Below are 230,686 nucleotides of genomic sequence, written 5' to 3'. Positions count from 1 at the left end.
ATTATGATGAGTTTATTACAATTTTTTTTAATGGCAGAGGCCAGTCTGCCCAAGGTCCCATACCGCCAGGCATATTTGGCTACAAAGAGGGCAAGGCGGGAATAAATCCAATTGTGTATCGCTGGGATGCTGCTGATAATAAAATGCTGCGCCGAGATATTAATGAAGCACGGAAACTTATGGCAGAAGCCGGTTATCCCAAGGGGCGCGACCCTTCAACCGGCAAAGCCTTGATATTGCATTACGACAGCGCTGTAACGGGCGGCCCTGATGACAAGGCTCAATTGGATTGGATGAGAAAACAATTTGCCCGAATTGGTATTGATTTGAATATCCGGGCCACTCAATACAATCGGTTTCAGGAGAAAATGCGGGCAGGCAATACGCAAATTTTTTATTGGGGATGGAATGCGGATTATCCAGACCCGGAAAACTTTCTGTTTCAGCTTTATGGCATTAACGGAAAAGTTCGCTACGGCGGCGAGAATGCCGCCAATTACAATAATCCTGCGTATGACCGGTTGTTTGATCAAATGAAAAATCGTACAAATGATCCAAAGCGTCAGGAACTAATTGACAAAATGCTGGCCATAGTACGTGAAGATGCTCCCTGGGTGTGGGGTGTGAACACGGAAAGCCTTATTCTGGCGCAGCAGTGGGCTAATCTGGCAAAGCCGAATACTATTAGCCTCGGGCATTTAAAGTATGCCAGTATTGATGTCGCGCTGCGTGAAAAGTTGAGAAGTCTTTGGAATCAGCCGGTTTTATGGCCTATCGCTCTGATAGTACTTATCCTGAGTCTTTTGATCTTACCCTTGCTGTTTGCCTATCACCGTAAGGAAAAAAGTCCTGCCAAGAGATTGCACTCATGTTAATTTATCTCGTTAAAAGAATAGCTTATGCCTTGCCCATACTTTTTGGAATCAATTTAATCACCTTCGCACTTTTTTTCATGATTAATTCACCGGACGACATGGCGCGTATGCAGTTAGGACAGAAGCATGTCAAGCCGGAGGCGATTGCGCATTGGAAAGCAAAGCATGGTTATGATCTACCCTTGTTTTTCAATGAACAGGTCCCAGGGATGCAGAAACTCAGCCAAACCCTGTTTTTTCAGAAATCACTTAAGCTGTTCGCTTTTGATTTTGGTATGTCGGATGCTGGCCGCGATATCAGTTTTGATATCTCGCATCGGATGTGGCCAAGTCTTGCGATTGCGGTACCTATTCTTTTATTCAGTATGTTGGTGAATATTATTTTTGCAATGACGATGGCCTTTTTCCGTTCGACTTATCTGGATATCAGCGGCGCGGTTTTCTGTATTATTTTAATGTCAATTTCCAGTCTGTTTTATATTATTGGCGGGCAATATTTATTTGGTAAAGTACTAAAGCTGGTTCCCATCTCAGGCTATGACGGCGGATTTGAAAGTATCAAATTCATTATATTGCCTGTGGTGGTGGCTGTAATTAGCGGGATTGGTTCGGGAGCCCGCTGGTATAGAACGCTGTTTCTCGAAGAAATGAACCGCGACTATGTCAAAACGGCACGGGCCAAAGGGGTCTCTGAAACCGGCATTTTATTCAGGCATGTGCTGTGGAACGCTATGCTGCCTATTTTGACCGGAGTGGTGGTACTAATTCCTTCCCTGTTTATGGGAAGTCTGGTTCTTGAGTCTTTTTTTGGTGTGCCAGGGCTTGGAAGCTATATTATAGATGCGATTCAACAGCAGGATTTTGCAATTGTGAGGGCAATGGTTTTTCTCGGCTCCGTTTTATATATTCTTGGCTTAATTTTAACGGATATTTCCTACACCTGGGCAGATCCGCGAGTAAGGTTGGGTTAAACAATGCTTTGGACGGATATTTTTTTTCTTGGCATGCTGGTTTTTGTTTTTGCCGGTCTCTTGTTCAGTTTAAGGAAGGAGCCAGCACGAGTGGTGCTGTTAAAGATTTTTCAGCGGCCCATCGCAATCGCTTCGGGGATTATCCTCTTATTTTTTTTAAGCATAGCCATTCTTGATTCCTTCCATATTGAGGTATCGGAGGGTAAAGACACTGCTGCTCTCGAATCGAAAACCTTGCTGGACGCCATTCTTGCCCCTTTGGATGAGGTGTATGAAAATACGTATTCTGCGCCAATGGCTTTAAAGCTTTATACTACCGAAACAGCCATCCTCGACGGTAAAATTCAGCAAATTTATCCTCGTCTTTCCTATCCCCCAGTGATGGTTCAAACCAGTCAGGATAAAAACAGCTTAATCATCAATACGATTTTTAAAGCGGGGGTCTCTGGGATAGTATGGACAGCAGGATTGGCATTACTGTTTGTCTTAATCGCTTATTTATCAGGCCATAGGCATTTCAAATACTCTCCGCAACTTGCTGTTGCTCTGGGTACTGTTTTCATCTGTATTTTTCTTAGCATTCTTGCTTTTAAGTTATCCCGTTACTTTCACATATTTGGCACTGGAAAGATTGGGCAGGATATTTTCTTTTACACCGTAAAAAGTATTCGCACAGGTCTTGTTATTGGAACCTTAACCACATTATTCATGCTTCCTTTAGGAATCATTCTAGGCATTGCTGCAGGTTACTTTGGCGGGGTTGTTGATGATATTATCCAGTATATTTATACTGTTTTAAGCTCCATTCCAGGAGTGCTTCTTATCACGGCTTCTGTATTATCGATGCAAACTTATATTGCCAATCATCCTCAGCAATTTCCAACGCTTGAAAAAAGTGCTGATGCGAGATTATTTGCTTTATGCCTTATTCTGGGGATTACCAGCTGGACCAGTTTATGCCGTTTACTGCGCGCAGAAGCTTTGAAGTTTCGGGAAATCGACTTTGTATTAGCCGCTAAAGTAATGGGAACCCGGACTTCAAGAATTATCTGGAAACATTTATTGCCTAATATGATGCCGATTGTGCTCATTTCACTGGTTCTCGACTTCAGTTTTCTGGTGTTGGCTGAAGCGGTGCTTTCCTATGTGGGGGTGGGGGTATCTCCTATGACCATCAGTTGGGGGAATATGATTAACGGAGCCAGGCTTGAGCTGGCCAGAGATCCGCTGGTTTGGTGGCCTATCATGGCGGCATTCCTGTTTATGTTTGTGCTGGTACTCGCGAGTAATTTATTTGCCGATGCGGTACGGGATGCCTTGGATCCTCACCAGGCTTGATGGTGTTATTCAACTTAAGAATCCTCTCTCCCCCTCAGGGAGAGAGTTAGAGAGAGGGGATTTTCTCTAAAGTTGATATCTATAACTAAAACAAATTCTCACTTTCTTCCGATGATGAAGAGGAAGAGCTGCCGGCGGTTACAGGCGCTCCTTCTTCTGTTGGAACATCCTGTTCTCTGAAATATTCCACTATCGCATTGCTTTGATTTTCGTTGGCCAAAAGACCTGTTTTGGGATCAATGCGAACTGCGACCACATTTTCAGGTTTGGTCAGGCTTTGTTCTGCCACATTTTTGAGGGCTGTCTTCATGAACTCAATCCACATAGGCAGTGCAACGGTTGCACCATATTCGTGAAGCGATTGAGGTGTATCATAGCCAACCCAGGCTGTCGCAACCAGATTGGGAGTAAATCCGGCAAACCAGGCGTCGACCTGATCATTAGTGGTTCCTGTTTTACCCGCCAGGTCTTGTCGATTCAAAACGCGAGCGGCACGAGCCGTTCCCTGCTGAACTACGTCTTTTAATGCAGTATTCATTAAAAAGGCGATATCGGCCGGGATTACCCGTGGTGCGAATGAATCTGAGTCCGACTTGGCTTGTGCGCAATTGTCACAAACTACGGCAGGTTTTGCGCGAAGTAAAATATTCCCGTCTTCATCGCTAATATGATCAATCAGATAGGGTTCTACGCGATAGCCGCCATTGGCAAATACTGCGTAGGCTGCGGTGAGCTCAAGAGGACTGACCGACAAACTTCCCAGAGCCAAAGACAATGCGCGGGGAAGTTGTTGCTTGCGAAAGCCGAAACGGGATACAAAATCAATTGTATAATCAAAGCCCAAATCATCCAGTACACGAATGGAAACCAGATTGCGGGAACGAATCAGGGCTTCTTTTAAGCGCATGGGGCCGTTAAACGTCTGGTTGTCATTATGTGGACGCCACAAGGTGGGCTGACTGGGATCATCAACAACAATCGGCGAGTCATTAACAAGAGTTGCCAGCGTATAATCTTTATTGAGCGCTGCGGCATAGACAAAAGGTTTGAAGCTTGAGCCAGGTTGTCTGCTGGATTGCGTTACCCGGTTAAACTTGCTTTTCTCAAAATTAAAGCCGCCAACCAGGGCTTCAATAGCACCATTTTGCGGATTCAAGGCAATAAGCGCTGCTTCGGCCTGCGGTACCTGGTTTAACTGCCAGCTATTCTCTTTCTGATTGACATAGACAATATCGCCGATTTTGAAAATCTGATGCGCATTCTGAGGTGCTTTACCCATCCATCCTTTTCTTAGCGCGGGCCTCGCCCAGGCCATACCATCCCATTTGATAGTAATGCTATTCCCGTCACGCATCAGCGCGGTCGCTTCTTTATCTTTAAGGCTTAAAATAACCACGGGCTGAAGATCGTTCACCGTGGGATAAGAAGCCAGCAATTTACGGGCAGCAGCAGGGGACTGATCATTAATCTGGCCCACGTTGGCTACGGCTCCCCGATAGCCATGCCGATGATCATAGGCCATCAGTTGACTAAATACGGCCTGATTAGCTGCGAGCTGCAGGTTACTATCGATTGTAGTGTAAACCTTATACCCTTTGGTATAGGCGTTTTCACCATAATGATCATAAAGTGATTGGCGAATCATTTCAGCAACATAAGGGGCGCTTACTTCAATATTGGGTCCATGATATTTGGCAGTTATCGGTTGCTGAATGGCCTCGTTATATTGCTCCTGGGTTATGTACTTTTCTTCAAGCAATCGTTCCAGCACATGGTCGCGTCGTTTCTTGGCAGCAGCCGGATTGATGATAGGATTCTGTGTGGAGGGGGCCTGTGGTAAACCGGCGATGGTTGCCAATTCAGCCAGGTTTAAGTCTTTCAGCTGCTTTCCATAATACACTTTAGCCGCGGCTCCCACGCCGTAAGCGCGATTCCCCAGATAGATTTTATTCAGATACAGCTCAAGAATTTTTTCCTTGCTTAATTCACGATCAATTTTGATAGCCAGCAGGATCTCATTGAATTTTCTTAAAAAAGTCTTTTTACGGCTCAGGAAAAAATTACGGGCTACCTGCATGGTAATCGTACTTCCTCCCTGTGATTTGCTGCCTGTCTGGATCATATTCACCATGGCGCGGCCAAGCCCCATGACATCGACTCCGGGATGTTCAAAAAAGCGTTGGTCCTCAGTGGCCAATAGCGCAAAGACCAAGGTTTTAGGAATCTCGTCATAAGTCAGTGGAATGCGCCGCTTCTCCCCGTATTCCTGGATTAGTTTTCCATCCTGCGTATAAACGCGTAGTGGTACCTGAAGGTGGACAGTTTTTAATGAATCCACATTCGGCAGCTGACTTTCCAGATAAAGATAGAGGAAACTGACTCCAACGACACCAACAAAGAAAAGGCTTAAAAGCGCCCAGAGCCCTTTACGCCAGAAGTAAATCATTTTTTTCATGTTGTGTGGAGCTTTAGAAATTGAAATGCGATGATTATAACGCGATTTTGCGCTTTATTGCGAATAATAAAGCGCAAAGAGAAGGGGTTTGCTGTTTAATCGACCAGTGAGCCTTTAAAAACACCTAGTCCAGGAAACTCATCGCTGTCTTTTGCAGTCAGGGTTTGCTTTTCCTCTTCCGGTTTCGGGTTTAAATTTCGCATGAGGATATGACGATTTGTTCCGTATAATTGGGCTGTCAATGAAAAAGGAGCGCCGAAGGCCCTTACTGCAGAGAGTTCCGTCTGAATTTTTTCACAGGCCTCATCTTTACTTCTGTTGCTTTGCTCCAGGGCGGCAATTCTTTTCTGCATAAGGGCCAGTTGTTGCTCCTTTTCTGCCACTAGCTGATCTTTCGCTTCAAGTTGTTTGTCCTTCGCTGCCAGTTCAAGATCTTTGGCGGCAATTGTTTTAGTTTTATCAGCATTCTCTTGCTTTAACTCTACATTTTCAGCAAGCAGATTATCCTGAGCTTTTTGAGATTGCTCGAGGCGATGCCTGGCTAATTCTTCGCTCTTTTTCAACTCCTCAATCGCGATATCTTTTTCACGAACAAGTCTCTCAACTTGTGAACGCAGTTTTTCCTCTTCCTCACTGGCTCGCAAAGTTGCGGCAAGTTTTTTCTCCAGATCCTGTATTTGAAGCTCAAGAACATGAATAAGTAGTGGAGCGAAGCAATTGTCCGCCTCTTCCTTACATCGCTCTTTTGAAGATTTATCGTCAAGTATTAACAGGGCAAAGAGCTTTTTGGGGTTGCAAAATAACTCACCGGTATAACAATAAGAGCTATAGATATTTCCTCGGCGAAGCAATCCTGGCATCTTGATTTTTTGATGGTTATAGCTGATTTCAATCAGTGCGGTTTGAGAAGTTTTAAGAAGGGTAATTATATTCCATAAAAAGTCCTCAAAATCATTCTGGGCTTTCAAGACCTCTTCTTTAGTCAGGCTGGGCTTCAGAACGAACTTTTTAGTAGATTCATTAATCTCATGCAGTGAATGCAAACTCGAAATGATATATAACACATAGTTATAAAGGGTTTCTCTTTCGCTATAACTCGCCTTCATAGCGGCTGTAACCAAGGCTCCCAAGCGTTTTGATTTGCCCTCAATGGAGTCGCGATTATAAGCTTCCATGTTAAAAGAAACATTTTGCCCAGCGCAGTATTCCACGACAATAGTTTCTAAGGCACCTATGACGTCTATTATCTTCATTACAACTCCTTGTACTGTATCTGAAAACTGTTAGCAGATTATTCACTATATTTTAAGCGAACTAAGAGTGCAAGGGTTGAACAAGTGGTTAGCAAAAAATAAATACGGACAGTTTTAAGACGATTAGGCAAGTTTTATCATTCTCTGGCGAGCAAAAGGGAAAATAAGATGAGCGATTATCAGTCGAATAGTGTCAGGATTGGCAGTTTTAAAGAAAAAGTTCCTTTTTTTAAATGCTTACGTTAGGATATAGAGGGAACAACCTCAAGATCCGCATAGTTTACACGTTCGCTTTCATTGCATGGTGCACCTGAAGGGAGATTATACGCGTGCTTAAATTGTTTAAACCAAGACGTCAGTCCTTGCTTGGAATTGATATCAGCTCGACTTCGATCAAGATTATAGAGATTTCAGGATCAGGTCAGCAGCACTGCGTAAATGGCTATGCTTCTAAATTATTACCCCTTAATGCGGTTGAAGGAAATACAGTTAAAGATATAGATGCTATTGCTTATTCTATCAAGCAGATGATTTCCTCGGAAAATCTGACTAGTAAAAATGCTGTACTCGCCGTTCCTGACTCAGCGGTTATCAGCAAGACCATTCAAATTAATGAGGGTTTAAATGATTCGGAAATGGAAGAGTTTATCACCATGGAAGCTGAGAAATATATTCCATACCCTGTTAATGAAGTGAATCTTGATTTTGAAGTGATAGGGCCTGCTGCAAAAAATGCGTCTCTTCTCGATGTACTAATCGTTGCATCGAGAAGCGAAAATGTGAATAGTCGGGTAGAGGCTGTAAAAAGAGCAGGACTAGAGGTTCTGGTGGTCGATGTGGAGTCTTTTGCTGTAGAGCGAACCGCCCAACTTGTTACCCGCGCCTTGCCAGCCCAGGGGAAGGATAAAGTGATCGCTATCATCGACATAGGAGCACTGTATTCTCATTTTTTCGTACTTCACGGAATGAAGATGATTTTTACCCGCGAAGAGGAGTTTGGTGGAAAACAGCTTATTGACGCAACTTCCATGCATTATGGGGTCTCTTTTCATGAGGCGATGAAAATGAACTCAAACGGCAGTATGCCGGCCGATTATGCGGAACATATTTTAAATCCATTTAGAGAAATGCTGCAGGTACAGATTAAACGGGCATTGCAATTTTTCTTCTCAACCAGCCATTACGGATTTATTGATCATATTCTTCTTGCTGGAGGCGTTGCAAAGCTGACTGGCCTTGCGGAAAAGCTGGAGGAAAGTACTGGAATTCCAGTTTCAATTGCCAATCCCTTTGAACAGATTGAAATCGCTAAAACGGTAAATCGAGAACGGCTAATTGCTGAAGCTCCTTCCTTAATAGTGGCCTGTGGATTAGCGTTAAGAGAGGTTTATTAGGCAATGACGACTATTAATCTTTTACCATGGCGTGAAATCAAGCGGGAGCATGAAAAAAAAGAATTCACTATGCTATTGCTCATGGCTCTTATTTTAGGAAGTGCCATTGCTTTCGCCATGTATTATTATGCCTCTGACCTGGTAAGCGGCCAAAAACATCGAAATCAGCTGTTGCAGGACGAAATAAATACGTTTAACGGACAGATTGCGGAAATTAAACAGCTAAAGGATTTAAGAGCGCGTCTGATTTCAAGAATGACTGTAGTGCAGAATCTGCAGGCCACTCGCAGCTTAACGGTTCATTTATTAGACGAGCTTATTAAAATACTTCCTGATGGCGTATACCTTACTCAAATGAAGCGCGAGGGTAACCGCATTACCTTGCTCGGTTATTCTGAATCCAATAGCAATGTATCCATTCTGATGCGCAATATAGAGCAAAACCCCTGGATTCAAAATCCTGAATTAACCGAGATCAAAAAAAGCAAAGATCCCCTGGATCCGAATGATACCAATGCAGCTGCCCCTGAAACCGGTGAAAATGAATTCAAATTAAGCTTCATACTTAAACCCAAGAACAGTGCGTTATTGACATTATGAATACTATAAACTTAAGTGATCTGACGCTCGAAAATGCTGGACAGTGGCCCTTGGCGGTCAAGTATATGGCCGCCCTCGTATTGGCAGTTTTAGTCATAGGTCTTGGCTATTGGCTGATTATCAAATCCTATTTTGAGGAATATGACAACTTAAAATCCGCAGAGGCTAATTTAAAAACTGAATTTGAGCAAAAACAAAAACAAGCCGCAAACTTACAGGCTTATCGGCAGCAAATGCAGGTAATGACCGAACGATTCGGAAACATGCTCAAACAATTGCCGGCAAAGAACGAAATGCCCGGTCTTCTGGAGGATATTTCAAAAACAGGTACAAGCAGCGGCTTAACTTTTGAACTGTTTGCACCGGCTCCCGAGGTGATTCATGATTTTTATATTGAAGTTCCGATCAATATTATAGTAATCGGAAATTACCACCAGTTAGCTGTTTTTCTAAGCCGTGTGGCGCAGATGGGGCGCATTGTGACTTTACATGATTTTGAAATCAACACAGTTAAAGAGGATAAGCAAAAAGCAGCCTCCGGTGATTTACTGGAAATGAAATTAACCGCAAAAATTTATCGATACAAATCATGAGAGCACGCAATTTCAGATATTTGATAGTGATTCTGACCGGCTATGTGCTGTCGGGCTGCGATACCTCAGCAGATCTTGAACTTTCTCGCTATATCAATGAAGTCAAGTCGCGCAAAGCACAACCCATCGAACCGATTCCAACGATTAAACCTCTGGCCAAGTTTGTCTATCCTGAAAACGAAAGCCGTCGCAGCCCGTTTAAGCCTAAAACCGTTAAGCAATTTCAGGATAAACTCGCTCCTAACACCAAAAGGCCCAAGCAACCACTTGAAGAATATCCCCTTGATTCCTTAAAGTTTGTTGGAATCCTTAAACAGGATAATATGATATGGGGATTAATCAGCAAACCCAGTGGTGAAATAGTCAGAGTCAGACCGGGTGATTATATGGGGCAAAATTACGGTAAAATAATTCAAATTACGAATAACATCCTAAAACTGGAAGAAACAATCCAAATTGATGGAAAATGGGAAAAAAAAGTGACTAGCTTTAGTTTAAGTGCAAAAGAACAATAGGAGTTGATGTTGCGTAAATTAATTTTAATCGCCCTGTTTATGCTGGTCGCGCTCAGTAAGGCAATGGCCGATACGAACACCATGACGGGTATTAAGGTGATTCCTTTACCAGATGAGCGGGTGCGGGTGGATTTTTGCTTTACAAGCCCATTGAAAAACCTGCCCGCCAGCTTCATTACTCAAAAGCCCCCGCGCCTTGTTCTTGATTTCATTCAGACCAAAATGGTGATTAATGAGAAGGATAAATCCAGAAAAATAGAAATAGGCTCACTAACGAACTATAATATAGTGGCAGTGGGCGATCGAGTCAGAGCTATTCTGGATCTTACAGACTCTATTTCCTATTCAGGTCAAATAGCAGGAAATACCTATTCCCTGACATTAAGTGGAAAAAGTCATCAGATATTTCAGCAGCGCAGAGAAATTTTTGTAAGCAATCGACCTGTTAATGCTCGTCACGGCATCACCAATCTTGATTTTCGTGGTACAGGCGCAGAAGGCGGCCGCGTGATTATTGATGTAACAGATGCCAGTATACCCATTGATGTAACCCAGACTGGAAAGGAGGTTGTGGTTAACTTCATGAGTACCCAAATTCCCCCGCGTTTAATAAAACGCTTTGATGTGGCTGATTTCCAGAGCCCTGCACAACTATTGAGCCTCCAGCAGGACGGAAAGAATGCGCGCCTTACTATTATCAGTAAAGGGGATTATGGTCATTATGCCTACCAGGTTAACAAACAATTTATTGTCGAGATTTATCCTTTGAGTGCCGAAGAGGCAAAACAGGCCAAACTTAAGAAAATGGTCTTTACCGGTAAACGGATTTCGCTGAATTTTCAGAATATTCAGATTCGAGCGGTTTTGCAGTTATTGGCAGAGTTCACCGGTATTAATATCGTGGTGAGTGACCAGGTGCAAGGAAGTATTACTTTACGATTAAACGATATTCCCTGGGATCAGGCGCTGGATATAATTCTAAAAACCAATGCTCTGGATAAACGAAAAACCGGCAATGTGTTACTAATCGACAAAGCGTCAAACCTGCTGGAGCAGGAAAAAAATGCGCTCAAGGCTCAGCAGGCTGTTACCAATCTTGCCCCTTTGCGCTCTGAATTGATACAAATCAATTACGCCAAGGCGGCGGATATCGCGGTGCTGCTTAAAGACAAAAATAATTCACTTTTGTCTAAACGAGGGACACTAAGCGTTGATGCTCGCACAAATACAATATGGATTCAGGATACTGGCGTCCAGATTGAAGAAATAAGGGAATTGGTCAAGCAACTGGATATTCCGGTTAAGCAGGTCCTCATCGAGGCAAGGATTGTGAATGTTACCAAGGATTTTGCTCGCGATCTGGGTATTCGCTTCGGTATCTCCCGTCCTACGCATCTTAGCGGAACATTGAGTGGTGCGAATCAGCTGGCGCAAAACGTCGCTCCAGCGGATGTAGTTCCGCTTTCCGATCGTCTTAACGTGGATTTGGCGGCAACGCCTGTTTCTGCATCGCCTGCCTCTGTTGGTTTGGCTCTGGCAAAACTGGGAGATGGTATCCTGCTGGATTTGGAATTGTCGGCATTGGAAAGCGAAGGACGGGGTGAGGTGATCTCGAGCCCGCGTTTGATAACCACCAATCAGCAATCAGCGGTAATTGAGTCGGGTGAGGAAATTCCTTATCAGGAGGCGACCTCAAGCGGTGCGACTGCGGTGGCGTTTAAAAAAGCGGTCTTAAGTTTAAAGGTGACTCCGCAGATTACCCCTGATAACAAAATTATGATGGACTTGCAGATTAATCAGGATACTCCTTCGCCGCAAACTTTCAACGGCGTTCCTGCTATCCTGACTAAAGAAATACAAACCAACGTCTTGGTTAACAATGGACAGACGATTGTTTTAGGGGGGATTTATAAACAAGATAAAAACAATTCGATTAATCGAGTACCATTTCTTGGAAACCTGCCAGTAGTTGGCGTATTATTCAGAAATCAGTCCACAGAAATTAAAAATGAGGAGTTGCTCATTTTCATTACTCCTAGGATAATAACCAATACGCTTTCAATTACCACTGTTGAAGGTAAAGGGGTTGAACTGAATAAATTCGGAAGGCCTGCTCCCTGGAAATAGGGGAAACAGGCATCTCGTTAAACAACAGGACTAAGTTCCTGTTCAGATGAAGAGGTATGTAATAAAAAATGAGCATAGTTAAAGTACGCAACATTTTTCTAATTGGGCCAATGGGAGCAGGAAAAAGCACGATAGGCCGTACTTTGGCAAAGGAGCTCAAACTTGAGTTCTATGATTCAGATGAAGTAATAGAAGAACGTGCCGGTGCTGATATTTCCTGGATATTCGATATCGAAGGTGAAGAGGGTTTTCGTAAACGGGAACAAAAAGTCATTGATGAATTAACCCAGAAAACCAATATTGTGCTTGCAACTGGCGGTGGTGTAGTGATGACCCCCGAGAATCGAAATGCCCTGGCTGGACGAGGAACCGTTATTTATCTGAAGACTTCCTTGCAACAGCAATTTGAGCGCACCAAAAGAGATACGAAAAGACCGCTTTTGCAAACGGAAGATTTGGAAAGCCGTCTGGAAATGCTGCGTGATGAGAGAGAGCCTTTTTATGATGAGCTTGCAGACATCAGCTTTGAAACCGACAAATTAACCGTGAAAGCAGTCGCTAATAATATTATCAAATACATTTATGGCGAAGTCTGAGTTATATAAACAGATTTTAGTGAGCTTGCCTGGCCAGGATTATCCAATCCATATTGGAGAAAATCTCTTGGCAGATCCTCAATTTTTGCGGAGTGTTGTTAAATCCAGGCAAGTTTTAATTGTAAGCAATGAAACGGTGGCTCCACTCTATATGGAGCCGTTGAAGTCAGTGTTTGCTGACAGACAATGCGATGTGGTTCTTTTGAGAGATGGCGAGCAATATAAGAATCAGGAAAGCCTGACGCAGATTTATGACAGGCTTATCAGCGCATCGCACCACCGGGATACCTGCCTCATTGGTCTTGGTGGCGGAGTGGTTGGCGATATCACTGGTTTTGCTGCTTCCACTTATCAGCGAGGTGTGGGTTTTGTGCTGATTCCTACAACGCTCCTGGCACAGGTTGATGCTTCCGTAGGCGGGAAAACAGCTATTAATCATCCGCTTGGGAAAAATATGATAGGCAGCTTCTATCAGCCCGATGCGGTGATAATCGATGTCAAAACCCTCGCCAGTTTGCCGAAGCGAGAACGCCAGGCTGGATTTGCAGAAGTGATTAAGTATGCCATCCTTAAAGCCGGTGATTTATCGAATCAAATCAGGCTTTTACTAAAAGATCCTTTTTCTGAAGCTGATTTGTTGCCTGTCATTGCTCAATGCTGTGCAATCAAGGTGAGTTATGTCCAGGATGATGAAAAAGAGCAGGGCCGCCGGGCTTTGCTTAATTTGGGACATACCATCGGGCATGCACTGGAAGCTTATACCTGTTATGAGCGCTGGCTGCATGGCGAGGCGGTAGCCATTGGTTTATACTGTATCGCTTTATTATCGCGAGAGATGGGCTATCTCGATCAGTCCGGAGTCGAGCAGGTGGATGAGCTTTTAAAATTGGCAGAATTGCCGCGCCGCATTCCGATAGATATCAATCTGGACAGGTTGACGCTGTTAATGGCGAAAGATAAAAAAATTAAGAATAATAAATTACGCTTTATACTGATTAAAAAAATAGGCGAATGCTTCATCGAGGACAAGGTTCCTGCCGATTTGTTACAGAAGGTATTAAAGCTCGCAGTCGAAGGAGAGTAATTCGTGCTAAATGATTCCATGGATAAAGACCGCCGTGAACCAACGATGGAAACACCTCCCTTTAAACCCGCAGCCTGGCTTAACAAGATTGATTTTATTAATCATCTGGTTTTATTGAATAATGTCTTAATTACTGTGCTGGCAGAAAAAGGGGGAGGGAAAAGTACTTTTGCCCAAATTTTAAAATCATCTCTCGACTCCGGAGTCAAGGCTGGATTGATTAATGCCGAAGCACCACTTAATGTGCAGCAGGTATTATCCAAACTTTACGAAGCGTTTCATTTGCGAATCGATGCGGAACAAAGTCTGTCTAACTTTGTCCAGCAAGTGAATGAAAGAAAGGTTCATGTGCTGGTTATTATCGATAATGCACAACTTTTACCTGATCTTTTTATCAAAGAGGCATTACTTGAAATCAAAAAACAGGGTAACACCGGCTTTTTCCACTTATGCCTGGTTTCAGACTACAGTCTGGCGGCCAGTATTAATAGTTTGGATAAAGATTTATTTGATAATTTAATTCATAGCATTGAGCTTGGTGGATTATCAGAAAGCGAGACAAAGACCTATCTGTTAAAGTTTCTCCCTTCTCCAAGACGCCTTGATAAAACCATGACTGATAAACGCCTGGCGCAGTTTTACCAATTGACTGGCGGCTATATTGGGCGCATTAACACTCAGATGCAGGATTTCTTCAATCCGGACACCTTAAAGGCCAGCCGCCCCCGTCGTACCGGCGTCAAAGCCTATGGTCTTTTGGGGGCTGCCCTGGTTGGTTTGGGATTTGCTTATACATCCACTCAGAATCAAACCCTGACAGTGGCTGAGCCTGCCCCCGCTCCAATACCCGCCCCTCAGTTTCAAGAGGTAGCTTCACTAATCGAATTGCCGGCGCCTTCGGTCTTTTTGACTGTTCCCGAAGAAAGGCTTGTATCAAGCCTTCCTAATCTGGCAAGCCACTCCATTCAACTTTTACGCTCTCATATTGAGCCGGCACTGGTTACCGAAATCCCTTCCTGGACTGTGGCATCGTCGTCTCAGGAGCTGCAACCGCCGCCAATGAGACGAGTAATCGAATTTAATACGGATGAAGACGAGGAGCTGAATAACCTGGTGGTGATGGACAAGGTGGTTGTGATTCCAAAAACGGTTAATAAAGCAAACCCTCATGCCGTTCCTGCAAAATCACTCGCTAGTAATAAGTCCACGAAGACTTTGCCTGTGCGTCCAACTGAAACGAGCAGGCCCGCGGTTATTCAGACAGCGAAAACCAGCAAGCCGGCAGTTACGCAGTTTACTATTCAAATCCTCGCCAGCCGTAATGCCGATGATTTAAAACGCTTTGTTGCGCATCATATTGAAGCTAAAAATGGAAAGATTTATCGCACACTTCGCGAAGGCAGTGAGTGGTTTGTATTAACGCTTGGTAATTTTCCTGATTTAAATAAAGCGCAACTGGCAATTAAATCCTTACCCGGCGAATTGGCTCAACGCAAACCCTGGGTACGCTCAACGAGCAGCTTAAAGGCGATTGGATAAGTGAGATAGAGGGGTCTCTCCAGTTATATGTAGGTTGGACTCTTGGCCTAATGGCGCTGCCTTAAGACTTTACCTACGTCTCTCGTAAGCCTACGTACCCCGCTTTATGCGGGGTATCCAGGCAATGCGTCTGATTGGCAAAAGCATTTTAAAATTCACTACCATTGTTATGGATACCCCGCATAAAGCCTGAGGGCTCCCCTCATAAATAAGGATATTAAAAAGTGGCAGTGCATGAAGATATATGATCAAATAGTTTTGCGAACAATTTTGATTAGGATATCTCATGCACATAAAGCGATTTTTACACAATTTGCTATCAAGTACTATCCATGGAAAACGATTTAATACGCTTAATTTATTTATCAATGCCTTACTCAGGGAAAAAAAGCTGTCGTTAACTCAGTTGGGGCGAGCATTAAAAAATAAGGCTCAAGAAAAGAATAATATTAAACGCTGTGATCGTTTTTTAGGGAATAAAAACCTGCATGGAGAGCGATTCTCGATATACCAAAAAACAGCCCATAGGTTAATTGGAACAAATAGTCGTCCTATTATCCTGGTAGATTGGAGCCATGTTCCTAATACAACGCATTATTTGCTTAGAGCCTCATTAGTCGCTAAAGGCCGTGCGTTATCAGTCTATGAAGAGGTATTTCCTCGCCAATATGAAAATAGTGACAAAGCGCATCACTTATTTTTACAGAATTTAAAGCAAGTTCTGCCTGAGACAAGTCTCCCGATATTAGTTACGGATGCTGGTTTTTATAATTCATGGTTTCGGTTGGTGTTAAAACAAGGTTGGGACTATGTTGGCCGTATCCGGGGTAATATATGTTATCGATTGGATACCCATACTTACTGGGAATATTATTGTGATTCAAAGGAAAAGGCGACCGAACAAGGACAATCTCTGGGGTGGGGCATTGTCTCTAAAACAGACCCAATAGAAACATTTCTTTATTTAATAAAGCTATCCGGAAAAAAACGTACACGTTTTAATAAGTACAAAAAGAAAGCGCAAAGCAAGAAAGACAAGGTGTATTCAAAATCAGCCAATGAACCTTGGCTTTTAGCAAGTTCATTAAACAATACAGAAACATCGTTTAACCCTTTTTCAATCTATTTCAAACGCATGCAAATAGAGCAGAATTTTCGAGATTTAAAGTCATCTCAATATGGCTTTAGCTTTGAACATGCTTACTCAAAATCAATAGAGCGAATTCAAGTGTTACTAATGATTGCTATGTTGGCTACTTTAATTGCTTATTTAACCGGCTTCGTTGCTGAAAACAAGCGATGGCATCTCTCTTTTCAAGCCAACACATCCCAAAAAAAACGAGTGCTTTCTTTGTTCTATCTCGGCTGTCGAATCATACAAAGGAAATTTAAATATAGAATTGATTATGATAAAGCCGTCGAGGCCCTGCAAATAGAGATACTCGTTGCAGGGAGAGAATTATGAGGGGATCCCTCAGGCATAAAGCGGGGTACGTAGGCTCTAACGGGGGTACGTAGGCTCTAATAAGATGGTTAATTTTGTGACCATCTCTCAGGGACAAGCCGAGGGACGTAGGGAATAGAGGGCCAATCCTTAAAGCAGCGTCATTAGGTCAATGGCCCTCAGGAGAGAGGATTTTATCTAATGTGAGAGTTGTGACTGGTATTCTTGTGAGAGGCCATAGGTGTTTTCAATCACTTCTTCCAGCTGTTCCCGCATCATGATCACCAAATCATAACGTTTGCTAGTTTTGGCATTTTTTCCATCAAGCCAGGTATTGATAGCCTCTAAAAGTGTTCTGTCATTTGCTTCATTAGGCTCTTTCATGGCATGCTCTTGAATGGCCCTTTCAAGTATTCTCGTGGCATCCGTTCTGAAATAAGAAGCCGGGCTGATTGACTTCTTCCACTCATTCACAAAATAGTTTGTATTCCGTAAATTTTCGCGGTTAATTTGTGCAAGCTCTGTTTTATCGACGTTCATATTTAGAAGTTTAACCTGAAGATGATGACGAAGAGACTCTACCTGAGCATATCGGGAAGAGGCAGAATTTGCTTTTAAAATAAGCCATTTATCGGTCAATTCAAAAAGACGTTTAACACTATCTGTATCATGATAATCTGTAACATGAATTAACGTGGCCAAACCTTTAGTTAATTCAGTGGAAAAGCGTGACGCTTTTTTATCCTGCCTATTCCACCAATCAATAATCGATTCATCTTTCAAAAGACCGTAGCCGGAACGAATACCTGCCTGGGGGTGTAATTTGTCCACATAACGGTAGGCATCCCTGGCTCGCAGGCCAAAGAAACTTTGCAATTGCTGAGCCGGTGGAAATTGTGCTGGCGGTAGTGTTTCATTAACGGCATAAGTTTTTTGGGCTTCCTGTCTTTTTCGTGCCACTTCCTCTTTGCTGACGTAACCACGCTTTTCCAGTGATTTGGCTATTGCCATATTTAAGTGTCCTTCACCATCAGCTGCATTTAGTCTGACCTGATGATGACTTTCACGAGGAATAATAATTAATTCACGTTTTGCTGTATGAGGAAGGCTGGGGACTATCTGTGAGAAAAAAGCGCGATGGATATTGGAGTTATTCTCATAAAACGCTTCTGTGTGCAGATGTTCAGGCTTGATTAAACTAGCTAATTCGTCTGAGCGGAGTGTCTGTGTGCGCGCTAGTGCGACGTGTAACTGGTAGCCCTCAGGCATCGCATTGGTAATCTCTGCATTCTCATCCACATAATAAATAACACGACCTATCACTACATATTGATTTTTGTAAGCTTGGTAATTTTCGGGTACTTTGCTCAGTACATTCAGGTCAACCCATTGTCGAACTCCCGTATAAGCTCCAAGAATAATGGTCGCATTTTTAATATTTGAGCAATCACTGCAATCGGCTATATTGGCCGCGTTACTTCCAGGGATTTGATAAGAATTACCCGGTACAGGCTGATCGGCAACTACATCGACTTCAACATTCGGTGCGAATGTTTTAAATTGTTGCGCCTCAAGAAAAGCGGTTACACCGCCGCGGCTAAAGCCCGCGAAAGTGACTGAGGTTATTTCTTTTTGCTCATCTCCAGCAGCAACAGTGGAGTGGGGATTACTGATTCCTACCTTTTTGGATGCTAAATCAGAGGTCGATAAATATAATTTACCCTCCCTCATTTCAAACACTTCTTTGGTGAATCGCTCAGTAAATCCTTTCAAATCCGGGAAAGTTCCCCCATTACACACTTCGCGGTCATGACAGCCTTTAACGAAGATGGTCTTCACATTGGGATCATTGACATAATCATAGCCTTTTAAAAAATCGGTTCCCGGATTTCCTGTGCCACAAAAATAGATAACCAAATGCATTGCTTGTTCCTAAATTATATTGATGTGCTAATTATAGTCATGAAAGCTTAATGGAATGTTAAGAAATGCAGGTTATTCGAGAACGCCATGCGCCGCTCTGACAGCCTCTTCCAGTTGCTCACGGATGATAATGACTAAGTCAAAGCGTTTATTAGACTGAGCATTTTCCTGATGTAACCATTGATCAAGGATACCCAGTAATTTTTCCGCATTTTCTCTGGTAGGTAATTCACCTGCATAATCATGAATAGCTTCTTCCAAATCCCTTGTTTGCTTGGTGCGAAAATAATTGGCGTTTTTTACAGTTTTATTCCATTCGGAAAGAAAATAATTGGTTTCGTGCATATTTTCCCAGACGATGGTTGCCAGTTCCTTCGGCTCAACTCCCAAGGCGATTAACTTCATCCCTATATGGTGACGAAGTGCTTCAACCATCGCGTATCGTGACGAGGCAAAGTTCGTTTTCAGAATAAGCCAGGTGTCGGTTTCTTTATATAATTCCTTGAGGGCATCTGGATTGGACAAATCCATTGATTTAAGATTTTTAACCAGTAATTGAGTTAAAAGCGTAGAGTAATGCGACACTTTTTTATCCTGTCGTTCCCACCAGTCAATTAAACTTTCTTCGTGATGCAGCTCATAACCTTTTCTAAGGCCGGTATTTCCATGTGCTTTATATTGAACTGGTTCCTTTTTAATGCCGAAATAATTTGATAAGTCGGAATTGGTCAATGGTGGAATACTGGGGTTTAATTGCTGATAGAGAAATGAAGCGGCTCTGCGGCAAGTCAGCGTTTTTCTGACCACAATTTCCTGAGTAAGGAACCCTCTCTTTCTTAAGGATTTTGCCAACTCCATATTTAAATGCTCTTCACCATCGGCAGAATTTTCACGTACCTGATGACTCTCTCTGGGAATCACTATCAGATTTTTGATAGCTTTATCTGGAAGCAGGGGAGTAATCTGTGTAAAGAAAACGCGGTGATATGGTTCATCTGCGTCCGGAATGGCAAGTGATTCCGCATAGGCTTCAATAATGACGCTCACGTGACGTATATTGTTACAATGACTACAGTCCGCAATATTCACCGCCTGACTTCCCGGAAGTTGATAAGCATTTCCTGACACCGGTTGATTGGCGATGATGTCTATTTCCAGTTTGGGAGCAAGATTTTCAAGCAGCGGAGCCACCTCAAAGGCAGTCAAGGCACCGCGATTAAAACCGGCAAGACTAATAGAGGTGATATCCTCTCTGGCATCCTCTGCGGTCACTGTCGTTTTCTTACGTGTGACAGGTTCCCCGTTATGAGTATAGGAATATTCCTCATGCGTATTGATACCCAGTTTAAGACGGGCCAAATCGACATGTTTCAATCCAAGATACTCGCCTCTGTTTTCAAAAAGAGTATGAACAAATCGTTCGGCAAAGGATTTTAAATCGGGAAACAGGATTGAATTACATACTTCAGAATGATGACAGCCTTCAACGAAAATAGTTTTAATGCTGGGGTCGTTTATATCATAACCATTTAAGAAATCATTTCCGGAGTTTCGGGCTCCACAAAAATAAATCACCAAATGCATACCTGCCCCACAACTTTACTATTTGTTAGTATAGTGAGTATAGTGGTCAAATATTGGTCTTACAAAGAAAAAAGAACTTTTTATTGAAGGATCAGTGACACCAGCGAATAATCGCTCGTCCAGTAAACAGCAAAACCCTCTGGGCCTAGATTTCTTCGAGGGCTTCTTCAGGCATGGTTACATTGAGTTCCAATACAGCACTATCTCCCATTCGCTCTAGGTTAACACTGACTTTATCGCGGGTAATCGGGATGTATTTCGCAATTACGGCCAAAATTTCTTCCTGAAGCTTTGGCAGATAATCAGGGGTGTTTCGCTGAGTACGTTCATGCGAAATGATGATTTGCAATCGTTCTTTGGCAACTGAGGCAGTACTGTTTCGTCTTCTCAAATAATTGAATATACTCATGCTGTGACATCCTCTCTGTTCTTACCAAATAATCTGCGCAGAATTCCTTTCCGTTCACTTTGGATAAAACGCATGGGTCTGCTTTCGCCAAGAAAGCGGGCAATCGCATCCTGATAAGCCAATCCTGCATCACTGTGCTCATCCAGAATAACTGGTGTCCCCGTATTGGATGCCTTTAAAACAGCTTTGGATTCAGGAATTACTCCAATCAATGGAATAGCCAGAATTTCTTTTACATCTTCAACGGAGAGCATTTCTCCTTTTTCCACTCGCTCAGGATCATAGCGAGTCAATAATAAATGTTCCTGTACAGGACTGTTATTATCAATTGCACGCTTGGTTTTGCTGGCTAAAATTCCAAGAATTCGGTCAGAATCTCTTACTGATGACACTTCAGGATTAGTCACTACGATGGCATGGTCAGCGAAATGCATGGCCATTAAGGCGCCAGTTTCAATTCCAGCCGGAGAATCGCAGACAATATAGTCAAATTCAGCTGATAAATCTTTTAATACCCGCTCAACTCCTTCAAGAGTTAATGCGTCTTTATCTCGTGTTTGTGATGCAGGCAGGATGTAAAGCTCTGGAATACGTTTGTCTTTAATCAATGCCTGATTCAGGCTGGCTTCACCGTTGATGACATTCACAAAATCATACACCACACGACGTTCACAACCCATAATAATATCAAGATTACGAAGTCCGATATCGAAATCAACAACCACTGTTTTGTGACCCTTTAATGCGAGACCAGAAGAAATTGCAGCGGATGTAGTAGTTTTACCTACTCCCCCTTTGCCTGAAGTGACGACAATTATTTTAGCCAAAACGATACCCTTCCTGTAACACAAAAATTTTGGTCCAGTTTACACGGGTTTGATTGTATTATTCAAGCTCAAGTTTTTATGAAAATGAAATAATTTATTGACAATCATTGAATAAATCAATGTGTTTCCGATTCAGCGCAGGAACTTGTTGTCTCTGCTTGCAAACAGCCCTAAAATGAAGCGCTATTATTAATCAAAAGACAGTTGTATTTAAAGAGGAAAAAATGAACCAGCGCAGAATGTTAAAATCGAAAATTCACAGAGCTACTGTAACCCATGCGGATCTGGATTATGAGGGAAGCATCACCATCTCTCCCGAGCTGCTTAAAGCTGCCGATATTTTGCCTTTTGAAGCAGTGCATGTGTGGAATGTGACTGCCGGCACGCGCTTTGAAACCTATGCGATTACAGGTGAAGCGAATTCACGGGCGATTTGCGTCAATGGAGCGGCAGCTCATTTAGTCACACCGGGTGATATTATCATCATTGCTTCCTTTGTGCAGATGGATGAGCAATCTTGTCGAAATTATCAACCAACAGTTGTATTTGTTGATGAACAGAATCAGTATAAGGAAGTAAGGGCAGAAATTGCCGCTCTATTGGATTAATTATGAAGAAAAAACGATTGTTGGGTTTGGCATTATTGCTTTGCAGTTTTTCGCTGATGGCTGGCGAGTGCAAAACCAGCCGGGAAAATTATTTTGAAAATGAAGATGCAAAAGCCTGGATAACGACGCTTTGCCCTAAAGACATTCTGGCTTACCATAGCCATCAGTTTCCAAGGGTTATTGTTCCCCAGGAAGACGGCAGCCTTCAGGTGGTTTATCGTTCGGGAGAAAGGCGAATTATTCAGCTGACAAAATCGATGCCTATGTTTCTCGACACCGCCCAGGGACAGGAATTACATCAGGATATCAATATAGGCAAAACAGCGCTGCATATTCTGGTAATTGAGATCAGAAAAAAATCATAACTTCGAGACTACAGCTCCCGCACTCAGCGGAAGCTGTAGTTGTCGAGATTACCAGCTGGCTGAAGTACAACAGCTTGTGGTATATCCACAGCAGCCTGAGGTTGTCGTATATTGAACTGCTGAATAATTGGCGCATCCGCCGCCACAATTATTGAATCCACAACCTGAAACGAGTACAGCAGCAGTAGCGATGATTACAGCAGATACTATTTTTTTCATGATAGCGTCCTTGCAGGATGGTTTAGTATAACTATATACCATAAAATCATGGTGTACAAATATTGGCTAAATATTTAATAATTTTTCTTGTATAATCATAGTCTGTCTATTAGGCTAACGCTTTAAAATAACTAAAAAGGGATATTTATGAAACTGTATTACAGTAAAGGGGCCTGTTCATTAGGGGTTCGTATTCTAATCAATGAGCTGGGTCTGGATGTTGAATATGAGTCGGTCAATCTGAAAAGCAAAACCACTGAACGCGGGGATGATTTTCTTGCCATTAATCCCAAGGGGGCAGTGCCGGTACTTGAGATTACCCCGGAGAAGAGATTGACGGAAAATGTAGTAATCCTTCAGTATCTTGCTGATGCTCATAATGCCGCAAGCTTATTACCGGCTGTTGGCGATTTGAAAAGGTATCGAATTCTTGAAATATGCAACTATCTTTCATCAGAAGCGCATAAAACAATCGGTATACTCTTCAATCCGGCAGTGACAGAGGAAATGAAAGAAAAAATTATCATACCGGCGATTCATCAAAAATTAAATTATCTTAACTCCATCGTAAAAGATAACTCCTTTGCTGCCGGCTCTCATTTTACCATAGCAGACGGCTATTTTTATGTCATATTAAGCTGGTTGCCTCATTTTAAAATTGATTTAAATCACTGGCCTGCATTGTATGCTTATTTTCACAGAATGAGCGAATATCCGGCTGTTATGAGATCTCTGAAAGAAGAGCAATAAGTTTATTCCAGACAGCGAATTGCAGCCTGGGTTCTTTGAAAACAGGCTGCAATCGTTTATTATCGCCAATTATTAATTTCTGCTCTTTGTCCGGAGATTATCGATGCTGATAAAAAAATTGGTTTCAATTGCAGTAGTTTCTGCAGCACTTGCCTTAACTGCATGTACAAAAGAACTTGAGCCGGGAGATTATGACTCCGCTGAAGTGGGTAAAATCAAAAAAGTGGTTCCAGGCACCATTATTTCCATGCGTCCTGTTCGTTTGCATAATAAAAATGCGGAAGCAGGTATTGTAAGCCCCGCCAATGAGAATTCAGATAATGCCGATACAGGCACTAACCGTTCTCACGGCTATGAATACGTCATCAGACTAAACAGCGGCAGTATTATTTCTGTGGTTCAGGCTGAAAATATCAAGTTAAAAACCAAGCAGCATATTCTGGTTATTTATGGCCGAAACACCAGAGTAGTGCCTGATAATGGAAGTGATGATTATTAGAAGATGGCCAGATATACGCTTCATAGGTATTTACCCATCACCCCTACGCCCTGCGGCTTGTCTGCAGGGTCCAGTGTTTCTCTATGAGTCTTCTGGATCCCTCGGACAAGCCGAGGGACGTAGCTGTATATAAGCTGAGGGAGGCAGACGCTAAGAGCAAACTGTGTTGTCAGAGATGTGTAGATACCTGGAACTAGTCGCGGTAAGTAGCGGGTTTGGCAGGCATAGATTGCTCGCAAAGACTACTCCACAAACTCCCTAATCGCCTTCAAAAAGTGTAACCCATAGTGGTTTAATTTATGCTGTCCAACCCCCGTGACGTTCAAGAGCTCTTCCGCAGTTTGGGGGTTTTTCCTGACCATGTCATGTAAAGTACTGTCGCTAAAAATCATAAAGGGCGGTTTGTTTTCCTGCTCTGCAAGCTTCCTTCGCAATGCACGCAAAGTGACGAATAAGGGATCATTATCCTTAGAGAAATATTGCTCTTTTATTCTTGCAATAATCCCTTTCGGCTTTTCGCTGGGAAGCACCAGCATGACTTTTTCTTCTCCCTTTAAGACTGCTTTGGCTTTTTCTGATAAGCGCAGCACATTGAAATGGTGGGTATCCTGATAGCAATAATCTCTATGAATCAACTGCCAGGTCAAAAGTTTCCAGAATTTACCGGATTTGTCTTTCCCAATTCCGTAAGTTGACAGTTTTTCATGGCCATTCTGTAATATCTTCTCAGCATTACTGCCGCGAAGCACATCAATTACATAGGATATGCCGTAACTTTGCTTTAAGCGATAAATACAGGAGAGAATCTTTTGCGCTTCGAGGGTTGCGTCCTGGGTTACGGGAGGGGAGTCGCAAATATCGCAATACTGACATTGGGGCGCACTGCTTTCATCAAAATAATTTAACAGGATATGACGGCGGCAGTGGCTGGCTTCGGCAAAGGCCATCATATGATTTAACTTGTTAAGTTCAACCCGGTGTTTATGTTCATCTTCAATTTCGGCAATCCAGCCTCTAAGACGAGCGCTGTCGGCTGGATCATAGAGTAGAAATGCCTGGGAGGGTAACCCGTCTCGCCCGGCTCGGCCAGTTTCCTGATAATAACTTTCAATGGTCTTAGGCAAATCATAATGGACCACATAGCGCACATTCGGTTTATCAATACCCATCCCGAAAGCCAGTGTCGCTACCACGATATCGATGTGATCATGACGAAAGAGTGATTGAACTTCCCGCCGTTCGGCATGCGATAGTCCTGCATGGTAAGCACGCGCTTTATGGCCCTGAGCTTGAAGTCTTTCAGCCAGTTGGGTAACGGCATTGCGTGTGCCGCAATAAATAATCCCCGCTTGAGACTCCTGTTCTTTCAAAAAATGGGCCAGCTGTTTTCCTGGATTATCTTTGTACTCAACCCGGTAGTGGATATTAGGGCGATTAAATGAATCGACATAGGATAGAGGCTGATAATTTAATTTGTCGATGATGTCCTGACGTGTCTGCTGATCTGCGGTTGCAGTGAGTGCAATAACGGGTACATCAGGGAAATAGGTTTTCAATTTACCCAGTTCAGCATACTCCGGGCGAAAATCATGCCCCCATTGTGAAATACAATGCGCCTCATCAATGGCAAATAATGCCAGTTCGCAATCCTCAAGACGCTGCAGAAAAGAAAGACTTACCAGACGTTCCGGAGCAATATACAGTAAATCCAGTTCTTGCTGATGCAATTGGGCCAGCACTTGCCGCGATTCTTCGCTATTAAGTGAAGAATTATAATAAGCGGCCCGGATCCCTTGCAGCTTCAGGGCAGCCACCTGATCTTCCATTAAAGCGATTAAAGGCGAAACGACAATAGCCACACCCGGTCGAATGAGTGCCGGAACCTGATAGCAAAGCGATTTTCCACCACCGGTAGGCATCAGCACGAGCAAGTCCTTGCCAGCTAACAAGTCGCTAATAACCTGTTGCTGCAAACCGCGAAAAGAGTCATAGCCAAAATAATCTTTCAAAATTTTGGTTGCTTGATGGGATGTGCGTTCCTGGACTTGTTCCATGATTTTTCTTTTTTTTATTTCATAGACAGCAAAAATTGGCAATAATATCATTTTATTGATTCAATAAAAATGACAGATTAGCGTGTCTAATAAATAAGTCACTACAACTTAAGGACAAACAATGGATTTCACTTATAGTGAAGAGCATCAGGCTTTTCGGGAAATGGCTGCTGATTTCGCACGCGAAAAGCTAATGCCTTATGCTGAAAAATGGGATCAGGAACATTATTTTCCTATGGACGTGCTGCAGGAAGCGGCTGCGCTTGGAATGGCTGGCTTGGTAGTGTCTGAAGAAATTGGCGGCACCGGAATGACCCGTCTGGAAGCTTCCCTGATTTTCGAGCAATTGGCATCCGGTTGTGTAAGCACCAGTGCTTTTCTGTCCATTCATAATATGGTGGTTTCTTTAATTGACCGGTATGGCTCAGAAGCTTTGCGCCAGCAGTGGGGGCCTCGCCTTACTGAAATGCAGGTGGTAGGCAGTTACTGTCTGACTGAACCCGATTCTGGCTCCGATGCTGCCTCCTTAAAAACCCGGGCGGTCAGGGAGGGCGATTATTATACCCTGAATGGCGCTAAATCATTTATTTCCGGCGGCAGTGTAAGCGACGTGTATCTGTGTATGGTTCGTACCGGTGACGAGTCACATCACGGTATTTCCTGTCTTTTAATTGAGAAAGATACGCCGGGACTAAGTTTTGGAAAACTCGAAAGAAAAATGGGATGGCATAGCCAGCCTACATCCATGTTATTTTTTGAAAATTGTAAAGTACCAGTCAGCAATCGAGTCGGTGATGAAGGGATGGGTTTCAAGATTGCTTTAAATGCCTTAAATGGAGGGCGCGTCAATATCGCTTCCTGTTCATTGGGCGGTGCGCTTGCCTGTTTAAGGCTGGCCCAGTCTTATTTGCATGAGCGCAAACAATTTGGCAAATCTTTATCTCAAATGCAGGCCTTGCGTTTTTATTTTGCGGACATGTTAACTGATTTTGAAGCCGCTCGACTGATGGTTTACCGGGCTGCAGATGCTTTGGATAAAAATAATCCTAAAGCGCCGATGTATTGTGCTATGGCCAAACGCCTGGCAACAGATGTTGCATTTCGCATCAGTGATCGTGCCATGCAAATGCACGGAGGCTATGGGTATTTGCAGGATTATCAGGTTGAAAGAATATTCCGTGATCTGCGTGTACACCAAATCCTTGAAGGAACGAATGAAATCATGCGCGAGATTGTAGCCAAATCCGTTCTTGATGAAGACTATTTTATTGATTAAACGTTTTATTTAACGGCGCACGCGCTATTAACAGGAGTTAGTAATGGATGTTATTGAACAGGAATTAAATCAGGACGGCATTTTCACTATCACTTTAAATCGGCCTGATAAGCTCAATTCCTTAAGTACAGAGGTTCTGCAGGCACTGTCGGAATTATTTCACGAAGCTGGAACCAATGACAGAATCAAGGCTGTATTGATTACCGGTGCAGGCAAGGCGTTTTGTGCCGGAGCCGATATTTCTCGATTGGCTGAATGCAATGCCCAGACGGGTTATCAGTTTGCATGCGAAGGGCAGGACATTTTTCGCCAGTTAGAGACACTGGGCAAACCTTCTCTGGCTGCTATTAATGGTTTCGCTTTTGGCGGGGGCTGTGAACTGGCAATGGCCGCTACCTTGCGCATAGCCTCGACCAAGGCACAATTTGGGCAACCAGAAGTGAAACTGGGTGTAATTCCAGGTTATGGTGGAACGCAGCGTCTGGCTCGACTGGTTGGAAAAGGCAGAGCATTAGATCTATGTCTGACCGGTCGTTTTATCAATGCCGAAACAGCATACAGCTGGGGATTGGTTACTGACGTGGTTGAGCCGGAGCAGCTGCTTGAACAGGCTAATAAGACCTTAAAAACTATTTTGTCGATGGCTCCTTTAGCCATTCAGGGCGTTATGGAAGTCATTGATCATGGTTTTGACCTCTCATTAACCGATGCCCTGCATCTTGAAGCGGTTCATTTCGCAAAAGTTTGCGCATCGCAGGATAAACAGGAAGGGGTGCAGGCATTTCTTGCCAAACGGCAGGCTGTATTTCAAGGGGAATAATAAAATGAACAGTAATATTCTTTTTGAAAAGCAGAATCAATTGGGAATCATTACACTCAATCGACCCAATGCCCTGAATGCTTTGACTTTAGAGATGATTAACTCCTTACAAGAGCAACTAATCGAGTGGGAACATGACCGCCATATTCATGCGGTGCTCATTCAGGCAACTCCCGGAAAAGCATTTTGTGCCGGGGGTGATGTGCGCTGGCTCTATGAAAGCGGTCTGCATAAAAAAGAAGAGCAGATGGAATTTTTCTGGCATGAATATCGATTAAATCATTATATTCATCACTATTCCAAGCCCTATATTGCATTAATGAACGGCATTACTATGGGCGGGGGCGTCGGTATTTCTCTCCATGGCTCACATCCTGTTGCTACAGAGAATTTCGTATTTGCCATGCCTGAAACAGGAATTGGCTTTTTTCCTGACATCGGTGCGAGCTATCTTCTGGCAAGACTACCCCATTATCTTGGGGTTTATCTTGGTTTGACTGGTAATCGCTTAACGAGCCAGGACGCTTTGGCAGCAGGTTTGATTAGAAAAATTATTCCAGCCGAGCATTCGGCGGGGCTTATTGAGTTATTAAACGAGACTGATCTTGCTGTGAACGCCGCTCAGAAAGTGGATGATTGCCTTACACAGCTGCCATTAGCCGATACTCAACACTCCATTGCGAATGCAGGCCAGATTGAAAAGCACTTCAAGTTCAATACAATTGAGGAAATTCTGGTTTCATTAAAGGCCGCTCAGGATGAATGGTCGAAGGCCTGCCTGGATAATTTACAGCAGAAAGCGCCCTTAAGTTTAAAAATAACCCTGACACAGATCCACAAAGCCCGATTTTTATCAATGGCTGACTGCATCAAAATGGATTATTGTCTGGTGCGGCATTTCATGAACGATTCCGATTTTTACGAGGGCGTACGCGCCTTGCTAGTGGATAAGGATAAATCTCCTCATTGGGATCCAAAACAGCTGGAGGGTGTTTCAGAAGCTAAAGTGGCTGATTATTTTGAATGCGATCAAGAACTTAAGCTCCTTGATTAGGCCTTGATGCGCTTGCATCAAGGTTTATCAGGGAGGCAATTATTCAACCAAAAATCGGCAATATCGATTCGTCTGGTTATCCATACATCCTTAAACTGCTTGATATAGGCAATAAATTCTTGAATAGCCAGACATCTTCCCGGACGTCCGCTAATCCGGGGGTGCAAGCCAATAGTCATTAAGGCCATCCGTTGTTCCTGATAAAGATAATCGAAGCTGGCTTTCAGGTGTGTATAAAAGTCCTGCCAAATACCAAAGCCTGGATTGGTCGTATAACGAAAATCATTGCAGTCGAGCGTGTAGGGAATAATCAGATGCCCATTTAAAAAATGGGGCAAATCATCGGCATAACTCTCGGAATCATATTTAAATCCGCCAATCTCTGAGAGCAATTCGCGTGTATGGCTGCTTCGTCGACCGGTATACCAGCCCTGAGGCCGACGTCCAGTTGCCTCTTTAATCGCATTAATACATTGAATAATATGCTTTTTTTCCTCTTCTTTGGACATTTGTGCATAATCAATCCATCGCCAGCCATGACCTGCCGCTTCATGGCTTGTGTTGCGTAAATAAGATCCCAATTCGCGGTTTAAACGGATGGCCAGACCAGTGATAAAGAAAGTCAGTGGAATTTGCTCCTGCTCAAACAGGCGGATAAGACGCCAGATACCGCAGCGGCTGCCGTATTCAAATAAAGACTCCATGCTTAAATTACGCATGCCTGAAGGCTTGGCTGCTAATGGAAACTCTCCACCATAAGTCTCAGCTGTTAAGTCACCATTGACAGGCGATAGTTCAGCACCTTCTTCATAATTGATGACAAAATTAATGGCAAGTTTAGTATTTCCCGGCCAGCCATTGAGCGGAAGATTGGGGCCATAGCCCACCATATCACGAAGCATTTTTACCCCAACTCGAAGGAAGTGATGCCATAAATTGATTGAATCTTCACTTCAGGCTCCCCTTTTAAATACATACGGGCTGTAGTAAATACTTTTTCCATTTCATACTGCTTTACCAGATTTAGCGCGTGAGGATTATTTTCAGGAATATCTAAAAACACAACATGGCTTTTAGCCTGTTTACACAATTGGAGAAATAAATCATTGGCGATAGCAGGGTTATCAGCAAATAATGGCCCGATTCGATAGCCCTCATGAGCGGGGCGAATGACGCCATACCCGCATAATTCGCCTTTGTGAAGACAGGCAAGGCTTATGCTGTCTGGTTGATTAATCCAGCAGTTCAGAAATGATTCGCGCCGTGCCGGAAAATGTTGACGGTCATAATCACTCAGGCGCTTTAAATCGACTTGTTTTAAATCAATAAATGAGGGATCTGAGGCAATAGCGATTGAATGGGTCTCCCAGCGATAACGGGCATTGGCATGGGCTTGTCGATAACCGAGACGGCTGTACTTCTCGAGCATTTGTGGAACACCGTCAATGCCCGCATTGCGGCTGCCGACATACTCCAGGCGTTTTCGCGTTAACGCCAGGCCATAACCTCCGCCACGATAGGCCTTATCGACAATATAAAAACCGCAGAACGCATAATGATCGTCATAACGAACAGCGGAACCGATCGCAATCGTCTTGCCGTCAAGCCTTCCAGCAAAAAAACCATCAGGGTCTGTCTGATAATAACAATTGATATCATGCAACCCAGGATTCCAGCCCTCCCTGGCTGCCCATTCAAGGGCTATATCCGCTTCCTGCCGACTCATTCGCTCAATAACATAATTCATCGCAGTCCTTGCTAAATTGAAATCTCATCTGATTATTATAGCATTCTGATAATTTAAGGCATTGAAGTATTGCGTTTTTCAGTGTCCACCGTACCCGGTTCCACTTTTTCGCGACTTAAAACGTTTTTGGCTTTTTCTGCAAACAGTTGCCCTGCTGTTTTGGGAATATAATGTGAAATAAGTTCTTTTAATTTTCGAAATAAACTATTAAAAATACCCTGATGCCGATGCTCCTTAAGCAGGGTTGTACTTTTATTCAGCTCACGTCCCAAATTGCCTAAGGTTGCTGGTTCAGGCTTGTGAAGAGTGATTTCGCGAAGCCTGTTTACTGCATCCAGCTTATTCTTTAATAAAGGTGGATTTTTCTCTGAATGCTCATTTTCATTGACACAGTCTTTTAATAAGTGGCTTTTGTACTGATGAGTTAAGTGACTAAACTTAAGCAGGGTTTCAGCTGTTTTTAAAAGCACTGCTGGCTTTTCGGTTTGTTTTAATTCCAAAGCGGCATTGTCGACTATAGAAAGAATATCAAGACGCTCTTCTTCACTGCAGGCCTTTCTTAAATATTGTATTTGCAAGGATTCAAGCGCCTGTTGATGTGTATGAACAATTGCAACCTTATCCAGTCCTGCACGGCCTTCTGGAAATGTGGAATTATACTCAAACCATGTTGGATTATTTTTGAATAGGCCTTGCTTCAGCTTATCAGCGTTGGGAGAGGACTTTAGTTTGTTCCATAATTCCAGCTTCTCATGATGCAATTGCAGCTGGGTCTGCATCATCCCTTGCGGGCTTAGATAATATTCATGCAGTTTTAAAAGGTAGCGGCGGTTTTCGGATGTATCGGTAAAATCATCATCTAATATATGCGCAGTGATTTCAGGAGCCGCGTAAATAAGCGAACAAGCCAGATAATCTCTTACTTTAAGAAAGGGCGATTGTTTTTGTACCGCCACGGGATGGCTGCCAATGACCGAGTGATCGCGGCCTGAATTCTTTTCCGGGGCAATCTTCACGGCAGCCTTTAACACTAGCTGGATACCCTGGGAAGTGCTGCGCTGGTGTATTTGCTGTTTAGCCAGCCCGGCATCGTTTACACTGACAATATCAAGCATTCCCCCTTTAGCAAAACCGGGACGTTTTTTATCAGCAGTTAATGGCATATCCTTTAAGTTATTTTTATAGGTGGAAGTCCTGGATTGCTGCTGATTTCCAAGAGGCGCCATGACAAGTTCCTGCATCCCGGGTTCGGCGTTATATTGCCAGGGATTGGTGGAACCCAATACTCCATCGCTCTCCAATAAGTAATTGCGCGTATTGGCATCATAGCCATTCGCCACCATATCGGGGGTTTTTCTGCTTAACTCATCCCAGGTATCAGCATGAAACTTGCGAGTTTTATGAAGATTTATCCAGTCCTTGGCTCTGGCCGCTTCGTTAAATGCATCAAGATGCGCATTGCTGAGGCTTAAATAAAACTCCTGGTCATCTTTGCGAAGCTTAAGTGCCGTGTGGGTTCCTCCTTTATTATACCCTTTATCCATCCTGCCTTCTCCGCGGCGTGCCAGCTGCGTTTCACTATGGACTATCTCTACCTGGGGCTTGCGAACAATAATGGTCGCCATACCCGTTTGACTATGAAACTGAGTGTCCAGCTTGGTATGAGTAACCATCTTTTCAGCGAATTCAATCTCAAGAGGAGCGGGAAAGGCCTGACGAAGCTGCTGGTAGGTTTTGTCAAAATTAACCTCCTGACAGTGCAGGACAATCAGGTCAACATCGGACATTTCTTTAGCCAATTGTTCAACCGCAAGTCTGCCTGGCGTATCGTTTCCGCAATTGAGCGTAAAGGTTTTCAAAGTTAAGGACATGGCGATTCATTGATTGGAAGATCATTGTAATTATAGTGTACGCAGTCCCTCGCGTATTCTATTACTTACTTTCTGATAATGATGCGATTTTCTACGGTTTTAACGCCATTGACTCTTGAAGCAATTTGCTCAGCTACATCGGCCTGGCGTATTTTTTTAACATATCCACTTAAGGTTACCACGCCGTGATCACTGCTTATCTGAATAGGTGCATCAGCCAGAATTTCATTTTCGCTAAAGGAGGTTCTTACCGCATTGCTGATTTGTTCATCACTGTTGCCAGCAAACGACTGGCCGTAACTGTTAAAACCAGACATGGACTGGCAGCCTGCCAGCAAACTGAGAGACAATAAGGGGATACAGAGCTTTTTCATGGAATTCTCCTGTTACAGACTAAATCTGAGCGTTTTCAGCTCAGATTATTAATAAATGCGCTACTATAGTAACAGAATAGGGGCGTTGACAAGCTTTTATTGAAACAGATTAAATTGTCTGTTTGCTTAATTTCTTTTAAAATACCGCTTTATATTTTTGAGCAACTCATGTCCGATTTTTACGAAGACTTCAATAAGCGACGAACTTTTGCAATCATTTCGCATCCTGACGCTGGAAAAACAACGGTTACTGAAAAACTGTTACTATTCGGAGGTGCTATTCAGCTTGCGGGAACAGTCAAGGGACGTAAGGCTGATCGCCATGCGACATCTGACTGGATGGAAATGGAAAAGGAGAGAGGGATTTCGATTACCACTTCGGTCATGCAATTTGTTCATAACGAACATGTAATCAACTTGCTTGATACCCCAGGACACGAGGATTTCTCTGAGGATACCTATCGAACCCTGACTGCTGTTGACTCGGCCTTAATGGTAATCGATGTGGCCAAGGGTGTTGAGGAGCGAACGGTAAAATTAATGGAAGTTTGCCGTCTGCGTGATACGCCGATAATGACCTTTATCAATAAACTGGACCGTGAAGGTCGAGAACCCATTTCTCTACTGGATGAGGTGGAGTCTGTTCTTGGGATTCAGTGTGCACCTGTCACCTGGCCTGTCGGTATGGGTAAGCGATTTAAAGGCATTTACCATTTATATGAAGATGCCGTTTATCTCTATCAGTCAGGAAAAAATGCCCAGAAACAAGAGGCGACACGCATTCAGGGACTCGATAATCCTGAACTGGATGAGCTATTAGGGAGTGTTGCTCAGGAGCTGCGAGATGAAATTGAATTGGTTAAAGGCGCTTCTCATGAGTTTGATTTGCAAAAATACCTTGCTGGCCGCCTGACACCTGTTTATTTTGGTTCAGCCATTAACAATTTTGGTATCAAAGAATTACTGGACGATTTCGCCGCCAATGCGCCAGGTCCTCGTCCAAGAGAAGCTGTGGAACGGGAAGTGTCGCCTGATGAGGAAGCCTTCAGCGGATTTGTATTTAAAATTCAGGCGAATATGGATCCTAAACATCGGGATCGTATTGCCTTTGTACGCATTTGCTCAGGCCAATTCAATAAAGGGATGAAATTAAGTCATTTGCGTATTGGTAAGGAAATTCAGATTTCCAATGCTTTAACATTTATGGCGGGTGACCGTTCTCATGCTGAGCTTGCAATGGCTGGCGATATTATCGGCTTGCATAATCATGGCACAATACGGATTGGCGATACCTTTACCCAGGGGGAGCAATTAAAATTTACCGGTATTCCCAATTTCGCTCCCGAGCTGTTTCGTCTGGTACGTTTAAAAGATCCTTTAAAAAGCAAGGCTTTGCTGAAAGGATTGATTGAATTGTCCGAAGAGGGCGCGACCCAGGTATTCCGTCCGTTAAACAGCAATCAATTGATTCTTGGAGCAGTCGGTATACTTCAGTTTGATGTGGTCGCTCATCGACTGAAAAATGAATATAAAGTCGACTGTGTGTATGAATCAGTCAATGTGAGCTGTGCCCGCTGGGTTTATTCAGATGACGATAAAGCAATGGCTGAATTTAAAACAAAAGCCTATGATTATCTGGCGCTGGATGGAAGCGATTCATTAATGTATCTGGCTCCTACACGAGTTAATCTGACAATGGCGCAGGAACGTTACCCCAAAATCCAATTCACAGCAACCCGAGAACATTAAAGCCCTGATGCGCTGCTAAGCGCAGCGCATCAGGTTTTAACTCATACTTAAATGCCTTCCGATTTGCCATACAAGCAAAATAACTGTATCTTAGTTTCCAATTTTATCACTGTGGAGATTTTTAATGTTTCAAAAAATTGGTATGTTCTGCGTTGGTGCCTTATTTGGTGCTCAGGTTTTCGCTGCGAATTATCCTCTGGCTCCCTTCACCACTATCGAATACGATTTAGTACCGAACAAACCTGAAGTGCTTACTAATTTTACTTTATTCACTATCAAAGCCGAATGTGAATTACAAACCGCTGAACCAGCCGCAGTCCTTCGGGTCTTTATGAAAAAGCGCTCTGGCACTATTAATGACATGCCAATTAGTGAAGGCGATGAAACAGCTCTGCTCGTTGAAAATGGAAAAACCCTGCGCTTGACCGCTGTCTCAGCTGCTGTAGTGGAATTGGAAAATAAAGGGAATGAAATAGTTCATGCTAAATGTAGAACGGTGAAGTAAAACACCGTAATCGACGTACTGCTCTTCTCGCCTACGTGCCACTGAGAGCCTACGTACCCCGCTTTATGCGGGGTATCCATAAAAATGGTAGTGAGTTTTAAAAGCTTTTGCCAATCAGACGCATTGCCTGGATACCGCGAACAAGTCGCGGTACGTAGGTATTTGTAAAGTGGGTAAGTAAGCATTGTAAAGCGTTAAGCAGACGATTAAACCTCCGCCAATGATTTGGCAATCGATTCCGTCATCACTTTAGCATCTCCGAAAAGCATATAGGTGTTGTCACGGAAGAAGAGATCGTTTTCCACGCCCGCATAGCCTGCATTCAGGCTTCTCTTCACAAACAATACCGTTTTGGCTTTCTCAACTTCCAATACCGGCATGCCATAAATCGGTGAACTGGGATCAGTCTTAGCCGCCGGGTTGGTTATATCATTGGCGCCAATCACAAATGCGACATCTGCGGTTCCAAAATCACGATTAATTTCGCTTTGCTCAAAAACGCGATCATAGGGAATATTTGCTTCTGCTAATAACACATTCATATGACCAGGCATACGACCTGCGACAGGGTGAATCGCAAACCGAACGCGAATGTCTTTCTTTTCTAGCGCATCAACCAGCTCCTTCACCGCATGTTGCGCATGCGCTACCGCCATACCATATCCGGGAACGATAATAACGTCCTTGGCATTACTAAGCAGAAAGGCGGCATCTTCACCATTGGCCTGATGAACTTGCTGATTGCCGTTTAATCCACTCGCATGAGCTGCGGCACTGCTTCCCTGAATCCCGCCAAAGATGACATTGATAATCGAACGATTCATGCCTACGCACATGATATAACTGAGAATGGCCCCGCTGGCACCTACCAGAGCACCGGTAATCACCAGCAAATGATTACTCAGGGTAAATCCAATCCCTGCAGCAGCCCATCCGGAATAAGAATTTAACATGGAGATAACGACAGGCATGTCGGCGCCGCCAATTGGCATTATCAACAAAAATCCGAGTGCAAAGGACAGCAAGGCGAGCAGGCTAAATACCCAGAATGCCTGAGTCATAACAAAATGAATTAATAAAGCAAGAATGGCAATTCCCAATAAGAGATTCACTATTTTTTGGCCGGTATATTTCAAAGGCTGACCGGACATTAAGCCCTGAAGCTTGAGAAATGCGATAATCGAACCGGAAAAAGTAATCGCTCCAATGATTAGTCCAAGGCTCATCTCAATGAGGCTTGAGGTATGAATTTCTCCCGGCTCTCCAATATTAAAAGCAGCTGGCGACAAAAAGGCACAGAATGCGACCAGAACTGCCGCCAAACCCACAAGTGAGTGGAAACCGGCGACTAACTGAGGTATGGCTGTCATGTTAATCTTTAGCGCAATAAACGTTCCGACTATTCCGCCCGCGATAATCAGGCCGATAAGCAACAGGTGATGATTGATGACTGGCATCATCAGAGTAGCGCCAATTGCCAGTGCCATCCCGAATATACCCAGTAAGTTACCTCGGCGGGAAGTTGACGGGCTAGCCAGACCCTTTAAGGCCAGAATAAAACAGACAGCGGCAATCAAATAGAAAAATGAAATCATTGTCGTCATGACGGTACCATCCATTAAATTATTTTTTATACATACGCAGCATGCGTTGCGTAACTACGAAACCGCCAAAAATATTGATTGCGGTGATGAAAATACCCAAACCTCCCAACCAGCCGACACTTCCGCCAAGATGTGTTCCGGTGGCTATAAGCGCTCCGAGAATAATAATACTTGAAATGGCATTCGTTACCGACATAAGCGGCGTGTGCAGCGCAGGAGTGACTTTCCATACGACGTAATAGCCGACAAAGCAGGCGAGAACGAAAATAGTCAGTGTAGCGACGTAGGGGTTGTTAATAAAAACGGCACTAGGCATTTTGAGCCTCCTTCGTGGATTGAAATGGCATATAAGCACCCTGATGGCATAACAATGCCTGTTTCATAATTTCATCCTGATCATTAAATGATAAGGAGCCTGGCTTATCCGCCATCAGGCGAATCAGATTCAGTACATTGTTGGCATAGAGTTCACTGGCTGTTGCCGGAACCAGGCCCGCCATATTACTGATTCCGACGATGCTTACGTCATTCACTTTAACGACCTGATCTTTTTGGCTGCCTTCACAATTGCCGCCTCGGGAAGTAGCTAAATCCACTATGACGGAGCCTTTTTTCATATGAGCGACAGTAGCGCTTCTAATAAGAACAGGCGCTTGTTTCCCGGGGATTAATGCGGTGCAAATGATAATGTCAGCCATTTTGGCGTACTTATCAATCAATTCTGCCTGGCGTATTTTGTATTCTTCACTCATCTCACGAGCATAGCCGCCGCTGGTCTCCGCATCAGAATCATCGCTGACTTCAATAAATTCAGCCCCAAGGCTTTCTACCTGTTCTTTAGCCGCGCGACGAACGTCAAAGGCATAAACAACGGCACCAAGCCTCTTGGCTGTTGCAATCGCCTGCAGGCCGGCAACACCTGCACCAAGAATCAATACTTTTGCAGGATGAATCATTCCGGCAGCAGTCATCATCATCGGAATGGCTCGATGATAATATTGAACTGCCTCGAGAATGGCGCGGTAGCCTGCAAGATTAGCCTGTGATGAGAGACTATCCATGCTTTGGGCACGGCTGATTCGCGGAATCAGATTCATAGAGAACAGGCTCATTTGCTGCCGGGTAGCCCAGCTGATCAATTCGCTATTTGCCTGATTATCAAAAGGACCGACAATGAGAGAGTTGGCCGGTAGACCCAGCAACTCCCCAGGAGGTAGTTCACTGACACAAACCAGAATCCTGGTCTGTTGCAGCAGCTCCTGCCGGTTGGCGATAACTTTGGCGCCAGCCTGAATATAATCATCATCGGTAAATCCGGCAGCAGCTCCGGCATTACTTTCGCAACAGACTTCCAGCTCAAGCTTGTTATAATGTTTAACGACACTGGGAGTAATGGCTACTCGCGTATCATGGCTGTTTTCATTTAAAGCGGTAATTATCATAGTAAAGATCCTTTTTACCAGCAGTATTGAAGTCTCTCAATTCAGGAGAGTGTCCTAGGTAATTGAGCAGTCAGAAACTATTCTTCTTTAATATACTCGATTTTGCTATGGGTTGACAGAATCATGGCAAAATTTGAGTTTGCAGTTTGTTATGGGTTTCGATAAAGTAGGCGACAATGGAAGTCCAAGCTCATCATTATGGAAATTCTTTGTTTTTATGCAGGAATTGCGTTTTTCTATACGCATTCTCCCTATGCGGTATTATTTATGCTCATTGGCTTATTATTCAAGGCAAGCCGATGGGTTCTGCTTTGGTTTATTGCGGCTATTTTATGGTCCTTAATACACCAATGCTGGGTTGCCGAGCAGGGTGTCCCGAACACTGGCCTGATTGCTAAAGCGACAGTACGTGGAAAAGTCGTGTCAATTCCGTCCGTTTCTGAAGAAAAAGCTCAGTTTCAGTTTCTAATAAGCGAGCTGGATGGAAAAAAAGCCAGCGCTTATGCCATGTTATCCTGTTATCAGCATTGTCCTGAAATTACCACCGGGCAGCATTGGCAATTCGAAGTCAAATTAAAAAAGCCACAGCCGCCGGGTAATCCTGGAGGAATCAATTATCGCCAGTCTTTACAGGCACGTCATATTCACTGGACAGGGTATTTAAAAAATAAAAATCATAAACTGCTTCGGGATGAGTCCAAATCCTCAAGCGTTTTAAATCTGCGCTTCTACCTGTCCGAATTAATCCAGAAATATCTGAATGATCCTGTTAGTGCCGGCATCATACAAGCCTTGACACTGGGGGTAACCAATCATATTGCCAAATCAGAATGGGAGCTGTTTCGCCGTACCGGAACCACTCATTTAATGGTCATATCGGGGGCGCATATAGGCTTGGTTGCCGGGCTTATCTATAGCTTGTGCCGATGGGTTTGGACAAGATTTCCTGGTTTATGTCTCTATCGGCCGGCTCAACAGGCTGGAAGTATTGGCGGTATTCTGGCGGCTTTGGTTTATTCTTTATTGGCAGGCTTTGCAGTACCGGCCCAACGATCGCTCATTGCCTGTACTCTGATGCTAAGCAAAAATTTTGGCAGGCAGCGATTTACCGGCTGGCAAACCTGGCGTTATGCACTGCTTATTGTTTTGCTTATCGAACCACATGCCGTGTTATTACCCGGGTTTTATTTGTCCTTCATCGCGGTTGCGACTCTGATTTCTACCAGTCAGCGAATCAGCCATTTGAGAGGCTTGAAAAAAATGATGGCCTTACAAATTGCCTGTCTGCTAGGCTTAATGCCATTGACTTTATTCTGGTTTTCTTATGGCGCAATTAATGGATTGTTAGCTAATCTGATTGCTATTCCCCTGGTTGGTTATGCCATCGTACCTTTGGGATTGCTCGGGGTGTTGCTGCTGCTTTGCTTTAAAACGGCCGTGGTTTTATGGCCGGTTATCAGTGTGATCCATCTGCTGATGTGGTATTTGCACGCTATTAATTCCCTGGCGTGGATGAATTTTGAGTTTGGTCTGAATAATATACTGCAACTGTTTGCTTTAAGTCTCGGTGTCAGCCTTGCGGTGTTTCTACCAGATAAAAAGCTGATTCTGGCTTTAAGCCTCTTTATAGTCTGCACACTATTTCCTTCCTATCCCAAGGTAAAAGAGGGTGATTTTATTTTGGATGTACTGGATGTGGGACAGGGCTTGTCGGTTGTGCTCAGAACGGCCAATCATATTCTTGTATATGATACCGGCATGAAATTTTATCATGGAAGCGATATGGCTGAGATCGCTATAAACCCTTATCTTCGTACAATTGGCATTAATAAAATTGATAAAGTCGTTATTTCTCATCCAGACCTGGATCATCGCGGGGGACTTCCCAGTCTGGAAAAACGCTTCCCCGTTGCTGAGTTGATTGTCGATAATGTGGAATTTTACAAACGGGGCAAGAACTGCCATCTTTACCCGGATTGGGAATGGGATGGTATTCATTTCCATTTTTTTCCTATACAACAAACTTTCAGAGATAAGAATAATTCATCCTGCGTTTTGCAGATAAGCAGTCGTAACCGAACCATACTATTGACTGGTGATATTGAAAAGAGAGCGGAAAATTATTTAACAGAAACCTATGGTAAGCATTTGGCGGCGGATCTATTGGTAGTTGCTCATCACGGCAGCAAGACGTCCTCCACAAAAGAGTTTATTGAGCAGGTACAGCCCCGGTTCGCAGTAATTTCTGCCGGTTTTGATAACCGCTATCATTTTCCACATCCACAAACCTTGCTCACTCTGAAAAAGGCCGATGTTATTATTTATAATACCATTAATTGCGGAATGCTTGAGTGGACTGAGACAGCAATGCCAGTCTGTTATCGTAAAGAGGAACTTTAAGTAGAAAAAATTCCTCCTCATAAAACTTAAACGGTTAAAGCATGGCTTCTAACGAATTCAGTTTCCCAGGAAGTTATATCATTTCGAAGTGATGTCGTTGTGGGAAATTGTTCGTGCCAGACCAGAGGAAGTCTAGGTTTAGACATTTTATCTATATAACGATCCAAATCATTTAAATAGCTTTTGACATCAGCAATCGGAATGTCGCTCAGTTTGTTAAACTCATAAGTTTTAAAGATAACTGAGGCAAGCGCTGAATTGGCTATTTTTTCCTCATTCCCCTTATACTCGGCATCAATTTTGATCAACGCATAAATACAGGCACCAGTGATGACACGAGCCAGAAAAGCCTCTTTTTTATCATGGCGGTCAAGCTTATCCTCTTGTGACATGTCCGGAGTAATTTTGAACTCTTCATCCAAATTACCATAACCACCTTTATTGGCCTCAATGCCATTTGCCAGCGCCTCAATAAAGTAGGTATCTTGTTTGCGTTTTTTATTATCTGTTTTGCCGAAAGCCCATCTGGTGATGAAGCTACGATTGTCATCTCTTTGAGAGCGCTCTTCTGCATATACCTCAGAAATGCTTTTTGTTCGAGAGATAAGAGTGGCTAACCTTGGAATATTAAATGGCATAATAACCTCACTGTTAAAAAATACCAGACGGACTGTGTATAGTTTTCCTTCACAGTTATCACATTATGGAAATAGTGTTTTATAGTCAAGTTTTATCGATAGATGGATCGAAAATCGATAGGCAGTGAGTTAATAATTGACAATTTAATGGACATATTGTATCATGCGCCAACTTTATGCTGACTGGTAAAATAGAATGCGAGTCGTTTTTTTTCTGCTGGGTTGTTGTCTTTTTTTCAATTCCACTTATGCAGCACAGGAAAACTGCGAGCAACAACAGTGTATAGCCATTGTGGATGCAGGAAGCACTGGATCGCGCCTGCATCTCTACTCCTATGATTTGGAAGGCCAAACTCCGGTGAATATCACCGAGCGATATTCCAAAAAAATCAAACCTGGCTTAGCAACCATCGAAGCCAACGAACCGACCGTAGACGCCTACCTGACTACTCTTTTTTCCGGCGCCCCTGCTTATCAGATTCCTGTTTATTTTTACTCCACAGCGGGCATGCGCTTGCTGCCTCAGCCAAAACAACAGCAGATGAACAATTTAGTGCAGCAATGGTTTACCAATCAAAGCCAATGGCAGCTTGTTGAAGCCAAAACCATCACTGGTATGGATGAAGGAATGTATGGCTGGCTGGCAATCAATTATCAGCTCAATACTTTAAAGAACGACAGCGAAACTGTGGGCACAATGGACATGGGAGGCGCCTCGGTACAAATCGTTTTTCCGGTGAGTGCCTCTTCAGAGGTAAACAGTCAGGATATCCGTGAGCTTGATATATACGGACGTCACTTCAAATTATTCATTCACAGCTTTCTGGGGTTAGGACAAACTGAAGTCACCCATCAGTTTCTCGATGATTCGGTATGCTTTGCCAACGACTATCAAATGCCCGCAGGCGAAAAAGGGCAGGGCGACGCCTATGTGTGCGAAGGAGAAATATCCAGCCTGATGAATGCAGTGCATCACGTAAACCGGGTAGTTCAACCTGCTCTTCAAGCCAATCCAGTAAAAAACTGGTATGTAATGGGCGGCCTGGTTGATTTGGCAAAAAGCCAGCCATTCAACTACACCGAACAAGAATTCAACAATCAATCCCTGCTCGATGAAGCCAATTCTCAAATATGCCAGCAACAATGGGGCGCATTAAACAGCCAGTTTCCAGGCAATGAATACCTATACGGCTACTGCCTATTCCCAGCTTACTACTATGCCCTGATGGTAGACGGATACGGCCTGAATTCCCAACAGCCCCTTCACTATCTAGGCGCCGACAAATCCAGCGACTGGACCATCGGAGTAGTCCTGCAACAACCCCAAAAGGACTCGCAAACCGCTTTAAATTAAGTAATAATCATCTGAATGCCGTTGTAGCTCAGTCGGTAGAGCAATTGATTCGTAATCAAGAGGTCAGAGGTTCGACTCCTCTCAGCGGCATAGTAAAATCAAGTGGTTACGAAACTTTTTCGAGAAGGTCTTTTTTTGTGTCGCAGCTGTGTCGCAATAAAATCTTTGTTTTTTCTTAGTCTATACTCTAGGTATTAGTGCTTCAGTCAAAAAGGACATGATATGCATACTAGAGTCCTTATTTCTTTTCTATTGTTAGTTCTACTACCGCTTACATCATTTTCCGAAGAAAAATTCGACAAAATAAGATGTAATGGAAAGCTCATAGAATCAGGTGACTCCCTACAATTTGTAATTGAAAATTGTGGTGATCCAGTTGACAGGAGAAATTGGGGAAACCAATATGAGACTCAAAAACATCTCTATTTCAAAGCTCCAGGGGAATCAGGTTGTTATTACACTTTTTTTATTGATGACAAGATAGTAGCTAGTGTCTATAGAGGGTATCAAGGATGTCCTTAAGAGCCCTCATACATAAACTAGGAATAGGAGTTTTCACCTCCGTATTGCTAGCAGTTCCTTTATTTACTTATGCTAAATCAGGTTGTTGTTCACATCATGGAGGAGTTGCAGGATGTAATTCATCAACTGGATTTTATCGTTGTTCTGATGGAACAGATTCTCCTTCCTGTATTTGTGGATATTCTACCCAAAATAATTCTATCAAATATAATCCTTTTAATACCAATACCAATACCAATACCAATACCAATACCAATACCAATACCAATACCAATACCAATACCAATACCAATATTAGTGCACCATCATCAACAATAACCATTGGAGACATAATTGTTTATAAATGGACAGATAAGAAGGGAGTTGTGCATTATAGCGATCTGTAATGCCCCCCAAATAAACCGGTCCACCTAGTTTTAAATTAACGACTAGGAATAGGACTAGTAATATGACTATAACAACAATAGAATGTAGCGAAATAATTCACTCCAGTCGTAAGCGAAAACGTTGGACAGCTTACGAAAAACAACAAATAGTTCATGAAACCTACCAAACAGGCGTAACAGTATCCTTTATTGCACGCAAACACGGTATTCCCCCCAGTCAACTATTTTACTGGCGAAAAATAATGGAGAATGGTGCATTGACCAGCGTTAAAACAGAAGAAGAAGTCATCCCTGAAAGTGAAGCCAAGGCGTTGAAAAAACGTATTAAGCAACTTGAGCAAGTTCTGGGACAAAAGACATTGGAAAATGAGATTCTGCGTGAAGCAGTTAAGCTGGGTCGAGAAAAAAAACTGATCTCGCGACAACCCTTGTACGGGATAAGCGATTTCGAATAAGAGCAGTTGCCAGGGCGCTGCTGGTTTCTCGCTCCCACTTAACGCAGAGGTTGAAAAATATGGAACACTCCAGAAAACAAACGGTTAAAATACGTGATCAGGAACTACTGCCTTACATTCGTGAAATAACGGATAAACGCAGTAGTTATGGCTATCGCAGGGTTACAACGCTTCTTAATCCACGAGTTAAAAAAGAGAGGTCTTGCCTGCGTCAATCATAAACGTGTATATCGTATTATGAAGCAAAATCAATTATTACTGCCGGCGTATGGCAAAAAACAAACACGAGTACATGATGGGAAAGTCATTACATTGCATAGGAATACTCGTTGGTGTTCAGATTGTTTTACCATACAGTGCGCTAACGGCGATAGAGTTCATGTCGCCTTTGCAATGGATACTTGTGACAGAGAAGTATTAGGCTATATCGCCTCGACAGTGGGCATTGACGGACAGGCAATCAGGGACTTATAGCTAGAAAGTGTTGAGTACCGGTTTGGTGCAGCAGAATACATGCCCAAACAGATACAGTGGTTAACTGACAATGGCCCTTGTTATGTAGCCAGAGACACTGTGTATTTTGCAAGAACCTTAGGCTTTGATGTGAGGACGGACAACACCAGCATATAGCCCTGAAAGCAATGGTATGGCAGAGGTTTGTTAAAACGTTTAAACGAAATTATGTCGCTTTTTTTGATCTTGATGATGCGCAGACTGTTATGAAAAAGCTTCCTGAATGGTTTGACGATTACAACGAAGTTGCGCCTCATAAAGGCTTAAAAATGATGGCTCCCAGGGAATATATCAGGAGCTTATTAGCGGTGAGTTAGGTGGTTCGGTTTTATAGGGGCAACTCCACGATCGACCATTTAGGTAATAAGTAAAATCAATTTTATCGATACATAATTTAAATTTGTCGATACATAAACATATCTCATGGCTTTGATCTAATTATCAATAATTTTGCTATAATTTGAACAATGGATATTAATAGGGAACTTATGTCCGTAAATAAATTGCGATCTATTTTAAAGAGAGCTCTTCCTAACTTATCTAAAATGTTTTCCGAAAAAGAAGGTGTTCAGCAGTACAGGAAAATATTAACGTATTTTTTAAAGGATGGAGTAATCGATCCCCTTGAGTTAGAGCAACTCAAATATGTAGAAAATAAATACGAACTTACAAAGGAGGAAATAAGAAAAATTCAAAGAAAGGCATTATCGACCTATTTTAATGAGATTATATCTGATCAGAGAATTAGTGAAGAAGAACGAAAATCGTTACAAGATTTATTGAATTTATTCTCTTTACAAACTAACGAAATTAATTTTGATCAGAAAATTTTCAACAAATATTATACCTTGGGATTAATTGAGCAAGGCTCATTACCATCAGTTGAAAATAAAAATGAACTTAACATTATTTTTAAACCAAATGAAATATTGCACTATGGTGCATCTTCCCAATTAAATAAAATAAAAAAAGTTACTAAACGAATCAATTATGGTGGCTTGACTGGTTCTATAAAAATTATGAAAGGCGTTCGTTATAGGATCGGCTCTATTGGTGTTCAAACAAAAACACAAGAAATTCTTGATACAGAAGATGTCGGAATTTTATACATTACAAACCAACGTATTGGTTTCAAAGGTAATAAGAAGCAATTTAATATCTTATTTAATAAAATCATATCTTTTGAATTATTTTCAGAAGGCATCTTTATATTCAAACAAGGCAAAGAAACTCCTTATATTTTAACTTTGGATGATTATGAGGTTCCTTTGAGCATTCTTTCCTGTCTCTTAAATAAGTAAGAATAGAAAAGGATTATAATTTATGCAGCCTAGTATTTGTAAATTATGTGAATCCAAATTTAAACTTCATGAAAGCCATATTATTCCCAGATTCATTTATAAATGGTTAAAAAAAACATCTAAAACCGGCCATTTAAGAATAATGAATAAAATAAATCATAGAATACAAGATGGGTATAAAAAATTGTGGTTATGCCAAAATTGTGAAACTTTATTTGGTAAATGGGAAAAATATTTTGCTGAACAAATTTTTATTCCAGTAATAAAAAATAATTCCGCTCAATTTCTTTATAATGAAAATCTTATAAAATTTGCGGTATCCATTTGCTGGCGAGTACTATTATTTTTTAAAGAAGAGAATCTATTAAAACCTAGTATATCGTCTCTCACGAATTCAACATTAAATAATTGGTCAAATTTTATTCAAAATAATATTGCTAATCCAGGTTGTAATGAAGTACATCTCTATAATTTAGTAGGATATCCTAATGATTCAACAAATATTAGCATTTATCTTTCGAGAACCATCGATTTTGATGTCATATTTTTCGGGAACGATATCTTTGTATATATAAAATTACCGTTTTTTATTATTACGGGATATTTAAATCTTGAGTCAAAATCAGAGTTAAGAGAATCTCGTATTAAATTGAGCTATGGTAATTATCCAAAAAAAATTAATTTTCCTGGGGACTTATGGAGGTATATTAACAATAAAGCATTATACACAGAACAGTGTCTAAACAACTTATCAGATGAACAACAATCTAAAATTTTACAGTCATTACGGAAAATCAGTCTATCAATTTCAAATTAATTTTCGATGATGTCTTCAATTGCCTTAACTCCTTTTTGTCGTGTTAGACTGCAATTGGCTGCGAAATCTTGAAGAATTTTTCCATCGGGATTAACAAACCTTGAGCTATGTTCATAATTTAGATGTGTTCATTAAAAATGAACATTATAAAAAAATGAACAATATTGCTTAACTATAAATCTAGAATACTAATAATTAGAGTTCTAATGTGTTATGTGTTGAATAACTAAATGTGGTTTTCAGAAATTTAATTACAAACTATTACTTAAAAATGGGGCAATTGGGACTGTAGGGACAACCTTATAAACACTAGATTTTAAGTGTCCCAATATAAAATGTTCGCTTGGGACAAATGGGACAGATCCTGCTTGAAAAATTTTTTTAGTAACAAACAATATCATTTAATAACAATCAGATCACCAGGCTTTAAAGCGCTTGACACCCTTTTAAATTGCAAGCAATACTTCTCGTGAGCTGTATACTTTTGCGGGTCCACGGTCCTGTAAAAGTCACGGAAAATGAAATATCACGACTATTATCCGGCCGGACAGTCAACTGATATTCATCGAGCAGGACGCATACCGTCGGCATTAAGCTGAATGAATAATCATTTGATGAGGTTCCATATGAATAAAAACTATCTCGTTTACAACTATTAAACGAATTTGAATCCGCACCGACTTCTGCGTTGTTTAATCAACACACTTTGGCGGCTGTTTTGAATTGTTCCACCCAACTTTTGGAGCGCAATCGCTGGGAAGGAAAGGGCGTTCCCTATCTTAAAATTGGTCGTAAGGTTTTGTATCGCAAAAGTGACGTGTTGTCTTTTCTCCAACAACAGAAAATCTATCGCTCTACTGGTGACCTAGGTGAGCTGCTTTCATTGGTCAACGAATAAATCCCATAGAAGAAATAGATTGTTCACGGATGGATAGGGTTTCTATCTTCCTTGGGCGTTGTCGGAGAAACAGTGATGTTGCAAAATCAAATTATTACGTTAAAAAACAAAAACGGTCATAGTCCTATTATCTGCGAATACGCTGGAGGTCATTTTAAATTAAATGAGCAGGGCGTGTCTTTTCTTGGGAAAGATAAAGACGGTAATCCAATGGCGCCAAAGTGGATTTGTTCTCCTTTGTATGTAGTAGCTAAAACTCGTGATGCTAAAAGTGGGGAGTGGGGTAGATTACTCGAATGGCAGGATGATGATGGAATTATTCATCAATGGGCTATGCCTTTAGCCTTATTACAAGGAGATGCCTCCGAAGTTAGACGGGAATTGGCTAGCCTTGGTTTAACTATTTCACCTCATAGAGTTGCTCGGGATTTACTGGCTATCTATTTACAGGTGTTTCCTGTTGAAGATCGTGCGCGTTGTGTCGAGAAATTGGGGTGGCATGAAAACCTTTTTATAACTCCTTCACAAATCTTTGGACATTCCTCTGAAAAAATTGTTTTTCAAAATAGCCATGCGATTGAATCTGCTATGTCTGTTTCCGGTACTATAGATGATTGGCGAGAATCGATAGGCCATCTTGCGTCAGGCAATTCCCGGTTAGTTTTTGCCATATCCACTGCTTTTGCTCCTGCTTTAGCAAAGATTGTTGGTGAAGATTCAGGCGGATTTCATTTTAGAGGTGCTTCTTCTAGTGGCAAAAGCACCGCATTGAAAGTAGCTGCTTCGGTTTGGGGTAGTCCTCAAGCATATTGCCGATTATGGCGCAGTACTACGAATGGACTTGAAGGATTAGCTGCTTTGCATAACGATGGTTTATTAATTCTTGATGAATTAAGTCAGATGGATCCCAAAGAAGCAGGGGAGGCGGCTTACTTGTTAGCCAATGGTCAAGGTAAAACACGAGCCTCACGTCATGGAACGGTCAAACCATCGTCTCGATGGTCATTGTTCTTTCTCTCTGCTGGAGAAGAATCCTTAATGTCTTTGATGGCCAGAGCAGGGCAGAAAACCAATGCGGGTCAAGAAATACGTTTGGCAGATATTGAAGCCGATGCTGGATTACATAAGGGGATTTTTGAAAAAATCCATAATCAAGTTAGTCCAGCTACTATGGCTTTATCTTTAAAAGAATACTCCAGCAAGTATTATGGTGCTGTGGGCATGGCATGGCTGCAAAAGGTCGTGGCAAATCAATCAAGCATTGCAACTGGCATTGCTGAGGCGATGCAAGAATTTGTAAATAGTGCTGTTTTACCGGATTCAACAGGACAAATCATCCGCGTAGCCCGGCGGTTTGCTTTAGTTGCTGTTGCTGGCGAATTGGCTAGCCAATATGGATTGACCGGCTGGCAAGAAGGTGAGTCTACCTATGCAGCTTACAAATGTTATAGAACATGGTTGGAACATTTTGGCATAGAAGGTAACAAGGAGGATAGAGCGATATTAGCTCAAGTCAGAGCGTTTTTTGAATCTCATGGTGCCAGTCGGTTTGATAATATCAGAACCCCAAACAGTGAACGGATTCAAAATCGTGCTGGGTTTTATTGTACCGATGATGCAGGTTTTCGAGTATATATGGTGTTAACTGAAGTTTTTAAAAAGGAACTATGTTTGGGGTTTGAGCCTAGAATGGTAGTTCGTGTATTAATGAATGAAGGTTGGTTAAAGCCAGCAGCAGATGGATCATCCTCTCATAAACCAAGGATTAAGGGAGTTGGAACACCCAGATTATATATATTTACGGATAAAATCTGGGGTGGAGAGTAATCATATCCCGATAATTAGCAAAATTTGTCCCATTATTTTTAAATGCTGGGACATCTTGGGACGGCTACAAGTCAGTATTTACAAGCCGTCCCTCATGTCCCAATTGTCCCAGCTAAATTTTCATTCTTTAAGATATAACCAAAGTGTATTTCTAGATTTTATTCCCATTTCATCACGTATCAGCCAACAAGCCTTGTAATTTTCATATTCGGGTAGCAGGTGAGAATATATTTGTTTGGCATACAAATAACGCCAGCTTTTGGTACTGGATAACCGGTGCTTTGCTAATGCGCTTCTCCAGATAATGCGAATTTCCTCATAAGATTTTAATTGGATCAGGTTACCATCTTGTTGAGTGAGCCAGTTAAACAGATTGAGTACCGTTTTCTGGTTTTCTGTTCGTACAGGTATAGTGCGGTCGCTGGAATTAAAAGCAATGTCTCGGGTTACCCAAATAGAACATTCACGAACTTGAATATGTGGTTTAATAAGAATCGCTTCTTTGAAAGTCAATCCGAACTCGGATTGTAATCCCATGATTACCCTGGCTATAGGATCCTGAAGCGACTTCCAAATGTCTGGAGAGATTGTTTTCTTTCTCTTTTTTCTTGCTATAGGTCTTGAGAGTTCAAGTGATTGGTTATCGATATTCGCTATAGCACAATCATTCATCTGCAAAAAACGGCGAATAATGGTCATGTAACGCATTATGGTGACTGGATTAATATTCTGTTTTTTCCAATAACGTACCAGCTTATGAATTTGTTCAGATTGCAAAGCTTGCCATGAAGGAGGAACTTGCCGGATAACAAATAAGTCATCAATCATTTTATGGATGACATAGGCACGGTGTTTTCGATATAGGTATTTACCTTGTCTATCCTGTTTGATTTGTCGGTTAGCGAATTGTCTTAAGGATTTTGTACGCATCTTCCCATCCGCAAAAAAATTATTAAAAAAGAATTTGCCCTGTGTATTGTTTAGTGTTGGTCGAGCGGTTCACTCTCTGTTGAAACCCGGCTAAAGCCGTAAAGCTCGAAGTAGGGGGCAAATCAATCGTTATAAGGCAAACGATCTTGCCTGTACTGCTAGTTTTTTATGTGTTTTTCTCCTCAATAAAAATAAAGTAAATGAAGCGATAAAGCAGAGCTTTATCTCTAATCCATGGTCAAATGAAATGACTTAGAGTTCCGAAGAACTCCCCTTACCGAATGGTAAAGGCTCCTGAAGGGTTTCCCGACTATACGTCCAGCCACAAGGTTAGGGAATGAGAGTGGCTTAGCATAAGACGCCTAAGCGTTTCATCGGATTTTCATCGATTCATCAGTTATGCTTCATCTAAAAAATAGCAAAGTGCAGATCTGGGGGCAATACCTTTATGGGGAATATTTTGTCCTATCTTATCTGATGCGTCAGGACAAATGGTGTTTAAAAGCTCTGTATTAGCGGGTTATTGATGTCAGACATTCCTGCGTCACTGCTGGAAAATTGCAGTGACGCAGAATACTAATGCGAGAACATTAATGTTTCTAGTAATATTTTTCGTGAAATAACATGCTTTAGCCAAAAAGTGAGCCATTGTTTTTATCATAGGTAAATATTTGTCATTTGTGACCGATATATCACAGAAGTGTCTATAATAAAATTTCAATAATGAGTTAACATATAACTCAATGTGTCATTAAATTAAAAAATAGGGAAGGTAAATGGCATATTTTCAACAATATTCAAGCCTTTTAGAGATTCGTGAAGGACTAACTCCCAATGCTGGTTTAAGACGTGGTCAAGTGGGGGCGCTTTATGCACTTGCGGCTCATTTTATTGAAAGAAATGAGCCAGCTATAGTTTCATTACCAACTGGTTATGGCAAAACAGCGATCCTTACAGGCATATGTTTTCTTATGCAAGCAAGGCGAGTTTTAGTTGTTACTCCCACAAATGCACTACGAACTCAAATAACCAAAGCATTCCAATCATTGGAAACATTACGCAGATTAAATATTCTTCCTAGAGAAGATAAACTAGTTGGTCCTAAAGTGATTGCGATAGAACATCGTATAAATTCTGTTTCTGGATGGAAAGATTTAGAGGAGTATGATGTTGTGGTATGCACTCCACACTCCGCTAGCCCGGATTCAACAAATACATCAGTTATACCTGAAACTTTCTTTGATCTAGTGTTAATTGATGAAGGCCATCATTCACCTGCTCGAACATGGAGTTCCTTTATACATGCTACTCCTGAAGCATGTCACGCCCTCTTTTCTGCTACTCCTTTTCGTCGTGATAAAAGAGAACTTCCAGGACGGCTCATTTTTTATTATTCATTACGTAAAGCTGTGGAGGAAAAGGCATTTGGAAAAGTCACATACTGTCCTGTCATTGTTAGTGAAGATGCTTCTCGGGACGAACGTGATTTAGCATTGATTTCAAAAGCTGTAGAGATTTATGAACGCGATACTAAGGCTGGCTTACAACATCGTTTACTAGCACGTACTGAGAAAGTTATCGACGCTCAACGGTTAGCTAATCTATATGTGATTGCTGGTTTGAAGGTTGAAGCAGTCTCTAGTAAAAAATCAAAGCAACAAATAGCTATGATTGAGCAAAAACTTAATTCTGGGGCGCTTGATGGGGTGGTTTGTGTAGACATGTTTGGTGAAGGATATGATTTTCCAAAATTCAAGATAGCCGTGCTTCATAATGTGCATAAGTCACTAGTTCCGACACTTCAATTTATTGGTCGTTTCGCTCGAACAAATGATGAGCATACTGGTACTGCAACTTTTCTTGCGATACCACGTGATGTAAATACAGAAAGTTCTGGGCTTTATCGAGATGGTGTTGATTGGGAGACTCTTTTAGCTGATACGGTTGATGCACGCCAGCAATTAGAATTACATGAACGAGAGATATTAAAGGCGTTTGCTCCCGCAGGTCAGCCATCTGCAAATTATGAGTTGGTAAACCTCAGTGCATTTCGCCTTTCGCAACACATTGTTGTCTATAAGACAATAGAAAAACCCAATTTTTCAGAGGTACCCGAGCAGCTTCAATCTTTACAGATCACTAACGCTTGGAAAAGTGATGATAGTAATACAATGATACTTTTGGCAAAATTAGTCCACTCACCAGCATGGTATCGTGACTCTCATGTAATTGATGCAAAACATGAGTGTTTCCTATTAAATATTTTCCTATTTCAAATTTAATCTTTATAACAGCAACACAGCGTTCTGGTAATTATTATAATGAGTTACTGAAGTTTTTTGTGAATGGTAACGCTGCCTCTATTGCTTTTGAGGATGCTCGTAAGGTTCTCAATGGAATGACTGATCAAGAATTCTTTAGCGTTGGTATTCGAAGTACTTCTCCCGTAGCTATCGCTGAATCTTATCGCATCGTTGCTGGTAAAAATGCCGACAGAGGGATTCGAGACACTGATGCGAATAATTTCTCGCAAGGCCATTTTATGGGGCGCGGTGAGGTTGATGGGGAAAGTGAAATTATTGGTGTGAGTGCAAGAGGTCGGATATGGTCAAACGGAAAGTTATCAATTACGGATATTTTAAACTGGATGGCAGCATTACATGAGCGTATGACTGCAAATCAAATAAACATTGGCAGATCGGGCTTGGACATTTTATCTTATGGGGAGACTCTTCAGCAAATTCCAGAATCAACTTGTATGGCGGACTGGCCTAAAGAGGCATATCAAAAAGCACCAGCCGTTTTTATTTTAAGTAAAGTTCAAAGATATAAATTATGCATCCTAGATCTTGAAATAAGAAATTTTTCTGTGGATGCTGATGGTCTTCATATGACATTTGAAATAGGTGATGGTAATCATTATTTACCTTGTTGTTATCGACTAAATCAGGTTCCACATTATGTATCATTAACTCAAGATATAGAAATACAAATGGAGGTTTATGATGGACGTGAAGAACCTATTGAAAATTGGCTAGAAACGCATAATTTAGTATTTTTCACTAAAGAATTAGCCTCCTTTTCTTCAAATACAATACAAAAAAGGAGAACAAATATAGAGTTAAGGAGTAATTGCTTAATTCCATTTGATTGGAGCAATTGCGAAATTCAAATAGAGTTTGATATTAACGATCCAACAAAATTGACGGTACAGAAAACTATACAGAATTACTTGATGGGAATATCAGGACTTAATTTCATAATATTTGATCATAGAGCTGGCGAAGCAGCAGATTTTATCACAATAGAAGAAGTAAATAATCGTTTACATATTAAACTATACCACTGTAAAGGTGCTGGGAATTCTAATCCTGGAGCGCGTGTGGAGGATGTTTATGAACTAGCTTGCCAGGCAGTTAAATCGGGTCGGTTTCAATCTAAAGATTATCTGGTTCAACATATTGAACGCAGAACAGAGATAAAAAGTGGAAAAGGATGGTCGCCAATGTTGTTAGGAGATCGAGATAATGCATTAGCTTTATTTAAGAAATACAGCCCTATTGATATTAATTTAACTATTTATGCTGTACAGCCTGGTCTCTCAGAAGGAAAGTTAGCTGAGAATGTCACATTTGTTATGGCAGCAGCGAATGATAGTTTGACAGCTCAAGGTATCAATTTGCAATGGATAATTAGTCCTTAGTTAAATGCTTGATGGTGCTATTGAATAATAGAACTTATCAAAGCTACTTATAAGATCCCTCAATGAACTAAGTAATATTAAAATTTTATTTACTTTTGATGTAAAAGAATCATTTATTCGAAATTTATATTATAATAAAAATATCATCAGGTGATATTTTTGGATTATTAATGAAGCAGGATGTAGGACTAGAAACTTTACTTGCATTAAATGGTACGGAATATACAGAGGAAAATGGTTATTGGTACAAGATAGAAGCATTTTTAGTTGAGCCAACTGAAGAGAGGCCTCATGGTATTAGATATAATCTAACTCTTCATGATAATTACAATCAGCGGATTTTAGGGTTTGATAATGCGCATGGAATCAAAGTTAGAGAAAGTGGTCGGTATTCGGGGCGTATTATTAAGTATGATCACATTCATACCTCAATAAATGATAAGGGAATTCCATATGAGTTTGAAAGTGCTGAACAGCTTTTGCGAGATTTTTTTCAAGAAGTGAATTCAATTATTCAAAAATTGAATAATGGAGATAAAAAATGAAAACATTACAAGTTGGTATTATGTCACGAGATAAATTTCAAAGCCGTACTATTGAAATTGCTTCTGGGCGTTATAAACCTAAAAAAAATGAACCTAAGATTTGGTTTAGTTCAATCAAATCACTTTGTGAAGTATTGAATGAAAACAATATGAGGCTACTGAAAATAATTGATGAACAAAAACCTGAGTCAATTAAAGAGCTTGCTGTCTTAAGTAAACGTGAACCAGGTAATTTGAGTCGTACACTTAGCACAATGGCTCGCTACGGCATTATTGAAATGAAGAAAATTGGCAAAAACTCTAAACCAATTGCTAAGGCCTTAGATTTTAATATTCAATATAGTGCTGCTGGATAATATCTATTCTTTAATTTTGAATTATCCGGAGCCCAGGGATGTAACTACAACTATATAGATATTTAATTATGACTACGAAAATCGTACAAGCTCAGGCTGATAGTAAATTGAAAGATGCTGGAGAAGAAATCCTAAAGCTTCTAGATATAACTCCTACTCAAGCTGTTAATGCATTGTATGAACAAATTGTTATGTGTAGCGGTTTGCCTTTTGAACTAAAACTACCAAATCAATTATCTCGTGATGCGATTGAAGAGTTAGAAAAGGGTGGTGGTAAATCATTTTTATCTTTTAAATCAATGATTGATGATGTGGATAATTGAGATAGTTTTGGTAGTTAGAGTTAATAAAGTTCAATGCAATATAATTTGGGGCATATTGTCGGCCAAATTTATATCCATTCAGTAGTCAAGGATTACTTGACTACTAATATAACAGGTTTAATTTTGAACTTTCCGGAAATCCCGGGGTGTTCAAATGATTATAAATAAGTTGTCGACATATAAGTGACATCTCTGCGCAATCTGCTGATGACAATAAGATAATTTCTTGGTTGAAAGTTGTTTTTGAATTTGGCACGCAGTGAGTGCGAAATTGGATTTAAATACGGACCGCAGTGCGGTCCAAAACTTGATGGGTATTTAGATCTGCTCTTTGTTGGCAGATTGCAGAGAAATAACTTCAGCCGAATCAATTACTCCCATGCACTTTAGAATATAAGTAGTAATAAGCTGCATAGGTTTTCGTAGCCGTTCAACATCAACAATAATATATCCTGCGGTTACATCATTACTCATCTTATGGTTCATTAAACGCTTGAGTGCATAAGCAGGGTAATCGCCCCAAAAAATAACAGATGTCAAAAGTAGAATTTTCTCGTACCCTATGACGAAGGAGATTCTTCATGAAACGATCAAAATTTACAGACAGCCAAATCCTATCGATTTTAAAACAGGCGGAAGGTGGCACTCCTGTTTCAGAGCTTTGCCGAGAACATGTGATAAGTGCAGCCACATTTTATAAGTGGCGGGCAAAATTTGGTGGAATGGACGCATCGATGATGTCGCGCTTAAAAGAGCTTGAAGCGGAAAATAGCCGTCTTAAAAAGATGTATGCAGAGGAACGATTAAAAGCAGAAATCCTGAAAGAGGTATTGAAAAAAAGTGGTAACACCGTCACGCCGACGGGAGTTGGCGAAAAAGGCGGTGGCCGATAAGGACATTTCCATCCGATTGTCTTGTGCGCTTTTTGGCATCAGTGAAACCTGCTATCGATATCAAGCTAAGTTGAATGATGAAAACGCAGTAATAGCGGACTGGTTGTTGCAATTAGCGCAGAGCCAGCGTAATTGGGGTTTCGGTTTATGTTTTTTATACCTGCGTAATGTGAAGGGTTTTCCCTGGAATCACAAACGGGTTTATCGAATCTATCGGGAACTGGAACTCAATAGGCGAATAAAACCTAAAAAGCGGTTAATGAGGGAAAAGCCAGACGCATTGGCGGTGCCTACAGCAATCAACGAATGTTGGTCTATGGATTTTATGCACGACCAATTGCAGGATGGTCGTAGTTATCGATTGTTAAATGTGCTTGACGACTTCAACCCGTGAGGTCTTGCGATTGAGGCCGATTTATCCTTGCCGGCAGAGCGCGTTGTACGGACTCTTAATCAAATCACCGAATGGCGTGGTAAGCCTCGGCAGATTCGTTGTGATAATGGCCCTGAATATATCAGCAAACTGCTGCAACAATGGGCTGATAAAAATGAGATAAAGTTAGTTTTTATTCAACCAGGAAACCCGCAACAAAATGCCTATATTGAACGCTATAACCGAACCGTCAGGTATGACTGGTTAAGCCAATTTTTATTCGAAAGTATTGCAGAGGTACAGCTTCATGCGACACAATGGTTATGGATGTACAATAATGAACGTCCTAATACGGCTATCGGAGGCATTCCTCCAAGACAAAAATTGGCATTGGTTGCCTAATTCCTCTACTTTTGGCTTCAGTTAAAAAGGGGGGATTACCCAAGATTAATCTATAATGCTGCCCGATTTTCCACTTAAAAAAATTATCAAAGATTTATTTGCTATAAAACTGCGCCTGCTTTCAACAAGCGTTTAACAGAATCGATTCTATTGTTTAATTGATTAAAAAAAGACCTTCTGATAACATTTTAACTAGTTGTTTAATTAATCTATATTTTAGATAGGCGGAAATTAAAAATGGGTAAAAGTTAATGAGTGAGATGAATCATACTGGTACCCTTGAGGCAAATGAAAACCGTGCGAAATTGATCTCTGATCGAATTAATATATTACGACCAAAATTACTTGATTTAACAAGAAGAAACCCTCTAATTTCTACGAAATTTTCTGAACGCTCAAACTCATTGATAAGAATAGTAGATGAAATTCCCGAGTTATTACTTAAATCTTTAGTATCTTGTCAAATGCGAATTGTGCCTTTACCCGATTTAGGCACTGATCCTAGTGATGAACAGACTTCAATATTTCAAAACTCTCTAGCAGGGGCTAGGCTCAATGATGAAATTTATTTAAGTAAGTTAGATGAAATAGATTCTGAGAGTGATGAGGCGCCAAATCTTTTAGCTCAAACAGAGCGAGAATTAAAAGATAGGCTTCGTGAACAATTAAACTTACCACCGCGACAAACCAAAAATAATCTATCCTTACAACAGCATGCAATAAATCATGGAATTTCTCCTAATTACGAATTGTTTTTAGAGGGACACCAAGCTGTGGATGGACGGCACAGTGATCAAGATATTCAGACTCTTCTGTTACCGGATATATTAGAGAGACGGTTAAATGCACTTTGTGCAAAAGAAAAAACTTGGAAAGAAGAGACAGGTATTAGCGTATTACATGCTGCATTTGGGTTTCTTGAATGGGAAGACGGAAATAATAGCTCTACGCAGTTTTCTCCGTTAGTTTTAATTCCAGTTTATATCGATAAAAAACGAACTAGGAATGGTCAAGAGTTTTGGGTTATCGGTGATGAGACAGAAGTGCAAGAGAATAAAATTCTTGCTGAGAAATTGCGCCTAGAATTCAACATTATACTCCCAGAATATACAAATCAAGGTTTAGAAAAATACTTTGAAGAGGTTTCTAAGCCGCGCCCCAAAAATATGACATGGCGAATTAGACGGTGGGCTACGATAGGTGTTTTCCCTTCAGCTAGATTAGCAATGTATCACGATCTTGAGCCTGATGGTTGGGATTTCGCGTCTCACGAAGTTGTTTCTCTTTTATTTGGTGGAACTGAAACAGGGCATGATGCGTTGCCTTTTGGAGAGGAATATCATATCGATGAGCCTGAAATTGAAAGTAAAGTACCATTCATTATTGCTGATGTAGACTCCTCTCAATTTAGTACCATAGTTGATGTAGCTAGTGGAAAAAATTTAGCAGTTGAGGGGCCACCAGGAACGGGAAAATCGCAAACAATTGTAAATACTATTGCAACCTCGCTTTCCTTGGGGTTGAAAGTGCTTTTTGTGGCAGAAAAATCAGCGGCACTAGAGGTTGTTGGATCAAGGTTGGACGCATATGGAATTGGTAATTTTTTATTACCATTACAAGCAAACCGCTCGGGAAAAGAACAAGTTATTTCTTCAATTAGGAACAGGCTTGAAATGAAGCCTTGTGCTAATCCTTTAGAGTTAGATCATGCAGTTAAACAATTTAAAGATACAAGACAAAAATTAAAATTATATGTAGATATTTTATCCTCAACTTATGGAAAAACGGATCTTACTATTTATGAAGTTCTTGGACGAAGTATTAAATTTACAGATTTAATTAACAACTTACCTGAGAAAATAAAAAAACTAACTATTCCTGATACAAAAATCATTACATCAGAAAAATTAACTGATATTTTGTCTCTTTGTAAGCGGGTTGAAGAAGCATGGGAGGCTACTTTACTGTATCCAGACTCATGGAATATTATTCAAATACCTAACATTGATCCTTTTCTTGCTGATGAGTTAATTGATTTGGCTTTTGAGATCGCTACTCTTTTTGCTGAGGCAGATAAACAACGACAATCATTAATAGAATTTCGACTTTCACCTGTAATTGGGAATGAAAGGCTAAGCAAAATTAGTACTGCTATTAAAAATACTCAAGAGATCTCAAATCGAGATATTGATATAGCCACTAAACTAACTTCTAACGAAATTATAGGAGTTATTAAAAATTTTCTAAATGAAGCTCGTTTGTGGAGAGATAAAAGAGAAAGCATTGTTGAGCTATTCAAGATTGATCTAGATTCTGTTGTCATAGAAGAATTATATCTTCTCAAAGAGCTGTGTTTAAAATATCAAATAGAATCATTAAACGAACAGGTCTTTGAGTCATTAATCCTCAAATACAAAAAATGTCTTGAAGACAATATCCAATCAGAGAAAATTTGTAATACGGTAATTAATATCTCAGAAAGTCTTGGCAAAATAACAGTTCATGATCTGATCAAAATGTTTGATATTATTTCTGGTATATCAAAGCAGGTATTATCAGTTAGAAAGAGCGACTTTGATGATCCAATAACCCATGTTTTGATAGAGAAACAGGCTTCACAAGCTCTGGCTTTAAAGAAAACTCGAGCTTTACTTGATGAAGAGTTTAATTTATCGATGCTTCCGGAAAGTGAGCTTACAAATCATCATGCTGAAACATTACGTCAGTCGGGTTTGCTTTCTTTTTTCTCAAAGAAATATAGGCAAGCAAAGCAATTTTATAAATTCGTATCTAAAAATAAAAAATTTAATAGATTATATGCCACTCAAAAACTTAGCCAATTAGGGCAATGGCAATTAGATGTAAAAGTTTTTGGTGAAAATGTAGCAATGAAAAATATACTTGGTTCGCACTATTTTGGAATAGAGACAGATTTTTCTCCTTTTGAAGAAGTAATATCATTATTTAATTATCTTGATCATGAATTTTCAGGCCCTGATTATATTGATTTGAGGAATTTTTTAAAATTTGCGGATAATGAAATAATTCAATCAATTCCTATAATCGAAAAAAATCATCCTCTTTACGAAATAGAAGATACTACTTTGGCGAATGTAGCCGAACGAATTAGCGTTTTGCAAGATCAAGTTAAGGATTGTGAGAGTGATGTCATACAGCTTAAAAAAATTATTAAGGTATTTAATGATTCTGAAAAAATATCAAAAGAGCAAATTATTGAGCTTCCATTAATATTTGAGCAGTTATTAAAAACAAGGGAAAACTTAAGACATAATGATGATATTAAAGGTGTTCTAGGATTGGCTTACAAAGCTGAACTTACTGATGAACATGAGTTAGAAAGCTGCTTTGTATTGGCTACGAATCTCATTGAGTTAAATGAGAATGAGCGACAGGCATTTTTGTATAGTGCTAAGCAAGGTTTTATAAAAAAATTAGAAACACAAGTTTCGTGCGTTACGGATTGTGATGCTCAGGCCTTAACTAGTTTAGAGAAAATTGCAGTCAAGACAAATACGATGCCGGAAAGATGGTTAGATAATATGACCTATTTGGCTTTTTCAAAATGGATGGAGCAGGCATCTAAAAATAAAGATGGTTTGGTTGCATATTCGAGATTTATTTCAGCTAAAAATAATTTAAAGCAAGATAGATACATAGAGCAGATTGAACTTATTTTGTCTGAAAAATATAGTAATTTATGTGAAATAATCGAGGCATTAATAACTCGTGAAATGGCTCGTGAGATATATAAATCTAATGGTGAAATATTAGCATCATATAATGGTAGTAATTTGGATACATTAAGGAAGCGTTTGCAGGAAGCTGATAGAGCGGTTATAAAGCTTTCGCGTCAACGTTTGCAATCTGAACTTTATAATAAGGCTTGTCCACCACTTGGAATAGGTTTTGGGCGAAAAAGTGAATTTACAGAACTTGCGTTACTTAGAAATGAAATATCTAAAAAACAACGCCATATTCCAATTCGAAATCTTACAAAAAGAGCAGCAAGAGCTTTGTTAGAAATTAAACCTTGCTGGATGATGTCTCCTTTAGCTGTAGCTCAATATTTACCTAGAGGAGGAGTCGAATTTGATCTTGTAATCATTGATGAAGCATCTCAAATGACTCCAGAGGATTCAGTTGGGGCATTGATACGAGCCAAACAGGCGATGGTCGTTGGTGACACTAATCAATTACCTCCTACGGGATTTTTCCGTAAGATGCTAGAGGATGAAAGTGCAGATGAGGATGAAAAAGTAACTGAGGAATCAATTTTAGAAATGGCGAATGCTTCTTTTACACCTGCAAGAAGGCTTCGTTGGCATTATAGGTCTAGACATTCGGGATTAATATCATTTTCTAATAAACATGTTTATAACGATGATCTAGTGGTGTTCCCTTCTGCGCAGGAAGATCATCCACATATGGGAATATCTTATATTAAAGTTAACGGGATATATTCTTCGGGTACTAATCCTAAAGAAGCTATGTTCATGATAGACGCAATTATCGATTTTATGAGAATACATACTGATAAATCTCTAGGTGTGGTTCTTATGAATCAGAAGCAACGGGATCTATTACTCGATGAGATGAACTATGCTTTGGAGCAACATCCGCAAGCAAGAGAGTATATAGAGCGGTGGGATGTAGCTAATGATGGTTTGGAATCTTTTTTCATAAAAAACCTAGAGAATGTCCAGGGCGATGAGCGAGATGTTATTTTCATTGGCACTGTTTATGGAGCAGAAAAAGAAGGTGCTCCTGTAATGCAATGTTTTGGACCGATAAATGGAATAGCTGGAAAACGAAGGTTAAATGTGCTGTTTTCTAGAGCTAAAGAGCGAATTGTTACGTTTTCTTCTATGACTGCGGCAGATATTCGTGCAGAAGAAGAGTCCAATCCTGGTGTGTATATGCTTAAATGTTGGTTGGAATACTCTAGCTCTGGGATCCTGGAGGCTGGACAATACACTGAAAAAGAACCTGATTCTGATTTTGAAGAGCATGTTATTAAACAAATAAAATCAATTGGTTGTGTAGCAATCCCGCAAGTTGGTGTGAAGGGATACTCTATTGATATTGGTATTAAGCATCCAGATTGGCCGCATGGTTTTATTATGGGAGTGGAGTGCGATGGTGCATCTTATCACTCTTCTCGTTCTGCCCGTGATCGTGATCGTTTAAGGCAAGAGGTTTTAGAGGGGCTAGGGTGGAATCTTTATCGTATCTGGTCAACAGATTGGTTTGAGGATCAGCGACGTGAAACAGAAAAACTAAGAAGAGCAATTCATACGAGATTGTCACAGTTGGTGAACTAATCGAATCTGTCTTACTTGCATCTTTCAAAAAAATTCAAATGAAATCAAAATATTTTATTATTAATAAGAATTGATCCATTTATGATCATATTGATTTATTGATGATTTCTTGCAAATATGCTAAATTTGGCATATATCTTAGTTATACGAGTTTTCTTTGAAAGAATTAATTTGGCTTGGAAGCAGTTTAGATGATTTGAAATTATTTCCTAGTGAAGTAATTGATGAGATGGGATATGCACTGCATTGTGCACAAATGGGAGAGACCCATTCATCAGCAAAAATTTTTAAAGGACATGGCTCGGGTGTATATGAAATTGTCAGTAATTTTAATACAGATACTTATAGAGCTGTATACGTAGTTAACCTTGACGATTGTTTATATGTTTTGCATGCATTTCAAAAAAAATCAAAGTCAGGGATTAAGACACCGCAAAAGGATTTAAATATGATTTCGAATAGGCTTAAACAGCTTAAATTAATGTTAAAGGGGAGTCGGATATGAGCAATTCTGATGAATTAAAAATGACTAGGTCATCTGGAAATGTGTTCCAAGATTTAGGTATTCCTAATGCGGAAGAGCATTTATTAAAAGCAGATTTTGCTATGTTAATTAATCGAATTATTAAAGAGAAAGATCTTTCCCAAGAAAATGCAGCAAAAATTCTTGGTATTGATCAGCCTAAGGTTTCTAATCTTAGTCGAGGACAACTTTCTGGATTTTCAATAGACAGATTAATACGGTTTTTGATTTTGTTAAATCAAGATATTGAAATTAATGTGAAGCCTCATACTCAAAGTATTAATAAAGATAGTAATAAACACTATTCATTAAATTATTGTGCTCTTTAAATATGATTGAAGATAAAAAATGAAAAAACTACAAGTTGGTATTATGTCACGAAATAAATTTCAAAGCCGGGCTATAGATATTGCTTGTGGTCGTTATAAACCTAAAAAAAATGAGCCTAAAATTTGGTTTAATACTCTTGAGTCATTATGTGAAGTATTGAATGAAAATAACATGGAACTATTAAAAATAATTGACGAGCTTAAGCCTAGATCAATTGATGAGCTTGCTGTCCTAAGTAAATGTGAACCAGGCAATTTGGTTCATGCGCTTAGTACAATGGCTCACTATGGCATTATTGAAATGAAGAAAATTGGGGAAAATACCAAACCAATTGCAAAGGCTTTAGATTTTAATGTTCAATATAGTGCTGCTGGATAATATATTTTCTTTAATTTTGAACTATCCGGAAATCCCGGGTAGTTAATTCTGAGAATCTAAGCAGCGGGTTCCAAAATGGAACATACTGATGCTTGGATTTTTGAGTTTGGCGGGCAGTGTCTGTCAAACCATAGATAGCCTCCTTTCTATCCATTATTTTTTGTTTCTTTAATTTGGTACACGGTGTGTTCCGAATCTATGTTGTAACTTTACTTATGATTTGGATCTCATTGCGATCCAAATTAAATATTTATTCTGAATTTGGACCGCATTGCGGTCCATAACTAGGGAGGCATTTATATCTGTGTAAACCTCCCATTATTAGTGTCTGGAGTTGCCCCTATAAAACCGAACCACCTAACTCACCGCTAATAAGCTCCTGATATATTCTCTGGGAGCCATCATCTTTAAGCCTTTACGAGGCGCAACTTCGTTATATTCTTTCATCCATTTCCCGGTTATTTCTCGAACTTCATTGAGATTTCTGAACAAATAAAAATCCAGTATTTCATTGCGGTAAGTTCGATTTGTAATGCCCCCCAAATAAACCGGTCCACCTAGTTTTAAATTAACGACTAGGAATAGGACTAGTAATATGACTATAACAACAATAGAATGTAACGAAATAATTCACTCCAGCCGTAAGCGAAAACGTTGGACAGCTTACGAAAAACAACAAATAGTTCATGAAACTTACCAAACAGGCGTAACAGTATCCTTTATTGCACGCAAACACGGTATTCCCCCAGTCAACTATTTTACTGGCGAAAAATAATGGAGAATGCATTGACCAGCGTTAAAACAGAAGAAGTCATCCCTGAAAGCGAAGCCAAGGCGTTGAAAAAGCGTATTAAGCAACTTGAGCAAGTTCTTGGACAAAAGACATTGGAAAATGAGATTCTGCGTGAAGCAGTTAAGCTGGGTCGAGAAAAAAAACTGATCTCGCGACAACCCTTGTACGGGATAAGCGATTTCGAATAAGAGCAGTTGACAGGGCACTGCAGGTTTCTCGCTCCCACTTAATGCAGAGGTTGAAAAATATGGAACACTCCAGAAAACAAACGGTTAAAATACGTGATCAGGAACTACTGCCTTACATTCGTGAAATAACGGATAAACGGAGTAGTTATGGCTATCGCAGGGTTACAACTTCTTAATCATGAGTTAAAAAAGGCAGGTCTTGCCTGCGTCAATCATAAACGTGTCTATCGTATTATGAAGCAAAATCAATTATTACTGCCGGCGTATGGCAAAAAACAAACACGAGTACATGATGGGAAAGTCATTACATTGCATAGCAACACTCGTTGGTGTTCAGACTGTTTTACCATACAGTGCGCTAACGGTGATAGAGTTCATGTCGCTTTTGCAATGGATACTTGTGACAGAGAAGTATTAGGCTATATTGCCTCGACAGTGGGCATTGACGGAGAAGCAATCAGGGACTTATTGCTAGAAAGTGTAGAGTACCGGTTTGGTGCAGCAGAATACATGCCCAAACAGATACAGTGGTTAACTGACAATGGCCCTTGCTATGTGGCCAGGGACACTGTTTCTTTTGCAAGAAACCTGGGCTTTGATGTGAGGACAACACCAGCATATAGCCCTGAAAGCAATGGTATGGCAGAAGCGTTTGTTAAAACGTTTAAACGAGATTATGTCGCTTTTTGATCTTGATGATGCGCAGACTGTTATGAAAAAGCTTCCTGAATGGTTTGACGATTACAACGAAGTTGCGCCTCATAAAGGCTTAAAAATGATGGCTCCAAGAGAATATATCAGGAGCTTATTAGCGGTGAGTTAGGTGGTTCGGTTTTATAGGGGCAACTCCACGATTAAACCGTTCAACAAATGAATTTTGAGTAGTTTTTCCGGGTTGAATAAACTCAAGAGTAACTCCGTGTTTTTCAGCCCAGTCAGCCAATACCAGCGAGATAAACTCAGGCCCATTATCAAGCCGCAGTTTGCCGGATATCCTCGACTGGCAGCAATGCTGTTAAGCCCCCGGGTAACCCGTTGGGCAGGTAGGCTCAGATCCACTTCAATGGCCAGTGCTTCCCGGTTGAAATCATCAACCACATTAAATGTCCTGAATCGTCTGCCGCAGTTCAATGCGTCGCTCATAAAATCAGCAGACCAAGTATGGTTAACTGTAGCGGGAACCGCAAGAGGCTCCGGGTTGCGTGCAGGCAATCTCCGCTTTCCTTTACGGCGGATATTCAACTGCAATTCACAGTAAACCCGGTAAACCCTTTTGTGATTCCATGTAAACCCCGCCTGCCTCAGTTTGACAAACACTTTCCTGAAGCCATAACGCGGATAGCGTTCGGTAACTTCCATCAGCTCTTTAATCACTGCCTCATCCTTATTGACTGCCGGCTGATAATAGTAACCTGTGCGACTCAGGCTTAAAGCGGCACAGATCTGTCTAAGACTCAGGCCGTATTCATTTACCAGATAATCAGCCATTTCCCTTTTCTCTGCCGGCTTTAAAGCTTTTTTTCTATCACATCCTTCAAGGCACGGTTTTCCAGCGAACATCCGCTTCAGCTTTGCATTTTCTTCCTCAAGTTCCTTCATACGTTTAATATCTGAGGCTTCCATCCCACCATATTTAGCTTTCCAGTTGTAATAGGTAGCATCGGATATTCCATGCTCACGACAGACCTCCTTTACCAGACGGCCATTCTCTACATGTTTTAAAATATTTAATATCTGGTGCTCTGTAAATCGGCTGCGTTTCATCGTTTCTCCTCCTCTTGCTTATTTATTATGCTGGAGAAACTCTATTTTTGAATGGTGCTATTTTACGGGAGGTTTACAGGCAACAACACTCCTTCTTTTTTGGCCAAAATAAATTTATGGACGGGAAAATGGCCATTCTCCTCAGTATTCTCTTTTAAAGCGCTAGTGCTTGCGGGGACACGGCCAATTTTCCTGATGCCTGACATCAGAGTTTGGCAAATCGCTTCATCTTCACCCGCAATTTGCTCTGCAATCTGTAAGCAGAATTGATTCATTGGCAAAAAAGGATGCCGCGGATAAGCCCAGCCTGTTTTTTTAATAAAAAGCCATCGTTCTTCCAACCCAGAGGTCTCTTGATATAGTTTGAAATTAATTGCTCTAAAAACTGGGCAGTCAGCATCTATTTTAATCTCTTCAAAAAAAGCTAATGATAGCGCCTTTTAATTTGAAAGGAAGTTAAAGCTTCGTTGCCTAAATGCTGCTTAATCGTTTCCTGTCCACCATTCTTTGGGCAGCTTAAAATCAGAGTGAATGAGCATCGAAAACTGTCCCAACAATAAGTAGTGAATTTGTGATTATTTAGTAAATTGCCACCGTTTAGTTGATAGATATTTAAACATTTTCTATACTAATAAAGCAAGATACCTTGCCACAGGAGATATGTATGTCAGAACAATCTACACCAAAAGATAAAAAACTGGATAAAGTTTCAGATACTGAACTGGAAAAACTCTCAGGGGGGGTTGGCGGCGGCGATATGGGGGTTGGCGACATGGGGATTATCGGCGACGACATGCGGCTGAAGGCTGGTGGCGGCAAACAGAAAGACAAGAAAAAAGCCAAAAAGAAACACAAATAAGCCCCTCGGTTTGTCTCGCTTCTATGCTTCCAACTCAATGAAGAAGAAACAACATACGAGTGATGATTCTTTGATTGGAAGGCTCAAGAGCTAATTACTCACTTAAAACTTGTTAACTCTTCATCATTTGAACTCGCTCAACGGCATAGTAAAATCGATTGTACCCAATCATCAGATCTCATGCTTTCCTCGAATAAATATTGTTTTTAAACATCTGGATCCAAGCATTTTAAAGAAATACCCCTGAAAAAATAATCACCTGCTATTTTGACGTATCCGTAAAGTTTGTTGATTTCATCAGATAGTTCACCAAGATAAGTATCGAGAACATAGTTATCCATATATTACATCCTCAATAGTTCTTTTTTGTATAAGCGCCTCGGGGCTGTTTTTATCTGTTATTTGGCACAATTCGAAAGAGGCTTTCCATAAAGCCCAGGCTTTTGCGCGAAGCCAAGTGTTTTCATCTAAATCTATCTCTTGAAAAAAGATGTCACGTGCTTTTCCGTTAAGAAAAGTCCACGCAATCACAAGATCGCAAGCAGGATCACCTAAAGCCATTCCGCCAAAATCAATAATAGCGGATAGTTTGCCCTCATTAAGTAGCATATTACCGATAGCAAAATCACCATGAATCCATACAGGCGACTTGTTCCATTTTGTCTTACAGGCTCGTTCCCATAGTTTTATTGCCTCATTTCCATCAATAACAGTTGATAGCTCTGAAATTTGTTCGCGAGCGCCTTTATCATAAACACTGACATGATCCCCACGCCACCAATTATGCTGGCCTGGAGCGGGGCCCTCTATATTGCGAATGCTTTGCAGCTCTTTTAAAAATTTTGCTAAATCAAATGCAAGTTTTTCCAGACAATTATTATCCAACACAAGAAGGTTAATACTCACTCCTTCCAACCATTTGTAAATGGAGAAGGGATAAGGATATCTCTGTGAAGCAGTGCCCATTTTGATTGGAGTAGGAATACTGACGGTTAAATAAGGCGCTAGCTGCGGTAATAGGGATTGTTCTTTAGGCACCTTCAAAGCATAAGATTCAGCAGTTGGCATGCGAATTAACATATCCAACCCTAAACGATAGGTGCGATTATCGTGTCCTTGCTTTTCAACTGACTCAATGGGTAAATGAGCAAATTCGGGAAATTGCTCAGCAATGAGCTCGCGTGCAAGATCAGTTGTGATGTTAAATGATTCATCATTAGACTCAGTGGGTTCAAATCGTCTAATCAATAAATAATGTGGTTTACCAGCACCAGAAACATCGCCAGACATAACAAAGTCGGCGACATGCTCAAAACCTGCCTTCATGTAGACATTCTTTGCTCTAGGATTATCGGCTGCAGGGTCGATTATAAAAGTATCTGCTGATGCATCGAATTCCTTTCTGAAAAAATCAAGAAATTGTGATAATGTCTTAGCACCATAGCCTTTGCCAAAATAATTTTTATTCCCGATCATGTAGTCGATACCGTAAGTATGACCTGTTTTGGAAAGGTGATTTAATTTAATGTCATCAATATGATCCTCTGTTGTTTCTCGAATCGTCATCAGCATTGCGAATGGAGATTCATCACAGCTTGCTATCCAATAAACATACTTGCCATCACAATAATTCGAAGGTTCTTTTCTACCATTAACAAAATTTAAAATATCGTCTTTATGACTCTGTGTATTATCCCAAAATTTCTGAATAAAAGGTTCTGCAAGCCAATCAAAAATAATATCAACGTGCTGCAGGCTTATTTTCTCAAAGCTTAGGGGCATGACTGATTCCTTAAATAAGTTCTCTGTATGATGTTATCCATCAAAGGTTCTTCATTTGTTAAATAAAAATTGTCGAAAGATAAGCCGAGGGGTATGCCGTCACCTAAAATTTGAGGAACGATTGTAAGAATGATTTCATCGATTAATCGATCCTCAGCAAAGCTTTTTGCAAGATTAGCACCGCCAAGCAGCCAGATATCTTTATCTGTTCCATTTTCTCTTATCTTCTTTATGAATTGGCTTGGACTATCATTCGTAATAGTAATACATGAAAGTGGGGCTTTTAAAACTTGTTTGCTAAAAACATAAGTGTGTTTATTAGTCCATCCCCAATTGCCAAAACCTATAATTTGCTTAAAGCTACTGCTGCCCATCAAAATTATATCGATACGCTGCATTAATTTTTTATAGCCAACAACCTCTAAATCATGATCATCTTTGGGATGCGGTAACCAATCAGCACCGCCGTTTTTATCTGCTATATAGCCATCTTCAGAAGTGGCAATATATAGTATAATTTTGCTCATAGTATTAAAATTTTCCAATAATTAATATTCTTTTTTAGCTCATGTAAGATATCACAAAACTCTCGCTGCAATGGCTAAGATCATAACTCTATAATCGATTTTTTATGTATTCGAAGTACAAAACTATATTAAAGCGCTTGATTATGGACTAGGGCGGTTAGCAGACCTTCCATTATCGCTATGCCTTATCACAGAAATTCATGAACACTTAATGCAAGGCGTTAGAGGATCTCATGCAACTCCTGGAGAATTTAGATGTAGGGTGATTACCGTGAAAAGATAATTTACCTGTGCTCTATCATTGGCGTATTTTGCCTAGTAATCCTGCTGACATTAATCTCAATTATTGGGGTGACATTGAGCAATATTGTCAGTATTGGGAGAAAACTAGCCCCATGCCATATTGCGGAGATCTTATCTAATGTTGGTTCACCAAATCAGCAGCGAAAGAAAGAAGGGGGATTCACGAACAAATCAATTCTGCATTGGAATATTCCAACTTATTTAAAATAATAGAGCTTTATATAGCGTCTTTTGGGTCTTTCTTATTTATTCTTACACCTTTAATTGAGAGTTTGCCTCACTTGCCAAAGTGTCCGCAAAATCGAGGCAAAATCTAATTTAACCAACGCGCAGATGCCTTCTCGAGTCTAAAGATGTAACCCTGCACTAACTCCAAGATCGATAAGTGATGTTGGAGTTAGCTGTTAAGACAAAAGCTAAGAATTGTTTGTAGTCTTAAGATTCATTTTCAGTGGAATCTTCAATCGCGAATACTCTGCTACTCGTTTAAAGAATGGAACAAGCATTATTTTCCTATCAGAATGCAAAACAGCAATGAAATCCTTAAATTAGGCTCAATGAAAGCCAACACCTCACCATTAAGCAGCTATTTCGTATCATCATTTGTATTTTATGCGCAAAAATAGTACAATTGGATTTTTGATTTTCGGTGCTATTATGCCCAATCCAATACCAGAAGTTCCGTTAAGTGACTATGACCCATTTATCCATGGCACGACCTCCGCAGCTCTAGCGCTGATGTCTAAGACAAATTTCCAGCTTATGCCAATTATGAAGATGATTGATGACTTTCAGGTGGCACCAATGGGAGGGGAATTAACAAGAGGCGGCTATGAATTTATTGGATTTGAATTAGTACAAAAAGAAAAAATAGGAGCCATCTCTTTTGGAAATTTGAAAACAGGGGAATACAATTTAAAAGAGGTGACTGGAGGCTATACCCAGTTTGTGCCTCCGACCAAGACCGCAGTTCTTAATAATTTTAGAAACCTGCTTAATCGTCCCATAGTCGGTGCCGAGCTTAATTTGCTCTTGATCTATTTTACACGTGCAAGACAGATGCACCAATCTCTTGATCAAATAATTACTAAAAATGAACTGAATAGTCTAAAACAGCGATTACAGGCAATTACTCAATTCTATTATTTTGTCCAATTGCTGGGAACGTATATTTTTCCCGATTTTGAGGCAATCGAAAAAGCTATTCTTCCGCCCTCATCCTTGACGAAAAGAGATATAACAGATGCGGTATACAGCTTCTTGAATTTCGAGGGCTTAATTCAAAAAATTATAGATAGCCGAATGGATATAAAAAGCATTCTTTTAAACCCGACCGCGGATAATCTTGAGAATGCACTCGGGCTTCTTCAACTGCCTGATAAACTTACCATTAAATCTGGAGTCTGCGGTGATATCAAGGATATCGAGCTTCCTGTCACCCAATTTTTTAGTTTGGCAAGGCCTTCTGCATCAAAGAAAAGCCCCGCTTTTAAAAGGAGCCATTTTGTCTATCTTGCCCAAAATAAAAGTGGTGATGGCATCAATAATGTACTAGAAAATTTTCTGTCCCAGAAATTGAATGCTGATTTTTTTGTAAATATGGCGAAGGATGCCCAGAGTTATGTCTCTGCCCTGGAAGATCGCATCCGCGTTTTAAATAAGCTGGCTGATACACCTCAAGCCCAATTTGAACTGACTGTTAACCAGAAAACTTTATTGGATTCCACCTATCCAATTATATTCGTATCGGAGTCTGATTTAATTAAGCCTCATTGCAAAGAATACCGTAGCACAGCACCTTTGAAATTAGGTGAGGATATTCGAATGATTGCTACGGATAATAGAGAACACAGAGAGCAAATAAGGACTTACCTTCGCCAACATCAGCTGAATCCAGTTCAAGTGGTTTTATTCAGTGATCTGGAAAAGGTAATAAGTGACCGATCTGCTTTACCTTTGTCCATTGATTCACAACCTCTGAGAGCTATGTTGGCAAAGACTAAAGCCGGTAAACATGGTCCTCTTTTTTATAACTTATATGCCTTGCTGGATGATTTGAACGAGAAACGGAATAAGTTTCGTTACAAAAATTCCCAGGTGTTTGCAACCATTGATCGACTATTGAGTGAAATGGATACGGCTATGGCTGAAGCGTTTTCCAGAGATAAGCCCCTGACAAAAAATACGATACATACATTTTGCACAAAGGGCAAATCTTTAATAGAGAGAGAAAAGCCGGTACTTGAACAGCATCGCGGCTGCATGGGTATTGTGGATACAGTGTTAACAATATTTACAAGTCTGATCGTATTCTATCCCGCAGTTTATCTGTACCAGAAAAACAACAATATCACATATAACTTTTTTAATACGGATTCGGGGACAAAAGCCAAGGACACAATGGCAGAATTGGACAGACTAATGGGGGCGGCAGATGATTTTCCTGATGGCGAGCATGCTACTCTCAGTGAGATGACTATAATTTGTTCTTATGCAAATGCTGATTGATTACATTTTGAACAATCGGCAGATGTAACTTCTCATGATGCTAAAATGATCCTGTAATAACCACACTGCTGATTTTTATAACCCGCAGTTATAATGAGGCTGTGAAAAATATATTTTTATTAATATGCCAGGTTATCCTACATAAATTGCGTTCTTTCATGTTGAAATCTGGTTGTTTTTAGGTTAGTGTAGCAGTTTAGTAGTCAATGTGATCAAATTAAATGCCTAAATATTCTTGCTCAACAGAGGATGAAGATTCCAGCTATGAAAGCGATGATGGCACCACTTATTCTCCTGCAACTACAGCCCAATACAAGCTTGTTGAATTTAATCCTCAAAAAAACATATCCAATAGAAACATTCAAATACAGCCTGCATCGGGAGGGTTAACCTATTTTTTAGGCAATAAACGTAATACTCAATCGGGGTATATTGCTTTTAAAGATCTCATCTCTGAAACAGAGAGTTTAACTGCACTGAGCGGGCCGAATTGGTTCGAGGAAGTGGCCGGGTACTCCAGGAAAATTATAGATATTGTTTTAAATAATAAGCATGGAAGGAAGGGTTATCTGGCGACAGGGACTTATTCATCTGCTAGATTATTTTCTGCAAAATCACCCTCGCAAGAAGAGAGTAAGAAGACTAAAGTTGTTCTGGATCCCATACAATGTGATTATAAAGAAAGCAGAAAAAAATACCATTTTTTTAAAAGTCTTTATCCGAATGAAAACAGCTTTTATGTAGAAGATATAAGCAGAAACACTTACCGATTAGTATTACCGAATATACATGGTTCTCTTTATGGCGATTTGTCTTTAGTTACTGATTTTAATGAACAAGTTAAATTATTTCTGGCGACAGTAAAAGCCTTAAAACACTGCCATTCAAAAAAAATTATATGTCTTGATTTGAACCCTTATAACATTAAGTATGTTGCTCCCTGCAGTGAATACAATTTGGGGCGTAGTTTCTTAATTGATGGTGGTTTTTCCAATGCCCCAGGCGAAATAATTGACACGGCATTTTTCAGATGTGAGACACAGGAAAAATTAACCAGACGCATTGCGTCTTGCGATTATATTGCTCCTGAATGTTGGTATACAGACATTGCACCTCTCGCGTCTGAGAGTATGGATATTTATTCGATGGGGAAAATATTAACAAAAGTGATGTTGCCACTATCGCCAGAGTTAATTCCTTATATAGAAGGTTGTTGCCAACGAGAACCTTCTAAACGACACACCCTCGAAGAACTAGAATCAAGTCTTGAATGCTTGTTGTACAACAACAATACCTATTCACCTTGAGGGTTTAAATGCTCATAGAAATATCGTTTGAAATGCTGGATACGTTTTTGCCTCAAACTGAGTTGGTGACGCAATTTGAGACACATCAGTTAAGCAACATTTATTAAAAAATCGCTCTGTTTTTCAAATTGATTTGGCTTAAGTATTGAACTTCCCATCGGGTTGATAATTGCTATTATTTTAAATTGATAATCCGGCTTTCTCGGCAGGTTGAATTGAAAAAGCGAGCTCTGGCTCTTAATTCTTCTAATTGTACTTGGGCATGTAAGGTGTTGAGTTGTATTTGTGTCGTCATTTGCTCGCGTTGATTGACTAAAAATAATGTACTGTCGCCGCCATAAAATTTTTTGGTTTCTCCTTCCTGCACCTTTTTAGCCAAGCGCAATTCTTGTTTTAACAGGCTGACTTGCTGCCTGCTTCTAGTTATACCAATCCGTATATTTGCAAATTCATTGTTAAGTTGTTCATAAAAAAACCGTTTTTCTGCTTGAATTTGTCGTAATTCACTTTCAGCCTGAATCAGATTTCCCCTGGCTTCTCTTTGTAATAAGGGAAATTTGAAAGATAATCCCACCATTGCGGCTTGAGGAATTAATAAAGGGTATCCTCCCGTTCCATTTTGTTTGAAGGTATAGGCAGTTGCATCTAATTGAGGCAGGAGTTCGTTGCGTGCCTGATCGCGTTTGAGCCTCATCATATTGGCATAATGGTTAAGCTTTTTAATACCAGGGTGTTCTCTGAGCGATGGTTTAATTTCTGGCTTATTGTTTGAAGTGCTGCTTAATGTAGGTAAGGATTGTTCTCCAGGAACCAGCGGGTTTCCCTGGGGATCCCGAAAATATAGAGATAGATTAATGCCTGCTTGTTCAAATATCATTTGGCCTTGATTGAGTAATTGTTCACGTTGAATTATTTGCTGTAAATTTTCACTGATGGCAAGTTCTGGCAAATCCCCAAGACTAGCCTGTTTTTCAATTGCCCGTTGTCGTTTTTTTGCCAATTGCAGCAGTTGCTTGAATGCTTTTATTTGAAGGCCTGCTTCTACCCATTGCCAATAGGCTTTAATTGCTTCCTGGTAAATTTTTATTTTGATTGCTTCGGCGTCCTGTGCTTTCATGAGCATCAATTGAGCAGAAGTAAATAATCCGGTGCGCTCTTTATCGGTTAGCCGGTCGCGAAGCAAGGGAAGCGATAACCCGGCCCGATATTCTCCACCTGAGTTCGTCAAATAGTTTTGATAATAAATGGGCCAGTCGCCTTGCCCGTTTCGATAGCCTGCAAAAAGTTTCAAGCCGTTGTACAGGGTTGGGATGGTGAGTTGAGTATCGCCAAAATTATTAATATAACCACCAGCGGGTTGTGAGCGGGTACTGACTTCCAGGGTGGGGTCAAACTTTCCATTGGCATTGACAAATGCACCACTTGCCTTTATGACTTCGAGACGTGCTATTTTTACTTGAGGGTAGTGAGTGTCAATACTTTGTAATACTTGAATTAAACTCAATTCCTGCGTTTTGGGAGAGGCATAAGAACATGAATACCCCAATAAGAGGCCTATGCAAGTTAGTATAGTGAAAAGCCCGCGTAATGCTAATCTCCTCATGAATTCGCCTTTTGTGCTATGCTTTCAGGCGGGAAGCCGTTAAATTGACGCCATAGCTCGTACCATAAAGGTACTTCACCCAATTGGACCCAACCATGAACACGAACCCCCTGTCTTAAAAAGTTTGGATCAGGCCAGGGCTCATCAGGTACAATTACGACGCGAAATAATCCCATGCCATTATCTGTCGGATCTATAAAGGCCACTTTTCCGCCAAAAGTGCCTACGGCGATCTGTGGCCAGCCTCTAAATTGAATCGCCGGCCATCCTTCGAATTGAAGACGTGCCTTTTGATTGAGGTAAACGAATGGAATATCATTCCCATCAATCCAAAGGGCTACCGCCCTGGATTCGGTGACGGGTATAATCTCAGCTAATATTTCTCCTTCTCTGACTACAACGCTTTGTTGTCCGGCCAGGCGTTTGACTATCACTCCCGGGACGTGCGCTTTGATGAGCTGAGTTTGTTGCCTGGCAATGCGAACATCGATGCTGACCTTATCTATATTGGCTTGTGCCAGTTCGTTTTGATATTTGGCATATTCTATTTGAGCCAGTTCATATTGACGTTTTGAATTTATACCTTGCAGAAACAAATTCTTTTGGCGTTCAACATTGGCTTTTCCTGCGGTTAACGATTGCTGTGCCGCTTTGATGCGAAGCAAAATAGCTTCTTTTTCCATCTCCAATCGTTTGAGTAACTCAGGGTCGTTGTCGCTAATCTCTACAATTGGGTCTCCCGCTTTAACACGGATTCCTTCGTCGACGTACCATTTTTTAATTCGGCCATAGATAGGTGAGTTGACAGTATGTAACCGCTCAGTAGGTGAGAATGCGATCACTTTTCCGCTCCCCAAGGCAAATTGCTGCCAAGGGGTGAAACTCAATAATAAAATTAAGATAAAAAGTACTAAAGAGATAATCTTGGCGATTTTGCGCGGATTGGGTAATTTGCCAATCATTTGATAGGCATGTAGCTTCATGAAAACACCAGACAGTTAGACAAGGGAATGTGATTCAGATATTGAGTAATTATTATTAAAAGCGTCTCATTGAGCTCTCCTAAATGGGATAGCAGTAATTCAATTTCATTTCGAGTCAGTCTATCAAAGAGGCTATCGATGATAAGAAGCTTGGGTTTTGCAATTAAAGCGCGAATCACCATGAGTTGAATGAGCTCGAGTTCAGTAAACACCTGCTCCCAATCATAAATCATGCTCTTTAAGCCATGAGGCTGACTCATAATTTTATCCATCAGTCCAAAAGATTTTAAAAGCTCTTTTAATTGCTGTATACGAAAAGACGCCTGGTTAAGGCGTAGATTGTCATAAATGCTGCCGGCAAACCAGTCTTTATCTCGCAGTAGCAGAGTGTGTTCACGAAGGGAGCGTCTGTATTCCTGATGACAGAGAGTCTGATTGATATACACACTGAGATCGAGATTATTTTTAAAACCCAAGATACAATCGGCAAGTGACTCCTGGTTGCGTGTCTCATTGAAGCAGATAACCAGAGGGTTTCCAGGCGAGCTCGATCCTTTTTCCTGTTCTTTGGTTACTAGCATGATGTGTTTTATGGGATTGATAAGTTCGCTTAACTCTGTGTTGACAAGCTCTGTTGGGAGATTTAATACCAGATCAATTTTATGTTCAGAAGCCAGCAGGTCGTAATAATTTTCTAAAAGGACACCAAATCGTTTGAAAGCATAAATTAACGCGCCAAGTACAATTTCTGCTGCAACGAGCTGGCCCAGGCTTAACTGGTTATTAATCACAAGATAGCCGCCCAGGCCGAGTAATAAACTGCTGGCGATTGCTGAGAGAAGATAAAATCCAATCTGATGTTTAATAAGTTGTCTAAAATGGGTATTGCGAGCCTTCAAAAAATGAACCAAGCGTCTATCCGTTTGCAGAATAGCGTAGCGATGATAGCGATTAAAACGAAATAAAAAGCGATTGGTCAGCAGCTCTTCCAGCCAGGCACCTATTTGATGTTTTTCAGTACATTCCTTTTCAGCACTTGCTAATCCTTTACGGTAGGGCAAAAAAACAATTAAAACAATGCTTAATATAATAAATGCATCGAATATAAGAAAAAGGGGATGATAAAACAGGAGCAGGATTAAACTAAAAAAAAGCTGCAGACCCAAATTTACGCCATAGAGTAAAAGACTTGATAATGCTTTGTTAATGGTTGCCACTTCGAAAAAGCGATTAACGAGCTCAGGTCCATGATGTGAAGAGAAATTATCGAGTGACAAAAGAGTAAATTGACGGGTTAGGCTCAGACTTATGTTAACCATTAATTTCTGTTGAATGACTTCGATGATAACCGTTTGCCATATATTTAAAGCCCCCAGAGCTACCATTAATACAAGTACGATGATGCTTAGTGTGACTACTGGCTGCAGTAATTTGCCGAAGGCAATCAGATTGACTAAAGTTTGGGCTGCAATAGGTATGCTTAAGCTAAGCAGGCTTACTACAACGCTTATCATCACGATTGATGCAATCGTCGCTTTATCTAATACCTCAGCAATTGAGCTCATTCCCTGTTTCATCAGTGTTCCAAAATCCTTTATTTAAGTTTTAATTTATCCATGATAAAAAATTCAAGAGAATCAATCGCTTTACTTGCAGCCTCTTTCTTAATTAACGATACATGAATGTCTTTCAAAGAGGGAAGAAAATAATCATCGAGTCTATCCAGATAATTGGGAATCATACTACGTTGTATGGCTGTGATTCCAAGGCCCGCCTTGACAGCCGCCATTTTGCCCGCATAACTTGGACTACTAAATGCCAGGCGCCATTTTAGATCATGCTGATTGAGGGACTCAATCACATTCCCGCGATAGACGCATGGGGTGGGTGAAAGAATCAACGGGATGACTGCTTTATCATTGAGCGCTGGCAGTAACTCTTTTTTGCCTACCCATTCTACGGGCTCATTCCATACATTGACGCCCTCAGAAATCAGGTTTTTTTCATTGGTCTTTATCAGAATTAAGTCAAATTCATCCTGATGAAATCGCTTGATAAGGTTCAATGTTAAATCGCATTCCACATTGAGCATTATTCTGGGATGAAGCCTGGAAAACTCCACCAGAACTTCAGAAAGCATCATGGAGGCAAAGTCTTCAGGAAGGCCAAAGCGAAGCTCGCCCTGTAGCTCCGGTGTTTTGAATCGGTCTAGTGATTCGCGATGCAGCTCGTATATCCGTTTGGCGTAACTTAAAAAAAGTTCGCCCTCTGGGGTAAGGGATAGTTCTCGCCCACGGGTAACCAACTGTTTTTCAATTAAATTTTCAAGTTTGGCAATTTGCTGACTTATCGCTGATTGGGTTCGGCCTACACGGGCAGCTGCTTTAGTGAAGCTTTGGGTGTCTGCCACAGCTAAAAAGCATTGCAGGGTTACTGTATCTAATGACATTAGAATTCCTAATAGAAAAGATAAATATTTTTAATTTCACTTATATCAGTATATCTAATATATTCTCATTGTAACAAAACAATCTCTAATGGGGAATGATGTGAATACTATAGTTCTATTTTTTTTATGTCTCATGTTGTCCAGTCCAATTATCGCGCTTGCTTTAAACTGTTTAATCTCCCGGCCAATTGTTGCAGCCCGCCTGGCAGGTTACAGTATTGGTGGCGGCTTTTTAACTGGGGTAGGGCTGCTTTCCTATTTATCCTTATCTCAGAATTCTGCAGTCTATTTGTTAATTAGTTTCAATACTTTGAGCCTGTTGTTATGCAGTTTAATTTTATTAGTGAGTTTTATCGTGCATCGCTTTTCATTAAGGTATATGCATGGGGATAGGCTCTACAAACGTTTTTTTCTTCTATTATCAGCGCTTACATTTACAGCGCTTATCATGGTGCTTGCCGATGATTTGTTTTTATTCTGGTGTGCCTTATCTGCTTCTAATGTATTTCTAGTACTGTTGATGGTACATAAATCTGAATGGACGGCTGCAAAAAACTCTGCGCGCCTGGCCTTTTATACACTGGCTTCAGGATGTTTAAGTCTATTAATCGCTTTTATTATTTTAACTGTCACTTATAGATCAAGCTCTATTTCATTATTGGTGCAGATAACTCAATTCAGCCATCCATCCTTGTTTTCTATTTCAATGGGACTAATCCTGATTGGCGCAGTTGTCCAATCCGGATTGTTGCCTTTTCATCGATGGTTAATCAGCTCTTTGAATTCACCAACCCCGGTTTCTGCTTTAATGCATGCAGGCCTTGTTAATGGCGGAGGAATTCTGATCGTTAAATTGGCATCATTGATGATACTTTGTCCCGGCTTGCTGACTCTATTGTTCATAGTCGGTTCTATATCCGCATTACTGGGTACTACCTGGAAGTTGATGCAGCATGATGTAAAAAAAATGTTGGCTTGCTCCACTATGGCACAAATGGGGTTCATGATGATGCAATGCGGCGTTGGCCTGTTTGCTGCAGCTATAGCGCATCTGTGTTGGCATGGATTATTCAAGGCCTATCTTTTTTTAAGTTCGGGCTCTGCGGTGAAACAAAGAAAATCAGAGACCAATTCCTCTAAAGGGTCTCTCATTATGCTAATGATTTCTCTTTCAGGCGGAATAGCGGCAATGGTTTCCTTTGCGTTTGCAACAAATAAGTCCCTCTCCGTGCATGAGGCAAGCAGCTTTGTTTTGTTTTTTACCTTTATAGCTGGCTCACAACTCATGTTCACCTGGATCAGAACCCGCCAAACGATGTCAAGTTTCGTGTTGGCGCTTCTTCTTGCCATGATTTCCGGCCTCATGTACGGCGCGAGTATCCAATTGATTCAGTGGCTAATACCAGGCATCTCAATGTTGAAAACATCTCAGTTATCGATAATTCATTGGGCGATTATGGCCTCATTTGCGGCGTTATGGGCCTTCTTTAATCTGGGTATGCATCAAACAATTGGCCAATCAATATTAGGCTGTTGGCTTTATATGAACTTATTTAATTCAAGCCAGCCCTCTTTAAAAACTGTCACCGCTTTACGAAACGATTACAACTACTAAGTTATTAAGGAGTATTTATGACCGCTGCAAAAATATCATTGAAGCAGAATAGTGCAACAAAAGAAACTAGAAATGGAGATATTACCTTCCCTCATGGAAAAAACAAGGTGCTTGAAATACAAACCTGGGTACACAATGCTGCAAAATGCATCGCGCCTGTTTGGCCGCTAGAAACGTTTATCGCCTGTAATCCATTACAAGGGTTTGAGGGACAAACGTTTGAAGACGCCCTGGCTCAGGTTAAAGGTAACTTTAAACGCCAAAGGGCTGAGCGAAATCTGCAACTGGAGGACGTTAATATTCAAATGATCAAATGGTGTGGCGGCTTTTTTGATGCGGGACAAGGCAGTATTGATATGCCTTTTAGGGAGAAAGGTTTTTATTTTGGATTCTTAAAATTGGCTTATTTTGATAAGCAAGTGCACCAGAATAAAAAAGAAGCAAAGGAATTTCTACAGCAATTACCTGAGTCTGCGGAAGAAGCAATCAGGATCTGTCTGCAAAGACTTCATGTTCCAGAAGGGCAGGAAGAGGCATTTCTTTCAAAGTCGCTTTCCTATCTACCAGGTTGGGCAGGATTTGTGAAATGGAAAACAGACTGGCAGAGCTCAAAAAAACAGGGAGAAACTAATGTAACTCTCACCGATTTCCTGGCAGTGCGCTTGGTGCTAACCTGTATTTTCTGGCCTGACGCGGCTAAAGAAAAAAAAAGTCTCGGCGATGGTTCTTTGGTTAAAGAAGTATTGGCGAAGCTAAAAAGCAATGAGAATTCTTATCGGCAAAAGCTATTAAGCCAGCTTTTGCCGGAGGTAGAAAAAGAAAAGCCCCCTCTTGCGCGAAGAAATGCTCAGTTGGTTTTTTGTATTGATGTCCGTTCCGAGCCTTTTCGCCGCGCCATCGAATCCTTAGGCAATTATGAAACTTTTGGCTTTGCCGGTTTTTTTGGTCTCCCTGTGCGTGTGGATGAGTTTGATAGCAATAGAAATAAAGAGTGCTGTCCTGTCCTGTTAAAGCCAAAATATGCCGTTAAAGAAATACCGGCTGCCAATAAGGACGTTTTTGAACATTATCAGCGAGGAAAGGCCTTCATTGACCGCTGCAAAAGCCTGTATACGCAACTAAAATACAATGTGTCGACGCCCTTTGCCTTAGTCGAGTCCTTAGGTCTTTGGTGTGGTCTGAATATGACTGTCAAATCTTTATCGCCGGAACTAAGCAATCATGCAGTATCGGCCATCAAAAGTTGGTTAAAACCACGTATGCCGACCAAGGTTGCTTATGAGTCAGGCCAAACTGATGCAGGGCAAGGCTTGTCCCTGGAAGAGCAGATTAATTATGCCGAAATGGTACTGCGACTAATGGGGCTTACTTCAGGTTTCGCGAAGCTCATTATTCTTTGCGGCCATGGAAGTACCACTGAAAATAATCCGTATGCATCAGCTCTGGATTGCGGCGCCTGTGGTGGTAATCATGGCGGTCTCAATGCCCGTTTATTGGCATCTATTCTCAATAAGCCCGAAGTTCGGAATGGTCTTGAAGACCGCGGCATGCACATCCCCCTGGATACGATATTTTACGGGGCACTGCATAATACTACGACAGATTGCGTTGAGCTTTATTCTGAAGAGGCAGTGAAGACACCTGTATATCCTGAACTTCTAACTCAATTGCAAGCCGATTTGAATGAAGCAAAGCGCATAACCAACCAGGAGAGGGGAACCAAATTGCAGAGTAGCAGGCCCCATAAAGATATAATACGACGGAGTCTGGACTGGTCTGAAACCCGACCTGAATGGGGGTTGGCACGAAATGCAGCCTTTATTGTGGCCCCTCGGCATCTAACAAAAAATATCAATCTTGATGGCCGTTGCTTTCTTCATTCATACCGCTTTGAGCAAGACCATGACGGGACACTGCTCGAGACGATTTTAACTGCGCCCATGGTAGTGGCTGAATGGATAAATACTCAATATTTATTTTCTACTTTAGATAACGTTGCTTTTGGAAGTGGGAGCAAAGTCACTCACAATGTAGTTGGAACCATTGGGATAATGCAGGGCAATGGAAGCGATTTGATGCATGGTCTTCCCCTGCAGTCGGTCATGAGTTCTGATGATAAAACATATCATGAACCACAGCGTTTATTGACAGTTATTTACGCTCCCAAAAAGATGGTTTCTCAAGTGATTGAAAAACAATCCATTTTAAAAACCTTATTTTTTAATGAATGGGTGCATTTGGTAGTTATTGATCCGAAGAGTCAAAGTACTTATCAACTCTACCCATCTGGGGAATGGCGTTTAGTAGAATTACATCCAATGAATAAAATAGAAGTCATAGTATCTGATTTCAACCAAACTAGGGTGTGATGTTTGTTTCTGATGTGGATGTGGCGCGAATGGATTATTTCCACTCAATTACTGGAGTTTAATCATGCATTATCGCAATCAGTCGGTTTTACTTGCTTCAAAACATGAGAAAGAAAAAGCAATTGCTAAGGTATTTTTTGATACACTTTCGTGCACATTGGATGTGCACGAATTTGATACTGACCAATTTGGAAGCTTTACTGGTGAAATACCAAGGACACTAAGCCCCTATGATACCTGTGTTTTAAAGGCAAAACGTGCTGCAGAGGATTACGGTTATGATTTAGTCATTGCCAGTGAGGGAAGTTTTGGGCCGCATCCAGCATTTCCATTTACCCCTGTTGATCATGAGATTATGGTATTTCTTGATCGCAAACACAATTGGGTAATTGCTGAGCAATATACTACACCCAAAACTAATTATCGTATGATGACAATAACTACACAAACAGAGCTAAGCGATTTTTTAGATAAAGCAGGTTTCCCCGAGCATGGCCTCACATTGCAGACCAATAGAGATAAAAAGGTGCTTGCGAAAGGGATTAGAGACATCACAGCGCTGAAAAATGCCCTCTCTCTTGGGTTTCAAAACGAAAAAGAGCTTTTTCTTGCCACGGATATGAGAGCCATGATGAATCCAACCAGAATGAATGCGATTTCTATCCTCGCCGAAAAGTTAGCTCATCGAATTCAATGCTGTTGTCCTGAATGCTTAGCTCCTGGTTTCGGGTTTAATCAAGTGTCAGGCTACCTTCCTTGCGGTGAATGCTCAGCTCCGACTTCATTATGCCAATACGAGATTTGGGGTTGTATCCAGTGTGATTATCAAGAGAAGCGGCCAAGAAGAGACGGTGTGAAAGTTGCTGAGCCACAATATTGCGATTATTGTAACCCATAAAAGTATTTGAATAACACAATGTTTCTGCAAATAATTAAGCGTGATCTGCTTTTGACTGATTATGAATTCGATAATTTGCTCAACGGTCAAAATCGCTCATAATACAAGAGGATTCAAATTTATGGGGAAAATCAAATATACTTTATTTCTAGGCATTTGGGAGATCAATTTTAATTTTGGACCCAAATGCAAGGCGTAAGGCATTAGCAATCGCAAGAATATCAATACATTCTTGTAGAATCGCCCCCAAAACCGGATTTATATGACCTGTTGCGGCAAATCCCATACCGACGAGGCTCAAAAGCATTCCTCCAACAGCACTTTGTGCGGCAATATTTCTAGTTTGGATGCTTAGATGCAGCAATTCATCTACTTTATTTAAGGTGTTTTCCATAATAACAGCGCCTGCAGCCTCAGCAGTCACATTGCTGTGTTGCCCAAAAGCAATTCCTACAGTGGCTGCGGTTAAAGCGGGGGCATCATTAATGCCGTCTCCCATAAACACTGTAGGGGCGTTTTTTCTTTCACGGCGCACGATAGCCAATTTTTGTTCAGGACTTTGAGACGCATATATTTCTGTAAACGGAATTAATTCCGCCAGATATTTCACTTCAGACTCCCGGTCTCCGGAAACCAGCATAATTTTTTTAAATTGATGTGCTGGCTTCAAATGACTGATAAAGGATTTGCTTTCTGCTCTCGGTGCATCGTGAAAATGTAAAGTGGCTGCATATTCGCTATCAATTAAAATAATGCATTCTAAACCTGGAGAAACGGGAGGGAGCAATGATTGAGAACCAGGCAACATTTCTAACAGTTTTTTTCGGCTCGTAACATTCACTTTTCGATGATTGATGATACCGTTTAAACCCTGTCCAGGTTTCTCCGATACATCCGTCGACTCTAGTAAATCAATATGGCGTTCTTTTGTTGCTTTAATTACAGCATTGGCAAGGGGATGTTTGGAGTAACGCTCAAGGCTTCCGACATATTGCAGAATTTGCTCTTTTGTATAATTCGGAGTGGTATAAATGTCAGTTAAAATGGGTTTTCCGTAGGTCAGTGTGCCTGTTTTGTCAAAAATAGCAGTTTTACAAGTAGGTAACCGCTCCAAAACGATTGGATCTTTTATGATGATAGCTTCTTTCGCAGCCCGTGAAATAGCGCTAATAATCGTAATGGGAATAGCAATTAATAAAGGGCATGGTGTGGCAATAACCAGTACCGCAAGAAAACGGATGGCATCATTTGTAAAATACCCGGTGATCGCTGCGAATAATAAGGCCAGAGGTGCAAAAATTGCCCCAATTTGATCCCCTAATCGGCGAATCGAAGGGCGTTTTTGTTCGGCTTCTTCTAAAACTTTCACAATAATTGCAAATCGTGAATCGACTGGCAGTCTGGACGCTCGAATGACAAGTACCGACTCACCGTTGATCGCCCCTGATAAAACGGATGCGCCGGTTGCCTTGGAAATTTGATAAGGCTCTCCTGTAAGGTAAGATTCGTCCATTGAACCATTTCCCTCAATGACTATGCCATCAACAGGGCAGGTTTCATGGGGATAAATAACAATTTCATCATTAATTTGAATGTCAGCCACAGCAATATCAGAAATTTCACCATTCATTTTATGATGAGCAAAAGCGGGCATTCGTTTCACTAACGCCAATAAGACAGAAGATGCTTTATGACGCGCATAACGCTCTAATGTCTGGCCACTCGCTAACATCAGGATTATTAACGATGCGGCTAAATATTGCTGCAAGATAACCCCTGCGACTAAAGCAATTGCAGCCAGGGAATCCGCACCAAAATTTCCCTTTAGCAGTTTTAAAAAAATTTGCAAAAATAGCGGGATTCCTCCAATGATAATTAAAGCTAATAAAGGAACATTGGAAAACCAGAAATTTTCTGCGTTTAGTATGAGATAGATACTTATAGACAGGAGGGAAAGTACTAGGATCAACGATTGCCATTTAGATTGAAAAAAATGCGATAGAATTCTTATTAAATGTTCTCTCTTCATCGTCTTCTTAATTTTAGTTAATAGTGATAACTGCAGATCCGGTAAATCGCCCATATCGTAAATCATCAAGAGCTTCATTGACTTCTTTGAGTAGAGTTCTCAGATATGCCAGGTTAGAGTAAAGTCAAAGTTATTGCTGTTAATTGTTTCCTTGCCTCTCACCAAACCTGCGCTGGCCGTTCTGTCAATCGGCGGATTTGAAAAGGCATGTCCGTAGATAAATTTGCCAGTTAACGCTTTGGTAAACGCGTAATCAAAGCCGCCTCCCACCACCAGCGATCTGTAGACAGCCAGCCCTGCATTCCTGTAAGTGATAGATTGCGGACTTTGATTATATTCCACACCGCCAGAGAACCCCAGTTTATCATTTGTCTGGTAGTGCGCTGCCAGGGTATATATCCATGTATTATTATAGAATTCAGGCACAAGAATATTTCTTCCCAATGCGGTATTGCGTAAATTCAAATAATCGAACGTATCCCACCACTGGTATCTTAAATTTCCTTTTACAAGCCATTTCTCCTGTATCTTTTGGGCAACACCCAGGTTGGCAATGGCCGGAAGGGGATAGGTAATGGCATAATTATATGTTTGTGCGGTCCCCCAAGTGCTGGAGCCTGTGGTGGGATGCACAATTTTTGAGAAATAACTTAAGTCTATAGTGGTTTTGGTTGGTGCCGCATAGGAAATCCCGACTCCCCAGCCCAGGGCCGGTTCCCTGGAGGACGAGTGATTTTTTAATTCTCCATTGGGGTTGACTACATTGTCCAGTTTTGTTTTATAAGTAGTATCAAAATTCAGGGCTAAACCCACTGCGAGGGATTTAGTAACCAAGTAGCTCAATCTGGGGGAAATGGCGATAGTTTGAAGCACGATAGAGGTGGCTATTTGCCGGGCAACACTACTTACCGGAAACACAATATTGGTATAGCTCAGATGAGTAACATCAATACCTCCCATCCACTTGGGATGAAAACGATAAGCCAATCTTCCATAGGGATAATTATAGAATTCCTTACTATCCGATCTGCCATACAAAGAGCCTGCCTGGCCTTTATACGTAAAGAGTCCATACATGAGATTATTGCCTATAGTGGCTTCAGCTTTTTTAACTGTATGGTTCATAATAGCAGGATTATCATAAGCAAAATCGATTATTCTTTGAAAGCCGGATGCATAAGCCCCTGAATCCAGAAGAGTCAATCCCCCAATGATAGTGGTATTTAATATGCTTATCGTAATAAGTCGCATCTTAAACATCGCATGTACCTTATGTTTATCGATCCTTGTCACACTGCGCAACCAATTTGCCCTTAAAAATGGCGTTGGATGTGCTGCTACTTACCTCAAGACAGCTATGTTCGTGGCTTATCATAAGGCAAACACAATAGTTTAAACAAGATAATGTATCAAAGCAGCTAAGGCATTTCCTGGTCCATATAAAACAACATGCCAATTAAGCAGTGTAATTGATTGAATATTTGAGTAAAATACTTTTCTGAATGCAGGAACGCAGTTTGTTATTTGAATGAGGGAGTCATGAGAAGTTGTTTATTTTTATCTTTAGTTTCCATTTCTACAGCAATTTATTCACAGCAATTTTCTAATCCATTAGATGTTGATAAATTTGAAAAGACAGGGATTTGTGAAGCTTGTGATTTGAGCAATGATTTTTATCTTTTTACAAATAAAAATGGTGCTATTAATCTCAGTTATAGCAATTTAAACCGTTCCAGTTTGAGCATTTGGGGTAATCATCAACTCTCAAAATTTAATCGCATAATGGCCACGGAGTTTTCCCTTGGGGCTGCTGACTTTTCTTATAGTGATTTTAGCTTCGCAAATTTAAAAAAAGCGAGAATGAATCATTGCAATTTTACATCATCAGATTTTTCTGGTGCTAATTTATCAGGTGCCAGTTTGGCTGGAGCTAATTTATACAATGCGAAGATCACACAGGAGCAGCTTAAGTCATTGAGTTCCTTTTGCAATGCGATTTTACCCGATGGAAAGATTGGGAGCTGTAATTTCACTCACAGTTAGACCTGGGACGCTGGTTATTTTTTAATGAGTTTAATAACTCTATACCCTCGATTTCTTTTTGAAAAAAAGTGGATACCAAAATCCTAATCATCCACGAGGACTCGCTAACTGGTGTAAACAGCGATATGAAATCGCAACAAGATTTTACTATTATTATTAATAAGATAGGTGAATAAATGCCTTCAAAGAAAACAGTCGCAAAATGTCAAGACTGGTTCTTCTAAAAAAAAGAAGATAGAATGCATTTCCGAAATATATATTCACTTCATTCGCTTTGTGGATAAGTTTTTTAGCCTCTCTTTCTTCCTACTCATTTTATGTTTCTTTCTTCATGCGAAACCCATGGCCACAAAGGCTTTTTAGGTTTTATCCTCCGAAAATAAGCTGGTTAGTTATCCACAAAATCTGTGGATAACAATGTGTATAGAGTGTTAGTGCCTTATTCGTCAGGATACGAAGGCTTATTTAATACTCAGGTCATGAAATTTTTGCTGAAGAGTATTTGCCTGCTCATCTTGTAGCTTGTGAGTTAGCTTATTAAACAACAGGGTGCTCGGCTCATAAATATAGAGGCAAAATTTTCTTTCTTTGCCAAAAGTGGCGTATCCAGCGGCAGCTTTCTTGATACCTGCGTCATTTAGGCCAGCTTTTAATGCCGCCAATTCCGTTTTGTAGTTATCGTTATCCATCATGATCATAGCCACTGAGTTATTTTGCCTTGCATCGTATTGGGCTGTTTTGGGGATGCCGTATTCTTTAGCAAGTTGTTTCAAAGCCTCAAGAATCTCTTTTTTTGAAGATCGGCTGGGCTTAAAGAATGGCTGAGTTGAGTCTTGTGGAATTAAACAAAAATCCTGGCTAAAGGGGCGTGATTCCTCTATCCACGAGTTATAACTTTTTCTCCAGATGAACAGTAAAGGCGAATTATCAAATTTTGCTTTGATTTCTGCTGCTGAAACATATCCCCTGTGACCATAGGGTGTTTGAATCTTTAATGCCTGTAAATTCTCTGAATCAAAATACATTGAAGAAGCTTTTGTAAATAGGTCTATGGGTTTATCACCATTATCGAAGCTAATACGAACACTGAAAGCTCTTGGTCTGTAACTTTTTCGATCGATGATTTCTCCATGCTTTGTAAATAATTCAGGCGGGGCTTCTTTGGTTCGCCAATAATGAATATTATAATCCCAGACCACTATATGGCCCGGAAGAATTCGTTCTTTGGCAATGAAATAGTATATTAGTTGTCCACGATGATTAAGCATCTGCAGTTCAAGATTAGCAACAGCGATTGTGTTTCGATCGATATCGAAAAAATGGTAGTCATCCAGGCTGATGCACCCGTGATCCGCATGTGACGGTGTGGTTTTACGAGGAGCGTGTTGCATAAAACGCGAGAGATTGCCGTAGTTTTTGGCTTGTATCATTGCATAGCTTTTACCTTCAAAATCATCAAAATCCAAGCCGTATTCATTTTTTGATGCAGGAACATTGTTACCCGGCGCTATGGGCTTCATACTCCCGGCATAAATGATGACTGGTTCGCCTGACTCTATGACCTCAAGAGCGAATACCCCAAGCCCGGTTGCTCCCATTGGGCTTAAACACAGTTTTTTGCTGTTTGAATTGATGGTGCTCATTAACTTACTCATTGCGGCGTCATCATAACGCGGTACGGCATTTTCAATCTCAGGATGAGCTAACACCTGGGTGTCTTTAGTAAAAACAAGGCTATCTGTCCAGGCTTTCATCCCGATTTCTTTAGCAAGTACATCACTATTCACTTGCCTGATTTCACAATCTGGTTGATTAGGCAATTTATTAGTAATGTTAATTTTTTGAGGTTCTTCTGACAGGATTTGGCTAAGATTGGATTCAAACTTTTTGTACATACCATAAACTCTTTGGAAAATTTTGGAGATTATATCAATTGATTAAAATATAATCAAACGGTGTAATGATCGTGCCTTTTTACCAAATGCTTCAATAGAGCTCGGTCTTTAGACACTGTTTTTCAAAATTAATTAAAAAAAACGAAAAGAATATTAATCGCTCATCATATCCTATCATTAATCATAATGGCGACAGTAAATTCATTGAGTTTGGGGATTGAGTGTGAGTGCAAGCATCGATCAGGGTCGAATTATACAAAATGTTAATCAATACCTGGAGCGTAATGGATTTTCAATTAGATTTGATGAAGGAGGGGTGTGCCAAGGCCTGGCGATGATGCATGCCAAATATTGCATGGAAGATAGAGAGGCAGATTTTTGGGAGATTTTGAAAAGTATTTCCCACCCATCTGATAGTGCGCTTGAAAATGCCCATATATTTATAACTCAGGTATTGTTAGCATTTGCAGCAAATCAATATAATCAAAATATCAGCCAGGATAATAGTTTTAACATGCTCAAACTTGAGTCTGGTGGAGAAAGTAAGGCATTTTTGCCCGCATTTAGTTTTGCCCTGGTTGCCGATGACAGAAATTGGGCGAACTGTCTTAAAGAAATCGCTCTGGACGATAATGAAATAGCCCAGGTTTCCAGCATTGATCATGCGATAACAATCAGCAAAAAGAATGGTCAGTACCATGTTTACGATCCCGAATATCCAACAGGCCAAAAGAGTTTTTCTACTGAATTAGAGGTGCTAAATGAGCTTCATAAACGAGTTTTTAGCTATGAAACAGCTAATGTTGGGCTTCAGCTTCACCTTTTCAGAAAACCCGATGCAAGCCTCAGACAATATCCTGCTGTTAGCGATCTCTACGAGCGCTATCTGCCCAATGTAAACGCCACAGCAACTGTTCGGGGACACTCTTTCTCGACACTTCGTGCTGCAGCCTCTATAAATTTTGACCCGAAGGTTACTGAATATTTACTTCGTCAGGGTGCTGACGATTCTCGTAATGCTGCAAAAATGGCAATCAATGCAAATAACACTGAAGCATTGTCAATCTTGTTAACTACACTGCCAGGAGATCAATCTGATCTGCTTATCTTCGCCTTAACTTCCGGAAAAGCAGCCGCATTTGAGCTTTTGATGAAAAATGAATCAAATAGGGATCTTTTCAGGCGGGGCTATGGATCAATGTTGTTTTTCGCCGCAGAAGGGGGGAATGGCCCTTTACTAAAAAATTGCCTGGAAATCACGAAAAATGAGATCGAGCGGTACTATGAAAAGGCCCCTCCGGATATAAAGGAAAAACTTATAAATGAACAGATATGCCGTTGTTTAACAAATATTGAACAAGGGCGCGAGGCCAATGTTCTTTCAAATGCAATAAAAAGTGGAGACAGTGAAGCATTTACCGTGATCTGGAATGAATTAAAATCCGCAGGATATAAGTTTCAGCCTCAAGATAATATGAATTATTTAGTTGCGGCCATTAAAAATAATAATGCTCTGGTGGTATCTAAACTTGTAAACGAAATCCCAAGGGAATTACTAGAAACGACCACATTGAGTCAGAATGCCTTAAAGCGCGTTAACAACGACATACTTGTCGAGCTAAAAGATCATGGCGTATCACTTCCTTCTCTTCCTCCAAAAACAGAGAGCATATTAAGCAGGATTTTTCTTTCCTTGTTGAAAAAAATATTCGGAGCAAAAGAACAAGTTGCAACTGATATTACCATTACTTGGGATAAGCAATTGGAAGTGAAAGCCTCATCTTCACCCGTCAAAAGCCAGGATTTTAAGCAGCAATTTTTGGAAATGAGAAAAGAGAACTCTTTGGCAAAAGAGCCCCCCAAAAACAGTTTCAAAGAACAGCTCATGAAAATAAAAGACAGTGCCTCGGCAGAGAGTACACCACAGGTGGTAACGAGCCCTAAAATGGGTGTTTAACCATGATCTGAGTTTTAAGGGTGCGCGGATGCTCTCCTGGTATTACAAACCAGGAGAGCATTTAAAATTTCAAAGGCTATTAGAGGCTGATTTATGAATCTGTTCATTGTTTCTAGTTGATCGCTCTTTCTTCCAGAAGGAAAAATAGTGTGATTTACTGGATAATTTATTGGGTACTGAATCGGCATGTGTTTGATCAACCCTCATTTCCAGACCATCACGATTTAAACTACTTTCAAAATTTCGTTGAAATAAAATAACCGTATTATAAATGTCTTTATTTTTAGATCTCGCTTGACGTATAAACTCTGCCTTACAACACTGAATTAAGTTATTTCTGTCATTTGAAGTAAACGATTCTTTATACTTAACTTGAAGTTGATTGATGTAAAATTGAATTTCGATTTTTTCAGCAATACTCAGGCCTTTTTTGCGTAAATAATTAGCTGAATTAAACTTTATTTTTCCGTTAATTTTGGCAAGCCTGTCGGAGTACCTATTTCTAAATTCCGTCAGATTTTCTGGTTTATTACCATGTTGATGGATTATCTTGCTCGGATTATTTTCTTTGTGTCTCCTCACAAAAGAAGATATTTGCGCCGTTTTTAATAGCTCATCAGGTAGTCTTACCGCAACATAATCTGATTGAGTAGTTGCTCGCCGTTTAAGCTCGCTTAATAAATGAGGCAGTTGATACTGGCCTTGATTATTTTTAGAGGTAGCATCTTTACAAAAAATCAAAGCATCCATGAAGCATGAATGATTATCTGCCTGGCGGGTTTCATAAACACCATAGACTGGAATACGGTTTTCCTCATCCAGATTTTCATTTATAGCATCTATTTGCCAGCCAGCTCTCACAACGCCTTTGGAATTTGCATATAATAAACCTTCCTCCCCCTGTTCCTTTATATACAGAAAAGGTACAGCGTGTGTATTGTCTGCATTTAAAATAAATGCCTTTCTAAAAGAAGTCATATCCTCTGATTCTTTTCTCATGCTTTTTATACAGCTGTTCAAATGCTGAAAAAAAGTATCTTCGTCAAGGCGTTCCAAATAATCATTATGCTTAATAGTGGGTATTTCAATATTGCACTGATATTTATTCGCGTAATAATCAATGGCTAATTGCAATCCTTGGCCAGAGGGATGGCAAAGAGCATTATTTGTCCATCTTACTGTTTTGTCAGGAGAAATTGAGAAATAGGTACGAGGGTTAAACTGAATCATATACTCACCATGTTTGGCATTAAAAGACCCAATTGTACACAAAGCGACCTAAATAGTCAATATGTGACACAATATTTCTGTCTAAAAAATATATTGAGTGAAATCAATGTCAGTTTTTAAATCAAATATAGTAATTACTGAAAGGATATGTCAGATTCCAGGAGATCTTAAAGTCTCCAGTTTTAAGAGCTTGCTCTAGGGTTGTAAGAATAACAACTTCTAGGTTATGTAGTTATCTATCCTAAAATAGATGAACTATAGATATGACATCGACTGGTTTTCAACAGCAAGGAGGTTGCAGGCCGGCACTAAAGCCAATTGAAGCCTCAATTGAAGGGTTATCTATGTCCATCAACACACCATCTGTGGGTATCAAGAAGATCATCAGATTTTTCTGGTGCTAATTTATCAGGTGCCAGTTTGGCTGGATCTAATTTATACAATGCGAAGATCACGCAGTAGCAGTTTAAGTCACCGAGCCCCTTTTTGTAATGCGATTCTACCCGATGGAAAGATTGGGAGCTGAAATTTCACTCACAGTCAGACCTAAGTGCAGATAACTTTATGAATCAGTCTAAATAACTAATAGTCTGATTTTGATATCTATATATATGGATCTCCCGCAAGGAGCTTGCGGGACTGGTGTTATGCGGAATTTTTACAAAAACATCATTTCAATTCCAAGATATTTACACTTTCATCTTTAACATCAGGAACTATGGTGGTGTATACACTTCCCATTTTGGTGAGGATGGCAACATCTCGAGTTTCTTTTGTGAAAAAAGGGGTATAGCCATAATCATTATCATCATAATCTTCCATCATTTATATTCTCATTTATTGCTGGTTTTCGGCATTATAAATCAATTTAATTTAAGACTATTTAGCATATTCGATTGCTTAATGTACACTTAAGCTTTTTTTTATAATATAAGGATTTTCGATTAATGTGGATTTAGTATGACCAAAATAGTAATTTCTGGAGCGGGCCTGGGCGGTTTGTATACTGCAAACCGTCTAATAAATGAAGGGGTTAAACCTGAAAATATTATCATAATCGATCCTCGTGCTGGTCGTTATACAAGACCTGGGCACATAAATCACTCGACTTTTGCTAAAGTTGAAAGATACACGCATATTAGTACCCACCATTCCTCAGCTCATCATATTAAAGAGCTGGAGCGTCGTATGTATGAAAGGTTGAGTTTATCGGGCGTTTCCTTTAGGGAAGAATCTTTTATTGATTTACAACCCCATACTAATACTCAGGAGTCCGGAGTAATCACTAAAGATAAAAAGGGTAAACAGCATGTCTACCCTGCAGCATATGTATTTGATTGCTCAGGAAAAGATGCAGTAGTTGCGCAGGCCGTTAATCGTCATCAAGAAAAATCGAATCAGGATGTCGTATTTAAATCAACTCAATTAGCCGATGTAAATCCGATAACTGATCATTTGGTAGCTCATGTAAGGGTTTCCAATCACATATCAATAGATGACTTCTCGTTTAAAGGAAATACAGATCCCGTTCCAATGCATTATAAGCGAGCTTCTCCTGAAAAAAATGTATCTACAAAAGAAGAGCTGCGAAAAATGGGCTGGAATTTTGAGACCTTCCCCGGATTTTACACTTATTCTCAAAGTGGCTCAGATAAAATCTGCCTTTACATGGAGTCACCGCTGAATATGCCAGAGCAGAAGCAAAAAGAGTGGATAAATCTTGTGTTAAGTATTAACAGCCAAGGGCGTGTAAATAGTTATATGGAATTAAAACCATCAAACACATACGCATATAAACCGAGAATCATGCAATTCAAAAGTGAACCGCATGTATTGAACAGAGCTAGTTTTAAATCATCCGATTTACCTACTGTAATCGTAGGTTTTGATGCATTAAAAGGATTTGATTATCGTGAAGCATCAGGAGTTGATTCTGGAATAGATTGTTTTGAACTCATGCTAAAGCACATTGAAATACAGAACGGTAATATCAAAAATATTGATTTACAGGCAATTGATCAAAACGTGTTAAATTATATTCATGGAAAGTATAAAAAAGATCTGATTTCCAGACTGGCAGATCGGCAGGAATCAATCAACAACGGTTATGAGTATTTTAGTGACATATACGAAAAGGCTGCTGCAGCATTGCCTGAATCAGACAGTGCCAAGAAGAAATATAGGGATACCGCTGCTCAATTAGCTAATCAAAGCGCGATGACGCTGTTTTCATCATTAGAATCAAGAGATAAAGACGAATTAAAAAGTCTCGAAGCACTAAATAAATGTTTGAGAATGATGATTAGAGCCAAGACTCTTTTACCTGCAAGTGCTACTCAAGAGCATCACGATATTAACATAAAATTACAAAAGGTAATTCAATATTTGCGTCTTGAAATCGCTGCACTGGATGTTGCGCCCATTCAATCTCTCGAAAAAAGGCAGCGCTTGGATAAACTTTGCAAAAGTATTCAAGATAACTTTACTCAATTGGATGGAAATTTCGCTCATAATACAGTCCAAAAGAAAATGACAGAAATATTAGAGCGAATCAGTCAAAATTCTTCGGGTGCCAGCCCCTTAATGATGACTCCAGAAAATCCACTGCTTGGCTCTTCTCTTCCCTTTCTAATCTCTGCGTTATCACTGGCCTCTTCTCCGGTTCCTTCTGCACCATCATTTTTTCAGCTCAGGCCATCAACTAGTTCTGCCGGCGCTCGCTCTTTAATTCAATTACTGCTTTTAGGTAGCATATTGTCTGGTTTGGGTGAAGATGAGGAAATCTCATCAAGTTTATCCTTGAACTAGACTGTGAATTTCGCGAATTTTATGGGTGTTCGGCAATGGTTTCCTGGTATATCAATATGCACATTATTGCTAGTTGAGCGCTTTTCTTCCAGAAGGAAAAAATAGTGGTTTACCGAAAGCATGGGTCAGATTTGACAGGCTGTATGAGCAGACTATACTTAAAGTGTAGGCAGAAGAAACGCGAAAGCGATTTTTAAGCCTGCATCAGAAACCACCTTAGGGTGGTTTTTGTTTTTCTGTCACAGGCATTGATGCCTCTGGATACAATTCAATTGTGAACTACTAGCTTGGAGAGGTTGCAAACTGGCACTCAGTTTCGGTGTCTGCCTTTTCCGCTTCGAAGAAGATTGACACATCGTCCCATAAGAGGGGATGAACTGATTCTTTTGCAGCTTTTAAAGCTTCTTCTGTTTTATTAAAGCTGAAGCCTCTTTCATACATATTGCCAAGCAGATGATGAATATAAAAACGATGCCCGTGTTTAGCTGCCTAATGTATAATCTCTTTTTCTTTGTAATCTTAAGAAAACTACATTAAAACGTGGTCTATAATTATACACACTATTAGATACCTGGCACCTATCTATGTTCTTAGTTTAGAGGTTCTGGCCATGATTCAGCCCTTAGCTTTACCTGCTACCGATACCCAACTCAAGCTATTTGTTACAAGTTATAACGAGGCAAATGAGAATTCCCTGGAAAAGTTATATTACTTGCAACAAATAACCACTTATCTTAGAAACAAGCAATTTCTTTCTCCTCAACTCACCAGCTGGCGAAACTCACCATCTCAAGATGGACTTGAAGCCCATTTACAACAATATGGTATACATCGCGATGCCTCAGTATTATTGCAAAATATTGAATTTGCCACAGCAGTGAGTCGCTATGCAAGTGCTGATGTATTTGAGACAAACTTGTCTTTATATGAAGCGATGACTCAAGCGAATGCTGTCTTAAGACAAGATTATTCTCAGGCTGCATTAAACGATTATCTAAATGCCAATCTGGCGATAGTGAAAAACTATGACACAAACCCCAAATTACAGGAAAAAATTGCAAGGCATAGACATTTTTTAGCCTTAAGCTACGCTAAAGCAGAATCTATTCAGGGATTCGTTGAACAGGTTTTTCCCGAATATTCGACTAAAGTTTTGGGCAATCCTGAAGGAAACAATAAGAACTTTACATTTAATATTGACGGCATCAAAGAACAAGTGGTCATTCGTGTTGAAGATAGAGACTCTTTGGGAAAAGAACCTATTCTTCAACTCAATGAAGTCAGTGAATATTTTTCGGAAGATTATGTTACCTTGATGGTGCCATTTGAAAATGAAGATGAGGAAACTGAGTATAAACCCGTCGTTATCAGTAATTTTGCTAAGGAAGGATCTCTGTTAAATTACGCCCAAGCGCTTAAAGGTGAACAGCCCAAAGCCATAGCAGCAGATGCCCAGCGTTTTTTTATTCAATTAACTGACTTTTGCCTGAAACTGGAAGCGGCAGGGCATTATCATCCTGATATAAAACTATCCAATTTTTTAACCGACGGGGAGCAGATTATTGTTAGCGATAGAAAAACATTAACTGATAAAAAAAATCCTTCAGTTATGGATATTCTAAGCTCACCCAATTATGCCCCTCCGGAATATAAAGCCTGTTTAAACGAAGCAGGCGACGATCTTGCCCCAATTCTGGCAAGAAAGACTAAAGTAGATATGCCGGCCTACATGTCGTTTCAATTAGGGAAGGCCTTAAAAGAATTTATGTTTTACGGCTTGGGTAAAACCCAGTCCCAGCAGGATGAAGAAGAGTATGAGAACTGGAAACCCCTTAATGCAGGGGCAAGCAACTCAGTCCATGAAATACAGAACTTATCGGTACTCATTCAGGAGTTAACTCGCTCAGAACCTTCCGATCGCTTACCCATTAAGCATTTACAGTCGCTTTTGAATTTTATTAATCTGCCTCCAGAAGATTTCCTTGTCAAGCTTGAAGAGTTAGTACCCCAGTCAGCATTAAGTACTGGTAAAGAAATTGAGTTGTTAAGCAAGGTCTTAAATGGGGAAGAAATTACCCCCGAAATGGATACAATTTTTGTGCAGGCATTGAAACAGATTAACGATCCAAGAGTTCCTTCTCTCTCTAAAATACAGTCAGACAGGTTTGATACACAGATAGCCTCAGCCAAACAGCATTTAAGCAAAGTGGAAAAAGCGATTTTAAAAGAAGATTTAAACAAGGCAGGCTTCTTTAGACGATTGCTGCATACAGTAACAGGAGGATTAATCAGAGTACCTGCAGTCAGTTCTTTTCAAGATTTGATGCTTCAGAACAGATTGCCAGAAATGAATCAGGAGACAAAATCCAATCTACAGATAGCTTTGATCGTAGGTATAAAGCAAGACTCCAAACTTAATAACCATCAGCGTTTATTATTAAACCAAATGCTGGTTACCGCTGATACTCTGGAGAAAGGTAAAGCCCAGGAATCTGTTGAGCTACCCGATAATGCTCAAGAACAGGAGGCTGAGCTTGATCCAGTGGCTGATGCTGACAACGAAGAGGGACTTGACTCAGTCATTTACAGTTCAGTTATTTATAAAGATGCGCCGGTAGAGCAAAAGCCGGATCTCGATAATCAGCTCTCTGAACAATCTAATATTAAAGAGGGTGATGCTGCTAATAATTCGGTTGTCCATACAGATTCCCCGGTAGCTCCTGACAATCCCCTCCCTGAAAATCCTGATTCAGAGGATAGCGAAGCGGATCGTGGATCAGTTATATATAATTCTGTTGAATATAAAGATGCGCCAGTGGGTGGGGAATTTAATCCAGCAGATGTAGTATTTGATGAAGACATACCGGAAGGAACGAACTTGAGTGAAGAGCAATGGAAGCCAAAAGTTGAGGATATTCCTGCAACCATTAGCCGAGGAAACAGGTCGGCAGAGAGTGAAATACCCCTACAACAACAATTATCTAAATATGATAAAGTCAAACTTTTATTTAGGCATGATACAAAAGGTGACTATAAGCAGCTTGAGAATAGTAGTGACTGCGACAACGAATCTTCTATAAGCAGAAAAAACAAGTAACATTTTTTTAACACCACTCGATATGAATCAAGTTCCAGACGCTTTTAGAAATAACCACATTCCTGATTCTGATAATTGCAGGAACCAGACGAATAGCAGCGTGGAACAACAATACAACGATAGCGCGGGTAGTAATAATATTGAGGATTGGGAGCATAATAGGGATTATACCCATTATAATACCCGTTGTAGTATCCCGGGTTATTGGGATTGATAATGATAACCTTTTGCCCTCCCCAGTAGCGATGGTGATATCCATAGCTATAGCAAAGCGAAGTGCTGGCTATTCCCATTCCGAGAAATAGACCCATCGCACAACATAATCGGTATTTCATCTCAGCTTCCTGTAACGACCTCATGGCAGGACAAATTCCTGATATGATGGTGGTTAACAAATTATCCTTATTGATTAAATTATAGTACTTTTGATTGGTCATTGAGGAGAGGTGGAAAGCAATACAAATTCCGAGAGTTCGCTATCCAACTCCGGCAGAGAGTTTGAGCAAGTAGGGGGGGCAATGGCAGGTTTGCCACCATTATAAATAGCCCATCTGAACCATTGGAATTCTTTTGTGGTTTGGAGGTTAACAAAGCGTTCAAGGTCTTTTTTAGTAACTGGCAGCGCCTCAACATCTTTTATCATTCCTCTCAGCTCATATCGAAATGTTGATCTTTCGTTCAAAGGCATCGTGTGAGTAAATTGATAACCCCGGACTAGGCACTCGAGTATTTCTTCCTTAATCAAAGGCTGGTCTTGTAAATAAAACCTACTAAAATCAGAATTAAGTTTTTTCAACCCCATCATTTCGCAGATCTCTTTTGCAATGAAGTAGGGATAGTTTCCTGCAATTTGATTGTATTGTTCTCTGCTTAATTCGAGATGACCGCTCACATGGTCTTTTAATAAAGATAATTCAACAATAGTGCTTCTAATTCTGATTAAATCATCGACAGAAAACTCATGTCGCAGCTTTTCTAAAATATTTTCATAAAATTGTAATGGCAGATTAAAATTACTGAACTCAATTTGCGAATGACTGCCATGAATGTCTTTATATTTATATTCATAAATTCTATCTCTTACTTCATTTAATTTAAGCTGGGACATAACAGTGTATTCCTGACGAAAACTTAGATTGAGAAAGTGCTCAAGATAAACCCCAGACTGGATAAATTTATTTCTGGCTTCAAATTGAATGTCACTGTCAAATTCATCGTTCAATGTGAGCACTTTTTTTCCCAAACTCAGGTAATATTTAGCAAGGAATAAAGCCGAATTTGATTGTTCACCAGATGAGGTGCTGCCCGAGAACAAGAGAGATCTATGAGTGACCACCGGATCCTGAACTACTGGTCCTTGAGAAGTCTTGCCAAAAAAAACAGTGCGCATTGAAAACATCGGGCGCTGATTCAAATCTATCCTGCCCTTGTCAGTACTTTCTAAACGCAATGCTGAATTTTTGCCGTGGATAAGCGCACGAAGCTGGAATAATATGGTTTGTGTTTTCTTTACAAGTTCGTAATCTAAAGGGGCATTCCTCTCTCTGTTTATTTTAAAACTGGTGTATGATTGCCAGTGAAAGGCTCTCGTGGGGATTCCTGTGAACATTGTATCATCGTACCCCACAAGATCTCTACTCATCCGGGTCAATACATAAATTCCTTCCATAACAAAATAGTCAAATTGCCCAACATTTAAATCTTGTATATTGTTTAATACCAGGCCTTGAAATACGGTCTGGAGTTCCATCAGAGATGTATCAAATTTTTTCGTTTGATAAAGATGGGTTTTGTAAAACGGATTGCTATCCAGAATAAACAATAATGCCGCTATTTTATCATTAAAACGCTGACATACATCTAGGCAAAATGAACGCTGCTCAATCATCTTTTTTTTTAGGATTTCTCTATATTCGCTATGCGTTGGATGGTCGGGGCAGAGAGAGGGGATTGCATCAGGATGCGTATCAATATAGGCAATGACCCCATTTAAAACAAATTCAAACCGTTTCAGATCTTCATGTTCCTGATGCTCGAGTTGACCTTTTGCATTCAGAAGATCCGTATCTGATAATTCATTATTAATGATTTTATTATAATATTGCTCTAATAAATTAGCTGGCATTTCTCACTATTAACCTATATATAATTCACATTGACTCAAATTGATGAATAAATAATTCAAAAAAAGGAGCTTGTTCTGTTATTTTTGATTTGCATGCTCAATTATACGGCAGAATAATGAGAGGGGCTATTGTCCTTTGGTGCAATTAGGTCAGGCCAGATGTCCCAGCCAGGGGCTTTATTTAAAATAACCAGTTGTTCATTATGATTCATTTCAATTGCGCCTGACTAAATTTATTTTGTGTAAGGATGCAAGCAACAATTTCCCAGCCTTGTAATAACAAGCTTATTTTCTGTTTATGAACAAATCGTTGAATATTCAAAAAGAAGTATGGCAAAATTAAAAACATTGTGAATGAGCTGTGCGTGGTATGATGGAGTTTCTTGAAGATTTGTTACTTTTCTGGCGTCGATTTTCCTCATACTTTCGGTATAATGACTTACTAGGAAGGTTGGCATTTCGCTTTTTTAGTTATTTGCTATCGTACTGGGCAGTCAGTATATTGATGGATCACAGTGGTTTACCAAACATCTTCTCCTCACTATTTAAGATTGCTCTTTGGGAACTTGGTTTCAACTTTATCTTGTCGGTACCATCGCTACGAATTCCGGCCAACCGGCAGTTGAACCAGCTTGTAGAGCGCACTCTCAGCCATCGAGCACCCAATATATCTCCGAATGGATTACAGCATGTACTCGCTAGCGATCTTCTTTTTGATTCGCGAGCTCTTTCAGAAAATAGACGCTTAACTTCAGAGCTTATTTTACGCATTCTGACTCATATTCAGTATCGCCGTGAAGTTGACGTGCAAATTTTTTTTCTTGACGCACCTCCATTTATTCAATCTGGAAATGTTCAGTCAGCCCCTGCTCGAATCATCACTGACCAATTGCATACTGTTCTGGAAGCACAGGGGATCTTAAGCGAATGGATCCCCAGACAGTACACTTGTCCCATTACCCTGATGATTATTGATGGAACGCCGGTTTATGCAAAGAATAGTCCCGAACGATTCAACCGCAATGCTTTGCTAAACTGGCTTGATAAGGATAAGAGTCATCCAATGACGCGAGAGGACCTATCCCTGGATGAACTGAAAAATGACCTTGTGATGGAGGGAAAAATCAAGGTTTTTAGTCATTGGATTTTATTAAAAAAAGAATACCTGAAGCATCTCACTTTAGCAGAGGCTTTAACCTGCATTAATCAATTTACAGAGTCACTCGACAGGGTGTTTGCTGATAAAAAAGAATCCGGAATACATCGTTTGGCCGAGCAGCTAATCCAAAGACTCCAAACCAGCGCGACAGAAATTGAATGTCAGAAATCGCTGGTGGTTGCTAAAAACGAAGTAAGCGCATTTTCAACAGCCAGTACAAAAATTCTTTTTTTCCAGGCGTTGAATCTCTCTACTGATGCAAAACCTACGCAAATCGAACAGGCCTATCGCAAGTTAGCCAGACGAGTTCATCCAGATAAAAATTCCAGGCCAGAAGCAAAAGATGCGTTTTTTAAACTAACTGAAGCAAGGGATTTTTTATTAAAAAAACGCCATGCCGCTTCGGAAACTTTTAATTTGGAAAGCCTTGAAAAAATAAAGCAATCCATTAAATACTGATAATCAGACTAAAGGGAATCTCATTGCGTTCCAGTATATACTAAGCATATGAGAAAAGGAGTTCATTATGCTTAAATATCTGGATAGTGTTGAATTGGCCAAGCAGTATTTTTTGATTATAGGCCGTCATCTTGATCTTGAGAGAAAACAAGCCGATGTAGCCAATGCCATCGTGTATAAAAAAGGAGATACACTTTATCTCATTGATACTGGCGCATTGCCTGATTTTCGCCAAATTCTGTTGGACAAATGTGCTTTGCTGCAACCGGTTAATAGGCTAATCCTGGTTAATACACACGGCCATATCGATCATGTGGGTAATAATATTGTCATTGATCAAATTGAGGCCTTTGAAAAGTATCATTATATTTCTGCACATGATTTAACACTGATGCAAAACAATCGTAATTATTTTATTCAGAACTTTAAGAATATTATGATGTTTATGGCGAAAGGATTTAATCCAGAAAAACGAGTTGATGAATTGTTGAAATTTTTTGAACCAGTACATGCTAATACCCAACATTTAAATGTTTTGGAAAGCCTGCCTTCTCACAATATAACAATTGGCCATATTTATTGGTCAGGTTGGAAATTTGATGAAGGGCTGTATGTTCTTAGATCGGAAGGGCATACACGCGGACATGTTATTGTCTATTTACCTGAAATTTCCCATATTCATATGGGAGATGAAACAAACGGTTATTGCAATCTATTTCATGATTGTGATCATCTAAAATCACTTGAATCGCATACCAAAGTATTGTCTATGTTGAATGAGGGATCCATTAAATCCATGACTGATGGACATTCTTTCCAGGTTTATAATCAGGAACAAGCAAAGATAAAATTAGAAGAATTGATTAACGCTCATTATGTGTATGAAAATACCTTAAGAGGGCTTTTACTTAAACATTCAAAGGGGCTTACTTTTAAAGAGATCCAATACCATCTCGATCGTTCAGAACAACTAAAATCGCTTGCGAAGACCGGCAATCCAAATCCTATATTTAATACGCTGATGGTGTTAAGCAAATTACGTGATTTTGGTATTCTCCCTGAAGGCGAAAATTTAGAAAAATCTCTATTTAAATTTCAGGGATTTCATAGTAACCGTTTCAACGATTGATTAAACATATTCTTCAGCCTATCGACATGAAAAACAATTGTCTGGTTATTTGCGGTTGTCATGGAATGCTTACGCATAAAGACAATGGTGTAAAACAGACGATAAAATTCAAGACGTAATTTTGCTTTTTGACTCAATTCCAAGGCTTCAGCCCAGTAATCAGTGTATAAGGTATCCTGTCCATCATTTTCCAATGCAGCATAGGTGAGCCCAAGAACAAACAATGGATCGCCAAAACAAACCTCATCGACATCGACAATCCCTGAAATTTTTCCCTGATGAACCAGTACGTTTCTCTCGCTGGCATCCCATAAAAATGGAGTTGCTTTAATTGCTAGAAAGTCTTTTTTCATATCGATGGCAATAGAAATAGCTTTTGATACATTAGCTGCATCAAAAATATTCTGCTTGCTGATAATATCCTTGAATAAATGCAAACGCTGCATCAAAAAGTCATACCATGTTTCAAAATCAGTCCTGTCTTCATAGCTCTGGCTTATCCCAAAGCTTGAGCCTTCCGGCAGTACCTTTGTGCAGTTCTGAATTGCCACCATTTCCTTAGCCAGGTTTTTCTTATCTGAATTGCTTAATCCCGAATAGACATTGCATAAATCATCACCAGCCAAACGCATCATTAGTAAAGCAGGGAATGGGGAATATTCTCCATCCAAATCGCTGCTGATAAATTTAGCCAGAGGCACGCCTAGGGGAATCAATTTTTCCTGCCAATATATTGCGGAGATGAAGTGCTTTCTATTAGTTTCCTTCGTCATCCTCAGAACATACTCTGCATCTAAGGTCTTAACTGCATAAACAAAATGCTGATCACCTGTTGCCAGTCTAATTGAAGAGAATACTTTTTCATTCACCAAGGAGGCCACTACGCTTGCGGCTATATTTTCATTGGGATTCATACAATTAATCTGAGAATGCTGAGTCTAATTAACTTGCCTCTACGGTTAGCTTATCATATTCATAATTTATAAAGTTGACAACTTGTGTGGCAATTATTGACAATCGTTCAGAGATTTAAATGACTTAGTGAAAAAGAATATTCTGAAACGAACTGGAGAACTTAAAACGACGCGTTATTTCTTAAATATCGACTAAGTCTGTCTACAAATTAGAATGATTGATTCAATCATCTGCTGATTTATGGTATTATGTGCTTCGTTTACGATCGGCACTTCTTCCAAAATGGATATTAGCTCAGAAAAAGTACTCCCTGCCTGGAAAGAGGAGTTATCTTTTTCTTCTTTAGTTTTACGAAAAGAATTATCTGACAACCTTCTTTCATTAAATTTTACTCAAATGACCGCTATTCAAGCACAGAGTTTGCCCTTGCTGCTGAATAGAGCGGATGTAATTGCACAGGCACAAACCGGCAGCGGCAAAACAGTCGCCTTTGGTTTGGGTGTACTCAATCATTTAAAAATTGAGCGAGTAATAACTCAGGCATTAATTCTTTGCCCTACACGCGAACTGGCCGAACAAGTCAGTCAGGTTCTGAGGCGTCTTGCCAGACTTTTACCGAATATCAAGATTTTAAATCTTTCCGGAGGTACCCCGATTAAACCGCAATATGACTCCTTACGACATGGAGCGCATATCATTGTGGGCACACCAGGCCGGGTTCAAAAGCATTTAGACCAAAAAACCCTGAGCATGGCTCATCTGAATACCCTTGTTTTAGATGAAGCGGATCGAATGCTGGATATGGGATTTGTGGATTCCTTAAAGCAAATACTTTCGTACTGTCCGTCAAAAAGACAGACATTATTATTTTCCGCAACCTTTACACCGCTTATTAAACAGCTGGCTCAGGAATTTATGCGCCATCCTCATGAAATAAAAGCAGAGGAGCAGGAGCGTGTACAGGATATTGAGCAGCTATTTTTTGAAGTATCCAGCCCAAACGACAAATATTCTCTATTAAAGAAACTATTGACTCATTATCGGCCAGCTTCCACATTAATTTTCTGTAATACCAAGGAAAAAACGCAGGAGTTAGCCGCAGAACTCAATCATGAAGGCTTTAGCGCTGCGGTTATTAATGGCGATTTGGAACAGGCAGAGCGGGATCAGGCGATTATTCAGTTTAGCAATGGAAGCCGCTCTATTTTGGTTGCGACAGATGTTGCTGCACGAGGTTTGGATATCAAAGAGCTGCCTGCCGTTATTAATTATGAGCTCGCTTTTGAAGCGGAAGTTCATATTCATCGTATTGGACGTACAGGACGAGCGGGGTGTAAAGGTTTGGCTTTAAGTATAACGACACCTAAAGATGCCGGGCGCTTATGCGCTATTGAAGAGCTCATGGCAAAAGAAATGGTTTGGGGAGGAATGGATGAGTTAACTTCCTCCGCTGTCTCTGATCTGCTTCCAGGAATGGTAACATTACGTCTTATGGCAGGGAGAAAGGATAAAATTCGACCGGGTGATATATTGGGCGCCTTAACTAAAGATGCTGGATTAAAGGCAGAAGCAATTGGTAAAATTGATATTTTAAGCTCCCATTCTTATGTAGCAATTGCGCAAAGTCATGCGGGAAAAGCCTTTGAACAGTTCCAGAAAGGAAAAATAAAAGGTAAAAAAGTGGGCGTACAGCGTCTGCCATAAATGATAAGGTAAATGATGACTCAAACAGGTACACTACAGCGTTTTAATAAAATTAAAGGCTATGGATTTCTGATTTCTGATAAGGATAAGCAGGAAGTGTTTGTCCATTTCTCTGAAGTTCAAAGCACAGGTTATAAAGAATTAGCCATTGGCCAGCGGGTTTCGTATACCTTAAATAAAGGGGAACGGGGCGAGTTTGCCACTCAGGTACAAGTAATCGATTAAATTAAGATGGGCCGTTTGTATGTTGGATGTACGCAGTTTAAGTATGGTATTTGGTAAAAAATCCCTGTTCCAGGATGTTGATTTAATTTTATTGCCCTCACAGCGCTATGGTGTGGTGGGTGCTAATGGCACAGGTAAATCAACCTTCTTAAAAATTCTTGCCGGTGAAGAAACGCCTGTTCAAGGTTCGGTGGAAAAGGCAAAAAATTTGAATGTCGGTATTTTAAAGCAGGATCACTTTCGTTTTGAAGAAGACAGGCTTATCGATGTGGTGATCCAGGGTAACGCCGTTTTATGGAATGCGCTCACTGAAAAAAATAAATTATACACTAAAGAAGATTTTACCGAAGAAGATGGATACCGCCTTGGTGAACTTGAAGAAATTGTGATGCATCATAATGGCTATGAGGCGGAACATTCAGCCAAAAATTTGCTGCTGGGTCTTGGAATTGCTGAAAAATACCATGATAAGCCTCTAAGCGCCTTATCCGGGGGGTATAAATTAAGAGTATTGCTGGCCCAGGTTCTGTATCAGCAACCGGATATTATGTTATTGGATGAACCCACCAACCACCTGGATATCGTTTCCATTGCCTGGCTGCAACAATTTTTAAAAACCTTTCCCGGTCTGCTTATTTTCATTTCGCATGATCGCAGTTTCCTGAATGCAGTATCAACCAATATTCTGGATATTGACTACGATACGATATCCAATTATACAGGAAACTATGATCAGTTCGTGGCTGCTAAAGAAGAACAATTAGTATTAAAACAAAGTGAGTTAAAGAATCAGGAAAAGAAAATCAATGCGATGCAAACCTTTGTTGATCGTTTTGGTGCTAAAGCAAGTAAAGCCGCTCAGGCCGCTTCTCGCCAAAAGATGATTGATCGCATTCAATTGGTTGAAATAAAAGATTCCAATATCCAGAAGCCTTATTTTAATTTCCAGCAGCGAAGGCCTTCAGGTAAATCGATTATTAATGTTGAAAATATTCATAAAACATTTGGTGAGAAAAAAGTATTAAATCAAGTCGATTTTTCACTTTATCGCAATGATAAATGTGCCATTATTGGGCCTAATGGTATTGGAAAATCCACTCTCTTGAAAATTCTTTTGAACGAGCTTTCTGCGGATAATGGCCGCTTTGAATGGAGTGAAACGGTAACAGTCGGGTATTTTTCCCAAGACTACCGTACTTTATTAGATCCTGAGATGACTATATTACAATGGATGGAAGCGAATGCGGTAGCCACCTCCCAGGAAATACGCAATATCCTCGGCCAGGTTTTATTTCGCGGTACGGATGTGGATAAAAAAATTGCCATGCTCAGCGGAGGGGAATCTGCACGCCTGGTTATGGCGAAGATAATCCTGGAAAAGCCTAATGTGCTCATTCTCGATGAACCCACCAATCATTTGGATCTGGAGTCCATTGATGCTTTAATTGATGCCTTAAGCCTGTACCCGGGCACTGTATTATTTGTTAGTCACAATCGACACTTTATTGATAAAATCTCCACAAGAGTACTTGTGTTAACCGAACGTTATGGCGCGCAGAATTATTTAGGAAATTATCAGGGATATCTGGAGCAATTTGGTCAGGATTATTTGGGGACTAGTTGAGATTTCAGCTTGGGTAAATCATAACCAACACTGATATTAAATTAAGAAATTCTGGTCATTTCCCGCGCAGCATTGTTAGGTGAATGAAGATGGGTACGCAAAAAACTGTCTTTGCTAGCGTTAGCGAAGCAATCCAGGTCCTTACCTTGTCCAAATTCCGATCTGGATTGCTTCACGTTGTTCACAAAGACAGAGATTAGATCTTCAAACTCTTACGGAGAGGGGACTTATTTTGATTTCTTAATTTTATTTCTTAATAAATTTCATAAGTTGCAATCTATATGAAATAAAATCCTGGATTAATGTCAAGACTGGTTCTTCAAAAAAAAAAGAGGTAGAATGCACTTCCCGAGAGTTTATTTGGTCCTATTATCCTGTGGATAAAATACTTCCGGCTTCAATTCCCAATCTTGTCGACTTCTCATCAGTTTATAAAAACCCTTGCCAATAAAGGTTTTCAGCTCGCGTTTACGTTATTAACTGCTTTTACTTATCCACAAAAACTGTTGATAACTCTGTGAATAGACTGTCAGACACTGGTTAATAGAACCGCTCGGTTATCAATGCTGCACTTAATATTCAATTAATGTTTTCAGTATAAAATATGGACAAATGAAATGTTAGCCTGTCATTTAATCGGGATTCAGTGTTCTAGCTATTATGCCTAAAGCAAAATCTGATAAACAAATTTTCTGCCTGGAAACTAAACTAACCGCTCTGATTCTTAAAAATCCACAGACCCTGCCTGCTGTAGAAAAAATGTCCAGGACCATTGCGGATTTATTAACTCGCCCCGTAAACCGTGAATTTATCATGACGAATGATATTTTGACTAATCAAGGGATCAATGATCTTTTTAGCGATACCTATTTCGGTACTTTGGGTCCTGCACTGGATTATTGTCCTTTGCAAAGCGATATCATGGCATTGATTATTGATGATTTAACCACGTTCCCGATAACTAATCTTCCGCGAATTATGCATTTGCATCAATTTTTCAGCGAGAAAATTTTTGATTTTTTACCTGATCGGCATGTTAAACATATTGTTGAAAAAATCGAGAATAAACACCTTAGTGTATCACAGCGGGTAGCGAAGAAATTAAGCGCCAGGCCTCAGGATATTGATGTTTGTAAAAAGGCTATTTATAAGCAAATATTTCAGGAAAATTTTTTAATTCCCCGTACGCGCATTAAAGTAAACAATCAGGGTAAGATAAGTCGAACTACTGGCATTGCTGATCCGATTAGTTGTCCTACTGATTTTGAGGTTCAGGAGCATGCTAATATTTTAGGCGTTTTTATTCCGCCGCCAGATTCTGCATGGGCTGAAGAAATTTCCCGACTAAACCAGCCTTTTCTTGCGGGTCCATCCGGAAGTACAGCTGATTCGCTATTACAAGCATTATTAATTGGAAATTTCAATAAGGAAGAACTTAAGCAGTATATCACAGCAATCTTGGGGTTCATTGGAGGAGGGGGATTTCACACGGCGCATGAAATCATGTCGGTTGCGAAAATAGCAGGAATTGAATATCAACCAGGCTTTTATAATCATTTTCTTGCTGAAGATTTTTTAAATCTTGAGGCTGTTCAAGATCTGATAAAAGAATACCCTCAGTTTTTTAGCCGTACACTCAGTCGAAGCGACTCCTCAGTATGCTCCAAATACGGCTTTTTTTCTTTGGCAAAAGAAAAAGTTTGTCAGCTAGGTGAGAAACTGCTGGAAAAATCATTGGATGTCGCCGCAGATCTGACTGCGGACTGCGACAGTTATTTTCCAAAACAATATCCTAATTATTGGTCAGCCGCTCCAAATCAGCCCGTCGCATTAATTCCAAATACAACGACTAATGCCTCTTGCACTCTGGCCCTGCCGGGAGCTTCAGCTTTGCTCGCTTTGCCTTAGCTTTAAAAAGCGTCTGCTGAATTGTAGTCTGAGCAAGTTATGTTAAGTCCCTGCATCGGTTATGAATATCGGTTGCGGCGATGGCTGCCTGGCTGGTAGCGACACAGATCTGATTCAGTCCATGAACTACATCGCCTGCCGCATAGAATCCTTTGATTGAGCTTTGCTGGTGTTTATTCACCATTACAGCTCCCTCTTTTAATTTGACCCCCAGTTCATTTGCCAGTTGATTATTATAAACCGAACCCAATGCTGAATAGAGGCAATCAAATTTAAGTATTTTCTTATTATTAAAAGTCATTTTGGCCGAGTCAGAAGTTAATTCAATTTCCAGCAATTGCTCGTTGACTAAGGTGATATCGGCTTTTTTGATTTTTCTAAAGTCTGCTTTGCTCCAGGCTTCTGTTTCTCCAAGGGTTAGTAAAGTCAATTTTGGTGTATACTCGCGTAAGAATAGTGCTTCCCCTAATCCTGATTTGTTATAACCAATAACAGCTACTTTTTTATTAATTACTTCAAAGGCATCGCAAACGGGGCAATGCCTGATCAATCCTTTTTGAATACCATCATTTATGTTGCCCAGACGAGGTTCTATATCCTTTACCCCGGTTGCCAGAATAATATTTTTTGCGTATTGAAATCCTGATCCAGTTTTTACCTGAAAATGGTAATCACCGAGCACTTTAATGGATTCAACAAACTCATGAATAATAGTTGCCTCATAATGAGATAGTTGCTGTCTTAATCGGGTGAGTAATTCCTGGCCTGAGATGCCTTGTGGAAATCCGGGATAATTATGAGAGAGCGGGATTTTTTCAGCGCGGCTGATTCCGCCGTCATAAATGAGTATATTACGGCGAAACCGACTCAGGTAGAGGCCTGCTGTAAGACCAGCGGGTCCCCCGCCAATGATAATGCAATCCAGAATATCATTTTTCATTATTACTCTTAATGGTTAGTTAAGAATAATTATAGTTACCGCCAAGGAGATTAGCATATTGAATTTACATTGTAGTTAAATTATGATGTGTGCGCATAAATTGCCCATAAACAAAAACAAAGGTTGTAAAAAATGAAAAAGATTTTGTCACTGTTTGCTCTTGGCACTTTAATTTGCAGCTGTGCATCCATTCCAGCCGATCCGCAAACAGCCCGTGTCATTGCTTCGCCAAATCCTGTACCGAAGGGTTGCAAGTACTTAGGACAAGTGGTCGGCAATCAAGGTAACTTTTTCACTGGAGGCTTTACTTCCAATAAAAATCTGGAAGAAGGTGCAATGAATGATCTTAAGAATAAAGCTGCAAAATTAGGTGCAAACTATATTCAATTAGTTACCAATCGTGCCGGAGTGACAGGTTCCATGAGCGGCTCTTTTGATCGACGCAGCGGATTTATGAGCGGTGGTTCAGAGCAGACCAATGTTACCAACCTTGGCAACGCTTACTTGTGCCCGCCTAAATCAATTGGACTGGAATAAAGTCAAAATTTGACAGTGGCCTTATGTGTACTATACTTAAAGTGTAAGGAAAAGAAACGCTAAAGGGCGTCTCTTGGACCTGCAACAGAAACCATCTTTTTAGATGGTTTTTGTTTGTCAGGCGCTTTGAAATCTCCTGATGAATATCATTCCCTTGTTAATATTTCAATAATCTAAATTCGCTAAAATAAACCATAAATCGTTATGTATTGCGAATTGAAATGGTTGCCGGAACACAGCTCAACATTCCCAAAAGAAATCAGGCGAATGTAATTAAGAACCTGAATAAATATCTGGAAAGTCAGAATTTGCCTGTTCGCATGCCTATTGATGGCATATGCCGGGGGTTAGCGGTTCTGCGTTGCAAATATATTCTTGAAAACCGTGAAAGCGAATATTTTTCAATAATAGATAAAATAGCCAATTTGGAAAAGCTCGATAAAGGCTCTATAAATGAAGTCAATCATTTTGTAGTTGAGACTCTCGTTGCCTTTTCTCCCCATCTTTTTGATTCGACTAAAGAACAAAGGCATTCACTATCCAATCTGTCGATTAATGGTCATCCTCTGAAACCTTCTTTGAAAATGAGCCTGATTGCCACCGATGAGAAGTGGGTTTCAGTACTTCAGGATATTAGTCTAAAGCCTGGAGAGGGAATGTTATTAACGCTCACCAATCATGCAGTGAGTGTTTCAAGATTGGAAAATGGCCAGTATCGTCTGGCGGACCCTAATGATCCAGAAGGTTATATTCACTGTGCCGACGAGAAGTCCTTAATAGTGGGTGTTCGTGAAATTGCAAGAAAATGCGGCTGGAAAGGGGATTTAGGTCTTGATTTGGAAGTTGTCAGGCACCCCATAGCTGAAATACGCACTCCTGCATTGCCTTCTTCTGCGGAATTATTTGCCCGCTATCTCGATGTGAACGCTTCCTGCACCAGACAGGATAATGAGCTTAAGAAAGAGGAAAAATTTTCCCAACTCATTTTTGCCTGCCGAAAAAACAATGCCAGGGCAGTGGAATTAATTTGTGAAAAGTCGAATCCTGGCAGTACTGATATGCTCAAAGGATTAACCTATGCCGTAATGAGTAATAATAAAAAAGTGATTGATTATATGCTGGAGAGCGGCAATCAGGAGTTAATAAGCCTGGTTAAACGACCTGAAATTAGTCGACTTCTTTTTGATTTCGCCTTAATGCGTGGTAAATACGGCAGCTTTAAGTGCTTAATTCAAAATGATGTCACTCAAAATAATTATTTGAATTTGATTGTATCAGAGCAAAATGCCACCCAATATCTGAATCAGGCTGCCGCTGGAGGTAGTCCGGAAATTCTGAGTGATTTACTCAATGACTATCGGCAAAAATCGCATCCATTTCTGTCTGAACAGCAAATAGCTGATCATATTCTCAATAAATATAAGGATAGGGATGCTATTGAAGCGGCAATTGGAGAAAAAGGAAATTGTGGAATCAGCAACACCAAATCGGTATCCTTGCTGCTTGATCAATTGAAGAAGGCCGGCAGGTTCCCTGATGATGAAATGCTGCTCCATTATACATTGCTTGCCGTGAAGACCAATCAGCCGCACATGGTAAAATTGTTATGCGATACCGCTTCTCACACACTTGCCAGAGAATCGCGCGAAAGATTGTTTAAATCAATTTACTTAGGTGTTGAAACTGCCAGGGAAACAGACTACTCCGTTTTAAAAACCCTGGAAGATGCTGGCGCCCATTTTTCCTTTGGAGTCCGTGGAATAATGAAAGAAAAAAGAGGCCAGGCTCCCGGAATATTGCTCAGCATTGGAATTCAACTATCTAAATTTAGCGATTGGCTCGATGGTATTACCAAGATCAATAATGTCAGTTATTGTAAAGAGCGCTTAAAAACATTTAAGCAGAGTATAAAAGGAGATGAAGCGAGCCCGGTAAACCCTGTTTCAGTCTTCAGTGGGGCTTAGGCTCAATCGAAAATGGATTGGGTGTTGTTGGCTTTGCGTGTTGAGTGGAATCCAATACCTCTGTCGCTGCTAAATCAGTTTTTGTAGACTTAGTGCCTTGCAAGAGTTCCTTGTAGCGATTGCTGATATTTTTTGTTTGATAAGCCTTTTCCTTTAAATCGGGTTTTAAACGCTGAGGATTCATTCCGTGGAAACTGGTTTCGTCCAGTTCTTTTACATTTCGAGCAAAACCATAAGTTGGAAAAAAATAATTTAATGCAGGGCTTAGCGCTTTGGGTAAAATCTTTTCAGCAAGAATATGCCCATTCGCGCCATTGGCACAATAAACCCGGGTAGTTTGACAACGCCCGGTTTCAGGATCAATTTCTGCTCCAAATCCTGAGCGCCATTGGTCCATATCCCCCGTATGATAAGCGCCCACTACCTCTTTATCTTTTCTTACAAGCCCGACGCCCAGCCCCCAGCTCACTTGTTTTCTGTCACTTGCATCCACATTAATAGCCTCCACCAGCATATCCTTTGATTGGGGGAAATAATCATTTTCCATCGTATAAATCGGCTCCTGAGGTTTGAATGCATAATTCAGGCGCTCATCATTAATCCATGAGCTGACAAATGTTGCATACTCCTCAGCCGTAGTTTTTAAGCTATTCGCAGCAACGGGTTCATCTCCATAACTACTGTGGGGCATATTTAAAGCGTGGGGTGCAAAAACGTTTGCCCAGGCCAGTGTTTCCAGATCGCTGTGAGTGAGTTCCTCAATTGCCGTTTGTAAACAATCAATTCCAGGCCCGGAATAAGCATAATAGGCTCCTGGCTCAAACTGAAAGGAGTAGGGCTTTTGCTCCACAATATGCAGGCCAGTTCGATGGGAAAGGATTATTTTTGCATTCAACTGTTTTGCCAGATTCCAATCTTTCGGTTTGAAATGCTTAAGAAAAGGATTGTCATTGTCTGCTAATGTTTCTCCGCTCGCATCTCGAAACACTCGATACAATGGAGTCTCTAAACCAAATTGACTATCCGATGAATTAAACTTGCCAAAACCGGGAATGGCCTCATCGGCCTTATTGGCTTCCAAAAGTTTTAAGACCAGATAAGCAAAAACTGGTTTACTAAGAGAGGCTGCGCCAAAAGGGATTTTGGCTATTGTTCCTATTGACAGGGTTGATATGTGTTCATTGCTATAAGAAGCAATAGCCGCTCCTTGAATATTTGCCGAACGTATCAGTTTCTCGGTGGAACTGCGAGTGATGTCATCAATGGCATCGACCTCGCGGTTTTTCTCTAAAATCGGCTGTGCAGGATGTGCCTGAGGCAGGAGTACGGCTAATCCCGTGGCCCATGATTCTGCAGTGTGGCCTCCATTATGAAGCCGGCATCCAATGTTTAATTTCCTGGCCAAAGACATAACGGCTTGAGTTAGTGGTTCGTCACCCTGGTTTCTATCGCCTGTTTCATGGGTTCCGGCCTGCAGATAAATACTTACCTCCCCTTGGGGAACAGTCTGTCTGGACAACTGGTCATATCCTGTGTCCAGCATTTTTAATAAGTATTGCTGCTCTTCCTGATTGTTCAGGGGAGCTCGCCAGGTGTCATCGTCTTCATAACGCGGAGGCGATTTATTTTCTTCATTATTCAGGCGTGAGGCAGAAGGGCCCCACCAGACAGCCGGAGATTGAGCAATCACCTGTCCGTAAATTTCAGGATGCATTCTGGCAGTGTACAGGGCCTGAAGGCCCCCCAGGCTTTGACCACATAATCCTGTTTTTCTGGGATCGTCAGTCGTTTTCATCCCTGCTTTTTTCAGTGCGCCTGGAATGCTTTTTAGCATCGAATCGGTTTTTAAATCGCAGGCATATTCTTCAAGTCTTGGCATAGAAACCCATTGCCCCTCTTTCTGAGTGGGTGGGGAAGGGGAGACAAAGACGGCAACAATGGGGGGCATGCGGCCGTTTGCAATCAAATTATCCAGAATAGTTTTAGTACCCATGCTGTTTCCAAAAGCATCCTGACGCAAATGCATGCCGCCATCCAGCATTACCTGGACAGGGTAGTCTTTGGAGTCTGAAGCCTCATATCCTGCTGGAATGTAAATTTCTATTAACTGCTCTCCTGGTTTTATCTGATGATGCTCATCCACGGGTTCACTTAAAATTCCCTCAGCGTTAAGGACTCGCCTTTGGATGCTGCCTTTGCGTTCTGTGGGCAACTCAGGATTCTCATAAACCGAAGCTATAATTTTTCCATCGGACAATGCGATTTTGCTGATAATATCAGGTTTCTGAGTTAATTTTCCCGGTTTTACATTCGGGTGCATATAAAAATCGCTGCTCTCATTAGGAACCATCGTTCTATTCGCTGTCCATTGACCATTTTTTTCGAGAGTCATGGGGAGCTGATGCGCTTCTCCGGCGGCATCATGATAGCCCAATAACATTTCATGTGGGGCATGAGTTGCAGCGTCTGGGGTATAAATAAAGGCGGCGCTAATCGTTGATGAATCTGTCTCGATAATTATTTCCACCAATCCGGCGCTGGGTCCATCTATCACGATTTTTAAGGATTCTGGCATGTTGAGTCTGATTTAAATCTGGTCATTAAATTATAGGCGGTTTGATGGTTTGTGTTCCAGCTATGCTACATACTGGACGGGTGTGTTCACACTATCAAGCCACAATAATAATCATGAAATGTCAAGACTGGTTCTTTATAAGAAAATTGGATAAGATGCACGCCCGAAAAGCATTATTTTCTCCTTGTGGATAATTTTGCTCTCTTCTTCTGCATTTTCCAGTGCTCATTTTATAAATCGACCTCGTAACCACCTGTATTTATTCGTTTATTTTACATTTTTTTATTTAATTCCTGCAATTTCACTTATCCACAAAAACTGTGGATAAGCATGTGCATAGTTATCAGAAATGCTGATAATTAAAGGGAATAGAGATTGCCCAGATATTTCTCATTCTGCTATCTCTCTCAGAGCGACAAATACTATTGAAGAATTGTTTTCTGATTTGGAAAAAAGAGGTTTCCAAATCAGGTAGTTCTGTAAAAGGTGGTTTTTGGTTAAAATGCAGACATAAAGAGCGACTTGTAGTCAGTTGTATATGAAAGGTGATTAATTTTAATAGACGAGGGAAAACATTATGAGAAGGCACCAATACGAATTTTTTTTCATTGAGCCAGAAGAACCTGGAGAGCCTGATACCAAATATTTAGTTTTTTCCTCGGCCTTAATCTCCAGCAGCCTCCGCCATGAAGTGTGCCACGGAAAAGATGGCCGGGTACGAGGATTTCATTTATTGAAAGAAAACGAATGGCTGATTCGTACCAGTTCATTAAAAGGGGTATTAACTATCGATTATAAAAAAGAGGGTCAATCCTTATCGCTCCGATGCTATTTGACCACGCAGGGCTGGCGCCTTGATGATGGAAATTCAAGCCGGTTTGACTATTGTACAGATCCGAGTATGTCTGTTCTGTATGCCGATCAGCTGCTGGATGTTTTAAATCATTTATCATTATTGCAAGGTTTACATCAGGTTCTGCCCGATAACAATATGGCAGCCACAGATGAAATGTTCAGTGCGTATTGCATCCATAATCCCTGAAGCTTTCTGCTTTACACGCCCTTATGCTTTCAATATAATCTGATTAAAGTACAGTTATCAATGGGCGGATAGAGTTGATGAGAGGCGGGAAACGTGAAGGTTCCGGGAGGCCCAGGGGCAGCAACCAGTATGGTGAATCCACCAAGGCGATGCGTATTCCGATGTCTCGCATTGAGGAAGTAAAATGTTTGATTACAGGGGCGAATCCAGCGTCCATTCCTTTATACAGCTGTAAAGTGAAAGCTGGATTTCCTTCCCCGGCGGATGATTACATTGAAGCCTATATCAGCTTAAATGAATTTCTGATTAAACATCCCTCGTCTACTTTTCTGTTAACAGCCTCCGGGGATTCAATGAAAGATGCGGGGATCGTCAATGGCGATTTGCTCGTTGTCGATCGCAGCCTTGAGCCTGCACATGGGCGAATCGTTATTGCGGCAGTCGATGGGGAGCTAACCGTCAAGCGCTTGTCACGCATCAACGGCCAGGTTCAATTAATGCCTGAGAATTCTGCTTTTTTACCCATTGATATCACTGAAAATCAGGATCTGATTATCTGGGGAGTGGTCACGCATGTTATCCATCAGACTTTATAAGCGCCTCCCCAATGTACTACTTCAGTCGCAAGAAGGTGTAGCCTGTTCCATCAAATAGTTTTAATACCAATCTGGTACCGGTAACCGCGCCTTCACCCTGAACTGGTCCATCGTTAATCGATAAAAATCCACTTTCGCATTCCAGTTGATAGGAATAGGTGTTGCCATTTTCAACGTCACCGTGAGCAGTGTAATTGAATCGAAAACTGTTCAATCCATTTTCTCTGGTGAACGAGGCCTGTGCATCAAATAGGTAAGCGAGATACGGGCTGACATACCGACCTTCACCCTGCCATGAACGTGATAAGCTGTCGCAACTATCGACGGCAAATGCGCTGCTTAAGCATACTAATAAAAAATGAAATAATAGTATTTGAGTTTTTGTCATAATAAGTCCTTTAAAGGTCACTTCCAGCCGTAATATGACAGAAGTAAAGAAGCAGGTCGAGTGTTTTGTAATGCGCCTGTGCAAGATTAGCTGGATGCAATTAATAGATTGCCTCTGTGTACAAAATATTTCATTCTCATGCAGGCACTGAGGCTGGTTTAGAATCAACCCTCACCCTAGCCCTCTCCCAGCTTGGGAGAGGGGATTTTTATTTTAAGTTGTCATTTACCCGGTAAGCCCTTTAGGTTCCAATGAAAAACCTTTGGTTGATTTGAGTTCTTTGATTACTTGCTGCAATGGCGGTAATGGCTCGACAGCAGGAGGCTTATCAGTGAAAAACTGGATTCGGGCTTTCCCTTTTGTTTCGATATTAGAGGAACTCTGCGGCAAGGGTTTTTCCTTTTCAGTGCTTGTATGTTTTTGCTGGGGAGAGCTTGAAGAGCGTATTCTGCCAAGATTTGTCAGACTGCGTGCTCTCGTTAAAAATCCGTGTTTTGATGTGCCGGCACTGGGTGTGTGTTCATTGGGTTCCGGATTTTCTCCATTTGTCAGCGTCTCTTCTACAACGACCCGGAAAGTAGTTTGAACCGGTTCTAACTTATGCTGCTTACCAAGCAATGTAGAAACATCAGGATGCACAGTTATTTCTGAAGTGGAGTCATGCTGTGTAATTTCCATTTTGTTCTTGTCTAACAATCGTTTTACCTGGTCAATCTGTTTTTGGATTGGCTCAATGCCTGCATTTCGCTGTTGTAACTGAGCGTCCAGTTCGGCAATTTCCTGAGATAGTTTTGTCAGACTTGCGGGATCAGATGGAAATTCCAGAGGTGATGAGCCTTCTTTCCACTTGCTATACAACTGATTTTGTTTTTGTATATCAGTAGCTTGCATCATTTGTTCAGCTATCTGAAATCTCATCTGCAGCGCCATGGAAGCTTGTTGCAGTTTCCTGGCTTTTTGCTCCAGCCGATCCAATTGATTTTGAAGTTCTTGCCTGACGGCTTCGAGTCTTTCCAGTTCTTTGATTGTATCGGGTTCAGGGGCAATAAATTGATTCGCAGACTCGGCAATGTTGACAAATGTTTCGCTGATAAGCCGAGAGCCTGTACTTTGATTGAGCTCAAAAAGTTCCTTACCCAAAATGGCAAATTGTGAAAATATCTGGACGCAAACAATATGTTTGTCCTGAAGGTGCCGGGATCTTAAAGAGGGCCAGGCCAGCGTTTCCGCTAATCGCTGGTAAAATTGATTTGCTTCTTTATATTGGCTTAAGGCAAGAGCTGCTGCTTTACGGATGGATAGAAATGCAGGCGAAGCAACCAGCATAAGCAGTTTTTTAATCAACTCATCTTCTGAGTCTTCTGGGGTCACCTTAAGATGATTCAGAGTGAAAAATTTCAGTATGGTTTTGCTGCCCAGGGTTGTGTTTGGAGCGATCAGCGAATGAATGTTCTTAAAGGGATATAAATAAATCTTTAATTGCTTCATATCTGTTTCATTGAGAAGGTTTCCCTTATTAATCTCTTTAAGCACTTCAAGATTTTCTTTATAAAAGGAGAAAAATATTTCGAGGATTCTAAGCTCCTTTTCTTGTATTTCATTACATAGATTGTAAAGTGTTTTCAAAATTCACCTGAAACAAGCAAAATGCCTGCAATTCTAAGCAGAAATTATTAAGGAAAAATTAAGGACGGAAAATAAATTTTACGAAGTGATTGTCGAGTAATTTTTTAGTGGCTGGTGTTCATTTTTATTAAAAAACACTTGCCTAATTTTTCTACAGTATGTTAATCTTGGGTTCTTTTATTTAAGGGGATAACAAATGGCACGTTTTTTTTCAACTAATTTATTTGGAACTACTGCACTTCGTATTATGACGGATGATGAGAAACATAAAGAAGATCAAGTTCGCTTTTATGATAAATTTGAGTCAGTTTCAGATTTTGCATCTCGACTAATCAGTCTGGCTGTCGCTCCCATCATTATTACGACAGTATCTGCGGGATTTGCTATAGTAGCAGCTGCTCAGTTTTTATGGGGGCTTTGCAACTACCTGGCTGGCAATATAAAAGGTGGGAATCATACAATGAATAAAGCTAGCGAAAATATAGGTTTTTCTCTGGCGATTTTACTTGTAGGTCTAGCAAGTGTACCTTGCAATATAGTGGATTTTGGCGGCGCTTTATGGAATACACTGCCCTCGTGTTCCGAAGAAGAAAACTTAAGTGAATCTCCTTCCATCTAAACAAGCTTGCATTAAAGAGCATATTTCCCTTCCGCAAAGGCGGAGGGGATTTAAACTCATCCTTTCATCTTCCCATCAGTTTATTAAAATTAGGACACTTTGATTCTTGCCTGGATCATATTTCATGTAAGTAAGCAAAATTTAATTGGCTTATAATTTATGCTGTTAGATTAAGTTTTAATAAAATAAGGATTCTGTTAGAAATTAATTGTATTGTTTTTCTACAGCATGTTAGAATTGGCTTCTTTTTTAAGAGTTGAAGAGGATAAAAATGAAAAAGCGACATTTTGGATTAAATTTATTTGGAACTACGCTTAGTTCCGCAATTACTCAAAATGATAATGACATCTCAGCCGAAAAAAAAATCCACTTGTTTGAGGCCTTTGAATCTGTTTGGGATTTTTCATCCAGACTTTTAAGTATAGTAACAGCTCCAGTTATTGGCACTGTGATAACTGCTGGATTGGCTCTGGCTGCTGCAGCTAGTGTTTTCTGGGGACTTTGTAATTACTTAGCCTTCAATAAGGCAGACGGAAATAAGGCAATGAGTAATGCTAAAGAGCTAGCAGTTTATAGTCTGGCTTTTCTTGCTATCACATTAGTGGGTTCGCTTTTAAATATAGCTGATTTCGCTGGGGCTGCCTGGAATTCACTGCCTTCATGCTCTGAAGAAGATGAGTCTAGTCAAGATCTTTCATTTGCCTAAATCCCGGAATATGTTCACCTTCCGCGAAAGCGGAGGGTTTCAAAGTAATTCCTGCCCATTCCCCCTATTTTTTTACAAACCTGAAAAAAAAACCAATCTTTAGCTGAATAATACTTCATGGCATAATCAAGGCCTTGTGACTGATTAGTAAGGCGAGGTTTCTGCATGGATAAAAATTATTGGGAAGAGAAATGGCAGGCCAGGGATATTGGATTTAATCAGCAGCAACCCAATAAACTCATGCAGCGCTATTTTCCGTCTTTGAATTTAGCTCCGGGTTCTCGTATTTTTGTGCCCTTGTGCGGGCAGAGTATAGATATGCTATGGCTTTCAGAACAGGACTATCTGGTCATTGGCGTTGAATACAGTCAAATGGCTTGTGATGCTTTTTTTGAAGAAAACAAGATTCCTTGCAGGATAGTCGAAGTCGACAATTTCACAGTCTATAGCAGCGGCACCATCACTTTGTTATCAGGTGATTTTTTCGAAATCAGACCGTCTGTTATTGGCAACATCGATGCAGTTTACGATCGGGCAGCGCTGATTGCTTTAACGGCAGAGCTTCGTCAAGCCTATGCCAGGCATTTAACGGAACTGATTCGGCCAGAAACAAAGATGTTTTTGATCACAACAAGCTACAACCAGGACGAGATGCGAGGACCACCATTTTCAGTAGATGAACAGGAGGTGACTGAACTGTACAGTGCCTGTTTTAATATAAATCAACTATATAATAAACCTTTTGATGTCCCTTCTCATCTTCAAAACCGTGGGTTAAGGCAGGGGGCTGAACAAGTCTATTCTTTAACCAAAAATAAATGACCACAGTAGATATTTTCCTTTATATCCTCTCGCCCCTTAGGGAAGAGAGTTAGAGAGAGGGAATAAAATCAACACTTCCTCTTTTAAAAAGTACCATAAGACTATTACTGTATTGACCACTTTGGAAATGGACAGACCAGCGACAAATCAGTACAATTGTGCACAGCTCTTGTAGAGATAATGTAACTCCCCAGATCCTTCACTGCGTTCAGGATGACGTTGAGACGTTTGATTCAATTAAGATCAAACTTATCCACAACCTGGGGAGTTACGATGTAATCCTGAATATTGAGGCAGAATCAGCCAAAAAGTCAGCAGGCTAATTACAGGCATTTAACAAGGATGGACAAAATTCCATGTGAATGAAGTCCTCGCTTGATGGAGTTTATATAATGTCATTATATAAAATTGCGATACTGGGTAAACCGAATACCGGCAAAACGCAGCTTGTTCGCCGATTGATTGGAAGTTCCTTCCAAACCTCATACCGAAGAACCATTGGTCATGATTTTTTTGAGTATTCCTGTGGAAAAAAAAGAGCCCAGCTTTGTGACACAGTAGATGACCCTTTTAATGAAAGTCTGGGTAGTGCCTATCTTAATGGTGTACAAACCATACTATACTGTGTTGATATTTCATTGGATGCGCCTCTGAATATAGCCGATTATCAACAAAAGATTGACGAAATTACCAGAAAGCATCCAAAATCCAAAGTGATACTTCTGGGTACAAAATGCGATATTCAGAATCAGAACGCACTGATCAGCTTTACTCAATTGGCTGATAAAGCCAGGCTCAGCCACCTGATAATCTCCTCAAGATCTGATGAAGGAATTGAGCAATTAAAAACTTTTTTGAATGAGCCAATTGTAAATCATGTCAAAAGAACAGAATATCGTGAAATTCTAAAAAAACTGATTTTTAATATCAGTAAAGGGATCAATCGAAAAACCTGCGGCGAAAACTCCGAAAAAGTGCGATTATTAAAAGAGGTTTTGAGTGACGTTATTGATGAAACCAAGCATTTTGATGAGGCTGCCATTAAAAACAGAATTAAAGACCTCTGCGAAATGAAACGTCATTTCTGGAACTTTTACAAGCCTCACAGCGTGACAGAATATGAGGAAATGATTGCTGTAAAAGAAACAGCTCCGCTGCCAGGTGGTTAGATCTATGGATGCCCCGAACAAGTCGTGGCACGTAGGGGGGCTTGTTCGAGGCACGTAGGGGGGCTTGTTCGAGGCACGTAGGGGGCTTGTTCGAGGCACCTGGGGAGGGAAGTGAAGACTTCTATCTACGTGCCACGACTTGTTCGGGGCATCCAGAAAAGATCAAATCATGTTATTGACCCTGACTGGATGAAAGCTGATTACCCGATTTAATCTCTGAATTCAAAATAACACTTTCAAAATTCTGATCCGCACCTACTGCCAGCAATCCATTATTAAGCTTATAAAAATAAACACATTCCTCTTTTGCGTTAAACCAGTGTTCCCAGGTCATGCAAACACTGCCATCCTCTTTAACCCGCCAGGTTCCTTTATCATTTTGCGGAGCATCCGCTGTTTTTTGAGCAAATCCACCCATCATTTTACCGTCTTTAGCAAAATAACCGGTGAAACTGTCAGGGAGCACTTTACCATTAAGCGTTGCTGCGGATATGGTGGTAAGCGTTTTATCGCCTAAGGCATCGCTGACTTCCGATTGACTCATCGATGTGAGGGTGGCAGCCAGAGCACAGGAGGAAACAGACAGTAATACAGCGGCAATGGATATACGTTTCATAGTGTTCTTTCCTTGAATATTCTTATGAAGGCGATTGCAGTTTAGCATTAAACCTCTGGCCTCGCTATTTGATCATTTCTCCAGTTCATTAATGAGATACCATAATTTTATCATCATTTCATTTTTTACTCTGAAGCTTGCGAAACTCGACTCCTCCTTGCTGTCAGCCATATGACTTGCAAAGCGAATAACGCGTCCATCCTTTTCTATCCAGCCCACAAACCATCCATGCTGCAAGTTTAATTTATGGCTTTTGTCCGCCGATAATTGCTGTCCACTACCCGTTTTTCCATATAACTTCCAGCCGCCGACCAGCTCCTGAATAAAGAGGATTTTTTTGGTCATGGCATAGGCTTTGTCTTGCAGGGGTAATTGATGATTGATTAGCTTTTGAAGAAAGTCCACTTGTTCTGTCGGAGAAATGGCGAGAGAGCTTGATAGCCAGGCATGAGTTAAACCGTTATTTTGCCCCTTATCACCAGAAACATCCTGATTACCGTAATCGAATGCCTGCACATAAGCTTTAAAACGGGGCATGCCCAGTTGTCTTGTTAACTCTTGAGAATACCAGACGCAGGAATCTCTTATCCAGGTACTGGGATTGTGAGGGTATTTCCATACATTAAGATACAGTTCATATTCCTTTTTATAGGGCCACAGCGGATGAAGCGGATCTTTTAAAATACCTGAATCAAAGCCCATAAGACTTAATGCGATTTTAAAGGTGGATGCGGGGGCATAGCGTTGATTACAGTCCTCTCCTTCCTGTTTCAGGATCCTTTGATTTTCCTTGATCAGAAAACAGCTTCTCTGAGGTGGAAGGGAAGAACCAAAAGCTAATACAGGTAAAAGAAGCAGCAAGGCGTATTGTTTCATTATTATTTCTCTGGTTATCCCTCTGCTAATGCAGAGGGGAGGATTATCTTGTAGCGCTTACGTTCATACTTTCAATAGCAATCTCGCGAAATACGGGAGCCGCAAGTTCTCCACCATTACTCAATACCTCGCCATTCTTGGTAAAATGACCCTCTTCAACGATGACGGTAATCACATAGCGGGGTGCATTTGCAGGAATATATCCGGCAAACAGGGCGAGCTTAAGTCCTTGGGGATCTTGAGGATTTTCCAGAAGTGTTCCTGTTTTACCTGCGACTTCAATGTCTGGAATATCAGCAAGTTTGCCTGTTCCTTTCTTCACCACATTTTCAAGCATATGAGTGATAGAACTGGCGGTTTGTTCTGAAATGACGGCAGGACGTGCGGGTGAAAACAGATGGCCTTTATTCGCCAGGATGGCATAAGACTGAGTGAGCGATCCAATTGTTACCGGAATATTTTCCCCCACAGCGGTTTCTGCAAGCTGAAGGCTTTCATTTTGGCCAGATTGCCAACCGGTCTTCATGTCAAATCCAAACTGGCTTAGTTTTTCTTTAATGATCGGAGCTCCCGTTTGTTCGGTCACTTTAATCAGGCACACATTGATGGATTTCGCCAAAGCTTCTGACAGAGAGGCGGTGGTTATGCCCGGATCGCTGTCTCTAAACGTTTTTCCATTAACAGAGTAGGGTGAAGAGCAATCATAGACTTGGTTTTCTGAGCTTTTCCCTGAGTCCATTGCTGCAGCAGCAATAAAGGGTTTGATGGTAGAACCGGGTGAGAAAAGACGTGATTTCCAGCTGGGGTATCCCTTACTCTGACTTAATTCAGCAAAAGCAATCAGATTTCCCGTTCTGGCATCTGCGATTGCGACCACCGCCGATTTTGCATGGTACTGATTAATCGCTTTACTGACTTCCTTTTCTGCAATCGCCTGAATTCTTTGATCGAGCGCGGATAAGTCCATTTCTTTTATCTGCGCTGCGCTTAATGTGCCGGTGGCGGAATAGGCCACGCAGAGCGGCAGCAAGATGGAAAATACGGCAATCGCTGTTCCCGATAGCATTTTTCGGGGTCTATTGCCTGAGTATTGGTTTAACATTGAAATCCTCCTGATAATAAAAGCGGAGTCTTTATTTTCTTTGCTTAAAGCCATACCTACCGTGCAGGCAAACGCAGGAATTGATTGCATAGAATTACAAGACAAGTTTTGTACAACATGGAAAAGGCAGCGGCCATAATCAAGTGCTAAAATGTTGCGGCGGTTGACTACTTTTTCGTCACATGCGCATTCTTGTAAATCGCTTAAGATCCGCTGCCACTGAGCCATACCGGGATTGGCAAAGAAAATAATTCTTAAAACTTCAACTATATATGCCCATACGCAATCTCCGTTTCGATGATGCTGACCCTCATGAGCAATCGCAATTTTTGCGTATTTAGGAGTAGACAATAATGAAACCGGCAACACTATATAAGCTTTTCCAAACAGATTGACAGAAAAGGGGATATGGCATTGATCAGAGACTTTCACCCGCAATCTACCAGCGCTTCGATAAGGAATGGCCTCGCTTAAAAGACTGCGTAATCTAGTCCAATCCGCATATACCCAATAAGTGCGAATGGAAATAAATAAACTAAATAGCAGCAGAAACAGTTTTAGATAACTTAGCTCGCTAACCTTGGGTATCGGGGAGTCAAGAGCTGATTGGGTTAAGTCATTGCTTACAACTGGCCGCTTTATGTAGTGTTGCAGACTGTCCAGCGAGACGAGTTTTGGCAGTTTTATGTTCGGCGTTGAAGGAATGCTTTGAATTATAAGCGGCGAAATGACGCAACTGGCTAATAAAAGACGGGTGAGCTTTAGTTTAAGTGAGGGTTGCTCCGTAAGCCAGGGAAGCCGGATAAACCAGGAGCTTAATAATATCAGGCAATGAATGCTTAATACAATTTCCAAAAATAACATTATTCAATTCCTGTCAGGTTTTCATCAAGGCTTAACTGTTTTAGCGCTTTTTCAATCGCCTGAATATCTTGCTGTTGCAGTTTATTGGCAACTAGCAGACGTTGGACAAGTGCCAGGGGCTCCCCATCAAACACATTAGCGACCACATGATCCAGGCAAGTGCTTTCATATTCAGACTTTGAAACAGCCGGCATGAACACATGAGCATGAGTACTTTTCTGGCAGTTTAGAAAGCCTTTTTTCTCGAGCACCTTAAACACAGTAGCAACCGTGGTGTAGGCTAGGGATCTTTTTTTAGATAGATGTGAAACCACTTCCTTAATTGTGGTAGTCCCAAGACTCCAGATGATATTCATCAATTCAAGCTCTACTTCGGTGAGAAGGCGCTCATGAGCTATAGTCGAAGGTGTTTTTTTTGGGGACATTGATTGCTCCGAGGTTATGACTGGATTTCTACTATATTTTTAGTAGATACTACTATAAAAATAGTAGGCGGTGCAAGACCTCAGTTTCAGAGCTCAGAGAGATAAATTGGCCATAGTCTCTTCAGGGGGAGAGTAGGTTCGTTCGGATGGTCTTCTCGGCAAGGCATACATTCCCACCTCCCTCACTGCCGCAAGGCTTAACAGGGTGTTAATCGATTTTCGAAGTTTTAAGGTTTGCTCAAAGGGGTTCACTGGAATATAGGGTTTAAGCTCACATTGATTAAGGGATTGTGCTGCTAATCGATAAAGGATGGTTTTTCTGATGTCATTTACCGCCTGCATTAGTTCTGCTTTGCCTGTTTCCGGGTATTGAGGAGGAACAGTGAGAGTTTCATCATGAAGATACAATGCGAAATATAATCCTGACAGATAAGCAGAGTAAGAGGACTCTGTTTTACTGGGAGCTAATCCGTTTAGTTCCAGATCCCGGCCTAAACAATAGTAAATGCAGTCTTTTTCTCGTGAAGACTGTTTCAAATTTTCATGGTGTTGATGGCGTGTAAAGGCAGGTTTTTTTAACATTGAGGATAAAGCAATGCATAGACTCCTCAGGAGATAATAGCTCTCAAACAGCAGGGGCTGATAACTTCCCTGTAATAATCCATCGTTTTGTTCAAAAGGCGAAATGACAGTCGAAAACTCCAGGCCCTGGAAGTTTAAGCCTGCGGAGATAGTTAAAGTCTCATAAAGCATTTCTTCATAAGAGAGAAAGTTAATATAAATAGAATGCAATTCATTAGTCGGCAGTAGATTAATATCCAGCAAATTTCTCATTTTAAGGAGTTGTTGATTAATTTCTTTTATTGTCAATATGGACTTTTTAATCGTTTCAACGGGCGAGTTATACATTTTTTTGGGCATATCACTTAGTGATTTCCTGGTTTCTTCGTTAAAAAAATCACTGAATTCCTGTTCAATTTTAATTTGTTTTTCTAGAATAGAAATCATGGCCTCACTACGATAGCCGGGGAGAAGAAGTGAAAGGGCAGGATAGTCTTTTGTAGTTGCAAGTGTTCTGTTAAGTGCCTGGATTGAAGGGGATTGTGGATAGGGGAAAAGGCTTTCGGTGAGATCAAGATGATGCGGGGCAAGTTTGTGAACCGCCTTAAAAATCAATAATAACTGGCGACTACTCTGCGATGTGAAAAGCCTGGATATTTCGGCGTAATCAGGCTGATGCTGATTTAAAAAATGATAAACACCCAGTACAAAGCTTCCGAATTGCTCTGAGGATAACTGAATTGTATTCTCATTATCAAAAAATGATGCCGGTATTGTAAGCGAACATTGTCGTCCGTATTGATAATAATAGTAATTAAGCTCCTTGGAATCGCTTGCTATATCTGTAATTTTTTTCAAAGGAGACGATTGAACAGCAGGTGTTTCTTCCAGCTTTTTCTCAACCAGTTGATTGAGATATCCAACCCGGTAATATACATCCGCAACAAGAGCTTGAAAGCTTGCATACAAATAATGCCATTTCCTGGTATCTGCGGGTCGATCGAGGACAATGATTCCAAAGGGATTTTCATTAAAAATATGAAATTTTGTAACATGGTAGATAACCACATCGGACTTGTCTATAAGCCACTCATGAATTCGCTGAAAGTTGGCCTTGATGTAGCTTTTCTGGTTTTGAAACAGGGTACTATCAATCTCCATAAAATCTCTGGTAACTTTATCCAGATATTGAATTAATTGATGGGCCTTCTCAATTTGCTCCAGACGCGCTTCACCAGCTTTTCTCCAATCGTCTTCAGAAGTGTTACGGTAAAATAGGCACAATCCGGGAATAAATCCTTCAATATTCACCCTTGAATCCCGTACAAGAGCCATTAATTCAGATTCTTTCATCAGCGACTATCCTTTGCCTGCGATTGATTTCTTATTTTGTATCATAAACAAGCTTTATGACGATAGATTATTATGAATTCTGTTATCCGGGGAGCTGCAGTTTAATGGGTTAAATTAAAATGGAAAAAAAATTTAATTTCATTATACTAAGCTCGCCATAGGTTGGAACAACAGGTCATAATAATTGGAGAATTTGATGTTACAAAGAACAATAGCAAGTATCCTCTTGGTAACAGTAGTTGCCAGCACAGCCAATTCCAGTAATACACTTACCAGTATCATATTTGCCAATAAAAATTTACTAAAATCCAAAACCCAAAATGCGATTTCGATAAATTCAGAGACTAAAGCCACGAACTTCTCTGGAAACTGGATCGGTACTTGCAGTGATATTGATGGACCTGTTCCAATGGAAATAGATCAATCTGATGATTCAATTTCTCTGGATGGTCAGGAATTTCTATTTGGTGCCATGACAACCCTGGCTTCTTCAAGCAAGACTACTTATGATAATACACAATTGCGATTAACATGGAACCCAACTAAAACAAAATTAACTGCAAATGGAACCACCACTTATAGCAGTTATGATGAGAAAAATGTACTCACTTTAATTTCAGAAGCTACTTTGTCACTTAACGATAATACTTTGGTTATGAAGATTAAGTCTGTTTTATATAATAATCTGGAGTCTACAGGCGAGACCTATAAAGGATCTTGTAGTTTTACTAAAGCTTCATGATCTATGCCAATAATACCCGGAACACTCGCAGAGTGAGTGTTCCTACGTTGTGCACCTAAGCTAACCTATTAGCTTTAAACATATTTCTTAATACTATCCGATAATTTTTTCATATTCTGGCTGGCAAAATCTTCTGGCCCCACTGTTTTATCTGACCGCTCAATTAATTCAATAAAATAACCGCCCAGGTCTTTGACGATGAAAAATTGTTTTAATCCGCTGACGGGATCAGTAATGATCTCTGTGGAGGTTCTGGTAATTTTATTCTCCTCACAAATATTCCAATTCCTGGATAGATCATCCACTTTATAGGCAATATGATGAATTCCTTCGCCGAATTTGCGGTGATATTTCCTAAAGACGGTTTCTTCATTCATTCCTTGGGTAATCACACAAAAAATAGCAGGATTAGCAGGCAAAGTCAGAATATAATTGGTCATGTCATGATCAGGGTCAGCAACAGTTCCTGAATTGACATGTTTAATATACTGAAAATTGAATCCCAGCAGATTAATATGAAAATCGGCAACTTTCTCTGCATTTTCCACAATCAGCGTGTAATGATCAATTTCCCCAAGAGACAGTTTTGTGCATTTAACTGGATGATCAGGAATCATACACCTCTTCCCGAATAGATGAATTAATGAACAATTTTAAATATAGTCATACAGGCAGTAGTTTGCAAAATTTGATAGCTTATTCCTCTGGAGGAATGCTTTAAAAATTGATAAGATTCGCTCTTCAATCCGGGACAACCATTATTTCCGGTCGGATTTCCAATAACAGGATGTTTCAAATTGCTTTCTTCACTTTGGCGGTATCGTCAGCTTGTTTTTGAACTGAGCAAACGCGAATTTTCAAGTCGCTACAGGGGAACGGCAGGGGAGGTGCTTTGGGTTTTCCTGCAGCCTTTATACCTCCTTACAGTTTACACGCTGGCTTTTGCTGTAATCCTGAAAGCTCGCTGGAGTTTTTCCGGTGGAACCGCTGAATATGTGCTAATGCTGTTTTCAGGACTCATTGTCTTTAATGTATTCGCAGATTGTCTCAACAAATCCCCCTCCCTGATTTCGGGCAATAGCAATTTTGTAAAAAAAGTGGTTTTTCCTCTGGAGCTGTTATCGTTTGTGACTGTAGCCGGTGCCTTTTTCAATGCTTGTATTAGTGTAGGAGTGTGGTGCCTGGGTTATATTGTGTTATTGGGGTTTCCCAGCATAAATATACTTTTTTTTCCGCTGATTTTGCTTTGTTTTTTCCCTCTGGTTCTGGGGGTGAGCTGGCTTCTTTCTGCTTTTGGTTTGATGGTACGGGATATCAGTCAGTTAACCGCAATGTTAAGTCACAGTCTTTTATTTATGACCCCCATTTTCTATGCCAGAGAAGCCGCCCCGCCTGGGTTACAGCATGCGCTGGTATTTAATCCATTAACGTTTATCGTGGAACAGCTGCGGCTGGTGCTTTTTGGGGGACAAATGCCAATGTTTAAAAATTTACTGATTTATTTTGCACTCTCATCATTATTCGCCTGGGGAGCCTATGGATTGTTTCAGCGTCTTCGACCTGATTTTGCTGATCTGGTTTAAGCCATGAATGAGAAAGTGATTCAGGTTCAGAACCTCAGTAAATGTTATAAATTGTTTACCAATCCTCGGGCCCGATTATTAAACGCCATTTGGCCAAGACATACTCAGGGCATGGAGGCGCTTTGGGCGCTTCAAAATATCAGTTTTGAAGTTGAGCGGGGTGAGGCGGTGGCCATTATTGGCCGCAATGGCGGGGGGAAAAGCACTTTATTGGAAATTATTGCCGGGACATTAAGACCCAGCAGTGGAAGTGTCTCTGTGAAAGGGCGAGTATCCGCCTTGCTGGAATTGGGGAGCGGTTTTAATCCCGATTATTCCGGGCGTGAAAATGTGATTCTCAACGGCCTGATTCTAGGCTTATCCAGGGAGGCAATTCTTAAGCGTTTTGCTGAAATTGAGGCTTTTGCCGAGATTGGCGCTGCAATTAATCATCCTGTAAAAACCTATTCTACAGGAATGAGGATGCGTTTGGCCTTTGCCGTTCAGGTTTTAGCTGAACCCGATATCCTGATTATTGACGAAGCGCTAGCGGTGGGAGATTTTTTCTTTCAGCAGAAGTGTTTTCGCTTCATTCGGGATCTGCACCAGCGGGGAACTACTTTATTATTCGTCTCGCATGATATGAGCACCGTGCGGGATTTATGCTCGCGGACACTGTATCTGAAGCAGGGTGAGTTGCTGTATGACGGTCCTGTGAATAAGGGAATTTTATTGTTTTTTAATGAAGCGCTCGACAGCAACAGCCTTCCTGAAGCATTGGAAACTCCTGATTTGAAGGAAAACAAGACGGATGAAAAGACCATCCCCTCGCAGTTTGATATTCCCGGTAAAGAAGCTATCTGGAATACAAAAAAGGGCAATCAGGGGCGATTGCTTGCAGTCGCTTTGTATGGTGAGAAAGGGTTGCCGGCAACGACGTTTCGGCTTGGTGAAACAATGAGAATCCGCATTAAATTCATGCCGGATTCGCGTGTTGTGAATCATATTACAGTTATACTCTATGATAAATTCGGCTCGGTTAAAACCACAACAGGCAGTTTGTATCTTAATGTGATTGCCGATAATCCTCCATCCCATATCAGAGTTTTTGAACTACAAATGAAACTTATGGTAGAGGCGGGTCAGTATAGTTTAATGGTCACTCAGGGATATGAAAGAGCGAAAAATCGCGGGCAGAGGCTGGATGAAACGGATTTGCTTGGGCCTATTACAGTTAGTTGGGACTATGAAAATGAAACAGCACCTTTTCTTGGGCAGGTGGGTTTGCCTGTTTCTGCGAAGTATCTGATTTAGCTTTAAATGTGAACAAGGCAGTTATGTATAAAGTATTTATAATCGGTTTGGGTAAAAGAGGAATAGTTCATGCCGGCTTATTAAGTCTGCGGCAGGATGTGCTCATTGTGGGGGGGTATGCGCCTTCCTCATTGACCAGGCAGAATTGTCGGGAAAGCTTTCAGTTTCCTGTATTTGAAAATCTTGAGCAAGGATTACAGACTTCAGAGCCTGATATTGTATTGATTGCAACACCGCCACAGATTAGAAAGGAATTGCTTCCTGTACTATCCCGCATTGATTCGATAAATACCTTAATAGTTGAAAAACCTCTGGCTCTCTCCATTGAGGAAGGGCTTGCGATTAGCCAAAGCTGTGTCGCAAAACGCTGGAAATTATTTATTGTGCATCAATCCCGCTATTGCGAAGAATTTATCGCGATGAAAGAAGCAATTACAGCGGGCAAGCTTGGGAACATACGCCTTATACAGGCAGCCTGTTATGGGAATCTTTACCATCAGGGTTCTCATATGATTGATTTGATTCGCTGGTTTACAAATGAGCAAAAGATACAATGGGTAGATGCTACCGGAACCAATGATTTGAAGCTGCTTGGCAGTTTGCTTAAGAAACCATTCTCTCATCAACCCGATCCCCATCCGGGCGATTTGTGGTCGAGTATCACCATGCGCCTTGAGTCCGGAATTGATGCTTACTTGTCCTGTGGTCTGCTTGATGCAAACCCTCAACCGCATTTGGAGCAATGGCTTCAGCGCCGTATTAGCATTGTCGGTGAAAATGGGGTGGCTCATGCCCATTTATGTTCGCATTATGAGGAGGCGACGTTTCTTTCCCCCAAGAAGAAAACAGTTTTCACCTCTCCAGAAAAATACTTAAATTCCCTGCAACTATTCTACGATCAGATTTTGACGAAGAATAAAGTACCGAAACAGGCGCTCGAAAGTCACTTATTCACTCTCGGAGCATTGCAAGCCTCATTGATTAGTGCCAAAGAGCATAGAGTAATCAGTGTACCGCTTGATGCCGATGAGTTAATTCAACTGGACAAAAGATCTAATTTCCAAAAAAGAAAGGCAAGCGGAAAAGCGCCCCTTATTTCAGTCATATTACCAATGGAAACGCATCGGGGCATTGCTGAAGAGGCTATCCTGAGCTGGACTAAAAAACAGCGCTGTGACCCAGGTCTTTATGAGGTGATTATTGTTTTCCACAAGCATCAGCAAGAATTAGTGGAACAGATTACCGCGAAGACAGGAGCACTCCCCAATGTTGTTTGTATTGACGCCGCAAATGAAATCGAGCTTTGTCACTATGGTGCGACGCTTGCCAGAGGCGATTTTTTGTTATTCACAGAATCACACTGCATCGCTGAACCGGATGCTGTTCAACAGGCGCTGCACTTTTTTAAAGTTGAAACCTATGACGGTTTTTATCCACGTACGGAAGCCATCTGCAGAAACACTTTGTCGCAATTTGAACTTAAGTTATATAACCTTGGTGTTTCTGAATTTGAAAATCCCGATTGCTGGGCTAAAGTGACCTTGCACGCGTTTGGCATAAAGCGCGAGGTGTATTTTGCGGTGGGGGGATTTGCACATCAGTATAATCGCTTCGCTTACTGGATAATAGCTGCTGATTTTCATCAGCGGGGATATTCTTTAGGGTATGCGCCCGGAGTGGGCGTATCGCATGTCTTTGTTGACAGTTTCGCATTACTGGATCAATTTCTAAGTGAGTGTACTTCGGGCGAAGTCCTGTTCAGGCTTGCAGGTGAGCAGAAAGCCCATCATGAACGCTATTTTGGTATACCTAAAGAATGGGAAGATATTCAAAAATATAATCCTTCCCTGGCCAGGGTAGTTTTCAATAAGGCATTGGTTCTTCTTTCTGCAAAGATGAAGTCAGACCAACTGTTTTTAAGGAAAGAGGTCGGGACATTATTGTTTCATTCTTTTTTTGCAAGGCCTTATTTTTTCTGCCGTTACAATATGCCAAGACTACTATCCAAATATTGCTTTATTTTTTCCCGAAAAAAAACGCCATTTGCATGGAAAAACTTTTATAACTACTGCGAGCAAAGTTTTGTCTGGTATCGAGTTAAGTTCGCAATGGAGCAGAAGAAACTGCCAATAAAAAATAGAATCGCCAGTCAGATGCATTATTCTTTGGCAACGGTTGATGATGTATTGCTCTATGGATTCCATAATCCGGAGAATTTTCAGGGAGAGGCTTTTCGATGGAGCCAAAAAATGAGTGCGATCAGGCTCTTTTTAAACCCTGAATCGCATAGTATTCGCATTAAATTACTCAATCGGGTTCGGCTTGTTGATACCGCTTCAGAACTTGTCTTTTTTATCGATAATGACAGAATTGAGCGCTTTGAAATTAATGATCTGGGCAATGAAATTCGGCTTAGGCTTGATAAAAAATATTTTGACAGGGAAGAGGGTTACTGGTTGCTTATACTGGCAGTTCCCTGGAAAACAGAGGAAATAAAAAAAACAGGGGAAAAGCGTGTTTTGGGATTTCCAATTAAAGAAATTCAATTAGAATACCAGGCAGTTAGCAGACGGAATTTATTGAAGGAAGAGATTTGTGCCTGATAACAAATCATTGCAGGAATTTGCAAAAAAGCATGGAATTGACTGGCTCAGCCTGGAGCAAACTCTGGATGAAAACCAGGCATTAAAAAAGCTGGTTGAAGAGCAGGACAAGCTGATTCACGAGCAATGGGCTTTCATTAATTCCTCCTACAGAATCTACTGTCCATTCTGGATTAAGCGCATGAAAATCCGGATATTGGAAATATTAAGACCCCGATTGGGTAATCTGAATCAATATGCCCCCCGCCCGCTTAGTAAAATCAATCGGCCTCCAGCTATACCCATTAATAAACCCTTACGTATTTCACTGGTTACGCCTTCCTATGAACAGGGACAATTTATAGAGCAAACTATCTTAAGTGTCCTCGAACAAAACTATCCTAATCTTGAATATGTTATTCAGGATGGCGGCTCAAAAGATGAAACACTGAGCATACTGAAACAATACAATAATAAGCTCAGCGACTGGGTGTCCAAACCGGATAAGGGCCAAACTCAGGCCATCAATCTTGGATTTGCAAAGACCGACGGCGATATCATGGCTTACCTCAACTCGGATGATTTGCTTTTACCAGGCACCCTTGCCTATGTCAGTCATTATTTTCAGACTCATCCAGAGGTGGATGTGGTTTATGGAAATCGACTGCTGATTGATGAAAAAGGGTTGGAAATCGGGCGTTGGATATTGCCGGGCCATAATGAACGTGTTTTATCCTGGGCTGATTTTGTGCCTCAGGAAACCTTATTCTGGCGGCGAGAAATCTGGGAAAAAGCGGGGGGGCAGCTTGATGAGTCCTTCCGTTTTGCAATGGATTGGGATTTATTGATTCGGTTTAAAGAGGCTGGTGCCCGGTTTGCCCATGTGCCTTTTTTTATGGGGGCTTTTCGAGTTCACGAGCAGCAGAAAACTTCATCATTAATCAATGAGACAGGGTTTAAAGAGATGAGCCGGATCCGCTCTGGTTTACTGGGCTATACCCCGACTCAGAGGCAAATTAGAAGGGCGATATCATCATTTATACTGCAGCACATTGCGGTAGACATGATGTATCGGATAAAGAGCAGAAGCTCTGTATTTATAAAGAAATGGATGTGATCGTGCCAAGCTATGACAGTAACCCAATTAGCAAGACTGACAGTATATATATCGCCGGCCATCGAGGCATGGTGGGTGCGGCACTGATACGCCGTTTAACCGCAGCGGGATATACCAATCTGATAACCCGCACTCATTCGGAACTGGATCTGACTGAGCAAATGGCGGTGACCGAGTTTCTCAAATATACAAAGCCGGCTTACATTTTTTTGGCAGCAGCGCGTGTGGGTGGAATCCACGCGAACAATACTTACAGGGCTGAATTTATCTATGAGAATCTGATGATTGCTACCAACCTTATCCATGCAGCCAAGATAGCAGGTGTCGAGCGTATGCTCTTTTTTGGTTCAAGCTGTATTTACCCGCGTGATTGCCCGCAGCCCATGAAAGAAGACTATTTGCTAAGTGGAGTGCTTGAACCAACCAACGAACCCTATGCGCTTGCCAAAATTGCAGGCCTTAAACTGTGTGAGAATTATAACCGGCAATATGGTACGCAGTTCATCTCGGTAATGCCGGCAAATCTTTACGGGCCCAATGATAATTATCATCCTGATAACAGCCATGTGCTTCCTGCACTGATTCGCAGAACCCATGAAGCGAAACAGCGTGGAGATAAAGAGTTGCTTGTCTGGGGCTCAGGTAAACCACTGCGTGAATTTTTGTATGTAGATGATTTGGCCGATGCCTGCGTATTTTTAATGGAATCAGCAGTCAATGAAGGAATTTTTAATGTGGGGACTGGCAGTGTCTGTTCTATCCGGGAACTGGCCGAGATTGTAATGGAGGCAGTAGGTTTTGAAGGAACAATAGTATTCGATAGTTCCAGGCCTGATGGAACACCCTGCAAGTTATTAGATACCGGAAAATTGCATGCATTGGGCTGGTCTGCCCGAACCATTCTAACCGATGGAATCAGGAAAGCTTACGGTGATTTTCTAATGATGAATATCCGATCATGAGTTTGAAACCTTTAATAACCATTGTGGTCCCTTCCTACAATCAGGGCTGTTTTCTGAACGATGCCCTGGCTTCCATTTTTAAGCAGAATCTTCCTGTTGAAGTATTTGTTATGGACGGGGGCTCAACCGATTGTACGCCCGAGATTATCGATCAATGGAAAAATTATCTAAGTGGATGGCGTATCGCCCGCGATGAAGGACAGGCTCAGGCCATCAATGAAGGGATTTCGCGGGGCAAGGCTCCGTATGTGTGCTGGCTAAACAGCGATGACTGGTTTTTGGCAAATAGTCTGCATTTGTTGTTAAATGCGCTTGAATCGGCTCCTGAAAAACCAGCCGCTTATGGGCGCTCATGGAATGTGTCTGAAAAGTCAGGGCGAAGAAAGCCCGTCTGGGTGGAAGCTTTTTTTGAGGATCGTCTGGCATCCCGTTGTATTATTTCTCAACCGGCCAGCTTAATCAGGCGAAGCGCATGGGAAGCTGTCGGCGGGGTAGATGAAAGCCTTCATATGGCGATGGATTATGATTTGTGGTGGCGTTTGTTTAAATTAGGCGGCCCTCTGCTATTCATCGATGAGTTTATCGCTGTAAATCGCATTCATTCAGCTACTAAAACACGCCGCCTGCGTCGCTTACATTATCAGGAGGCCATACAGACAGTAAATAAATATTATGGTCGTGTGCCCTGGAAGTGGTGGTTAGCCCAACCCTATGCGGTATGGTATAAATTGATGTTAAGCAAAATGAGCTGATGAGCGAAATTCATCCCTTGCTCCTGTGACTAAACCCAATAGGTATCTACACATCACCTCTATGCCCTGCGGCTTGTCACTGAGAGATGGTCATAAAATTTAACCATCCTATAAGAGCCTACCTATCCCTAAGAGCTTACGTACCCCTAAGAGCCTACGTACCCCGCTTTATGCGGGGTATCCATAAAATTGGTAGCGAGTTTAAAAATGCTTTTTCCAATCAGACGCATTGCCTCGATCCCTCGGGACGTAGAAGATAAGAGTAGACTGTGTTATAGACAATCACCCTGTGTGGTGTTGCTACATATCGTACTGGTGGGTTCACGGGATCCAGAATAACTGCGCAATATTAAGACACATCCTAATAATTTCTTAATAATCCAGTGATACTATCTTTCACACATTCACTCATTGATAACTCTTTATGCCAAAAAATGCCTATATCATGGGAATGGGGCCTGCAGGACTGGCTGCAGCTCTTAGCTTATTAACCAAAGGTTATTCGGTTCATTTGATTGACTCCAGGCGAGAAGATCAATTGTTTAGCCGTAGTCAGGGAGTGGTTTTACAAGAGCAAACTATTGCTGACTTCTTTAATTTAAGTTCGCTTAAAAATAAAGCATACTTTTTAGATCAGAGGGATTTTAGATGCCAGTTAATTGCGCCGCAAAAGCTTCCCGAGCTTAACGAAGAAGAGCGTCTTGATCTGGCTTTTTTTGAGCTTATTGAAAAAGAGCGTACGGTGATTGCTATCGGTGATTTGCAACGCTATCAATATGAAAAGCTACAATTGATTTATGCGAAGAAAGCGTATTCTTTTAAAAGAAATACAATTCAGTTTTCAGACGATCAGCAATTGGTTTTTCATAAAGGAGATGCTCAGGTTATCGAGGCCAGAGGGAAGGATCAGGAGTTGGTCCTTGAAATCGATGGCAAGCAGCAGAGCGTTCATTTTGACCTGCTGGTTGATGCGTCGGGAAAAACCGCTAAATCCTATACACGGGTTTGGAATAGACAAAATCCTGAGTTTGCGATTTCCTATGAGCCAATAGAGAATCCTGAATATAATGCTTTTGGTATTATCAGTTTAGCCATTGAGAATGCTCCTTTTGAGATGATGCGTACCCCGGTAATGACCCCATTTGATTCCAGTATTATTTTATCTCCGGAGCAGATCTTTGAACTAAAATCTTTAGGCTGGAAGCTTGATCGTTCCCCCGTATTCTTTATAAAGTATTCAAAGCAGTCTGAAACCGTTTATGCTACTGGTGAAGTGCCTGAGGAAATTTTACAAAGTAAGGACACCGGGGAACTAAAAAAATGGTTTGACCGCATTATGAAGTTATTAATGAAGAATGAAAAATTCAAAACCAGAGCCTTAACCCTGTCTTCAGTGTTCAAAATGGATCTCGAAATTGCCAGTCACCATGCGATGAGTCTTCCTAAGGGAGGATTTTATTGCCTGATAGGGGATGCGTTTATGCCTGCCAATTTTCTACTGGGATGCGGAATAGAGAATGCTCTGGAGGATGCGGCTGAGCTATTTAATGGAGTGGAAAACCAGTTTGCCGAGCAGGGGGATTATCGGAAGGAGCGTGCTGAGGACTATGTTGAGTGCCTTGAGCATTTTAAATCCCTGGTTGACCACAGAGAAAAAATCTCGCTTCTTCAATATGAATTACAGCAGTTAAGCACTCAAACTGTCCCTTAAATTCTTATGTGAGGCAGCGCAGTAGTCACTTAAACCTGCACTGCCATTAAGTTACGAAAATTATGTCTTTCCCGCACAGGTGTTGTTCGTGAAAAAAACCATTCAATCAAACTGTTGTCTTTGCGAGCGTTAGCGAAGCAATCCAGACCAAAGCTTGAGCAGGGGTATGAGTTGGATTGCTTCGCTAATGCTCGCAATGACAGCCTTTTGCACACACCTATTTTCATTTACGCAACAATGCCGCGCGGGGAGGACAGTTTAATCTAACCCTGCGCCGCTTTTTTCCCATGAGCTATAATTAACTCACATTCCACGGCTGATAATCCATTATACATATGGGGGTTAGGATGACTATTACACGAGCCGATTTCTATAAAGCATCTCCTGAAGCACTTAAAGCGATGTTGAATCTTGAGCGATTTGTGAATGAATCCGGATTGGACAAGCGCTTGCTTGAGTTGCTGAAACTGCGAGTTTCTCAAATCAATGGCTGCGTATTCTGTGTTGATATGCATTGTGTTGATGCGTTAAAAGCAGGGGAAACGCAAAGACGTCTGAATGCTGTTGCGGTATGGCATGAAGCGCCATTCTTTACAGAGCTCGAACGTGCGGCACTAGCTTGGGCTGAGGCAATTACTTTATTATCTGAAACTCATGCACCTGATGAAGTCTATGAGGAGTTACTGAAGCATTTCAGCGAGAAAGAAGCAGTTGATTTGACGGTTGCTATCATCACCATTAACGGCTGGAATCGACTTGCGGTAGGCTTTCGCAAACTACCTGCAAACTAGTTATTAAAGCAGCACTTTCGCGAGAGGAGTAAGTTGGGCCTTGGCCCAACATTAAGTTCTGAAGTGGCTCGTGCTGTTCGCATTAAGTCGAAGCCAGATAATTACTGGCTTCTCCCGGGCGTTTCAAATCCCTTCAAAGAGTGATTGATTGTATCTTCAACTTTCCGCATGGTTCGATTACCCTGTGCCTGCCAGAACATCGGTGACCTGCCTGTAATCAGAGAATAAGCACCTAAAACTGCCAAGCCAGGAAGCACGCCGGTAAGCGCTATCGCCAGGATTTTCAGCGAATTTGAGGCAAAACGTGTCCAGGGACCGTCACGATGTGATGAAAGCATCTCTTTATTTTCTTTAGTGAGTTGCGCTTGATATTTTTTCATTCTATCCACGGCTAAAGGGGTTCCTATATCATCATTTAGTATTGCTCTCAAATTGGTTACTATTTGCTTTTTCTGTTCCGCAATCGGATCTTTTTTGTTTTTGAGATGCTCCAGATACTCATCGATGAGAGGTAAGAGTTCATCGTGAATGGTATTCAGGCATTTTCTTTGGGTGTCACTGTTTAAATCCTTGAGCAATTCAGCACGTTTAGCTTCATCTTCTAAGGACTGACTTGCCCGCGCCCGAACAAGCTCTTCCTCAAGTGCGGTTTTCGCAATTTCTAATCGCCCGATTTCGTTTCTATTCGCCTCATTTTGTTCAGCCGCTTGATTCAACTCTGCCGCCAGGCGTGAGTTCTCAGCACTCAATTGAGCGATTTGTCGCTCCGCCGATTCTTTCGCATGGGCTGATTGATTGTGTAAATCGCTATTTTCAGACTTTAAAGCTTCAATTTCACGAGCCGCCGCTTGCTGGAGTCTTCGTGTCTCGTCCATTGCATGACTTTTCGCTTCAATTTCAGCACGTAATTTTGCATTTTCTTCTGCCAGGCTTTGGTTCTGCTCATCTAACTCATTGCGGGTCTTTGTAATGACTCCCAGTTGAGACTTTAGTTCCAGATTTTCGTTGACGGCAGCAGACAGTTGCCTGTCTTTTGCCTGGGCTTCCATTACCATCTCGAATTGCTGGGCAACGGCCTCGCTTTTCTCCCGCTTTAACACAGCAACCTGATCCTGGAGTTTCTCATTGCTTGCCTGAAGTCTTTCATTGTCTGCAAGTAATGCCTGAATGTGTTCCTTCATCCCTTTAAATTTGGATAATGTCGATAACAATTCTTTATTCTGTACATCCAGCTTTTCTTTTTCAGAAGATAAGACATCTATTTTTTTGGTATAAACTGCTATTTCTTGTCGAAGACTTTCAACAGTTTTTTGCAAATCAGCATTTTCAACAGTTAATCCCTCTTTTTCTTGAGTCCGAGCTTCAAGCTGATTTTGTAAAGACGCTGTTTTCAGTTGAAAATCGTCTATTTGAGCTGTCAAAGCCTGCATCAACAGCAGTGAAGCTGCATTTTTAGATTCCAGAGCTTTCACTTGTTCTTCTGCGTGAATCCTGGCCTGAGATAAACGCTCGTTTATTTCTGCCATGTTTTCATTCTTAAGAAGAAGCTCAGCAAGCGTTTCTTCCAACAGGTGATATTCACCCTTGATTTTTTCAATTGAAGGAAACTCGTCTATTCCTGCAAGAATTCTGAAGCATCTCACTTGTTTAGCGAATTCTGAGGCATCGCCTGGTGCTGGCAAATGTCGGGCAGCACAATCACATAATGCATTCAAATTGAGTTGAAGCTCATGCAAGTATTCATCGGTAGGTAATATCTCAACCGCTTTGAGATCCCTCTGGAAATTAATCAGTTTTTCAAAGAGTAATTCAAAGTCAGACCAGCTTGGTTCGGTATCGAAATATTTGCTTAATAACTCGGAATCAATAGAGTTAATTGCTTCGGCGTTTTCTCCTGATAAACCATAAATCGCTATGATATCGCCTTTAATTAATGGCCAAAGCAATGCAATGGTTTCTGGATAATCTGAATCCTTGACTCCACTTACGTGTTCTTCCAATGCGGCAAAAAAGCGTTTGTCCTCTTCACTATTAATTTCTTTGGTATCCGCATTCTTTTTAACAATTGAAAAGGCTATTTTTTTAAAGCCATTTACCAATTTGTCATGCTTGGAGGTCTCAATGGTAGCCACAATGTTCTGAAGTTCGTGTTCGAGATTTTGCTGATATTGAGCAAATGTTTTAACTAGAGACGACTTCGCATCCTCTTTAACTTCTTCCAGCAATTTGGACAACTCACTGTGTTTATTCTGCGCGGAACTGCTTGCTGCTTTTGCGGCATTAGCAGCCACTGCGCCCACTGGAACAGGTTCTGAAGATTGACTTTCTTCGCTCTTCTTTAAGCTAATTAATGTTTCTTCAAATTGATTAAATGCGCCCACAATCGCCTGATAAAGGGTCCATCGAGTGGCGGGATCTAATCCAGCGGATAAATAGCTCTGGCTGATTTTTTCAACGACCGCAGAAAATCCTTCCTTAATCATTTTCTGGCCTGATTCAGTTGCCAGTAAATTAGCAACTGTGGAAGGCATATCAGCCGGCTTTTCAGCAGGGATTAGATTAGTCCAACTCTCGGTCATCGACGAAGAAACGGACAGGTCGACTGGGGTTGCTTTTAATTCTTTATCTGGCTTGGCTATTGCGGCTAAGAATCCTGATACCAAAGTCAGTGTGGCCTGAGTCAGGAGATGGTCAATAGACGAGGTGGCATCGATACCAAAATCCTTGAACAATTTTTCTCGGGCAATATTGGCATGTTCTTCATTAACAAAGCCTGACACAGGTGGAATAACAGTGGATAATGGGACGTATTTACCATCCTGTAAGGCTTCGCGATATTTTTTATTGCGCTTGCCAAGCCAGGCATAATTGGTATTGTTAAATACCTTGTAAGCGAGTTCATTATTCTGAATTTTGTAATAAGAACGATACGTGGCAGGAACCAGGCATTCAGAATTAATTACTGTTTCAATTGGCTCCCCTTCGGTCTGTTTCGTGGAAAGCAGAGGATGGTCTTTATCGGTGAGCTTATGTTTATTAAGAGAGCGAATTACTCGGTTAAGCAAGCCTTTTTCCGGCGCAGTTGCAAAACTGTTCATGTCGAACTGCACTTGATTATCATTTAAAAACCGAAGCAGTTTTAAAAATACTAATTTGTGAGCTTGTTTTGCATTGGCATTGCCTTCACCTGATTTACGCGGTACAGCCGGAACAGGCGTACCTGTCTGGTCACAGTTATTTCCTGAAGAGCCGGTGCCGTGATGTCCCGGAATCGTAATGGCGGAAAACTTTGCGCCTTCGTGAACAGGCGCTTTAGGGAGGATGGGTGTAAATCCCCAGCTCATTTCGTTTTCGTAATAAACTATTTCTGCCTGATCAACGATCTCAGGAAGAGGCTGATAAAATAACTTGTCATCCCATCCGTAAATGGGAACATCGCCAGGAACGGGATCAAGAACAAAAATACTTAATTTAAGATCGATTGTTTGCTTTTGCTCATAAACGGCTTTTAATTGTGGAAAGACTTCCTGCTGAAGTTTTTTAGTAATAGTGGCATTGGCTAAAAAAGGACCAACAACCGGATCGGCTTTAAGCAGGGTAATGAATTGTTCGTAATTGGAACCTTTATTCTGATTGAACAGGTTCTTAATCGCATTCATGTAGTGAGTGAGCAGGACGGTTTCTACCCCGCCTCGGCTATGAGAAAGAATAGCAGCTCGGTCGTCACCGCGAAGAATGGCTTTGAGAAGGGATTCCATCTGTCGGGCGATACGGCTATAAACGGCCTTACCCAAGGTATCGGGACCGATGATAACTTCTATTTTATCAGAGACATAGGGGCTTTCATCATCACGATGAACACCGTTTGAATCGACTAATTGACCAGCGACGCTTAAGGCTTCACCATCAGGATAACTAACGGGATCTTCTTCGGGAGTCGGGGTATACTTAGTATCTGTGCCGAGGTTAACGAGTACAAATACCTTCTCTTTTTTCTCTTTCATGTTATCACCTACAACAAAACTGCGAATCCTTTTATTTACAGAAACATAATTCCATTTAGTCAGATTAATAGTTGAATTATACGTGGTTAAACTTAACGTATTCTTAAAGAATCGATATTTTTTAAGTGCTAAATCATGCTAAAATCCCTCTCAGAGGAGAGGGATTTTCTCTTAATTTTCCTCAAAGTCCTCTCTCCCTTTGGGAGAGAGTTAGAGAGAGGGTTCAAATCAGCTCTCTCCCAGCCTGGATATTCTCTAATTACAAGCCCAAGGGGCATGCTGTACTTTCTTCATCTTTTTCGGTAAGTTCTTCAGCTAAGTCATTAGACTTGCTGCTGAAATCAATCGCTGCCTGAATAGCGGTGATTTGCTTTTGTGACCTCTCGTAGTACTCCGATGAAGCAGGAATGGTTTGATAAAGCTCTTTTAATTGCTCAATATCTATAGGGCGATAAATGACTAAATAGCCGATCTTTTCATATAAACTAAGGGGAGCCTCTGATCTATACGTTTGCTCAACAGGTGGATAAGTTAATTCTCTCATTATACTGACTAATTGAAACATCAAATAATGGTTATCATTCGCTGTTTGTTCAAATTTTGCTTTTTCTATTGCCTGTGCGAGGTTTCCCTGCATAATTAAACTGCCAATGACTTCTATATCCTGTTCTTGACGTTCTTTTAAATCAACGTCTTTTAATGCATTCAGTTGCTTAAGCAGGGTCGCATAGGAAGGGACATAAAAAGGCATGTTTGCTCTTTAATAATAAGTTTTTATTGGTGTATTTTAAAGAAAAAAATTAAAAAAAATAGTCCGGTTTATACTTATTTATCCTGATATGATTGAGGGCAATTGTAAGTCGTCATTAATTCTGATTGAATGATTATCCAGGATCATGAATTCAGGGAAGATTGACATCATGACTATCAATTTTTTTAGAAAAATAGATGAGTATCAATTATTATTTGCCGCGGTAGAGAAAAACAATCTTCATGTGGTGGAACAGGTGCTTTCTCATATTTCAGATATCAACCGATATCAGCAAAGAGGCGAGATCCTCTGTACTGCTCTGACTGTAGCAGTACAAAAAGGCTATATGGAAATGACTGCTCTCTTGCTCGAACATGGGGCTGATATCGATGCGCCTGTGCTGCAATCTTTGTTCTCCTTCCCTGATGGTAATCCAGTTATAGTTTCGAATAATGAATTACAGGACGGGGAGTTGATACTTCGTTATCCGGTTATTTCCCGGCCAATAATGATTGCCGCTGAGATGGGGCATAAACCAGTCTTTAATTTACTGAAAGAGAAGGGCGCCGAGCTTAATTTTATAACGCATGAAGGCAGGCCGGTCTTTGTGGGGGTCGAGAAAGGAAATCTCCAAATGGTCGCATTGTTTCTGGAGGCTGGAATCAATGTCAATGAGAAGAGTGAGGATGGAGACAGCTTGCTGCATCGGAGCGTTAAATCATCACATGCTGCGCTTACGCAGTTATTATTGCGTTTTAAAGCGGATTCTGAAGCGCTGGACTTTTCTGGGAAAAAGCCCATCCATTATGCCAAGAATGAAGAAATTAAGAATTATATTATATATGGTCCAGATTATTCGCCATGCCCTTGTGTGTTAATGTAGAGTTGTTATATTACGTGTGTGGATAGGTACACAAAACTGTCTTTGCGAGCGTTAGTGAAGCAATCTGGCTCCTTACTTTGCTCAAGCTTCGATCTGGATTGCTTCACTTTGTTCGCAAAGACGACAGGTTTGCTGTTTGGTTCTATTTACGCAACAATGCCTGACGCGGGAATGACAAAAACTGGTCAAGAGTAACTGCTGCCGAGTTTAGGGGGGAAAAATGCGGTTAGTAAATAAATTATACTCGCTTCAACGGATAGTTTGCATGCTTCTCATGATGGGTATCTCTTCAAATGGGGCAACAGCCAATCAGCCAATTGAACAGCAAATCAAGCAGTTTGTATCTGCCCATCAGCAGGAGCAGCTTTCCTTGCTAGAGCAGTTGGTGAATATCAACAGCGGTACCAGCAATATAACGGGTGTTCGCAAAGTGGGTTCAATTCTTAAGAGCGAATTTGAAACCTTGGGTTTTAAACTGCGCTGGGAGGAAGAGCCTCCTTCCATGCAACGAGCTGGCACATTGATTGCCGAGCATCCCGGCAAAAAAGGAAAGCGCCTGCTTTTAATAGGTCATCTGGATACGGTTTTCCCTTTAAACAGCCCTTTCCAGCAATTTAAGCGTGAAGCAAATTTTGCAATAGGCCCAGGCGTTGTCGATGATAAAGGTGGTGATATTGTTATCCTGTATGCCTTAAAAGCCTTACAAGCGAACAATCTTCTTGAGGATGCCAATATTACGGTGGTGTTAACCGGTGATGAGGAAGACTCCGGCAAGCCGACTTCTATTTCAAGAAAACCGCTTAAAGAGGTAGCCAGACATTGCGATATTGCCCTGGATTTTGAAGGAGCAGTCACAATGGATACAGCAACAATTGCAAGGCGGGGTATAACTAACTGGGTAATGACCAGTGAGGGTACTGAATCGCATTCTTCACAAATTTTTCAGCAGGGTGTCAGCTACGGTGCAATTTATGAACTAGTACGAATTCTGGATACCATGCGTGAGCAGCTTGCTGGTGAAAAGTATTTATCATTTAATCCTGGCTTTATTTTGGGCGGTACCAGTGTTGACTACGACAACAAGGATTCTCGGGGGGAAGGTTTTGGTAAAGGAAACGTCATTGCCAAAGCGGCGGTTGCAAATGGGGACCTGCGCTTTATCAGTGAACAGCAAAAAGAAGCCGCTCAGCAAAAAATCGCGGCAATTATAAATTCCCATCTGACAGGTACGAACGCCGTCATCAGATTTCAGGATGGAATTCCCGCCATGCCTCCCACCGACAGCAATTTAAAGTTACTGGAAAAGTACAGTCAGGCAAGCAGCCAGCTGGGTTATGGATCAATTAAACCACTGGATCCAGGTTTAAGAGGAGCGGGGGATATTTCATTCATTGCATCTGATGTCGAGGCGTCGCTGGCGGGCCTCGGACCAGCAGGATCTGGTATTCATTCAGAAAAAGAAACCCTGGACATCGCCTCCTTGGCAATTCAAACCGAACGTGCTGCCTTATTAATTTACCAGCTGACACAGGAAAACTAGGAGAGCATTAATGCGAATCACTTTTTTATTTTATGATGAGATGACAACCCTCGATAGTATTGGGCCGCATGAAGTTTTAGCGCGTTTACCTGGAGTCACAGTTCAACGTGTTGCCAAACAGGCAGGAAGAGTACAGACCGGTTTGGGTTTGCAGTTGATTGCGGATTATGCCTTATCTGACGTAACTGAAACCGATATTCTGGTGATTCCAGGAGGCTGTAAAGCAACCAGCCTTTCCCACGAGCCAGAGATACTCAATTGGATCAAATCGATTCATCAAACTACGCAATGGACAACGTCAGTCTGTACGGGCAGCTTAATTCTCGGTGCGGCTGGCCTATTGCATGGGAAGCGTGCCACTAGTCATTGGGCAGTTTTAGACAGATTAAGACATTGGGGTGCAGAACCTGTTTCGGAGCGGATTGTCGAGGATGGCAAAATTATCAGCGCGGCGGGCGTTTCGGCAGGAATCGATATGGCCTTACTGCTGGCTGCCAAAGCGGCTGGACGGCAAGTGGCTGAAACACTGCAACTAGGCATCGAATATGATCCCGAGCCGCCTTTTAATGCCGGCTCACCTGAAAAGGCAGGGCTTGAAATCGCCCGGCCTTTGAGAGAGCGCCTGCTACAATTATTTGAGCCTTTGTAGCGTTTATTTACCTAATCTGGTTTCTGTCGAGTCTATTGCGGTATCGTTAGCTGCTTTACTGCCCTCAACCGGAGTTTGAGACGCTGGTTTAAACAGTTTGAAATACTGTTTATAGGATTCCGGATTGCTGGGCTGACAGGCCTTATATGCCTTGCGCTCCTCTTCAACTGAAATATCTGTTTTCTGATGTCTATCGAGGGATTTTTCAAGTTTGCGATGCATGTCAATACGGAGTGCATTCATTTTATTGACAGACATTTCTTCATGATCAACTTTCTCGGCCTCTTTTATCAATTTGGCCATGCCCGGGTTATTTTCAATTTTACGAGGTTCTGCACGAGCAGTCGTAATACTATTGACCACCACTTTTATCGGCATAAAGACAGCGGTGAGTGCCAAAGTAATTCCTACACCCAATTGCCCAAATCCGTCTCCCATCCTGCCTACTGTTGCCGAGAAACTGGCTTTGACTTGTTCCCAGCCAGTTTTAAATTTTCTGGTGCTGAACAAATTAATCGGGGTTGCTATTAAAAACATCAGAGGGGATAAGCCAATTTTTAAAGCCCCCTCGACAATATTTTTGACTGCATTAAGGGGTTGTAATAAATCCCTGTAAAGGTAATTAGTCGACTTGTAAGTCGTAAAAAATTTTTGGAAATGTTTGCCAATAGTTTTCATATGCTCGGATACGGGTACAGGGGTTGTATTCAGTACCGACATAAAGTAATTGCTGCGATGTGGATAGGGGGTATTCAGAATATCCAGTGAAGCCCCATTCTTTTGAACTTCCCGCTGATTACCATGATATAAATCAGCAAAACGCTCAGCCTGCGCAGTATTCATCGCAAAATCACGCCCAAGCAATCTGTTTAAAAAAGCAAATATCGAAACGGGAAGACGCGCGCCGTATTTGCTGTACTGGGCGACTTCATTTACTTTTCGCGGCGCTAAATCTTTATCAAACCATTCAGAATATTCCTCAAGTTTTTCAGTGCGTTGCTCTGGTGAATCCGTATTCAGCGCATTCAGTGCATGAGACGCATTTTCCAGACAGGCATCTACCCCTTTAAAATAGGAAAGGCCTAGTGCCGCATCGCCAGCCAGCATTACCGTGACTTTCCGGTCGCCGACCTCTTTAAACGTTAGAACTGATTTCGCCCTTGTGGCAGGAGCTTCATTAACGCTCAGGCGAACATCGCTCATATCAATATGCTCACCCACATTATTATTGGTGTAATGTGCGAGCCGTAAACCAAGATAGCCTTTGACCTTCTGCATGATCTCATCAGGAACTTTGTCCAGTTTGGTTTCAGCGTCGTTAAAAGGACGAATAGGGGTTTTTGACGTGGCATGCGGAGTTAAGGCATCAAAATCTTCCTTGGAAATCATAATCTGCATAGTGATTGGTGTTTTACCATCCACTGTTTTACCCATGACTTCTTCGCCCGCCACTCCATAGGCTTGTAAATAAGAAGGCCAGCTGGGTAAATCGATTGCATTGGGTTTGGGTCCTGTTACCTCGAATCTTACCTGAAGCACATAATCAAAAGAGTGCTTAATCTGGTTATCCTCACCAAACACCTGCTTTGAAACAGTGCTATGGGTACCATCAGAACCAATCAGCAGATCAAGATTAGGATATTTCTCAAAGACCTGTGACTGAACATCCTTAACTTCGTCATATTCGATTTCGGCGCCCATTCTCAGCGCCGCTTTTTTTAATATTCCTTCAAGTTCGTTAATTCGGATTGCAGGATTTTTCTTGAGACGTTTTACCAGATCGGTTAGTTCCGGTATGTTTTCCCCGCCTATTGTTTTTATATATTCTTCCAGTTTGGAGTATTTAAAACGGACTACATGGTTTCGCGTGTATTCTTCCCGTTTTTCCAATATCAGAATCTTTTTCTGGGGATTTTTTTGAAGCAGCCCAATGGCATGTAATAGACCTGAGGGACCAGCACCTACAATCAGGGTATCCACTTCTTCTCTTTTCATAATATAAACGCTACATAAAAGACATGTTTAAATGAATTATATTGTATAAATATTAACAAATTGTTAATAAAATGAGTTTTGTGAAAATTAGATCTATATTTTAAGTAAGATTCCCTTACTGATTTGTAAAAGATGAAAGATAAGAAAGAGCTGCGCGCCAATTGGATAGCAAAATCGGATTCCAAGGCAGCCTATGCTCTTGAAGAAATTATTGCTAAAGCTGAAACGGCATATGCCAGTTTCAATAAACTTTCCGATTTCCTCTATCGGATTGATGACAATCATGAAATGGATTCTTATATTGAAAATATTGAGGACTTGAAACTTGCTTATGAAAAAATGGAAATTGACCAGCTAATCACCAATGAGGACGACAGTCTTGAAACAGTTATTGGTAAATTAACGGAGCTGATTCAAAGCCCGCGTTTTGCTGAGTTTATCAGCCGGCTGGAGAAAGCGGCATTGGTTCAGCCAGAATACAGTAAGCAAATTGATAATGCAGTGAAGATCTATAATGACGCCCATTCTGATCCGAGTGAAAAAATCTCCCTGAAATCAGTAGAAAATGTCGCAATTGTTCCCATGCAGCATCTTATGCGATACCCACTTTTGATTGGAGCCTTGCAAAGTCAGGCAGACAAAAGTGCTCAGCTTGAAAATTCGAAGTCAGAACTTTACAGATCTTTAGATAAAGTGATGGATTTTGCCCAGCATTTTGAAAATGCTAAAGCAAAAAAAGATAATTACCTGGGTATTATCGACCAAAATCTCGAACAATTGAAAAAGGAGGCTATGCGCCTGTCGAGCAAGAACGGTGTTGTCGGTGAGCAAGCTACAGAGCTTTATAAAACTCTATTAGATTTACGAGAACGCTATGCCAGAGCTCGAATAACCATTGATGAGTTTAAACAGGAAACCACAAAAGAAATTGAGGCAGCGCAAAAAACCGACCTAGGAAAACATAGAGGAATTCTTGATAGTTTGGTCCGTTTGTTCCATGCTGTTACAGGAATAACCCTGCAAACGAAGTCGGTTGCAATTACAAATCAAATGAAGGCTTCTCTGACTCAGATGAAAGATGAGGTAAAGACTGAAGCTGATGCTGAGCTAAATGCATCCGAAACAGCGAGTATGAGCGGGCCTTAATGAGTTTATAGCGCTGTTTGGTAAAGGATAGATTCACGCATCGCTGCGGAGAGAAAAAGACACATTGAAATTAAGGATAATCATGAAGCTGTTTCCAAGAGGCTTGTGTTATGTGGGATACGCGATTGCGGCTCTATTACTTTTATCTTGCAGCGAAAATGAGAACAATAATAAAACCATTGCCAAGGCACGACCGGTCAAAGCCGTTCAGATAGGAAACTCCACTGCACTTGATGGACGATTTTTTCCTGGGAAAGCCAAAGCCTCTCAGGAGGTCGATCTCTCATTTAACGTGGCCGGCTCACTTATCGAATTACCCGTTAAAATCGGTGACAAAATTAAAAAAGGCGATCTGGTTGCCAAGCTGGATCCCAGAGATTTTCAGGCGAAGGTAAAGGCTGCCAAAGCGGAGTTCGTGCGCGACAAACAAAATTATCAGCGCGCCAAAGAGCTGGTAGGAAAAGGTCACATTTCCAAATCAGATTATGATTTGGTCGAGTCAAAATGGATTATGGCCCAATCCAATCTGGAATTAGCCGAAAAAGCATTAGTAGACAGTGTTATCAAAGCGCCATTCGACGGTCAGATTGCCAACTTATATGTTGAAAATTTCCAGACGATTTCCAGCCACCAACAGGTTGCCAGGCTGCTTAATATTTCAGAAATTGAAATGGTGATTCAAATTCCTGAAAGTGCTATTAGTCTTATGTCCTCAGTAAGCAATATCGTAGTGCAATTTGATGCTTTTCCCACACATTCCATTCCCGCTCAGATTAAGGAAATCAGCAACGAAGCATCTCCGGATACCCGTACTTATCCAGTGACACTGCTTTTGCAACAGCCCAAGGGCATTGAAATTTTGCCAGGCATGGCAGGTAAGGCGAAGGGGGTAATCAAGAAAAACAATACCCAGTCTGAATTAACTGTTCCCGTATCAGCGGTATTGACTGTGGGCGACAGTAATAAAACCTTCGTTTGGCTGGTTGATCCTGAAAGCGGCCGCGTTCATCAGCAGGAAATTCAAATTGGCGAGTTGACTCCAACCGGATTATCCGTACTGAGAGGCTTAAAAGCCGGGGATTGGCTGGTGATTGCTGGAATTCACAGTTTAAAAGAAGGCGATGTGGTTAGCATTTTAAATCAGGACGATAAGAAAAAATGAGCTCACTAGCTAACAGTGCGGTCAAAAGTAAAAAAGTAGCTTGGTTTCTTGTGTTACTCTTAACCATCACCGGCACCGTCTGCTTTTTCAATCTGGGTCGTTTGGAAGACCCTGAGTTCACCGTAAAAACTGCGATTATCACAACCCATTATGCAGGCGCCAGTGCTGAGCAGGTGGAGCTTGAAGTGACCGATTTGCTTGAGAAAAAAATTCAGGAAATGTCTGAGGTGAAGGATATTTCTTCCATTTCGAGGCCGGGGCTATCTATTATTAAGGTCAATATTAAAAACGAATACTGGTCTGATCGCCTGCCGCAGGTCTGGGATACATTAAGAAAAAAATTAAGAGATATTCAGGATAAACTGCCGCCGGGAGCCAGCCTGCCCGTAGTCGGAGACGATTACGGCTACGTGTTTGGATTTTTACTGGCAGTGAGTTCGGACGGCTACAGTTACGCGGAGTTAGAACATTATACCAAAATTTTGCAAAAAGAATTAAGCATTGTTCCGGGTGTGGCTCGTGTCGACTTATGGGGGGTTCAGGAAAAACGTATTTATTTAGACATTTCAAATACACAGTTTTCACAGTTAGGGATTACAACTGCTGATCTTGAAAGAACCTTAAAATTACAGAATCAGGTGGTGGACGCAGGCTTTGTTGATTTTCAGGAACAGCGCCTTCGAGTTGTACCAACCGGTGAATTTACTAATGCCGAGGCAATTGGCGATTTGGCCATCACACCTGAGTTAAAAGTCAAAACTCAAAAACAAAGCGATGAGATTATCCGAATTCGAGATTTCGCCGAGGTGAAAGAAGAGTACATTGATCCGCCCAAACAATTAATGCGCTATTCGGGACTTCCCTCAATTGGAATTGCCTTAGCCCCCTTGTCTGGAGTGAATGCTGTAGAGGTTGGTAAGGCAATTGATGCGCGTATCAATGAAATTCAGAGCGCTTTGCCGAAAGGAATTGAAATACACAAAATTTCCTGGCAATCCGATATCGTTGCAGAGTCAATTAATGCGTTTCTAATTAATTTACTGGAAGCGGTTGTTATTGTACTCATTGTTCTCACCTTTACTATGGGCTTTACTGCGGGAATGATTATTGGCGTCTCCGGGCTTATTCTGGCAATCCTGGGCACCTTTATCGTGATGCAACTATTACATATCGATCTCCAGCGTGTTTCATTAGGGGCGCTAATCATAGCGATGGGGATGATGGTGGATAATGCCATCGTGGTTGCAGATGGATTTATGATTCGTGTGAAAAAGGGAATGGATCGCGAAGCAGCGGCTATTGAAGCAGCCGATATTTCAGCCTGGCCGCTGCTTGGAGCGACTCTTGTAGCCTCGATGGCGTTTTATCCTATTTTTGCCTCAAGCTATGACACAGGAGAATACGCAGGCAGTCTGTTTACTGTGATTGCGGTGTCATTACTATTAAGCTGGGTGTTGTCACAAACGGTTACACCGCTGTTATGTATTTCCTTTATGCCCCAACCCAAGGGAACGGAGGATGAGAACCAGCAATACAGCAGTTGGTTTTACAAAGTCTACCGTTCGCTGCTTGAAGCAGGTATTCGTTATCGTTTTATTTTTTCCCTGACCATGATTGCTTTACTCATACTGTCTATCGTAGGTTTTCGCTTTGTACCCATTATGTATTTTCCTGATTCCTCACGCTTTCAGGTCATGATTGATTATTGGGCGCCTGAAGGCACAAGAATTCAGGATGTTTCCGCTGATGTTAAAACCCTGGAAAAAAAACTACTGGACGATACGGGTGTAGTCAGTGTCAGCAGTTTTATCGGTCAGGGACCGCCCAGATTTTACTTGCCTGTTGAATCGGAGTTCCCTTATTCTTCATACGCGCAGCTCATAGTGAATGTTAAGGATTTGCAGGAAGTCGATAAATTGGTAGCCAGTTTACCGGCATGGAATGAGAAAACCTTTCCTCAATCGCTGGTGAGAGTGCGAAAATACGCAGTAGGCGCATTTAACAACTGGAAGATAGCGGCACGTTTTAGCGGCCCTGCCAATGCTGATCCGGCCATACTGCGCAATCTCGCTGATCAGGCGATGGCAATATTAAAAGCAAGCCCCTATGCAATTGACGTAAGGACTGACTGGCGAGAGCGCGTTTTGCAGGTGGTTCCTGATTATCAGCAGGAACGGGCGCGTTGGGCAGGTATTTCTCGTCCCGATCTGGCCCAGGCTTTGAAAAGAGCCAGTGACGGGATACCCATTGGGCTTTATCGGGAAGAGGATAACTTGATTCCTATTATCCTGCGTCAGCCTTTGGCAGAACGTGAGCGTGCAGCAGTTGATCTGCCCACTCAGCAGGTGAGTGCCGCGCTTTCAGGTAAAACAATCCCTGTGGCGCAGGTAATTGATGGCATTGAACTGTCCTGGACGGATCCAATTATCTGGCGCTGGGATCGGAAACGGGCCATCACTGTTCAATGCTCACCTTATCAGGTGACTGCAAGTACATTGCGAAACAGTATTTTGCCGCAGTTTGAAAAAATTAAATTGCCTCCTGGTTATACACTCACCTGGGATGGCGAATATAAAAGCAGTAATGAGTCTGCAAGTGCCTTAAAGCCAGGATTATTTCCGGCTATTGTGATTATGTTAATGATTATTGTGATGCTATTTAATTCATACCGGCCTCCGTTAATCATTATCGCAGTTATTCCGTTTGCGATGATTGGTGTAACCGCGGGTTTACTGATGACGGGAGTTCCTTTTGGATTTATCGCCTTGCTGGGAGCAATGAGTTTATCCGGGATGATGATTAAAAATTCCATTGTTCTGCTTGATCAAATCAATATTAATCTTGCGGAAGGGATGAAGCCCTATGAAGCGGTGGTTTCAGCCGGTGTCAGTCGGCTGTCGCCAGTAGTCAATGCCGCAGTGACTACTATTCTGGGTGTGATTCCCTTATTGCAGGATGTGTTCTGGGTTTCACTGGCAGTAACGATTATGTTTGGGCTCACTGTGGGTACGATAATCACTATGTTTTTAGTTCCTGCTTTTTACTGCATTTTGTATAGGATTCAAGACAGCGGGCGTAGTGAGCGGGACTTGAAACCCCATACACCAGCAACGAAATAAGGATGCTCATTGGAACGTGCAAAACTGATTATTGTCGCAATTTTATTGGCAATCGTGGGCGCAGTAATCCCCATTCTTGTTGTGCTTTACCTTTCAGTTGAGCGCGCCATTCAAACTGAGCAGAAGCATTTGTCGAATATTACTCATGAAGTCGTTAAGCGCGCCTCGCATACAGCGAGTCTGGCCAGAGAGGCTTTATATGAGCTGAACAAACTCCACATTCAATCTGTTTGCGCCCCTGATCATTTAAACGCCATGCGAAAAATTACTGTAGACAATCCGGTGGTAGAAGAGATTGGTTTTTTTGAGAATGGTTTATTAAAGTGTTCAATTTGGGGTGCTGCCAATAGCCCTGTGTCGCAATATGCACCGGACCTGATTACAGCACGAGGATTTGGTGCTTCTTTTAACATAAAATCGATGGTAAGAAACAATAAGTTATTAATTGCGTTTCAATATGGAAATTACTATATCCTGGTAGATCCTCTCCGTTTTCTGGATATTCTGGTTGACCCTTCTGTGCAGATTGCCCTCACCACTCAAAAAGGCGTGCTAATTGCAGAGCGCCATCGGCCAGATATGAAGTTGGTAAAGCAGTTTTCGCAGGACCATCAGCAAGTCGAAGATAAAATCATAGCCTATACCTCAAGTGATGAAGGGTTCGTTGCCACGGCCATTGAGTCGCGAGAAGTATTATATAATGAATTGAGAAACGAACTGGGCTTATTATTGCCATTAGCTATTGCAATCTCCGCTTTCATTATCGGTTTGGTTATTTATTTTTCACAGCATCGTCTTTCGATTGCTGGAGAACTTGCCTCAGCAATAAAAAATAAACGACTTACTCTGTTTTATCAGCCCATTGTGAGCTTAAAAACTGGACAATGTGTGGGCGCTGAGGCTTTAGTGCGGTGGTTTCGCCCCAGCGGTGAGCAATTATCTCCCGATTTGTTTATACCGATTGCGGAAAAAGAGGGGTTGATCACCAAAATTACGGAGCAGGTTATTGACCTCGTGATCGCCGATTTGGGCAAGGTACTATCAGTCGATCGCGACCTACATATCTCAATTAACTTAAGTGCGGCGGATATAAAAAAAGGACAAATACTTAAAACTCTTGAGGCTAAGCTGGCAACTACCTTCATTTTAAATAGTCAGATCTGGCTGGAAATTACCGAACGTGCTTTTGTTGAACTGAATTTTGCAAAGGAAATGATCCAAAATGCCAGAAGTCTTGGATATGTGGTGGCTATTGATGATTTCGGAACCGGTTATTCAAGCCTCTCTTACCTGCAAAATCTGGAATTGGATGTATTGAAAATCGATAAATCCTTCATAGCCAGTATCCGCACCGACTCAGCGACCAGTAATGTCACGCCGCATATTATAGATATGGCAAAAGCGTTAAATCTCAAAATTCTTGCGGAAGGTATAGAGCTGGTGGAGCAGGCTGAGTATCTGGATTTAAAAGAAGTCGAATACGGACAGGGCTGGCTCTATTCCAAAGCACTTAACGTCGATGATTTTATAGCATTTTATAAAGATAAAAATAAAAAGATCTAGCTGTTTTTTTATCAACTATACTAAGCATACACAAGGAAGCAGTTACACGTTAAAAGGAATCTTCCCATGTTGTTCAATCCACTTGATAATCGTTCTTTATATAATGCCTATGATTGGCTGATGCGATTTATTCAACCGCTGTCTGATTACAGCCTGACCTTGTCCAAACGCTGTCAAAGAATTGCGAACTCGCTGGATTTGCCGGTGACGCTTCCCTATTTATCGGAAATGCAGACTGATGCAATCAGCCAGTTCACCCAGGGGGCCGTTAAAAATTACCGGGAATTAGCCGGTTATTTCTATGTATACCACATGGTTACCAATATTTATGAAAAGCCTAAATTTGACATTAAAGAGGTTCAGATAGGCGATGATTATTTTGATGTGTTTGAAGAAATTGTGGACGAGAAAAGTTTTTGCAATCTGCTTCACTTCAGGAAACGGAACATAGGGGAGACGCAGCCAAAAATGCTGCTGGTGGCCCCCATGTCGGGTCATTATGCTACTTTACTCAGGGACACGGTCAAAGCCTTGCTGCCTTTCTATGACGTCTATATCACCGATTGGAAAAATGCACGCGATGTGCCGCTGAAAGAGGGGGCTTTTGATTTAAATGATTTCATTGATTATGTCATTTCCTATTTCATACAATTAGGACCGGATCTCTCTGTGATGGCTGTCTGTCAACCGACAGTACCTGTTTTGGCCGCATTGGCCTTAATGTCTACCAATAATGATCCGCATCTGCCTCATTGCGCAATTTTATTAGGCGGCCCCATTGACACGAATCAATCGCCCACGGCAGTGAATCGTCTGGCAGTTTCAAGAGGGGATGACTGGTTTCAGCAAAATGTGATCTCAATGGTCCCCGGGCATTTTCCGGGCGCGATGCGGCTCGTTTACCCAGGATTCATGCAGCTTTCCGGTTTTATGAGCATGAATATGCAACGGCATATCGAATCGCTCTTATCGGCTGTTCATGATTATGGAGCAAATCAGAAAGATAAAGCGCTTAAAACAATTCAGTTTTATCTGGAGTATTTTTCCACTATGGATTTGACTGCAGAGTTTTATATGCAAACCATTCATACTGTTTTTCAGGAACATCTGCTTGCCAGAGGACGATACAAATCCAGAGGCAAAGACATTCGATTGCAGGATATCACAAAGACCTCAATTCTGGTCATCGAAGGGGAGAATGACGATATCACCGGTCTTGGCCAGACCAAATCGGTAATCAGCTTATGCAAGAATCTTCCTGATTCGATGAAACAATATTATCTGGCACCCAAGGTTGGCCATTACGGCCTTTTTAACGGCAGTAAATTTCGCAATACGATTATTCCCAGAATACAGAATTTTTTAAGTTCCCATTGTTGCGCTGTTTCCGATACAAAAAGGGAAAGTAACCGGAACATATAAAGAGAGATGAACATGGGAATCATACATTATAAGAATATAAGGGAAATCACAGGCGATATTCTCAAGATTTCTATTCCACAGGCTGAAAATCATGTGGTTTCACCGAGACTGGATGATTTGGCGCTCATCCATACGCCTGAAGGTACAACACTTTTAGCGCAGATCATTAATCTTCAAAAACAGATTGCGAGCTTACAGGTATTCGGCAGCACCAAGGGCTTGTCTACGGATTCCTCCGTCAGTTTGCTGGGGCATCCAATGAGGGTCAGTTATTCTTACAATATTCTGGGACGAGTATTTAACGGGATTGGCAAGCCCATTGATGGTGGTCCCACGCTGGAGCAGGAAGATACTACTCCCATACGTACCTCTACTGTAAATCCCACACGTCGGGTTCTGGCATCCAAAATGATCCGCACCAATATTCCCATGATTGATTTATTCAATTGTCTTGTAGAAAGCCAAAAAATTCCGATATTTTCCATTGCCGGGGAACCTTACAATGAATTGCTGGCTAAAATTGCAACTCAGGCCGATGCCGATATAATCATCTTTGGTGGAATGGGATTATTGTTTGATGATTATTATGCTTTTCGTAAGACATTTGAGGATTATGGCTCAATAGCGCGCACTGTTATGTTTGTTAATCAAGCATCCGATCCAATTCTTGAGCGCTTGCTAGTTCCCGATATGGCACTGGCAGTGGCTGAGAAAATGGCAGTGGAAGAGGGGAAGCGAGTTCTGGTACTGCTAACCGACATGACTGCTTTTGCCGATGCTTTGAAAGAGGTCGGTATTGCAATGGAGCGTATTCCTTCAAACCGCGGCTACATGGGCGACTTATACTCTCAGTTAGCCAGACGTTACGAAAAAGCCTGTGATTTTCAGGGCGCCGGCTCAGTCACCATCCTTTCCGTCACTACCATGCCCGGCAATGATCTGACCCATCCTGTTCCTGATAACACAGGCTATATCACCGAAGGACAACTCTATTTACATGCCGGATCTATCGATCCGTTTGGATCCTTATCTCGATTAAAACAGCATGTTATCGGCAAGCAGACCCGTGATGATCACGGGCAAATTATGAATGCCATGATCCGCTTTTTTTCGGCAGCCTGCGAAGCGGAGCAAAAGCAGGCAATGGCGTTTGAAATCACCGAATACGATGAACGTTTATTGAAGTTTGGCCGTCTGTTTCGCGAGCGCTTTATGGATATTAAAGTGTCTCTCCCTTTGGAAAAAGCGCTTGATTTATCCTGGAAAACTTTAGGCGAGTGCTTTCAGGAGAACGAATTATTAATTAAGCAGGAATTAATTGCCAAATACTTCAAAGTTCAAGTGCCAGGAGAAGGAAATGACGCAAGTCAAACTGAATAAAAGTGCCTTGAGTCTGCAACAAAAAAATCTGAAGAACTATCAGCGCTATTTACCTTCTCTGGAATTAAAGAGAAAAAAACTGCTCTCAGTTCGTGTGCATATTGATGAGAACATCCAACAGTTGACGAATAAAGAAGTTCAATTAAAAGAGCATATGAAAAATAACCTGCCAATGGTCTCGGGTATGATCACTGAAATCAAAAAAATGATTCAGATCGATTCTGTCGATACCGCAGAGGAAAATATAGCCGGAGTAAATCTGCCGGTTTTTAAATCTGTTAAATATACTGTCGAGGGTTATGCCTATCTCAATACGCCTCACTGGTTTGAAGCGGCTATTCAAGCTATCTCTGAGCTTGTCAGCATTCGTTTGCAAATGAGAACCTTGTTATTGCAACAAGAGATTCTGGCCAAAGCCATTAAAACAGTAACTCAACGAAAAAATCTGTTTGAAAAAGTGCTTATTCCTGATGCATTAAAACAAATTCGGCTGATCCAGATTTTTCTGGCTGATACTGAGCGAGCCGCAGTGGTCAGCTCAAAAATTGCCAAGAAAAAAAGGGAGATGCTATGAGCATTGTCGCCTTTAAGAAATTATCCATTTTTGGAAGCAGCCTTAATAAAAATTCCATGGTTGATCAATTACAGGCTCTGGGTTGTATTCACTTAATTTCAGTCAAACCAAAGGACAACAGCGTTTTAACTTGTCCTTCAACCAGCTTGCTGGATCAATTCAACACCGCAGTACGCTATCTCAAGGATTGTCCAGAACAGGGCCGTCAGCGTTTACAGTGGAGACAATTCAATCCAGATGAAATTCTAATGTCCATTTTGGCAAACCAGAAAGACATGAAGGAGCTGATTGATCAGCGTGATCGCTTACTCGCTCGTGTTCATGAGCTGGCAGAATGGGGTAATTTTCACTTACCTGACGAGTCACAGCTAAGTGGGATTAAATTATGGTTTTATAAACTGACTTATAAAGAGGCGGCTTTAATTCCTAAAGATAAAATTGTTCAGGAAGTGTATCGCGACAATCGCTATATATTTCTCGTTTTACTGGCTCGGGAAGAACCTCAGGGGGAAGCATTCTGTTCGTTGCGCAGCCATACTGGTGCTGTTCCGCTTAAGGTTTTGCGAAACCAGTTGGAAGATTTGAATGAACAAATCGATGATTTAATTGATGAACGGCGCAATCTGACCCGTTATCGTTTTTTATTATCGCGAGAGATTGCGGCGTTTGCCGATCGCAGTCAGTTTAAACAGGCCCTCAATCAAATCAATGACAATAAAAATTTCTTCTTTCTTCAGGGATGGGTGCCTCAATCAAAAATTTCAGATATCGAATTATTCTGCAGGGAACAAGTGTTAGGTGTGGCTATCGAAGAGCCTTCAGCTGATGAAATCCCTCCGACACTCTTGCAGAATCCGCCATTACTGGAGGGTGGGCAGAAGCTGGTTAACTTTTATCAAACGCCGGGTTATCGTGCCCTGGATCCCTCCATTATGGTGTTTTTCTCCTTTTCTGTTTTTTTCGCTATGATTTTAGCAGATGCCGGTTATGGAATTGTTCTGGCTGTCATCACCTTGCTAAGCTGGAAATCTTTGGGAAAACGCCAGTCATTAACCTGGCTCAGACCTTTGCTAGTCACCCTGAGTGCGTTTTCTATCATTTATGGAATGCTGCTTGGCAGTTATTGGGGGCTTGAACCCAAAGCAGGCAGTGTATTAGCCCAATTCAAAGTCATTAACATACAGAATTTCAAATCAATGATGACTTTGGTGATTGTGATTGGCTGCCTTCACATTTGCATAGCCAGTGGCATGCGCGCCTGGTTTAGCAGCGGCTTTTGCGAGCGGGTTAAATCCATCGGCATCATAGTATTCATAATTTCAGCTCTGATTTGGGCCTATGGGCTGATGAATCACAATAATTATATTGTGACAGCAGGCATCTGTTTACTAATTTTCAGTTTATTAATGATGCTGTTTTTTGCATCGAATACTCCGGTAAACAGCTTTAAGGGGCTGCTTCTCAGAGGATTTCATGGCTTAACTGCCTTAACCGAAATTCCTTCCCTGTTTGGAGATATTCTAAGTTATCTGCGCTTGTTTGCGCTGGGACTCGCAGGCGCTTCTCTGGCATTAACTTTTAATACAATGGCGTCGCATATTGCAGAAACAAGCTGGCTTTTGGCGGGGCTGGTCTTATTGCTAGGGCAATGTTTAAATTTTGTGTTGTGTCTTATGGGGGCCGTAATTCATGGACTTCGCCTGAATTACATTGAGTTTTTCAAATGGTCTGTCAAAGAAGATGGATATAACTATCAGCCGTTTAAAAAGCAGGAGATATCGCATGAATGATTTAATGTTGATGTTGGGATGGATTGGAATCACCGCCCCAATGGCGTTGGCCACTATTGGCAGTATTTATGGTTGTGCGATAGCGGGACAGGCAGCAATTGGAGCGATGCTTGATATGGAAGGAGGCTATGGCAAATACATTGGCGTCTCAGTGCTTCCTTCAACGCAGGCTATCATGGGCATTGTGATCATGTTTTCCTTAAACCGAACGGTCACGCCCCAAATAGCGGGAGGATTATTCGGCATAGGTATTTTAAGCGGTATTGCGCTTATGCTTTGTGCAATTCAGCAGGGTATTTGTTGCGCCAGCGCGATTAATGCCACCAAAAACAAGCCGGAAATTTTTGGTTTATCGATTGCTCCAGCCGCCATTGTCGAAGGGTTTGCCGTATTTATCTTCGTATTTGCTCTGGTATTGAGCACTGGATTATAGGAGCTATTCATGGATGCTAAACAAGATAAAGCGCCCTCAATTATTTCTCAGAACATTGAAAGTTTAATCGCTCAATTGAAGCAGGAAGGCGTGAACGCGGGTAAAGAAGAAGCGGATAATCTAATCAATGCTGCCAAGAAAAGAGCAAGTGAGCTATTAAATGAAGCACAATTAAAATCAAAGCGCCTGATAGAAGACGCACATCAGCAAATCGTTCGCGAAAAGAAGGCGGCCGAGGATGCGCTGCAACTGGCTGCCCGCAATATGCGCTTGGAATTAAGGCAGAATCTGATGCATCGCTTTGCGGAAGAAGTGGGGCGAATTGTGAATAAGGAATTAAATAATGAGACGTTTTTGCGGGAACTTATTGTTCTGATTGCCGGGGATACCAAAGAACAGTTACAAGGCTTTGCAGCAAAGAAAGTGAATATCCAGTTACCTGAAAAAGTCTTAAGCTTTGAAGAAATTCGTAAAAATCCCAAGCTCCTGGAGAACGATTCTCTGAAGGAACTGGTGCAATCAATTACTCATCAGATGCTTAAAGCTGGAATGAGCGTCACAATCAATCCTGATGCAAAAAAACCTGCAGGCATTAAAGTGCATCTGATTGAAGAAGACATTATTTTGGACCTTAGTGAGGAAGCGGTCAGCAGTCTGTTAGTGAAACACATGCAGCCCCGATTTCGAGCACTTCTCGAAGGCTTGCTGCAATGAACACGCCATTCTATATGCTGGTTACGAGCCTGCCTCGCATGCCGGCTGATTTTAAAATCGAAGCCTTGCCTATTTCCAGATTGCAGTTGGAAAAGCGGCTCAAACTTCTTACCGACGAGCAGTTAAGTCTGCTTTATGCGATTGAAAATTTATTGTGGAAAAGTTGGTACAGCCCACATCAGTCCGTAGATGATACCAAAACCCAATATCAGGCTCTCGATACGAAATCGTCTGATTTTATAAGAAATATTTCAAGATGGTTTCTCGAGTTAAGAAGTATTCTAGCGGCAATGCGAATGCGAAACGCACATTTAGGCCAGCCTGACGATCCTGATCACTATTGGATCAGTCGTTGGCAAAAACGATTGAACAATCAATGGGAGGTTTCAGACTTTGGATTGAAAAAGGTCTATCCCTGGTTACCGAAAATCAACATGGAAATTAGCGAAAATAATACCGTGGCAGTGGAAGAGTTTGTTTTAAATAAAATATGGAATTATCTGGCTAAAATTGAGACGGGGCATTACTTTGATTTCGATGCGATAGTTATTTATCTGCTGCGTTGGAATGTAATTAACTATTGGTCAGGCTATCGCAGCAGTAATCTATTGGATGAGGTTGAGCAGTTGATACAACGTGTCGAAGCGGAACTGGATGAAAACAAAAGAATAAAGGATCAATTATGAATACTGCTCAAGCGAAAGTCATTGCCATTCAGGAGGGAATTGTCCATCTCGAAAGGACAGGAGAGCAGGCACTGGTAAAAAATGAAATTATCTATATTTGCCCTTTGCAAAAGGAGTCTGCACACAAAGAAGAAATTATGGCTGAAATTCTTCATGTTCGGGGCAATACGGCGATTGCGCAAGTGTTTGAAGAAACGAATGGCATTGCAGTAGGCGATGCGGTTTTACAGACCGGAAAACAACTTTCGGTTGTTTTAGGTCCAGGATTGCTGGGAATGGTCTATGACGGTTTACAAAATCCATTGAAGGACTTTGCAGAGGAGTATAGGTATTTTCTTCCTCGCGGGGTGCGCGAAAACCCGCTCGATTTTAATAAGAAATGGGTTTTTTCAGCTTCGGCCAAATCAGGCGATATGGTTTCGGCAGGCGATGTGCTTGGTCTCGTACAGGAGGGGCGATTAACCCATAAAATTATGGTCCCCTTTGACATGGGAAATCAGCTCAGGGTTGAATGGATACAGCAAGGTGCTTTCACAGTTGAAACCCCGATTGCAAAACTGGTTGATCCTGATAACCGCAGCCATGAAATCCGTATGATTCAGAAATGGCCAGTGCGTTTATCAATTTCTCAGGCACTGATGCGTAAAAATCTGACAAAGCGCTTGTACCCTTCCGAACCAATGATGACCAGTTTGAGACTGATTGACACGTTTTTCCCAATTGCCAGAGGAGGAACTGCTTGTATTCCCGGTCCATTCGGAGCGGGTAAAACCGTTTTGCAAAATTTAATAGCCCGTTATTCAGACGTTGATATTGTCATTGTGGTGGCCTGCGGCGAAAGGGCGGGAGAGGTGGTTGAAACAATCACCGAGTTCCCCAAATTAATTGATCCCAGGTCAGGCGGTAGTCTGATGGATAGAACCATTATCATTTGCAATACTTCTTCCATGCCGGTAGCTGCCAGAGAGGCGTCTATTTATACCGGCATCACACTAGGTGAATATTATCGGCAAATGGGATTTAATGTACTACTGATTGCCGACTCAACGTCCCGTTGGGCGCAGGCAATGCGGGAAACGTCCGGCCGCATGGAAGAAATACCCGGCGAGGAAGGTTTTCCTGCGTATTTAAATAGCAGCATTCATGGGTTGTATGAGCGAGCCGGTATTGTGGAATGCGCTGATCATTCCACTGGCAGTTTAACCATTGTAGGAACGGTGTCGCCGGCAGGGGGAAATTTTGAGGAGCCAGTGACCCAATCCACATTAAGTGCGGTGAAAACCTTTCTTGGTTTAAGTTATGATCGTGCGTACAAACGATTTTACCCGGCGGTTGATCCCTTAATTTCCTGGTCACGCTATGTTGAGCAGTTAAAATCCTGGTTTGAAAATAATCTTGAGCCAGGCTGGATTGCGAAAGTGGAACAGGCCAGCACTTTATTGCACCGTGGACAGGACATTTTTAATATGATGCAAGTTACCGGAGAAGAGGGCATCACCATGTCCGATTATATCGATTACCAAAAATCGCTGTTGCTTGATATGGTCTATTTACAGCAAGATGCCTATGATCCGGTCGATGTTTCTGCACCTATTACCAGACAAAAAGTATTATTTAATTTGCTTATTGATATAATAAATAAGGATTATGAGTTTGAAGATAAAGAAACCACCCGTAACTATTTCGTCAGGTTAACCAGTTTACTTAAAAATCTGAATTACTCGACTCTTGACTCAGATCAATATAACCATTATTACCAGCAGATCATTCAGCTGGCCGAATTATCTTTAGAAAATGATTAACAATGACAAGTGGAACAGTTTAAGTGAGTGGATGGAAAGACTGGGAATCAGTGACAGCGATTTGCAGGAAAAGTTTATTATTGGCAGCGGTAAGGGCGGGCAAAAGTTACATAAAACGGCTTCGACGGTTTATCTTAAGCACCTGCCGTCAGGGATTGAAGTCAAATGCCAGGATGCGCGAAGCCGCGAGGACAACCGCTATTTTGCCAGGATGAGAATCTGCGAAAAATTAAATGCACTAGTCAGCGATGAAAAATCCAGACAGCAGCAGCACATTGAAAAATTAAAGCGACAGAAAAGGCGGCGTTCGCGGCGCTCAAAGCAGAAAATGCTGGACGAAAAATCCAGACAGGGGCAACTTAAACAATCGAGAGCCAGGCCACAGTCGTTTGATTAAGCTGGATCACCCGAACAAGTCGGGTGACGTAGGTCAAGTGGGGCGGCTTATCCGGGGACCCCCACTCCCCACTCCACCCACGTGCCACGGCTTGTCCGGGGCATCCAGATCCGGATGTATTTCAGAAGAATTTAACCGCAATACAGAGTGACGCAGAAAGGCTTTGCGAATAGTATATGTGAATCCAAACGTTTGAAATTAACCGGAGCATTCCATGCATCTGCAAGCCGGGGAACTGGTTTTCTCTCCTTCCGATTTAAGTCTTTTTAGCAAAAGTCCTTTTGCTTCCTGGATGGAGCATCTTCATGTAACGCACCCTGAGTTATCACCAGAGCCGGATGCCAATGATTCGATGACTGGCATTTTACAGAAAGAGGGAGTGCTTCATGAGTTAGGAGAGTTGCTGAAATTTGAAGCCCAGGGTCTTCGTGTGACTAATCTCGCGGACAGCAATCGCATAGAAGATAGCATCGGGGCGATGCGCGCCGGGATTGATGTTATCTATCAGGCACCACTGGAATTAATTCCTTTTAAAGGACGCGCCGATTTTCTGGTCAAGGTAACAGGACAAAGCATATTGGGTGATTATCATTATGAAGTATGGGACAGCAAGCTGGCAAAATCAGTCAAGCCAGAGTTTATTCTGCAGCTCTGCTGTTATTCCGAAATGCTGGAAACTATTCAGGGAAAAAGACCTGAGAATATTGTTGTTTCTTTGGGTTCCGGTGAAAATAAGCGTTTTGCACTCAGGGAGTATATTTATTATTACCAGCAATTAAAAAAGAAATTTCTGGCGACACACTCTGCATTCAACCCTGGCGAATGTCCTGATCCCTCTCTGTCAGGCTCTTATGAACGATGGAGTGCCTATGCTAAGACGATATTTTTGCAGCAGGATCATCTGGCACAGGTTGCCAATATTCGCAGAACACATATCAGAAAACTGCAGAAAGCAGGGATTTCGACAATGCAAAATCTGATTGAGTCGGTAGATGCTGTGAAAGGAATCAACAGGCAAACATTGGCGCGTTTAAAAGCTCAGGCCGCTATCCAAAAGGCTAGTCAAAATAAAGAAGTTCCCTTGTTCAGGATTCTGGAACATCCCAGAGGTACAGGTCTCTATTTGCTGCCGCCAGCCTCTCAGGCTGACGTGTTTTTTGATATCGAGGGCGATCCCTTATATGAAGGCGGATTGGAATATCTTTGGGGAGTCACTTATTTTGCTGCAGATGGCAGCAGGCAATACAAAGACTTTTGGGCGCATGATGCAGAAGAGGAAAAGCGTTGTTTTAGCGATTTTATTCAATGGGTGTACCAGCGGTGGATTCAGGATCCCGACATGCACATCTATCATTATGCCAGCTATGAAATCAGTGCCTGCCGTCGCTTGATGGGACGCTATGGCGTCTGCGAATACGAGGTGGATCAGTTGCTTCGCAATGGCGTTTTTGTCGATTTATATAAAATCGTAAAAAATGCGCTGCTGGTGGGTGAACCGCGCTATTCAATAAAGAATATAGAACATCTTTATCGGGCTAAAAGAGAGACTGAAGTGGCGAGTGGCGGCGATTCAGTAGCAGTGTATGAGCATTGGCGGGAAAATCCTGATGGTCATGACTGGCAATCTTCGAAAATTCTGCAATCGATTCGTGATTACAATCGGGATGATTGCGATTCAACCCAGGAGCTGGTGGACTGGCTAAGAGACAGACAGGCTGAAGTCGGAATTACTTATTCCGGAAGCAATGAGTTTGTGGAGCCTGAACTTAAAGAGGCAGTGACCCAGGCCATTAGCCTTCGTAATGAATTGCTTGATCATTCAGAAACGCTGGTACAAAAGGGCCAGTCTAAGGAAGCTGCTATCGCGAGATTACTCGCCTGGTGCCTCGAGTTCCATCGTCGGGAAGCGAAACCGCTCATCTGGAAGTTGTATGAACGAATGGATATGGATGAGGAACAGCTGCTGGACGATATTGAATGCCTGGCATTTTGCTCGCGAACCGAAAAGGAGCCTTATTTACCCACTTCACGGTCACGAAACCAGGCCTATGAATATCAGTTTGACTCAAGGCAGGAGTTTAAAGCCAACTCCAATTCTTATTATGTATTAGGGAAACGAGGAGCTGATGGAAAAAATCTGAAGGTGACTCTCGAAAAGGAAGGAAGTCGAATTAACGAAGGATTTATCACGCTGCAGATGAAGGAAGCTCTTGATGAAACCATTACGCTTATCCCGGATGACTATATTAATCCCGATCCAATTCCTGCTGCAATTTATTCACAGGCCAGCAGATTTATAGAGAGTCAACTTTTTAATACGGCGATTTGGGATTTTTTAAGCCGAGCCTATCCTCGAATAAAAAACAGACTTCCGGGACAGGCTATCGCTCCAAGCCATGAGCCAGCAACCCGATTAAGGCAAATAATTGATGCAGTCATAAATCTTGATAACAGTTATCTGGTTATCCAAGGCCCGCCAGGAGCGGGGAAGACGTATACTGCCAAACATATCATCGCTGAATTGCTAATGCAGGGTAAGAAGATTGGGGTAACTTCTAATGCCTACAAGGCGTTGAATCACTTGCTTTGCTGTACAGCGGAATATTGTCAGGAAAATCGGATTGCAGGGCATTTTGTTTCCACGAAGGACAGCGATGGCATGCTGGAGCGATTAAATATTAAACTGGTAAAAAATAAAGATATAATTGATGAGCTGCAGGACGCTTGCGTTATCGGCTCAACAGCCTGGGGCTTTTCCAGAGTGGAATTGGAGGCGCAGTTTGATTATCTGTTTGTTGATGAGGCAGGGCAGGTGAGCGTCGCTAATTTAATCGCAATGAGTCAGTCCGCCCGTAATATTATTTTAATGGGCGATCAGATGCAATTGCCGCAGCCTTGCCAGGGGAATCATCCGGAAGAAAGCGGTTCTTCAATTCTGGATTATTTACTTCATCATAGTCCTACGATTTCGGAGGAATGCGGTATTTTTCTAGGTACAACTTATCGTATGCACCCGGCTGTCAATGCATTTATCAGTGAAATGATTTATGAGGGGAAGCTTGAGACAGCGTCGTCTAATCACAAACGCATTATTAAAGTACCTGAAACGTATGAGGGGATTTTGAATAAAGAGGCTGGAATTATTGCCGTGCCGGTTGTTCATGAAGGCAATACTCAGGCGAGTGAAGAAGAGGTAGAGGTTATTAAAGAACTGGCTCAGCAATTATGTGGGCGGACCTATATTGAAAGTGACGGTACACAACGAATCATCACTTGGAGCGATATGCTATTTGTGGCGCCCTATAATCATCAGGTTAATAAACTTCAATTTAGTCTGGGACCAAAGGCCAAGGTGGGTACGGTTGATCGCTTCCAGGGGCAGGAAGAAGCCATTGTATTTCTTAGCATGTGCGCCAGTGATGGAGAAGAATCACCACGGGGATTGAATTTTCTGTTGGATAAGAATCGTCTCAATGTGGCGGTTTCAAGGGCCAAATGCCTGGCAGTCGTTGTTTATTCCCCCTCGCTACCTGATGCGAGCGCTGCTTCACTTGAGCAGCTTAAGCAAATTAATCTGTTTTGTCGATTAGTATTGTAGAATCAGAGATGAGAATAGTGTTGCCAATGGTCTGTTCGCGTCAATTTTGTGCTTTGTGTTATAATTTAAAGCAATATGATTGATGGATTTACTTATGATTGACACGCTTTTATTTGATGACAAGGTGGTTGATGAAATAACAAAACAACATCCGGAGATGCCAATTTCTGCAATTCTCGAGTTTATCGTGTTTCACGAATTGAAAAAGCATTATTCAATAGAGGATTGGGATTTAGCAGATACTGCTTGTGTAGATTATCAGACGATCATAGCTCTTTATAATAGACTAAAATCAACCATTCCTTTAGTCATTCAAAATGAGAGGACTCACAGGATCATTCTTGATAAAGTCTCTCTTTTTTTTGCACTTGTAAAAGCGGCTGAGGGATTACTTAAATCAGCTATTACCGTTAGCGGTTCAATTGATACAGTAAGGCGTCTTCCAGACAATGGCTCTTTGAGCAACACGATAAAAGAAGAGTCGATTCAAGGAAAGCTCTTGCATTCCAGAGCGCTGATAACGATGGCATATAATCTAATCAGTACTAGAGAAACTTTGTCGAGAAATCATTTTGAACAACCGATTCCTGAGGTTTCAGAAGAAGACAAGCGTCTGTTAAAGTACGACTCATTGCATTCTTTCCATCAACTACCCAATCATCTTTTTCTAATCAATATGAAACTCTGGGAGTCCGTATATGCTAAGACGCCTCAGATGATAGCTATTTTAAATAGCATCAAGCCTTCAAATCCTGCTGCGCCTCATCAACCAGAAGCTAATAAAGAAAGAGAAGTGATAGAGGATATAAGTGATGAAGATCAAATCCCTGCTTCTGGAAATGAAAATCCGCCCCTGATTTCATTAGATAAGGACGTTGATTTCGACAGGCTTTCAGGAGAAGCCTTTAAAGAACCACTGGTATTTCACATGGACGACGAGGATCACCAAAAGCAGTTGGCTCTGGAAGAAAGTTTTACTTATACGCATAATTCTTCTGATCTGGACTCCAAACTGGATGTAACGGGAATCAATTTACTATTCGGCGGGAAAGGTGTTTTGGCCAGAACCGGAATAAAAGCAAAAGAAATTTTCTGTGTTTACGAAGGGATGAGAATAAGTGAAGATGATGTAAACGGTATCCCAAAAGAAGAGCTCAATACGCATTATTTCATGCGGCTTGGCCAATCAAAAACGATTATTGATGCCAGACTTTCTGGAAACGTTGCCCGTTTTTTTAATGAAAGTAAACATACACCGAATGCTGAGTTTCGCAAGCGGCCCATCAAATTGGAAGACGGGAGGATTAGTTTTGAAATTGTGGTGATGGCGATAAGGGATATCGAGCCGGGAGAGCAGATACTGGTTAATTATTCTGACGACTATGATTATGGGGATATCCAAAGAGTCTTCCTGCATCATTCCGATGGACCCTATAATTCAAAGCAACTGCTTCATAAATACCAGCAGGAATATTCAAAGACAGCCGTTTTATTTCGCAATAAAGGGGAAAACGAGGAGACACACACACCTGGTGAATTAAATGGTTTGTATTTTGATGCGGTCGAAAAAGCAATCCTTCCTGTCGCCTTGGCGGATATTCTTGCTGGGAAAAAAGAGGTGAGAACCCTCGAACATCCGGATCTTCCTGTGCTGTTTATCACCCCCGAAAATGAATTGCAGGAGAATAACACAACAGAGCGGCTCAGTAGTCTAATGATAGCTTCCTATTTGGGGCTTGCAGAAGGGGTCGAGGCATTATTGAAGATGAAAGCAGACCCTGCCATGCAATCCCGAAGAGCAGGTCTATCCAGTTTTCATATGGTAATGGCCGGCGAATATTACGGAGTGAGTTCCGGTGATGCCAAATCAAGACGAAAGATTATTGAATTATTCAAAAAAGAAAAAGTGAGCCTCATGCTTGAAGATGATGATGGATTAACTGTTTTTGACTGGGCATTGCGGCTAAAAACCACAGAGTGTCTTGAGGAGTTAATAAAAGATTTGAGGCCAACCACATTTTCCAAACTTCTTGAGCATAAAAGTAGTGCTTCTGACAAGCTTACTTCACTAATGGCTGAGGGCAAATTGGCGCATTGCCAGGTTATATTGAAAAAAATTGGACAAAAGTCCTATGTCTACTCGTCGGAAATTAAAAAGCTATTCGAGGAGTGGACTCAGCGTGACAAACTTAAGAGTAGCAAGGAAGCAACGTCTGAAGCATCCCCGAAAATGGATGATGAAACTATTCAGCCAAGAGAATCTAAACGTCAACGGACTTCTAAACGAAACAAGATGGGAGTTACTGATGCCTCTTTTTTTAGCGGGCAAAACAAGAAAAGGAAGCAGGAAGCCAAAGGCGAATCGCGCCTTGAAGGGTCTGAAAAGCCGCCTGCACTCACAGATTCAGGCGAAGAAACTGTTCTTAGGATAAGAACACGTCAAAAGATTCATCAAGAAACACCTTCCGATCCCAGTCCTGGTCGAAAATAAGATCAGGGCAATCCTTAAAGTCTTTGCTTTCTGCTGTAATCGATTCATGCTACAGTAAATTACAAATCGCTGCTTATGAAAACTATGGATTGGAATAAAAATCGACAGGATTATGAAGCCAGACTTCGAGATATCAGGCCATTTTTGGAAAATGGCAAAATTATCTCTATCAAAAATATTCTGCCTTTGCTGGAAGCGGCCATCAGGCCTTACGACAAAGTCTGTCTGGAAGGGGATAATCAGAAGCAGGCTGATTTTTTAGCACGCAGTTTATGCGCGGTGAACCCGGAAAAAGTGCATAGTCTGCACATGATTCAATCGGCGGTGACGTTGGCGGAGCATCTTGATTTATTTGAACGGGAAATTGCTGAAAAAATTGATTTTGCCTTCGCCGGACCGCAGGCAACTCGTCTGGCAATTATGATTCAGCGAGGCCAGCTGAAAATTGGCAATATCCATACCTATAATGAGCTTTATGCACGCTATGCGATGGATTTAACCCCCAATGTCGCGCTGATCACCGCCGACAAAGCGGATTATGCAGGAAATTTATACACGGGACCCAATACTGAGGAAACGCCGAGCATTGTCGAGGCAACGGCCTTTAAAAATGGGCTGGTAATTGTCCAGGTCAATGAAATTGTTGATCAATTGCCCAGAGTCGATATTCCTGGAGATTGGGTGGATGTCATTGTGCAAGCCCCAACGCCTTCCTACATTGAACCATTATTCACCAGAGATCCTGCACAGATTGATGAAGTTAAAATCCTGATGGCCATGATGGTCATAAAAGGGATTTATGCGCCGTATCAGGTCAATCGTCTGAATCACGGCGTAGGTTTCAATACCTGTGCCATTGAACTTATTCTACCTACCTATGCCGATGGCCTGGGCTTAAAAGGCCAGATCTGCCAGCACTGGATGGTTAATCCATTACCCACCTTAATTCCTGCCATTGAAAGTGGTTTTGTCAGTTCCATCTTCTGTGTTGGCGGTGAAGTCGGGATGAACGACTATGTGCGGGCCCGAAGCGATGTGTTTTTTACGGGACGAGACGGTTCATTGCGCTCCAATCGATTGTTCGGTCAGTTAGCCGGTCATTATGCCTGCGACGTATTTATTGGGGCGACCCTGCAAATGGATGCACAGGCCAATAGTTCAACAGCTACCAAGGGCCGTATCGCCGGATTTGGCGGAGCACCCAATATGGGCTGCGATACCCTGGGGCGGCGGCATTCTTCCTTTGCCTGGCTCAAGGCGGGACAGGAAAAAAATAGTCATGACCTTAAGGCGATGCCTCGCGGCCGCAAACTGGTGATTCAAATGGTGGAAACATTTCAGAGTGCCGGCAAGCCGACTTTCGTTGAAAAACTGGATGCCTGGGAACTACAGAAAGAAATGAATGCCGATTTGCCGCCTATTATGATTTATGGCGATGATATCTCCCATGTCGTCACTGAAGAGGGCATAGCGAATCTTCTGTTGTGCCGAAATGCTGATGAGCGTGAGCAAGCGGTTCGCGGTGTTGCCGGATATACCCCAATGGGATTAGGGCGTGATAAGACGAAAGTGGATGAACTTCGCTCGCGCGGCATTATTCAGCGTCCGGAAGATCTTGGTATTTCATTGAAAGAAGCGGATCGTGATCTTTTGGCGGCCAAGAGTATCCATGATTTGGTTGAAATCTCAAAAGGACTGTATTGTCCTCCCAATAAATTCAGAAGTTGGTAGGAATTATGGAAAAGTATCAATATACCTTTGATTTATTACAAACGCTTCCAGAAGCCCCATTAATCAAAGTCGGGGTTGCAGGCTCTGGAAATCTGGAAGTAATTGTCAAACCCACCGGTAATAAAAAACAGACCATAATTGAGGTCAACACCGCCGTATCTGGGTTTAAACCGACCTGGGATGCGGTTATTGAGCGTTTCATCGAAGATTATCCCTATGCAGGGCTCGACATTTGCCTCAATGACGCCGGTGCCACCCCTCCTGTGGTTTCACTGCGCCTGCGACAGGCCATCGAAACCTATCAAACCGGTTATCAGACTAAAGATAATTATGCCGAGGCAACAGCTCGTTACCGTATTTTTTCTCTGGTGGATAAAAACAGCTTTGAGGAGTTTCTGCTGGAACAAAATACGCCAAGCCCTACATTGCCGCAGCTTGATATACAGGTTGAGAGTGATGACGGTCTGGTGATTGGAACAGCGTCAATCGATGGAGAGAGAGTAGCGATTGCTGCCCAGCAAAAAGATTTTCTTGGCGGCGCAGTAGGAGAGGTGCATGGTGCCAGGCTCATTGGACTGATTCGTTATGCAATCAAACAAGGTTTGTCAACCATATTATTGTTAATCGACAGTGGAGGTGTGCGTTTACAGGAAGCCAATGTCGGTGAAATTGAAATTTCAGAAATCATTCGCGCTATTCTTGACGCCCGAACCGCAGGAATAAAAACAATCGGTGTGATTTGTGGAAATAATGGGGCCTATGGCGGCATGGGCATTATCAGCGGTACACTGGATTCCTTAATTGTCAGCCAGAATGCTCGCATTGGTGTGTCCGGTGCAGAAGTTATTCAGGCAGTGAAAGGAGCTGAGGTCTTTGACAGCGGCAATCGACCCCTCGTCTGGCGAGTTTATGGAGGTCGAACGCGTTATTTGCAGAAAGCGGCCCAGGAATACAGCAGCCATAAAATGTCAGCGGTTTTAGAGGCTATCAAACGATGTATAAAATCGCCCTGTACGCAAAAGCTGGATCTGTATTCCCTGCTTACAGAGCATGAATTCTTGCAAAAACGAATTTCATCTGCAGGTCATTGTCAGGAAGAAGGCGAATGGCTAAAACAATATCATCCAGAAGTCTATGCGCAGGATGTCTTTAATTGTTCGGATGAGCAGTTTTTAGCTTTGGCTAAGGAAGATCAGCATGTCCAGCAATAAAATTTCATTGAAAGAACTATTGGAAAAATGCTTTGACAGCAGCGAAACTGAGATTAATCAGCATGTGGTTCATGGCAGCGGAGTCATTCAAGGCAGGCGATTCAATATACTGGGTACGGTGGAGGACACCGATTTTGGTGTTGATGAAGCGATGGAAATGGCAAGTCAGGTTCTCGCGATTGTCAAAAGCAACAATACCGATCCCATTGTTTTACTCACCAATGTGACAGGACAAAAATTATCCATGCGGGATGAATGGCTAGGAATGTATGCCTGTTTTGCCCATTTACTAAAGAGTTTGCATTTGGCGCGTGAAGCGGGTAATCCCTTGATTACTCTTGTTTATAATCAGGCGATTGGAGGCAGTTTTATCGCTTTTGGCATGATGGCTGATCGTATCTTTGCTTTGGAAGGAACTCAACTCGCAGTTATGTGGCTGGAAGGGATGGCCAGAGTGACTAAAATTGATATCGATATACTAAGAAAAATTAGTGAAAGCTCACCGGTTTTTGCTCCTGGGGTGGAGAATTTTCACAGTCTGGGCGGATTACACAAGGTGCTGGTTGTTGATGAGGTTGCGAGCGAGTTGCTTAATTGTTTGCTAGATCCAGAGATTAAAGAGGATAAGCGGGCAAAACTTGGCAAATTATACGGCGGTCGAAAAGAAGCTTACGATATTATAAAAAGCATTGAAAATTTATGAGGTATCTAAGACATCATTTGTGCTATCTCAATAAACGGGCAGTACCGGAGATTAACTGTTCACCGGAAAATCTAAACTTGTTTAAGCATTGGCTAGGATGCGGTTATCCACTAATTATGACCCGCCAGCCTCCTGATATTCCTGCCCAACAGATTCAACTGGCCATTCCTTATTTTCAGCCTGAGCAGGCCAGAAAAATACGCGCCAGTTTCATTCTATCCCGTTCAGCGATAAGCCGAGTCAGCGAGCTGCCTGCTCTAAGGGAGCTTTTTCCCGATTTGAATTATGAAATTAAGGTCTATGGTTCCTATTGCTGGCAGTATTTGACAAAAGAGCCCTATGTTCAAGCGGAGTCCGATCTTGATTTGTTGGTTGACTATAGGGATCAGTCCTTCTTGGATTTAAAAAGCCTGTACGCCCAGTTACAATCGCAATTTTCACAGCAAAGAATTGATGGAGAAATTCGTTTTGCAGGACTAGGCGATTGCTCCTGGAGGGAGTTATTGCAACTATCTGGGGAATCTCTCTTATTTAAATCAATCAATAAGTTGAGATTGCTAAAAAGAGACAATCTATATGCCTTATTTCCATCACTCCTTAACTAGCATTTCGCAAATTGCCCGCTATTTTGCCAAAAGGGCGGTGCGGGCCTTATATGATGAAGTGGCTTTGTATCCAAAACCGGGACTGGTAAGCTTTGTTGACAGTGGTGCGCATTCGGATATGGATGGCAGTTTATTCTTTCGCAGTTTATTTGGTTTAAGACATTATTTTGTTAATTTAGGCTGTCATGCCGCCCAAAATTTAGTTCCGCGAAATCTGGTACCGCTGGGAATCAATGCCGAAAAGACCATGCAGTCGATTACCGGAGGAATTAATACCCACCGCGGTGCAATTTTCTCAATGGGTATTTTGTGTGCGACCATTTGTAATCTGAGCCGGCGTTTTTGCCATTTTTCTTTATGGGATCTGCAATCGGCTATCATCGAACAATGGGCTGACTATTTGCAGAAAGAGCATGTTAACGTGCACACTCACGGCGCTGTGGTCAGACAAAAATATGCCGTTGATGATGCTAGACAAATAGCTATCGATGGATATTCACTGGTATTTGATGCTTATGAAGAGTTATCTCCAATACAGGGAGATAGTCTGTTTTTTGGTTTGCTGGCCTATCAGTACTTTTTGTTGAACCTGGATGATATCAATGTGTTGTACCGTACTGGCCCTGAGGGATTAGCTTTTGCTCGTGGCCATATCCAACAGAGTATTTCAGCGAATAATCGTGAGCAGTCTATCCGAGCAGCTGATGAGTTGCATCGCTTGTTTTCAAGAGCCAATATTAGCCCGGGGGGAGTAGCCGATATGCTGGGTTTACTCTTTTTTCTGCGCCAAATTTTTGGAAAGCAATCGTGAGAATTCTATTCATTTTTGCAGGACAAGGGTATCAGAATACTACACTGTTTGATTTTTTTCAGCAGGATGATGAAGCCAACGGCTTACTGAGAACCTTTTCTTCCCTGGCACAACTGGATTTATTATCACAGCCTCTCCCCATTGATAACCCGCGTCGGGTGCAGATTATCATTGGCTGTTATCAACTGATTTTATTTGCAAGAATAAAGCCCTTGCTGACTAATTATCAGGTCGAATTGGCTGGCTACAGTCTGGGAGAGGCCAGCGCATTTCTGGCAAGCATTAATGCAAGCCCAGAGCGAATAATAGAACTGCTTGATCATCGAAGCCAGTTAATGAATACTTTAGTTTCTGAAACAGAGGGCTATGATTTAATCACTATTAAAGGGGAGTTTGACAGGGAGACCATTCAAAAACTGATAGCCGAATACGGTTGCTCTATAGCGATTATCAATTCGCCTCAGCATCTGGTAGTTGGTGGAAAATGTACTGATTTAAAACGTCTGGTTTCAAGGCTATCAACAGAAGGTTTGCGGCTTATAAAATTTTTAAATATTCAGCTGCCTTCACATACTCCTTTCTACAAGCAAGCCACTGTCGAGTTTCAGCAATTTTTAAATGGTAATTTTCCGAATGATGTTATGCAATATCCAATTATCAGCCCTTTGAAGCTAAGAAAAATATATAAGGCTGAAGAGGAAAGGGATTTGCTGGGACTGGAACTACAGGAATGTCTGGACTGGTTCAATGTGTGTAATTTAATCAAAGAATATCAGTATGACTGGATTGTGGATCTGGGGCCTGGCGATTCTTTGAGTAAAATTCTCACTGCTTCAGGTAAGACATTGACTGCTGAACTCCTTACGGCCTCTCGCTATCATCGTATTAGCGGGTTTTTGCAGGCATTTCTAAAAATCTTGGAAAGCTGATCTTAAACCCCTCTCTCTAACTCTCTCCCTGAAGGGAGAGAGGACTATAAAGAAGCTGTCATCTCGAACGCAGTCTGATGAAGACTATCGTGAAACCCCTCCAACTTGGGAGAGAAGACTTTTCTTAATTGATTATTATTCTAACGATTATATATATTCCTGCTCCAAAAGATAATATAATGCGCTTTGTTGTTCAAAATTGGTCATTCAGCGTTTTATCATGAAAAATAAAACTCAAAATTCAATTAAAGGCAGTCAGACATTCTTTATGTCTGGAAGCAAAGTGCTCCTTTTCTCTCATTACTTTGAAAAGAAAATAATAAATGGGCAAGCGTATTATGTGTCAGTTGCCAACCCCAGCCCAGAGTTACAATCTTCATTCAACCGACGTGTCCAGTTAGAAACTCGTCTTCCCAGTTCATTGGTCTATTTTGAATATTATAACAAAATTACAGCGGCCAATTTGAAATTTGCAAAAGAGGCAATGCTATTTATTCGTGCAGAAAGTGCGCATATCTTGCTGGGTATACTGAATAAATTACCTCCTGGGAGCAATCTAAACGATAAAATGCACTTGATTGTCAAAACCTGCAGCCAGTTACATGGCCTTGGCAATTATTTTCAACTGGATTTACTGTTTTCAAAAATTGATGAAGTTGTGCAGAAATATGAAACAATACATGATGTGGATATAATATTGGGAATGGCGATAGCCGAACTGAATCCCCAGTTTTTCTTTCAGTTTCATCAGCAGAATGCTGGGATGTTACACCCTTGGCAGAAAATAGCCGATAGTTGTATTTTACACTTAAACACAAAGCCCTTTTCAGCGCCATCTTTTTTCCAACCGCTAATGCCAACCGATTCGCGTCAAATGTCTGACATTGCCCCTGATCAACAAATACAACAAATTGGTGAAGAGCGTGTTTGTCCTGAACTGATTTCCAGTACGCAATGCGATGATGAGGAGCTGGAGCAATTGTTAAAAAAAAATAGCCCTCTTACAATAAATGATCTTCTCGATTTAAATGAATCCAATCTCCCCGGCACTAATGAATTCACTTGTTTTGCCTAATCGAAATTAGCTCTGGATTGATTCATAAATATCTTTTATAGTCATTGACGACTATTAGTTTTATCGCAGTTGAAGTCAGTATTTTTTAAACAAGGAATGTTCATGAAAATAAATGCTTCTAATCGAGATGTAACTGATCAAAAACCACGCTCAGGTAAGTTAAGTAAACTCAGCATGAGTATACTGGCCGCTACCTGTGCTGGATTATTGAATACCAACACTGCTAATGCCTATTGTATTCCAGCGTTCCCGCAAAATGGCGATGTAGTAACCTGTCTTCCTCCAACAGATCCATTGGCGCCCTCCTATTTTTCCGCTGCAAATAACCTGACTGTGAATGTCGAAAGCGGTGCTTATTTGAGTGTTCTTCTCGGCTTAGGCGGAACAGCTTTGGCTCTGCCAGGAAATAATATTACTTTAAATAACAACGGTACTATCGATCCATCACTCCTGGGTTTGCTCAATATTCTTTCAACAGGTACTTTCATTGGTAATGCGAATCCCAGCAATGTCAACGTAACTAACAATGGTTACATGAGTGGTACCAGCGGGGTTCTCGGGGTTACTCTTGCCGATTTAACCGGTATGGCCTTAGCCGTGCAAAATGGAGTGGGTGGTGTAACCAACATAGTTAATAATGGCTTGATTAATGGCGTTCCGTTAATTGGTGCGGTGCTATTTCCTGATGATATTCCTGTATTAGCTGCTTTTGGTGGTGCGAAAGTCAATGGTATCAATACAGGAACGATTATTGGCCGTATGGCATTTCAATCCAATGGCACAGCGGGCCAGGGAAATACTTTTATCAATAGCGGCGACATTGTTGGCGGACTTTCAATGGGAGGTAACAGCGTCAATACCTTTACCGCTGTGACTGGTTCGACCGTCACCGGCACTGGTTTGGGCGTTTACCTGCCTGTTCTTGGGTTAGGTGTATTATTTGCGCCAACAGGCGTCATTGACGGCGGTTTTGGCGGTAATAACACCCTGATTCTGCAAAACTCCGTTACAGGCACTGGATCAGGAACCGCTGGAGTAGGCTCTGCACCTTCAGGTACTTATATCAATTTCCAACATTTAGTCCTTAACAGCGGTACATGGAATGTCTCCGGTCCTGGCAGCTATTTCGATGCGGTGTTAAACGGTGGTAATGCGATTATTGATACTAATACCTCCCTGGGGTTTGGCTTGATTACCGGCAATGGCGGTATCATTCAGCCTGCTGTAACCGGTCTTGATTTAGGAAATCCAATCCTTTTAGCTGCGGGCGGATTAACCGCGCTGGTCACTGAACCCCTCTTGACTTTATCAGGCGGTATCAGCGGGGCAGGTGCTTTGACTAAAGCGGGGGCAGGGGTTTTATTATTAACCGGTGCGTCAACGAATACTGGTGGAACTAATATTGCTGAGGGTACTCTGGCGGTCGGTGCGGGAGGAAGTCTTTCTCCAAATGGTCCTCTCAATTTAACCCAGCCGGGTGCAACTCTGGATATATCCGCCGCTCTTGGCGCGCAACTAATTGGCAATCTTAACGGCGTAGACGGCAGCCAGATTCTTCTCGGTGCCAATGACTTAATTATCGCAGGCATCGGTACTGGTATTTTCGGCGGTTCAATTGATGGAACCGGTGATTTAATAAAAAATGGCCCGGGCAGTCTGATATTGAACGGGATTAATCCTTTCACAGGAACTACAACCGTTAATGAGGGACTTTTGCAGCTTAATGGCAGTGTTGGAGGCGATGTTCTCGTCAATCTCGGCGGTCGTTTGGAAGGTGTTGGCACGGTAGGCGGCGATGCAATAGTGAATGGCACTATCGCACCTGGTTTGGGATTGGGTATTGGAACACTCAACGTATTAGGTGATTTAATTCAGAATCCCGGGTCTATTTTTGAAGTCCAGGTCAACCCGTTTGGGCAATCCGATTTAATTCAGGTGGCGGGAAGTGCCATTTTGAATGGTGGCTTAGTGAACGTCATCAGTGTCGGTGGCTTACCCTTTGTAATGGGTACCTATGGTATTTTGACTGCAACCGGTGGTGTTTCCGGAACATTTGCAGGCATCTTGCCAGTGATGCCATTCTTAAGCTTCAATCTGCTTTATGGTCCCAATAACGTCAATCTGCAGATTGGCCGTACTGCCTTACCGATTTCAGGTGTTGCAACCTCACCTAATCAATCGGCTGTGGGTAATGCGCTCGAGACCTTACCTAATGGCAGCCTGTTGAAAACGCTTATTTTGAATCTTCCAACGATCCAAAGTGCGCAGGAAGCCTTAAACAGCCTTTCAGGCGAGGCCCTGGCTTCAGTGACTTCAAGCCTTATCACTGCCGGACAGTTTGTTGAAAATACCATGTTAAATCGATTGACTTCACCCATGGACTATCAGAAAGATTTGAACCGTCCTTATGGTGCAATCAATTTCTGGGCCGAAGGAGTTGGTAACTGGGGACATCGAGATGGTACCAATAACTATGCTCGAGTTCGAGTCAACAGCGGCGGTATTTTTATCGGTGCCGATGCCAATACTGATGTGACTCGCGTGGGTGTTTTCGGGGGCTACAGCGAGCTGAGAAACAAGGTCAGTCAGCGAAACTCCGTTGTGGATGTCGACACTTACTACCTGGGTCTTTACGGCAGTGCGCGTATGGATCGCTGGGTTGTTCGCGCGGGTGGCGCCTATGGATGGAATGAGTTTGATTCCGCCAGACATGTGGTCTTTCCTCGTGTCGATGAGTATCTGCGCGCCGATTATAATGGCAACACAGCGCAGGCATTTCTGGAAGCAGCTTACGCACTTGATAACTCATGGCAGATAGAACCGTTCGCCAGATTAAGCGACATTAATGTTTCTACCGACACAATTCATGAAAGAGGTGGAATCACTGCGCTGAATGGCTGGGCTCATCATCAGAATATTGCCTTTACTACCCTGGGTGCCAGAGCGACTCCGTTATTGGTACAAAGGGATACTTATAATATTTCTGGTCATGGAATGCTGGGCTGGAATCATGCCTATGATAATCTGAATCCCTATGCGACTTTCAGTTTCCCTGAAGGGGGCGCATTCACGGTTTCAGGTAACCCAATTGCGAGAAATGCACTGGCGATTAATGCTGGAATCGATGTACTGGTTCCTGCCAAATCCGTTACCCTGACGCTTAACTATATTGGTCAACTGGCTGATAGAGTACAGCAAAACGGTGTCATGGGCGTTGCCTCCTGGCGCTTTAATTAATTTCCCTTAATTAAAAGGAGGCGAATGCCTCCTTTTTTTTTTCACTATGAGGACATCGAATGCAAAAGATAATTCCCTGCTTATGGTTTGATAAAAATGCCGAAGAAGCGGTTAATTTTTATTTATCCATATTTCCTGAATCCGAAATTTGCCAGATAAGCCATTACGGCAATGTAGGGCAGGATCAGCATGGTATGCCTGCCGGCACTGTCATGACTATCGAATTTAAACTAAACGGTCAACGGTTTACTGCTCTTAATGGCGGCCCGGTATTTCAATTCAATGCAGCCGTTTCATTGCAAGTCTATTGCAAAACCCAGGAAGAAATCGATTATTATTGGGATCAACTGGGGCAGGATGGTGATGAATCCGCGCAAGTCTGTGGTTGGCTTAAGGATAAATATGGACTATCCTGGCAAATCGTTCCTGAAATATTAAATGAATGGATTCAGGATAGCGATAGATCGAAATCTGATCGGGTGATGGCAGCGCTTCTAAAGATGAAAAAGCTGGATTTGAGTGCTTTGGAAAAAGCCTGGAAAGAATAACTCAGCTATCCCTCTTGAAAATATGTACTATTATTACTCATAATGGAATTCTAAGTTCATAGGGAGTAATAATGAGAGACCTAAAAGGAGAAGCTTCTACGCTTGCTCGTGAGATCATAAACAAACCAAAATCAAGCTTGGACATAATTTTGCTGGTCAGAAAACATCGAATTCCAATCAGGGCCTTTCTTGATTCCTATTTCCTGCAGAAAAGTGAAGTAACAGGGCAATCTATCGAAAAGATCGCTGATGAATTTCTGGATGACTGGAAAAAAGGAATTGCAACAAAATATGGAGAGGGGCTCGCCAAACGAGATGATCACATGTTGAAGATAATAGTGGATCAGACGGTTGCCAAGAACTCTTCTGGACACTCGCTCAAACCACCGGCCGGTTAAAATATTAAAACAAAACCTGTTATACTCCTGCTGATTACCCAATTGAGCCTTAATGAATAATAACAATAATTTCAGGTGCTGGCTGTGTGATAGCAGGACGCTTGTATTAAAAAGACGGGGAATTTCTCCGGAATCACTCAAGAGCAGTCATTTTACGGTGACGGATTCTGACTATGGTACCAGTTTAAGCATTTACCAGTGTCAAAGCTGTGGTTTCCTGTTTTGCCCCGAAGCACAGGCCATTGATTCCTATTATGCTGCAATGACTGATGTAACTTACGAAGAGACTCAGGAGCCTCGAAGTTATCAGGCGCAAAAATTACTTGAAGAAATAAGGCATTTTAAATTCGAAGGAAAATTACTTGATATTGGGGCAGGCATTGGCATCCTGGTAAAAGAAGGATTAAATCAGGGATATGATGCCAGTGGTATTGAAGTGTGCGAGTGGTTTGTGGAAAGGGCTAAATCAAAGGGAGTGCCTGTTTATTCGGGTAGTTTCCCAGGCGCTGCTGTCAACAGACATTACGACATAATTACCTTAATCGATGTACTCGAGCATGTTGAAAATCCAGTTCAGTTGATGACTGATATCAGTCAATATCTGACTAGTGACGGGATCGCGGTCATTGTAACGCCTGATGTTTCCTCTTTGGCGGCCAGATTATTTAATAAAAAATGGTGGCATTATCGGATAGCCCATCTGAGCTATTTTAATCGAAAAACCTTGCGTTTAGCAGCTGACAAGAGCAATCTGGAAATCATAAAATGGAAAAGACCTTCCTGGTATTTTTCAATGGACTATCTTTTAAAGCGTTTAAATAATTATTTACCTTTTATAGAGCGTCTGAGTCGCCTGGAATGTTTCAAACGCTGGGTGATTCCTTTAAATCTTCGTGATTCCTGGATGATTATTGCGAGAAAAAAGTAATATGAATGCTTATTTATCTATTGCCCGTATTGATAACTGGCCCAAAAATTTGCTGATGTTCGCAGGCGCCGCACTGGCAGCCATTTTTAGTCAATTTTCTGCTCCTGTGCATTGGCTGCAGTGTATCAGTGTGTTTCTCGCACTCTGCCTTGCTTCATCAGCGAATTATGTATTGAACGAATACCTTGATCGAAATACAGATAAGTTTCACCCTGTAAAAAAGGATCGTGCATTAGCAAAAATTCAGACTAAAAAAACTCTGATTATTTTTGAGTATTGCGCACTATTCCTTCTGGCTTTGGGCTTAAGCATGCTTGCTCATGCGAATATTCTGATTGTTCTCGGCGTTTATCTGATACTGGCCTGGCTGTATAACATACCGCCTGTTCGCTTGAAAGATGTTGCTTATATTGATGTGTTGCTGGAGTCAGTCAATTACCCGCTGCGAGTAATTATTGGCTGGCTATGCATCCTGCCGCATTATTTACCACCTTCCTCGCTGATTCTCACAACCTGGGCGATGGGAGCCTTTACCATGAGTATGAAACGGGTAGCGGAATATCGTATTTTTCCGAACCGAGATACCGCTATTTCCTATCGTAAATCCTATGCTTTTTATACAACTAATACACTGATACTATCGGCTTTTATTTATGCCTTGTTAACCATATTCGGCATCACGATTTTAATGTTAAAGTACAAAGCGGAACTTATCATCCTTATGCCGTTTCTTATTGGTTGGATGGGCTGGTATTTCCTGATGGGATTAGAGCATAATTTTGATATTATTTACCCGGAAAAATTAATATTCAATAAGATTTTTATTGCTTTGTTAATTCTGTTAATTTTATTGTGTCTCTTGTTGCTCAATATCAATATTCCATCATTTCTTATTCTGATGAAACCGATGCATTATGCGCGCTGAACAGCCTTACTTCTACGTCCCTCGGACGTGGGGGTAGGGCAACGCCTTAAGCACGTGTCCTTAGGCGCTTCTTCCGACCTGCATCGGTTACATACGCAGGCCGCAGACAATTATTATTGAATGCGCTTAAGCTTGCCCTTTTCTAATACATACACACTACGTTCTGGATAATACTGGAGTATCTTATAGTTTTCGCTTCCCCGATCCTGGGCCACAATCACCGGATTTGAATCAAACCAGGGTTGCATAAAAATAGTAGCCAGGCGATCATTTTCTTCACTAAGTAAAACGACCGCAGGCTTGACAGTTTCTGTATCAATTATCCGCAGAAGTTGTTTGTTGCTTTGCCGGTAGTTATTTGAATACAGTTGATAGCGGGCCGGAATAATTGTAGACAAGGCAATCAAGGTCATAATAAATAGTAACAGCGCAATAATTCCTCGCCATTCATTCAGAGATAATTTCACCCGCAAGCGCTTTCGGAAAAAGGCCGGTATTCGACTTAAAAAAATTGCATTAAGGATAATCACAATACTGGCAGTTTCATATAAATAACGCGGGCCGAAAATGTCATAGGTATATTCGGAAAGAATTAAACTAAAATAAATACTGAAAAAACTCATCGCCAGCAATCGGCACCAGGGTTTCTCAAGACCTAAAAAAAAGAGAAGAAATGCTAATAATAGCGACGAAATCGGCCAGCCAAATAACTGTCTATGAAGTAACTGCATATAATCAATCACACGAATGATTTGATTTTTCCAATTATTAAGGTTGTCATTTGTCAATAATTCTTCCCCAGGTACTACCTGATTTCCAAAATATTTCTGATAACCTGTTAGAAAAGCGGAACCTGTTGTTTGCTGATTGTAATAAAGAAAAAAGAATATGAAAGCAAGAATAATCAAGCTCATCAATGCAAATGATTTGAAATATTTTCTGAATTGAAACAGAAGAATCCAGAGGCTGTAAACAACAAAAGGCAGGCTGAAAAAAAGGGCCGACTGCGGGCGGGTGATGAGATAATAACCCAAAGAAAGTCCCGCAAAAATTGCATTTCTTATCTCCTTTGTTTTGATTGTCCGGATATAAAACAAGGCAAATAATGTGGCGGCCAAAAGTGCTGTTGATCGATTATCAAATTCAGATGAAAGAAAAACGATAAACGGCGAAACCATAAATAAAAATAGACAGATTCGCGCGGCAAAGCTTCCTCCAATTTCTTTGGCCAGATAGTAACTGGCAATCAGCGTTACGGCGGCTATAAGGGGGTTAATGATCGCCGGCTGATAAAAATAATGGCCTAAGGCTAGCAGAAACATATGTCCGGGAGGGTAGAAGGTATAAAACCTCCCATCACTGATAAACCAGGGGGTATCAAAAAATTCGCGCAGAGGGTGACTGGCCAGGCTCCAGTGTCCGCTTAAAAATATTTTTGCGCCGGCATATTGCGCCATAGAATCCATCTCTACCGGAAGATGATTAAATAATGCTCCCGACAAAAAATAGCAGATGGAAAATAACACGACCGCGCTGATCCCCAGCAATTGATATTCAGGAATGTCTGCTGATTTACCAAGAAAGCTGCCAATCTTTGCAAAAATCTTTTTCGGAAAATCAAACAGACAGAGTGCATAAACGATTAGACCGCCAAGCAAAAAGATAAAAAGATGTACCAGAATGGCCAGCTTTATATTATCTATTTTACCCAAGGTAGTGAGAAAAAGACCTGAGGCAATTAAAGAAGATAATAGAGCGCGTTGAGTTCTGTTCACAGGCAGAGATTTAATTAACCGGAAATTATTATTTGACTAGGAGCCTTGTGTTTAGTCAACTGGTCCGGGGTAAAAAACTTTATAAGGACGGCTGTGTGTATTCACTACTGCAAAAGAAGTCAGTTTATGCGGTTTTACTTCCTTTTTATTGAAAATATCCAGAACTTCAGTATGTCTGACAACCTCGATATCTCCGATGAGCGAGCGGTGGCAGCGCCAGGGAAGCGCTTCGGCGCACATAATTACTGTTCCATAATCCGGATGGATAAATGTATGGAGTTCTTTTAATCCTTCAAAAAAGGATGCTGTTTGCATGTAATCCGCAAAGCCTCGAAAACTGGCATTATGCCATCCGGTATTAATGGATGAAGCGGATGTTTTACGCAAACCGCCCAGTTTATCGAGATGACTGTAAGCAATATTTTCTTTTTCCAATGCATTTGCAAAGCTGTCTTTATTGAACCAGGGTACATGCCTTGAGCGTGGAACCGTGCGGATATCCGCCACATGCTTAATGCCATAGTGGTGAAGAATGTCGATGAACTCCTCAAGAGGGTGAGTGGAATGGCCAATAGTATAAAGTTTTTTCATAATAATAAGTTTAGGGAATAACTGGGTCCAGATCCAATTCTGATTTTTGTACTATATTTGATTAGGTGCAGTAAATAAAAAGGAAAAAAATGGAGGGAACTATGAAGAACGTTATTTTCGCACTGGCCGGCGCTGCGTCTATCATGCTGACAGGCTGCGGCACTCAGAATGCGCTGAATGAAACAGGAAGCGCAGTCATGGGAACAGGCGCCAGAGTGGTATCCACCACTGGAACTGTAGTTCAAAAATCAGGCGCCGTGGTGGTCAAAAGCACTAAAGTGGTGGTCGGTGGAGTTGCTTCTGCAACGGATCGTGTGATTTTCCAGAAAAAAGGTGTGGTCTACAGAGACGGTCATGCCTATCACATTAAAAATGGTCGTTATGTAGCAGCCGATTAATTTGCTCTCGGGGCCTTGTTAAGAGGCCCTCAATTTTTGATTGCATTACCAAGTCGAGAAGAGTAATAATCATTGCCTTGATAAGTCAGTTTTTCAGGGTAGAAAATGAAACATTATATATTAACAGGATTTATAGCTGCAGCTTTTTCTTTTTCAAATATGGCGCATGCCAATTTCAGCTTGTATTCCACAAATAGCGATGCTTGCCAGCAGGTTGCCGGACAATGGGCGGGCTCAGGTAAAGCGACAAACTGGTTTATTGGTGAATGCAAATATCATGGTTCGGGTACCATCACAAGCGCTGACGGCGGCCAGCATTTCAGCATAGAGGTGGTGGCGGATAAGGATTCCGGCAGCTTTTTCTGTCCAAAACATACAGTGAATCAATTTACCGGAACCTGTGTCAATGGCATAGCGACCTTTAATACGGAATATGGCAGTATTGATGGTAGCTTTTCTGAAAATAGCGGTGATGCACAGGGTACTTTAACGGTGGGGCCTGGGATGACTGCCGAGGTTAGTCTTCAGTTTCACCGGGTGTCTTGATTAGAGGCTTCGAGAACGAAAGCTAGCTTTCTCCTTTGCTATGCACTGCGACTTGACCTCCTCCTACGTACTTAACTTTCCCTCTACGTACCGCGACTTGTTCGCGGTATCCAGGCAATGCGTCTGATTGGCAAAAGCATTTTAAAACTCACTAGCAATTTTATGGATACCCCGCATAAAGCGGGGTACGTAGGCTATTATTGAGGGTACGTAGGCTTTTATAGCATGGTTAAATTTTGTGACATCTCTCAGGGTCAAGCCGCAGTACGTAGTGGGCTGAGTGGAATAGCCAGTGAGCACGAGGCTAAACATCCACCACAATCTGCTGGGCAGCAAATAGAGTATTAATAATCTCGGCCTGAGTCGTCGCAGGTCCGACCAAATCGCCGTTGATCACAATTTCCTGATCCGTTTTTGCCGTTACGTCCAAAGGAGTCACTTCTGTACCATCAAAATGACCTTGTGAGCTAATTGACAAAGTAGTGGTATCTGAATCGGCATCATAGGCGAAGTGAAGATAATGGGCCAGATTGGACTCATTCTCGCCACTGAGCAATTGGGATAAATCAAGTTTGTCTTCCTGAGGATTAAAATCAGTAATGACATCACGTTCTGGACTGCCTTCAACACCATGATCATTGGCCTGCCATAGGAAGATATCATGACCAGCGCCGCCAGTGAGGGTATCATTGCCCTTACCGCCGATAAGGATGTCGTTTCCATCGCCGCCTATTAATAAATCATTACCGCCTTTTCCATCCAGCATGTCATCGCCAAATACTCCTCGCAAGACATCTTCAAGCTCAGAGCCCACCAGATGGGTGTTGCTGTGATCATCCTGAGTATTCTGAAGATCATTCAGGCTGGAATTAACTACATTGAGATCAATAGTCTGCGAAGCGGATTCCTGCGGGTTATTATCACCGACGTCCGAAATAGCGGTTACGGTGATTGTATGTTCTCCTTCGCTTACATTCTGCAGATGCAATTGCTGTAAATGACCGGCGGATATTTCCCAGGAGCCCTGAGCCAGCATTTGACCCAGAGGATTGCCGTTTTCATCAACGGGAATCGCATCGCCTAAGCCATCCAGACGAACCCTCAATTCATTGGCTGCAGGATTCGCTACCTCTGCCTGAATATTTAAGGGAATAAGCACGGCAAGCGCTGCCACAACCGAATGATAGAGGATAGTCATTTCCGGATTATCTGAGCGTGCGGCGACCACAATATCCACAATATCACTGTCGCTTAGTGCCGGACCGCCGGTATTACCCAGATCATTACTGGTCATGGTCAGTGCATCCGGGCCGAAATAATTGGCCAGACCCTGATATTGAATTCCGGTGGTCAGGAGATTATTCAGATCATTGACCGTTCCGGTTAACACCAGATGATTAGTGAATTCACCTGATACCGTAACAGCCCCGGCACTGCCTGCCAAACTAAGCAAGCCATGCTCTACACCCAGTGTGATAGTGATTGCACCTGCCCCGGCGTCCACATCACTTACTCTTAAGGTATTGATAGTCAGCACCTGATCTTCCGCTGCCTCGAGTGGGATAGAAGGAGTAATATTAACTGGCGCATCATTAACTGCAGTAATATTAATAGGCACGGTAGATACTGCTGAAAGCGCAGGTCCTCCGGAATTGCCATTGTCATTGGTATTAATGACCAGCGAGTCTGAGCCGTTATAGTTTAGATTGCTTTGATAATGCAGATTACCGTTTAGTGCCTGATTGACTGCATCCAGTTGACCAACAAGGGTAACTGTATTGCTGCCGTTCCCGCTGAGCATAATACCGCTTAAAGGCCCAGTTAGTGTCAGTACTCCATGTTCAACGGAGAGGGTAATTGTCATATTGCCATTAGCTTCACGCGCATCCACGTCGCTAATCTGAATATTATTAAGCAAAACGCTTTGATCTTCCTGGGCGTCAAATGATGCGGGATGGATATTAACTGGTGCATCATTGACCGCGGTGATATCTACTGCCACGTTTACTTCACGAACTGCTCCTGGAGCCGCCTGGTTATCTACTGATTGTGCCTGTATGGTTAGTTCTGCATTACCGTTAAAATCACCAGGCAGGAAAATGATGCTGCCAAGATTTGAGGCATTGATTTTAAAAGTCCAGATCCATTCTCCGCTGGCATTGTCATAGACTTTGCTTTCCAGTGTGCCATTGACCCCTGCTGGCAGCTGGATTTCTGAGCCAGTGGGTACCCCTTTTACGGTGATGAGCAATGATTCCGGGCCATTCTCCTGTACATTGGTCGCAGAGCCGTTATAACTGTCTACATTATCCCGAGCCTGAAAGTTAAGATTGATACTTATTTGACCATTCTCAATGCCGCTAGCAGTACTGGCGGCTCCTGCTCCAATAATGTCAACCGGATCACTGACCGGGTTAATATCCAGATGGATACTATGACTTCCGCCAGAGCCCGGCAGAGCGGCGAGCGCTTCTTTTGTAAAAGCGACCACCTCCAGATCCAGACTGCCGCTGAAGTTCTCAGGAGCGATGACTTTAATGCTGGATAAGTCAAAACTGGCGGCATTGACTGTTATTTTCCAGTCGCCATTTCCCATGTTCTGAGCGGAGCTTATCAGAAAGTCATCCGGAACACCTCGAATGACCAGAGAGACGATTTTTTCAGATCCGTCGGTATCCGTTGTATTCACTGTCATTCCTGATAAGGGAACGCCACCAGCGACGTCTTCGTTGCCGCTGAAATTAAATTGACCCCCAAAATGCACCGGATCATTAACTGGCAACACATCGAAATTCATCACCTTGGTGTAACTGGCGCTGTCGGTCACTGTCTGACCCTGACTATTGAGTGCCTGATCAACTAAATTAATAACAGCGGTCACGCTGACCTGGCCGCTGAAATCATTAACTGGCTTAAATTGCAGATGATTCAGATCGCTGACAGATACAGTCACAAAGCCGTTGCTGTCTACTGGTAAAGCCAGACCATTGCTATCGACAAAATAGCCTTTGGCAGGGTCGACTTTTAACTGAACTGAATTAATTTGTTCGCTGCTGTCAATATCTGCTGACGCGACATTCAGCCTTAAAATCACCAACCCATCTTCAAAAGCCGCATTGGGAATTGTCACATCAGAGCCATCAGTCACCGGCTGCTTATCGGTATTTAAGCCCTCAGTCTGAACAACCTGCAAACTGACCGCCGGTGTGTGGTTTGGATCAGTCACTGCCGGATTGGCTGGTACGTCGACCACCGGGGCGACATCCAGTGGAGCCGATACATTACTGCTTCCAGTATTACTATCCCCACTGACCATATTGGCGGCAGCCCAGTTTAATGCGAAGGGCAGGCTGCCGGAATAATCAACTGGCGTTTGCAGAATCACTTCGCCTACACTCAGGTTGCCTAAAGCATCAGCATTTACCTGGATCACATAGCGATCATTGACGAAATCATAGATGACTCCGCTGCCAGAGAGCACAAAGCCTTGGGGCAGAGGACCTTGAATCAACAAGGCATAAACATCATCGCTGGTACCATTACTCAAAGACAGCATGGAAGATAACTGGCTACTGATAGACTGCGGAATATCTTCCTGAGTATGAATAGTCGCAGGGGTGATGGTAATAGTTCCTGCTTCTACAGGCGGATCACCGGGGCCGCCGCCACCGCCAGTGAAATTCATGGTCACTGTGGTTGAGCGAAAGGCTGGATTGCTAATATCCTGCTCATTATTATCGCCCAAGTCACGTACCTGCGCATGGAAGGTGACATTAATTGAGCCGTTGTAGCCAAATTTGGAAGTAATCTGCAGATTATCAAGAGCAGAAGCCGGTACTATCCAGTTGCCTACTCCATCGTAAATTCCGCCAGTGACTACAAATTGATTTCCCAATCCAGTGATAACTACCGTTTGAATCACTTCTGCACTGGACGGATCCAGATCCTGGAAGGTTAAGTGGCCTTGGGAGGACGCATTAGTGGATAAATTCACTGTGGTGCCATTTAAAGCAGTGATATTGTTGACTGGAACGTTATTATTGGTAAGCACATTCAGTGTCGCATCAGGCTCGACCACTGCCTGCAGATCAATATGAAGATCACCCACGATATCTTTAGTGACTGTGGGACTGCCATTGACATCCTGCTGACTGACTGAGGTAATTGCCTTAAGATTAATATCCATATCCGAATCTTCAGCAGCTCGTATTTGCAGGGATTGACCCTGGAGCAAATTATTCAATTGAGCCGTTGTCAAGGTGACTGACGAATCACCCAGCGTGGTAATGGCCACGCCATTGATAAATAATTGCGTGCCTTGAGGGATATTTTCAATACGAAGGCCTGAAATAAATTCCTGACTATCGCTAAATGTAGGCGGGCGCCAGTTCACCGTAGTTAAACCATCTTCCAGTCCGGCAGAGCCCCGGGCATAATCGCCGGCGTCAATAACGGGTGTTACATGAATCACGATTTGCTTGTCAACAACCAGATAATTACCATCATTTTCTGTGACTACAATATGAGCATTCAAACTCATATCCGCTGTGCTGTTTGGCGGTGGAATGACTACTAAATCACTCAAGGTGGTGAGATTAATTTCATACTTGGGTTGACCATTAGCATCCAGTCCTACATAGGTCAGGGTTACGGTGTTTCCATTACTATCCAGCAATTGAGCGCCTGCTGGGAGATTTGAAATCACCATGGTGATTGTTTCTGAAGTATCCGTGGGTGCCAGTGCTTTTTCTCCTGAAAGCAGTTTAAAGTCAAGTCTGGCCTGGCCATCTTCAGGGATAGTGGTTTCAACGCCATTACTGATGGCTGACCATGAAGTATTGCTTACATCAAAGACAGGGGCGTCTGAGATTCCTTTAAGGTTAATGAGAATAACCTGCTCACTGGTTATCTGAGTATCTGTTTCAACCCCGGTACTCAAAGTAGCCTGGTCAATAACCACTGCTTGTACCTTAATCGCAAAATCGACATTGCTTTCAGGCACTGGGTGCAGACGAACATCGGAAAAATCGGTATTGTTAAACTGATAATAGTTTTTGCTGCTGTCCACAGCGTCTTTATAATATTGATATTGAATCGTATGGCTTTGTCCCTGGCTGTCGGTATAAGTCAGCGATAAATTATGCAGGCCAGCGCCTAGACCGGCTACATTCAACGTGGTTCCGTTGATTGAAAAATAAGCGCCATCTGGAAGATTGGAAATCCGAATAAATGAATTTTCTGACAGATCGCTGTTATCAGCCGCTTTGCTCACATTAATAAAACTTCCCAGATTAATTGGAGCATCTTCATTGGAAACCAGGTAAGGTTTATTAATATTCAGCTGTATATTATCCGCAACCGGTTTGACATCAATGGTTAGTTCAATCGGCTGAGACTGGGCATATTGAAATCCGCTTAAGAAGTTGCCGCTTTCCTTGCTGACGGCAATCGCTGAAACTTTAACCATGCCGCTGTAATCTGTCGCAGGATCGATTTGCAGACTGGACAGATTAGCGGGGCTGACCTTATAGTAACCATTCGCATCAGGTGTCAAACCGTTTCCAATCAGGCTGGCGTTGCCTGAAGTAATTTTAACCAGATAATAATCAATTGTTTCTGAGCCATCGGTATCCTGTAAGGCGGCCTTTATTTGCAGAGGAATATTGGCGGCATCTTCCGTGCCGATTGAGTGCTGAGTGGTTTGAGCCAGATCCCAGACCGGTACGTCCGCGATACCTTTCACATCAATGTTCAAAGTGCCGGTTACGGCTGCTTTAGACAGGGTATTGCCATTCACCTGATAGTCCACGGTGGCTCTGACAGTGAATGATAAATTGGCGGTATAACTTGAGAAATCCGCACGAGGCACAAAGGTGAGGCCATTTAAGGTGTAAGTGATTTGGTCTGCACTGCTGAAGGCTTGCGGGGGAATTACAAAATAAGTTATGCCTCCCTCTACTACTGTGCTTAGCAATATTCCATTGTAGTAAAAATCACCATAGCTGGTTGCCGGTGCCTGAATGAGCACTTTGCCAATACTTTCACTATTATCAAAATCGCCGATATTAATGGTCATATTGATGGGAATTCCGCCCTGTGGATTCACCAGTACTTCATTGCTGTCGCGACCTACATCTTCCACGCCCGATGCGGCGGAAATAACGATAGAGGCGGCTTTATCATTTATAGTGAGCGTAATATTGGCATTATCAATATCGCCATCAAAATCACGTACATCAAAGCGTACATTTTTTACCAAATTCAAGCCGTCATGGTCGATGGATGCACTACTGACAAAAAAGACGCGGCCATCGGCGAAAACGTGCAGAACACCAATGACCTGGCCGTTGGCATCGTTGTGCAGAGTAATCTGATTATCGCCAGTGCCGGTAATATTATACTGGGTATTTCCATCCCAAACGGACACGATTTTACCGGTGTCAGCTCCTTCGCGAGCCGTTGGCAATAAATCGACTGTTGTAGTGGTTGCACCTTCAGTAATCGCAGAAAACGAGGTATTTACTGCATCGGGAATGTCATCTTGTACTGTGACCGGTAACTTGGCTACCGCACTGATATCACCGTCAGCATCTTTGGCAACGACAGAAAAAATAACATCAAGATTATTTTTACCGGCTTCAACAGGGTGATCGATTGAACCTGTTAAAGTGAAGGTATAGGTTCCGGAAGCATTCATTTTGAGAGTAAATTTACTCACGCCATTGGCGGTGCCGCGATAAATATCATTCACCGCATCATAGGACAATATAATGGGAACACCACCTGATTTCCATTGCCCATCAACCCCTGAGTTAAAGGCCTGCACATCAATACTATAACTAACCACTTTATCGCTGCCTGTCTGCACCGAAATGCTGCCAGTTGCGGCTTCCCCGGTTGAAGCGGCAGTGGAGCCGGCGTGGTTGCCGGTGCTGGCATTGATGTCGCTTTCCTTAACCGTAATCGCTGCGATTGGATTAATCACAGGTAAAAGACCATCAGTGACTGTGGTCGTCAGATTAACTGGAGCGACCAGTTTATCGCCATCGCTATCGCTGATTTGAACAGGGGTATTAATACTGATGGTTGTACCATTGATGCTTACATAGCCTGTCGCATTGCCTGTTTGCAGGTGATCCAGGGGCTGGTATTGAACAAAAGTGGTAGTTACATTCACATCTTTGCCATTGCCGCTTTGAGTTGCGTTGACGGTTAATGTCAGTACGACATCGCTGCCAATCTTGCCCGTAATCGCATGAGTATTGCTATCATAGGTAAAGGTGATAGTCTGACCATTGGATTTTAATTCACTGCCGAGTTCACTGAGAATGGTATTAATAACCGTACTGTCAATCTGAATGGATTGCGGCAGCAGGCGATCACTGCCAGCAGTGATAACAAATGATTTCACATCACTGACGGGATAGCCATTGGCTACGGATAAACTGCCTTCAACCACGGCGAGGTTAACGACATTCCCGCCTTGTGGATTCGCGCCATCATTAATTGAAACACGAAGAATGGCGGTATCCTGGTCGCCGTCTTTATCCTGGGCGATGACATTTAAGGGAATATTTAATACATTATTGACTGCCTGATCGAAAGGACCACTCAAAGTAACGGAATAGCTGCCATTATTATTTAAAATAATTTCAGCAATTATATTCTGGTTAGAATCCATTATCTTGATACTGTTCGTGCTGACATTAGTAGTCGTACTTAATCCATTACTGGTCAGGTTAGCCAGGGCCGGCTGGTTGGTAGCGAAACGTATACTGGATATCGGATCGCTACCAATATTGAAATCCATAACACCGGAACTGACACTGGAACCATCAACAACCACGGTGTTGGCATCATTGATAATCGGATTAGCGCCATCGCTGACTGTAGCAGACACATTCACTGGATTGACCAGTAAATCACCATCAATATCGGCTATCTGCACCTGATAGTTAATGCGAATCTGATCAAGGTTATTCGCAACTGCGCCCGTTGCATTGACCGTGATATGAGATAGAGGTTGATACAGCGTGATCATCTGACTGATTGATAAATCCTGATTAGCCAGAATAGTGGGCGTTAATTTCACTTCCAAAACCAACTCGCCGCTTGTTGAGCGAAGCACAATACTGTTATTGCTGACAGTGGCCACAACGGCTTCAGTTTGGCCTGTCAGGGGATTAAAATATTGAATTTCGGCCTGTAGTTCCGCTGCCAATGCGGCAGGATTTTGAATAGTGAAGGTGCTTAAGTCGAAGGGATCTGAGCCATTATTGATTACGGTTAATGTCGGACTAATCACACTGACGGGATAAGTGAGCGGTGAGAGATCACCCTCAGCTACTGCAGTGGCTAAGGTTTGCCCGCCGCTGGAAGGACTGCCGTCAGTAATAGTAATAACCATTGTACTGCTGGCAAAATCACCATCACCATCAATAACCGTATAGTTAATCGGTAACTGCTGGACAAAATCATGATCAAGGCCATCAACACTTTGCAGGCTCCAGCTGCCATCACTATTGACTGTCAGCAAGCCTTTAGCGGTGCTAACAGAGTAACTTGTATGAGTGGCATCAAACGTATATTGGGTGCCATTCACAGTAAAGCTGTATAAGCGTCCGCCTTCCGCATTCAGCTGATAGGAAGAGGAAAGGTTGCCCATGACAGTATCGCCTTCAATGACTGTTGCAGTGACTGCCTGCGGGTGAGCTACAGTGTCAGTAATGCGGACTGGAATTGAGAGCGTTGCGCTATCACCATCGCTGTCTACGGCAATAATTCGAACAGGGAGGGTGATGCTATCCTGACCCGCTTGTGAGTGATCAATGGGCTTTAACATTTGAAAATTGACTTCGCCCTGATTGCCCAGCGTGGCGTTAAAAACCGCGACCTTAACGTTATTTTCCAGATAATATCCCTGAAGCACACCATTGTTCACTTCAAGTAAAACTGGATGTCCGCCGGAAAGCAAACCGCTGTTTTCACCATTAGTGTAATTGAAAGTCAGAGTTTTAATGCTATCTGAACCAATATCCACCAGCAGGGTAGTGGTTCCTGTGGTCACTGTGCTGCTTACAGGTTCTGTGAGAACAATATCGCCTGTATAAGAAAGTACAGGTAAAACGCCATCGCCGACAGTGGTTGTCAGATTAATCGGCGCGGCCAGTTTGTCGCCGTCACTGTCCGTAAGCTGGATAGGCGTATTAATACTTAAGCTATTGCCATTAACCTGTGCGTAGCCAGTGTTATTGCCAGTGGTTGAATGATCGAGGGGCTGATATTGGATGAAGCGGGTGGTCACGTCCACATCATAGCCATTACTGCTTTGGCTGGCATCAATCGATAAGCTGAGAATCGTCAGGCTTCCAATGCTGCCAGTGATAGTATGGGTATTGGCATCGTAGGTGAAATTAATGGGCTGACCGCCAGATTTCAGTTCGCTGTTCAGCTCATTGATAATCGTATTGATAATACTGCTGTCGATTTCAATGGATTGCGGTAAAAGGCGATCGCTGCCGGCAGTCACCGTGAAACTTTTCATATCGCTGACCGGATAGCCATTGGCGGCTGATAGATCTCCTTCAGTAACCGCGAGATTAATCACCTGGCCGCCTTGCGGATTGGCGCCATCCTGAATCGAAACTTGCAAAATGGCACTGTCGCTGTCACCGTCTTTATCCGTCGCGGTTACATTTAAAGGAATACCCAGGACATTATTAATGCCCTGATCCAGAGGACCGTTTAACTGGACTGAATAACTGCCATTATTATTGAGAGTAATTTCAGCCAGCAGTTGCTGGTTATGATCAAAAATTTTGATGCTGTGATCGCTGACCGTTGTGGTGGTGCTGTAGCCATTGCTGGTCAGATTGGCCAATGCCGGCTGACTGGCGTCAAAACGGATGCTGGCGATTGGGTCGCTGCCGATATTAACGTCCAGAGTGCCTGAACTTACACTTGAACCATCTTGTACAATAGTTGCGGCATCATCAATCACTGGATTGGCGCCATCGCTGATCGTTGCAGACAGATTAAGAGGATTAACCAGTAAATCCCCATCAATATCGGCAACCTGGACCTGATAGTTGATCTGAATCTGATCGTTACCCAGGGTCACCACGCCGCTATTATTTGAAAGTAGATGAGAAAGCGGCTGATAAAGGGTTATCGTTTGAGTCAGCGATAAGTCCTGATTCGCCTGAACAATGGCAATCAGTTTGACTTCGAGAACCAGTTCGCCGCTGCTGGAGCGAAGAACGATACTGTCATTACCAACAGTAGCAATCAGCGATTCGGTTTGACCGGTGACGGAATTGAAAAATTGCAGGTCAGCCTGTAATTCAGCTGCCAATGCCGCTGGATTCTGAATAGCAAAAGTACTTAAATCAAAAGGATCAGAGCCGTTATTGACCACTGTCAGTGTAGGGCTAATAGCAGTAACGGGGTACGTCATCGGCGCCAGATCGCCTTCAACCAGGGCATTACCCAGGGTTTGCCCTCCGCTTGAGGGGCTGCCGTCGGTGATTGTAATAAGAAGTGAACTGCTGGCAAAATCACCATCCCCATCAATCACGGTGTAGGAGACAGGGAGTTGTTGTACAAAGTCATGATCGAGCCCATCGAGGCTTTGCAGGTTCCAGCTGCCATCACTGTTAACGGTTAGTAAGCCTTTATCTGTCGTAACTGAAAAACTGCTGTGGGCGGCATCAAAAGTATAAGCCGTACCATTTACGGTGAAACTGTAAAGACGCCCGCCTTCCACATTCAGTTGATATGAGGAGGAAAGATTACCAAGGACAGTGTCTCCCTCAATAACGGTTGCGGTAACTGCTTCTGGATGCGCGACAGAGTCGCTGATATGCACAGGAACGGATACAGTAGCGCTGTCGCCATCGGTATCCACAGCAATGATCTTGATTGGCAGAGTGACACTGTCCTGTCCTGGCTGTGTGTGGTCAATGGGCTTGTATAATTCAAAGTCGACGACAGCCTGATTACCCTGGTTTGTGAGGGTTGCATTAAAAACACTGACCTCAATGCCATTTTCAATGTAATAGCCATGAAGGACGCCATTATTAATTTCAAGCAATACAGGATGAGTGCCGGAAAGCAGACCGCTGTTTTCCCCATTGGTATAATTGAAAGTTAATGATTTAATCGCATCAGAGCCGATATCGATTAAAATATGTGCTGAACTTGAGGTGGCGTCAGTGCTTACCGGTTCTGCCAGAGTGATGTCTTCAACATGAATCAGCTGGGGTGGAGCGCCATCGGCAATGCTGGCTGTGATTTGCGCAGGATTGGCCAGAGAGTCGCCGTCGGCATCTGTAATCTGTACGCCTATCTGAATACTAATCTGATCACCTGCCAAATGAACAAGCCTGGTGTTATTCGTTTGGTTATGATCAATAGGTCCATTTAAGGTGATAGTTAAATGACCATCCACATTGTAGTGGTTACCGCTCTGATCGGCGCTTAATGCAATGACTACAATGGCTGAGCCATTCAGCGAGCCAATAATCTGATTATTCTGAACGATGAAATCCAGAGGCTGACCATCGACTTTAATTTCCTGACTGAGTTCGGATAACAAATCATTAATGGTGGCGGGATCAAAACGGATGGTTTCAGGAAGCAGACGATCACCGCTGCTTTGCAGAGTAAATTCAGCGACCGGACTTGTTACTGGATATGTACCAGGTGCTAAATCACCTTCAATAAGTGAAGTGGATGCCTGAGTTGGGAAGTTCTGACTCGGCGCATCCTGTATCGTTAAGTGAATAGCGCCCAGATTACTTGGATCGCCATCTTTATCGGTTGCTCTTACAGTCAGGATCAATTCAGAAATGTCATTCACCTGATCAAAGGGGCCTTTCAGGGTGGCCGTGTAGCTTCCATCGGTATTTAATATGACTTTCAATAATTCCTGACCATTACTTGCACTTTGTGGATCATTGATTCTGATACTGAGTTCGTTCCCGTTAATTTGATAAGAGGTCTGAAACCCGCCACTGGTTAAGCTGGTAAGCGAGCCTTGCATGAGGGCACTATCTTCAAAGACCATTGTTGCGATCGTGTCACTTCCCAGATCGAGAGGAACCTGGCCTATGAGAACTTGTTGTACAGTGGATTCAGTGAAGGCCATTTGGTCCTGGCCCAAGACCGGAGGATTGGCGTCATTAATCTGTACATGCAGATTGACCGGATTTTGCAGCGAATCGCCATCACTGTCTTTGGCTTGAAGTTTAATATCAAAATCAATGCTGCTGCCATTTTGCCTGATGATTCCATTGGTATCACCATTTACCTGATGATCGAGCGGCTTATACTGAATCAATTCCGCAGTAACCTGGATATTTTGTCCGACATTAACCGGCGTTAATTTAAGTTGGAAAACCACTTCGTTAGCGCTATCCAATGCAGTGAGCGTAATGACACCGTTAACCACTGTGGAGCTGATATGCAGGGGCAGACCGCCGGCGGTAACTTCTTGATTAAACTCCTGAAGGAGGGCATCAAGAAACCCATTGGCAAAATTTAAGCTTTGAGGCAGCAAACGGTCGACACCGGCTTCGATAGTGAACGTGTGGTTAGTGCTGACTGGATAAGCACCTGCATTGGCATCCAAATCGCCTTCAGTCGAGCTGAGAAGGGAAGAACTGCCCCCGGCTGCGTCCGCTCCGTCGGTGATAGTAATACGAATTTGACCTTGCGATACGTCATTATCCGCATCAATGGCTTTAATCGGAATCCCCAGGGTGATTTTATTGGGGGGCTGATCCAGTGCCTGAAATAATTGGAACTGATAGGATGGCATGCGGATTTGTTCCGCGTTGGGGATAACTGCCGACAGGCTGAGTTTAAAAACAGTGATATCCGTACCCTGAACGGTGGCGGTGATACTATGGCCGTCACGACTCAGGGTATAGACAAGTGCTTCGCCATTAGATGTCAGTTGGCTGGATTGTAAAATTCTGAGCGCATCACTGCTAAAGGTTAAGTCCTTTGCCAGGTCACTGCCGAAATCGACTTGTACAGTTCCATTAATAATCTGATGCTCAATGGTCGTATCGACAAGGCTTGCCTGCTGAACATTCTGAATAATGGGAGCATCATCTTCAAAGTGAATTTTGCTGCCAATCTCAACAGTGGCCTTGGATACGTCACCAGATGTATCCGTTAAAGTCAGGCTGGCTTTGACCAGATTCGCCAGGGACAGGCTTTCATCGGGCGAATTGGGATCATTATGATATAAGCCATGATATTGAACCACGGTGATTTTTCCGCTGCCTTCATCAATTCCAATCGCAAAAACAACGGTATTGCCGCTTTTACCCAATACCAGATTATTCTCAAGCACCAGCTTGATGGAACTGCCATCACTGGCCTTCAAATCAGATGGAGAATCACCCAGTTCCAATGCATAACTGGTGGTGATTGCGCTGGCATTCTGGTTAAATTGAGAGCTGCTGGACGATAGAATATTCCCTTCTGCAATACTGATAGGCTTGCCAAAACCAAAGGGATCGACCAGATCACTCTGACCGACGTTGTTATCCCCATTTTTGACAGTAATGGATTCATCCAGTGTTAACTCAGAGTCATTTAGCCGAAGAACCGCTTCAGGTTTTGGATCTTTTAGCCATAGCACATTATTCTGCTCAATATCGAACAGCGAGCTATTTTCCGCGAAGCGGGTATCATAGCCTGCGCCAACATGTCCTAAACTGAATAGTGGCTTATCAATATAGAAACTGGCGCCGCCGCTTTGCAGCGGCGAATCCCCGGCGGCGGGTTCTTCCAATTGCTCAATCAATTTAATAATGTCTGCATTTTTCAGTTGGGTTTGATTTAACAATTGATCAAGCGGGGTTTCCGGTATTTTATTTATAAGCGGGGAAATCCCTTTAAGCTGAAAGCTGTAAGCCTGATCGGGCAAGAGCGAAATAGCAGGCTGAAACAATAACTTAATCAGTGAATCGCCGCCTCCCAGTAGAACCAGTGTGTCACCTGCATGAATGAGGGAGCCCTGTTTAAGAATCTTGCACTGTCCGTTCTCATTAGTACGAACCAGCAAACCTTGAAGTGCCTGTACTTCACCAGAAATTGCCTGCGATGCCATGTCTGCCTTATTGATTATTAATTGGGGAATACTATTGTTTAAATATAGGTCAGATTATTTTATGGTGGGGGTGTTTTCGTCAAATTTATCACTATTTTAACACTTACAAATCAAGATATAGCGCATTTTGTTTTATCAGTCGCTCAATATATAGTACAAAAGGAGTAATATTTTTCTAATTGACTAGAATTAATCATTCCTTTTATAATCGTTGAAAAAAATAAGGATGATTTGCCGTGAGCTTTGTTTATTTACAGGGTGATGAAGGAAAAAGGCTATATGATTTATCCACTGTTCCTCTTGGAGTGGTGGTGGTTGAACCCAATGCTGCTACAACGCTGGAAATTCTCTCCAATATTCTTGAAGCTCTCAATATTGATAGCCGATGGCTTGAGTGCCCATTATTATGGGATCTTGCCAAAAATCCTGTTTGTCTCCGAGGCAAGCCAATCAACTATATCTATGATAAGAACGAGTTAGCCAAGTATTTTAAAGAAGAAGTTAAATATGATCCCATGCATCAGGTGGAAGCGGCCACACTTGGAGGTTATTTTGAGCCAAGCGCTCAGGAAGTCCTCGATTTCGTAGTCAAAAACTCAAAATGCGCAGCGGATTTTTTTGTGTTTGACTATGCAAAATGTCCCCCGGAAAATCCACCCAAACGGGTTTCTGAAAAAGACATGGAAGCGCTTAGAAGAAAAAGAGAGTATCTGACGAAATCCAAACCCTCGTTTATTGACAAGCTTTGTTGCAGCTTTTTTCAGGAAGAAAAAGAACCGGATCCTCATGACGAATGGTTACTAACGGAGTGTCCGCCTTCCGGACCTAATGTTTGAAAAAATAGCGCACATGGGCCAGCAAACTTTCTAACAGACTGTGCCTGTCCGTTCCTTCAACCGGAATTTGGGCATGGCGCAGATTTTCAATAGCTTTGACGCCTTTTACCACCACCGCGCTCATTTTTTCCATGAGCTCGGGTCTTTGCTTAAATAGCTTGGCGATATTGCTGTGGGTGACTTCAATAATGATGCTTTCTTCTTCTATAAAGAGAGAACCTCGACAGGGTGCTCCGGTGAGCATTGATATTTCGCCAAAATAATCCCCTGTTTCATAGGCTTCAAAAAACACGGGTTTTTCCGTCTGGCTATTAATATAAAGAGAAGCGGAGCCGCTGTACACGATAAAAAGAGAGTGATTGTGTTCCCCTTCAATTAACAGGCGTTCTGGGGGGCCGTAGAGTCCGTAGCGAGAATGCTCGGTGAGGAGTTGTATTTCCTCTTCTTTCAAAAAATGAAATAAATCAATTTTTCGTAAAAAATTACTGATGGCATCATGGGTAAGCACAGGCCTCTCCGGCATTTCATGACCGGTTAACAGGATATTTTCACGAAGACATCGATACCAGAGCGCTGAATAGATTTCATCTTTAATGAGGATTGGATTGACTTCCGAGGTGGAGTATTCAAGATGGTAGGTGCTTGTATCCTGGCTACACTCGATGAGTGCCGCATGGGGCTTGGGTTCATTGCGCACTTTGGAAGACTGAAGGGCAGTTTCAACCAGAATATTTTTAAATCGAGATGGTGATAGGGGCTGACGGATTGAGATGGTTAGCGATTGCTTGTTGATACCATGCGGTTGAGACAGGTTTTCAATAAATAGCTGGGAGATCACTGAGTTTGGAATCGATAAAATATTCCCTTCAATATTCAGTAAATTAACAAAGCGCCAATTGACATCAATGATTTTCCCGGTAAGCGTCTGCATTTCACCATAGACCACAATCCAGTCCCCCTCACTGAATTGCTTGGTTGTATTCAATCCGATACCGGCAAAGACATCGCTTAAAGTAGCTTGAGCGGAATAACCCAGAATAATAGCCATAACGCCTGATGCGGTAAAAATACCAAAAACTGATTTTGCAAACACAAAATGGACAATGGCGGCTACGGTGAGGATTAGAAAGAGAAGGGAAACCAGGTCTTTAAAAATTTTGGGAATTAATATGCCTGACTGCCTTAATAATCGTTTCCAGATAAAAATATGGATTATCTGATTGACGATGAAAAATAGTGAAAACCACCATAAACATTCCAATACGATTTTAATAAAATATTGAGTGTCTTTATGATTGACCCAATTGGTAATTGTACTTTCAAATGCAAACAGGACACTAAAAAAAATAAAAACTCCGGAGGTAAATAAGAGTTTGTGATGATTAATCTCTTTCACGAATTTTTTCAGAATAAAGTTGTAAAAGCTCACCGCCAGAAGAAGACTGGAAATTAATAAAATCGTTGTAGACAACTCATGAAAGTTCATAAGTATCCTGTTGTTCCCGCCCAAAGGTACTAACACATCTCAGAAAGTACAATCTGCCTCTGCCCCTTGTTTCTACGACCCTCGGCTTGTGTACAACTACGTCCCTTGGCTTGTGCACACCTACGTCCCTCGGCTTGTGCACACCTACGTCCCTCGGCTTGTCCGAGGGATCCAGGAATCTCATAGAGAAACACTGGACCCTGCGGACAAGCCGCAGGGCGTAGCGGGGATGGGTAGATACCTATGGGACAAGCCACAGGGCTGTAAATATCTATCTACTCCGGCGGGGTATCCGGTATTAGCCAATAGTGTTGTACTTCAAGTGTAGCCCAACTATTCCTATAATGAAATTGCAAAAGACCATTGATTAATTGATGATTCCACAGTTTAATGAATCAATTTAGCTGTCCAGGGAATCACAATGCGTCTCTTAAAGTTTGAAAGCCTGTACGATGGAAATGATTGGCTCGATAATTATTATGTTTACCTCGATGGCGAGGGAAAAATCCTTAAAACCTCGGCCATTGCTTATGAATCTGTGAAGGTAGAGGAAATAAAGGGTTGGGCTATCCCAGGCTTTGTTAACGCGCATTCCCATGCCTTTCAGTATTCAATGGCCGGAACTGCCGAATTCCTATCCGAAGAAGCTCAAAGCGATGACTTTTGGACCTGGCGAGAGGCAATGTATCGCAGTGCTTTGGAGATGACTCCTGATAAAATGGAAGAAGTTGCTTTTCGGCTCTACCGAGAGTTAGTCCAACAGGGTTATACGGCGGTCGTGGAGTTTCATTATCTTCATCATGATAAGGATGGAAAGCCTTACGGAAATCTCGCGGAAATGGGTGAGCGCCTCGTCTCTGCCGCACAACAGGCTGGCATCGCAATTACTTTGGTTCCGGTTTTATATCAGCAATATGATTTAAAAAATCCAGCCAAACCCGAGCAGAGGCGGTTTATATCCAAAAGTCTGAATGATTACTGGAACTTATACGAGGCTTCAAAAGCCGCCTGCAGCCATTATTCGAAAGCGAACATTGGCGTAGGTATTCATTCAATTCGAGCTGTTTCTCCTGAGCAAATTATTGAGCTCTGTCAATCCATCGATCAATCTGTTCCTGTTCATATGCACATTGCCGAGCAGACGGGGGAAGTTGAGCAATGTATGCAGGTTCTCGGACTAAGACCTGTTGAATGGTTATTAAATTCAGTGGCAGTAAATCAGCATTATAATCTGGTGCATGCTACTCATCTTGTGCCGCATGAAGTAGAAGAGCTCGCTGCAAGTGGAGCGAATGTCGTCCTGTGTCCTTCAACGGAAGGCAATCTCGGAGATGGTCACTTTCCTTTAATTTCCTATCTTGAACATCAGGGCCGCTTCTCAATCGGCACAGACAGCCATATTGGTCTTTCGCCTTTTGAGGAGTTGCGCTGGCTAGACTACGGGCAACGTTTACTAGCCAGAAAACGAAATTTGATTTGCCTGGGTAAAGCAGGTAATAGCGGCAATATAGTATTCAACCAGGTGCTCAAAGGAGGTCAACTGGCGAAAGGGGCTTGGGGATATGATTTCCTGAGTGAGGGTTCATTTCTGGATTGTCTGATTATTGATAATAAGCATCCGCGGCTTGAATCAACCAGCCGACAGAATCGTCTATCCACTCTCATTTATTGCTGCGATCAGACCGCGATTCATGGGGTGGTTATGAGCGGGAAATTGGAACTGAAAAACTGATTATTTTATTTGCAAATTAGCCTGGATTTGATAAGGTAGTGTCTTTGGAAAGTACAGGGGCTACAAATGTTTAAACGATTGCTTGTAATTTCTTCGCTCTCAATTCCCTTAGGTGTTAGCGCTGCTGAAGTGAAAAACTTATATCATGCCCCTTTATCCAGTCTGGGCCAATTTAAACTGGAAAAGCAGTTTAAAAATAAACGGGCTGTCAATGCCGCTTCGCCCTCTATCGATGAGCTTAAAATAATCACTGAGTCCATTGAAAAAAAGAATACTGTCAGTCGATATCAGCAATACTACAAAGGCGTGCCGGTTATTGGCGGGCAAGCCATCGTTATTGGCAGCAATTCCTCCTCAGTTCGCATGGGTCAGCAAGCACAGGTAAATGGCCAGCTTATTGAAGATATCGAGCTGGATGTACAAGCTTCCATCAGTAGAAGCAATGCGCTCGAACTGGCTAAAAAGGAATATCTTGGTTCTAATCCAGGCGCTGAAATTCAGCAGGAAAAAATCGAGTTGCAGATAAGGATTAGCGATAATAATGAACCAAAGCTTGTCTACTTAACCCGTTTTAATACTTTAAATGCAGAGAAGCAGCCTGCTCAGCCAGTCTATCTGATCGATGCTCATCGCGGCAATATCATCAGCCAATGGAATAATCTTAAGAATTACACCGATACCGGCGCGGGAGGGAATAGTAAAGTTCAGGAATATTGGTATGGTAAAGACGGGTTGCCTGGTCTGGAAGTGGCGCAACAGGGTGAGCGCTGCATTATGGATGATAGTGTCGTGCGTCTGGTTGACCTAAATTCAAAATGGGACTGGAATAATACTAATCTGCGTCCGTTTCAATATCTTTGTGGCGATAACCAGGAAGAGTCGACCAATGGTGCTTACGGAACTCGGAACGATGCCTACTATTTTGGGCATATGATTGTAGATATGTATAAAAATTGGTACAGTGTGCCCGCCTTGCAGCAGGCGGATGGCAGCCCGATGACCTTAATTATGCGGGTTCATTTTGGCAAAAGTTATGATAATGCCTTCTGGGATGGAGAAACCATGTCATTTGGTGATGGCGATGAGTTTTATCCTTTGGTTTCCCTGGACATTGCAGGTCATGAAGTGACCCACGGCTTTACGGAACAACATGCAGGGCTTGAATATCATGATGAGTCAGGTGCTTTAAATGAATCCATGTCAGATATGGCGGGACAGGCTGCTCGTGCTTATCTTCTCGCGACTTACCCGCAATTATATAGCAGAGTGTATGCCAATAACGGTGAGATAACCTGGGGAATTGGGGAAACAGTGGTGCGTGATTCTTACGGTAAGGCTCTTAGATTCATGGATAATCCTTCCGAGGATGGAAGTTCCGCGGATTGTCTGGATCGGTCGGTTGCCATGCAAAATGGGGCCAGTTGCCGCATCAGCTACTCGGAATTACTTGCATCGGCTCAAAAGCAGATTCCCAATCCATTGGAAAGGCAAAGCTACCTTGTTCATACTGCCAGCGGCATTTTTAACAAGGCTTTTTTCCTATTGTCACAGGAAATACCAATCAGAGACGCCTATCATTTGATGATTCAGGCTAATAGCCATTACTGGACAGCCAATACGGATTTTACACAGGCAGCCTGTGGGGTAATTTACTCTGCAAACGATCTTGGAAAGGATACGAATCTGGTTAGAGCGGTTATGGGACAAGTGGGGATTAATACCAGTGTTTGTGGAGTGTGAGATTTCTACAATGACAAAGAGGCCCTGCGTCCTCCTCTTCGCCTACGTCTTCCGACTTGCCTACGTCACCCGACTTGCCTCCTACGTCACCCGACTTGCCTCCTACGTCACCCGACTTGCCTCCTACGTCGCCCGACTTACCTCCTACGTCACCCGACTTGCCTCCTACGTCGCCCGACTTCCCTCCTACGTCACCCGACTTGCCTCCTATGTCACCCGACTTACCTCCTACGTCACCCGACTTCCCTCCTACGTCACCCGACTTGTTCGGGTGATCCAGATTACTCAAAGGATAGAAGTGAGGATGCCCCGGACAAGCCGTGTCACGTGGGCGGAGGAGGATCCCTCGGATAAGCGACGGACGTAGAGGAGAGGAGGAGACTGTTTTTTCAGGATGTGTAGATACTTATGGCATAATAGCGGGTTAATTAGATTGCTATTCACCAGCCTGGCGGCACTCATTTTTCGCATTTTCATTGCAAAGCTGCACGCAATCCTTATCACCGGCACTGTCACACTTGCTAATGCAATTTTGCAGGATTTTTTGTACACAAAGACTCTGATCGGCATCCTGATCCTGAATCTGCACTTCCGGGATCCCGTCAGCGGCATAGATTCCTGTCGCAAATAAAAGACCTGCTAATAAACCGAGCTTTCTCATTCAAACCTCCTTGCTTGTCTTGAGACGGGTCTAGTTACCTGAGTTATCATTAGTGTTTTCATTAAAACTGGCATTTTCATTGGCATTGTTAACGCCATTGCCATTATTGCCATTATTGCCATTATTGCCATTATTGCCATTGTTGCCATTGTTGCCATTGTTGCCATTGTTGCCATTGTTGCCATTGTTGCCATTGTTGCCAGGATTCTGATTATAGTTTGAGTTTTCACTATTACCGGCGCCGTTACTATTTCCTGGGCCAACGCCGCTATTTCCAGAACTGCCAGAGCCAGAGCTTCCAGAGCCGCTTCCACCCTGAGCCACGCTGCTGCCTCCGCGGCAAATGGGGGGGCGGTATTTATCGAGAAGAGTACCTCCTCTGCAATCCCAGGTAATTTCACCTGCGGACTGTACAGTGGGAGTCAGTATAATCGTGCCATTGCCTGCTAAAGCGGTATAGGCAATAGTAATCAGACCATTGGCGATGTTAATTGACGAAACAGACGGAGTGGCCGCTGGAGGCGAGTAACCTGCCGCGTTATTGTCAACCGGGAGCACCCCATTTTTAACCTGCGTTGTATCCGATACAGCGAGTTTGGCGGCACTGGCCAAATTTAAACCTTCAGTCACGCGCGATCTGATCGTGTAATCCTGATAAGCAGGAACGGCGATGGTAGCAAGAATTCCTATGACTACCACAACAATTAAAAGTTCAATAATTGTAAATCCTGAGGTTTTCATAAAACGGGGTAGCCTAAAAAATGTCCTATCAACTATTATAGCTTGAAAATCAGACTTCTGGAATGATGGTCTTAAATTTGAGAATTATGTGAATGGGGATTAAATTTGCTAATAAAAAGCTTCCTCAGTATGATAACAGGTTATTAATAGCATGGAATGCTGTAAGGGGTGTATGGATGGAATTGTCGGCTCTGCAACTTGATCATTTTCTCACAAATGGCTATCTGGTGATTGAAAAATTTTTTACTCCTTCAATTTGTGAAACGCTCATCGATAGAGTTAATTTTATAATTAATGAATATCAACAGGATATTCCGGTGACCGTATTCACGTCCGAAACCCAGGATCACGCCAAAACAGAGTATTTTTTAAATTCCGGTGATAAAATTCGGCTATTCTTTGAACCTGAGGCTTTTAACGAACAGGGGAACATGACTAAAACACTGGAAAAGTCATTGAATAAAATTGGGCACGCTTTGCATGTGCTTGATCCGATATTCCGGTTATATTCAAGAAGTGAACGTCTGAAAACCATTTGCCATCAATTAGGATTTGAGAAACCCGGTTTGCTGCAATCGATGTATCTGTTTAAACAACCTGGTATAGGGAGCGAAGTAGGCTGCCATCAGGATTCTACTTTTTTACATAGTCCGAAAGATGCTCTGGGGTTCTGGTTTGCTCTTGAGGATGCAACGCTTGAAAATGGCTGTTTGCAGGTTATGCCAAGCCCTACAACGATTCCCTTATCAAGAAAAATGATTAGAAAGGGGGATGTCATCGAGTTTGAGGATTATTATCCCTTAATCTGGCAGGACAAATATAGTGTGCCTGTAGAAGTAAAGCAGGGCAGTCTAGTGGTACTTCATGGTCGTTTACCGCATAAAAGTAATGCCAACCATTCGAATAAATCCCGCCATGCTTATATATTGCATGCGATCGATGCCGCCTGCCCTTACCCCGATACTAACTGGCTGCGTATGCCTAAGGAATTACCTCATTGGTAACCGATAAATCTAAATTTACTTCTATCTCCATAGAAACTCTGATATTGGTCGCAGTATGGAAGCAGCCTTTTATTTTTCAAGGATGCTTCAGGCTCACTGAGGATGCAACCGGAGAAAGCATTCTTTATTTATTCCGCTGCCAATATTCCAACCCAGTGACTCAGGATACGATTGACAGTGAATTTTCTTGCAACGACTATCAATTTACTCATCTTTATAATGAGACTTCATTTATTAATCTGGAAAATGATTTTCCGGGATTTGATGAAGCAATTTATATTTTGAAGTATGCTTTACACCAAAGCTTATGGACAATGCTGACCCGTTCAAGGCATCGAAGTTTGTCTGTGGACGATATGGCAATGAAAGCGCTTTATAAAAAAATCGAACCGATACTGTATCAGGCTAAACATTGGGAGCAGCTGGAGGATGACATCGGTTTTGCGGCTTCAATCCCATTTTGTCCCCAGGAACCCATGGGGAAAAGAGCGCTGGAGGTTTTATTCAATGGGTTCCGTGGCCTGGATAAGCCGCTAACGCATTGAAAGTTGAGAAGCTCATTTTTATTTGAATTCTCTCCAAATTAAAACTGTTTTCCAAATGTAACACCAAACACAAATTTACTGCCGCCTTTCTCACTCACATCAAAGTCGACATTCGGCGTCATTTCCATGTCGGGCTTGATATGAAAAATGTGGCCAAGAGTAACCCGCCCAAGCATTCGGTTGGGCTCTTCTTTTTCATATTTGATTCCAGGTCCCACTCCCATCGTGAAATATTCAAAAAAATTATAGGTTGCCAATGCAAAAAACTCGGTTTCACTATTATGCTTTTTATTGATCGGAGTATTCTCAGCGATCACACTAAATCCGAAAGGAAAGTAAACTACACGATGATATTCAAGACCATAGGTGAAATGATCGTTATGATCAACATAATGCCCGCCAACAAAAACACCCAGAAGATTGTGGCGTTCCTCACGCGCATGTGTAGCGCTCTGGCGCTCGTTGACGGCAAACAAGGAGCTTGCTGTCAAAATCAGCCCAATAAAAACGGATAAATTGGATAAGCGTGGTTTCAAAATGAATTAGTTCCTGCATTCAGTATGCTTTAGAATAACAATAACCTGATTATTTTAACAGCCTGCTTTTATCGATGAATCACTACCCCTACATGAGGAGGGTGCGGCTCTGCAAATGTCTTTTTATCCAGCAGCATTTGCGTTTTTAATTTACCTTGTTCCCAGCGTGACTTGATAGATGATGCGCTAAAATCAGCGTCCTTGGTTGAGGATTCCCAGGGTTTTTGTTCATATTGGATTTGTACAATGTCCATGCTGGTTATGCATCCCAGGGATACTAATCGCAGATTTTCAGGATCCTGCTGTTTTTCAGGGGGTAACTGACTATACAAAGCACGAATAGCCCGGCGCATATTGTGCATGGCTTCATAATTTTTTCGGTGCTCTTCATAACGGCTGCTATAAATAATTTCCAGATTCCTTTTACGGACCTCATCCAGAGTTCCTGGCAGAGCGCCTTCAGGACTCCAGAGATCGACCATAAAACAAAGCGAATTAACGCGAGGAAAATCATCCAGAACAATTGATAAAGGGGTGTTGGAGTAAATCCCGCCATCCCAATAATATTCATTGTCAATAAGAATGGGGGGAAAGGCAGGAGGCAGGGCGCCGCTAGCCATCACATGCTCTGGTCCAATTTTCTCAAAGCGGGAATCAAAATACCGAATTTGCCCGGTATGCAGGTTGGTTGCCCCAAGACTTAGCCGTATTTCCTGGCGATTCAAATAGTCAAAATCAATTAACTCTTTTAAAAATTCCCGCAAGGGGCTTGTGTCATAAAAACTGTTGAAGCTTCCTTGCATCCAACTGAGAAAGTTATTGATTTGAGGCTTAAAAAATACCGGGATCCCTGAGAGAATCAGCATTTGAAACTGAATTTGCATGAAAAAGCGTCGAAGCCCTTCCGACATATCATCGCTGAATTGAAAAATATCCGGTTGAGTGACCGTCTGCCAGAATTGCTGCAATTTTTTTAAGCGGTTTTCAGGATAGTTTCCGGCAATGATACTGGCGTTGATAGCTCCAATAGAGGTTCCACCTATCCAATTGGGAATATAATTGTTTTTTTCAAGTGTTTCATAAACACCAGCCTGAAAAGCACCCAATGCACCGCCTCCTTGTAAAACCAGAACAATTCGTCGATTCACCACATTATCAAAACTTGAAAGGCTGCAACTACTTCCGATTTCCATAGCAATCCTTATTGTTTATAATCCGAGCCAGCGGATGAATTGGTTGCTAGGCCTCAGATTCACTGTTTTATTATCGAAATGAACCGTGTAGCTTTTGGCCTGAGCGTCAGTGCGCGAAGGATCTGAATTAACTTCCACACTCTTTATTTTTCCCAGCGGAACAACATGCATCTCAGTTTCATAATAGCCTCTTACCATCTTGATAACGGGTATCACAAAGGACACTTCTTCCAGATCATTATTGACATTCAGTATTTTATCTTTATTGGAAATAAGGCTGTTGAATTCCGCATTGCTTAAGGCAATATACTCCATGTGATTGATTTGTCGTCGCAGCATTCTTTCCAAAGGCGCTTTGGTTTTAAAAATACGAACATAATTATCGGCATCGATTACCGCGATAGGCTCCTCTTCCTGACGAGAACTGTTCTTATTGTTGTCGACAAAGAGAATGGCCTCCCGCTCTTCTTCGGCAGGTTTTATTTCAAGTTCAGATTTAGCCTGCTTTGCCAGGTTAAAACGGCTGCAGTTAAGAAACTTGGAACGAACAAACCAGCTGTCACTGGGATAGTAAATGACAAACAATGATTTATTCTTGATTGCATTAATAATAGGAACGGTTTTATCCATTGGTAAAGCCGGACATCCCCAGCTTCGCCCCGGGCGGCCATACTTTTTGATAAAATCTTCTGCCATATACCAGCCGCCGTGCATAACCACTGCGCGGTTGGATGCATTGTCATTGAATCCGCGATCAAGGCCATCCAGCCTTAAAGATAATCCTTCGCGGCCATAGTAAGCCTGATCCGTCGTGTAAACGCCGATACTGCTCGCCTTGCTATTGTATTTATTGGAAAAATAATTGGTGTTCAAGCTGCCGGAAGTGATCCCGTGCGAAACATAGGTATGAAACAATAATCGTTGCTGAGATAAATCAAAAACCCAGAAACGCTTTTCGCTAGAGGGCAGAGAGTAATCGATAACCGTCAGTATATTTTTATTGTAGGGCAGTTTAAATTCACGTGTGCACCGTAGGGTGGTCAAGACTTTACTCACCACTTCCGGTCGTAAATCCGGCGCTTGCTCTTTAAGCATTTTTTGAATTTCCCCAAGGCTAGGGGGAGGGGGAAAATCTACTTCGGGATTAATTAAAGAAATAATATCTTCAAAGACAGTTTGCTCAATTTGATTTTGCGAGTGGAGAACGGGCGACGGGAGAGAAAAACTGGAAGACGTTACTGCTAACATGAGTAAGATTATGGTTCTCATGATAGTATTTCCTTAATTGTATTTGTTTTTTTATTTTCCTCTTTTAAGCATAGAACAGATCAGCAAGTTTGCTCAAAAATTTAAATGTCTGTTCATTGGAGTGATTTTGCATCCCCAAGCTATGTCATTCTCGCTCTACGTCTTCCGACTTGCCTACGTCACCCGACTTGCCTACGTCACCCGACTTGTTCGGGTGATCCAGGTTACTCAAAGGATAGAAGTGAGGATGCCCCGGACAAGGCCGTGGCGCGTGGGCGGGAGGAGGATCCCTCGGCCGAGGGACACAGAAGCCAGGAGGAAACTCTGCTTCCAGAGATGTTTAGATACCTAGGCCTTCGGCCAGCGTAATGGAAAGTTGAGCATACTTAATGTCAGTGCATGCAGGTCTTAAACTGTTATGTTTATTTCTTTTCCCCTGAAGGGATCATAAGTCGCTCAGGTAACACAGTAATCGTAATATCATGCAAGCGCCAGTTGCGGTCTTCAATTTTGTCCCGCAGACTTTGAATTTTTTCAACAGCAATCGTTTTTGTCTTTGGAATAATAAAAATATCGCCAAAGAATAAATGACCAACTACACGAAATCGCATCTCAAAGGATTTAACCCAGTCTTCATTTTTGATTATGGACCGCACTTCGGAAAGAAGGGGATCCGTTTTGTTTTTTTCAATGGTTTCAGGCACCTCATCCATGAGATCCAATATCGAGTTCTTCAGGTTACTATAACCATCATTAATGATGCTAAAGGATATCAGAATGGCTATGCCTGCGTCAGCCCACCAGAACCCCATTCTAATACCTATGATACCAATAATGCTTGCAAAGCCGCTCATCCAACTGGCCTTGTTCATTTTGGAATCGGCAAATAATATTTTGTCATACAACTTGAGCGACAAAGGGATTTTAAGGTGGCCGAGAATAGTTGAAGGCAGACTTGACCATAGTAGGGCAATGATCATGATATAGCCCAGCCAAATGGAGTAACCTGAAAAGGATACATCAGGAATATTGGGATGCTCGTTTTTAAGTAACACCAGGCTTCCATCAATCAGTAAATAGACTCCCAGGAAAAACAGAGCAAGTGAACTGGCGAAGTAAGACATGCCTGTTATTTTATGGTAACCATAGGGAAATTTTTTGTTGGCTTTCCATTGAATAATACGGCTCGCCACTAAAAATGAAGCGGGGGGGATAATACCCAAAGTATCTTCCAGCCAGATGGTTTTCATTGTTTGCGAATTGGACATTACAATGAAGGAAAAAAATGTGGTGCTTATCATATACAACAATGAAATCCACTCATATTTAATCGCTTTGTCGTATAAAGGATCCAAAGAGTCAGGAAATTCCAGATCTTTTGTGATATGCAGCATTATTGTCCATCCCTATTATGGCTAAAAGTTAAAGCAGCTTTTGTCAATTTACAATATACCGTTCAGGTTTGAGTTGCAATAATTCAAAAAATATCCTATCTGTTAAAGATATGGGCGAACGTTGTTACTCTTCTTTATTCCCATATCAGTTTTTTCAAAAATCGCCACTTCTACTGGGTTCAGTCGATAAGGAAATTGAAATGAAAGCAATCTGCTGGCATGGAAAAAAGGATGTACGTATTGAAAATGTCCCTGATCCGGAAATTATTAATGATCAGGACGCAATTATTCGTGTGACTGCAACCGCAATCTGCGGCTCCGACCTTCATTTGTACAATGGATTAATGCCTGCTATGGAATCAGGTGATGTGATAGGTCATGAGTTTATGGGGGAAGTTGTCGAAGTAGGTTCTGCAAATAAAAAGCTGAAAGTTGGCGACAAGGTTGTCGTTCCATTCACCATTTCGTGTGGAAAGTGTCAATTTTGCAAGAAAAAATTGTTTGCCTGCTGTGAGCTTTCAAATCCCAATGCAGAAATGGCTAAAAATCAGATGGGACAATCGCCTTCTGGCATGTTTGGATATTCTCATTTATTGGGTGGTTTTTCAGGCGGGCAGGCAGAGTTCGTGAGGGTGCCCTTTGCGACTGTAGGTCCTATCAAAGTGCCTGATAACATTGCTGATGACAAACTTTTGTTTTTATCGGACATATTTCCCACGGGTTACATGGCGGCTGAAAATTGCGATATACAGGCCGGCGACACAGTCGCTGTATGGGGTTGCGGTCCTGTGGGGCAATTTGCTATTCAAAGCGCCTGGATGCTTGGTGCTGCGCGCGTAATCGCTATCGACTGTGTTCCCGAGCGCTTAACTCTGGCTGAAAATCTCGGCAGAGCGGAAACCATCAATTTTCAGGAAGAAGACGTCTATGATGCGCTGATGGTAATGACACGAGGGCATGGCCCGGAGCGCTGTATCGATGCGGTAGGTTGCGAGGCTCATGTGGGTCCTAGTTTTGATTCCATTATGGATAGAGTAAAGCAGATGACTTATCTCGCTACTGACAGAGCTCATGTTTTGAGGGAGGCAATTAAATGCTGTGGAAAAGCAGGCACTATTTCCATGCCAGGAGTTTATCTTGATACCCTGGATAATATTCCTTTCGGAGCAGCAATGAACAAGGGCCTGACCTTCAGAATGGGACAAACCCACGTACAACGTTATTTACCCGTTCTGTTAAAGAAAATACTGGAGGGAGAAATCGATCCTTCTAAAATCATAACGCATCGAATCAAGCTAAAAGACGGTCCTGATGCCTATAAAAATTTTGCCGAGAAAGAAGATGGCTGTATTAAAGTGGTTATGACCCCGTAGGAGACGCCAATGGATATTTATGACTATTTAAAAATGGATCACGAGAAAGTGAATCATTTATTTAAATTATTTGAAAAAACGACATTGATGATGCGGCAGCATGAAATCGTCACGTTAATTGCTCAGGAATTATTAGTTCATGCTCATTCTGAACAGGAAACATTTTACAAGTTTCTATCACAACATCCATCTACCAGGGATCTGGCTGAACATGGGAAAAAAGAACATGTGGAAATTGAAGAACAAATTAATATTGTTAATCATTCCTGGGGTAGCGAGCAATGGGTTCAGGCTGTATTGAAACTAAAGGAAATCGTAGAGCATCATGTGAAGGAAGAGGAAGGAGAAATTTTTAAAAAAGCTAAAAAAGTAATCTCCGATAAAGAGGCAATTATTATTAAAGAGAAAATGCACTACCTGAAGGGAAAGTTTTTACTCTGGCTGGAGAGTCAGGCAAAAAAGAATGATTCGGCCGCGGATACAAAACTGGATAAGTCGCTCAGGTTTTCTAATAAACTTCACGAGGCTGATCGCAGCAGAACAACTCGGCCGCATTAGTGAATTGGAGGAATATCAGGGTTTGGCTAAAATAAGAATATGCTGCCTACTGACACAAGAGCTTATTATGAAAACTCTGTCGTTATTGCTGCTCTGTCCAAGCCTGGTATTCGCCTCCGACAAAACCCTTACTTGCTCTATGCAGGGCTTGACAGAAAACATCACATTCACAGTGGCTGACAAGCCCAATTCAATGCCGCTCGTTGATTTCCCCTATGAGGTCGAACCGACAATATTCAGTATGCGGCAAGGCAATCTGCTTTTGGTGGCAGTAGACAGCGAAGACAAGTCGCGGTCCAGATTGTTTATTTCAGCACAATGGAATAAACAAACTGATTCCTATCATGGGCAGTTTTTTGCTGATTTCGGCGGTAATCAATTACAATTTGAAAACGGCAGAATAGAGTGTAAATAAACAAGCTTTTGATTTGCATACATATCGTACTCAGATATGATGAGTTATCATTTATTGCAGCATGTATACATTGGCAGGGAGCTTTAATGGACAATCAATCAGTTTATCAAAAAACAAGGAATGATCTCAGGCAGTGGAACGAACAGCTGAAAGTAAAAATTCTAAGCGAAAACTCCTGTTTAATGCATTCCTATTCTATTCTATTTGCAAACGATAAAGGGTTCATTGAACAGTTAAAACAGTTTGCCAGCCAAGTGGCTTTTGATTTAGAGCCAAGCGTTTCAGAAAATAATCTGGATGAGAACTTACCTAAATTAAGCCATTTTAACGCGATTGGTGAAGGCCATGAGCAAGTAATCCACCATCCATCGTATATTAAGGCAGGTAATATTATTTATGGCTCCGGTTTAATGCGCTTTTTGCGTTATCCCGGTGAAATGAAAAAAACGCTGTCTCTCTTTCTACTTTCATCTCACGCTGGAGAGGCTGGGCATAATTGCCCCATTGCCTGTTCAGCAGGAATAATTCGAATTTTAAATATAAAGCCATTAAAGAATAATGAGTTTTTTATGGATAAATTGCTTGCTCCCTCATTTGATGATAACTATACCGGTGCTCAGTTTTTAACTGAAATTCAGGGCGGCTCCGACGTAGGAGCCAATGCTAGCCTGGCTTTTCAGGACGAGCAAAAAAACTGGCGAATTGTAGGAGAGAAATGGTTTTGTTCCAACGCTAATGCCGATCTTATTCTATTGACTGCGCGAATAGATGCTCAGGAAACTGGCACCCGGGGTTTGGGTTTGTTTCTAATACCCAGGCAGCTTAAGGATGGGAAGGACAACTACTTCAGAATCAGACGACTGAAGCAAAAGATAGGTACCCGTTCAATGGCTACAGGCGAAATAGATTTTGATGGATCGCTTGCTTTTCTGATTGGAAATGCTGGCGAGGGAATTCATCTGGTTATGGAAAATGTCTTACATCTTTCGAGAATATTTAATGCCTTTTCAGTTTTGGGAATGACGCGTCGTGCCTATCAGATTGCCTATTACTATGCATGCAACCGGGATGCCTTTGGAAAAAAAATCATCCAATATCCTTTGGTGAAAGAGCATTTGGCTCAAATCAAGGCGAAGCTGGTTGCCATGCTGGCAAGCGCGTTCTATATGGTTGGGTTGCAGGATGAGTTTGACAAAAATGCAGGGAAAAATGAAGACAAAAAACAGCAGTATTTATTGCGTACCTTAGCTAATCTGAATAAATATTTCACGGCAAAACATGCTGTAAATAATATTCATCACTGCATCGATATCCTTGCGGGCAATGGAACGATTGAAAGTTTTTCCGCACTTCCCCGTTTGCTTCGAGATTGTATCGTTTGCGAAAACTGGGAGGGTACTCATTTCACACTTTGGATGCAAACTCTTCGAGATATTTTGCGTTTTAAGGTAGATGAAATTTTCCTTGATCATTTACTCGGCCAATTAAAAAAAATCAAAAAAGATGAGTATAAAGAACTGTTTAGCAAACAAATCCTGGCTCTCGAAACGCATTTTACCTTTCTTAAATCCATTTCCAGTGAACTGCAAACACTGCATATTCGCGAAGTCATTGAAAAGATGTCTTCCGTGCTTGCCGCAATGACTTTGGCACTGGAGGTACAGCATGAAAAATCGCCTATTTCTAAAAAAGCATGTCTTGATTTATTTATCCATTTATACCTCGAAGAAAAGGGGAATGGCGAGCAATATATAAAATTATTGGAGATTGTTGTCAGTCATGAGTCTACCTGATTTCGTCTAACAAATAGCATTTTTTTTCAATATCTTGCTCTCAAATAGAGAATGGAGAATTTTAATAATTTTCATTCAAATTCCGTGTTGAAAAAAAACACATCTTGCCAAAAAATTATTAGCATGATAATTTAAAAAAGGATTAAAACTCATTCAATAAATCAATTTTTTTATCAAATTAAATCGATTTAAGTTTAGGGAAAATAGCATGATATTCCGTGATATTATTAGACTTGTTGTGCAACAAAATGAGAAGAAAGCGAGTAAGGAAGAACCTGCTGTTTTAGAAACCTTGATTGCTACTTTTTCAAAAGATCAAACTTTATTACTAGCCACCGCTTATCATTTGTATGATAAAGGCAGGGATGAAATACCAAAATTCAGGCATGAATTGCTCAATGGTTTGCTGGTCTATCCTGAAATTAGTTTAGGTATTTATAATGCCTTACTTGCTCCGGATGATGAACCTAAAATTGAGATTGAAGTAACAGGCTTAAACGATGTAAAAGAGATCAAAACTGAAATAAATCGATTTAACTTGTTGGAAACCTTCCTTGGTTTGGAAAATTTTCGCAGAGGTCTAGAAACCCTTAATTCCCAATCTGATAGCATACTCCATTTGCTAGTCAGAAAAGACAGGCCCCATACCAAAGTAATGGGTTTGTTGCTTGGTTATTTGCCTGGCATAACTAATTTACCCAATAAAAACGGCAATCCCCCTTATCTGGATTCAGTGATTTATAAAAAACAATGGGCCATCGCCTCTTTCAACCTGAGTACCGCAGCGGTCATTAAAGATGCAAAAAATCTGAAAGGTGAAGACGCAAGAGCTTTGGCTGGTAACGATGAGAGTTTGCAACTGCTAATCTCAAGAATACCATTAGAACCGATCGGATTACTCTCTCCTCGTCAATCAGGACCAGGTTTTCTTTATGATTCTTATCCTTCCCTTTTTCCTGCCAGCGGTGATCATCTGTCTGTATGCTCTTCGTCATCCAGTAATTCATTTACGAGCTCTTTGTCTGCTTCGTTTTCCTCTTCAACTTCCTCGTTTACCTCCTCCCCATTAAATTCACAGCGCAGTAATGAGCCAGATAGCGAGTTACCGTCAGCACGAAGCGATATGAGCTGTGATTCTTCTGCGGAGATTGTGTATGAAGCCGAATCTGAACCGGTGAAAGAATTATATAGTTGGATGAAAAATGATCCTGCCACGATTTATCAGGAGTTTGAGCGTTTACTTCAAACAGATAAGGCAGCTATTGGTAAAAGCTTACAGGAATTTTTTAATAAGGTCGAAGTCAAAGACAAAAGCAAGCTATTTAGTGATCTATTCGTCTTATTTGATAAACACAATTACGCTGTTGAATATTTCAATGAGCTAAGATTGTGTGCACAAAAACAATATGACAAGTTACAAAAAATAAACAATGACGCAATGTTGAACATGATGTTTCAGTTGGTTACTCAATTAAAAGCTCATGATGCGTCAAAAGAATTAACTTCAACAGCATATCATCTGATGCTGAAACGAATGTCAGGAGAAAAATTATCACCGACAGAAATTAAAAGGCAAATGCATTTGAGAGAGGCCTTGTTTATCCTAACCAGCAAAGGTAACAAGAGTACAAACTGGCAGGATGAATTTGATATTATTCTGTCACGAGTGACAGGACTTCAGGCGCTTTACTCTCAAAGTGAAATTCTGGACGGATTGAATGCGATGTACAGCAAATTCGATAACCGGCAAATTTTCGCTGCCTATCTCATTTTATTTCAGTTAATAGTTTATAACCCTAATGATTTTTTTATAAATGGGCCTTTGGTTGAGAAAGCGAAAAATTTAATAGACCGTGGTTTTGAAAAAGGTGCAAAGCCAAGTTTTGCGCAAAAAAGAATTAGACGACTTCTCGGTAATTTGATTGCTGCTAATCAAAAATTTTATACGGATCCTTTGGTTGAGCATTTTGATTCTTTGAATCAATGGTTTGAACAGCGTGAGTCGACCAAATCTTTTGACGAACTGGTTACTCGAGGCATCAAGCAAAAAGAGCGGCTGATTTTGAAATCAAAGTTACGCTGCGTAGATACGAGACAGGAGCAGTCTGCATGCGAAAAGACTGCTGAGTTGATTGCTCAGGAGATGAGAGTTTGTATGGTCTCATACTATAAGCAAGTGCCTCTGCAAACACTCTATAATTATAAACCTCCAAAGGAGGGAGAAAGTCCTTCCCCTGAATCCATTGAAGTTTCCAGGAAAATTAGCGAGTTCAATACCTTGACTCATTATTTTTTAAAAAAAATATTTGATAATCCAGATAAAATGCTGCCGTCACTTGAGTTGCTCTTTTCAGTTGGAAGGGCGCTATGTTCTCTTGGGGGTGAGAAATATCCTGACTTGAATCATTTAATGGCGATTCTTGGTGTTTACTCCAATGAACATGTGTCCCGATTAACCAGACATTTTGATGCACTTAGCGATGAAAGCTCAAAGATAATGAGTGAGATCAGCAAAATCACTGACAGGCGTGCTGGGTTTGCAGAAATGACAAATGTTGCAAATGAATATAAGACGACTTTATTCTTTCTAGGTAGAATAATGACTCGATTAAGCGCCTCTAAAGAGGTTCCCAAAGAAACAGAGCCCGATTCTGTATTTCCTCACAAAGGGGATGGCAACAAATTGCTGGAGCACTGCGAGGTGATTGGCAAAGTATTACTGCCTATTCTGAAACTGAAATTATTAGTTCGATTTTATCCTCAGATAAGCCAGACTAATTTCAGGCAATCCATCCTCGCAAGCTCATTTGATGTCGATGCTGCGGCGCTTGATGAGTTATCCCATGAATTGGAGCATCTAAAAGATAAGCCGGTTACTTTAAAGGCAAGAGGAAGTTTGATTAGCTTTTTAAATCAATTGGATAAATATCTTCGATTGAGCTATGTTCCGAATATCAAGTCAGCTGGTAAAAAGATAAAAATACCTGAGATAAGGGATTTCCTTGTAAAGTGGTTTAATGAAAAAATCGAAAGTATGGAAAATGAGCTTGGCAGTAAGCCCGCTAGTATAACGCAGCTCGTAGAGGATGCTAAAACACTCCATTCCCTTCTGGTACAAATTCTTGAAAGACTTAGAAAGGTGATTCTTATTTATTACAAGGATTCTTCTAGCGTAAGTTTTTTAGGCAAGCGTTACAACCCGATCGTGCAAACATATAAAATCAAAAATAAACTGGATCGTTTTATTGCTAAAACCAGAGAATATTTGGAACCAGACGCAATCTCATCAGGCTCTTCTGTTTCAGGCTCAGCCTTAACCAGGAATCTTGTTGGAGAAGAGACTGTTTCAAATACGGATAGCCCCAGAGAAAACACGGGTAGTGAGACTCAACGCGCTAGTAGACGGAATAGCGGTTTTTTCCGAATGCGTTTGAAAAAAGAAAGCACCATTCTTCCGCCCCCAGAGTATGGTGATAGCGCGGATACTTTGGTTTTTGAGCAAAGCTAGTTCTTTACCTGGAATGAGTTTAAAACTGTACTGAAGTTGAAAGCGCAGCGCATCAGGATATCAATCCTGATGCAAAAACTCTCGCAATTTTTTGCCAATATCTGGACTTCGCATTAGACTTTCGCCAATCAGGAAATGATGAATTCCAGCAGCCTGCATCTTTAGGATGTCGTCATGAGTATTTATGCCGCTTTCAGTTATAATCAGTTTATCCGGCGGTATATAATTGGAAAGTTCAATGGTCGTTTGAATATCCGTTCTAAAATTATGAAGGCTTCGATTATTAATACCCATTAATGGCGTGGGCAATTTAATAGCGCGCTGCAGCTCATCCAGAGTATGGCTTTCTACCAGTACTGCCATATTTAGTGCCTGCGCTTGCTGGCAAAAATCGAGTAACTGAGCATCATCCAGTATCGCAGCAATTAACAGAATACAATCTGCGCCTAATGCGCGGCTCTCATCCACCTGATAACTGTCAATGATAAAATCTTTGCGCAAAGCAGGGCATGAGGAGTGGGCTTTGGCTATTTGCAGGTTTTCGGCTTTGCCCATAAAAAAATGTTCGTCAGTCAGAACAGATAAACAGCTGGCGCCATTTTTTTCATAAATGCCAGCAATTTCAGCGACATTAAAATCGTCACGAATCACTCCTTTGCTGGGGGATGCTTTCTTAATTTCAGCGATAATTGATGGCTTTCTGGATTGTAATGCGGCCGCAAAATTTCTACTGGGCAGAAATTCCTGTTCTCTTAGTTGTGCAAGAGGGCGCAAACGTTTTGCCTTTTCGACTTCTTCGCGTTTATATTCAGCAATTTTATCTAATACACTTGACATATTTATTCCTGTAAAGGCTTTGCTTGGGTGACGCAGTTATGGGTTTTCCAGATGTTGGGAAAATGCCTGCAATTCGCTCAATCGCTGATGCGCCGCACCGCTGTCAATCGCATTCACAGCCGCATAAATTCCTTCCTGAAAACTGCTGCTGTGATCACTGCAGTATAAGGCTGCGGCACTGTTTAACAGCACTATATCACGGGCCGGGCTGACTTCTCCCTGCAATACACTTTGCATATACTTCAAGCTTTGCTCAGGTGAGTCTGCAATAATCTCATCGATATTCTCATGCGCACAATGGTAATCCTCTGGATTAATGGTCCATTCTTTATATTCGCCTTTATGATATTCAAGTACATCAGTGGGGGCTGCAATACTGATTTCATCCAGTCCATCTCTTGAGCAAACCACTAGTGTATGTTCACTTCCCAGATTGACCAACACATCCAGCAAGGGTTTTTGCCATCGTTTGTCAAATACACCCACTACCTGTTTCCTTGGCCGCGCCGGATTGACCAGAGGACCAATGAGGTTGAAAAAAGTTCTGATCCCAAGTTCCTGACGCACTTTTCTTGCTTTCTGAATTGCTTTGTGGAAATGCGGGGCATATAAAAAACAGAGTTTGTATTGTTGCATGCAGCGTTGTAAATCGACATCGTCAATTTCAAGTCTGATGCCAGCCTGCATTAGCAAGTCGGTACTGCCGCTGCGGCTGGATACTGAACGATTCCCATGCTTGGCAACGCGAGCACCGGCAGCTGATGTCACTATGCTGCTGACTGTTGATACATTGAAGGTGTTTTTTCCATCGCCTCCGGTGCCAACGATATCTACAAGATTATCTCCGAGGTCGACAGTATGCGCCATCTCTATCATCACTTGTGCCGCGGCGGTCAATTCCTCGACTGTTTCACCTTTTACTCTCATTAATGCGAGAAAGGCAGCCAGCTGACTATCGGATATTTCGCCTGCCATACAGCCACGCATAATATCCATCATTTCAAAAGTGCTTAAATTTTCTTTTTTTAATAAATGCTCAAGGTAGGCTGCAATGTTCATAGTTTAAAAAATTTCTCAGCAAATGAAGACCGTGTTCAGTTAAGATCGACTCAGGATGAAACTGTAATCCATATAAAGGATAGTGCCGATGTGAAATTGCCATAATATCATTATTGGCCCATGCGTCTATTGAAAAGCATTGGGGCAGGCTTGAGGGTTCCACCAGAAGCGAATGATAGCGTGTCGCATTAAAGGGATTAGGAATATCTTTAAATAAATTGAGTTTATGGTGCAATATGGAAGAGGTTTTCCCATGCATAATCTGAGGAGCGCCGATGATTCTGCCGCCAAACACTTGGGCCAGACATTGATGACCGAGGCAAACCCCTAGTATGGGTAGTTTCTGATGAAAGTATTGAATGGCTTCCATTGAAATTCCGGCGTCTTCAGGCCGGTTAGGGCCTGGTGAAATAACCAGATAGTCCGGCTCAAGTTTTTCGATGTCGGAGATACTGACTTGATCACTTAAAACAACTTCAACGCTCTGTCCTAATATTTGAAAATACTGAACCAGGTTGTATGTAAATGAATCATGGTTGTCTATTAACACTATCATGGCTTACAGTGAAAACTCCTCGCCCAAATAGACCGCTCTGACCTGCTGATTGGCTAAAATTGAATCCGGCGATCCTTCGCAAAGAATCTTGCCCTGGCTTACTATATAGGCTCTCTCACAGATATCCAGTGTTTCTCTTACATTATGATCAGTAATCAATATACCGATATTTTTATCGCATAAATGCGAGATAATCCGTTTGATGTCCAGGACGGAAATGGGATCGACCCCTGCAAAAGGCTCGTCTAAAAGTATAAAAGTAGGCTCAATAGCCAGAGCTCTGGCTATTTCAACCCGTCGTCTTTCGCCTCCGGACAGGCTCATTCCAAGGCTTTTACGCAAATGTTCAATATGAAATTCCTCCATTAACTGAAGTAACTTCTTTTGCTGCTCCATTTTGCTTAAATCGGTTCTTAACTGCAGAATGGAAAGGATATTATCGGCAACCGTCATCTTACGAAAAACGGAGGCTTCCTGGGGCAGGTAACCGATACCCAATCGTGCGCGCTGATGCATGGGGGCGCGAGTAACATCCTGGCCATCCAGTATAATCTGTCCCTCGTCACAGGCTTGTAAGCCCACAATCATATAAAAACAGGTTGTCTTTCCCGCACCGTTAGGACCCAGCAGGCCGACGCATTCACCGCTGCGGATGTTAATACTGACATCATTAACGACTGTTCGGGATTTAAAGCTTTTTTTAAGATGTTGTGCCGATAACTCGGTCATGCTTTTTTCTTCTCTGGATGAATGATAATGGTAGTTCTTTCCTTGCCAGCGGGCTCAGATATAACATGTTGTTTCAAGGTATCATAACTGATTTTTGGGGCCGAAAAGGAATTATCTCCCTGAACGACGCGTGCATTGCCAATTAATTCAATCAAATGCCGCTCGGGATAATAGCGGATAGTATTGGCATAAGCATGTAAGAGTGGCTTGTCCTGGGCGGTTTGTGTCCAGTAGTGCGCCTGATCTTTGGCACTGCCCATAGCAATTGCCACCACCAGCTTGTTCTGCTGATTCCCTTCAGTGACTGCTTTGGTAGCCCGCAGATGCGTGGTGCCCTGATCAAGCTCCACAGCGCCTCTGTATTCTCCGCGATGCGTTTTTTCATTCAAATCGGCCTGATCTGCGGAAAGTTGTAATAATTGTTCACGGTCATCAGGCATTGCCTCGGCAAGCGGCAAATTGAAAAAAAACAGTCCCAATGTGAAAGATAACAGTTTAAGATTTTTCATGTTTTGGCTCGTAAGTTGCGCGGACCCGGCTAAGTTGAACTCTCTTGTCAGCCAGATAAGCATTCATTCCCTGTGATTTCACAATACTTCCCGGTTGAGCAAAATTCACAAGCGCCTGAGTCGTTGCGAATTTGGTTTTTGGATAGTAAGTGAGCTCGCTGGTGGTTATTGTTGTTTCTTCATTATGCTGGCTTTTGTCCTGATGAATCACCACCTCGTCTGTGAAATTAATTTGCTGTCCGCCATTAATAGATTTTGCTTTCGCTGAACGAATTTCCCAGCCAGGCTGATCATTTTGTTTGATAATAATGTGGGGCGCAGTCAGATAATGCGTATTATTTTCAGGAATATGCCTAAGCCTTGGTGTTTCCAGAAGATTCACTAACAGCCCTTCTTTACTAAACTGACGCACAACCAGTCCAGACACCACTGCGTCAGGCATAATGGAGAGAACCTGCTTGTCAAGCTTGATGGTTGGGGACGAGGAGCTTGCGAAATACCAGCCTGAACAAGCTAATGCAAACAAGGTGATGAACAACCAGGCTGCATGTTTGGCCGCATTCATGACTGAAAATACCTTTCAAGAGCCGCATCGAATTTGTTCTGCGCCTCAAGTATCAGATCACAGACTTCACGCACCGCACCTTTCCCTCCTGATTGCTTCGTCTGCCAGCCAGCGAATTCCTTAACCTGTGGAACCGCATTGGCAACAGCGATGCCCAGGCCAACTTGCTGAATAATGGGTAAGTCGGGCAGGTCATCGCCAATATAGGCAATTTCCTCAAGGGAGTAGCCCAGGGTTTCACATAGTGTTGCAAACGCCTGGCGTTTATCAACCTGTCCTTTAAAATAATGGGTGATGCCCAACTGCTCCATGCGGTGATCAATCACTTTATTTCTGGATGTAGTAATCACTGCTACGTCAATGCCCGCTGCCATCAATAGCTTGAGTCCCATCCCGTCTTGTACATTAAAAGCTTTAAGCTCATTTCCGTGATTATCGAGAAACAGGAGGCCGTCAGTCAGGACACCATCGACATCAGAAACCAGACAACGGATTTTTTTAGCTTTTTCCACCAGATTATTCATTAAAGACCTCTCATTACAAAACTCCGGCACGCAAAAGATCATGCAAATGAATGACCGCGGTGGGGTGTTGTTCTTCATCGATTACCACCAGGGAAGTAATACTGTATTTTTGCATTAGCGTTAAGGCTTCTGCCGCAAGCATTCCCGAGTGGATTGTTTTACAGTTTTTACTCATCACCTGTGACAGTGAGGTTGTATTGATATCGAAATTCTGGGTCAGGGTCCGGCGAATATCGCCGTCGGTATATACGCCAACCAGTTTACCCTGTGAATTGACTACGCAAGTCATCCCGAGTTTTTTAGCGGTCACTTCAATCAATGCTTCACTGATGGTGGCACTTTCATGAACCAAAGGCAACTGCTCACCGCGATGGCATAACTCATCAATTTTTAGCAGCAGCCGTCTGCCTAATGAGCCCCCGGGATGCGACAGAGCAAAATCATTCTCATTAAAACCACGTGCCTGCAACAGGGCAATTGCCAGAGCGTCTCCCATGACCAGAGAAACGGTGGTGCTGGTTGTCGGTGCCAGTCCGAGCGGGCAGGCTTCCTGACGAATACTGATATCCAGATTGACATTTGCAGCTTTTGCAAGCGCCGACTCCTGATTGCCTGTCAAAGCAATTAAAGGGACTTCAAGCCGTTTAAGCAGAGGAAGTAAAGTAACAATTTCATTGGTAAAGCCTGAATTGGATATGGCGATGACTACATCTTGTCTGGTTATCATTCCCAGATCGCCGTGACTGGCTTCACCCGGATGCATAAAAAAAGAAGGAGTTCCGGTGCTTGAGAGCGTTGCTGCTATTTTATGTGCAATATGCCCGGACTTTCCCATTCCGGTAACTACTACTCGTCCTTGACAAGAGAGTAGCAGCCGACATGCTTTGTCGAAGCGCTCATCAATCCGCTGAGTTAGTTCGAGTACAGCTTGTGCTTCGGTTTCAATGACTGCCAGGCCTAATTTGCAAAAATTCATCTTAGCAAAGGAGTAGTGATTATGGTTTTGCAGTCTAACATAGAAAGGAGTGGCTTTGTAGACCGATCCTTTCGCCCCGTATTCAATCACCTCCCCACTATCTCTACATATCTACATAACCTGGCTCGTTCAGATTATCCAGATGCACCTACTCGCCATCTCTACGTAACCTGGCTTCTCCAGGTTATCAGAGGTTCTTACCCGTCATCCCTACGTAACCTGGCTTCTCCAGGTAATCAGATGTTCTTACCCGTCACCCCTACGTAACCTGGCTTGTCCAGGTTATCCAGTTGTTCATATTGATGGTGATAGTCATTTCCAGTGTTTATTGAATTTTTATTCGCAAAATAATTCGCACAAGGTATACTTAGCGTTTTGGCTGAACTGGAAACATTGTTAAATGCAAGAGAATCTGGTGACTATCACCAATTTGACTTTCTCAAGAGGAATACGTCAAATCTTTAATGATGTCAATATGGTGGTCAAACGCGGCAAAATAACAGCAATAATGGGGCCGAGCGGCAGTGGTAAAACCACTTTGTTAAAACTAATCGGCGCTCAGATTTTTCCCGATCAGGGGGAAATTATTATTAATGGTGAAAACATCCACTGTTTGCCACGCAAAGTGCTTTATCAGGCAAGGAAAAAAATGGGTTTACTGTTTCAGTCAAGTGCTTTATTTACCCATTTGTCTGTATTTGAAAATGTGGCGTTCCCCCTGCGCGAACACACTAATTTAAATAATGCCATGATTCGCGATATCGTCCTTATGAAGCTCGAGGCTGTTGGATTAAGAGGGGCAGCCCAGATGATGCCCGCTGAATTATCGGGCGGAATGGCCCGACGCGTTGCACTGGCCCGAACAATTGCGCTGGATCCGGAATTAATGATGTATGATGAGCCTTTTACTGGACAGGATCCAATCTCTATGGGGGTTTTGGTTCGCCTGATCAAACAGTTAAATGAATTGCTGCAAACCACGACAATCATTGTTTCTCACGATGTGGCGGAAACCTGTTCAATCGCCGATTATGTCTATCTGATTGCAGGCGGGCGATTAATCGGAGAGGGAACGCCTGAGGAATTAAAAGAGTCGCAGGAGCCACAGATCAAACAGTTCATGCACGGAGAGGCAGATGGCGTTGTTCCATTCCATTACCCGGCAAGGCCTTATACTGAGGAGCTTTTAGATGCTTGATAAGCTGGCACATTTAGGGCAACGCGGAATTAATATTCTCGGTATGATAGGCAACTCAGGCGTATTTCTTGCAAAGGTTTTTGCTCGAAACCC

Annotated in this window: 181 protein-coding genes, 1 tRNA gene and 7 pseudogenes (2 of these 189 running past the window's edge); 123 read left to right on the top strand and 66 right to left on the bottom strand. The window is 41.9% G+C overall.

Features of this window, described 5'->3' with window-relative positions:
* The 3 genes in view from DYH61_RS10250 to DYH61_RS10240 are tightly spaced (at most 3 nt apart) and all read left to right on the top strand, a layout consistent with a single transcriptional unit that may run on beyond the window.
* Positions 1–875, top strand: partial view of an ABC transporter substrate-binding protein gene (locus DYH61_RS10250; protein ID WP_058507375.1) — the final stretch only. Its footprint begins 1,285 nt before the window's first position; only the last 875 of its 2,160 coding nucleotides appear in the window; the start codon falls outside the window, past its left edge; the stop codon is at positions 873–875.
* Positions 869–1,846, top strand: coding sequence for an ABC transporter permease (locus DYH61_RS10245; protein ID WP_058507338.1), 978 nt, complete (start codon positions 869–871; stop codon positions 1,844–1,846). Before DYH61_RS10250 ends, DYH61_RS10245 begins: the two co-directional genes overlap by 7 nt.
* Before the next feature lie 3 nt (positions 1,847–1,849).
* Entirely contained in the window at positions 1,850–3,184 is a 1,335-nt protein-coding gene (locus DYH61_RS10240; RefSeq protein WP_058507337.1) for an ABC transporter permease, read from the top strand.
* Positions 3,185–3,269: 85 nt separating this feature from the next.
* On the opposite strand, the gene DYH61_RS10235 is transcribed toward DYH61_RS10240, so the two are convergent.
* Both DYH61_RS10235 and DYH61_RS10230 read right to left on the bottom strand, forming a co-directional pair.
* On the bottom strand, positions 3,270–5,639 hold the full coding sequence (locus tag DYH61_RS10235) for a penicillin-binding protein 1A (RefSeq protein WP_058507336.1): 2,370 nt from the start codon (positions 5,637–5,639) through the stop codon (positions 3,270–3,272).
* Between the two features lie 95 nt (positions 5,640–5,734).
* Positions 5,735–6,892, bottom strand: coding sequence for a hypothetical protein (locus DYH61_RS10230; protein WP_058507335.1), 1,158 nt, complete (start codon positions 6,890–6,892; stop codon positions 5,735–5,737).
* Positions 6,893–7,221: 329 nt separating this feature from the next.
* Between DYH61_RS10230 and pilM the strand changes: the two genes are divergently transcribed.
* The 9 genes from pilM (at position 7,222) to DYH61_RS10185 (ending at position 16,805) form a co-directional block, all read left to right on the top strand.
* Positions 7,222–8,286, top strand: a complete 1,065-nt coding sequence (pilM, locus tag DYH61_RS10225; RefSeq protein WP_058507334.1) for a type IV pilus assembly protein PilM — start codon at positions 7,222–7,224, stop codon at positions 8,284–8,286.
* 3 nt (positions 8,287–8,289) lie between these two features.
* The gene (locus DYH61_RS10220; RefSeq protein ID WP_058507333.1) at positions 8,290–8,886 is read left to right on the top strand and encodes a PilN domain-containing protein; all 597 of its coding nucleotides are present in this window, start codon (positions 8,290–8,292) and stop codon (positions 8,884–8,886) included.
* Positions 8,883–9,479: a type IV pilus inner membrane component PilO gene (locus DYH61_RS10215; RefSeq protein WP_058507332.1), complete on the top strand. Its 597-nt coding sequence runs from the start codon at positions 8,883–8,885 to the stop codon at positions 9,477–9,479. Before DYH61_RS10220 ends, DYH61_RS10215 begins: the two co-directional genes overlap by 4 nt.
* Positions 9,476–9,994 carry a pilus assembly protein PilP gene (locus DYH61_RS10210; protein ID WP_058507331.1) on the top strand — a complete coding sequence of 173 codons (519 nt, stop codon included), beginning with the start codon at positions 9,476–9,478 and terminating at the stop codon, positions 9,992–9,994. The genes DYH61_RS10215 and DYH61_RS10210 overlap by 4 nt, the downstream gene beginning before the upstream one ends.
* Positions 9,995–10,003: 9 nt before the next feature.
* Positions 10,004–12,121 (top strand): type IV pilus secretin PilQ, encoded by a 2,118-nt coding sequence (locus DYH61_RS10205; protein ID WP_058507374.1) that lies wholly within the window; start codon positions 10,004–10,006, stop codon positions 12,119–12,121.
* Positions 12,122–12,189: 68 nt separating this feature from the next.
* Entirely contained in the window at positions 12,190–12,717 is a 528-nt protein-coding gene (aroK, locus tag DYH61_RS10200) for a shikimate kinase AroK (protein WP_058507330.1), read from the top strand.
* The gene (gene aroB, locus DYH61_RS10195) at positions 12,704–13,801 is read left to right on the top strand and encodes a 3-dehydroquinate synthase (protein ID WP_058507329.1); all 1,098 of its coding nucleotides are present in this window, start codon (positions 12,704–12,706) and stop codon (positions 13,799–13,801) included. Before aroK ends, aroB begins: the two co-directional genes overlap by 14 nt.
* A 3-nt stretch (positions 13,802–13,804) precedes the next feature.
* Positions 13,805–15,340, top strand: coding sequence for an AAA family ATPase (locus DYH61_RS10190; protein WP_133129125.1), 1,536 nt, complete (start codon positions 13,805–13,807; stop codon positions 15,338–15,340).
* Between the two features lie 286 nt (positions 15,341–15,626).
* On the top strand, positions 15,627–16,805 hold the full coding sequence (locus tag DYH61_RS10185) for an IS4 family transposase (protein WP_115343300.1): 1,179 nt from the start codon (positions 15,627–15,629) through the stop codon (positions 16,803–16,805).
* Positions 16,806–16,982: 177 nt separating this feature from the next.
* Here DYH61_RS10185 and DYH61_RS10180 read toward each other — a convergent pair whose 3' ends face one another.
* The 4 genes from DYH61_RS10180 to minD all read right to left on the bottom strand — a co-directional run bounded on the left by DYH61_RS10180 (position 16,983) and on the right by minD (position 21,527).
* Positions 16,983–18,707, bottom strand: a complete 1,725-nt coding sequence (locus tag DYH61_RS10180) for a hypothetical protein (RefSeq protein WP_058509000.1) — start codon at positions 18,705–18,707, stop codon at positions 16,983–16,985.
* A 72-nt stretch (positions 18,708–18,779) separates the two neighbouring features.
* Positions 18,780–20,291, bottom strand: a complete 1,512-nt coding sequence (locus tag DYH61_RS10175; RefSeq protein ID WP_058509001.1) for a hypothetical protein — start codon at positions 20,289–20,291, stop codon at positions 18,780–18,782.
* A gap of 145 nt (positions 20,292–20,436) precedes the next feature.
* Positions 20,437–20,700: a cell division topological specificity factor MinE gene (minE, locus tag DYH61_RS10170; RefSeq protein WP_058509002.1), complete on the bottom strand. Its 264-nt coding sequence runs from the start codon at positions 20,698–20,700 to the stop codon at positions 20,437–20,439.
* Positions 20,697–21,527, bottom strand: a complete 831-nt coding sequence (gene minD, locus DYH61_RS10165; protein WP_058509003.1) for a septum site-determining protein MinD — start codon at positions 21,525–21,527, stop codon at positions 20,697–20,699. The genes minE and minD overlap by 4 nt, the downstream gene beginning before the upstream one ends.
* Positions 21,528–21,751: 224 nt before the next feature.
* Between minD and panD the strand changes: the two genes are divergently transcribed.
* Both panD and DYH61_RS10155 read left to right on the top strand, forming a co-directional pair.
* Positions 21,752–22,135 carry an aspartate 1-decarboxylase gene (panD, locus tag DYH61_RS10160; RefSeq protein ID WP_058509004.1) on the top strand — a complete coding sequence of 128 codons (384 nt, stop codon included), beginning with the start codon at positions 21,752–21,754 and terminating at the stop codon, positions 22,133–22,135.
* Between the two features lie 2 nt (positions 22,136–22,137).
* Positions 22,138–22,500 carry a cupin domain-containing protein gene (locus DYH61_RS10155; protein WP_058509005.1) on the top strand — a complete coding sequence of 121 codons (363 nt, stop codon included), beginning with the start codon at positions 22,138–22,140 and terminating at the stop codon, positions 22,498–22,500.
* Between the two features lie 48 nt (positions 22,501–22,548).
* Here DYH61_RS10155 and DYH61_RS15660 read toward each other — a convergent pair whose 3' ends face one another.
* On the bottom strand, positions 22,549–22,719 hold the full coding sequence (locus DYH61_RS15660) for a hypothetical protein (protein WP_157072315.1): 171 nt from the start codon (positions 22,717–22,719) through the stop codon (positions 22,549–22,551).
* A 147-nt stretch (positions 22,720–22,866) separates the two neighbouring features.
* On the opposite strand from DYH61_RS15660, the gene DYH61_RS10150 reads away from it, so the two are divergent.
* Both DYH61_RS10150 and DYH61_RS10145 read left to right on the top strand, forming a co-directional pair.
* Positions 22,867–23,469, top strand: a complete 603-nt coding sequence (locus tag DYH61_RS10150; RefSeq protein WP_058509006.1) for a glutathione S-transferase N-terminal domain-containing protein — start codon at positions 22,867–22,869, stop codon at positions 23,467–23,469.
* 103 nt (positions 23,470–23,572) lie between these two features.
* Entirely contained in the window at positions 23,573–23,968 is a 396-nt protein-coding gene (locus tag DYH61_RS10145; protein WP_058509007.1) for an outer membrane lipoprotein, read from the top strand.
* 242 nt (positions 23,969–24,210) lie between these two features.
* On the opposite strand, the gene recQ is transcribed toward DYH61_RS10145, so the two are convergent.
* Complete coding sequence (recQ, locus tag DYH61_RS10140; RefSeq protein WP_058509041.1) at positions 24,211–26,022, bottom strand: DNA helicase RecQ; 1,812 nt, start codon at positions 26,020–26,022, stop codon at positions 24,211–24,213.
* Positions 26,023–26,143: 121 nt separating this feature from the next.
* Here recQ and DYH61_RS10135 point away from each other — a divergent pair, with 121 nt between their 5' ends.
* The 3 genes from DYH61_RS10135 to DYH61_RS10125 are packed head-to-tail and all read left to right on the top strand — an operon-like array spanning position 26,144 to position 29,172.
* Entirely contained in the window at positions 26,144–27,298 is a 1,155-nt protein-coding gene (locus DYH61_RS10135) for an acyl-CoA dehydrogenase family protein (RefSeq protein WP_058509008.1), read from the top strand.
* Between the two features lie 43 nt (positions 27,299–27,341).
* Positions 27,342–28,118 carry an enoyl-CoA hydratase/isomerase family protein gene (locus tag DYH61_RS10130; RefSeq protein ID WP_058509009.1) on the top strand — a complete coding sequence of 259 codons (777 nt, stop codon included), beginning with the start codon at positions 27,342–27,344 and terminating at the stop codon, positions 28,116–28,118.
* Between the two features lie 4 nt (positions 28,119–28,122).
* Positions 28,123–29,172 carry an enoyl-CoA hydratase/isomerase family protein gene (locus tag DYH61_RS10125; protein WP_058509010.1) on the top strand — a complete coding sequence of 350 codons (1,050 nt, stop codon included), beginning with the start codon at positions 28,123–28,125 and terminating at the stop codon, positions 29,170–29,172.
* 17 nt (positions 29,173–29,189) lie between these two features.
* Here DYH61_RS10125 and DYH61_RS10120 read toward each other — a convergent pair whose 3' ends face one another.
* From DYH61_RS10120 to DYH61_RS10105, 4 genes are all read right to left on the bottom strand, one after another.
* On the bottom strand, positions 29,190–30,074 hold the full coding sequence (locus tag DYH61_RS10120; RefSeq protein WP_058509011.1) for a polysaccharide deacetylase family protein: 885 nt from the start codon (positions 30,072–30,074) through the stop codon (positions 29,190–29,192).
* A gap of 2 nt (positions 30,075–30,076) precedes the next feature.
* Positions 30,077–30,919, bottom strand: coding sequence for a GNAT family N-acetyltransferase (locus DYH61_RS10115; protein ID WP_058509012.1), 843 nt, complete (start codon positions 30,917–30,919; stop codon positions 30,077–30,079).
* A 53-nt stretch (positions 30,920–30,972) separates the two neighbouring features.
* On the bottom strand, positions 30,973–32,790 hold the full coding sequence (locus DYH61_RS10110) for a hypothetical protein (protein WP_058509013.1): 1,818 nt from the start codon (positions 32,788–32,790) through the stop codon (positions 30,973–30,975).
* A 65-nt stretch (positions 32,791–32,855) separates the two neighbouring features.
* Complete coding sequence (locus DYH61_RS10105; protein WP_058509014.1) at positions 32,856–33,164, bottom strand: BON domain-containing protein; 309 nt, start codon at positions 33,162–33,164, stop codon at positions 32,856–32,858.
* Positions 33,165–33,332: 168 nt separating this feature from the next.
* On the opposite strand from DYH61_RS10105, the gene DYH61_RS10100 reads away from it, so the two are divergent.
* Together DYH61_RS10100 and DYH61_RS10095 are read left to right on the top strand one after the other, a co-directional pair.
* Positions 33,333–34,913 carry a peptide chain release factor 3 gene (locus DYH61_RS10100; RefSeq protein ID WP_058509042.1) on the top strand — a complete coding sequence of 527 codons (1,581 nt, stop codon included), beginning with the start codon at positions 33,333–33,335 and terminating at the stop codon, positions 34,911–34,913.
* Between the two features lie 124 nt (positions 34,914–35,037).
* Positions 35,038–35,418, top strand: a complete 381-nt coding sequence (locus DYH61_RS10095; protein ID WP_058509015.1) for a hypothetical protein — start codon at positions 35,038–35,040, stop codon at positions 35,416–35,418.
* A gap of 206 nt (positions 35,419–35,624) precedes the next feature.
* Here the strand turns inward: DYH61_RS10095 and DYH61_RS10090 are convergent, their stop codons facing one another.
* Genes DYH61_RS10090 through DYH61_RS10080 form a run of 3 tightly spaced genes read right to left on the bottom strand, consistent with a single transcriptional unit; the run spans position 35,625 to position 38,464 of the window.
* Positions 35,625–37,022, bottom strand: a complete 1,398-nt coding sequence (locus DYH61_RS10090) for an NAD(P)(+) transhydrogenase (Re/Si-specific) subunit beta (protein WP_058509016.1) — start codon at positions 37,020–37,022, stop codon at positions 35,625–35,627.
* 19 nt (positions 37,023–37,041) lie between these two features.
* A complete protein-coding gene (locus DYH61_RS10085; RefSeq protein ID WP_058509017.1) occupies positions 37,042–37,338 on the bottom strand; it encodes a proton-translocating transhydrogenase family protein in 297 nt (98 codons plus the stop codon).
* Positions 37,331–38,464 carry an NAD(P) transhydrogenase subunit alpha gene (locus DYH61_RS10080; protein ID WP_058509018.1) on the bottom strand — a complete coding sequence of 378 codons (1,134 nt, stop codon included), beginning with the start codon at positions 38,462–38,464 and terminating at the stop codon, positions 37,331–37,333. Before DYH61_RS10080 ends, DYH61_RS10085 begins: the two co-directional genes overlap by 8 nt.
* 198 nt (positions 38,465–38,662) lie before the next feature.
* Between DYH61_RS10080 and DYH61_RS10075 the strand changes: the two genes are divergently transcribed.
* The gene (locus DYH61_RS10075) at positions 38,663–40,864 is read left to right on the top strand and encodes a DNA internalization-related competence protein ComEC/Rec2 (protein ID WP_058509019.1); all 2,202 of its coding nucleotides are present in this window, start codon (positions 38,663–38,665) and stop codon (positions 40,862–40,864) included.
* A gap of 26 nt (positions 40,865–40,890) precedes the next feature.
* On the opposite strand, the gene DYH61_RS10070 is transcribed toward DYH61_RS10075, so the two are convergent.
* Positions 40,891–41,502, bottom strand: coding sequence for a hypothetical protein (locus DYH61_RS10070; protein WP_058509020.1), 612 nt, complete (start codon positions 41,500–41,502; stop codon positions 40,891–40,893).
* A 196-nt stretch (positions 41,503–41,698) separates the two neighbouring features.
* Between DYH61_RS10070 and DYH61_RS10065 the strand changes: the two genes are divergently transcribed.
* From DYH61_RS10065 to DYH61_RS10025, 9 genes and pseudogenes are all read left to right on the top strand, one after another.
* Positions 41,699–42,856: an acetate and sugar kinases/Hsc70/actin family protein gene (locus DYH61_RS10065; protein ID WP_058509021.1), complete on the top strand. Its 1,158-nt coding sequence runs from the start codon at positions 41,699–41,701 to the stop codon at positions 42,854–42,856.
* A gap of 17 nt (positions 42,857–42,873) precedes the next feature.
* Positions 42,874–42,946: transfer RNA gene (locus DYH61_RS10060), tRNA-Thr, on the top strand.
* A gap of 132 nt (positions 42,947–43,078) precedes the next feature.
* Positions 43,079–43,378: a DUF2845 domain-containing protein gene (locus DYH61_RS16000; RefSeq protein WP_058509022.1), complete on the top strand. Its 300-nt coding sequence runs from the start codon at positions 43,079–43,081 to the stop codon at positions 43,376–43,378.
* Entirely contained in the window at positions 43,369–43,764 is a 396-nt protein-coding gene (locus DYH61_RS10050) for a DUF4124 domain-containing protein (RefSeq protein WP_058509023.1), read from the top strand. The genes DYH61_RS16000 and DYH61_RS10050 overlap by 10 nt, the downstream gene beginning before the upstream one ends.
* Before the next feature lie 62 nt (positions 43,765–43,826).
* Positions 43,827–45,049 (top strand): annotated as a pseudogene (locus DYH61_RS10045) (IS3 family transposase).
* Between the two features lie 171 nt (positions 45,050–45,220).
* On the top strand, positions 45,221–46,033 hold the full coding sequence (locus DYH61_RS10040) for a hypothetical protein (protein WP_133129138.1): 813 nt from the start codon (positions 45,221–45,223) through the stop codon (positions 46,031–46,033).
* Positions 46,034–46,055: 22 nt separating this feature from the next.
* The gene (locus DYH61_RS10035) at positions 46,056–46,850 is read left to right on the top strand and encodes a hypothetical protein (protein WP_058508638.1); all 795 of its coding nucleotides are present in this window, start codon (positions 46,056–46,058) and stop codon (positions 46,848–46,850) included.
* 634 nt (positions 46,851–47,484) lie between these two features.
* Positions 47,485–47,748 (top strand): annotated as a pseudogene (locus DYH61_RS15910) (helix-turn-helix domain-containing protein); the annotation flags it as partial.
* 75 nt (positions 47,749–47,823) lie between these two features.
* Positions 47,824–49,575, top strand: a complete 1,752-nt coding sequence (locus tag DYH61_RS10025; protein WP_058508637.1) for a DUF927 domain-containing protein — start codon at positions 47,824–47,826, stop codon at positions 49,573–49,575.
* Between the two features lie 120 nt (positions 49,576–49,695).
* On the opposite strand, the gene DYH61_RS10020 is transcribed toward DYH61_RS10025, so the two are convergent.
* On the bottom strand, positions 49,696–50,505 hold the full coding sequence (locus DYH61_RS10020; protein WP_058508636.1) for an integrase domain-containing protein: 810 nt from the start codon (positions 50,503–50,505) through the stop codon (positions 49,696–49,698).
* Between the two features lie 776 nt (positions 50,506–51,281).
* Between DYH61_RS10020 and DYH61_RS10015 the strand changes: the two genes are divergently transcribed.
* From DYH61_RS10015 to DYH61_RS09995, 5 genes are all read left to right on the top strand, one after another.
* Complete coding sequence (locus DYH61_RS10015) at positions 51,282–52,787, top strand: DEAD/DEAH box helicase (protein WP_058508635.1); 1,506 nt, start codon at positions 51,282–51,284, stop codon at positions 52,785–52,787.
* Positions 52,751–54,208, top strand: coding sequence for a hypothetical protein (locus DYH61_RS10010; RefSeq protein ID WP_058508634.1), 1,458 nt, complete (start codon positions 52,751–52,753; stop codon positions 54,206–54,208). The genes DYH61_RS10015 and DYH61_RS10010 overlap by 37 nt, the downstream gene beginning before the upstream one ends.
* Positions 54,209–54,378: 170 nt before the next feature.
* Positions 54,379–54,753, top strand: coding sequence for a toxin-antitoxin system TumE family protein (locus DYH61_RS10005; RefSeq protein WP_058508633.1), 375 nt, complete (start codon positions 54,379–54,381; stop codon positions 54,751–54,753).
* Complete coding sequence (locus DYH61_RS10000) at positions 54,750–55,109, top strand: HVO_A0114 family putative DNA-binding protein (protein WP_006872153.1); 360 nt, start codon at positions 54,750–54,752, stop codon at positions 55,107–55,109. Before DYH61_RS10005 ends, DYH61_RS10000 begins: the two co-directional genes overlap by 4 nt.
* A 68-nt stretch (positions 55,110–55,177) precedes the next feature.
* Positions 55,178–55,432, top strand: a complete 255-nt coding sequence (locus DYH61_RS09995) for a type II toxin-antitoxin system RelB/DinJ family antitoxin (RefSeq protein ID WP_058508632.1) — start codon at positions 55,178–55,180, stop codon at positions 55,430–55,432.
* Between the two features lie 318 nt (positions 55,433–55,750).
* On the opposite strand, the pseudogene DYH61_RS09990 reads toward DYH61_RS09995, so the two are convergent.
* Positions 55,751–55,948: pseudogene (locus DYH61_RS09990) on the bottom strand (integrase); the annotation flags it as partial.
* A 65-nt stretch (positions 55,949–56,013) separates the two neighbouring features.
* Here DYH61_RS09990 and DYH61_RS09985 point away from each other — a divergent pair.
* From DYH61_RS09985 to DYH61_RS09965, 5 genes and pseudogenes are all read left to right on the top strand, one after another.
* Positions 56,014–57,100: pseudogene (locus DYH61_RS09985) on the top strand (IS3 family transposase).
* A 251-nt stretch (positions 57,101–57,351) separates the two neighbouring features.
* Complete coding sequence (locus DYH61_RS09980) at positions 57,352–62,442, top strand: DUF4011 domain-containing protein (protein WP_083499285.1); 5,091 nt, start codon at positions 57,352–57,354, stop codon at positions 62,440–62,442.
* Positions 62,443–62,599: 157 nt separating this feature from the next.
* Complete coding sequence (locus DYH61_RS09975) at positions 62,600–62,947, top strand: type II toxin-antitoxin system RelE/ParE family toxin (RefSeq protein ID WP_058508629.1); 348 nt, start codon at positions 62,600–62,602, stop codon at positions 62,945–62,947.
* The gene (locus tag DYH61_RS09970; protein ID WP_058508628.1) at positions 62,944–63,294 is read left to right on the top strand and encodes a helix-turn-helix domain-containing protein; all 351 of its coding nucleotides are present in this window, start codon (positions 62,944–62,946) and stop codon (positions 63,292–63,294) included. Before DYH61_RS09975 ends, DYH61_RS09970 begins: the two co-directional genes overlap by 4 nt.
* Before the next feature lie 19 nt (positions 63,295–63,313).
* The gene (locus tag DYH61_RS09965) at positions 63,314–63,673 is read left to right on the top strand and encodes an HVO_A0114 family putative DNA-binding protein (protein WP_058508627.1); all 360 of its coding nucleotides are present in this window, start codon (positions 63,314–63,316) and stop codon (positions 63,671–63,673) included.
* A 357-nt stretch (positions 63,674–64,030) separates the two neighbouring features.
* Here DYH61_RS09965 and DYH61_RS15905 read toward each other — a convergent pair.
* Positions 64,031–64,201 (bottom strand): annotated as a pseudogene (locus tag DYH61_RS15905) (integrase core domain-containing protein); the annotation flags it as partial.
* Between the two features lie 67 nt (positions 64,202–64,268).
* Here DYH61_RS15905 and DYH61_RS15900 point away from each other — a divergent pair.
* The 4 genes from DYH61_RS15900 to DYH61_RS15885 all read left to right on the top strand — a co-directional run bounded on the left by DYH61_RS15900 (position 64,269) and on the right by DYH61_RS15885 (position 65,477).
* Positions 64,269–64,448 carry a transposase gene (locus DYH61_RS15900; RefSeq protein ID WP_083499284.1) on the top strand — a complete coding sequence of 60 codons (180 nt, stop codon included), beginning with the start codon at positions 64,269–64,271 and terminating at the stop codon, positions 64,446–64,448.
* Complete coding sequence (locus DYH61_RS15895; protein WP_083499283.1) at positions 64,448–64,654, top strand: helix-turn-helix domain-containing protein; 207 nt, start codon at positions 64,448–64,450, stop codon at positions 64,652–64,654. Before DYH61_RS15900 ends, DYH61_RS15895 begins: the two co-directional genes overlap by 1 nt.
* Before the next feature lie 147 nt (positions 64,655–64,801).
* Entirely contained in the window at positions 64,802–65,344 is a 543-nt protein-coding gene (locus DYH61_RS15890) for a DDE-type integrase/transposase/recombinase (RefSeq protein WP_256595711.1), read from the top strand.
* The gene (locus tag DYH61_RS15885) at positions 65,331–65,477 is read left to right on the top strand and encodes an integrase core domain-containing protein (protein ID WP_162264005.1); all 147 of its coding nucleotides are present in this window, start codon (positions 65,331–65,333) and stop codon (positions 65,475–65,477) included. The genes DYH61_RS15890 and DYH61_RS15885 overlap by 14 nt, the downstream gene beginning before the upstream one ends.
* Before the next feature lie 27 nt (positions 65,478–65,504).
* Here the strand turns inward: DYH61_RS15885 and DYH61_RS09950 are convergent.
* Together DYH61_RS09950 and DYH61_RS09945 are read right to left on the bottom strand one after the other, a co-directional pair.
* Positions 65,505–66,418, bottom strand: a pseudogene (locus tag DYH61_RS09950) (IS3 family transposase); the annotation flags it as partial.
* A 62-nt stretch (positions 66,419–66,480) separates the two neighbouring features.
* Positions 66,481–66,759 (bottom strand): hypothetical protein, encoded by a 279-nt coding sequence (locus tag DYH61_RS09945; RefSeq protein ID WP_058508723.1) that lies wholly within the window; start codon positions 66,757–66,759, stop codon positions 66,481–66,483.
* Positions 66,760–67,082: 323 nt separating this feature from the next.
* Between DYH61_RS09945 and DYH61_RS09940 the strand changes: the two genes are divergently transcribed.
* Positions 67,083–67,277 carry a hypothetical protein gene (locus DYH61_RS09940; protein WP_058508724.1) on the top strand — a complete coding sequence of 65 codons (195 nt, stop codon included), beginning with the start codon at positions 67,083–67,085 and terminating at the stop codon, positions 67,275–67,277.
* 333 nt (positions 67,278–67,610) lie between these two features.
* Here the strand turns inward: DYH61_RS09940 and DYH61_RS15785 are convergent, their stop codons facing one another.
* Both DYH61_RS15785 and DYH61_RS09930 read right to left on the bottom strand, forming a co-directional pair.
* Positions 67,611–69,059: a GNAT family N-acetyltransferase gene (locus tag DYH61_RS15785; protein WP_234999830.1), complete on the bottom strand. Its 1,449-nt coding sequence runs from the start codon at positions 69,057–69,059 to the stop codon at positions 67,611–67,613.
* Entirely contained in the window at positions 69,050–69,604 is a 555-nt protein-coding gene (locus DYH61_RS09930; protein ID WP_133129078.1) for a dihydrofolate reductase family protein, read from the bottom strand. The genes DYH61_RS15785 and DYH61_RS09930 overlap by 10 nt, the downstream gene beginning before the upstream one ends.
* 942 nt (positions 69,605–70,546) lie before the next feature.
* Between DYH61_RS09930 and DYH61_RS09920 the strand changes: the two genes are divergently transcribed.
* On the top strand, positions 70,547–72,397 hold the full coding sequence (locus DYH61_RS09920) for a hypothetical protein (RefSeq protein WP_133129079.1): 1,851 nt from the start codon (positions 70,547–70,549) through the stop codon (positions 72,395–72,397).
* A 221-nt stretch (positions 72,398–72,618) separates the two neighbouring features.
* Complete coding sequence (locus DYH61_RS09915) at positions 72,619–73,704, top strand: protein kinase family protein (protein WP_058508727.1); 1,086 nt, start codon at positions 72,619–72,621, stop codon at positions 73,702–73,704.
* 175 nt (positions 73,705–73,879) lie between these two features.
* On the opposite strand, the gene DYH61_RS09910 is transcribed toward DYH61_RS09915, so the two are convergent.
* Genes DYH61_RS09910 through DYH61_RS09895 form a run of 4 tightly spaced genes read right to left on the bottom strand, consistent with a single transcriptional unit; the run spans position 73,880 to position 78,739 of the window.
* Positions 73,880–75,307 carry a TolC family protein gene (locus DYH61_RS09910; RefSeq protein ID WP_058508728.1) on the bottom strand — a complete coding sequence of 476 codons (1,428 nt, stop codon included), beginning with the start codon at positions 75,305–75,307 and terminating at the stop codon, positions 73,880–73,882.
* Positions 75,304–76,290: an HlyD family secretion protein gene (locus DYH61_RS09905; protein ID WP_058508729.1), complete on the bottom strand. Its 987-nt coding sequence runs from the start codon at positions 76,288–76,290 to the stop codon at positions 75,304–75,306. The genes DYH61_RS09910 and DYH61_RS09905 overlap by 4 nt, the downstream gene beginning before the upstream one ends.
* Positions 76,287–77,870, bottom strand: a complete 1,584-nt coding sequence (locus DYH61_RS09900; protein WP_172463596.1) for an ABC transporter transmembrane domain-containing protein — start codon at positions 77,868–77,870, stop codon at positions 76,287–76,289. Before DYH61_RS09900 ends, DYH61_RS09905 begins: the two co-directional genes overlap by 4 nt.
* 14 nt (positions 77,871–77,884) lie before the next feature.
* Positions 77,885–78,739 (bottom strand): LysR substrate-binding domain-containing protein, encoded by an 855-nt coding sequence (locus tag DYH61_RS09895; protein ID WP_058508730.1) that lies wholly within the window; start codon positions 78,737–78,739, stop codon positions 77,885–77,887.
* Positions 78,740–78,839: 100 nt separating this feature from the next.
* On the opposite strand from DYH61_RS09895, the gene DYH61_RS09890 reads away from it, so the two are divergent.
* From DYH61_RS09890 to DYH61_RS09875, 3 genes are all read left to right on the top strand, one after another.
* On the top strand, positions 78,840–80,354 hold the full coding sequence (locus DYH61_RS09890) for a proton-conducting transporter transmembrane domain-containing protein (protein WP_058509026.1): 1,515 nt from the start codon (positions 78,840–78,842) through the stop codon (positions 80,352–80,354).
* Positions 80,355–80,371: 17 nt separating this feature from the next.
* Positions 80,372–82,723, top strand: a complete 2,352-nt coding sequence (locus tag DYH61_RS09885) for a DUF2309 domain-containing protein (RefSeq protein WP_058508731.1) — start codon at positions 80,372–80,374, stop codon at positions 82,721–82,723.
* 64 nt (positions 82,724–82,787) lie between these two features.
* The gene (locus DYH61_RS09875; protein ID WP_058508732.1) at positions 82,788–83,621 is read left to right on the top strand and encodes a DUF6671 family protein; all 834 of its coding nucleotides are present in this window, start codon (positions 82,788–82,790) and stop codon (positions 83,619–83,621) included.
* A 148-nt stretch (positions 83,622–83,769) separates the two neighbouring features.
* On the opposite strand, the gene DYH61_RS09870 is transcribed toward DYH61_RS09875, so the two are convergent.
* Positions 83,770–85,650 (bottom strand): heavy metal translocating P-type ATPase, encoded by a 1,881-nt coding sequence (locus tag DYH61_RS09870; protein ID WP_058509027.1) that lies wholly within the window; start codon positions 85,648–85,650, stop codon positions 83,770–83,772.
* 99 nt (positions 85,651–85,749) lie between these two features.
* Positions 85,750–86,910, bottom strand: coding sequence for an OmpP1/FadL family transporter (locus DYH61_RS09865; RefSeq protein WP_058508733.1), 1,161 nt, complete (start codon positions 86,908–86,910; stop codon positions 85,750–85,752).
* 279 nt (positions 86,911–87,189) lie between these two features.
* Here DYH61_RS09865 and DYH61_RS09860 point away from each other — a divergent pair, with 279 nt between their 5' ends.
* Complete coding sequence (locus DYH61_RS09860) at positions 87,190–87,693, top strand: pentapeptide repeat-containing protein (protein WP_058508734.1); 504 nt, start codon at positions 87,190–87,192, stop codon at positions 87,691–87,693.
* A 461-nt stretch (positions 87,694–88,154) separates the two neighbouring features.
* Here the strand turns inward: DYH61_RS09860 and DYH61_RS09855 are convergent, their stop codons facing one another.
* The gene (locus tag DYH61_RS09855; RefSeq protein ID WP_058508735.1) at positions 88,155–89,588 is read right to left on the bottom strand and encodes an SET domain-containing protein; all 1,434 of its coding nucleotides are present in this window, start codon (positions 89,586–89,588) and stop codon (positions 88,155–88,157) included.
* 223 nt (positions 89,589–89,811) lie between these two features.
* On the opposite strand from DYH61_RS09855, the gene DYH61_RS09850 reads away from it, so the two are divergent.
* Positions 89,812–91,545, top strand: coding sequence for a hypothetical protein (locus tag DYH61_RS09850; RefSeq protein ID WP_058508736.1), 1,734 nt, complete (start codon positions 89,812–89,814; stop codon positions 91,543–91,545).
* Positions 91,546–91,614: 69 nt separating this feature from the next.
* On the opposite strand, the gene DYH61_RS09845 is transcribed toward DYH61_RS09850, so the two are convergent.
* Positions 91,615–92,775 carry a hypothetical protein gene (locus DYH61_RS09845; protein ID WP_058508737.1) on the bottom strand — a complete coding sequence of 387 codons (1,161 nt, stop codon included), beginning with the start codon at positions 92,773–92,775 and terminating at the stop codon, positions 91,615–91,617.
* Positions 92,776–93,093: 318 nt separating this feature from the next.
* On the opposite strand from DYH61_RS09845, the gene DYH61_RS15995 reads away from it, so the two are divergent.
* Positions 93,094–93,237, top strand: a complete 144-nt coding sequence (locus DYH61_RS15995) for a pentapeptide repeat-containing protein (protein WP_083499289.1) — start codon at positions 93,094–93,096, stop codon at positions 93,235–93,237.
* 207 nt (positions 93,238–93,444) lie between these two features.
* Here the strand turns inward: DYH61_RS15995 and DYH61_RS15655 are convergent, their stop codons facing one another.
* Positions 93,445–93,600: a hypothetical protein gene (locus tag DYH61_RS15655; RefSeq protein WP_157072314.1), complete on the bottom strand. Its 156-nt coding sequence runs from the start codon at positions 93,598–93,600 to the stop codon at positions 93,445–93,447.
* A gap of 135 nt (positions 93,601–93,735) precedes the next feature.
* On the opposite strand from DYH61_RS15655, the gene DYH61_RS09835 reads away from it, so the two are divergent.
* A complete protein-coding gene (locus DYH61_RS09835) occupies positions 93,736–95,583 on the top strand; it encodes a hypothetical protein (protein WP_058508738.1) in 1,848 nt (615 codons plus the stop codon).
* A gap of 610 nt (positions 95,584–96,193) precedes the next feature.
* The gene (locus DYH61_RS09830; protein WP_058508739.1) at positions 96,194–98,680 is read left to right on the top strand and encodes a protein kinase family protein; all 2,487 of its coding nucleotides are present in this window, start codon (positions 96,194–96,196) and stop codon (positions 98,678–98,680) included.
* A gap of 44 nt (positions 98,681–98,724) precedes the next feature.
* On the opposite strand, the gene DYH61_RS09825 is transcribed toward DYH61_RS09830, so the two are convergent.
* On the bottom strand, positions 98,725–99,015 hold the full coding sequence (locus tag DYH61_RS09825; RefSeq protein WP_133129080.1) for a hypothetical protein: 291 nt from the start codon (positions 99,013–99,015) through the stop codon (positions 98,725–98,727).
* A 98-nt stretch (positions 99,016–99,113) separates the two neighbouring features.
* A complete protein-coding gene (locus tag DYH61_RS09820) occupies positions 99,114–100,805 on the bottom strand; it encodes a hypothetical protein (protein WP_058508741.1) in 1,692 nt (563 codons plus the stop codon).
* A 505-nt stretch (positions 100,806–101,310) separates the two neighbouring features.
* Between DYH61_RS09820 and DYH61_RS15650 the strand changes: the two genes are divergently transcribed.
* On the top strand, positions 101,311–102,423 hold the full coding sequence (locus DYH61_RS15650; RefSeq protein WP_160037280.1) for a DnaJ domain-containing protein: 1,113 nt from the start codon (positions 101,311–101,313) through the stop codon (positions 102,421–102,423).
* A 67-nt stretch (positions 102,424–102,490) separates the two neighbouring features.
* Complete coding sequence (locus DYH61_RS09810; RefSeq protein ID WP_058508743.1) at positions 102,491–103,552, top strand: MBL fold metallo-hydrolase; 1,062 nt, start codon at positions 102,491–102,493, stop codon at positions 103,550–103,552.
* Here DYH61_RS09810 and DYH61_RS09805 read toward each other — a convergent pair.
* On the bottom strand, positions 103,528–104,466 hold the full coding sequence (locus DYH61_RS09805) for an aminoglycoside phosphotransferase family protein (RefSeq protein WP_058508744.1): 939 nt from the start codon (positions 104,464–104,466) through the stop codon (positions 103,528–103,530). The two genes, DYH61_RS09810 and DYH61_RS09805, sit on opposite strands and share 25 nt — an antisense overlap.
* 283 nt (positions 104,467–104,749) lie before the next feature.
* On the opposite strand from DYH61_RS09805, the gene dbpA reads away from it, so the two are divergent.
* The 4 genes from dbpA to DYH61_RS09780 all read left to right on the top strand — a co-directional run bounded on the left by dbpA (position 104,750) and on the right by DYH61_RS09780 (position 109,928).
* Positions 104,750–106,171: an ATP-dependent RNA helicase DbpA gene (gene dbpA / locus DYH61_RS09795; RefSeq protein ID WP_058509028.1), complete on the top strand. Its 1,422-nt coding sequence runs from the start codon at positions 104,750–104,752 to the stop codon at positions 106,169–106,171.
* Positions 106,172–106,183: 12 nt separating this feature from the next.
* On the top strand, positions 106,184–106,396 hold the full coding sequence (locus DYH61_RS09790) for a cold-shock protein (RefSeq protein ID WP_058508745.1): 213 nt from the start codon (positions 106,184–106,186) through the stop codon (positions 106,394–106,396).
* A 19-nt stretch (positions 106,397–106,415) separates the two neighbouring features.
* Entirely contained in the window at positions 106,416–108,020 is a 1,605-nt protein-coding gene (locus DYH61_RS09785; protein ID WP_058508746.1) for an ABC-F family ATP-binding cassette domain-containing protein, read from the top strand.
* A gap of 660 nt (positions 108,021–108,680) precedes the next feature.
* Positions 108,681–109,928: a hypothetical protein gene (locus DYH61_RS09780; RefSeq protein ID WP_058508747.1), complete on the top strand. Its 1,248-nt coding sequence runs from the start codon at positions 108,681–108,683 to the stop codon at positions 109,926–109,928.
* 37 nt (positions 109,929–109,965) lie between these two features.
* Here the strand turns inward: DYH61_RS09780 and DYH61_RS09775 are convergent, their stop codons facing one another.
* The gene (locus DYH61_RS09775; protein WP_058508748.1) at positions 109,966–110,868 is read right to left on the bottom strand and encodes an NAD(P)/FAD-dependent oxidoreductase; all 903 of its coding nucleotides are present in this window, start codon (positions 110,866–110,868) and stop codon (positions 109,966–109,968) included.
* A 132-nt stretch (positions 110,869–111,000) separates the two neighbouring features.
* Between DYH61_RS09775 and DYH61_RS09770 the strand changes: the two genes are divergently transcribed.
* Both DYH61_RS09770 and DYH61_RS09765 read left to right on the top strand, forming a co-directional pair.
* Positions 111,001–111,405 carry a DUF4156 domain-containing protein gene (locus DYH61_RS09770; protein ID WP_058508749.1) on the top strand — a complete coding sequence of 135 codons (405 nt, stop codon included), beginning with the start codon at positions 111,001–111,003 and terminating at the stop codon, positions 111,403–111,405.
* A 221-nt stretch (positions 111,406–111,626) separates the two neighbouring features.
* Positions 111,627–113,369, top strand: coding sequence for a hypothetical protein (locus tag DYH61_RS09765; RefSeq protein ID WP_058508750.1), 1,743 nt, complete (start codon positions 111,627–111,629; stop codon positions 113,367–113,369).
* On the opposite strand, the gene DYH61_RS15880 is transcribed toward DYH61_RS09765, so the two are convergent.
* On the bottom strand, positions 113,356–115,944 hold the full coding sequence (locus DYH61_RS15880) for an alpha/beta hydrolase-fold protein (RefSeq protein ID WP_058508751.1): 2,589 nt from the start codon (positions 115,942–115,944) through the stop codon (positions 113,356–113,358). The genes DYH61_RS09765 and DYH61_RS15880 overlap by 14 nt on opposite strands.
* Positions 115,945–116,521: 577 nt before the next feature.
* On the opposite strand from DYH61_RS15880, the gene DYH61_RS09755 reads away from it, so the two are divergent.
* Positions 116,522–116,986 carry a hypothetical protein gene (locus DYH61_RS09755; protein ID WP_058508752.1) on the top strand — a complete coding sequence of 155 codons (465 nt, stop codon included), beginning with the start codon at positions 116,522–116,524 and terminating at the stop codon, positions 116,984–116,986.
* A gap of 74 nt (positions 116,987–117,060) precedes the next feature.
* Complete coding sequence (locus DYH61_RS09750) at positions 117,061–117,582, top strand: LexA family protein (protein WP_407927363.1); 522 nt, start codon at positions 117,061–117,063, stop codon at positions 117,580–117,582.
* A gap of 16 nt (positions 117,583–117,598) precedes the next feature.
* Here DYH61_RS09750 and DYH61_RS09745 read toward each other — a convergent pair whose 3' ends face one another.
* Together DYH61_RS09745 and DYH61_RS09740 are read right to left on the bottom strand one after the other, a co-directional pair.
* A complete protein-coding gene (locus DYH61_RS09745) occupies positions 117,599–117,970 on the bottom strand; it encodes a hypothetical protein (RefSeq protein ID WP_058508754.1) in 372 nt (123 codons plus the stop codon).
* A 225-nt stretch (positions 117,971–118,195) separates the two neighbouring features.
* Positions 118,196–119,596: a hypothetical protein gene (locus tag DYH61_RS09740; RefSeq protein WP_058508755.1), complete on the bottom strand. Its 1,401-nt coding sequence runs from the start codon at positions 119,594–119,596 to the stop codon at positions 118,196–118,198.
* Between the two features lie 196 nt (positions 119,597–119,792).
* Here DYH61_RS09740 and DYH61_RS09735 point away from each other — a divergent pair, with 196 nt between their 5' ends.
* The 4 genes from DYH61_RS09735 (at position 119,793) to DYH61_RS09720 (ending at position 122,912) form a co-directional block, all read left to right on the top strand.
* Positions 119,793–120,215 (top strand): hypothetical protein, encoded by a 423-nt coding sequence (locus DYH61_RS09735; protein ID WP_058508756.1) that lies wholly within the window; start codon positions 119,793–119,795, stop codon positions 120,213–120,215.
* Between the two features lie 271 nt (positions 120,216–120,486).
* On the top strand, positions 120,487–120,921 hold the full coding sequence (locus DYH61_RS09730; protein ID WP_058508757.1) for a hypothetical protein: 435 nt from the start codon (positions 120,487–120,489) through the stop codon (positions 120,919–120,921).
* A gap of 165 nt (positions 120,922–121,086) precedes the next feature.
* Entirely contained in the window at positions 121,087–121,743 is a 657-nt protein-coding gene (gene tmpT / locus DYH61_RS09725; RefSeq protein ID WP_058508758.1) for a thiopurine S-methyltransferase, read from the top strand.
* 392 nt (positions 121,744–122,135) lie between these two features.
* Positions 122,136–122,912, top strand: a complete 777-nt coding sequence (locus tag DYH61_RS09720; RefSeq protein WP_058508759.1) for a GTP-binding protein — start codon at positions 122,136–122,138, stop codon at positions 122,910–122,912.
* A gap of 172 nt (positions 122,913–123,084) precedes the next feature.
* Here DYH61_RS09720 and DYH61_RS09715 read toward each other — a convergent pair whose 3' ends face one another.
* From DYH61_RS09715 to DYH61_RS09695, 5 genes are all read right to left on the bottom strand, one after another.
* The gene (locus DYH61_RS09715; protein ID WP_058508760.1) at positions 123,085–123,528 is read right to left on the bottom strand and encodes a hypothetical protein; all 444 of its coding nucleotides are present in this window, start codon (positions 123,526–123,528) and stop codon (positions 123,085–123,087) included.
* Between the two features lie 72 nt (positions 123,529–123,600).
* Positions 123,601–124,404 (bottom strand): class D beta-lactamase, encoded by an 804-nt coding sequence (gene blaOXA, locus DYH61_RS09710; RefSeq protein ID WP_058508761.1) that lies wholly within the window; start codon positions 124,402–124,404, stop codon positions 123,601–123,603.
* 43 nt (positions 124,405–124,447) lie between these two features.
* Complete coding sequence (locus DYH61_RS09705) at positions 124,448–126,370, bottom strand: M56 family metallopeptidase (RefSeq protein WP_058508762.1); 1,923 nt, start codon at positions 126,368–126,370, stop codon at positions 124,448–124,450.
* The gene (locus tag DYH61_RS09700) at positions 126,370–126,795 is read right to left on the bottom strand and encodes a BlaI/MecI/CopY family transcriptional regulator (protein WP_058508763.1); all 426 of its coding nucleotides are present in this window, start codon (positions 126,793–126,795) and stop codon (positions 126,370–126,372) included. The genes DYH61_RS09705 and DYH61_RS09700 overlap by 1 nt, the downstream gene beginning before the upstream one ends.
* A 93-nt stretch (positions 126,796–126,888) precedes the next feature.
* Positions 126,889–128,709, bottom strand: coding sequence for a hypothetical protein (locus tag DYH61_RS09695; protein ID WP_058508764.1), 1,821 nt, complete (start codon positions 128,707–128,709; stop codon positions 126,889–126,891).
* Positions 128,710–128,905: 196 nt separating this feature from the next.
* Here DYH61_RS09695 and DYH61_RS09690 point away from each other — a divergent pair, with 196 nt between their 5' ends.
* Positions 128,906–129,451 (top strand): hypothetical protein, encoded by a 546-nt coding sequence (locus DYH61_RS09690; protein ID WP_058508765.1) that lies wholly within the window; start codon positions 128,906–128,908, stop codon positions 129,449–129,451.
* Between the two features lie 74 nt (positions 129,452–129,525).
* Here the strand turns inward: DYH61_RS09690 and DYH61_RS09685 are convergent, their stop codons facing one another.
* On the bottom strand, positions 129,526–130,068 hold the full coding sequence (locus DYH61_RS09685) for a VOC family protein (protein WP_058508766.1): 543 nt from the start codon (positions 130,066–130,068) through the stop codon (positions 129,526–129,528).
* Positions 130,069–130,248: 180 nt separating this feature from the next.
* Between DYH61_RS09685 and DYH61_RS09680 the strand changes: the two genes are divergently transcribed.
* The 8 genes from DYH61_RS09680 (at position 130,249) to DYH61_RS09645 (ending at position 140,242) form a co-directional block, all read left to right on the top strand.
* Positions 130,249–131,034, top strand: a complete 786-nt coding sequence (locus DYH61_RS09680) for an ABC transporter permease (protein ID WP_058508767.1) — start codon at positions 130,249–130,251, stop codon at positions 131,032–131,034.
* A gap of 3 nt (positions 131,035–131,037) precedes the next feature.
* Positions 131,038–132,327 carry an ABC transporter ATP-binding protein gene (locus DYH61_RS09675; protein ID WP_058508768.1) on the top strand — a complete coding sequence of 430 codons (1,290 nt, stop codon included), beginning with the start codon at positions 131,038–131,040 and terminating at the stop codon, positions 132,325–132,327.
* Between the two features lie 23 nt (positions 132,328–132,350).
* Positions 132,351–134,930, top strand: a complete 2,580-nt coding sequence (locus tag DYH61_RS09670) for a Gfo/Idh/MocA family oxidoreductase (RefSeq protein ID WP_058508769.1) — start codon at positions 132,351–132,353, stop codon at positions 134,928–134,930.
* Complete coding sequence (locus DYH61_RS09665; RefSeq protein WP_103989303.1) at positions 134,923–136,026, top strand: glycosyltransferase family 2 protein; 1,104 nt, start codon at positions 134,923–134,925, stop codon at positions 136,024–136,026. Before DYH61_RS09670 ends, DYH61_RS09665 begins: the two co-directional genes overlap by 8 nt.
* A 2-nt stretch (positions 136,027–136,028) precedes the next feature.
* Entirely contained in the window at positions 136,029–136,988 is a 960-nt protein-coding gene (locus tag DYH61_RS09660; RefSeq protein ID WP_407927364.1) for a GDP-L-fucose synthase family protein, read from the top strand.
* A complete protein-coding gene (locus tag DYH61_RS09655) occupies positions 136,985–137,740 on the top strand; it encodes a glycosyltransferase family 2 protein (protein ID WP_058508770.1) in 756 nt (251 codons plus the stop codon). Before DYH61_RS09660 ends, DYH61_RS09655 begins: the two co-directional genes overlap by 4 nt.
* 424 nt (positions 137,741–138,164) lie before the next feature.
* Positions 138,165–139,451 carry a hypothetical protein gene (locus tag DYH61_RS09650; protein WP_058508771.1) on the top strand — a complete coding sequence of 429 codons (1,287 nt, stop codon included), beginning with the start codon at positions 138,165–138,167 and terminating at the stop codon, positions 139,449–139,451.
* Positions 139,452–139,798: 347 nt separating this feature from the next.
* A complete protein-coding gene (locus DYH61_RS09645) occupies positions 139,799–140,242 on the top strand; it encodes a carboxymuconolactone decarboxylase family protein (protein ID WP_058508772.1) in 444 nt (147 codons plus the stop codon).
* A gap of 101 nt (positions 140,243–140,343) precedes the next feature.
* On the opposite strand, the gene DYH61_RS09640 is transcribed toward DYH61_RS09645, so the two are convergent.
* Entirely contained in the window at positions 140,344–144,246 is a 3,903-nt protein-coding gene (locus DYH61_RS09640) for a coiled-coil domain-containing protein (RefSeq protein ID WP_058508773.1), read from the bottom strand.
* A 259-nt stretch (positions 144,247–144,505) separates the two neighbouring features.
* Positions 144,506–144,997, bottom strand: coding sequence for a hypothetical protein (locus tag DYH61_RS09635; RefSeq protein ID WP_058508774.1), 492 nt, complete (start codon positions 144,995–144,997; stop codon positions 144,506–144,508).
* A gap of 169 nt (positions 144,998–145,166) precedes the next feature.
* On the opposite strand from DYH61_RS09635, the gene DYH61_RS09630 reads away from it, so the two are divergent.
* The 3 genes from DYH61_RS09630 (at position 145,167) to DYH61_RS09620 (ending at position 148,069) form a co-directional block, all read left to right on the top strand.
* Positions 145,167–145,880 carry an ankyrin repeat domain-containing protein gene (locus DYH61_RS09630; RefSeq protein ID WP_160037279.1) on the top strand — a complete coding sequence of 238 codons (714 nt, stop codon included), beginning with the start codon at positions 145,167–145,169 and terminating at the stop codon, positions 145,878–145,880.
* A 220-nt stretch (positions 145,881–146,100) separates the two neighbouring features.
* Entirely contained in the window at positions 146,101–147,420 is a 1,320-nt protein-coding gene (locus tag DYH61_RS09625) for a M20 family metallopeptidase (protein WP_058508776.1), read from the top strand.
* A 10-nt stretch (positions 147,421–147,430) separates the two neighbouring features.
* Positions 147,431–148,069: a DJ-1/PfpI family protein gene (locus DYH61_RS09620; protein ID WP_058508777.1), complete on the top strand. Its 639-nt coding sequence runs from the start codon at positions 147,431–147,433 to the stop codon at positions 148,067–148,069.
* Positions 148,070–148,072: 3 nt separating this feature from the next.
* On the opposite strand, the gene DYH61_RS09615 is transcribed toward DYH61_RS09620, so the two are convergent.
* Positions 148,073–150,064 carry a flavin-dependent monooxygenase gene (locus DYH61_RS09615; protein WP_133129081.1) on the bottom strand — a complete coding sequence of 664 codons (1,992 nt, stop codon included), beginning with the start codon at positions 150,062–150,064 and terminating at the stop codon, positions 148,073–148,075.
* 132 nt (positions 150,065–150,196) lie between these two features.
* Here DYH61_RS09615 and DYH61_RS09610 point away from each other — a divergent pair, with 132 nt between their 5' ends.
* The 27 genes from DYH61_RS09610 to DYH61_RS09480 all read left to right on the top strand — a co-directional run bounded on the left by DYH61_RS09610 (position 150,197) and on the right by DYH61_RS09480 (position 185,442).
* A complete protein-coding gene (locus tag DYH61_RS09610) occupies positions 150,197–151,210 on the top strand; it encodes a BAR domain-containing protein (protein WP_058508779.1) in 1,014 nt (337 codons plus the stop codon).
* 82 nt (positions 151,211–151,292) lie between these two features.
* Positions 151,293–152,372, top strand: a complete 1,080-nt coding sequence (locus DYH61_RS09605; protein WP_058508780.1) for an efflux RND transporter periplasmic adaptor subunit — start codon at positions 151,293–151,295, stop codon at positions 152,370–152,372.
* On the top strand, positions 152,369–155,491 hold the full coding sequence (locus DYH61_RS09600; RefSeq protein WP_058508781.1) for an efflux RND transporter permease subunit: 3,123 nt from the start codon (positions 152,369–152,371) through the stop codon (positions 155,489–155,491). Before DYH61_RS09605 ends, DYH61_RS09600 begins: the two co-directional genes overlap by 4 nt.
* Before the next feature lie 9 nt (positions 155,492–155,500).
* Positions 155,501–157,054 (top strand): EAL domain-containing protein, encoded by a 1,554-nt coding sequence (locus tag DYH61_RS09595; protein ID WP_058508782.1) that lies wholly within the window; start codon positions 155,501–155,503, stop codon positions 157,052–157,054.
* A gap of 66 nt (positions 157,055–157,120) precedes the next feature.
* Complete coding sequence (gene phaZ, locus DYH61_RS09590; RefSeq protein ID WP_058508783.1) at positions 157,121–158,476, top strand: polyhydroxyalkanoate depolymerase; 1,356 nt, start codon at positions 157,121–157,123, stop codon at positions 158,474–158,476.
* A gap of 12 nt (positions 158,477–158,488) precedes the next feature.
* Positions 158,489–159,856, top strand: a complete 1,368-nt coding sequence (locus DYH61_RS09585) for a V-type ATP synthase subunit B (RefSeq protein ID WP_058508784.1) — start codon at positions 158,489–158,491, stop codon at positions 159,854–159,856.
* Positions 159,834–160,430, top strand: a complete 597-nt coding sequence (locus DYH61_RS09580) for a V-type ATP synthase subunit D (RefSeq protein WP_058508785.1) — start codon at positions 159,834–159,836, stop codon at positions 160,428–160,430. The genes DYH61_RS09585 and DYH61_RS09580 overlap by 23 nt, the downstream gene beginning before the upstream one ends.
* The gene (locus DYH61_RS09575) at positions 160,427–162,220 is read left to right on the top strand and encodes a V-type ATP synthase subunit I (RefSeq protein ID WP_058508786.1); all 1,794 of its coding nucleotides are present in this window, start codon (positions 160,427–160,429) and stop codon (positions 162,218–162,220) included. Before DYH61_RS09580 ends, DYH61_RS09575 begins: the two co-directional genes overlap by 4 nt.
* Positions 162,213–162,653: an ATP synthase subunit C gene (locus tag DYH61_RS09570; protein WP_058508787.1), complete on the top strand. Its 441-nt coding sequence runs from the start codon at positions 162,213–162,215 to the stop codon at positions 162,651–162,653. The genes DYH61_RS09575 and DYH61_RS09570 overlap by 8 nt, the downstream gene beginning before the upstream one ends.
* 9 nt (positions 162,654–162,662) lie before the next feature.
* A complete protein-coding gene (locus DYH61_RS09565; protein ID WP_058508788.1) occupies positions 162,663–163,367 on the top strand; it encodes a hypothetical protein in 705 nt (234 codons plus the stop codon).
* Complete coding sequence (locus DYH61_RS09560; protein ID WP_058508789.1) at positions 163,364–164,053, top strand: DUF2764 family protein; 690 nt, start codon at positions 163,364–163,366, stop codon at positions 164,051–164,053. Before DYH61_RS09565 ends, DYH61_RS09560 begins: the two co-directional genes overlap by 4 nt.
* Positions 164,050–165,855, top strand: a complete 1,806-nt coding sequence (locus tag DYH61_RS09555; RefSeq protein ID WP_058508790.1) for a V-type ATP synthase subunit A — start codon at positions 164,050–164,052, stop codon at positions 165,853–165,855. Before DYH61_RS09560 ends, DYH61_RS09555 begins: the two co-directional genes overlap by 4 nt.
* Positions 165,848–166,252 (top strand): peptide chain release factor family protein, encoded by a 405-nt coding sequence (locus tag DYH61_RS09550; protein WP_058508791.1) that lies wholly within the window; start codon positions 165,848–165,850, stop codon positions 166,250–166,252. Before DYH61_RS09555 ends, DYH61_RS09550 begins: the two co-directional genes overlap by 8 nt.
* Positions 166,253–166,466: 214 nt before the next feature.
* Positions 166,467–169,850, top strand: coding sequence for a TM0106 family RecB-like putative nuclease (locus DYH61_RS09545; protein WP_058508792.1), 3,384 nt, complete (start codon positions 166,467–166,469; stop codon positions 169,848–169,850).
* 94 nt (positions 169,851–169,944) lie between these two features.
* Positions 169,945–172,341: an SET domain-containing protein gene (locus DYH61_RS09540; protein ID WP_160037278.1), complete on the top strand. Its 2,397-nt coding sequence runs from the start codon at positions 169,945–169,947 to the stop codon at positions 172,339–172,341.
* An 84-nt stretch (positions 172,342–172,425) separates the two neighbouring features.
* Complete coding sequence (gene mdcA, locus DYH61_RS09535) at positions 172,426–174,072, top strand: malonate decarboxylase subunit alpha (protein WP_058508794.1); 1,647 nt, start codon at positions 172,426–172,428, stop codon at positions 174,070–174,072.
* Positions 174,073–174,077: 5 nt separating this feature from the next.
* On the top strand, positions 174,078–175,283 hold the full coding sequence (mdcD, locus tag DYH61_RS09530; RefSeq protein WP_058508795.1) for a biotin-independent malonate decarboxylase subunit beta: 1,206 nt from the start codon (positions 174,078–174,080) through the stop codon (positions 175,281–175,283).
* Positions 175,270–175,986 (top strand): biotin-independent malonate decarboxylase subunit gamma, encoded by a 717-nt coding sequence (locus tag DYH61_RS09525; protein ID WP_058508796.1) that lies wholly within the window; start codon positions 175,270–175,272, stop codon positions 175,984–175,986. The genes mdcD and DYH61_RS09525 overlap by 14 nt, the downstream gene beginning before the upstream one ends.
* Positions 175,983–176,591, top strand: coding sequence for a malonate decarboxylase holo-[acyl-carrier-protein] synthase (locus DYH61_RS09520; RefSeq protein ID WP_058508797.1), 609 nt, complete (start codon positions 175,983–175,985; stop codon positions 176,589–176,591). Before DYH61_RS09525 ends, DYH61_RS09520 begins: the two co-directional genes overlap by 4 nt.
* Positions 176,563–177,402 carry a triphosphoribosyl-dephospho-CoA synthase MdcB gene (locus tag DYH61_RS09515; RefSeq protein ID WP_058508798.1) on the top strand — a complete coding sequence of 280 codons (840 nt, stop codon included), beginning with the start codon at positions 176,563–176,565 and terminating at the stop codon, positions 177,400–177,402. The genes DYH61_RS09520 and DYH61_RS09515 overlap by 29 nt, the downstream gene beginning before the upstream one ends.
* A complete protein-coding gene (locus tag DYH61_RS09510) occupies positions 177,399–178,331 on the top strand; it encodes an ACP S-malonyltransferase (RefSeq protein WP_058508799.1) in 933 nt (310 codons plus the stop codon). Before DYH61_RS09515 ends, DYH61_RS09510 begins: the two co-directional genes overlap by 4 nt.
* Positions 178,332–178,551: 220 nt before the next feature.
* Positions 178,552–179,406 carry a hypothetical protein gene (locus DYH61_RS09505; protein ID WP_058508800.1) on the top strand — a complete coding sequence of 285 codons (855 nt, stop codon included), beginning with the start codon at positions 178,552–178,554 and terminating at the stop codon, positions 179,404–179,406.
* A gap of 102 nt (positions 179,407–179,508) precedes the next feature.
* Positions 179,509–182,643 (top strand): autotransporter outer membrane beta-barrel domain-containing protein, encoded by a 3,135-nt coding sequence (locus DYH61_RS09500; RefSeq protein ID WP_160037277.1) that lies wholly within the window; start codon positions 179,509–179,511, stop codon positions 182,641–182,643.
* A gap of 59 nt (positions 182,644–182,702) precedes the next feature.
* A complete protein-coding gene (locus tag DYH61_RS09495; protein ID WP_058508802.1) occupies positions 182,703–183,191 on the top strand; it encodes a VOC family protein in 489 nt (162 codons plus the stop codon).
* Positions 183,192–183,262: 71 nt separating this feature from the next.
* Entirely contained in the window at positions 183,263–183,589 is a 327-nt protein-coding gene (locus DYH61_RS09490) for a hypothetical protein (protein ID WP_058508803.1), read from the top strand.
* Positions 183,590–183,641: 52 nt separating this feature from the next.
* Positions 183,642–184,517: a class I SAM-dependent methyltransferase gene (locus DYH61_RS09485; protein ID WP_058508804.1), complete on the top strand. Its 876-nt coding sequence runs from the start codon at positions 183,642–183,644 to the stop codon at positions 184,515–184,517.
* Positions 184,501–185,442 carry a UbiA family prenyltransferase gene (locus DYH61_RS09480; RefSeq protein WP_133129082.1) on the top strand — a complete coding sequence of 314 codons (942 nt, stop codon included), beginning with the start codon at positions 184,501–184,503 and terminating at the stop codon, positions 185,440–185,442. Before DYH61_RS09485 ends, DYH61_RS09480 begins: the two co-directional genes overlap by 17 nt.
* Positions 185,443–185,555: 113 nt before the next feature.
* Here DYH61_RS09480 and DYH61_RS09475 read toward each other — a convergent pair whose 3' ends face one another.
* Both DYH61_RS09475 and DYH61_RS09470 read right to left on the bottom strand, forming a co-directional pair.
* Positions 185,556–187,217, bottom strand: a complete 1,662-nt coding sequence (locus DYH61_RS09475) for a glycosyltransferase family protein (RefSeq protein ID WP_058508806.1) — start codon at positions 187,215–187,217, stop codon at positions 185,556–185,558.
* A gap of 51 nt (positions 187,218–187,268) precedes the next feature.
* On the bottom strand, positions 187,269–187,808 hold the full coding sequence (locus tag DYH61_RS09470) for a DUF488 domain-containing protein (protein ID WP_058508807.1): 540 nt from the start codon (positions 187,806–187,808) through the stop codon (positions 187,269–187,271).
* Between the two features lie 101 nt (positions 187,809–187,909).
* Here DYH61_RS09470 and DYH61_RS09465 point away from each other — a divergent pair, with 101 nt between their 5' ends.
* Both DYH61_RS09465 and DYH61_RS09460 read left to right on the top strand, forming a co-directional pair.
* Positions 187,910–188,206 (top strand): hypothetical protein, encoded by a 297-nt coding sequence (locus tag DYH61_RS09465; RefSeq protein ID WP_133129083.1) that lies wholly within the window; start codon positions 187,910–187,912, stop codon positions 188,204–188,206.
* A gap of 105 nt (positions 188,207–188,311) precedes the next feature.
* Positions 188,312–188,752, top strand: coding sequence for a hypothetical protein (locus tag DYH61_RS09460; protein ID WP_058508809.1), 441 nt, complete (start codon positions 188,312–188,314; stop codon positions 188,750–188,752).
* Between the two features lie 304 nt (positions 188,753–189,056).
* Here the strand turns inward: DYH61_RS09460 and DYH61_RS09455 are convergent, their stop codons facing one another.
* On the bottom strand, positions 189,057–202,877 hold the full coding sequence (locus DYH61_RS09455; protein ID WP_058508810.1) for a T1SS-143 repeat domain-containing protein: 13,821 nt from the start codon (positions 202,875–202,877) through the stop codon (positions 189,057–189,059).
* 236 nt (positions 202,878–203,113) lie between these two features.
* On the opposite strand from DYH61_RS09455, the gene DYH61_RS09450 reads away from it, so the two are divergent.
* On the top strand, positions 203,114–203,713 hold the full coding sequence (locus DYH61_RS09450) for a hypothetical protein (protein ID WP_058508811.1): 600 nt from the start codon (positions 203,114–203,116) through the stop codon (positions 203,711–203,713).
* Here the strand turns inward: DYH61_RS09450 and DYH61_RS09445 are convergent.
* Positions 203,703–205,199 carry a mechanosensitive ion channel family protein gene (locus tag DYH61_RS09445; RefSeq protein ID WP_058508812.1) on the bottom strand — a complete coding sequence of 499 codons (1,497 nt, stop codon included), beginning with the start codon at positions 205,197–205,199 and terminating at the stop codon, positions 203,703–203,705. The genes DYH61_RS09450 and DYH61_RS09445 overlap by 11 nt on opposite strands.
* 421 nt (positions 205,200–205,620) lie before the next feature.
* Between DYH61_RS09445 and hutF the strand changes: the two genes are divergently transcribed.
* Positions 205,621–206,931 carry a formimidoylglutamate deiminase gene (gene hutF, locus DYH61_RS09440; RefSeq protein ID WP_065236188.1) on the top strand — a complete coding sequence of 437 codons (1,311 nt, stop codon included), beginning with the start codon at positions 205,621–205,623 and terminating at the stop codon, positions 206,929–206,931.
* Positions 206,932–206,997: 66 nt separating this feature from the next.
* Positions 206,998–208,671, top strand: coding sequence for a M4 family metallopeptidase (locus DYH61_RS09435; protein ID WP_058508813.1), 1,674 nt, complete (start codon positions 206,998–207,000; stop codon positions 208,669–208,671).
* 436 nt (positions 208,672–209,107) lie between these two features.
* On the opposite strand, the gene DYH61_RS09425 is transcribed toward DYH61_RS09435, so the two are convergent.
* A complete protein-coding gene (locus DYH61_RS09425) occupies positions 209,108–209,332 on the bottom strand; it encodes a hypothetical protein (RefSeq protein WP_058508815.1) in 225 nt (74 codons plus the stop codon).
* Between the two features lie 336 nt (positions 209,333–209,668).
* Positions 209,669–210,073: pseudogene (locus DYH61_RS15990) on the bottom strand (pilin); the annotation flags it as partial.
* Positions 210,074–210,249: 176 nt separating this feature from the next.
* On the opposite strand from DYH61_RS15990, the gene DYH61_RS09415 reads away from it, so the two are divergent.
* Together DYH61_RS09415 and DYH61_RS09410 are read left to right on the top strand one after the other, a co-directional pair.
* The gene (locus tag DYH61_RS09415; protein WP_058509031.1) at positions 210,250–211,077 is read left to right on the top strand and encodes a phytanoyl-CoA dioxygenase family protein; all 828 of its coding nucleotides are present in this window, start codon (positions 210,250–210,252) and stop codon (positions 211,075–211,077) included.
* Positions 211,071–211,622 carry a hypothetical protein gene (locus tag DYH61_RS09410; RefSeq protein WP_058508816.1) on the top strand — a complete coding sequence of 184 codons (552 nt, stop codon included), beginning with the start codon at positions 211,071–211,073 and terminating at the stop codon, positions 211,620–211,622. Before DYH61_RS09415 ends, DYH61_RS09410 begins: the two co-directional genes overlap by 7 nt.
* Positions 211,623–211,660: 38 nt before the next feature.
* Here DYH61_RS09410 and DYH61_RS09405 read toward each other — a convergent pair whose 3' ends face one another.
* From DYH61_RS09405 to DYH61_RS09390, 4 genes are all read right to left on the bottom strand, one after another.
* Positions 211,661–212,158 carry a hypothetical protein gene (locus DYH61_RS09405; protein WP_234999829.1) on the bottom strand — a complete coding sequence of 166 codons (498 nt, stop codon included), beginning with the start codon at positions 212,156–212,158 and terminating at the stop codon, positions 211,661–211,663.
* Positions 212,159–212,226: 68 nt separating this feature from the next.
* The gene (locus DYH61_RS09400; protein WP_058508817.1) at positions 212,227–213,351 is read right to left on the bottom strand and encodes a patatin-like phospholipase family protein; all 1,125 of its coding nucleotides are present in this window, start codon (positions 213,349–213,351) and stop codon (positions 212,227–212,229) included.
* A gap of 15 nt (positions 213,352–213,366) precedes the next feature.
* The gene (locus DYH61_RS09395) at positions 213,367–214,620 is read right to left on the bottom strand and encodes a murein L,D-transpeptidase catalytic domain family protein (protein WP_058508818.1); all 1,254 of its coding nucleotides are present in this window, start codon (positions 214,618–214,620) and stop codon (positions 213,367–213,369) included.
* Positions 214,621–215,021: 401 nt separating this feature from the next.
* Complete coding sequence (locus DYH61_RS09390) at positions 215,022–215,993, bottom strand: cation efflux transmembrane domain-containing protein (protein ID WP_058508819.1); 972 nt, start codon at positions 215,991–215,993, stop codon at positions 215,022–215,024.
* 200 nt (positions 215,994–216,193) lie between these two features.
* Here DYH61_RS09390 and DYH61_RS09385 point away from each other — a divergent pair, with 200 nt between their 5' ends.
* The 5 genes from DYH61_RS09385 to DYH61_RS09365 all read left to right on the top strand — a co-directional run bounded on the left by DYH61_RS09385 (position 216,194) and on the right by DYH61_RS09365 (position 223,640).
* Positions 216,194–217,366 carry a zinc-dependent alcohol dehydrogenase gene (locus DYH61_RS09385; RefSeq protein WP_058508820.1) on the top strand — a complete coding sequence of 391 codons (1,173 nt, stop codon included), beginning with the start codon at positions 216,194–216,196 and terminating at the stop codon, positions 217,364–217,366.
* Positions 217,367–217,375: 9 nt separating this feature from the next.
* A complete protein-coding gene (locus DYH61_RS09380; protein ID WP_058508821.1) occupies positions 217,376–217,924 on the top strand; it encodes a hemerythrin domain-containing protein in 549 nt (182 codons plus the stop codon).
* Between the two features lie 67 nt (positions 217,925–217,991).
* On the top strand, positions 217,992–218,339 hold the full coding sequence (locus DYH61_RS09375; RefSeq protein ID WP_058508822.1) for a hypothetical protein: 348 nt from the start codon (positions 217,992–217,994) through the stop codon (positions 218,337–218,339).
* Positions 218,340–218,425: 86 nt separating this feature from the next.
* Positions 218,426–220,132: an acyl-CoA dehydrogenase family protein gene (locus DYH61_RS09370; protein ID WP_058508823.1), complete on the top strand. Its 1,707-nt coding sequence runs from the start codon at positions 218,426–218,428 to the stop codon at positions 220,130–220,132.
* Between the two features lie 208 nt (positions 220,133–220,340).
* A complete protein-coding gene (locus DYH61_RS09365; protein ID WP_058508824.1) occupies positions 220,341–223,640 on the top strand; it encodes a RasGEF domain-containing protein in 3,300 nt (1,099 codons plus the stop codon).
* Between the two features lie 60 nt (positions 223,641–223,700).
* Here the strand turns inward: DYH61_RS09365 and trpC are convergent, their stop codons facing one another.
* The 8 genes from trpC to DYH61_RS09325 are packed head-to-tail and all read right to left on the bottom strand — an operon-like array spanning position 223,701 to position 229,395.
* Positions 223,701–224,477 carry an indole-3-glycerol phosphate synthase TrpC gene (gene trpC / locus DYH61_RS09360; protein WP_058508825.1) on the bottom strand — a complete coding sequence of 259 codons (777 nt, stop codon included), beginning with the start codon at positions 224,475–224,477 and terminating at the stop codon, positions 223,701–223,703.
* Between the two features lie 36 nt (positions 224,478–224,513).
* Positions 224,514–225,536, bottom strand: coding sequence for an anthranilate phosphoribosyltransferase (gene trpD, locus DYH61_RS09355; protein ID WP_058508826.1), 1,023 nt, complete (start codon positions 225,534–225,536; stop codon positions 224,514–224,516).
* Positions 225,514–226,092 carry an anthranilate synthase component II gene (locus DYH61_RS09350; RefSeq protein WP_058508827.1) on the bottom strand — a complete coding sequence of 193 codons (579 nt, stop codon included), beginning with the start codon at positions 226,090–226,092 and terminating at the stop codon, positions 225,514–225,516. Before DYH61_RS09350 ends, trpD begins: the two co-directional genes overlap by 23 nt.
* Positions 226,093–226,095: 3 nt before the next feature.
* On the bottom strand, positions 226,096–226,821 hold the full coding sequence (gene lptB / locus DYH61_RS09345; RefSeq protein WP_058508828.1) for an LPS export ABC transporter ATP-binding protein: 726 nt from the start codon (positions 226,819–226,821) through the stop codon (positions 226,096–226,098).
* Entirely contained in the window at positions 226,818–227,330 is a 513-nt protein-coding gene (gene lptA / locus DYH61_RS09340) for a lipopolysaccharide transport periplasmic protein LptA (protein WP_083499292.1), read from the bottom strand. Before lptA ends, lptB begins: the two co-directional genes overlap by 4 nt.
* Positions 227,317–227,895 carry an LPS export ABC transporter periplasmic protein LptC gene (lptC, locus tag DYH61_RS09335; RefSeq protein ID WP_058508829.1) on the bottom strand — a complete coding sequence of 193 codons (579 nt, stop codon included), beginning with the start codon at positions 227,893–227,895 and terminating at the stop codon, positions 227,317–227,319. Before lptC ends, lptA begins: the two co-directional genes overlap by 14 nt.
* Positions 227,892–228,419, bottom strand: a complete 528-nt coding sequence (gene kdsC, locus DYH61_RS09330; protein WP_058508830.1) for a 3-deoxy-manno-octulosonate-8-phosphatase KdsC — start codon at positions 228,417–228,419, stop codon at positions 227,892–227,894. Before kdsC ends, lptC begins: the two co-directional genes overlap by 4 nt.
* Before the next feature lie 13 nt (positions 228,420–228,432).
* Positions 228,433–229,395 carry a KpsF/GutQ family sugar-phosphate isomerase gene (locus tag DYH61_RS09325; RefSeq protein ID WP_058508831.1) on the bottom strand — a complete coding sequence of 321 codons (963 nt, stop codon included), beginning with the start codon at positions 229,393–229,395 and terminating at the stop codon, positions 228,433–228,435.
* 400 nt (positions 229,396–229,795) lie between these two features.
* On the opposite strand from DYH61_RS09325, the gene DYH61_RS09320 reads away from it, so the two are divergent.
* Entirely contained in the window at positions 229,796–230,593 is a 798-nt protein-coding gene (locus tag DYH61_RS09320; protein ID WP_058508832.1) for an ATP-binding cassette domain-containing protein, read from the top strand.
* On the top strand, positions 230,586–230,686 hold the start of the coding sequence (mlaE, locus tag DYH61_RS09315; protein ID WP_058508833.1) for a lipid asymmetry maintenance ABC transporter permease subunit MlaE. 682 nt of this gene lie beyond the right edge of the window; 101 of the gene's 783 nt are visible here — the first part of the coding sequence; it begins with the start codon at positions 230,586–230,588; the stop codon falls past the right edge of the window. Before DYH61_RS09320 ends, mlaE begins: the two co-directional genes overlap by 8 nt.

The organism is Legionella quinlivanii (genome assembly GCF_900461555.1).
In the GTDB taxonomy this organism is placed as follows: domain Bacteria; phylum Pseudomonadota; class Gammaproteobacteria; order Legionellales; family Legionellaceae; genus Legionella_C; species Legionella_C quinlivanii.
The sequence above is the reverse complement of the archived record's forward strand: the minus strand, read 5'-3'. Positions and strand labels throughout refer to the sequence as shown.

What these genes read in the sequence shown, in the direction of transcription:
- DYH61_RS10245 (WP_058507338.1), top strand. Translation starts at nt 869, where the DNA reads ATGTTAATTTATCTCGTTAAAAGAATAGCTTATGCCTTGCCCATACTT.
- DYH61_RS10240 (WP_058507337.1), top strand. Translation starts at nt 1,850, where the DNA reads ATGCTTTGGACGGATATTTTTTTTCTTGGCATGCTGGTTTTTGTTTTT.
- DYH61_RS10235 (WP_058507336.1), bottom strand. Translation starts at nt 5,639, where the DNA reads ATGAAAAAAATGATTTACTTCTGGCGTAAAGGGCTCTGGGCGCTTTTA.
- DYH61_RS10230 (WP_058507335.1), bottom strand. Translation starts at nt 6,892, where the DNA reads ATGAAGATAATAGACGTCATAGGTGCCTTAGAAACTATTGTCGTGGAA.
- DYH61_RS10220 (WP_058507333.1), top strand. Translation starts at nt 8,290, where the DNA reads ATGACGACTATTAATCTTTTACCATGGCGTGAAATCAAGCGGGAGCAT.
- DYH61_RS10215 (WP_058507332.1), top strand. Translation starts at nt 8,883, where the DNA reads ATGAATACTATAAACTTAAGTGATCTGACGCTCGAAAATGCTGGACAG.
- DYH61_RS10210 (WP_058507331.1), top strand. Translation starts at nt 9,476, where the DNA reads ATGAGAGCACGCAATTTCAGATATTTGATAGTGATTCTGACCGGCTAT.
- aroK (WP_058507330.1), top strand. Translation starts at nt 12,190, where the DNA reads ATGAGCATAGTTAAAGTACGCAACATTTTTCTAATTGGGCCAATGGGA.
- aroB (WP_058507329.1), top strand. Translation starts at nt 12,704, where the DNA reads ATGGCGAAGTCTGAGTTATATAAACAGATTTTAGTGAGCTTGCCTGGC.
- DYH61_RS10185 (WP_115343300.1), top strand. Translation starts at nt 15,627, where the DNA reads ATGCACATAAAGCGATTTTTACACAATTTGCTATCAAGTACTATCCAT.
- DYH61_RS10180 (WP_058509000.1), bottom strand. Translation starts at nt 18,707, where the DNA reads ATGCATTTGGTTATCTATTTTTGTGGCACAGGAAATCCGGGAACCGAT.
- DYH61_RS10175 (WP_058509001.1), bottom strand. Translation starts at nt 20,291, where the DNA reads ATGCATTTGGTGATTTATTTTTGTGGAGCCCGAAACTCCGGAAATGAT.
- minE (WP_058509002.1), bottom strand. Translation starts at nt 20,700, where the DNA reads ATGAGTATATTCAATTATTTGAGAAGACGAAACAGTACTGCCTCAGTT.
- panD (WP_058509004.1), top strand. Translation starts at nt 21,752, where the DNA reads ATGAACCAGCGCAGAATGTTAAAATCGAAAATTCACAGAGCTACTGTA.
- DYH61_RS10155 (WP_058509005.1), top strand. Translation starts at nt 22,138, where the DNA reads ATGAAGAAAAAACGATTGTTGGGTTTGGCATTATTGCTTTGCAGTTTT.
- DYH61_RS15660 (WP_157072315.1), bottom strand. Translation starts at nt 22,719, where the DNA reads ATGAAAAAAATAGTATCTGCTGTAATCATCGCTACTGCTGCTGTACTC.
- DYH61_RS10150 (WP_058509006.1), top strand. Translation starts at nt 22,867, where the DNA reads ATGAAACTGTATTACAGTAAAGGGGCCTGTTCATTAGGGGTTCGTATT.
- DYH61_RS10145 (WP_058509007.1), top strand. Translation starts at nt 23,573, where the DNA reads ATGCTGATAAAAAAATTGGTTTCAATTGCAGTAGTTTCTGCAGCACTT.
- recQ (WP_058509041.1), bottom strand. Translation starts at nt 26,022, where the DNA reads ATGGAACAAGTCCAGGAACGCACATCCCATCAAGCAACCAAAATTTTG.
- DYH61_RS10135 (WP_058509008.1), top strand. Translation starts at nt 26,144, where the DNA reads ATGGATTTCACTTATAGTGAAGAGCATCAGGCTTTTCGGGAAATGGCT.
- DYH61_RS10130 (WP_058509009.1), top strand. Translation starts at nt 27,342, where the DNA reads ATGGATGTTATTGAACAGGAATTAAATCAGGACGGCATTTTCACTATC.
- DYH61_RS10125 (WP_058509010.1), top strand. Translation starts at nt 28,123, where the DNA reads ATGAACAGTAATATTCTTTTTGAAAAGCAGAATCAATTGGGAATCATT.
- DYH61_RS10120 (WP_058509011.1), bottom strand. Translation starts at nt 30,074, where the DNA reads ATGCTTCGTGATATGGTGGGCTATGGCCCCAATCTTCCGCTCAATGGC.
- DYH61_RS10115 (WP_058509012.1), bottom strand. Translation starts at nt 30,919, where the DNA reads ATGAATTATGTTATTGAGCGAATGAGTCGGCAGGAAGCGGATATAGCC.
- DYH61_RS10110 (WP_058509013.1), bottom strand. Translation starts at nt 32,790, where the DNA reads ATGTCCTTAACTTTGAAAACCTTTACGCTCAATTGCGGAAACGATACG.
- DYH61_RS10105 (WP_058509014.1), bottom strand. Translation starts at nt 33,164, where the DNA reads ATGAAAAAGCTCTGTATCCCCTTATTGTCTCTCAGTTTGCTGGCAGGC.
- DYH61_RS10100 (WP_058509042.1), top strand. Translation starts at nt 33,333, where the DNA reads ATGTCCGATTTTTACGAAGACTTCAATAAGCGACGAACTTTTGCAATC.
- DYH61_RS10095 (WP_058509015.1), top strand. Translation starts at nt 35,038, where the DNA reads ATGTTTCAAAAAATTGGTATGTTCTGCGTTGGTGCCTTATTTGGTGCT.
- DYH61_RS10090 (WP_058509016.1), bottom strand. Translation starts at nt 37,022, where the DNA reads ATGACGACAATGATTTCATTTTTCTATTTGATTGCCGCTGTCTGTTTT.
- DYH61_RS10085 (WP_058509017.1), bottom strand. Translation starts at nt 37,338, where the DNA reads ATGCCTAGTGCCGTTTTTATTAACAACCCCTACGTCGCTACACTGACT.
- DYH61_RS10080 (WP_058509018.1), bottom strand. Translation starts at nt 38,464, where the DNA reads ATGATAATTACCGCTTTAAATGAAAACAGCCATGATACGCGAGTAGCC.
- DYH61_RS10075 (WP_058509019.1), top strand. Translation starts at nt 38,663, where the DNA reads ATGGAAATTCTTTGTTTTTATGCAGGAATTGCGTTTTTCTATACGCAT.
- DYH61_RS10070 (WP_058509020.1), bottom strand. Translation starts at nt 41,502, where the DNA reads ATGCCATTTAATATTCCAAGGTTAGCCACTCTTATCTCTCGAACAAAA.
- DYH61_RS10065 (WP_058509021.1), top strand. Translation starts at nt 41,699, where the DNA reads ATGCGAGTCGTTTTTTTTCTGCTGGGTTGTTGTCTTTTTTTCAATTCC.
- DYH61_RS16000 (WP_058509022.1), top strand. Translation starts at nt 43,079, where the DNA reads ATGCATACTAGAGTCCTTATTTCTTTTCTATTGTTAGTTCTACTACCG.
- DYH61_RS10050 (WP_058509023.1), top strand. Translation starts at nt 43,369, where the DNA reads ATGTCCTTAAGAGCCCTCATACATAAACTAGGAATAGGAGTTTTCACC.
- DYH61_RS10040 (WP_133129138.1), top strand. Translation starts at nt 45,221, where the DNA reads ATGTCCGTAAATAAATTGCGATCTATTTTAAAGAGAGCTCTTCCTAAC.
- DYH61_RS10035 (WP_058508638.1), top strand. Translation starts at nt 46,056, where the DNA reads ATGCAGCCTAGTATTTGTAAATTATGTGAATCCAAATTTAAACTTCAT.
- DYH61_RS10025 (WP_058508637.1), top strand. Translation starts at nt 47,824, where the DNA reads ATGTTGCAAAATCAAATTATTACGTTAAAAAACAAAAACGGTCATAGT.
- DYH61_RS10020 (WP_058508636.1), bottom strand. Translation starts at nt 50,505, where the DNA reads ATGCGTACAAAATCCTTAAGACAATTCGCTAACCGACAAATCAAACAG.
- DYH61_RS10015 (WP_058508635.1), top strand. Translation starts at nt 51,282, where the DNA reads ATGGCATATTTTCAACAATATTCAAGCCTTTTAGAGATTCGTGAAGGA.
- DYH61_RS10005 (WP_058508633.1), top strand. Translation starts at nt 54,379, where the DNA reads ATGAAGCAGGATGTAGGACTAGAAACTTTACTTGCATTAAATGGTACG.
- DYH61_RS10000 (WP_006872153.1), top strand. Translation starts at nt 54,750, where the DNA reads ATGAAAACATTACAAGTTGGTATTATGTCACGAGATAAATTTCAAAGC.
- DYH61_RS09995 (WP_058508632.1), top strand. Translation starts at nt 55,178, where the DNA reads ATGACTACGAAAATCGTACAAGCTCAGGCTGATAGTAAATTGAAAGAT.
- DYH61_RS09980 (WP_083499285.1), top strand. Translation starts at nt 57,352, where the DNA reads ATGAGTGAGATGAATCATACTGGTACCCTTGAGGCAAATGAAAACCGT.
- DYH61_RS09970 (WP_058508628.1), top strand. Translation starts at nt 62,944, where the DNA reads ATGAGCAATTCTGATGAATTAAAAATGACTAGGTCATCTGGAAATGTG.
- DYH61_RS09965 (WP_058508627.1), top strand. Translation starts at nt 63,314, where the DNA reads ATGAAAAAACTACAAGTTGGTATTATGTCACGAAATAAATTTCAAAGC.
- DYH61_RS15900 (WP_083499284.1), top strand. Translation starts at nt 64,269, where the DNA reads ATGACTATAACAACAATAGAATGTAACGAAATAATTCACTCCAGCCGT.
- DYH61_RS15895 (WP_083499283.1), top strand. Translation starts at nt 64,448, where the DNA reads ATGGAGAATGCATTGACCAGCGTTAAAACAGAAGAAGTCATCCCTGAA.
- DYH61_RS15890 (WP_256595711.1), top strand. Translation starts at nt 64,802, where the DNA reads ATGGCTATCGCAGGGTTACAACTTCTTAATCATGAGTTAAAAAAGGCA.
- DYH61_RS15885 (WP_162264005.1), top strand. Translation starts at nt 65,331, where the DNA reads ATGTCGCTTTTTGATCTTGATGATGCGCAGACTGTTATGAAAAAGCTT.
- DYH61_RS09940 (WP_058508724.1), top strand. Translation starts at nt 67,083, where the DNA reads ATGTCAGAACAATCTACACCAAAAGATAAAAAACTGGATAAAGTTTCA.
- DYH61_RS15785 (WP_234999830.1), bottom strand. Translation starts at nt 69,059, where the DNA reads ATGCCCCTAAGCTTTGAGAAAATAAGCCTGCAGCACGTTGATATTATT.
- DYH61_RS09920 (WP_133129079.1), top strand. Translation starts at nt 70,547, where the DNA reads ATGCCCAATCCAATACCAGAAGTTCCGTTAAGTGACTATGACCCATTT.
- DYH61_RS09915 (WP_058508727.1), top strand. Translation starts at nt 72,619, where the DNA reads ATGCCTAAATATTCTTGCTCAACAGAGGATGAAGATTCCAGCTATGAA.
- DYH61_RS09910 (WP_058508728.1), bottom strand. Translation starts at nt 75,307, where the DNA reads ATGAGGAGATTAGCATTACGCGGGCTTTTCACTATACTAACTTGCATA.
- DYH61_RS09905 (WP_058508729.1), bottom strand. Translation starts at nt 76,290, where the DNA reads ATGAAGCTACATGCCTATCAAATGATTGGCAAATTACCCAATCCGCGC.
- DYH61_RS09895 (WP_058508730.1), bottom strand. Translation starts at nt 78,739, where the DNA reads ATGTCATTAGATACAGTAACCCTGCAATGCTTTTTAGCTGTGGCAGAC.
- DYH61_RS09885 (WP_058508731.1), top strand. Translation starts at nt 80,372, where the DNA reads ATGACCGCTGCAAAAATATCATTGAAGCAGAATAGTGCAACAAAAGAA.
- DYH61_RS09875 (WP_058508732.1), top strand. Translation starts at nt 82,788, where the DNA reads ATGCATTATCGCAATCAGTCGGTTTTACTTGCTTCAAAACATGAGAAA.
- DYH61_RS09870 (WP_058509027.1), bottom strand. Translation starts at nt 85,650, where the DNA reads ATGAAGAGAGAACATTTAATAAGAATTCTATCGCATTTTTTTCAATCT.
- DYH61_RS09865 (WP_058508733.1), bottom strand. Translation starts at nt 86,910, where the DNA reads ATGTTTAAGATGCGACTTATTACGATAAGCATATTAAATACCACTATC.
- DYH61_RS09860 (WP_058508734.1), top strand. Translation starts at nt 87,190, where the DNA reads ATGAGAAGTTGTTTATTTTTATCTTTAGTTTCCATTTCTACAGCAATT.
- DYH61_RS09855 (WP_058508735.1), bottom strand. Translation starts at nt 89,588, where the DNA reads ATGTACAAAAAGTTTGAATCCAATCTTAGCCAAATCCTGTCAGAAGAA.
- DYH61_RS09845 (WP_058508737.1), bottom strand. Translation starts at nt 92,775, where the DNA reads ATGATTCAGTTTAACCCTCGTACCTATTTCTCAATTTCTCCTGACAAA.
- DYH61_RS15655 (WP_157072314.1), bottom strand. Translation starts at nt 93,600, where the DNA reads ATGATGGAAGATTATGATGATAATGATTATGGCTATACCCCTTTTTTC.
- DYH61_RS09835 (WP_058508738.1), top strand. Translation starts at nt 93,736, where the DNA reads ATGACCAAAATAGTAATTTCTGGAGCGGGCCTGGGCGGTTTGTATACT.
- DYH61_RS09830 (WP_058508739.1), top strand. Translation starts at nt 96,194, where the DNA reads ATGATTCAGCCCTTAGCTTTACCTGCTACCGATACCCAACTCAAGCTA.
- DYH61_RS09825 (WP_133129080.1), bottom strand. Translation starts at nt 99,015, where the DNA reads ATGAAATACCGATTATGTTGTGCGATGGGTCTATTTCTCGGAATGGGA.
- DYH61_RS09820 (WP_058508741.1), bottom strand. Translation starts at nt 100,805, where the DNA reads ATGCCAGCTAATTTATTAGAGCAATATTATAATAAAATCATTAATAAT.
- DYH61_RS15650 (WP_160037280.1), top strand. Translation starts at nt 101,311, where the DNA reads ATGGATCACAGTGGTTTACCAAACATCTTCTCCTCACTATTTAAGATT.
- DYH61_RS09810 (WP_058508743.1), top strand. Translation starts at nt 102,491, where the DNA reads ATGCTTAAATATCTGGATAGTGTTGAATTGGCCAAGCAGTATTTTTTG.
- DYH61_RS09805 (WP_058508744.1), bottom strand. Translation starts at nt 104,466, where the DNA reads ATGAATCCCAATGAAAATATAGCCGCAAGCGTAGTGGCCTCCTTGGTG.
- dbpA (WP_058509028.1), top strand. Translation starts at nt 104,750, where the DNA reads ATGGATATTAGCTCAGAAAAAGTACTCCCTGCCTGGAAAGAGGAGTTA.
- DYH61_RS09790 (WP_058508745.1), top strand. Translation starts at nt 106,184, where the DNA reads ATGATGACTCAAACAGGTACACTACAGCGTTTTAATAAAATTAAAGGC.
- DYH61_RS09785 (WP_058508746.1), top strand. Translation starts at nt 106,416, where the DNA reads ATGTTGGATGTACGCAGTTTAAGTATGGTATTTGGTAAAAAATCCCTG.
- DYH61_RS09780 (WP_058508747.1), top strand. Translation starts at nt 108,681, where the DNA reads ATGCCTAAAGCAAAATCTGATAAACAAATTTTCTGCCTGGAAACTAAA.
- DYH61_RS09775 (WP_058508748.1), bottom strand. Translation starts at nt 110,868, where the DNA reads ATGAAAAATGATATTCTGGATTGCATTATCATTGGCGGGGGACCCGCT.
- DYH61_RS09770 (WP_058508749.1), top strand. Translation starts at nt 111,001, where the DNA reads ATGAAAAAGATTTTGTCACTGTTTGCTCTTGGCACTTTAATTTGCAGC.
- DYH61_RS09765 (WP_058508750.1), top strand. Translation starts at nt 111,627, where the DNA reads ATGGTTGCCGGAACACAGCTCAACATTCCCAAAAGAAATCAGGCGAAT.
- DYH61_RS15880 (WP_058508751.1), bottom strand. Translation starts at nt 115,944, where the DNA reads ATGCCAGAATCCTTAAAAATCGTGATAGATGGACCCAGCGCCGGATTG.
- DYH61_RS09755 (WP_058508752.1), top strand. Translation starts at nt 116,522, where the DNA reads ATGAGAAGGCACCAATACGAATTTTTTTTCATTGAGCCAGAAGAACCT.
- DYH61_RS09745 (WP_058508754.1), bottom strand. Translation starts at nt 117,970, where the DNA reads ATGACAAAAACTCAAATACTATTATTTCATTTTTTATTAGTATGCTTA.
- DYH61_RS09735 (WP_058508756.1), top strand. Translation starts at nt 119,793, where the DNA reads ATGGCACGTTTTTTTTCAACTAATTTATTTGGAACTACTGCACTTCGT.
- DYH61_RS09730 (WP_058508757.1), top strand. Translation starts at nt 120,487, where the DNA reads ATGAAAAAGCGACATTTTGGATTAAATTTATTTGGAACTACGCTTAGT.
- tmpT (WP_058508758.1), top strand. Translation starts at nt 121,087, where the DNA reads ATGGATAAAAATTATTGGGAAGAGAAATGGCAGGCCAGGGATATTGGA.
- DYH61_RS09720 (WP_058508759.1), top strand. Translation starts at nt 122,136, where the DNA reads ATGTCATTATATAAAATTGCGATACTGGGTAAACCGAATACCGGCAAA.
- DYH61_RS09715 (WP_058508760.1), bottom strand. Translation starts at nt 123,528, where the DNA reads ATGAAACGTATATCCATTGCCGCTGTATTACTGTCTGTTTCCTCCTGT.
- blaOXA (WP_058508761.1), bottom strand. Translation starts at nt 124,404, where the DNA reads ATGAAACAATACGCCTTGCTGCTTCTTTTACCTGTATTAGCTTTTGGT.
- DYH61_RS09705 (WP_058508762.1), bottom strand. Translation starts at nt 126,370, where the DNA reads ATGTTATTTTTGGAAATTGTATTAAGCATTCATTGCCTGATATTATTA.
- DYH61_RS09700 (WP_058508763.1), bottom strand. Translation starts at nt 126,795, where the DNA reads ATGTCCCCAAAAAAAACACCTTCGACTATAGCTCATGAGCGCCTTCTC.
- DYH61_RS09695 (WP_058508764.1), bottom strand. Translation starts at nt 128,709, where the DNA reads ATGAAAGAATCTGAATTAATGGCTCTTGTACGGGATTCAAGGGTGAAT.
- DYH61_RS09690 (WP_058508765.1), top strand. Translation starts at nt 128,906, where the DNA reads ATGTTACAAAGAACAATAGCAAGTATCCTCTTGGTAACAGTAGTTGCC.
- DYH61_RS09685 (WP_058508766.1), bottom strand. Translation starts at nt 130,068, where the DNA reads ATGATTCCTGATCATCCAGTTAAATGCACAAAACTGTCTCTTGGGGAA.
- DYH61_RS09675 (WP_058508768.1), top strand. Translation starts at nt 131,038, where the DNA reads ATGAATGAGAAAGTGATTCAGGTTCAGAACCTCAGTAAATGTTATAAA.
- DYH61_RS09670 (WP_058508769.1), top strand. Translation starts at nt 132,351, where the DNA reads ATGTATAAAGTATTTATAATCGGTTTGGGTAAAAGAGGAATAGTTCAT.
- DYH61_RS09655 (WP_058508770.1), top strand. Translation starts at nt 136,985, where the DNA reads ATGAGTTTGAAACCTTTAATAACCATTGTGGTCCCTTCCTACAATCAG.
- DYH61_RS09650 (WP_058508771.1), top strand. Translation starts at nt 138,165, where the DNA reads ATGCCAAAAAATGCCTATATCATGGGAATGGGGCCTGCAGGACTGGCT.
- DYH61_RS09645 (WP_058508772.1), top strand. Translation starts at nt 139,799, where the DNA reads ATGACTATTACACGAGCCGATTTCTATAAAGCATCTCCTGAAGCACTT.
- DYH61_RS09640 (WP_058508773.1), bottom strand. Translation starts at nt 144,246, where the DNA reads ATGAAAGAGAAAAAAGAGAAGGTATTTGTACTCGTTAACCTCGGCACA.
- DYH61_RS09635 (WP_058508774.1), bottom strand. Translation starts at nt 144,997, where the DNA reads ATGCCTTTTTATGTCCCTTCCTATGCGACCCTGCTTAAGCAACTGAAT.
- DYH61_RS09630 (WP_160037279.1), top strand. Translation starts at nt 145,167, where the DNA reads ATGACTATCAATTTTTTTAGAAAAATAGATGAGTATCAATTATTATTT.
- DYH61_RS09625 (WP_058508776.1), top strand. Translation starts at nt 146,101, where the DNA reads ATGCGGTTAGTAAATAAATTATACTCGCTTCAACGGATAGTTTGCATG.
- DYH61_RS09620 (WP_058508777.1), top strand. Translation starts at nt 147,431, where the DNA reads ATGCGAATCACTTTTTTATTTTATGATGAGATGACAACCCTCGATAGT.
- DYH61_RS09615 (WP_133129081.1), bottom strand. Translation starts at nt 150,064, where the DNA reads ATGAAAAGAGAAGAAGTGGATACCCTGATTGTAGGTGCTGGTCCCTCA.
- DYH61_RS09610 (WP_058508779.1), top strand. Translation starts at nt 150,197, where the DNA reads ATGAAAGATAAGAAAGAGCTGCGCGCCAATTGGATAGCAAAATCGGAT.
- DYH61_RS09605 (WP_058508780.1), top strand. Translation starts at nt 151,293, where the DNA reads ATGAAGCTGTTTCCAAGAGGCTTGTGTTATGTGGGATACGCGATTGCG.
- DYH61_RS09600 (WP_058508781.1), top strand. Translation starts at nt 152,369, where the DNA reads ATGAGCTCACTAGCTAACAGTGCGGTCAAAAGTAAAAAAGTAGCTTGG.
- phaZ (WP_058508783.1), top strand. Translation starts at nt 157,121, where the DNA reads ATGTTGTTCAATCCACTTGATAATCGTTCTTTATATAATGCCTATGAT.
- DYH61_RS09585 (WP_058508784.1), top strand. Translation starts at nt 158,489, where the DNA reads ATGGGAATCATACATTATAAGAATATAAGGGAAATCACAGGCGATATT.
- DYH61_RS09580 (WP_058508785.1), top strand. Translation starts at nt 159,834, where the DNA reads ATGACGCAAGTCAAACTGAATAAAAGTGCCTTGAGTCTGCAACAAAAA.
- DYH61_RS09575 (WP_058508786.1), top strand. Translation starts at nt 160,427, where the DNA reads ATGAGCATTGTCGCCTTTAAGAAATTATCCATTTTTGGAAGCAGCCTT.
- DYH61_RS09570 (WP_058508787.1), top strand. Translation starts at nt 162,213, where the DNA reads ATGAATGATTTAATGTTGATGTTGGGATGGATTGGAATCACCGCCCCA.
- DYH61_RS09565 (WP_058508788.1), top strand. Translation starts at nt 162,663, where the DNA reads ATGGATGCTAAACAAGATAAAGCGCCCTCAATTATTTCTCAGAACATT.
- DYH61_RS09560 (WP_058508789.1), top strand. Translation starts at nt 163,364, where the DNA reads ATGAACACGCCATTCTATATGCTGGTTACGAGCCTGCCTCGCATGCCG.
- DYH61_RS09555 (WP_058508790.1), top strand. Translation starts at nt 164,050, where the DNA reads ATGAATACTGCTCAAGCGAAAGTCATTGCCATTCAGGAGGGAATTGTC.
- DYH61_RS09550 (WP_058508791.1), top strand. Translation starts at nt 165,848, where the DNA reads ATGATTAACAATGACAAGTGGAACAGTTTAAGTGAGTGGATGGAAAGA.
- DYH61_RS09545 (WP_058508792.1), top strand. Translation starts at nt 166,467, where the DNA reads ATGCATCTGCAAGCCGGGGAACTGGTTTTCTCTCCTTCCGATTTAAGT.
- DYH61_RS09540 (WP_160037278.1), top strand. Translation starts at nt 169,945, where the DNA reads ATGATTGACACGCTTTTATTTGATGACAAGGTGGTTGATGAAATAACA.
- mdcA (WP_058508794.1), top strand. Translation starts at nt 172,426, where the DNA reads ATGGATTGGAATAAAAATCGACAGGATTATGAAGCCAGACTTCGAGAT.
- mdcD (WP_058508795.1), top strand. Translation starts at nt 174,078, where the DNA reads ATGGAAAAGTATCAATATACCTTTGATTTATTACAAACGCTTCCAGAA.
- DYH61_RS09525 (WP_058508796.1), top strand. Translation starts at nt 175,270, where the DNA reads ATGTCCAGCAATAAAATTTCATTGAAAGAACTATTGGAAAAATGCTTT.
- DYH61_RS09520 (WP_058508797.1), top strand. Translation starts at nt 175,983, where the DNA reads ATGAGGTATCTAAGACATCATTTGTGCTATCTCAATAAACGGGCAGTA.
- DYH61_RS09515 (WP_058508798.1), top strand. Translation starts at nt 176,563, where the DNA reads ATGCCTTATTTCCATCACTCCTTAACTAGCATTTCGCAAATTGCCCGC.
- DYH61_RS09505 (WP_058508800.1), top strand. Translation starts at nt 178,552, where the DNA reads ATGAAAAATAAAACTCAAAATTCAATTAAAGGCAGTCAGACATTCTTT.
- DYH61_RS09500 (WP_160037277.1), top strand. Translation starts at nt 179,509, where the DNA reads ATGAAAATAAATGCTTCTAATCGAGATGTAACTGATCAAAAACCACGC.
- DYH61_RS09495 (WP_058508802.1), top strand. Translation starts at nt 182,703, where the DNA reads ATGCAAAAGATAATTCCCTGCTTATGGTTTGATAAAAATGCCGAAGAA.
- DYH61_RS09490 (WP_058508803.1), top strand. Translation starts at nt 183,263, where the DNA reads ATGAGAGACCTAAAAGGAGAAGCTTCTACGCTTGCTCGTGAGATCATA.
- DYH61_RS09485 (WP_058508804.1), top strand. Translation starts at nt 183,642, where the DNA reads ATGAATAATAACAATAATTTCAGGTGCTGGCTGTGTGATAGCAGGACG.
- DYH61_RS09470 (WP_058508807.1), bottom strand. Translation starts at nt 187,808, where the DNA reads ATGAAAAAACTTTATACTATTGGCCATTCCACTCACCCTCTTGAGGAG.
- DYH61_RS09465 (WP_133129083.1), top strand. Translation starts at nt 187,910, where the DNA reads ATGAAGAACGTTATTTTCGCACTGGCCGGCGCTGCGTCTATCATGCTG.
- DYH61_RS09460 (WP_058508809.1), top strand. Translation starts at nt 188,312, where the DNA reads ATGAAACATTATATATTAACAGGATTTATAGCTGCAGCTTTTTCTTTT.
- DYH61_RS09455 (WP_058508810.1), bottom strand. Translation starts at nt 202,877, where the DNA reads ATGGCATCGCAGGCAATTTCTGGTGAAGTACAGGCACTTCAAGGTTTG.
- DYH61_RS09445 (WP_058508812.1), bottom strand. Translation starts at nt 205,199, where the DNA reads ATGAACTTTCATGAGTTGTCTACAACGATTTTATTAATTTCCAGTCTT.
- hutF (WP_065236188.1), top strand. Translation starts at nt 205,621, where the DNA reads ATGCGTCTCTTAAAGTTTGAAAGCCTGTACGATGGAAATGATTGGCTC.
- DYH61_RS09435 (WP_058508813.1), top strand. Translation starts at nt 206,998, where the DNA reads ATGTTTAAACGATTGCTTGTAATTTCTTCGCTCTCAATTCCCTTAGGT.
- DYH61_RS09425 (WP_058508815.1), bottom strand. Translation starts at nt 209,332, where the DNA reads ATGAGAAAGCTCGGTTTATTAGCAGGTCTTTTATTTGCGACAGGAATC.
- DYH61_RS09415 (WP_058509031.1), top strand. Translation starts at nt 210,250, where the DNA reads ATGGAATTGTCGGCTCTGCAACTTGATCATTTTCTCACAAATGGCTAT.
- DYH61_RS09400 (WP_058508817.1), bottom strand. Translation starts at nt 213,351, where the DNA reads ATGGAAATCGGAAGTAGTTGCAGCCTTTCAAGTTTTGATAATGTGGTG.
- DYH61_RS09395 (WP_058508818.1), bottom strand. Translation starts at nt 214,620, where the DNA reads ATGAGAACCATAATCTTACTCATGTTAGCAGTAACGTCTTCCAGTTTT.
- DYH61_RS09390 (WP_058508819.1), bottom strand. Translation starts at nt 215,993, where the DNA reads ATGCTGCATATCACAAAAGATCTGGAATTTCCTGACTCTTTGGATCCT.
- DYH61_RS09385 (WP_058508820.1), top strand. Translation starts at nt 216,194, where the DNA reads ATGAAAGCAATCTGCTGGCATGGAAAAAAGGATGTACGTATTGAAAAT.
- DYH61_RS09380 (WP_058508821.1), top strand. Translation starts at nt 217,376, where the DNA reads ATGGATATTTATGACTATTTAAAAATGGATCACGAGAAAGTGAATCAT.
- DYH61_RS09375 (WP_058508822.1), top strand. Translation starts at nt 217,992, where the DNA reads ATGAAAACTCTGTCGTTATTGCTGCTCTGTCCAAGCCTGGTATTCGCC.
- DYH61_RS09370 (WP_058508823.1), top strand. Translation starts at nt 218,426, where the DNA reads ATGGACAATCAATCAGTTTATCAAAAAACAAGGAATGATCTCAGGCAG.
- DYH61_RS09365 (WP_058508824.1), top strand. Translation starts at nt 220,341, where the DNA reads ATGATATTCCGTGATATTATTAGACTTGTTGTGCAACAAAATGAGAAG.
- trpC (WP_058508825.1), bottom strand. Translation starts at nt 224,477, where the DNA reads ATGTCAAGTGTATTAGATAAAATTGCTGAATATAAACGCGAAGAAGTC.
- trpD (WP_058508826.1), bottom strand. Translation starts at nt 225,536, where the DNA reads ATGAACATTGCAGCCTACCTTGAGCATTTATTAAAAAAAGAAAATTTA.
- DYH61_RS09350 (WP_058508827.1), bottom strand. Translation starts at nt 226,092, where the DNA reads ATGATAGTGTTAATAGACAACCATGATTCATTTACATACAACCTGGTT.
- lptB (WP_058508828.1), bottom strand. Translation starts at nt 226,821, where the DNA reads ATGACCGAGTTATCGGCACAACATCTTAAAAAAAGCTTTAAATCCCGA.
- lptA (WP_083499292.1), bottom strand. Translation starts at nt 227,330, where the DNA reads ATGAAAAATCTTAAACTGTTATCTTTCACATTGGGACTGTTTTTTTTC.
- lptC (WP_058508829.1), bottom strand. Translation starts at nt 227,895, where the DNA reads ATGAATGCGGCCAAACATGCAGCCTGGTTGTTCATCACCTTGTTTGCA.
- kdsC (WP_058508830.1), bottom strand. Translation starts at nt 228,419, where the DNA reads ATGAATAATCTGGTGGAAAAAGCTAAAAAAATCCGTTGTCTGGTTTCT.
- DYH61_RS09325 (WP_058508831.1), bottom strand. Translation starts at nt 229,395, where the DNA reads ATGAATTTTTGCAAATTAGGCCTGGCAGTCATTGAAACCGAAGCACAA.
- DYH61_RS09320 (WP_058508832.1), top strand. Translation starts at nt 229,796, where the DNA reads ATGCAAGAGAATCTGGTGACTATCACCAATTTGACTTTCTCAAGAGGA.